At 55.1% G+C, this 194,963-nt stretch carries 146 protein-coding genes, 1 tRNA gene and 2 pseudogenes (1 of these 149 only partly in view); 60 read left to right on the top strand and 89 right to left on the bottom strand.

What is annotated here, in order from left to right:
• The 3 genes from FYC48_RS18465 to FYC48_RS18455 form a co-directional block, all read left to right on the top strand.
• The coding region (locus tag FYC48_RS18465) for a hypothetical protein (RefSeq protein ID WP_235034317.1) at positions 1–902 on the top strand (902 nt) is incomplete at its 5' end.
• A gap of 705 nt (positions 903–1,607) precedes the next feature.
• On the top strand, positions 1,608–2,657 hold the full coding sequence (locus FYC48_RS18460; protein ID WP_149498186.1) for a hypothetical protein: 1,050 nt from the start codon (positions 1,608–1,610) through the stop codon (positions 2,655–2,657).
• Between the two features lie 109 nt (positions 2,658–2,766).
• Entirely contained in the window at positions 2,767–3,330 is a 564-nt protein-coding gene (locus tag FYC48_RS18455; protein WP_261345076.1) for a HupE/UreJ family protein, read from the top strand.
• Positions 3,331–3,468: 138 nt separating this feature from the next.
• Here the strand turns inward: FYC48_RS18455 and FYC48_RS18450 are convergent, their stop codons facing one another.
• Complete coding sequence (locus FYC48_RS18450) at positions 3,469–4,923, bottom strand: sigma-54-dependent transcriptional regulator (RefSeq protein ID WP_390622146.1); 1,455 nt, start codon at positions 4,921–4,923, stop codon at positions 3,469–3,471.
• Between the two features lie 306 nt (positions 4,924–5,229).
• Between FYC48_RS18450 and FYC48_RS18445 the strand changes: the two genes are divergently transcribed.
• The gene (locus tag FYC48_RS18445; protein ID WP_149498183.1) at positions 5,230–5,871 is read left to right on the top strand and encodes a response regulator transcription factor; all 642 of its coding nucleotides are present in this window, start codon (positions 5,230–5,232) and stop codon (positions 5,869–5,871) included.
• A 17-nt stretch (positions 5,872–5,888) separates the two neighbouring features.
• On the opposite strand, the gene FYC48_RS18440 is transcribed toward FYC48_RS18445, so the two are convergent.
• The 4 genes from FYC48_RS18440 to FYC48_RS18425 form a co-directional block, all read right to left on the bottom strand.
• A complete protein-coding gene (locus FYC48_RS18440) occupies positions 5,889–7,670 on the bottom strand; it encodes a serine/threonine-protein kinase (protein ID WP_149498182.1) in 1,782 nt (593 codons plus the stop codon).
• A 15-nt stretch (positions 7,671–7,685) separates the two neighbouring features.
• Complete coding sequence (locus tag FYC48_RS18435) at positions 7,686–8,279, bottom strand: ECF-type sigma factor (protein WP_149498181.1); 594 nt, start codon at positions 8,277–8,279, stop codon at positions 7,686–7,688.
• A 260-nt stretch (positions 8,280–8,539) separates the two neighbouring features.
• Positions 8,540–9,163, bottom strand: a complete 624-nt coding sequence (locus FYC48_RS18430; RefSeq protein WP_149498180.1) for a hypothetical protein — start codon at positions 9,161–9,163, stop codon at positions 8,540–8,542.
• A gap of 59 nt (positions 9,164–9,222) precedes the next feature.
• Positions 9,223–10,752, bottom strand: coding sequence for an OprO/OprP family phosphate-selective porin (locus FYC48_RS18425; protein ID WP_235034315.1), 1,530 nt, complete (start codon positions 10,750–10,752; stop codon positions 9,223–9,225).
• Between the two features lie 436 nt (positions 10,753–11,188).
• Between FYC48_RS18425 and phoU the strand changes: the two genes are divergently transcribed.
• Positions 11,189–11,884, top strand: coding sequence for a phosphate signaling complex protein PhoU (gene phoU / locus FYC48_RS18420; RefSeq protein WP_149498178.1), 696 nt, complete (start codon positions 11,189–11,191; stop codon positions 11,882–11,884).
• Between the two features lie 61 nt (positions 11,885–11,945).
• Here the strand turns inward: phoU and FYC48_RS18415 are convergent, their stop codons facing one another.
• Complete coding sequence (locus FYC48_RS18415; RefSeq protein WP_149498177.1) at positions 11,946–12,365, bottom strand: hypothetical protein; 420 nt, start codon at positions 12,363–12,365, stop codon at positions 11,946–11,948.
• 446 nt (positions 12,366–12,811) lie between these two features.
• Between FYC48_RS18415 and FYC48_RS18410 the strand changes: the two are divergent.
• From FYC48_RS18410 to FYC48_RS18395, 4 genes and pseudogenes are all read left to right on the top strand, one after another.
• Positions 12,812–13,549 (top strand): annotated as a pseudogene (locus FYC48_RS18410) (ATP-binding cassette domain-containing protein); the annotation flags it as partial.
• Positions 13,546–15,834, top strand: a complete 2,289-nt coding sequence (locus tag FYC48_RS18405) for an ABC transporter permease subunit/CPBP intramembrane protease (protein ID WP_149498176.1) — start codon at positions 13,546–13,548, stop codon at positions 15,832–15,834. The pseudogene FYC48_RS18410 and the gene FYC48_RS18405, both read left to right, overlap by 4 nt.
• Before the next feature lie 59 nt (positions 15,835–15,893).
• Positions 15,894–16,547, top strand: a complete 654-nt coding sequence (locus FYC48_RS18400) for a hypothetical protein (RefSeq protein WP_149498175.1) — start codon at positions 15,894–15,896, stop codon at positions 16,545–16,547.
• 228 nt (positions 16,548–16,775) lie between these two features.
• Positions 16,776–17,210, top strand: a complete 435-nt coding sequence (locus FYC48_RS18395; protein ID WP_149498174.1) for a YbjQ family protein — start codon at positions 16,776–16,778, stop codon at positions 17,208–17,210.
• 43 nt (positions 17,211–17,253) lie between these two features.
• On the opposite strand, the gene FYC48_RS18390 is transcribed toward FYC48_RS18395, so the two are convergent.
• The 23 genes from FYC48_RS18390 to rpsJ form a co-directional block, all read right to left on the bottom strand.
• Positions 17,254–21,855: an outer membrane protein assembly factor BamB family protein gene (locus tag FYC48_RS18390; protein WP_149498173.1), complete on the bottom strand. Its 4,602-nt coding sequence runs from the start codon at positions 21,853–21,855 to the stop codon at positions 17,254–17,256.
• A gap of 354 nt (positions 21,856–22,209) precedes the next feature.
• The gene (locus tag FYC48_RS18385; protein WP_149498172.1) at positions 22,210–22,782 is read right to left on the bottom strand and encodes an adenylate kinase; all 573 of its coding nucleotides are present in this window, start codon (positions 22,780–22,782) and stop codon (positions 22,210–22,212) included.
• A gap of 40 nt (positions 22,783–22,822) precedes the next feature.
• The gene (gene secY / locus FYC48_RS18380) at positions 22,823–24,220 is read right to left on the bottom strand and encodes a preprotein translocase subunit SecY (protein WP_149498171.1); all 1,398 of its coding nucleotides are present in this window, start codon (positions 24,218–24,220) and stop codon (positions 22,823–22,825) included.
• Between the two features lie 168 nt (positions 24,221–24,388).
• Positions 24,389–24,886, bottom strand: coding sequence for a 50S ribosomal protein L15 (gene rplO / locus FYC48_RS18375; RefSeq protein WP_149498170.1), 498 nt, complete (start codon positions 24,884–24,886; stop codon positions 24,389–24,391).
• 89 nt (positions 24,887–24,975) lie between these two features.
• The gene (gene rpsE / locus FYC48_RS18370) at positions 24,976–25,560 is read right to left on the bottom strand and encodes a 30S ribosomal protein S5 (protein ID WP_390622145.1); all 585 of its coding nucleotides are present in this window, start codon (positions 25,558–25,560) and stop codon (positions 24,976–24,978) included.
• 15 nt (positions 25,561–25,575) lie between these two features.
• Positions 25,576–25,944, bottom strand: coding sequence for a 50S ribosomal protein L18 (gene rplR, locus FYC48_RS18365; RefSeq protein ID WP_149498169.1), 369 nt, complete (start codon positions 25,942–25,944; stop codon positions 25,576–25,578).
• A 62-nt stretch (positions 25,945–26,006) separates the two neighbouring features.
• Positions 26,007–26,546 (bottom strand): 50S ribosomal protein L6, encoded by a 540-nt coding sequence (rplF, locus tag FYC48_RS18360; protein WP_149498168.1) that lies wholly within the window; start codon positions 26,544–26,546, stop codon positions 26,007–26,009.
• Between the two features lie 200 nt (positions 26,547–26,746).
• Complete coding sequence (rpsH, locus tag FYC48_RS18355; RefSeq protein WP_149498167.1) at positions 26,747–27,142, bottom strand: 30S ribosomal protein S8; 396 nt, start codon at positions 27,140–27,142, stop codon at positions 26,747–26,749.
• Positions 27,143–27,164: 22 nt separating this feature from the next.
• Positions 27,165–27,350 carry a type Z 30S ribosomal protein S14 gene (locus FYC48_RS18350; RefSeq protein ID WP_149498166.1) on the bottom strand — a complete coding sequence of 62 codons (186 nt, stop codon included), beginning with the start codon at positions 27,348–27,350 and terminating at the stop codon, positions 27,165–27,167.
• Positions 27,351–27,431: 81 nt separating this feature from the next.
• Complete coding sequence (gene rplE, locus FYC48_RS18345; protein ID WP_149498165.1) at positions 27,432–28,007, bottom strand: 50S ribosomal protein L5; 576 nt, start codon at positions 28,005–28,007, stop codon at positions 27,432–27,434.
• Positions 28,008–28,026: 19 nt separating this feature from the next.
• On the bottom strand, positions 28,027–28,374 hold the full coding sequence (rplX, locus tag FYC48_RS18340; RefSeq protein WP_149498164.1) for a 50S ribosomal protein L24: 348 nt from the start codon (positions 28,372–28,374) through the stop codon (positions 28,027–28,029).
• 63 nt (positions 28,375–28,437) lie between these two features.
• Complete coding sequence (gene rplN, locus FYC48_RS18335; protein WP_149498163.1) at positions 28,438–28,806, bottom strand: 50S ribosomal protein L14; 369 nt, start codon at positions 28,804–28,806, stop codon at positions 28,438–28,440.
• Positions 28,807–28,833: 27 nt separating this feature from the next.
• A complete protein-coding gene (rpsQ, locus tag FYC48_RS18330; RefSeq protein ID WP_149498162.1) occupies positions 28,834–29,160 on the bottom strand; it encodes a 30S ribosomal protein S17 in 327 nt (108 codons plus the stop codon).
• 14 nt (positions 29,161–29,174) lie between these two features.
• Positions 29,175–29,393: a 50S ribosomal protein L29 gene (rpmC, locus tag FYC48_RS18325; protein WP_149498161.1), complete on the bottom strand. Its 219-nt coding sequence runs from the start codon at positions 29,391–29,393 to the stop codon at positions 29,175–29,177.
• Positions 29,394–29,477: 84 nt separating this feature from the next.
• Entirely contained in the window at positions 29,478–29,885 is a 408-nt protein-coding gene (rplP, locus tag FYC48_RS18320) for a 50S ribosomal protein L16 (protein WP_261345075.1), read from the bottom strand.
• Positions 29,833–30,543: a 30S ribosomal protein S3 gene (gene rpsC, locus FYC48_RS18315; RefSeq protein WP_149498160.1), complete on the bottom strand. Its 711-nt coding sequence runs from the start codon at positions 30,541–30,543 to the stop codon at positions 29,833–29,835. Before rpsC ends, rplP begins: the two co-directional genes overlap by 53 nt.
• Positions 30,544–30,581: 38 nt before the next feature.
• The gene (gene rplV, locus FYC48_RS18310) at positions 30,582–30,950 is read right to left on the bottom strand and encodes a 50S ribosomal protein L22 (protein ID WP_149498159.1); all 369 of its coding nucleotides are present in this window, start codon (positions 30,948–30,950) and stop codon (positions 30,582–30,584) included.
• Between the two features lie 9 nt (positions 30,951–30,959).
• Positions 30,960–31,226 (bottom strand): 30S ribosomal protein S19, encoded by a 267-nt coding sequence (rpsS, locus tag FYC48_RS18305; RefSeq protein WP_149498158.1) that lies wholly within the window; start codon positions 31,224–31,226, stop codon positions 30,960–30,962.
• A 47-nt stretch (positions 31,227–31,273) separates the two neighbouring features.
• On the bottom strand, positions 31,274–32,131 hold the full coding sequence (gene rplB, locus FYC48_RS18300; RefSeq protein ID WP_149498157.1) for a 50S ribosomal protein L2: 858 nt from the start codon (positions 32,129–32,131) through the stop codon (positions 31,274–31,276).
• 65 nt (positions 32,132–32,196) lie between these two features.
• Entirely contained in the window at positions 32,197–32,520 is a 324-nt protein-coding gene (gene rplW / locus FYC48_RS18295; protein WP_149498156.1) for a 50S ribosomal protein L23, read from the bottom strand.
• 38 nt (positions 32,521–32,558) lie between these two features.
• Entirely contained in the window at positions 32,559–33,203 is a 645-nt protein-coding gene (gene rplD / locus FYC48_RS18290) for a 50S ribosomal protein L4 (RefSeq protein WP_149498155.1), read from the bottom strand.
• A gap of 5 nt (positions 33,204–33,208) precedes the next feature.
• The gene (gene rplC, locus FYC48_RS18285; protein ID WP_230775481.1) at positions 33,209–33,862 is read right to left on the bottom strand and encodes a 50S ribosomal protein L3; all 654 of its coding nucleotides are present in this window, start codon (positions 33,860–33,862) and stop codon (positions 33,209–33,211) included.
• 306 nt (positions 33,863–34,168) lie between these two features.
• Entirely contained in the window at positions 34,169–34,495 is a 327-nt protein-coding gene (gene rpsJ / locus FYC48_RS18280) for a 30S ribosomal protein S10 (RefSeq protein WP_147871869.1), read from the bottom strand.
• A gap of 371 nt (positions 34,496–34,866) precedes the next feature.
• Here rpsJ and FYC48_RS18275 point away from each other — a divergent pair, with 371 nt between their 5' ends.
• Positions 34,867–35,058, top strand: a complete 192-nt coding sequence (locus FYC48_RS18275) for a hypothetical protein (RefSeq protein ID WP_149498153.1) — start codon at positions 34,867–34,869, stop codon at positions 35,056–35,058.
• A 259-nt stretch (positions 35,059–35,317) separates the two neighbouring features.
• Here the strand turns inward: FYC48_RS18275 and FYC48_RS18270 are convergent.
• Positions 35,318–35,390 (bottom strand) — tRNA-Gly (locus FYC48_RS18270).
• 510 nt (positions 35,391–35,900) lie between these two features.
• Here FYC48_RS18270 and tig point away from each other — a divergent pair.
• The 7 genes from tig to FYC48_RS18235 all read left to right on the top strand — a co-directional run bounded on the left by tig (position 35,901) and on the right by FYC48_RS18235 (position 46,479).
• On the top strand, positions 35,901–37,382 hold the full coding sequence (gene tig / locus FYC48_RS18265; RefSeq protein ID WP_149498152.1) for a trigger factor: 1,482 nt from the start codon (positions 35,901–35,903) through the stop codon (positions 37,380–37,382).
• Positions 37,383–37,399: 17 nt separating this feature from the next.
• The gene (locus FYC48_RS18260) at positions 37,400–39,208 is read left to right on the top strand and encodes a SpoIIE family protein phosphatase (protein WP_149498151.1); all 1,809 of its coding nucleotides are present in this window, start codon (positions 37,400–37,402) and stop codon (positions 39,206–39,208) included.
• Positions 39,205–39,477 (top strand): acylphosphatase, encoded by a 273-nt coding sequence (locus FYC48_RS18255; protein ID WP_149498150.1) that lies wholly within the window; start codon positions 39,205–39,207, stop codon positions 39,475–39,477. The genes FYC48_RS18260 and FYC48_RS18255 overlap by 4 nt, the downstream gene beginning before the upstream one ends.
• A gap of 395 nt (positions 39,478–39,872) precedes the next feature.
• Positions 39,873–40,790: a sugar phosphate isomerase/epimerase family protein gene (locus tag FYC48_RS18250; protein ID WP_149498149.1), complete on the top strand. Its 918-nt coding sequence runs from the start codon at positions 39,873–39,875 to the stop codon at positions 40,788–40,790.
• Positions 40,790–41,689 (top strand): 16S rRNA (cytosine(1402)-N(4))-methyltransferase RsmH, encoded by a 900-nt coding sequence (rsmH, locus tag FYC48_RS18245; RefSeq protein WP_149498148.1) that lies wholly within the window; start codon positions 40,790–40,792, stop codon positions 41,687–41,689. Before FYC48_RS18250 ends, rsmH begins: the two co-directional genes overlap by 1 nt.
• 611 nt (positions 41,690–42,300) lie before the next feature.
• On the top strand, positions 42,301–45,336 hold the full coding sequence (locus FYC48_RS18240) for a tetratricopeptide repeat protein (RefSeq protein ID WP_149498147.1): 3,036 nt from the start codon (positions 42,301–42,303) through the stop codon (positions 45,334–45,336).
• A gap of 105 nt (positions 45,337–45,441) precedes the next feature.
• Complete coding sequence (locus FYC48_RS18235) at positions 45,442–46,479, top strand: tetratricopeptide repeat protein (protein WP_160149607.1); 1,038 nt, start codon at positions 45,442–45,444, stop codon at positions 46,477–46,479.
• Positions 46,480–46,611: 132 nt separating this feature from the next.
• Here FYC48_RS18235 and FYC48_RS18230 read toward each other — a convergent pair whose 3' ends face one another.
• Positions 46,612–48,510 (bottom strand): VWA domain-containing protein, encoded by a 1,899-nt coding sequence (locus FYC48_RS18230; protein WP_149498145.1) that lies wholly within the window; start codon positions 48,508–48,510, stop codon positions 46,612–46,614.
• Positions 48,511–48,813: 303 nt separating this feature from the next.
• On the opposite strand from FYC48_RS18230, the gene FYC48_RS18225 reads away from it, so the two are divergent.
• From FYC48_RS18225 to FYC48_RS18205, 5 genes are all read left to right on the top strand, one after another.
• Positions 48,814–49,707, top strand: coding sequence for a hypothetical protein (locus FYC48_RS18225; protein ID WP_149498144.1), 894 nt, complete (start codon positions 48,814–48,816; stop codon positions 49,705–49,707).
• 483 nt (positions 49,708–50,190) lie between these two features.
• A complete protein-coding gene (locus FYC48_RS18220) occupies positions 50,191–51,999 on the top strand; it encodes an FAD-dependent oxidoreductase (RefSeq protein WP_149498143.1) in 1,809 nt (602 codons plus the stop codon).
• A 640-nt stretch (positions 52,000–52,639) separates the two neighbouring features.
• Positions 52,640–52,882: a hypothetical protein gene (locus tag FYC48_RS18215; protein WP_149498142.1), complete on the top strand. Its 243-nt coding sequence runs from the start codon at positions 52,640–52,642 to the stop codon at positions 52,880–52,882.
• Positions 52,883–53,031: 149 nt separating this feature from the next.
• Positions 53,032–53,577: a hypothetical protein gene (locus tag FYC48_RS27855; protein WP_160149606.1), complete on the top strand. Its 546-nt coding sequence runs from the start codon at positions 53,032–53,034 to the stop codon at positions 53,575–53,577.
• A gap of 2 nt (positions 53,578–53,579) precedes the next feature.
• Positions 53,580–53,885: a DUF5989 family protein gene (locus tag FYC48_RS18205; RefSeq protein ID WP_235034314.1), complete on the top strand. Its 306-nt coding sequence runs from the start codon at positions 53,580–53,582 to the stop codon at positions 53,883–53,885.
• Between the two features lie 17 nt (positions 53,886–53,902).
• On the opposite strand, the gene rny is transcribed toward FYC48_RS18205, so the two are convergent.
• Positions 53,903–55,498: a ribonuclease Y gene (gene rny / locus FYC48_RS18200; RefSeq protein WP_149498140.1), complete on the bottom strand. Its 1,596-nt coding sequence runs from the start codon at positions 55,496–55,498 to the stop codon at positions 53,903–53,905.
• 251 nt (positions 55,499–55,749) lie between these two features.
• On the opposite strand from rny, the gene tilS reads away from it, so the two are divergent.
• From tilS to FYC48_RS18185, 3 genes are all read left to right on the top strand, one after another.
• The gene (gene tilS / locus FYC48_RS18195; RefSeq protein ID WP_149498139.1) at positions 55,750–56,865 is read left to right on the top strand and encodes a tRNA lysidine(34) synthetase TilS; all 1,116 of its coding nucleotides are present in this window, start codon (positions 55,750–55,752) and stop codon (positions 56,863–56,865) included.
• 140 nt (positions 56,866–57,005) lie between these two features.
• Positions 57,006–59,141 carry an FAD-dependent oxidoreductase gene (locus FYC48_RS18190; protein WP_235034313.1) on the top strand — a complete coding sequence of 712 codons (2,136 nt, stop codon included), beginning with the start codon at positions 57,006–57,008 and terminating at the stop codon, positions 59,139–59,141.
• 145 nt (positions 59,142–59,286) lie between these two features.
• Positions 59,287–61,341 (top strand): PTS sugar transporter subunit IIA, encoded by a 2,055-nt coding sequence (locus FYC48_RS18185; protein ID WP_149498138.1) that lies wholly within the window; start codon positions 59,287–59,289, stop codon positions 61,339–61,341.
• A gap of 162 nt (positions 61,342–61,503) precedes the next feature.
• Here the strand turns inward: FYC48_RS18185 and FYC48_RS18180 are convergent, their stop codons facing one another.
• Positions 61,504–62,508, bottom strand: a complete 1,005-nt coding sequence (locus FYC48_RS18180) for an NHL repeat-containing protein (RefSeq protein WP_149498137.1) — start codon at positions 62,506–62,508, stop codon at positions 61,504–61,506.
• Positions 62,509–62,743: 235 nt separating this feature from the next.
• Between FYC48_RS18180 and FYC48_RS18175 the strand changes: the two genes are divergently transcribed.
• From FYC48_RS18175 to FYC48_RS18160, 4 genes are read left to right on the top strand one after another with little or no spacing between them, the layout of a single operon-like run.
• Positions 62,744–63,928: a Sua5/YciO/YrdC/YwlC family protein gene (locus FYC48_RS18175; RefSeq protein ID WP_149498136.1), complete on the top strand. Its 1,185-nt coding sequence runs from the start codon at positions 62,744–62,746 to the stop codon at positions 63,926–63,928.
• Positions 63,928–64,461, top strand: a complete 534-nt coding sequence (gene rpiB, locus FYC48_RS18170; RefSeq protein WP_149498135.1) for a ribose 5-phosphate isomerase B — start codon at positions 63,928–63,930, stop codon at positions 64,459–64,461. The genes FYC48_RS18175 and rpiB (FYC48_RS18170) overlap by 1 nt, the downstream gene beginning before the upstream one ends.
• On the top strand, positions 64,458–65,483 hold the full coding sequence (locus FYC48_RS18165; RefSeq protein WP_149498134.1) for a DNA polymerase III subunit: 1,026 nt from the start codon (positions 64,458–64,460) through the stop codon (positions 65,481–65,483). Before rpiB (FYC48_RS18170) ends, FYC48_RS18165 begins: the two co-directional genes overlap by 4 nt.
• The gene (locus FYC48_RS18160) at positions 65,467–65,877 is read left to right on the top strand and encodes a DUF3750 domain-containing protein (RefSeq protein WP_160149605.1); all 411 of its coding nucleotides are present in this window, start codon (positions 65,467–65,469) and stop codon (positions 65,875–65,877) included. The genes FYC48_RS18165 and FYC48_RS18160 overlap by 17 nt, the downstream gene beginning before the upstream one ends.
• A gap of 27 nt (positions 65,878–65,904) precedes the next feature.
• On the opposite strand, the gene FYC48_RS18155 is transcribed toward FYC48_RS18160, so the two are convergent.
• The 3 genes from FYC48_RS18155 to rpiB (FYC48_RS18145) all read right to left on the bottom strand — a co-directional run bounded on the left by FYC48_RS18155 (position 65,905) and on the right by rpiB (FYC48_RS18145) (position 68,801).
• Positions 65,905–66,924, bottom strand: a complete 1,020-nt coding sequence (locus FYC48_RS18155; protein WP_149498132.1) for a zinc ribbon domain-containing protein — start codon at positions 66,922–66,924, stop codon at positions 65,905–65,907.
• Positions 66,925–66,997: 73 nt separating this feature from the next.
• Positions 66,998–68,266 (bottom strand): chorismate synthase, encoded by a 1,269-nt coding sequence (locus tag FYC48_RS18150; protein ID WP_149498131.1) that lies wholly within the window; start codon positions 68,264–68,266, stop codon positions 66,998–67,000.
• 16 nt (positions 68,267–68,282) lie between these two features.
• A complete protein-coding gene (gene rpiB, locus FYC48_RS18145) occupies positions 68,283–68,801 on the bottom strand; it encodes a ribose 5-phosphate isomerase B (RefSeq protein ID WP_149498130.1) in 519 nt (172 codons plus the stop codon).
• Positions 68,802–69,232: 431 nt separating this feature from the next.
• Here rpiB (FYC48_RS18145) and FYC48_RS18140 point away from each other — a divergent pair, with 431 nt between their 5' ends.
• The gene (locus FYC48_RS18140) at positions 69,233–72,955 is read left to right on the top strand and encodes a preprotein translocase subunit SecA (protein ID WP_149498129.1); all 3,723 of its coding nucleotides are present in this window, start codon (positions 69,233–69,235) and stop codon (positions 72,953–72,955) included.
• A gap of 256 nt (positions 72,956–73,211) precedes the next feature.
• Positions 73,212–74,612 (top strand): 3-deoxy-D-manno-octulosonic acid transferase, encoded by a 1,401-nt coding sequence (locus FYC48_RS18135; protein ID WP_235034312.1) that lies wholly within the window; start codon positions 73,212–73,214, stop codon positions 74,610–74,612.
• Between the two features lie 286 nt (positions 74,613–74,898).
• Here the strand turns inward: FYC48_RS18135 and FYC48_RS18130 are convergent, their stop codons facing one another.
• Positions 74,899–76,206: a hypothetical protein gene (locus tag FYC48_RS18130; RefSeq protein WP_149498128.1), complete on the bottom strand. Its 1,308-nt coding sequence runs from the start codon at positions 76,204–76,206 to the stop codon at positions 74,899–74,901.
• A gap of 310 nt (positions 76,207–76,516) precedes the next feature.
• Between FYC48_RS18130 and FYC48_RS18125 the strand changes: the two genes are divergently transcribed.
• Both FYC48_RS18125 and feoB read left to right on the top strand, forming a co-directional pair.
• Positions 76,517–76,768, top strand: a complete 252-nt coding sequence (locus FYC48_RS18125; RefSeq protein ID WP_149498127.1) for a FeoA family protein — start codon at positions 76,517–76,519, stop codon at positions 76,766–76,768.
• Between the two features lie 118 nt (positions 76,769–76,886).
• Positions 76,887–78,998, top strand: coding sequence for a ferrous iron transporter B (gene feoB / locus FYC48_RS18120; RefSeq protein ID WP_160149604.1), 2,112 nt, complete (start codon positions 76,887–76,889; stop codon positions 78,996–78,998).
• Positions 78,999–79,014: 16 nt separating this feature from the next.
• On the opposite strand, the gene FYC48_RS18115 is transcribed toward feoB, so the two are convergent.
• From FYC48_RS18115 to FYC48_RS18095, 5 genes are all read right to left on the bottom strand, one after another.
• Positions 79,015–80,217, bottom strand: coding sequence for an HD domain-containing phosphohydrolase (locus tag FYC48_RS18115; protein WP_149498125.1), 1,203 nt, complete (start codon positions 80,215–80,217; stop codon positions 79,015–79,017).
• A gap of 226 nt (positions 80,218–80,443) precedes the next feature.
• Positions 80,444–82,582, bottom strand: coding sequence for an efflux RND transporter periplasmic adaptor subunit (locus FYC48_RS18110; protein ID WP_149498124.1), 2,139 nt, complete (start codon positions 82,580–82,582; stop codon positions 80,444–80,446).
• Positions 82,583–82,586: 4 nt separating this feature from the next.
• Complete coding sequence (locus FYC48_RS18105; RefSeq protein WP_149498123.1) at positions 82,587–84,494, bottom strand: efflux RND transporter periplasmic adaptor subunit; 1,908 nt, start codon at positions 84,492–84,494, stop codon at positions 82,587–82,589.
• A gap of 6 nt (positions 84,495–84,500) precedes the next feature.
• Positions 84,501–85,316, bottom strand: coding sequence for an efflux RND transporter periplasmic adaptor subunit (locus tag FYC48_RS18100; RefSeq protein ID WP_149498122.1), 816 nt, complete (start codon positions 85,314–85,316; stop codon positions 84,501–84,503).
• A gap of 128 nt (positions 85,317–85,444) precedes the next feature.
• Positions 85,445–87,133, bottom strand: coding sequence for a TolC family protein (locus FYC48_RS18095; protein WP_149498121.1), 1,689 nt, complete (start codon positions 87,131–87,133; stop codon positions 85,445–85,447).
• Between the two features lie 296 nt (positions 87,134–87,429).
• On the opposite strand from FYC48_RS18095, the gene FYC48_RS18090 reads away from it, so the two are divergent.
• The 3 genes from FYC48_RS18090 (at position 87,430) to FYC48_RS18080 (ending at position 96,449) form a co-directional block, all read left to right on the top strand.
• Positions 87,430–92,904 (top strand): DUF4347 domain-containing protein, encoded by a 5,475-nt coding sequence (locus FYC48_RS18090; RefSeq protein ID WP_149498120.1) that lies wholly within the window; start codon positions 87,430–87,432, stop codon positions 92,902–92,904.
• On the top strand, positions 92,904–95,837 hold the full coding sequence (locus tag FYC48_RS18085) for an ATP-binding protein (protein WP_149498119.1): 2,934 nt from the start codon (positions 92,904–92,906) through the stop codon (positions 95,835–95,837). The genes FYC48_RS18090 and FYC48_RS18085 overlap by 1 nt, the downstream gene beginning before the upstream one ends.
• Positions 95,838–96,191: 354 nt before the next feature.
• A complete protein-coding gene (locus tag FYC48_RS18080) occupies positions 96,192–96,449 on the top strand; it encodes a DUF4404 family protein (RefSeq protein ID WP_149498118.1) in 258 nt (85 codons plus the stop codon).
• 170 nt (positions 96,450–96,619) lie between these two features.
• Here the strand turns inward: FYC48_RS18080 and FYC48_RS18075 are convergent, their stop codons facing one another.
• Positions 96,620–97,846 carry a TIGR03000 domain-containing protein gene (locus tag FYC48_RS18075; RefSeq protein ID WP_149498117.1) on the bottom strand — a complete coding sequence of 409 codons (1,227 nt, stop codon included), beginning with the start codon at positions 97,844–97,846 and terminating at the stop codon, positions 96,620–96,622.
• 338 nt (positions 97,847–98,184) lie between these two features.
• Between FYC48_RS18075 and trpS the strand changes: the two genes are divergently transcribed.
• Both trpS and acpS read left to right on the top strand, forming a co-directional pair.
• Complete coding sequence (trpS, locus tag FYC48_RS18070) at positions 98,185–99,165, top strand: tryptophan--tRNA ligase (RefSeq protein ID WP_149498116.1); 981 nt, start codon at positions 98,185–98,187, stop codon at positions 99,163–99,165.
• A 79-nt stretch (positions 99,166–99,244) separates the two neighbouring features.
• Positions 99,245–99,625: a holo-ACP synthase gene (gene acpS, locus FYC48_RS18065; RefSeq protein ID WP_149498115.1), complete on the top strand. Its 381-nt coding sequence runs from the start codon at positions 99,245–99,247 to the stop codon at positions 99,623–99,625.
• A gap of 64 nt (positions 99,626–99,689) precedes the next feature.
• Here the strand turns inward: acpS and ppdK are convergent, their stop codons facing one another.
• Positions 99,690–102,329, bottom strand: a complete 2,640-nt coding sequence (gene ppdK, locus FYC48_RS18060; RefSeq protein WP_149498114.1) for a pyruvate, phosphate dikinase — start codon at positions 102,327–102,329, stop codon at positions 99,690–99,692.
• Between the two features lie 463 nt (positions 102,330–102,792).
• Here ppdK and cysS point away from each other — a divergent pair, with 463 nt between their 5' ends.
• The 5 genes from cysS to FYC48_RS18035 all read left to right on the top strand — a co-directional run bounded on the left by cysS (position 102,793) and on the right by FYC48_RS18035 (position 108,063).
• The gene (cysS, locus tag FYC48_RS18055) at positions 102,793–104,355 is read left to right on the top strand and encodes a cysteine--tRNA ligase (protein WP_390622142.1); all 1,563 of its coding nucleotides are present in this window, start codon (positions 102,793–102,795) and stop codon (positions 104,353–104,355) included.
• Positions 104,356–104,428: 73 nt separating this feature from the next.
• The gene (gene ruvC, locus FYC48_RS18050) at positions 104,429–104,914 is read left to right on the top strand and encodes a crossover junction endodeoxyribonuclease RuvC (RefSeq protein ID WP_149498231.1); all 486 of its coding nucleotides are present in this window, start codon (positions 104,429–104,431) and stop codon (positions 104,912–104,914) included.
• A gap of 16 nt (positions 104,915–104,930) precedes the next feature.
• Entirely contained in the window at positions 104,931–105,560 is a 630-nt protein-coding gene (gene ruvA / locus FYC48_RS18045; RefSeq protein ID WP_149498113.1) for a Holliday junction branch migration protein RuvA, read from the top strand.
• 174 nt (positions 105,561–105,734) lie between these two features.
• Entirely contained in the window at positions 105,735–107,669 is a 1,935-nt protein-coding gene (locus tag FYC48_RS18040; RefSeq protein WP_149498112.1) for a sensor histidine kinase, read from the top strand.
• A complete protein-coding gene (locus FYC48_RS18035) occupies positions 107,659–108,063 on the top strand; it encodes a response regulator (protein ID WP_160149603.1) in 405 nt (134 codons plus the stop codon). Before FYC48_RS18040 ends, FYC48_RS18035 begins: the two co-directional genes overlap by 11 nt.
• A gap of 241 nt (positions 108,064–108,304) precedes the next feature.
• Here the strand turns inward: FYC48_RS18035 and FYC48_RS18030 are convergent, their stop codons facing one another.
• From FYC48_RS18030 to FYC48_RS17930, 21 genes are all read right to left on the bottom strand, one after another.
• A complete protein-coding gene (locus tag FYC48_RS18030) occupies positions 108,305–108,904 on the bottom strand; it encodes a VanZ family protein (RefSeq protein ID WP_149498110.1) in 600 nt (199 codons plus the stop codon).
• Positions 108,901–110,415: a glycosyltransferase WbuB gene (locus FYC48_RS18025; RefSeq protein WP_149498109.1), complete on the bottom strand. Its 1,515-nt coding sequence runs from the start codon at positions 110,413–110,415 to the stop codon at positions 108,901–108,903. The genes FYC48_RS18030 and FYC48_RS18025 overlap by 4 nt, the downstream gene beginning before the upstream one ends.
• Before the next feature lie 97 nt (positions 110,416–110,512).
• Positions 110,513–111,094, bottom strand: a complete 582-nt coding sequence (locus tag FYC48_RS18020) for a WcaF family extracellular polysaccharide biosynthesis acetyltransferase (RefSeq protein WP_149498108.1) — start codon at positions 111,092–111,094, stop codon at positions 110,513–110,515.
• A 2-nt stretch (positions 111,095–111,096) separates the two neighbouring features.
• Positions 111,097–112,404 carry a glycosyltransferase gene (locus FYC48_RS18015; RefSeq protein WP_149498107.1) on the bottom strand — a complete coding sequence of 436 codons (1,308 nt, stop codon included), beginning with the start codon at positions 112,402–112,404 and terminating at the stop codon, positions 111,097–111,099.
• Positions 112,385–113,062 carry an acyltransferase gene (locus FYC48_RS18010; RefSeq protein WP_149498106.1) on the bottom strand — a complete coding sequence of 226 codons (678 nt, stop codon included), beginning with the start codon at positions 113,060–113,062 and terminating at the stop codon, positions 112,385–112,387. The genes FYC48_RS18015 and FYC48_RS18010 overlap by 20 nt, the downstream gene beginning before the upstream one ends.
• Before the next feature lie 6 nt (positions 113,063–113,068).
• A complete protein-coding gene (locus tag FYC48_RS18005) occupies positions 113,069–114,217 on the bottom strand; it encodes a glycosyltransferase family 4 protein (RefSeq protein ID WP_149498229.1) in 1,149 nt (382 codons plus the stop codon).
• 161 nt (positions 114,218–114,378) lie between these two features.
• A complete protein-coding gene (locus tag FYC48_RS18000) occupies positions 114,379–115,728 on the bottom strand; it encodes a hypothetical protein (RefSeq protein WP_200836639.1) in 1,350 nt (449 codons plus the stop codon).
• A 26-nt stretch (positions 115,729–115,754) separates the two neighbouring features.
• The gene (locus tag FYC48_RS17995) at positions 115,755–117,017 is read right to left on the bottom strand and encodes a glycosyltransferase family 4 protein (RefSeq protein ID WP_235034311.1); all 1,263 of its coding nucleotides are present in this window, start codon (positions 117,015–117,017) and stop codon (positions 115,755–115,757) included.
• Between the two features lie 44 nt (positions 117,018–117,061).
• Positions 117,062–117,754: an LbetaH domain-containing protein gene (locus FYC48_RS17990; RefSeq protein ID WP_160149602.1), complete on the bottom strand. Its 693-nt coding sequence runs from the start codon at positions 117,752–117,754 to the stop codon at positions 117,062–117,064.
• On the bottom strand, positions 117,726–118,880 hold the full coding sequence (locus FYC48_RS17985) for a hypothetical protein (protein WP_149498104.1): 1,155 nt from the start codon (positions 118,878–118,880) through the stop codon (positions 117,726–117,728). The genes FYC48_RS17990 and FYC48_RS17985 overlap by 29 nt, the downstream gene beginning before the upstream one ends.
• Before the next feature lie 44 nt (positions 118,881–118,924).
• Positions 118,925–119,359, bottom strand: coding sequence for an acyltransferase (locus FYC48_RS28720; protein ID WP_200836638.1), 435 nt, complete (start codon positions 119,357–119,359; stop codon positions 118,925–118,927).
• 79 nt (positions 119,360–119,438) lie between these two features.
• Positions 119,439–120,596 (bottom strand): glycosyltransferase family 4 protein, encoded by a 1,158-nt coding sequence (locus FYC48_RS17975; protein ID WP_149498102.1) that lies wholly within the window; start codon positions 120,594–120,596, stop codon positions 119,439–119,441.
• A 26-nt stretch (positions 120,597–120,622) separates the two neighbouring features.
• A complete protein-coding gene (locus tag FYC48_RS17970; RefSeq protein WP_149498101.1) occupies positions 120,623–121,774 on the bottom strand; it encodes a glycosyltransferase family 4 protein in 1,152 nt (383 codons plus the stop codon).
• A gap of 2 nt (positions 121,775–121,776) precedes the next feature.
• On the bottom strand, positions 121,777–122,412 hold the full coding sequence (locus FYC48_RS17965; RefSeq protein WP_149498100.1) for a sulfotransferase family protein: 636 nt from the start codon (positions 122,410–122,412) through the stop codon (positions 121,777–121,779).
• Between the two features lie 17 nt (positions 122,413–122,429).
• Positions 122,430–123,455 (bottom strand): glycosyltransferase family 8 protein, encoded by a 1,026-nt coding sequence (locus tag FYC48_RS17960; protein WP_149498099.1) that lies wholly within the window; start codon positions 123,453–123,455, stop codon positions 122,430–122,432.
• Positions 123,456–123,554: 99 nt separating this feature from the next.
• Positions 123,555–124,865, bottom strand: a complete 1,311-nt coding sequence (locus tag FYC48_RS17955) for a lipopolysaccharide biosynthesis protein (RefSeq protein ID WP_149498098.1) — start codon at positions 124,863–124,865, stop codon at positions 123,555–123,557.
• Positions 124,866–124,987: 122 nt separating this feature from the next.
• A complete protein-coding gene (locus FYC48_RS17950; RefSeq protein ID WP_235034310.1) occupies positions 124,988–126,676 on the bottom strand; it encodes a sugar transferase in 1,689 nt (562 codons plus the stop codon).
• Positions 126,677–126,786: 110 nt separating this feature from the next.
• Entirely contained in the window at positions 126,787–129,225 is a 2,439-nt protein-coding gene (locus FYC48_RS17945; protein WP_149498097.1) for a GumC family protein, read from the bottom strand.
• 1,700 nt (positions 129,226–130,925) lie between these two features.
• Positions 130,926–132,185 (bottom strand): MlaD family protein, encoded by a 1,260-nt coding sequence (locus FYC48_RS17940; protein WP_149498096.1) that lies wholly within the window; start codon positions 132,183–132,185, stop codon positions 130,926–130,928.
• Between the two features lie 2 nt (positions 132,186–132,187).
• Positions 132,188–133,024 (bottom strand): ABC transporter ATP-binding protein, encoded by an 837-nt coding sequence (locus tag FYC48_RS17935; RefSeq protein ID WP_149498095.1) that lies wholly within the window; start codon positions 133,022–133,024, stop codon positions 132,188–132,190.
• Positions 133,021–133,839 carry an MlaE family ABC transporter permease gene (locus FYC48_RS17930; protein WP_315853783.1) on the bottom strand — a complete coding sequence of 273 codons (819 nt, stop codon included), beginning with the start codon at positions 133,837–133,839 and terminating at the stop codon, positions 133,021–133,023. Before FYC48_RS17930 ends, FYC48_RS17935 begins: the two co-directional genes overlap by 4 nt.
• 332 nt (positions 133,840–134,171) lie before the next feature.
• Here FYC48_RS17930 and ileS point away from each other — a divergent pair, with 332 nt between their 5' ends.
• Both ileS and purN read left to right on the top strand, forming a co-directional pair.
• Positions 134,172–137,705, top strand: coding sequence for an isoleucine--tRNA ligase (gene ileS, locus FYC48_RS17925; protein WP_149498093.1), 3,534 nt, complete (start codon positions 134,172–134,174; stop codon positions 137,703–137,705).
• Complete coding sequence (gene purN, locus FYC48_RS17920; RefSeq protein ID WP_149498092.1) at positions 137,702–138,301, top strand: phosphoribosylglycinamide formyltransferase; 600 nt, start codon at positions 137,702–137,704, stop codon at positions 138,299–138,301. Before ileS ends, purN begins: the two co-directional genes overlap by 4 nt.
• Positions 138,302–138,377: 76 nt before the next feature.
• Here the strand turns inward: purN and FYC48_RS17915 are convergent.
• Together FYC48_RS17915 and FYC48_RS17910 are read right to left on the bottom strand one after the other, a co-directional pair.
• Positions 138,378–139,587 (bottom strand): annotated as a pseudogene (locus tag FYC48_RS17915) (IS4-like element ISRba2 family transposase).
• A 365-nt stretch (positions 139,588–139,952) separates the two neighbouring features.
• Positions 139,953–140,882 (bottom strand): sugar phosphate isomerase/epimerase family protein, encoded by a 930-nt coding sequence (locus tag FYC48_RS17910; protein WP_160149601.1) that lies wholly within the window; start codon positions 140,880–140,882, stop codon positions 139,953–139,955.
• A 1,138-nt stretch (positions 140,883–142,020) separates the two neighbouring features.
• Between FYC48_RS17910 and FYC48_RS17905 the strand changes: the two genes are divergently transcribed.
• The 3 genes from FYC48_RS17905 to FYC48_RS17895 all read left to right on the top strand — a co-directional run bounded on the left by FYC48_RS17905 (position 142,021) and on the right by FYC48_RS17895 (position 147,777).
• Positions 142,021–143,607 carry an efflux RND transporter periplasmic adaptor subunit gene (locus FYC48_RS17905; RefSeq protein WP_149498089.1) on the top strand — a complete coding sequence of 529 codons (1,587 nt, stop codon included), beginning with the start codon at positions 142,021–142,023 and terminating at the stop codon, positions 143,605–143,607.
• Positions 143,608–143,764: 157 nt separating this feature from the next.
• On the top strand, positions 143,765–147,142 hold the full coding sequence (locus FYC48_RS17900) for an efflux RND transporter permease subunit (protein ID WP_149498088.1): 3,378 nt from the start codon (positions 143,765–143,767) through the stop codon (positions 147,140–147,142).
• Between the two features lie 110 nt (positions 147,143–147,252).
• Positions 147,253–147,777, top strand: a complete 525-nt coding sequence (locus FYC48_RS17895) for a hypothetical protein (RefSeq protein ID WP_149498087.1) — start codon at positions 147,253–147,255, stop codon at positions 147,775–147,777.
• A gap of 5 nt (positions 147,778–147,782) precedes the next feature.
• Here FYC48_RS17895 and FYC48_RS17890 read toward each other — a convergent pair whose 3' ends face one another.
• From FYC48_RS17890 to FYC48_RS17875, 4 genes are all read right to left on the bottom strand, one after another.
• Complete coding sequence (locus tag FYC48_RS17890) at positions 147,783–149,819, bottom strand: EAL domain-containing protein (RefSeq protein ID WP_149498086.1); 2,037 nt, start codon at positions 149,817–149,819, stop codon at positions 147,783–147,785.
• Positions 149,816–151,900 (bottom strand): ATP-binding protein, encoded by a 2,085-nt coding sequence (locus FYC48_RS17885; RefSeq protein ID WP_160149600.1) that lies wholly within the window; start codon positions 151,898–151,900, stop codon positions 149,816–149,818. The genes FYC48_RS17890 and FYC48_RS17885 overlap by 4 nt, the downstream gene beginning before the upstream one ends.
• Positions 151,901–152,150: 250 nt before the next feature.
• Positions 152,151–154,340 carry a serine/threonine-protein kinase gene (locus FYC48_RS17880; RefSeq protein ID WP_149498084.1) on the bottom strand — a complete coding sequence of 730 codons (2,190 nt, stop codon included), beginning with the start codon at positions 154,338–154,340 and terminating at the stop codon, positions 152,151–152,153.
• Positions 154,341–154,457: 117 nt separating this feature from the next.
• The gene (locus tag FYC48_RS17875) at positions 154,458–155,096 is read right to left on the bottom strand and encodes a sigma-70 family RNA polymerase sigma factor (protein ID WP_149498083.1); all 639 of its coding nucleotides are present in this window, start codon (positions 155,094–155,096) and stop codon (positions 154,458–154,460) included.
• A gap of 157 nt (positions 155,097–155,253) precedes the next feature.
• On the opposite strand from FYC48_RS17875, the gene FYC48_RS17870 reads away from it, so the two are divergent.
• Positions 155,254–156,081 (top strand): TlpA family protein disulfide reductase, encoded by an 828-nt coding sequence (locus tag FYC48_RS17870; RefSeq protein WP_160149599.1) that lies wholly within the window; start codon positions 155,254–155,256, stop codon positions 156,079–156,081.
• Between the two features lie 184 nt (positions 156,082–156,265).
• Here the strand turns inward: FYC48_RS17870 and FYC48_RS17865 are convergent, their stop codons facing one another.
• Positions 156,266–158,452 carry a VWA domain-containing protein gene (locus tag FYC48_RS17865; protein WP_160149598.1) on the bottom strand — a complete coding sequence of 729 codons (2,187 nt, stop codon included), beginning with the start codon at positions 158,450–158,452 and terminating at the stop codon, positions 156,266–156,268.
• 244 nt (positions 158,453–158,696) lie between these two features.
• On the opposite strand from FYC48_RS17865, the gene FYC48_RS17860 reads away from it, so the two are divergent.
• From FYC48_RS17860 to FYC48_RS17850, 3 genes are read left to right on the top strand one after another with little or no spacing between them, the layout of a single operon-like run.
• Complete coding sequence (locus FYC48_RS17860; RefSeq protein ID WP_149498080.1) at positions 158,697–159,305, top strand: RNA polymerase sigma factor; 609 nt, start codon at positions 158,697–158,699, stop codon at positions 159,303–159,305.
• On the top strand, positions 159,298–160,797 hold the full coding sequence (locus tag FYC48_RS17855) for a serine/threonine-protein kinase (protein WP_149498079.1): 1,500 nt from the start codon (positions 159,298–159,300) through the stop codon (positions 160,795–160,797). The genes FYC48_RS17860 and FYC48_RS17855 overlap by 8 nt, the downstream gene beginning before the upstream one ends.
• Positions 160,784–162,322 carry a tetratricopeptide repeat protein gene (locus FYC48_RS17850; protein WP_149498078.1) on the top strand — a complete coding sequence of 513 codons (1,539 nt, stop codon included), beginning with the start codon at positions 160,784–160,786 and terminating at the stop codon, positions 162,320–162,322. The genes FYC48_RS17855 and FYC48_RS17850 overlap by 14 nt, the downstream gene beginning before the upstream one ends.
• A gap of 66 nt (positions 162,323–162,388) precedes the next feature.
• Here the strand turns inward: FYC48_RS17850 and FYC48_RS17845 are convergent, their stop codons facing one another.
• From FYC48_RS17845 to FYC48_RS17830, 4 genes are all read right to left on the bottom strand, one after another.
• Positions 162,389–163,210, bottom strand: coding sequence for a hypothetical protein (locus tag FYC48_RS17845; protein WP_149498077.1), 822 nt, complete (start codon positions 163,208–163,210; stop codon positions 162,389–162,391).
• A 561-nt stretch (positions 163,211–163,771) separates the two neighbouring features.
• Positions 163,772–164,164: a hypothetical protein gene (locus tag FYC48_RS17840; RefSeq protein WP_149498076.1), complete on the bottom strand. Its 393-nt coding sequence runs from the start codon at positions 164,162–164,164 to the stop codon at positions 163,772–163,774.
• 496 nt (positions 164,165–164,660) lie between these two features.
• On the bottom strand, positions 164,661–165,620 hold the full coding sequence (locus FYC48_RS17835; RefSeq protein ID WP_149498075.1) for a DMT family transporter: 960 nt from the start codon (positions 165,618–165,620) through the stop codon (positions 164,661–164,663).
• A gap of 11 nt (positions 165,621–165,631) precedes the next feature.
• On the bottom strand, positions 165,632–166,612 hold the full coding sequence (locus FYC48_RS17830) for a PP2C family protein-serine/threonine phosphatase (RefSeq protein ID WP_149498074.1): 981 nt from the start codon (positions 166,610–166,612) through the stop codon (positions 165,632–165,634).
• A gap of 397 nt (positions 166,613–167,009) precedes the next feature.
• Here FYC48_RS17830 and FYC48_RS17825 point away from each other — a divergent pair, with 397 nt between their 5' ends.
• Positions 167,010–167,519, top strand: coding sequence for an SET domain-containing protein (locus FYC48_RS17825; protein ID WP_149498073.1), 510 nt, complete (start codon positions 167,010–167,012; stop codon positions 167,517–167,519).
• A 36-nt stretch (positions 167,520–167,555) separates the two neighbouring features.
• Here FYC48_RS17825 and priA read toward each other — a convergent pair whose 3' ends face one another.
• The gene (priA, locus tag FYC48_RS17820; protein ID WP_149498072.1) at positions 167,556–170,099 is read right to left on the bottom strand and encodes a replication restart helicase PriA; all 2,544 of its coding nucleotides are present in this window, start codon (positions 170,097–170,099) and stop codon (positions 167,556–167,558) included.
• 192 nt (positions 170,100–170,291) lie between these two features.
• On the opposite strand from priA, the gene nadD reads away from it, so the two are divergent.
• Positions 170,292–170,900, top strand: a complete 609-nt coding sequence (gene nadD, locus FYC48_RS17815; RefSeq protein ID WP_149498071.1) for a nicotinate (nicotinamide) nucleotide adenylyltransferase — start codon at positions 170,292–170,294, stop codon at positions 170,898–170,900.
• Positions 170,901–170,963: 63 nt separating this feature from the next.
• Here nadD and FYC48_RS17810 read toward each other — a convergent pair whose 3' ends face one another.
• Positions 170,964–171,482, bottom strand: coding sequence for an NADPH-dependent FMN reductase (locus FYC48_RS17810; RefSeq protein ID WP_149498070.1), 519 nt, complete (start codon positions 171,480–171,482; stop codon positions 170,964–170,966).
• Positions 171,483–171,596: 114 nt separating this feature from the next.
• Positions 171,597–172,301 carry a hypothetical protein gene (locus tag FYC48_RS17805; protein ID WP_149498069.1) on the bottom strand — a complete coding sequence of 235 codons (705 nt, stop codon included), beginning with the start codon at positions 172,299–172,301 and terminating at the stop codon, positions 171,597–171,599.
• Between the two features lie 349 nt (positions 172,302–172,650).
• Between FYC48_RS17805 and FYC48_RS17800 the strand changes: the two genes are divergently transcribed.
• Entirely contained in the window at positions 172,651–174,300 is a 1,650-nt protein-coding gene (locus FYC48_RS17800; RefSeq protein ID WP_149498068.1) for a transglutaminase-like domain-containing protein, read from the top strand.
• Positions 174,301–174,319: 19 nt separating this feature from the next.
• Here the strand turns inward: FYC48_RS17800 and FYC48_RS17795 are convergent, their stop codons facing one another.
• Positions 174,320–174,763, bottom strand: a complete 444-nt coding sequence (locus tag FYC48_RS17795) for a bis(5'-nucleosyl)-tetraphosphatase (protein WP_149498067.1) — start codon at positions 174,761–174,763, stop codon at positions 174,320–174,322.
• 193 nt (positions 174,764–174,956) lie between these two features.
• Between FYC48_RS17795 and FYC48_RS17790 the strand changes: the two genes are divergently transcribed.
• From FYC48_RS17790 to FYC48_RS17775, 4 genes are all read left to right on the top strand, one after another.
• A complete protein-coding gene (locus tag FYC48_RS17790) occupies positions 174,957–175,532 on the top strand; it encodes a cob(I)yrinic acid a,c-diamide adenosyltransferase (protein ID WP_149498066.1) in 576 nt (191 codons plus the stop codon).
• Positions 175,533–175,654: 122 nt separating this feature from the next.
• Positions 175,655–175,993 (top strand): P-II family nitrogen regulator, encoded by a 339-nt coding sequence (locus FYC48_RS17785; RefSeq protein WP_149498065.1) that lies wholly within the window; start codon positions 175,655–175,657, stop codon positions 175,991–175,993.
• A gap of 96 nt (positions 175,994–176,089) precedes the next feature.
• A complete protein-coding gene (gene glnD / locus FYC48_RS17780; RefSeq protein WP_149498064.1) occupies positions 176,090–178,735 on the top strand; it encodes a [protein-PII] uridylyltransferase in 2,646 nt (881 codons plus the stop codon).
• 276 nt (positions 178,736–179,011) lie between these two features.
• The gene (locus tag FYC48_RS17775) at positions 179,012–179,683 is read left to right on the top strand and encodes a hypothetical protein (RefSeq protein ID WP_149498063.1); all 672 of its coding nucleotides are present in this window, start codon (positions 179,012–179,014) and stop codon (positions 179,681–179,683) included.
• Between the two features lie 604 nt (positions 179,684–180,287).
• Here the strand turns inward: FYC48_RS17775 and FYC48_RS17770 are convergent.
• From FYC48_RS17770 to FYC48_RS17750, 5 genes are all read right to left on the bottom strand, one after another.
• Positions 180,288–181,592, bottom strand: coding sequence for a DUF1501 domain-containing protein (locus FYC48_RS17770; protein ID WP_149498062.1), 1,305 nt, complete (start codon positions 181,590–181,592; stop codon positions 180,288–180,290).
• Positions 181,593–181,707: 115 nt separating this feature from the next.
• Positions 181,708–184,551 carry a DUF1549 and DUF1553 domain-containing protein gene (locus tag FYC48_RS17765; protein WP_235034309.1) on the bottom strand — a complete coding sequence of 948 codons (2,844 nt, stop codon included), beginning with the start codon at positions 184,549–184,551 and terminating at the stop codon, positions 181,708–181,710.
• Positions 184,552–184,617: 66 nt separating this feature from the next.
• Positions 184,618–185,313: a hypothetical protein gene (locus FYC48_RS17760; protein ID WP_149498061.1), complete on the bottom strand. Its 696-nt coding sequence runs from the start codon at positions 185,311–185,313 to the stop codon at positions 184,618–184,620.
• Entirely contained in the window at positions 185,303–185,845 is a 543-nt protein-coding gene (locus tag FYC48_RS17755) for a hypothetical protein (protein WP_149498060.1), read from the bottom strand. Before FYC48_RS17755 ends, FYC48_RS17760 begins: the two co-directional genes overlap by 11 nt.
• 57 nt (positions 185,846–185,902) lie before the next feature.
• Positions 185,903–186,499 (bottom strand): RNA polymerase sigma factor, encoded by a 597-nt coding sequence (locus FYC48_RS17750; protein WP_149498059.1) that lies wholly within the window; start codon positions 186,497–186,499, stop codon positions 185,903–185,905.
• A gap of 217 nt (positions 186,500–186,716) precedes the next feature.
• Between FYC48_RS17750 and FYC48_RS17745 the strand changes: the two genes are divergently transcribed.
• Positions 186,717–187,697 carry an ROK family protein gene (locus tag FYC48_RS17745; protein ID WP_149498220.1) on the top strand — a complete coding sequence of 327 codons (981 nt, stop codon included), beginning with the start codon at positions 186,717–186,719 and terminating at the stop codon, positions 187,695–187,697.
• A gap of 173 nt (positions 187,698–187,870) precedes the next feature.
• Here FYC48_RS17745 and xylA read toward each other — a convergent pair whose 3' ends face one another.
• The 4 genes from xylA to FYC48_RS17725 all read right to left on the bottom strand — a co-directional run.
• Positions 187,871–189,190, bottom strand: coding sequence for a xylose isomerase (gene xylA / locus FYC48_RS17740; RefSeq protein ID WP_149498058.1), 1,320 nt, complete (start codon positions 189,188–189,190; stop codon positions 187,871–187,873).
• A 187-nt stretch (positions 189,191–189,377) separates the two neighbouring features.
• Positions 189,378–190,799, bottom strand: coding sequence for a sulfatase family protein (locus FYC48_RS17735; protein WP_200836637.1), 1,422 nt, complete (start codon positions 190,797–190,799; stop codon positions 189,378–189,380).
• A 293-nt stretch (positions 190,800–191,092) separates the two neighbouring features.
• On the bottom strand, positions 191,093–192,988 hold the full coding sequence (locus FYC48_RS17730; RefSeq protein ID WP_149498056.1) for a proprotein convertase P-domain-containing protein: 1,896 nt from the start codon (positions 192,986–192,988) through the stop codon (positions 191,093–191,095).
• A 16-nt stretch (positions 192,989–193,004) separates the two neighbouring features.
• Positions 193,005–194,963: the 3' portion of a secretin N-terminal domain-containing protein gene (locus FYC48_RS17725; RefSeq protein ID WP_149498055.1), read on the bottom strand. It continues 558 nt past the right edge of the window; the window shows 1,959 of its 2,517 coding nt (coding positions 559–2,517); its start codon lies off the right edge, out of view; it ends in the stop codon at positions 193,005–193,007.

Here is a 194,963-nt window from a genome sequence, read left to right as displayed (position 1 = left end):
TTCTCTCGAACCACTATCATTTGATCCTTCGGACGCAGCCACAACTCGTCGCCGATTGGGATGATCGCGAAATTGCTTTGCGATGGCTGATGATTTGCCCGGCACGCATGGTTGATGGTAAGCCGGCTGAACCGACCGAGGCCGAACTAAACGCGATTCGCAACAATCCTGAAAGGCTTGCCGAGGTTCGCCACCGTCTCTCCGATCCGAGTTGGTGGATGCGGCTTCTCAACCAACGAATCGCCCAGCGGGCCAACCGCGAAGACGAGGAATCGGGTAAGTTCTGGCAAGACCGGTTTCGAGCGATCCGAATCGAAGACGAAGCGTCGCTGCTCGCCTGCGCGGCCTATGTTGATTTGAATCAAGTTCGCGCCGGAATAGCCGAGTCGGTCGAGGAAAGCAAGTTTTCGTCCATCCAAACTCGCATCGAATCGGAATTCGGATCAACGGCTGAGTCACCACTGGAATCATCGCAAGCGAACGTCACAAGCGGCGATGGAAATCAAAAACACAAACCTTCAATACGCCGTGACGAGTTTCTTGCCAGACTGACGATTGACGAGCGGCGGGACGATCTCGGAGCTTGTGAAAGCGACTCGCCTCATCGGCTCACCGATAAGGGGTTTTTGCCGCTCACGCTGCCCCAGTACATCGAATTACTGGAGTGGACCATCGAGCAAACGTCACCAAAGCGAAAGAAAACCTGTGGTCGAGCCCCCACGGCACTGAGTCAGACTGGACTGAGCCGGCGGGCGTGGACGAAACTGGTCGACAGTTTTGACGAGGTGTTCACCCATGTGGCGGCGCGGATCGAAACACTCGAATCCTGCCGCAGCAGAATCACCGGTCGCCGCTTTCGCATCACCAACGAAGCAAGGCAGTTAATCGCAGCGGCGGCGTAGAAACTATCTCTCAACGGACTGCAAGCTTTAATTTCGACCGATGAGGCTGGTCGGTTCAGCCGATTTTCAATGGGCGATTGTTGTTATTGGTATTGGCAACGCTAATCCGGTTGATCGCTATCGGTGTTGTGATAGGGCGTGTCAGCATTTTGCCTGCCGTGCATCTAAACCCCGGTGTCACTTTTTGAAAGCCTTACCGGAGGCTGGCTCCACGAAATGGTGCGATCGGATGAAATGACGTGTCCCTTTGCTGTCTGACGGTCGCTTCGCCAGGCTCACGGATTGAGGATTGTTGCGGGAGCCGCCAAGGCTTCTTGCATATCAGAGGGATTAACGGGAAGGTCAGGTGGATTCCGACACCTTAGAATGACGCTCTACCGAAATCCTTGCTTTGATGTCAGCTGCGACTCATGTGCCCTATCCCCGTTCCTGCTCCGATTGCTCTGTCCCCGTTTTTGGGGGGCGTGGTGGTGATGTTAAGAGACTGCGTGATTCTTGTTCGTTGAGTGTCACATTGGGGTGACACCGTTCCCGGGGTTGCCTGAAGCTACTACAATCGTCCGTTCGGCTCGAGATGCTTTCAATGGGTTTCCCATTGCTGTGTCCCCGAGCGGTGCTGAGGTTGACTGTGCTGTGCTTCTGGGCAGTGCTGTGTCCCCTTAGGTCTATGAGTTTTCTGCGATTCGCTCCGAGAGAAATATGTCGATGTTGAATTACCGATTTCGTGACTTCGTCTCCGTTTTGACGCTGTCGTTTGTGGCGCTGACTCACTCGCTGGAGGCGCAAGAGTATGGTCTGTCCGAAGGCTTGAAGTCGCGTGCTGTCGTCACGGGGCTGTGCAATCCTTCGAGCGTGACGTTCAGTCCCGACGGGCGACTGACCGTTTGTGACTCTGGAAATGGCCGGGTCTTGGTCGTCAAGGATGGCAAAGCGGAAACGCTGGTCGATGGATTCGAAACTGAATACTGGAAGGTCGATGCCGAAACGGGGACCAAACGTTTCTTGCTCGGTCCGCTTTCTTCGGTTTGGGTCAATGATTCGACCATCGCGATCGCCAATTCGGGGGCGAAAGACGGTGCCGAGACGGTGATGTTTTTTGACGGGGCGGGGAAAGCGGCCGATGGAAAGCCAACCAATGCTGTGTCCCCCACGTCCGATGATGCGGCGGACAAAGGTGAAGGAAACTTATGCGGATTTAGCTTGTCAGAGGACGGCAAAACGATTTATGTCGCCGGTCAAGGTGCGGATGCTAAGTCGTGGGTGTTGGCGGTAGACGTCGAGTCGAAAAAGTTGACGCCTGTCTTTTCTGCCGACGAGCAAGGCATCGAAATCAACTCGCCGATGGCCACGATGCCCTGGGGATCGGATAGCGTTCTCGCCCTTTACTCCGGAGCCGGAGGAAAAGAAGACGGCCTGATCGTGCAGTGGGATGTGCGCAGTAAGAAAGCGGTTCGCCAGTGGACGTTACCGGGATTGGCTGACCCGATGGGCATGGCGCGTGTCCCTAACAGCGATTCCATCGTGGTTGTCGACAACCATTGGACGCTGACGGAAGTTTTGCCAAAGGGCAAGCTCGCTCACGTGGCGTTGCCAAAGGCAGGCGGGCCTGCGAAAGTAGAGGTCCTGGCCAACGAACTGCTCGGCCCGGTCTCCTGTGCGTTTGGTCCCAACGGGGATTTGTACATCGCACAGCTCGGAGAAGCGTTTGATGGTGACAAAGGCGAAGTGATCGCGGTATCGGGAATCAAACCCTAGCCCCAGTCGCGCGTGCACTGTCATCGACAAACCCGATGGCAGTCAATGAGTTTCCCCCGATGATAGGAAGTGAACCGACGTGAGAACGTGGACAATCCTGCTGGCAGTCATGGCGTGCGTTTTTCTGGGTGGGCCGGCAATGGCGCACCCACATCATTCGATGTCAAATCCAGGTGGTTTTGCTGCAGGATTCGCGCATCCCTGGCTTGGCATTGATCATTTACTGGCCATGGTCGCGGTCGGAGTGTTGGCGGTTCGAATCGGTGGAAGTGCTCTGTGGGGAGTTCCAGTCACGTTCCTGGCGTTCCTCGCCGTTGGGGGAGTCATTGGCCTGGAAGGCTTCGAAACACGATTGATCGAGGCTGGTATTGCCTTGTCAGTCATCGTGCTCGGTGTCGCTTTGGCGTCCGGTAAGAAGTACCCGTTAGGCGTGACCCTTGTCGGTGTCGCGGCGATGGCATTGTTCCACGGGCATGTTCACGGGGCAGAGCTGCCCGCGATGGCAGCTCCTGGAACGTACGCTGTTGGGCTGCTTGTCGCTACTGCCCTGCTGCATCTACTGGGCGTTGCCGCGGGAATGTATCTGACCGGTAGCGTAAAACGAACTGCCGCGTTGCGATTTTCCGGCGCGGTCATTGCGATCGCCGGGGCAGCGTTTTTGTTTCAAGCCTAGAGTTTCGCCGTCATCTGCGATAGCGGCTAGCCGAACGGCGTTCGTCGCAGTTGAACTGTATTGAACGCGGAGAAAGCCTAGCGGCTTCGAAGCCGTCATTGATCAGCTTCTTGATCGTTTGCTCAGTGCGGATCAAGACTACTGAGCAAATTGCAATCGCGGGTCATCTAAACCGAGACGCTTCATCTTCTTGTAGAGCGTCGTTCGGTTGATATCGAGCGACTCAGCCGTCGCGGCTCGATTCCAGTTGTTCCGCCGCAAGCTATGCAAAATGATTTCGCGTTCCGGCCCTTCGAGCGCCTCACGCAAGCTCTTGTTTTGCAGGTCGACGGGCGTCACAGAAAGGTTGGGGGGGGCCATCGGGGACTCGTTCATCGATGGTGACATCGGATCCGCGATCTTGCCTAATACCTCCGGTGGCAAGTCCTCCAATGTCAGTTGGTTTCCTCGAGAAAGCAGCACCGCGCGTTCGACGACGTTTTGCAATTGGCGAACGTTTCCGGGCCACTGATACGATTGCATTTGAGCCATCGCATCGGGAGTGAACGCATCGACTTCGCGTCCGCAGGTTTCAGCGGCTTCGCGTAAGAAGTAATCGACCAGCAACGGGATATCGCCGACGCGTTCGCGGAGTGACGGCAGGACAATGTTGACGACATTGATTCGATAGTACAAATCTTGGCGGAATGAGCCTTCCGAAACCGCTTTGGAGAGGTCTTCGTTGGTCGCCAAGATGACTCGGGTGTCGACCGATTGTGTTTTGGTACCGCCGAGTTGTTCGAATTGGAATTCTTGTAGGACCCGCAGCAGTTTGACTTGCATCGCTGCCGTGGCGGTCCCGATTTCGTCGAGAAACAATGTGCCTTGATCGGCAAGCTGAAACTTTCCAACCTTGTCCGTCGCGGCCCCGGTGAAGGCTCCTCTGACATGGCCGAACAATTCGCTTTCGAGCAGGTTGTCGGGTAATGCACCGCACGCGACTTCGACGAATGGTTTACCACGGCGTGAGCTACGTTCATGGATCGCCCGCGCGATCATACTTTTTCCGGTTCCGTTTTCGCCGGTGATCAAGATCGATGCTCTCGCGTCGGCGACGCTATCGATCACGTCGAAAATCTTCATCATCCGATAGTCATGGCTGATGATTCCTTCGAGTCCCGTACGGCGATCAAGTCGTTCGCGGAGTTGTTCATTCTCGCGTTCGATGTCGCGCTGAGAAACGGCACGACTGATGGCGAGGTTAAGTTCGTCGTCGATCAGCGGTTTGGTCAACAAGTCAAACGCGCCAGCCTTGATCGCTTCGAGTGCCGTGTCTGGCGTCCCATAACCGGTCATGACCAAGACGGTGGTTTCGGGATGATGATTCCGCGCATGCCCGATGAGGACAAACCCATCTTCTTCACGAAGCCGAAGGTCAGTGATCATCAGATCGTAGCGGCGTTGTTGCAGCGATGCTTTCGCGCCGTCTACACAATCGGCGACATCGACACTGTGACCGAGTTGACGCAGCCAATCTGCCATCGACTGAACTAAGTGCCAGTCGTCGTCTACAAGCAGGATGGAGGCCGATTGAGTCATGTTGCTCGGTGTCATCGAAGTCAAAACGGACGAGATGCGAGGATGAAAATCCTCAACAATTCCTAGGTCATCGTTAAGACTCGGGCAACGAAGTGTGGTCGGAAATACTCATTTAGATCGTGAGCATTTATCAAGGTTCCACTGCAGCGTCTGCTGACAAACCACGCTTACTGCCATTATTTCGGGGGGTGAGGCTGGGGGTGTCCCGACGAACGCGCCATACTTCTTGTCCGGCGAAAATGCGTCATACCAAGGCGGAGTTCGCCAACGCGGATTAATGACAATCCCGTTCGGAACACACTTAAGGCGTAGGCTGGGAAAATGATGTCTCTGAAAACGCTGGTCGTCGACGACCATGAAGCCGCCCGAGTCGGCTTGACGCAACTAATGGAAGGGACTTCGGTCTCGATCGCCAAGACGGTGGAAGACGGCGAGTCTGCTCTTCGCTGTATCAACGAAGAAGAATTTGATGTTGTCTTGATTGACGTTCAAATGAAAAAGATGGATGGTCTCTCGTTGCTTGAAGAGATTCGCGGCGATCATCCCGATCTACCCGTCGTTCTTTTCAGCGCGTATGACTACTCCGTTTATATGGCACGGGCGGTGGCAAACGGTGCCCAGGACTACGTCTTAAAAACCGATGAGTTGGAAGTCATCGAACGTGTGATTCAACACGTGTCGACGAATCGAACGAGTTGTCCCGGAGGTCGTTTGGATAGCTTGCGTTCGAAACTTTGTGGCAGTGACGGGGCTGGTAAGGCACACGAGGACTTCCCTTTAACCGGTCGTGAGTCGCAGGTTTTGCGGCATATCGCATTTGGGTTGAGTAATCGCGAGATCGCAAAGTCACTCGCAATCAGTGTAGAAACCGTCAAAGAGCACGTGCAAAATATTCTCCGCAAGACCGGGGCGAGTGACCGAACAGATGTTGCCGTTCGCGCGGTTCGCAAAGGCTTGGTCTAAGCAGACACCGGCTTGGTCTAAGCAGGTGCCGTGTCTGAATCGCTCACGCTTCGGTTGACGGCTTCGCCGTTGGCCGCTTCACGTTTTCGGAGCTGAATTAGCGCGGGGATCGAAGCGAGCTGTGGAAGCAGAGTGACAAAAGCGATCCCGAGGACGAGTAGGTGTGCGGTGACAAACGCGAACGGTTCGCCTGCGTAACGTCGAACGGGACTTTCGCCACTGATGAAAGTTATCAGCACCATGCCGAAAGTGCACAGGCCGATCAATACATTGGCCCATTGCCAAGTCCATCGGCCGCGCAAAACGGCCGCACTGATCAGCATTGCCGGTAGGTGCGGAAACAACGTGAGCTTCAACGAGTCGATCGCAATTTCCGGGACCGAGACAGGAAATGAAAACTCAAAACATGCGAAAATCGCGACGGCTGCGATGAAGCCGATGATGATCGATCCATGACCGAACGCGGAGATCATCGCGGCTTGCTCGATCCGCACTTCCTGGCGACACCACCGCCGGACTTTCTTGTAGATCGGTTCGGGCAATCCGGCGATCGGTTCTCGGTTCTGGAAACGTTTTAGGTCCGCGGCAAGTTCCCTTGCGTCGCGATATCGGCTTTCCGGCTCGATCGCCAAGCACGTTTTGCAAATCGTTTGTAAGTCGAGAGGGATGTCGCTGCCCTTCTCGAAACCTCGATGTTCGCCTCGGTGGATTCGTTGCATCAAGACGATTGTCGAGGTGGATTCAAACGGGTGACGTCCGGTCAGCAGTTGATAGAGGATGACACCGAGTGCGAACACGTCGATCGTCGGACTGAGCTGATTACGCCCGCCATCAATTTGTTCGGGGGACATGTACAGCAGCGTTCCGAAAAGATTCGTCGAGGTCTGCGATACATCGAGATCTAAAAGGCGTGCGAGTCCGAAGTCGGCGACTTGGATTTTGCCCGGGAAGAATTCGGATGAGCTAGGGTCGTGTTCGTCAGTGGTGAAAAGTAGATTGGCCGGTTTGAGGTCCAGGTGCATCACACCAAGTGAATGGCAGTGCCCGACCGCTTCGGCGACGGCATGCATTAGTTCGACAACGTGGGCGACCGGTTGCGGACCGGGATGTTCTTGCATCCAGGTCGCCAAGTCGCCGCGATTGGCGAAACGGGTGACTAAGAAGAAATACTCCTGCCAACGTCCGACTTCGAGGATATCGACTAGGCCGGGGTGTTCACATTTTGCGGCAATCTTTGCTTCTTGAAAGCAGCGTTCGTCAAACGCTTGGACCCCATTCTTGCGCGGCCTTGGAATCTTGATGGCCACTTCACGGTCGATCACCGTATCGAGGGCGAGGTAGACGCTACTCATCCCACCGTGTCCGATCAAACGTTCGATTTGAAACCGACCAATTTGATCAAGTGACTTTAGTGGAGTTGAGAGTTGACGCTGTCTCGCATGGCCGGCATCGGATTCAACAATGGTGTCCGCACCGGTCCAAGAGGCCTGCTCGTCACCTAGACATGAATCGACGATTTGTCCAAAGCTGATCTGTCGATTTAGTGCTTCGGCGTGATGGGGAAACTGTTCGACGAGCTGACGTTGCTTGGCAGCTTGGTCATCCGATGGCGTCAGACGATAGTGGTTATAAAGCACCGCCAGCTCGGCATCGGCATTACCGCGAAGGACCGGGAATCGGTCGAGTACCATGTCGAATTCATGAGGGAGTCCACGTGACGCTCGATCGGCTTGAAATGCCAATGCTTGATCAAGAAAGGCGTCAGGCGTCGCACCGCTAGGTATTTCCGATGGACCCATCTTTGCTATGCCACATCAGTCGCGAGGTTGCGGCAGTAAGTCGGCCAGTTCTTGAGGCCAGTGCATTTTTAACCGATGCAACCTCATGCGACAGGCATCGGCGCTCATACCGATCGCCTCGGCGATGTCAGGCCACGACCAACCTTGCATTCGCATCTCGACGAGCCGAAAGTCCTCGTTGCCGATCCGTGAGCGAAGGAATTCTCTTAAGTCACCTTCCTGGACATTCTCGGTCGGTTGTGGAACGTCACTTGGCAATTGTCGATGCTCGTCGGCGATCCCCGTTTCACGTCGGACATCGCGTTTTCCGGCCGTGTGAAATCGAATTTGTCGCTGAACCTCTTCCCGCGAGGTTCGGATCAGTCGCGCCAACGCTTCTTGGGGTGATAGCTGGGCCTCACTGCCGGTCCGCGAGGCGGTCAGGAAGTCAAAGAAGACGCTTTGGGCGATGTCGATCGAATCGAGCTTCAGGCGGACACCTGCCTTAGCCATCCGGGCTCGGATTTCGAGCCGAATTTGAGCCTCGAACTCGCGGACGAATTCGGTTGTCGAATCTTCGCAACCCTCGATCGCGTTGCGAAGCAGGGTTTCAATTCGTTTGTTGTTCATCTTCCATTGCCTCAAGCAGACTCGTTCCGAAGACTGAACAGATTAAAACCAAGCGGGGTGTGTTGCACAATGGAAACATTTGTCGACATTGCGAAAACGAATGAATCCATTCAAAAACCTCGCACCGACTATGGTGCGAGGTCGAGAGACAATGGCGAAATGTCTGATTGACGACACTTTAGATGTCTGATCTGCCTGATCAGGCTGGCTAAGTGAACAGATGCTTCGACATCGACGCAATGTTGCCACGTATTGAATTGCTATCGTTCAAACAGTACCGAGCTTGGCGCGCCGAGGACGGGAGCTGATGGAAGCTGGGATACCGACGGCGCTGGGATTCGAAAGTAGTCAGCCGCGGAAATCGGTTCGACGACCGATCGAGCTTCGTCGGTTGCAGCCCCGGGCGTTGGCTCTGGGGACGGTGGAAGCGGAGCCTCGATCATTCCCGATGGGATCGATGCACAACCGGCGCCGCCACAGTTTCCTCGCTCGACCGGAGTCCAGGTGTACTCACAGGAGGGGCACTTGTACTTTTCGGTTTTGACGACACAGATGCGTCGCAGGCGGGCGCCGTTGTGAACGCACGACGTGCAGCCTTGGCCGTCGCAAGCATCACACGACGCGCACGCAGACCGCTTTGACTTCTGCCAAGGGAAGACGACTCTTGGAATGCAGATAACTTTCGATTCGACCTTGAAGCAGGTCTTTTCCTCGTCGACCTTTTCCGCCTTCAGTTCGCAGACATGATCGCAAACGGGGCAGTTGCAACTGGCACCGGTTTGGTCAAAAAAGTCTCCGGCTTCGGCCGCCGGTTGAGCCCCGAGCAGCAAGGCGAAGGCTACGGCCACCATCGTCGGTATTGCTAAGTTGAATCGATTGGACATGAGATCGTTCCGGTATCGGAGTATTGGTTTGTAAGGGGTGCGATTGACGATGGCTTGGTTTAAAAATCGATCATGTAGCGAAAACCGAGGATCGTGAAGTCACCCGCGACTCCTTGAGCCAGGGGAACGTTGGATCGACCTTGTCCGGCGTCTTCGATCTCACCGACGACGAGGTTCGTCTGTAGCTTGGAGTAGGCGGTCCAGTACCAATTGCTGCTCAGTGTGATTGCGTGGCCTTCGCCACCCATGATGTCGGAATCCGAGAGGTCCAAGTAATCGGCGCGAACCCCAACTGACAATGCACCCCAACCGGTTCCCGTTCCTCCGCAGCAACGGTCAACGATAAAGAAATTTTCAAAGGGTTTAACACGATCGATCGTTCCGGTGCGGCGTTTCAGCGGAACGTGTTCACCGGTCAGAAAGTAGTTGGCAAACAGGTATGCACCTTGAAAATGCAAGTCTTCGCCATTGAAGCCGCCCAGCGGGTTGCGCTGAACCCAGGTGTTGATGTACTCGCCGGTTAATTGAAACGCGCCGATATTGAGCATCGATTCGAAGGCGAGTTGTTGGTACGTTTCGGCACCGAGCAATCGCCCCGTATCCCACCAACGCGAGCTGCTGCGTGCGAGCGGACGTGTGCGGAACCGTGCCTCGTTGGAATTGTCATCGTTGTCGATCGTTCCATCGGCGTCAGTTGTGTTTGCCGATCCGGCAACAGCAAAGTGATAGTAACCGCGTCCACCACTGATTTCGTCATACCAAGGGCTGGTCGACAGGCGTCCGTACAGGCCAGCTTCGTCGTAGTCGCCACGGAAGCGTCCGTCTTGGGAGATGTTCTCTAACAAGAATGCACCGTATCGCCAGTGCACGGACTCGCTATCGTTGTAGCCGTACATGCAAGCGCCCAACCGGCGTGCATCTTCGTTGAACGTTTCAACGGCAAGGGGGCGTTCGATGAAGACGTTGTGACGGCTACTGTTAAGGTGGTCCAGGCCGATCGGGCGTTTTTGATTACCGATCAAGAACTGCTGGTTATAGGGCAGGTTTTTAAAACCGAGATAAACATCCTTCATCTCGGCGGAACTGGGATTGTTAAAATCGATTGAGATCCGATACAGCATGCTTCCGGGAACGTCGCCACTCCAGGTCAGTCGGATTCGGCGAAAGTCCCAGCGGTCTTGGGGATCCTGGTTCGGGTCACCCGTTTCGAGGTAGTTCACGCCAGGGTCTTCCTCGAGGAAGCTCCAGTTGTCGAGGTGGACTCGTCCATTGAGCTTCCCGATTGGCTTTTTCTTTTTCGCTTCCGAGTCCGCCTTCAAGTCATCTTGGTGCTTCGACCAGGACTCTTCAAGACTTTCGAAACGCTCAACCAGGGCGTCATAGTCTTCGCGAGAAACCGTCGAGTTTGCGTTACCAGCAGTCGTGTCAATTTCTGTGTCGATCGGTCCGGCTAGTGGTCCATCGTCTATATCGTCGCTCAGCAGCGCAATTCGATTGTCAGACGGCTGAGGCCCGAAGAGCTCGAAGGTTTCTTCGGCATTGGCGGCCGCGCCGGTCAAACAGGCTGACAGCGCAACAAGAAATGACAAGCGCTTAGCGCGCGCGCTCTTAGATCGGTTCATCGCATCCGTGCGGTTGGCAGCAAAAAAGGCTTGCCGAGGGTCGATCCGTCGACGCTCGATTGAGCAAACCTGCAATGGCTGTATTTGAGAAGTTGGTTTCGGGAACGCGAAATCAATCGTATTCCCTAACCTGCCATTCGGCCTGAGATCGAAAGGCTCTGCGTAGAACACATCAACAATCACTCGTTTGTTCGTCCGCCTCACCGACTGACCGAGACGATTCGAGCAATTGGAACACCCCGAATACTTTGACTGGTCGGAGCAACTTGAACGTGTGATCATCGCAACCGTTCAAATTTCCCTAGCCTGCCCCCCGTTGTTTGCCTATCATTAAAGAAGTGTTAAGGAAGCGTTTGGTTTTGGTGTTGTTGGGCGGGAGCCTAATTCCCTGGAGGCTGTAGCAATGATCGCTCGTAAATCACTCGAACATCATCTTTCGGCAATTGAAGATGCCATTTCCGGGCAATGCGATCAAATCGAGTCAATGATTCGCTTGGCGTACCACGGATTGTGCGAACGCTGCGTGGGCACCGCCGACAAGGTCATGGCGATGGAAGAGCGGATCAATGAGAACGAGGTATTGATCGAAGAGGAGTGCTTGACCGTCCTGGCATTGCAACAACCTGTCGCCAGTGACTTGCGTCGCACTGCGGCAGCCCTGAAGATCAATTCTGATTTGGAGCGGATCGCGGATCTCGCACTCAATCTTGCCGAACGGACCGAATCGCTCGCCAAATTTCCGCAACTGGATATCCCCGATCGGCTGACCAACATGGTGCTTTTCTCGATCGAGATGCTTCATGATGCCCGCGAGGCGTTTCTAAAGACCGATCGCACGTTGGCGGCTAAAGTACGTCGAGACGATAGCGAGCTCGATGACCTCAATCGCCAAGTGATCGTGGAGCTTACGGAGAAAATGGAAGCTAACCCCGAGTTGGTATCCGGCTATCTGCATCTTTTTTCGGCATCTCGAATTGTCGAGCGAATCGGCGATCATGCGACGAATATTGCCGAGGATATTGAATACGTTGTCGATGGAGAGATTCATCGACACCAAATACTCGACTTCGCCTCGAAACGGCGCCTTTCCAATAGCTGAGCGTCAGTAACGTCAGCCGACTGAATGCTCTTGCCGATTTGTGATTCGTCGGGAAGCTCTACTAGCCGGAGATGAACGCTAGGTACTGGACGAATCCGTCGGGAGAGTCGCTGCCCATGTGGCCTTGGGCAATGCCGGACAGTTCTTTGGCTGCCGCGACGGTGGCCGGCAAACCGACATCGCGTTTAGCGAGAAACGCTTGCACTTGGTCATAGAGTTGTTTCGCGGCGGCCTGCTCGGGAACACTTTGTCGGGCCAGCGAGCGGAGCGTTCCGAAAACGACGCTGTCACGTAGCGGAGTCCGCTTTTGATTTGCGGAGAGGATTGCTTCGACAATCAACCCAGCTACATCGACGGAATCTAAATCACGTCGAGCTTGAGGTGGAGTTGCCGCCTGATCGGTATTGGGCTTCTCCGCAGGTCGCCGCCGGCGACGTCGATCGGCGGCACGAAGGTTCGCCTTGATTTTTGACCGAGACATGAGGTTCAGACGAGGCACGTGCCGAATGGCGATGTGTAAAAGAAAAGTCGATCGAGACCGGTCTGAAAGACATCCGAGACCGGACCCCCACAATATCTAATTCGGAAAAGGATTTCAGTGACCGCCCGCTAATTTTCAATACTTTCCAAGTGGAATGCTTCTCGTGGGGGCCAGCAGTTTTTTCTGTGGCGGGGTTGGTGGGGGCGGTTGGGAGCTAGGGCGTTGGTTGGAAGCGTTGAAAGGGTGACGCTTTTAACGGTTCTTTCGCCTGAGATCGGTCGATCCGAATAGTCGCCTTGGGAATTGCGACACGAGGGTGTTGTCATGAGCTAGCTTCGTACAGCGTCCTCGTTCCCATCCACCGATTCTTGGGCTTTACCCTCCGCATGATCCACGTCCAGCACCTGACAAAACGTTACGAGGATCTGCAGCGCGGCCGGTTCACTGCGGTTGACGGGGTCTCCTTTACTGCGCGTCAAGGCGAGATCTTTGGCTTGCTGGGGCCGAACGGAGCCGGCAAGACGACGGTGCTTCGAATCCTCAGTACGGTGCTGGAGCCGAGTGAGGGAATCGTGACAGTCGCCGGGTACGACGTTGTCCGCGATTCCGCCGAAGTCCGACGCAATATCGGGTTCGTCAGTAACAATACGGCGATCTATGACCGCATGACGGCCTGGGAAATGGTCGAGTATTTCGGGCGGCTTCATGGCATGCACCGCGACGAGCTCTTGATGCGCATGGAACGTTTGTTTGAACAGTTGCGGATGAATGACTTTCGCGACGTGCCAGGAGGCAAGATGTCGACCGGGATGAAGCAAAAGGTGTCGATCGCTCGGGCGATGATTCATGACCCGCCGGTGCTGATCTTTGATGAAGCTACGTTGGGTTTGGATGTCTTGGTCGCGCGCAATCTGTTGGGCGTGATCCGATCACTTCGCGACGCCGGGAAGTGTCTGATCTTTTCAACTCACATCATGAGCGAAGTCGAAAGACTGTGTGACAAAATCGCCATCATGTACCGAGGAAAGATCCTCGATACCGGGTCGTTGGAAGAACTTCGGCAACGCCATCGGGAAGACGATTTCGAAGAACTGTTCTTTGGATTGCTAAGCCAACACGAACGAGAACATGGTCGGCCATCGGAAGCTTTGGTCGACCGCGGTGAAGGAGATGTATTGGCATGAGTAAGCAGTCCGAACAACTTCGCCGCCGAGCGGCGATGGCCGATAAGGCTCGATGGAGTGCGATCTGGTTGATCTACATTCGCGAAATGCGAGACCAACTTCGAGATCGGCGAACCTTGTTCACGATCGCAGTGCTTCCGATCATGCTGTATCCGCTGGTCGGGATGCTGCTGTTACAGATCGCGCAATTTTCGCAACAACATCCGACCGCGGTTTGTGTCGTCGGTACCGAGCACCTCGTCGACGGACCGGCGTTGCTGGACGGCGAAGCGTTCGCGCCACACCTCGGTGAGACAGAACAACCGATCAACTTACTCGCCTACCGCTGGGATGAACTGACCGGGACGGCGAGTGCGAGCACGAAAGACGAATATGTCCGCTCCAAAGCGAGTGGATGGGTGACACAAGGTACGTTCGACTTAGTCGTCTTGTTTCCCCCGGAGTTTAAGAACGCCTCACTGAAGCAGGAACTAATCGGAACTGCGGGGCGAGACCGTCCCGTCGAGAACACTCAAATTGAGTTGCTATACAACGCCGGGCGAGACCAATCCGTCGTCGCACGTGGGCGGGTCGCATCGATCCTAACCGCGTGGCGAGGCGAATGGATCAAAGAACGGTTGTCCGGAGTTGGGATCGACCCAGACGTGCTGCTTCCGTTTGATTGGGCCGACCAGGACACATCGCCAAAGCAGACACGCGAAGCCGCTTTTTGGAGCAAGTTGTTGCCGTTCATCATGTTGGTATGGGCGATGACGGGTGCGTTCTATCCCGCGATCGATCTGGTCGCCGGTGAGAAAGAGCGAGGCACACTTGAGACGTTGCTTTGCAGCCCCGCACTGCGCTGCGAAATCGTCTGGGGAAAGCTCGGCGCAGTGGCAACCTTCAGCATGCTGACGGCGCTGTTAAACGCCGGAAGCATGTTGATGACCAGTTCACTTGTTTTCAAGCACATCGGAATCGCGGGAACTTCGCAGGTCTTCGGCGCTCCGCCATTGGTGCCGATGCTGTGGCTGTTTGTGGCCTTGATACCGCTGGCATGCTTGTTTAGCGCGCTAGCGTTGGCCGTCGCGGCGATGGCCCGCAGCAGCAAAGAAGGGCAGTACTATTTGATGCCACTGATGATGGTGACGTTGCCTTTGGTCATGTTGCCAATGATTCCCGGCACGACGCTGAATATCGGCACCAGTTTAATCCCGGTGACCGGGATGTTTCTGTTAGTACGCGCCTTGGTCGAAGGTCAGTATGCGACCGCATTGTTTTTCGTACCCATGGTCGCGACGGTGACCGGAGCCTGTTTGTGGGCCGCTGCCCGGTGGGCTCGACACCAATTCGAAAGCGAGTCCGTGTTGTTCGGAGGCAGTGAGCAATGGGAACTGGGGATGTGGGTGCGTCATCTCTGGCGCGATCGTCAACAAGCAGCCACTCCAGTCCAGGCCTACGCCTGTGGCGCGTTCATTCTGGTTTCACTGTTCTTTGCACGATTGAGTGTCGCCGTCGTGCCGACTGATTTCACCGGGATTGCCAAGATGATCATGTTGCCACAGGTCTTGATCTTGTTCCCCGCGCTGTTGATGGCGACGATGTTCACGACGTCGATTCGAGAAAGTCTTCGAATTCGGATGCCTCATTGGACGACATTGCCGATGGCGGTGCTATTCGGAGTCACGTTGCATCCGACTTATGTAATGTTGTCGAAGTTTATCAACCATCTTTATCCGATCAGCGAGCAAGCGGCGGCGGCCATGAAACCGTTTGCCGAACAAATTGGTTCGGCGCCGTGGGGGTCGGTGGTGCTCTTGATGGCACTATTGCCGGCCTTATGTGAGGAACTGGCGTTTCGCGGATTTATCTTTGGCGGTTTGGTTCGCGAACGCGGAAAGTTTCGCGCCGTCGTCGTGACCGCATTGATGTTCGGAATCTCTCATGGCGTTCTGCAACAATCCATCGCGGCATCCTTGATGGGAGTCGTTCTCGGTTGGATCACATTACGGACTGGCAGCATTCTTCCTTGCATTTTGATTCATGTGACCAACAACGCGTTGTCGGTCTCACTTGACCGGATTTCTGCGAGCAGTTGGGAAGGTGCAAGCCTGTTTGTCAGTCAAACGGATCTGGGGCCGGCCTATCAACCCTTCTGGACGCTGATCAGTATGGGGGTTGCGACCACTTGCTTGTTGTACTTTGGTACGATGAGACCTCACGCCGACGAGAGTGAATCAGAGCTCGTCATCGATCACCATGACTACGTTGATCCGACGAAGTCATTGGTAGCCGCCGCAAACTGAATCTTTTAAGTGGTGATCGGTACGGCACAGAATGGTTGCCAGTTGAGTGTCGCATTCGAATGTGGACCGAAGCGGAATTAAAACGACTGGCACGACGACGCGCTTGGGTACTGTTCCCATCGGTCATCGTCAGTTCGGCTGTCATGTTGGTCGTGATCGCGTGGATCGGTTCGATCCGTGTTCCGTTCCTCGCTGCGGCGAAATCGAGGATGGGAGATACCGCCGGCGAAATCGCTCTGCTCTTGCTGATGTCGTCTTCGATTCTGTTTTTTCTCGCGGGGCTGGTGTGGGCTGATTATCGTTCGCGACGATTTGCCGTACGTTGTCCAAGGTGCGATGCAGACCTGTCGATCTCGGTGACCAAGCTAATTGCGACCACTCGCTGTTGGCATTGTCAGACGAAAGTCGTCGAAGATCGGCGCCCGCATTCACTTGATGTGTATCGGCGTGGCCTGCGAATCAGTCAGCGCCGATGGTTGGTCTATTGGTTTTGGATCTGGCCGGTTCTTGGAGCCGCAGAATCGCTTTATGCATTCCTGGATCCGAGGGCGACCGTCGATTTCCAACCCATCTTGATTTTGCCAGGACTGATAGGGACGAGCGCCGCCGGCTGGGCATTTGTAAGGACTCGAGATCATCGATACCTTCACGCTTTGATTGCTTCGGCATTGATGTTAGGTTTAGGGGTAACGCTGTTCTTTTGGTATTCTTAGAGGGCGGGTTCAGAGTTCTACTCGTGAAGCCGACGCGTGTTTACTTTCGAAGTTCGGCTTCGTCCACTTTACGCACCCACTTCTTTCCTGAGGGTGATCGGTGTTCCGTCTAGACCAAGTGTTCGGGGAAGGCTCATCAGCCGACGGGCGTTAGCTCCGAAGGTTGAACGGACGCCGTGGTGAACGGCATACGGCTAAACCTATTGATTGAAATTAAGGAAACGTTCAATGCCCTGGACCTGTCCTTCGTGTGGAGGAGAAACCGATCTTGGCTACAACATCTGTTGGACCTGTCAGGCCCCACGTCCCAAGTCAGTCCCAGAGAACCCTTTGGATGGACTCGTCATCACGACCACGTCGACGATCACGACCCACTCTATCGATGAGTATTTCGGTCCGGTGTTTGGGGAAACCATTTTCGGAGCGAATGTGATTCGAGATTTTGTCGCGACGATCTCAGACATTGTCGGCGGACGGTCTGGTCAATACGAAAGCGTATTGGTGCGGGGGCGGAACACTGCGATGGCCGAGATGGCGAAACGTGCGAAGGAACTTGGCGCTAATGCCGTAATCGGGATGCGTTTTGATTACTCAACGATTGGGAACTCGATGTTGATGATCTGTTGCAATGGCACCGCGGTGAAGGCCACACCAACAAGCTGATCGGCGTTTTGGCCGATCGCTGCCTCGACGATGGTCGCCGGCGTTATTGATCGGTATCGGACTCTTCGTACGGTTCTATCTCTTCGACTTCAGTTTTGCCAAAGGAATATGTAATCAATTCAGAATCGACTTGAACTCGAATCTGGTTCTGGCTGGGTTGCAACATCACCGTTGTGCTAAGGTTGCTCGCCCTCGGCTGAACTTCTTGTTCGAGTTGTTCGTGAATGGTTTTTCCATCGCTCAAGCGTACCATCGCCAAGTCGAGTTTTGGTATCGAACGGTTGACGGTGAACAATGTTTGCAGGCGGCTCATCAACAGAACGGGAGAGTTGAAGGGTTGGTGAATGGTGATTCCCCAAGGCCGTTCTAGCTCTCGCTGCCATTGCAGATCACCCGATCTGAGGTCGACCGATATGAGCCGGTGGGCGGGGAAATGAAAGTCCGCTTGCTGGACGCGTGTGCTACCTCGGCTTTGCTCAATCGTTTTCGCCGCCAAGACAACAATCCGATCTCGCATCCAGATCGCATGCATCGATTGAAACGGGGTGAGTTCCCCGGTCTCATGTTCGCAGATCTGTTTCCCAGCTGGCAAATCCCAAATGACCAACCGGCCGGTGTTATCAAACAACACCATATAGCGATCTTGGAGTAGACGTCCCCCGCCGGATCCTTCTGTATAGATCCGTGGTTGTTTCACTTTGGCTTCGGTTTCCAGCACCACTGAGTCGTCGAAGGGATTGACCAACCGAACGGTGGCCGAAGATCGGTTTTCGCCGATCTCGTAAGCCAGCACGTATTTTCCACAGCTGGTCCAGATTTCACCGTATTCCCAATCACGCGTTTCAAGTTTACGGCCGTCGTGAAGGTCAAACAGCGTCACGCTGGAGATAACATTTGGCATCTGTGATACGACGGCGACGCGTCCTTCATCGGTCACCATGTGTCCGATCGGAGGAGCATCCGAATTGCGCCACATGGTGCTCTTGTCGGTGATGTTGATGGCGAGCAAATCGCCAGAGTGTAAGACGAGCAACCGGTCACCGAGCACAGGACCGATTCGCAGTTCACTATTCACATTCGCCGCGACTGAATGTGTGGGATATGAATAGATCGTGTCGCCGAAAGCGGTTGGTTTTGATTGACGTCGGTAGTTTGATCCATTTCCACCAAAGTCTCTCGTCCATAGTAAGGCATCGTTGCGACGCCCAGACTGGATTTCCATCATATCGATTGCAGAGATCCGCCCGGGACGCTCTGAAATCATGATGCCACCACTGATGGTTGCGGTTCGATCGCTGTTGCGTACCGATCGAAATTCGTCGGTGGGCATTGGGATGTAGCGGCCGTCCGGTGTTTGAAACATCACCGCATTAGGAAGATTGGCGATCGTCCAACCTTCGAATGATTGCCCGCCGGATAGCGTCGGCCGAACGACGTATTGACTTGGCGAAGGGCTTGAGATGCCCAGCGTATTGGGATGTTGCCAATCGACTGTAACCGTCTGCTCGGCGTCAATCGTTGGCTTGTCAGCGAGTTCGGCTGCCAGATCCGTTTTCAACTGATCACGCTGTCGGATGAACGCATCGTCTTGAGAATCTGAGAGCGAATCCAGAAGCGATTGCGCGTCGACGTACATTTTCCCTTGCTCATAAATCTTCGCCAACCGCAATCGATCTTCGGCCTCGATTGACGTTGAAACGTCATCGTCTTGGGGGGCATCCGCCGATTCCCGCAGCGCTTCAATGACACTTCGCGGACCATACAGCAAGCGTTCTGCCGCGAGTTCGTTTTCCTCTTCGATAAGTCGGTCGACGGCAGATCGGACGAGCGATTTGCGGCCGAGGGCACGAAGGTGTTGGGTCGTCGAAATCAGTTCCTTAGAGGACCCGAACGCTAACGTTTCCGATTTCGCATCGACAAGATTTTGAATCTGCTCACGTTGGTTGGACTCCTCCGCCAGAGCCGCTAATTCCGATGCACGGGCGGCCAGCCAACTGTCGAGGTTGCAATCACGTGCGGAGTCATTCATGACCGCAGAGTCCTTTTCGGTACTGTCGCCCAGGCTGATGGCGATCGACGAAAGCTCAAGGAGTCGCTGTGCGGCGACGGTGAGATCTTTGTGTCGCAGCGATGCCTCCAATCGCAACGCGAGAAATTCCAAGCGTTGTGTCGGGGTATCAATGATCTGTTCGAGATCCCTTTCCAAAGACTCCGGCGGCGACGGATTCTCACGGAGTTCGTCGAGCATCAATCCGATCGAAAGCAATAAGACGTCGTCGCTTTCCGGATCGATTTGGCGGGCTTGACGGAGCACGTTCAGGGCTTCGCCGCGTTGCTGTTGCTCAGCAAGCAACAGTGCTTTTTGAACGAGTGCATCCAGGTTGTTCGGGTCCTCCTCAAGTAGACGTTCGACGCGAGGTCCCAGTGTGGTTTGTCCATAAGCAACCGAGAGTGCGGTCGCGCCTTGCGCAATGATTTCACCATCGATTGCGACCAGGTTCCCGAGTGGGAAGCTAGTCTTGCGACGTTCGACGACCGAACCGTCATCGAGCGATAGCTTGATCAATTCATTGCCGCTTGTCGGAACAATGTAAAAACCATCGCCGAAGACGCCACGACCGATGATTTGATTTCCGGTCGAAAGTAATTTGGCATCTGTTTGCCACTGCAGTCGTCCTTCGTCGAGTCCGTAGCTGGTGACTTGACGTGGCCCGACAACCAGAAACTGATTTTCACGAACCCCGGCAACGTAAAACGAATCTTGACGCGGTTTGCTAAACGCTTGCTTGCCATCGACGAGCGAATAGCAAAACAAATTGTCGGTCGTCGCCGGTGTGACCAACAAACGATTGCCGTTGGCGATCGCCAGAGAACTGTGCCACCGCGGCGATTGCTCGGCCGAATTGGAATTACGTCGTGATCCGATCATCACCGGTGCACCGACGCGCCGTTCATAAGAATTTGCCCATCGAAGGGTGCGGTCGATCAGGTTGAACGCGATCGTCGCACCGGTACCCGTCGGGCAGATCAACACGCCTTCATGGTAAGTAATCAAACAGCCCGAAACACGTCGCGCCGGATCCAAACCAATCGCCGCACCCTCGACCGCGATCAGTTGCTGTTTCCAACGCATCTCGCCGGTCGACGGTGCGATACAGGCAAGGATAATGTCACCGGAGAGTTCGACCAAACAATACAGGTCGCCATCGAATGCCAGTGGTGGTCCCAGGAAGAACGCCTCATTCAATTCACTCTCGACGGTGCCGTTCTGTCCTAGACGCCAACGGATCTTCCCTTCGGTGGCCAGGTCCAACGCGACAAGCGTGTTGCGGGCGCTCTCAATTGGCTGAGCGCCTTGGACACCGATCAAGGGATTGATCGTGACTTGTCGCGATGGCATCAGATCGTCGAGGAGGAAGACATGTTTGCCATCACTGCTGATCTGGCCATACGGGATGTCATGAAACACCGTTCGAGCCAATCGTTCGCTCGTCTCATTGGATCCGATCGGATCGGCCAAGCCTCCATACGAATCCTCGGTAGCCGCTTCGTCATCGGCCCAAGGGTATTGCCAGACTCGTTTGCCGGTTCGATGATCGACGCCTCGTAAACGCTCGGTAGTTCGCATCAGTAATTGGTCGCCGACCAGTAGTGGCGACCAACTAGGCGGAGGCAGCTGACCGCTCGCCGCTAAGTCTTCGGACTTTTGATGAAGGGTTGATTCATCCAGCGGTGTCGCGGTGGTGACCAACATCCAGCGAGGCGTTGTCAGAGGCATTTGCCCCTCGGATGTTTCGTTGCGTGAAAGCGCACCGCCGAGCATTCGATAATCCGATGGCTTGACGATGGAATCGGTTGCGGAACCCTTGTAGTGCTCATCAATCCATTGACGCCAGTCACGGACCGTCTCGGAGTCGCCTTCGTCAACGGCGATCGAAAGGGATCGATTGGCAAGTTCACGCGGAAGAGATCGACCGCCAAGCCGACAAGCAACTGCGTGCAGTGCGATCACTTCTGGCCCTAGCAATTTGATTGCATGCCGACTGGTCACGACATCATCAAGCAACATGGATGCCGAAAGCGGATGTCCCCGGTAAAGCTCACGTTGCGCTAACAGCAACGACGCCTGATAGCCTGCGACCGTATGGAAGTACTTTTGGCGGACCTCGGCGAGCAGTTTCCAATCACGGTCCGCGGTGGCTTGTTCAAGTCCTCGCTTGGCCATCGCGCCATAGCGGAGCTCGTAAATCTGCATTGCTTGTTCGGGCAACTCGCGAAGCAGATCGGAACAGTGCCGCAGGATGCTTTTCTCCAGTCGCTGCCCTTGATGATCTTCGACGCCCAAAAAGAAATCTTGCCCAGCGATCGACGAGTCGTCCGTCGCGTCGGGGCTTCGTTCGAGCAAGTCACCGAGTACAACGATCGCATCGCTATATCGTTCTTCTTCGATCGCCATCTCGGCGTCACGAATCTGCTGCCGAAGTGATCGCGGTGGTTCGATAAATCGTGCCGAATTACGTTGGAAATTGGATCCAAATCGCTGTTGTTGGGCCTGTGACTTCGATGCCGATAGCAGCACGGAAAATAGCACCATGCTAACGAGAATCAGTGGCTGAGGACGAGCGATCAGGCAGCGGAGTTGCATCGGTCAATATTCCAGTCTATGCCGGCGATGTACTGAGGGTGGAATCAGCCCTTATTGTACCGGACATTCGAATCGACGAGATGTGCAAAAAAAAGCCCGGAGGCCGATAGGCGGACTCAGCGATCAGCTCGCGCGTTGCCCAACCAAGAATCTTGGGCGGGCGGACCGGCGAAAGTTACGGTGGGGGTAACCGACGCGCCGCTACCATTCGGCGATGGAAAAAGTTCACAAACCGCGCGCTTACTCGTACGGTCCCACTCTTAACTCGCGAACCTTGGTGCCAATGTCGGTTCTCGCAACTCAACGGAGGCCGACGCCATTCGGCGATTTCAACTTTCAGAGATTGATGAAACTCTAGTTTCGCGTTCGCTTAGCGATCGCATCTAGGATCGCTTGATAGACCACATCGGTCGACTGCATGGCATCAACCGATTCCACCAAACCGGCTTGCAAGTAGTAGTCGAGTACCGGTTTGGTTCGTCGATGAAAAATCTCCAACCGCGATTGAATTGCGTCGGACGTGTCATCGGCACGGTTCTCGATTTCGGCGCGACGGAGCAAACGGCTGACCAATTCTTTCGGATCAGCATGCAAATTGATCACCGCATCAAGAGGTACGCCTTTTTCCGCTAAATGGACATCAAGCATACGAGCCTGGTTCACCGTGCGGGGAAAACCGTCGAATAGAACCCCGGCATTGCAATCCGGTTTTTTAAGACGGTCGACGACGTACTGCATCACAAGGTCGTCGGGGGCGAGGTTTCCGCCGTCGATCAGATCAGCAATCATCTTGCCGATCGGCGAATCACTTTTCGTCGCCCGGAGCATTTCGCCCGTCGAGACGTGGGGAACGCCAAGCTCCGTCTGCAGACGTCTGCACTGTGTTCCTTTGCCCGCTCCAGGCGGACCGATGAAGACTACTCGCATCAGCCTGGATCCGTCTATCTCACTTCGCCGCACGTCCGATCTAAACGACCGGAGTAACACCGCCACCGGCACCTTCAAGAAGACCGCGATAGTTTCGCATCACCAGGTGGGCATCGATCTTTTGGACTAAGTCGAACGCAACACTGACTGCGATCAACAAACCGGTGCCTCCGTAGAAACCGGCAACCGCGTAAGGCACGCCAAGAGAACCGTAAACCACCGTTGGGACGATCGCGACGATCGAAAGGAAGGCTGCACCGACATAGGTGATGCGTAGCATTACCTTTTCCAAGTAGTCCGTTGTTCGCTTACCCGGTCGATAACCCGGGATGAACGTCCCACTTTCTTTCAGGTTGTCGGAGATCTCTTTTGGATTGAACGTAATCGCCGTCCAGAAGTAGCAAAAGAAGAAGATCAACGCGACATAGAGAAGGCTATAGACGAACGATGCGGGATCGTTCAGCGTCAACCCAATCAGGTTCAGGGCGTCGAACAAAAAGCTTCCCGGTTCGAACAGACCCGCGGCCGCCCCGATCGCAACGCCAGGGATCATCAACAAGCTACTGGCGAAGATGATCGGCATCACACCGGCTTGGTTAATACGCAGCGGCAAAAATTGGCGGCTGCCGCCGTAGACTTTTCGTCCGCGGGTGAATTTCGCCGACTGTGTCGGGATCTTTCGTTGGCCCAGCGTGATAAACACCACGCCGATCACCACCCCGATGAACAGCACAAAGAGCAAGATTAACGTCTCGATCCCAACCTGTCCGCGGGCCAGGCCGGTCAACTGAGTCTCCATGTTGCGGACCAGCTCGTACAACGCCTTGGGCATCTGAGCGAGGATCCCTGCCATGATCAACAAGCTGATTCCGTTACCGATGCCGTGCTCGTCAATCTGCTCGCCGAGCCACATCAGGAAAATACTTCCGCAGGTCATCACCGCAACCGCGGTCACTTGCCATGGGAAGTACAACGCCGTGCCGGTCGAGTTCAGGAAGTTCGGGTTGATGTTTCCGCCGCCGGGGCCCGAAGCGGTCAACATCACCGAAAGGTAGATCCAGCTCTGTACCAAGCAGATACCAACAGTGAGGTACCGAGTGTATTCGTTGATCTTCTTCTGCCCTGCTTGGCCTTCTTTCTTCAATTCCGCCAACGCCGGAACCGTAGTGCCAAGTAGCTGCAAGATGATCGACGCCGAAATGTACGGCATGATTCCCAGCCCAAAGATCGTCAGTTGCCGCAGATCACTCGCCGCGAACAAGCTGACACGCTGCAGGAAGTCGGCAGCGCCACCCCCGGCAGAATCGGTCGGCGTGTTGTCGACCATCGGAAGTGGGATGTGGAACCCGATACGGTAGATCGCCAGCAACCCAAGGGTCAGGAAAATCTTTTTCCGCAGCTCGGGAATGGTGAAGATGATTCGCAGTTTTTCAAGCATTCGCTCGACTCGTCAATGTTCGACAAAATGGTCTGCGGAAACTGTAGTGATTTCTGCCAACGACGGCGAGGTCAGTCCTAGAAAGTCCGAGGCGAAGCGATCGCGGTCGTGGATGACCGATTCTGCCAGCCTCGGCGAGCGAGACCTTAAAGCCGAACGTCTGTGCGACTACTTTCCGGCTTCTTTGAGTGCCGCGACGCGCTCTTCTGGAGTTCGTTTCGCGACGAGCTTGTTGACGGTTCCGCCGGCAGCAGTGATCTTTTCTTCGGCCGACTTGCTGAAACGGTGCGCCGACACGGTCAGTTTCTTTGACAATTCGCCGTCACCAAGGATCTTGACCTCATCGAAGGTGCCTTTGGCGACATCCTTCGCGGCCATTGCCTCGAGTGTGACCTCATCGCCATCTTCGAATCGATCGTTGAGGGTTCCGACATTAACGGCGAAGACCGTGGTCGCCCAGCGGTTATTGAAACCACGTTTGGGGACGCGGCGGAACATCGGCATCGCGCCGCCTTGGAAGTTCGGTTTGCGGCTGTAACCGCTACGGCTTTTGTGGCCTTTGTGACCGCGACCGGATGTCTTGCCGGTACCGCTACCGGGACCGCGGCCGATACGTTTTCGTTTGCGGTTCTTTTGAATTCCGCGATGGACATCGTTCAGGTTCATGACGAAACCCAGTGACTTTAAATGAGCTTGATGTGGGCGATGAATGCATTGCGGAGGCTCCTGGCGGAGCGACTCACGCGCCGCTGACTTTAGTGTGCCGAGAGTTCTTCGACACTGATGCCACGCAAGGCCGCGATCTCTTCACGAGTCCGAAGCTTGCTGAGCGCGTCAACGGTCGCTTTCACCAGCGTGACGGGATTATTGGTTCCGAAGGACTTCGTCAAAATGTCGTGGATTCCACAAGCTTCGCATACGGCGCGAACGGCTTGTCCGGCGATAATACCGGTACCGGCACCGGCGGGGATCAACGTGACTTTGGCGGCTCCAAATTGGCCCCACACCTGATGCGGGATACTGCCTTCGACCAACGGAACGTTGATCATGTCACGGGTCGCTTGTTTGGTTGCCTTTTGGACGCTCGGCGGGACCTCGTTCGCTTTGCCGTAGCCCCAACCGACACGACCTTGGCCGTCGCCGACGACCACCATGGCGGCGAAGCTGAACCGTCGACCACCTTTGACAACGGCGGCACAACGTTTGATCTTTACGACGCGATCGAGAAGGCCGTCATCTTTGGACTCCTCTGCAGGCTTGTTGCCGCGACGACGATTTTGATTATTTGCGTTACTAATGGTTCCAACCCTCAGTGGGCCGCCCGGGTTTAAGAGCGGCAATTGTTTCGTTGACTGTTAAAGAACCAACCCGCCTTCGCGAGCGGCGTCGGCGAATGCTTTCACTCGACCATGGTAGCGGTTGTGACCGCGGTCCAATTTCGCAGCCTTAATGCCAGCCGCACTCGCTTTCTCGGCAATTGTCTTTCCGATTTGTGCCGCCGCGTCGCAGTTACCGCCGGTACCGATCGATTCACGCACCGCCTTGTCGCGGGTGCTGGCACTGGCCAACGTCTTGCCGCTGCTGTCGTCGATCAGTTGAACCGAAAAGTGCTTGAGCGAGCGTTGCACGCACAAACGAGGGCGATCGGCGGAACCGCGGAGCACATTGCGGACGTGGTTTCGACGCCGCTTGCGCTGTTTTTGAAGTTTCTTGTTCTTGTCCATAACAGTCCCGTCGCAATGATCGCTTCGGTTGATATCGTTGTGTGATTCGTTGTTGACCTAGATTACTTGGTAGCAGCCTTACCAGGTTTAATCTTGACGTGTTCACCTTGGTAGCGAATCCCCTTACCCTTGTAGGGCTCGGGTTTACGCAACGCCCGAATTTCGGCGGCGAACTGCGTGACCTTCTGCTTGTCACAGCCTTGGATCACGATGTGAGTTTGATCGGGGCAATTGACGTTGAGGTCGCTGGGGATCTTGCGGCTCAGTTCGTTGGCAAACCCGACTCGCAATTGCAAGGTGTCGCCGGCGATGTTTGCCAAGTAACCGACGCCAACGATCTCGAGCTTTTTCTCGTAGCCCTGCGTGACGCCTTCGACCATGTTGTTGACCAACGCTCGGGTCAAACCGTGCAGTTCACGAGCGGTTCGGTCGTCCGAATCTCGCGATACGCTAACGACGTTGTCTTCCACCGCGACGTTGACTTCGGGGCGGTGGGTGAACGTCAGTTTGCCCTTGGGGCCTTCGACGTTGATTACCCGATCGGCTACCGCAACGGTCACGCCGCTAGGGATCTCAACTGGTTTTTTTCCGATACGACTCATTTCAGGTCACTTGCTGAAAACGCCTTTGGCGAACCAAGGCTTTGGTCTAGTGATTCAATTATTTTGTTTTACCACGCCCGACCCAATGCTGGGAGGGCCGGAGGTCGACACCGGGCCTTAAAAACTGCACGGGTGACCGAAATTAATGGGCTCTTGCGGCGAAGCGAACGGCAGCCGCAATGAGTGATTCGTTGGTGGTCCTAAGCGACTTCGCAAAGGATTTCGCCGCCGACTTTTTCGCGGCGAGCTTCACGATCGCTGATCACACCTTTGCTGGTGCTGATGATCGTGATCCCCAAACCGCCTAAGACTGGCTTGAGGTCTTTGCAGTGGCAATAAAGTCGGCGTCCGGGCTTGCTCATCCGTTTGATCGTTTGGATCACACGTTCGCCGTTGCTTCCGTACTTCAGTTCCAAACGCAACTGGTTCACAGGTTGGTGCTCGACTTCTTCCCAATCCCAGATAAAGCCTTCGCGTTTGAGAACATCGGCGATGCCTCGCTTGACGCGGCTAGCGGGGATATCCACATACGGGCGTTCAACACGAACGGCGTTGCGGATGCGGGTCAACATGTCTGCAATAGGGTCAGTCATCATGGCTTTTCGTCGCTCCGTTGCTCTACCAACTGGCCTTACGAACACCGGGGATCAAACCCAAGTTCGCATTCTCGCGGAAACAGATTCGGCAAATTCCAAACTTGCGATAGACCGCACGGGGTCGACCACAGAACTTGCAACGGTTCTCGCGTCGGGTACTGAACTTTGGCTTCCGGTTTGCCTTGGCGATCTTTGCTTTACTTGCCACGGGCGTCTTCTGGGGGTTTCAGCGTTTGAAAGGGTTTCAGTGTGAAACGGTTGGCTACAACAGTAAGTGTCTCAGTGGCCGTCACGCGGCGTCCTGTTTCTTTCCTGGGGCAGCTTTAAAGGGCATACCCATCATTTCCAACAGTGTTCGTGCTTCGTCATTCGTTTTGGCCGACGTGACGAACGTCAGGTTCATCCCTTGCGGGCGGGTGAACTTGTCGGGGTTCAACTCGGGGAACACCAATTGTTCGGTGAGGCCCAAGGTGTAGTTGCCGTTTCCGTCGAAGGCTTTGCGGCTGATCCCACGAAAGTCACGGACACGAGGCAGGACGATTGCGACCAATCGATCCATGAACTCGTACATGCGTTGACGTCGCATGGTGACCATGCATCCGATCGGCATCCCTTCGCGAAGCTTAAAGCCCGCGATCGATTTCCGTGCGGTCGTGATCACCGGTTTTTGGCCGGAGATCTGCGTCATCGCATCGACTGCGAAGTCCAGGATCTTTTTGTCGCCGATCGCTTGGCCGACGCCCATGTTGAGCGTGATCTTTTCCATACGCGGGACTTGGTGCGGATTGCTGTAACCGAATTGCTCGGTCAGCTTGCCGCGGATCGTGTCCTCGTAGGCCGCTTGAAGTCGGGGTTTATCAGACATTCTTCTGTTCTACTTGCCGCTATGACTTTTGGTAACGTTCACGTGCCGGGGCGATTCGGCCCAAGCTCTTACCGCTCTTTTTGGCGAATCGTTCCTTCGAGCCGTCTTCCAGATAGCGAACGCCGATGCGTGTCGGCTTGTTGTCGGAAGGATCGATAACCATCACGTTACTAGCGTGGATGGGCATCTCTTTGCTCAGGCGACCGCCTTGGGGGTTCTTCTGGCTGCGGCGAACGTGCTTTCGGACCAAGCCGGCACCTTCGACAACAACCTTGTTTTTCTTTCGATCGACGACCAGGACCTTACCGCGGTGACCTTTGTCACCTCCGGCGATCACCAGAACTTCGTCATCAACTTGGAGTAACATGGGGTGTGTATCCTTAGGGAAGCATCTCTTGACGGACAAACGAGTCCAGTGACGAACAATGCGTCAAACCACTTCGTTGGCCAGGGAGACGATCTTCATAAAGTTTTGTTCACGCAATTCGCGAGCGACGGCACCGAAGATCCGAGTCCCGCGAGGTCCTTTATCTTTGTCGATCAGGACGACCGCGTTGGAATCGAATTTGATGTAACTTCCGTCGGGGCGACGCGTCGGTGTCTTGGTACGGACGATGACGGCCCGGACAATGGACTTCTTCTTGATGTCGCTGCCGGGGATCACGCTTTTCACGCTGCAAACAATGATGTCGCCAACACTGGCAAAGCGTCGTCGGCTTCCGCCGAGCACCTTGATGCACATGACTTGACGGGCACCCGTGTTATCTGCGACATCGAGGCGAGTTTCTTGTTGGATCATGGTGAGTTATCACAATCTAAAATTGACTTATTCGCTTTCACTACCAGCGGCGGCCGCTTCGGCCTGCTCGGCTTCTTTACGAGCCGCACGCAAGGCAACCAGGTCCACTTCCGTGCTCTTCTCGATCACGCGGACCAATCGCCAACGTTTCAGCTTGCTCAGTGGCTCGCTTTCAATGATTTCAACTTTGTCGCCGACGCCGGATTCGTTATTTTCGTCGTGCACGTGGCAGACGGTGCGACGGCTGACGTATTTTTTGTACTTGGGGTGTTTCACCGACCGATGGATTTCGACGCGGCGCGTCTTGTCCATCTTGTCGCTGGTGACGATGCCCGAAACTACGCGTTTTGGCATTTTGCTTTGCTAACTTAGGCTGGTGTGGAGTTTGCTTCCGCGGCTTTGGATCGCTCGGTCTGAATCGTCTTGATCCGAGCAATCAAACGTCGGTTTTTTCGGATATCGCTGGGCGTACTCAAACGCTCCGACTGAGACTGGAAACGCAACTGGAACAGCTCACGAGCCGCTTCGGCAGCGGTCGCTTCGAGTTGCTCGTCGCTCATTTCTCTCAGTTCACTGTTGCTGGTCATGACCAGGCCCAATCGTCTTACGTTGGAATGAATCGATCTCGATGAGCCGGCCGCGTCGACCGCGGCCGGACGTCATCACGTTGCTTAAAACGTTCGTCGTTCGACGAAACGCACTTTGACCGGCAGTTTGCTCGCCAAACGAGCGAAACAAACCTTGGCCTGTTGTTCGGTTACACCGCCGAGCTCGTAAAGGATCGTGCCCGGTTTGACGACCGCGGCCCAGAAATCTGGTTCACCCTTACCTTTACCCATCCGAGTTTCCAGCGGCGTGCTGGTGACACTCTTGTCGGGAAAAATTCGGATGTAGAGCTTCCCTTCACCACGGACATATTGTTGGGCCGCGATCCGGCCCGCCTCGATCGTGGTCGCCTTGATCCACCCGGGTTCCAGAGACTGGATCCCGAAGTCACCAAAGACGACCCTATTGCCACGAGTCGCACTACCTTTTATGCGACCTCTTTGGCTTTTTCGATGCTTGACCCGTTTGGGCATCAACGCCATCGTTGTCGTCTCCGTAAGTACCTTGGTTAATCCAGACTTGAATGCCAATGTGCCCCTGTGGCGTCATGGCTTCAGCGGTCCCATAGTCAATTTTCGCTTGCAAGGTGCTCAACGGGATTGAGCCCAAGCTCTGTTTTTCGCGGCGTGCCATTTCGGCTCCGCCCAATCGGCCGGCCAGCTGGATCTTGATCCCTTTGGCGCCGGCATCCATGGTTTGTTCCAACGATCGCTTCATCGTTCGACGGAAGCTGGATCGTTTTTGCAGTTGCTGCGCGATGTCTTCGGCGACCAACTGTGCTTGCAGTTCGGGGCGCCCGACCTCTTCAACTTTCAAGTTGATGCGGCGTCCGATCAGGTTTTGCAATTCGGCCTGAAGGATCTCGATCTCTTGACCCTTCTTGCCGATGATCAAACCGGGGCGAGCGACAAACATCATCACACGGACTTCGTCGCGCGTCCGCTCGATTTCGATGCGATCGATTCCGGCGTTCTTGTATTGTGTTTTCTTAGGGTGGTTGGTGATGAAGTTCCGCAACTTGCGATCTTCGACCAACAGGTCCGCGAAGTCTTGCTTGGACGCGTACCACCGGCTCGACCAGCCGCGGGTTACACCGGTTCGAAACGCGATCGGGTTGACTTTTTGTCCCATCGTATTTTTCTCTTTTTCTTGTCCGTGACCGGTTGAGCTTAGACTTCCGCGATTTCGTCGATCGGCGTCACCGAAACGGTGATGTGACTACTGCGCTTCTTGATAATGTGAGCACTACCACGTGCCCGTGGCCGCATTCGGCGGAACATCGAACCGCCGTCGACACGTACGTCGGTCAGGACCAGTTCTTCAATCCGGTGTGGATTGCCCGACGTTTGGTCGGGGTCGAGTGCGTTGGCGACCGCACTGCGGATCACCTTTTCGAGCATTCGAGCACCACGTTGCGGCTGGAACTTGAGTAGGTCCAGAGCCTCGTCGGCGTACTGACCACGAACCAAGTCCGCTACCAGTCGAACCTTGCGGGGACTGATGCGTGCGTTGCGATGGCTTGCTTTAAATTCTGACATCGTTCGACCTTACTTTTTCTTGCCGCCGTGGCCTTTGAACGTCCGCGTCGGTGCGAACTCGCCCAACTTGTGACCCACCATGTCTTCGGTGACCAGCACGGGAACGTGCTTGCGGCCATCGTGCACGGCGAACGTCACGTTGATGAACTCGGGAACGATCGTGCAGGACCGTGCCCAGGTTTTGATCGGGGTTTTCTTCCCTTCTTCCGCCTGCTTCTGCACCTTGAAGTACAGCTTCGGATCGACGAAGGGGCCTTTCTTGCTACTGCGGCTCATCGTGTTTCAGTTACGTGTCGCGCTTGGATGGAATGTTTCAGCGTTTACTAACGCAGCTTCAATTGACCGTACCGCTTGCTCTTGCGGCGGCGAACGATCGAGCTGTTGCTGGGTTTGCGTTTTTGTCGTGTGGCACCACCCTTGGCGCTCTTGCCCTGCGGGCTCACCGGGTGACGTCCGCCCTTGGTTCGGCCTTCACCACCACCGTGCGGGTGGTCGATCGGGTTCATCGCAGTACCGCGAACGTGCGGACGGCGTCCCAACCAGCGTGCCCGGCCGGCTTTCCCGAGGACAATGTTCATGTGTTCGCTGTTGCCGACCTGGCCAATGGTCGCTCGGCAACGGCTCGGAATCCGGCGAACTTCACCGCTCGGCAATTGGATTTGTGCCCAGTCGGCTTCGCGTGCCATCAAGGTCGCACCTGTTCCGGCCGATCGACACAACACAGCACCACCGCCGATTCGCATTTCTAAGCAGCAGACGGTCGTTCCGAGTGGGATGTTCTTCAGTGGAAGGCAATTGCCAACCGTAGGAGGCGCGTCCGCTCCGTTTTGCACCTTGTCGCCTGCCTTCAGGCCGTTTGGTGCGATGACGTATGATTTCTCACCATCGGGATATTTCAGCAGCGCGATTCGAGCCGAACGGTTGGGGTCGTATTGGATCGAGTCAACCGTCGCGACGACGTCGTCTTTGACCCGTCGAAAGTCAATGATTCGATACTTCTGCTTGTGACCACCACCACGGTGTCGAGCCGTGATCTTACCTTGGTTGTTTCGGCCGCCGGTCTTTCGCTTCGGCTTCAGCAAGGACTTTTCGACCGTGTAGCCGGGGGTCAGCTCAGCAAAGTCGCTGACCGACGCGTTTCGGCGTCCGGCGCTGGTCGGCTTGTAGATGCGAATTCCCATCGCGGATGTCTTCGGGTTCTAGTTGAGTTGCTGTGTTGGTACTTCGATTCGGCTAGGTGTTCGGCCTAGAAGAAATCGATCTTGTCTTCTTCGTGCAGGTGCACAATGGCTCGGCGCCAATCCGAGGTGCGTCCGTACCCGGTACGGGTCCGTTTCATTTTGCCTTTGCGGTTCTGTGTGCAGACCTTCTCGACGCGGACCTCGAAAAGTTTTTCCACGGCAGCCTTGATTTCCGGCTTTGTGGCCATTTGGTGCACTTCGAACGCGTACTCGTTGTGCCGAGTCGCTCGATGGACGCCTTTTTCGGTCACGAGCGGACGCAACAGAATCTGATGCGGCTCGAGTTTGATTTTCGTTTCGGGCTGTGCCGGTGGTTGAATTCTTGCCATGGTTGTTGCTCTGGCTTGGAAGCCTGATGAATACCTGTTTATTCGGCGTCAGCTTTCGCGAACGAATCGTCCTTGATCTTGTCCAAGGCTTCCTTGGTGACCAGAACACGATTGGGGCGAAGCACCGACAGTGCGTTCAGTTGGCGAACCGGTTGGACTTCGACACCGGGGATGTTTCGGCCGCTCTTGTATACAGCCGAATCGAGGTCGGCCGTTGCGATCAACGTCGTCGTCCCACCAAGCCCGACCGCTTTCAGGACCGAAGCCATCTGCGACGTCTTGGGCGCGTCGAAGGCGAGGTTGTCGATCACAATCATCTCGCCGTCATCGATGCGACTGCGGATTGCCATGCGAGTCGCCCGGCGAAGCGCTTTTTTGGGGAGTCGGTAGCTGTAATCGCGAGGCTTGATCGTGCGTGCGACACCACCACCTCGGCGAACGTTGGTTCGCTTGGAACCGGCACGGGCGTGGCCGGTGCCTTTCTGGCGGTACATCTTTTTATTCGTGCCGCTGACCTGGCCGCGGGTTTTCGCGGAGTGGGTTCCCTGGCGTTGGTTGGCCTGGTACATCACAACAGCGTCGTGCAGAAGTTGCTTGCTGACTCGGTCAGCGATCTGCTCGGTGTCGATCTCGTACTGGCCGACCTCTTCGCCGGTTTGGTTGACAATCGGTAGCGTTGTCATCGGACTTATTTCACCTTGTTCGTTTGACGAATCGAAACCAAGCCGCCGTTTGGTCCGGGGACTGCACCCCGGATCAGCAGCAAATTGTCCTCGGGGACAATTTTGACGAGTTCCAGATTTCGCGTCGTGACTTTTGCGTTTCCATACTGGCCGGCCATGCGGCGACCTTTGAACACACGGCTCGGCGAAGCACTGCAGCCAGTGCCCCCGGCGTGACGGTGGACCTTTTTGACACCGTGCGAAGCTCGCTGCCCAGAGAAATTGTGCCGTTTCATGACACCGGCGTAACCGCGACCTTTGCTCGTTCCGGTGATGTCAACTCGGGTGACACCTTCGAATACGTCAACGGTCACTTGGTTGCCAACGCTTAAGTCAGATTCGCCACGGAACTCGCGAATGAATCGCTGTGGCTCGCACCCTGCCTTTTCGACTAGCTCAACACCAGCTTCAGTGCGTTTCTTTGCACGCTTGCTGTCAAGCTTGGCGACATGACCTCGCTCTGAGCGAGGGGCAAGGCGTCGCGGCTTGTCTTCGAAACCCAATTGAACGGCTGCGTATCCATCTCGTTCTAGTGAACGGATCTGGAGAACGTTGCAGGGACCAGCTTGAACCACGGTTACAGGGACGACGCTTCCGTCTTCCTTGTAGATTTGGGTCATGCCGATCTTGCGACCAAGTAATGATGGTGACATAGCTCTCGCACCACGGGGTTTACCGTGGAGACTCACTGGCTCGTATCGGGGTTTCGAACTTTCCGGCCCGAACCACAAGCTGCGTTGCTGCCACTTATGCGTATCGGGCAGCGGGTGCCTGGGTTATCGGACTCGGAATCCGTTCATATACGGAATACCGGATGTGTGTTTATGCTTTGACGTTTCCACTGGCTGCATGGCCTGCCGCCAGGTTCTTCTCTCAGTCGCTTTCTGTTGCTTGCGGCCGCAGATGGCCGTGGCGAACAAGACGCCCTAGCGGGCCGATGCCTTGATCTTGATGTCCACCCCTGCGGGGAGGCTCAGCTTGTTCAGGGCTTCGATTGTCTTTGCCGTGGCTTGGACAATGTCAATTAGCCGCTTGTGGGTCCGGATCTCGTATTGTTGACGAGCCTTCTTGTTCACAAACGGACTGGAAAGGACCGTGTATCGCTCAACGCGAGTTGGCAACGGGATAGGGCCGTGCACTTCGCTGTGAGTCCGCTTAACGGTGTCCACGATCTCCTGGGCACTTTGGTCCAGCACGGAGTGGTCGTATGCTTCCATACGAATGCGGATGACCTCGTTTGCTCCGGCTGACACGTTAGTACTTCCAGTAAATGAGTGGGCAGAAACGAACAAAAACTTGCTTGCAAAAGACTCGCAATGGAAGGCTGCGAAGGCGTTTGCGGGAACTCTCTGCTCGACCTCAGTCTTGCAGGGAGGCGAGAATGTAGAACTGGTCGTGCCAAGCGTCAACGGCTCTTCGCAAAATCCTCAAAAAAGATTCTCGGAGAAACTGCCCTGCTTGGCACGGCGGGGCAAGGATTGCCGGTTGCAAGGCAAAATCCGGCGGCAAAGACGGTTGCTCGCGGTCGGTATTTTGATTGCGTTGGCGGTCTATTGCCGGGAAAAGCCTATTAGTTGTACGTTGTCGGTCGCTTGGTGCGGTGACGTTAACGTTGGAGGCGGGTGTGAATCAAATTTTGGGTTTGTGGCGGGACACGTGGTGGGTCTGGATCCTTTTTGTCGTGATCACCGTCTTGCTGGCAATGCTGGTTGGCATCTTTTTTTACATGCTGTTGCTTTGTCTGCCGGTGCCATATCTGTATTTCGCTTTCAATCGCTACGGTTCCGACGGCCGGGAGAAGCCTGATCTCGGTTAGGTCGTCGCGGAAGCCGCTGCGGACCGCCGGGGTCTGCTGCGCAGCGGGGGGGGCTGAGGCGATTGCCGGTGGTTCTAGGTTCCCTTTCGTCGCACGAGGCGAACGCAGTGTGCCCGGCTGCGGTCATGCTGGCCGCGCTGTTCCCGAGGCTGGTTTTGCGCGTTCGAGGGTGGGGATTGCCGGTCTGTCGCCAGTCGTTGTGTACGAAAAAAGCCCGCCGGTGATTCCGGCGGGCTTTTTTGTGCTCGTGCTATTTCAGAGCGGCTGATGGGATTCGAACCCACGACAATCACGTTGGCAACGTGATGCTCTACCAACTGAGCTACAGCCGCATGCGTTTCGTTGAGGTGCTAGAGGTTAGCAACAGATAACCGATCGACAAGCCCCGCCAAGAACTTGATCAAAAATTCTTTGCCGGATTTTGGCCTCTGCCTCTCTTCCTGGTGGGGCGGTCCCATGCGTTCAGGGCGGCGGTCGGGATCGTTGAGCGGGGGCGGTGAGGCAGCAGGCGTTGGCATGACCAGTGTAGTGAGAGGCGATCGCCCGTGAGCCAGGTTGCGGCACGTGGGGAGGTGCGTTGTTGTCGTTTGGTTTTCAGGGGCGTCGCTTGCCCGGCGATTGTTCGGCGATACAAAAATGGGGTTGGGCAAGATCGGCAAACGGTTCGACTTGGCGATCAAATTCAAAATACGTCAACATTGGCTTGCCGATTTTTGCTTATCCGCGATAGATTACGGGCTTCGAAAACAGAAATCTTAATTCGCGGCAGCGGATGGCATCGTGCCCGGCCCCCGCGATTTCACTAGTCCATTCCCTAATTTCCCGCGAAGGTTAGCCACAGGATGTCCACGTCCATCGATTCACCCGAAACGGCCGAAAGCCCCACGTTGCAGTTGGATGTCAAAGTCAACACGATTCAGGCTTGCGTTCGAGAAGTAATTGTCACCGTTCCATCGGCGGAAGTACAGCGATACCTCAAAGAAGCTTATGACGAGCTGGTTCCTGAGGCTCAGGTCCCCGGTTTTCGCAGCGGACGTGCCCCGCGGCGATTGGTTGAAAAACAGTTCAAGGACCGAGTGGTTGAACAGGTGAAAGGCAAGCTGTTGATGGACAGCTTGACTCAGGTGACTGACAACGAAGAGTTTTCGGCGATCAGTGAGCCGGACTTCGATTACAGCTCGATCCCTGATCCGGGCGAAGGCGACTTCGCGTTTCAGTTCACGATCGAAGTGCGCCCCGATTTTGACACGCCTGAGTGGAAAGGATTGGAGCTAAAGAAGTCGGTTCAGAAGATCGATGATGATGCCGTCACTTCCGCACTCGATCGCGTCTTGCGGGACCGGGCTTCATGGGAAGCGACCGAAGAGCCGGCCGAGCTGGGCGATCGCTTGGTCGTCAACATCAGCTTCACCGAAGGCGGCAAGACGATCAGCAAGCTGGAAGAAGAACTGGTCACGTTGTCGAACAAGTTGTCGTTCACCGACGGTTTGTGCAACGAATTCGGAAAAGATGTTGCCGGTAAGAAGGAAGGCGAAAAAGTAACGACGTCTGTCGAGCTGCCGAGTGCCGCCGAAGATGAAGAGAAGCGAGAGATTGTCGCTGAAGTGACGATCGTCGAAGTGCAGAAACTCGAAAGTGTCGAAATCACCGACGAGTTGCTCGAAGAACTCGGCGATTTTGAAACCGAAGGTGAGCTGCGCGAATTCATCAAAGAGTCCTTGGAGCGTCAATCCGAGTACCATACGCAGCAGCAGATCCGTAGTGATGTCGCAAATCTGCTCAGCGATGCCGTTAACTTCGAGCTACCCGAAGATCTCGTTCGTCGTCAGACCCGTCGCGAAATCCAGCGTCGCATCTTGGAGTTGCAGCGAAGTGGTTTCGATCCGACGCAGGTGCAAGGCATTGCGAACGCGTTGCAGCAGAACGCGCGTGCGTCGACCGAGTCAGCGTTGCGTGAGCACTTTGTTCTCGAGCAGATTGCCGAAGAGCAAAACATCGATGCGACTCCCGAGGATTTCGACGCAGAGGTCATGTTGATCAGTCAACAAAACGGTACGAACCCACGGAAGACGCGTAGCCGGCTGGAAAAAAGCGGCCAGATGGATGCACTGCGAAATCAAATCGTTGAACGAAAGGTCATCGATTTGATCGTCGAGAATGCCAACGTCACCGAGGAAGAAATGACCGATCAAAATGATTCGGTCAACGAAAGCTATCCGGTAGATTTCAGCATCACGGGTCGCCGTGATGACGATTCGATCCCTGAAGCGAAGTACGAAGATAACTCGGCACCGGAAGCCAACGCCGAGAAGGACAAGGACTAAGAGGTTCGTTTGAATCGATGGCGTTTTTATCAACAAGTCCCGGTAACAACGCTCTCGGGGGCGCCGACATCGCCGCAGGCGCGATCTCTGGCGGTCCCGAGCGATTCAAATTGTCTGACGGTGAAACGTCGATCGGTCGGCATCCCGATTGCCACATTGTGGTCGATGCCGGGCCGGTCAGCCGGTTTCATGCCAAGGTGATCGGTGAAGGTCAGGCTTTCACCGTTCACGATCTAGGCAGTCGCAACGGGACTTACGTCAACGGTCAGCGACTGACTACGCCTCACGTGCTTCGTGAAGGCGATCGAATTCGGATCAGTGATATCGAATTCGTCTTTCATGGGAACTCGGTCCCACAATTCGCGTCGGGGCATTCAAGTGAGGTGACGTTCTCGGGGTCCCATTTTGGGATCGTGATGACCGACGAAGAGCCCGAGTCGTCACGTTCGATCGCACCGCGAGTGAAGTATGAAAAGTCCGCCGATGGGCTGAAGATGCGGGCCACCGCCGAAGCCAAGCTTGAGGCGTTGCTGAAGATCAACCGTAACCTGGGCAGTGCCTTGGCGGTCGATGATGTTTTACCAAAAATTCTCGACAGCTTGTTTGCCATCTTCCCGTCGGCAGATCGCGGCTTCATCGTCATGCAGACCGATGACGATCAATTGCAAACGCGTTGGGTCAAGACTCGACAGCGAAGCGATGAAACGCAAACGGTGCGAATCAGTCGCACAATCATTCGCCGTGTGATTTCAACCGGCGAATCAATTCTGTCCTTCGACGCGATGGAAGATAGCCGTTTCGATAGTAGTGAATCGATCGCTGACTTCTCGATCAAGAGCATGATTTGTGCGCCTTTGGGTGATGCAGATGGTCGAAAGTTCGGCGCGATCCAGATCGATTCTACCCAGGGCCGCGGCCAGTTTGTCGAAGAAGACATCGACCTGCTCAGTGGCGTTGCGACCCAGGCTGGAATCGTGATCACGAACGCCCAAATGCATGAGCAGGCGCTCAAGCAGCAAGAGGTCGAACAAGACTTGCGTTTGGCCACCGATGTCCAAAAAGCGTTCTTACCCCAAACACCGCCCAAAACGATCGGCTGGGAGTTCGATAGTTTTTATCGGGCGGCAAATCATATCGGCGGTGATTACTACGACTACATCCCATTGCCCGATGGACGCGTCGCCGTTGTCGTTGCCGATGTGGTCGGACACGGTGTCGCCGCGGCGATGTTCATGGCCAAGTTGTCCGCCGAAACTCGGTTCTGTTTGGCAAGTGAGTCAAACGTTTCCAAAGCGATCGAATGCTTAAACGATCGTATGAGCGAGTTGGAGGTCGAAAGTTTTGTGACTTTCTTGATGGTTGTCATCGATCCGAATGAAGCGTCGGTCACGATCGTAAACGCAGGACATATGCCTCCGATCGTTCGTCGCCAAGTTGACGGGGAGATCGTTGAGCCTGGCAAAGAACAATCGGGCTTGCCGATCGCAATCATGGGCGGGATGGAATACGAAGCGGTTTCGGTTCCGATCGAGCCAGGCGACTTTTTGTTGCTCTACACCGACGGGATCAACGAGGCGATGGATGCCAAGGACCAAGAGTTCGGCATCGAAGCGATCCGGGCACTGATTTCCAAAGCCGGAGAAACGACTTCGATCAAAGACCGGATCGTTGAGGCGGTGCTCCGGCATATCGGTGACGCGCCGCCGTTTGACGACATGTGTTTGGTGGCCATTCGCCGCACCGAACGGCCTCATGAAGGCGATGCAAGATCGGTTTCTACCGTTGATACGATTGGTGAAGACGACTTGAAAACGAGTGGCAGATGACCGGACATCGCGTAATTGCTCGATATCGTGGTCGAGTCCAAGGCGTCGGCTTTCGCGCCACCGTGTTGCATCACGGTTCCGGTTTGGACGTCCACGGGTTTGTGCGAAATGAACCAGACGGAAGTGTTCTCCTGGATGTCGATGGCAGTAAGGCTCACTTGAACGAGCTCCTCAATCGGATCGAATCTCGCCCGGCGGGCTCGATCGATGATTGTGACGTCACATGGCAGCCATCGCTCGGCCGCGATCACGGTTTCTCGATCGGCTGAACTTTTGCCTCGGTAGATTACGCCGGAGTTTGCATGATCCGGCGGCCCCATTTTCGCTTGGCAAAAACGCTAGTTCGATGTGATGGCGTGTCAGTTGGGAGGGATTGTCTCAATTGGCATCGAGGGGGCGAGTGGCCGCCCGGGGTGATCAAGCAGCGATCTTGCGAAGGCAAGGTCACCATAATCGTCACTCAGCGACTGGGAATGCGACTGCAATCGAGAAGCCAAATCTAGATCCTTGCTTCGAGATGTTCGGTGGAATCATAATGGGCCGCAGATGAGATGCCGCCAGCGCCGCCGCGTCCAACCATTGCCCGCCTTTCCGTTCGACTCGTAATGCAGAATTCGATGTCGCCTGCGGATAGTCACCCCCCCTGCCCTTTAGAGGTTCAAACATGCGACGACGTCATGCCCTTCAAACGCTCGGAACCTTGGGAGCACTGACCATGATCGGAGGCCGCGCCGGTGCGTTTGCCGCCGAGGACGCGACGGAGACGTCGACGCCATGGATTCGTAAGACCTTGAAGATCGGCATGATCAACGTCAAAGGGTCGTTGGAGGAAAAGTTTCGCGTCGCCAAGGAAGCCGGATTTGCCGGCGTCGAAGTGGCCGTCCCTGGCGTCAATGTGAACGATGTCAACGCCGCCGCGAAGGCTGCCGGGGTTGTCATCGATGGCAGTGTTGGCAATACGCACTGGCAAATTCGCCACAGCGACCCCGACGCATCGGTACGTGCCAAAGCACTCGAACATCTGAAGCAATCGATCGAAGAAACGGCGGCCGTCGGTGGCGATAGTTGCCTGTTGGTCGTCGGCCATGGAAAAGATGGGACCCAGGAGGAAGTGCGTAAGCGTTCGTCGGAAAACGTTCATGCCGCGATCGAGACGGCTGAAAAATGCAACGTCAATATCTTGATCGAAAACGTGTGGAATCACTTCTTGTACGATCACGGCGGTGATTCCAATCAGTCGGTAAAGCCGCTAGCCGACTATGTTGATTCTTTCAAATCCGAACGTGTGGGATTGCAGTTCGATCTCGGCAACCATTGGAAATACGGTGACGTCGCGGCGTGGGTGCGCGAGCTCGGTCCACGGATTATGAAGCTGGATATCAAGGGGTTTTCGCGAGCCGAGAACAAGTTCACAAAGATCGGCGAAGGCGATGTCGATTGGGCCGGCGTCGAAAAGGCGCTGCGTGACATCGGATTCAAAGGCTGGTGTGCGGCCGAGGTTGGCGGAGGCGATGCAAGCCGCTTGAAAGAGATCGCCGATAACATGGAAGCCGCTTTGCATTGCAACCAGAACGACGCTTGATGGATAACGCTCAACAATCGTCTGCGTCATGTCATGTTTCGGTAATGCCCGATGAAATTGTTCATTGGGTAGCCGGGTGTCAGCCAAAGGTCGTGATCGATGGCACGTTCGGCGGTGGTGGTCATAGTCGCCGTATGATCGATGCGATCGAATCGCTGGATCTGGTGATCGGACTAGATCGAGATCCGGCGGTCTTACGGCGAGCCGATGACGAAGGTGTGGATCGGTTGAGTGTGTTTCTAGCTAGCTATGAACAGGCCGCCAAAGCACTCGATGTCTGCGGCCACGACCGCTGCGATGCGATGGTGTTGGACTTAGGGTTGTCGAGCGACCAATTGGCCGATCGTGATCGCGGGTTTAGCTTTCAGTTCGACGCGCCGTTGGATTTGCGTTTCGATCCTGAGAATGGCGTGCCGGCGAGTGAATGGTTGGCACGTCAAAGTGAGAAGGAGATCGCCGACGCGATTTATCAATTCGGCGAAGAACGTTTCAGTCGTCGCATTGCCCGCGAAATCATCGCCGCCGCGAAACGTCGCGAGCCTGTCCGGACGGTACAACAGCTCTGTGATATCTGTCGCCGCTGCGTACCTCGATCAAAGAAGCATGACATTCACCCGGCGACACGAACGTTTCAAGCGTTACGAATCGTCGTCAACGACGAGCTCGGAATTCTTGCACGTACGTTGCAAGCCGCCCCCGACTGGCTAGACGAAGGCGGGAGGATGGTTGTGATTAGCTTCCATTCCTTGGAAGATCGCCTCGTCAAGCAAGCGTTTCGTGACGACGATCGTTGGAACGTACTGACGAAGAAGCCGCTGCGCCCCAGTGATGCCGAAATCACGACGAACCCGCGGGCGCGAAGCGCTAAGCTACGGATCGCCGAACGAAGTGCACGGTAGTGGTTCGGCCGGATCCGAAATTTTGGTCGGACTGTAACTGTAGCTGCCGCGGTTTCCGGAATTCGAAAATCTGCACGAACGCCGCAGCCGCTCCCCCGGATGATTCTTGGTGCCCTCCAATCGCCTGGGGCGTGGCGTTCATAGGAATTCCAGATGGGTATTCCGTTCGCAAATGCCACGCCATTGCATCGGCAGCTACATCAATTGGTTCATTGGCTGGTCCTATGCAGTGAACATCCGACACCAACTCTCGCGGCGTGGTAGAATCTCACCTCGGCGGGAGTTATCGGAGCGTGCTTCGACGTTAGGGTGATGCTGATGGCAGATCCTGGACGCTACTGGGCAATTATCCGCTTGATCCGTGGGAGACCTACCCGGTGAGACATGGACGATAGGGGGCTGACTTAGGATTCGCAGTATGGCTTCGCTGAAATCCGCGGATTCAATTCAACTCAGCCTGGCGCGTCATCACGGCATCAGTAACGGTCGCAGGCATTCGTTGTCATTCGCCTTCAATCATCGGGGCTGGTAGGTGTTAGCCGAACATTGAACAACAGCTTTTAATCGAGACGAGACGCGATGATTGATGCGTTTCCAATAAGACAATCGAAATGAAGAACCTTGTTTGCTTACCGATCACGCTGATTCTGCTAGGCTCAAGTGCTTTCGGAGAAGAGCCCGCGCAAGCGTTCTTGGACGGTTTGCGCGAACGCGGGTACCACGATGTGGCGATGGCGTACCTGGACCAGATGGCCAACAGTCGTTTGGCATCGGCGGAACTAAAGTCGACGATTCCGTATGAGAAGAGTCTGCTGTTAATCGATCGCTCACGCAAACAACGAGATCCGAAGTTACGTGCCGAGCAACTCGATCAAGCACGTCAGTGGCTTGACGAATTCATCCGGACGCAAGCAAGTCATGCGAAGGTCAATTCTGCTCGCAGTCAACTAGGGACATTGATTGTCGAACGTGCGAGGATGCAATACGACGCCTCCGAAGTGAACAATGATCCGGAACTGAAAACAGAATCACTCCGGCTATACGATCAGTCGTTCGAGGTATTCGCGCAGTTACAATCAGCCGTAAAACGGCAGCTTGATGAAATCCCCAAGGTGCTCAACACGCGTGATCGCAAGGAAGCGCAGTTGATCGCCAAGCGTAAACAGCTTCGAGCGGATTTTCTGCAGACTGAGATGTATACCGCTGCGATCCGGGAAGAACTGGCAGAATTGCTTCCCGTCGGGTCAGCGGAGCAAAGGAAATGCTTGACCGAAGCGGCCGGCATGTACGACGGAATCTATAAGGACTATCGCACGTTATTGGCAGGACGCTACGCGCGACTTTATCAGGGGCGATGTTTCTTGCGTCTCGGGCGTACCAAAGAGGCGCTCGGCTACTTCGGTGAAATCCTTGATTTGTCCAATGAGCCGGAGGCTCTGATGACGCTCAAAGCCAAGGCATTGGTAATGGCTTTAGAGACGTGGCTTTCGCCGGAAGAGCGGAAGTACATCGAGGCGATCAAGCAAGCGAGTCGCTGGTTGGACGAGACACCGGACGACCGACAGCGCGAGAAGGAGTGGATTGCGATTCGTTTCCACTTGGCTCGCGCCTTAAAAATGCGGGCCGACGAAGCGAAACGAGATCGGCCAGCGAACCGCTTGTTGATAAGCCAGTCGCTCGAAGCCGCTCGCGAGGCACTGCAACTCGTCGCTGCCGAATCCGGTGAATTAAAGCAACCGGCCCAAGAGCTTCTTACGCAGCTCGGTGGGGCGGAGGCCAGCCCCCAAGAGCAAGAACCGGATACGTTTACTGCGGCACAAACAGTCGCCAAGGAGGCCATGGACCTGATCGCGCCAGCGTCTTCCAAAATCGCATCCTTAACGGCAAGCCTTCAAAATGTGCAAAACGATCAGGAGAAGAAATCTTTTCGAGACCAAATCGATGAGGCAAATCGCGAGCTAGTATCGGCAGAAGAAAGAGCGATTCACTATTACCAACTGGCACTGCAATTGGCGGATGAGCAGACGCCCCAATCGAACGTGAATTTAGTGCAATACTTTTTAAGCTATTTGTACTTTGTCAAAGGGGACTTTTACGACGCCGCGGTTGTTGCCGACTTCGTTGCCCGGCGGTTTCCCAACAGCCCTGGCGCAAGGCAGTGCGCGAAGATCTCCGTTGGCAGCTACTTGAAACTACTAGAGCAAGCGTCGGATTCGGGCACGGACTCGGAATTTGAAATCCAACGTCTCTATGCAGTCGGATCGTACATGCACGACACATGGCCCGACGACCCAAATACACCACAAACGCTAGCGACGCTTATCCCGCATTTGATCAACTCAGGTGCCGTGCTCCGCGCGGCGGAACTTGTGCGCAAATTGCCCGAATCGTCCGAAGTTCGCGGCGGATTAGAGCTGATCACAGGGCAATCGCTCTGGGGGAAATTCTTGGAATTGCAGCGTAGTGATGCAAAGGCGAAGACTTCGGCAGTGCCTTCGTCCGACGAAAGTCCTCAACAAGGCACTGCTTTCGATGGTGACATGAAGGCACGACTTGCCACGTTGAAAGGTGAGGCAAAGTCGATGATCTTAGCCGGCTATGAACGGCTTCCCGAAGAGCCAACGATCGACCAAGCTTCTGCAACCGCCATGTTATCGCTATCGCAAATCTACGTCGAAGATCAACAGTTCGATCGAGCGATCGAGATCCTAGAGGATCCAACACTAGGGCCATTGACCTTACTGAAAGCCGGCCATGCTGCCGTATCAAATCCTGTCTACGCCGAAGAAGCTTATCAAACTGCTTTACGATCCTATGTCGCATCATTGGGAGACGGTGGACAGGAAAATATGGGACGTGTCAATCAAGCAATTGAGTCGATGCGTGAAGTCGTCGGCAACGACGAAGCAGGAAAGCGGCGGATGCTGGGCGTCTATGTCACCTTGGCTCAAGACGTTCAGCGGCGAATGGAATCAGCGTCGTCGCAGGAAAAGAACGAACTGTCGACGATCTTCGAAGCGTTTCTGGCGGAGTTGAGCAACGGGGCAACGGAAGTCGGTGTGCTTCAATGGGTCGGCGATACCCTCGCAACGCTCGCCGATGGATTCGGCACGGACGATCGTCAACGGGCGTTGCGGCTTTATCAGAAAGCCGATGATTCGTTTCAAAGAGTGTTGTCACAGGGCTCGGTTGACCATGCTTTGAAGAACCAAGTGCAAGTCAGGTTGGCCGGGATTAAGTATCAACTAGGCGACTTTCAGGGCGCGCTGTCGCTCTACCAGACATCGCTGAAACGAGATCCAAAGGCGATCAACATTCAAACTGCGGCCGCTCGCTTTTTGCAGTCGTGGGGTAACGAAGATCCGAGCCGATTCGAGCAAGCGATCGAAGGCGTTGATCCGATATGGGGATGGGCCAAGATTGCGATTAGTACTGCCCAGTACGAACAGTTTCGTGAAACGTTCTATGAAGCTCGCTACGAGCTGGCGCGATGTCAAATCGCACTGGCGAAGTCATCGGCCGATAAAAGCCGGCAACGTTTACTTCGCGACGCCCGTCGCGTCTTGAATCAAACTGTCACCCTGTATCCCAATCTGGGAGCATGGAAGCCTAAGTATGACTCGTTGATTCGATCGCTAGGTCAATGAATTTGAAGTAGCGATGCCATTTTCGCGAGACACGGTGTATCCTGGCCAACGTAGCGTCGGCATGTATTGTCATACGTCGATTCTTTTTCTGTGAAAGAGTAAATGATGGGTAAGATAATCAAAGGTCAATTGATCCTGCTGCTGCTATCTCTGTTGGCCGGTCACGCCGTGGCTCAATCCGATCAGATCTATTCGACCAGCGGGGCACGATTGGAAGGGAACGTTGTCGGCGTCTCACCGGTTGCGGTGGAGATTGATGTTCGGGGATCGAAACGATCCGTAAGTGTCAATGAGATCAGCCGTGTCACGTTCGCCGAAGATCCACCCGGTCTGCAAGCAGGTCGAGCACGGGCGATCGCCGGTAAACACAAGGCGGCGTTGGTGGATCTGCAAATGGTCAACCCAGCGGAGATCGAACGTGAACTCGTTCGTCAAGATTTGATTTTTTATCTCGCGTTTGTTCGTGCAAAACTAGCGCTCACCACTGGGGGAGACAAGCGGGAAGCAGCCGCGGCGATGTTGGCATTTGTTCGGGCCGCACCACGCAGTCAACACTTTTTTTCGGCCGCAGAGCTGTTGGGGGATCTCTCGCTCGCGCAAGGTGATTATTCGCAAGCGGTGAAGTATTACGGAGCGGTCTCCAACAAGGCGCCTTGGCCATCCTATTCGTTGCGTGCAAAGCTGTCTGAAGCACGTGCCACGATTGCCGAAGGCAACTATCAACGCGCCCAACAGATTTATGATGCGGTACTCGCTGACAAATCGAATAGCGTTGAAGCCAAGCGGCAAAAGCTATTTGCCCAAATCGGTAAATCTCGGTGTGTCGCGGAGACTGGATCGGTTGAAGAAGCGATCGCCGAAATCGAAAACATCATTGACCAGAATGATTCTTCTGACGCCGAATTGTTCGGCCGAGCTTACAACGCGTTAGGGGAGTGCTACCGAAAAGCCGGTAAACCCAAGGAAGCACTGATGGCCTATCTGCACATCGAGATCTTGTTTTACGCGGATTCGGATATCCATGCGGAAGCTTTGCACAACCTTGTTGAACTATGGGACGAATTGAAGAATCCCGATCGTTCGGTTGCCGCGAAGAACTTGCTTAATGAACGCTACGCCGGCAGTGTATGGGCCAACCAGTGATGCTGATCGTAGCTTTAGGTGTTGACGAACCACGAGTCATTCACCGCTTCTTTTATGAAACCCAGGTCCGAATCGGCCCCAGAACCATTTCGCGAGCAGGTTGATTGAAGGTTCAGCAGCCGAAGCGATCCCTTAGAGTTTTGGCGGTGCCATGGCATTGGGGACGTTCTTGTAGGGAAGATCGTACTGCGGTCGAAGGTCGACTCCGAAACCGCGATCCAGTTCCCACTTTGCACGCGCCGCCCAGGGCGATCCGGGATGCTCTTCCTGGATTTCTGCGAACATGCTGCGAGCCCGATCGATATAGGGTTTCGCTTCTTCGGTTCTCACTTGCTTGACGGTGTGGATGTCCCAGTCATGAAGGACTCGATCCCCTCTGGTCTGCGGTGCGGTTTTTGGATTAGCCATGAATGCGTCCAGGGCGACTCCATATTCATATATCCGAGCCTGATAGGCGACCAATTGCGCGAGGACTAGATCGTAGTTGGCTTGCCAGCGTGGGTCTGCTTCCTGATCGCGGAGCTTTTTGCCTTCGATCAATGACTGTTCCGCTCGGGCCATGTACTGAAGTTGCTGCTTCGCCTTTGCTTGCTCCTGTCTCGCTTGCTGAACGAATTCTTGTGGATCGAGCGAAAAGTCCATTCGCATTTCGACGACGTTTTTCGATTTTTCTTGGTAGGGATTTAGATCTTGGATCACCTGCCAGATCAACGCTCGAAGGGGAAATTCTTTGCGGTCCGTCAGCACTTCCATGCGGGCACGTAGGTCGGGGCGATAAGGCCGCAACGCTTCCATGTCGTATTTGACTTTTGTCGCGCGAACTAAATCGGTTTCCACCGAAGGCAACATAAAGAAGATCGCATTGGTCTCACGTGCCAAGCGGGTTTGTTCGTAAGGTCCGAAACCACTGCTGAACGCATCATGGCGTCTGCGAAAACCGTTGGTTTGCAACTGTTCTGGAAACCCTGTCTCCGGGCCACGGTCGATTCGCAACCAGTGGACTCGATTCGTCTGTGGGTGTCGCCAGCGGATGAACGCATAGGGGTAACCGAACACAGATTCTCGACCGAGTACATAAACCTTGCAATTCGCGGCCTTCGCGACTTCGATGGCTTCTTCCAGGTAGGCATCGTTATTGATTCGCTCGCCGCTTTCATCGGTCACCAAAATCAAAGCCATCTGCCGTCCTCGCCGAGAGATGTCTCGGTAGGTATTGATTGTCCTGCCGACCGCGCTGCACATCATTTCCAGGCCCGATTCGTCGATCGGTACGGCATCGATGGCGGCTCGGATTTGATCCAAGTTGGGCGTCGGCTTATGTGCGGTGTGATCGACAAAACCTTGTCCATAGCTGGTTACGGCGGTCCACAGTGCGTTTCCCCGGCTACGGCCGTCGAGGCCGAGTTGTTGGTAGACGGATTCGATCCGATCCCGGATCTCTTTTTGGTCGTCTTTCATACTGTTGGACTGATCGAAACACCAGATTGCCAGAACGGGCCCCTCATCGAGCATCCAAAGTAGCTCTTGCGCTAATCGATCGAGCGCTTGTTGATAGTTGTCTACGATATCGCGCGCCTCTCCTTTCACTTTCGCGTCAGGAATCGCCTCAATGAGGGCCATCGAATCGGGGATCCCCATCGTCGGAGCTGCAATCTGTAAGTCAGACATTTCTGCTTTCGCGACAAGCGTCTGGTCAAGTACCGGCGTGGTCGCCGCACCGGCTGACATATTGGTGGGAGCCGGGGCTGCCGAAAATAGTGACGCGGTTTCGGGAGGAACGACCTGGATCTCCGGTTCCAGTTCGACCTCCACTGGAGGATCGTCTTCGACCGGTCGAGGCGGTAAAGCGATCAAATCAAACTCCTGGAATTTCTGTAGGTCGACGGTAATGACCGCCAGCACCAGGATGATCACCGTGTGGACGAGCACCGAAACGGAGCTACTCGTAACGAGCTGAAATTTCTTCGATGACTCTTGATCGGATTGATCTTCCGGAATTCGAGGCAGTGCCTTCGCTGTCGTTTCGTTCATAGGAGCGTGCCTTTTTCTCAGAAAGATTGACCCCGTTTAGTATAGCCGAAGCTCCCCCGCCGAGGACGACGTGCCTTTTCCCGAAGCTGACCCTCGTGAAGTCCTGCCCTTGTCGTCTCGGGATCACAAGCGGCAATTTTCGGGTTCCAGTCTTGCGCCGCGACAGCGCTCATCGAATTGTGACAAGGGAGATTTGATCGAACTGACGCGTCACGCCATAATAGACGTAGTGACTAAATTGTTAACCGTTGATTCTTGTTGTCTTGCCTGGGAGCCTATGCGATGTCACCGAGAGTGATTGGAATGCTGATTGCGCTTGCCGTTTTCATTGCCAGCCCCGGGGTGGCACAAGACCGTTCGGCCACAGACGGTGTTGCCGAAGACAATACGTTGAATAAGGAACAACGCACGCGTTGGTTGGGTATTTACCGCGACGAAGCGGCGGCGTACGAAATGTTTCGCAGTGACAGTCGCGAAGGGTCAGCAAATCAAGCAGAGTTGCTGCAACTGCAGCCCGCGCCAATCTTGACTTTCACCAATCCGGTACGCGTTCGCGACACTCACGGGGCCGCGTTTGTCTGGACCAATGACGGGCGTCCGGAAGTGATCGGCGCAATCTGGTCGGTCATCTCTCCTGTTGATTCGAACCAACGTCGACTATCGCACGAGTTTCATTCGCTTTCACTCGTCGGCATCGACACCAAACACGAGCCTCGCGTAAGTCGGCGCGGGGCTGTTCCAGATTGGACAACGACCGAAGCCGGTGTCACGCCCGCCGAGATTCCAAATGCACCGGTGCCCGCGCAAACCGAGCGGATGCGATTGACCCAAATGAGGCAATTCGCCCGTGGGTTTGAAGCAAAAATACCTACCGGCTTGAGCGACGGACAAGGATCGTTACGACTGCTCGCTCAACCGCTTTATCGTTATCAAAGCAAGCGTCACCACGTGATTGACGGCGCGGTGTTTGCCTTCGTGATGGGGACGGATCCAGAATTGGTATTGTTGATCGAAGCGATTGATCTAGACGACGGTCCGCAATGGCGCTTCGCCGCAGCTCGTTTGGCAAACCTGCCGTTGATTCTCGAGTACAAACGTGAGAAGGTTTGGGAGTGCGGACGCGCAAAGCCTTACGTTGGCAATCAACCACACTTTTTGTACTGGGGTGTGTCGGCTCGCGATCGGCTGGTTGAGTAATCGCAAAGCTGGTTCCATCCGACATCAACCATCGTCCGAATGCCGTACCACGATGGATGAGTCGCCTTCCGGTATACGGCGCAGTTCACTGCTCCAAGCCAAGGGTGCTTTGTGATGCTCGGCAGCTACGGCAAACGACAAAATTCGACCAATCCTGTCGTGTGAGGGGGACGTCGTAAGGGAAGTCGATGAACTGCTTTTACCAGTCTTATCGCTCTTTTCTTTGCTCCGATTGTCGCTCAACTCTCCGAGTCGTCAGCGGCTTCGTTGAGCGTTGTCGGCTCGGAGATCCGAACGACAATCGTTGATGCCGCTTCGAGAGATGAGAGCGGAATTCGGACTCGTAATCAGAAACGATCTCCTTCGCTCTGATTTTGTGACGGGGCGTGTGACGTTCGTTATGCTTTGCGCACGGCAAACGTCTCTGACGCCCATCGATTCATCGCCAGCGCTCCATTCTTCTTCCGCTCCAGTTCACTTGTCATGACCGAAATCAAAGTAATCGTCGCGCTGCTAACCGTGCTCGCCCCCGCGTTTGCCTGCGGCGGCGAACCGTTGCATTGTGATGTCGCGATTTATGGTGCGACGCCCGGCGGGATCTCTGCCGCACTCGCCGCCGCCGATGAAAACATCGATGTCCTGTTGATCGAGCCGACCAACCGCATCGGTGGACTGACTACACATGGTCTGTCGCACTCGGATTTCCACAGTTTTGAATCGCTCAGCGGTGCGTTTCTCGAGTTCAGCCAGCGTGTGCGAAGTCACTATGTGAAACACTACGGCGAACAATCTGATCAGGTTCGCGATTCATGGCAGGGAACACACGGCGAGCCATCGGTCAATCGGCTCGTCTTTCACGAAATGCTCGCCGAAAAGCCAACGATTCGAATCCTTAAGCGTCATCGTTTGACCTCCACAAAAATCGATGCTCAGGCGATCCAAGAACTAAGGTTTGAAACGTCCTCCGGAGAGGCAGTCGTCGTGCCAGAGATGGTGATCGATGCGACTTACGAAGGGGACTTACTGGCCGCCGCCGGGGTTCCATTCCGCGTCGGCCGCGAGGCCCGGTCAGAGTATGGCGAGTCGTTGGCCCCGCTGAAGGCCGATCGTCAGCTGCAAGGCTACAACTATCGCCTTTGCATGACCCAAGACGAACCCAATCGTATCGCCATCCCGGTCCCAGATGATTATCGACGCGAAGACTATGTTGCGGTCGTTCCGTTAATTAAAGCGGGAAAGTTTAAAGCCGCGTTCGGTTATCCCGGACGGCCCTTCATTTTGAAGGCACATCTGCCTGCCCTCCCCAATCGGAAACATGACATCAACGATGTATCCAAAGGATTGGTCAGGTTATCGCTGCCGGGACACAATGTTGACTATCCCGAAGGAGACTTGGCGACGCGTCGGAAAATCGAGCAAGAGCATCTCAATTGGCAACTCGGATTGATTCACTTTTTGCAAACTGATGCGGCGGTGCCAGAGCCGTTTCGAAGCGAAGCTGCGACCTGGGGGCTCTGTCGCGATGAGTTTCAAGAAAGCGGCTATCTACCACCTCAGATTTACGTGCGTGAAGCGAGGCGAATGGTCGGGCAGTATGTCTACACCGAAGCAGACACGGAGTACGCCCAAGGTGACTCGCGAGCTGAATTGCACCGCGATGCGATCGCGGTTGGCGAGTACAGTCATAACTGTCATGGGACGGGACACGAAGGGCCTCGGATCGGCGGAACGCATCGTGGCGAGTTCTACAAGGCTGTCGCTCCCTATCAAATTCCCTACGGAGTGATCGTCCCGAAGCAGTTACGTAACCTCCTTGTTCCCGTCGCATGCAGCGCCAGTCATGTGGGATTCTGTGCGTTGCGGCTCGAGCCGATTTGGATGTCATTGGGTACCGCGGCAGGTGAAGCTTCGGTGCTGTCTTTGCAACACGGAGTTGCTGTTCAGGAGGTCGGTGTTTCAGAACTGCAGGAACGGATTTGGAAAGGCGGCGGCGCGACGGTCTATGTCAGCGATGTTTCACCGGGGCAGCCAGACTTTATTGCCGTGCAGCGATTTGGTTCCGCCGGCGCATTGCATGGGTTAGAACCGGGGACCAAAAAAATGCGATCGCGTGGAAAACACCTCACCAGTCAATACTACGAGGCATACCGCGGGCATGAACTAAAACGCGAGGAACCGCTGTCCGATCAGTTGCGGCAACGGTGGACGCGGCTCGCCGAAGAGTTGGGACTTCAGGTTTCTAGCGGTGCAAAAACCAGAGGAGAATTCATCGCGGGGCTGCGACCAAACTGATTCAAGGTGCCCACGCAAATGGAAGCGGAGTCGAACGCATGTGAGGCAGATACGATCAATCGTCGTTCTACCTTCGCGAGCGTTCGCGACCGGGCACCTCTTGCGCCCGGTCCGTGAGGTTTCGGAGACGGCATTAGCGGAGGAATCCAACCATCAACGAATGTCAGCCCGTGGCCGCAAGCTGACCGCGTTAACCCCACGCGAGGCGAACTCGCGGAAGATAGGTAATTTGTGATCTCGACGCTGGTGGCAGTCGTCGGATTCGGCAGCGAAGTTCGCAACTATAAAGATAGCAAAGGCTTACGTCGCCGAAGACCAACTTGCCCGAGGCGAAAAATCGCGTCGAGTGGTCTCAATCGGTAGCTCTAGGTTACGCGGCCCACACGCTCGGTCAACTGCAGATTTAGGCATTTTAAATCCTCCGAATCGTCCTCCGAACGGTAACTCGTTAGGCGATGACGAGTTAAGGCGGGGGGCCCGTGGAGCGACTTTTTTTGCCAATTTTGGCGGTCACACAGAATTGGCTCAATTGGGTGGTGTTCATTAAGTCCGGATGAGCCGCTTTGGCGTAGATTGTCAAGTACCGCTTCGGCCGTCGGGGGCCCGTCACAATACCTTGCTATGGTTGGATTGGTTAAGATTGACTCGCCGTTCTGAAAAACGAATCAACCCAAAATTGCTGGTCGGAGGCACCAGGGGCGGGGAGATCGCCGCGGTTATCATCTCCACGCTCAGCGGGCGAGTTTTTGGCTTCCGTATTCGGCAGACCATTGACGGATGGTTTCATCAGCGGCCTCCTGAAATTCCAGCAGCTCCGCAATTTGCTCGCAAAATATTGGCTTGTAAAACACCAGAAGTGGGCAAACTGCGTTTCAGCCATTAAGGAACGAATCCCGTCTCCGTAACTACCGCTAGCAACGCAATCGTGCTATGTCCCCCGCTGAATTACCGTGCTATGTCCCCGTCTGAATCATGTCCCCGTCTGAATCGAATTCTGGAAGTGGAAGCCCTAACAGAGAGGGTCTGTCCCCCATGCCCGGTCATCGCAATCAACCTCAGTCGCTAGCAAGCAACCCTGCTCTGTCCCCGGATGGTGCTCTGTCCCCGGATGGTGCTCTGTCCCCGGATGGTGCTCTGTCCCCGGATGGTGCTCTGTCCCCGGATGGTGGCGAGTTGCCGCCGTCGGTCCTGTCGGGGATTGGAGTGGCCTGTTCAAGCCTAGTGCTCGCGGTGTTGGTCAATCGCGTTGCAGGCCAGACGAAAGTTGGCACTATCGTTGCCATCCTTATTGCTATCACCGGCCTACTGTTCAGTGTCGTCTATCTCGTGGCGCCAAGCCGACGATCGATGATGATCGACGCGTTCGAGCGGTTGACGTTTCCCTTGCGATGGATAGCGACTTTCATCGCCATGGCTGTGCTGTACTATTTGCTAGTCACACCGCTAGCAATTTGGTTTCGCTGGTCCGGTCGATCGATTCGGCGTCGCGGTGTGGACGCAGAGACCTTTTGGCGACAAACCAGCAGCGTTGAGCGCGGCGAGCTAAACGACGGTGAGTCTTACTTCCGGATGTTTTGAAAATGGCGAAGCGAGAACAAAAGTCGCAACTCGGTGATCAGACAGGCCACCGAACTGGTCAGTCCGGCGCTGAGCGGACAACAACCAGCACGGAACTGTCTCAGCAGCCGTCCGGCGGTGACGCCGAGCAAACGTTTTACGCCCAAGCGGACACCAGTGACCCGGGCTTGGTCCGCGAGTTCATCTGGTTCTTGCGCTACAATAAGAAGTGGTGGTTGCTACCAATTGTGGTGGTCTTGCTGCTTCTGGTCGCACTCGCATTCGTAACAACCTCGCCGGCGGCTCCCTTCATCTACACGCTGTTTTGAAATTAGTCCGGTGCTTGCTATTTCGCGATTTCGGTGAAGGAGCTTTCCCGCAGCACGGTGACCTTTATTTCGCCGGGGTACATCAATTCGCGCTCAAAAGCCTTGGCGATTTCATGGCAGATCACCGCGGCTTGTTCGTCGTTGGTTGACGTGCTGTCGACGATCACACGAAGTTCGCGTCCCGCGCTGATCGCGTAGGCTTCCCGGACGCCATCGAACCGTTGGGCGATCGCTTCGAGTTCTTCCATTCGTTTGATGTAACGTTCGAGCGATTCGCGTCGAGCCCCCGGGCGGGAGGCACTGCAGGCGTCGGCAGTGGCAACGATGACGGTGTAGGGGTGCTCGATCACAATTTCATCGTGATGCCCGAAAGCGGCGTGGACGACTTCGGCTGATTCGCCGTTTCGACGCAGGATGTCGGCACCGATTTTTGGGTGACCACCTTCGAGTTCGTGATCGGCGGCTTTTCCAATGTCGTGCAACAGCCCACAACGGCGGGCGACATCGCCATTCATTCCCAACATTTCGGCGATCATACCGGACAGAAATGCCACTTCGATACTGTGCCGCAACACGTTTTGGCTGTACGACGTCCGAAAGTAGAGTCGTCCCAACAATTCAATGACACGATCGTGTAAGCCGGGGACGTTGACTTCGTCGGCCGCTTCGCGTCCCTTTTGCATGATCAATTCGTTGATCTCGCGACGCGTTTCTTCAACGACTTCTTCGATTTTCGACGGATGGATTCGACCGTCCGCGATCAGGCTGGTCAGCGAACGGCGAGCGATTTCGCGACGGACGGGATCAAAACCACTGACGATCACCACGCCCGGGGTATCGTCGATGATCACGTCGATCCCGGTTGCCTTTTCAAAGGCGCGAATATTGCGTCCTTCGCGACCGATGATACGACCTTTCATGTCGTCGGTCGGGACATCAACGGTGCTGGTGGTTGAATCGGCGGTGAACGCTGACGAATAACGCTGCATGGCAGTCAACAGCATTTGACGGCTTTGCTCTTTTGCCGCTTCGTTGATTTCCTTTTTCTGTTTCAGCAAGACCTTGCCACGTTCGTGCTCAAGTTCTTCCTTGAGTGCGCTGAGCAATTCTTCCTTCGCTTCACTGCGTGTCAGTCCGGAGATCGCCTCGAGCAATCGCTTTTGTTGCTCTTCGAGCTTGTTGAGTTCCTCTCGCTTGCTGGAAAGCATCTTGAGACCCGAGTCGAGCCGTTGCTGGGCATTTTCCAACCCACGTTGATGTTTTCGTAAGTCCGCTTCTTGCACGTCGAGCTGCTCGCTGCGGCGGTCAAGTTTTTCTTCGCGGGCGAGTTGGCTGCGGCGAGCGTCGGCGATTTCTGTTTCGCCCTTGGACTTGATCTCCAAAGCCTCTTCTTTCGCTTCGAGCACGATCTGAGATTTCATCGATTCGGCTTGGCGATTGGCTTCGTTTAGGATCTCGTCGGCTCGCTCCGCTAATTTGATCTTGTAAACGGTGTATTTCCAACGCTGGTACCCCATCATCAGAACCGCGCCGGCCAGGACACCGGCGAGGGAATAGACGAAGAAGTTCTCGTCCAGTGAGGAAGCGAGCGGCGGCTCAAAGAAAAGTGCCATCAAGAGGGTCAAAGCGATGGGGCGTGTTCGGCGGGTGGAAAAGGGCGGTAGACTGGCCGCTGATGCGACGGATCCGTGTCGCGTAGACGATGAAGATCCTAACAAATTTTGCCCGTCAATGGGCAGTGCCCTACCCTTTCACGCATCCGAAAAGTCGTAACCCGATCCAAGTTCTCTGAGAATCGATCCAAGAAAGGGCCCAGAATCGTCTACGGCCGCCAGCCTCGCATCTTTCCTCACCAATCATCTCCATGCCGGATGCAACGCCAAGAATCAACGACACAACACCCAGCGATCCGGGCGGCTCGCTGGCAACGGAGCAATGGGAGCAGCTTCTGGTACAACTGGAAGGGCGGTTCCCAGCTTCCCGGTACGCCGATCTGGGCATCGTTGTTGGTTGTAGCGGCGGGGCGGATAGTGTCGCTTTGCTGCGGGCCCTCATGGAACTCAGGCAACGATCGAACCATCAACCCGCAGGTTTTGTGGTCGCTGCACATTTCAATCATCGGCTTCGAGGGGCGGCGAGCGATGCCGACCAGGCCTTTGTGAAGCAACTTGCGGGGCAACTGGGGGTCGCGTTTGATGCCGGCTTGGGAAGCGGCCGCCGGTCTGATGAACAGCACGCCAGGCAAGAGCGTTACCGATTCTTCAACGACGTGATGCGGCGCCGCGGGGCGAGGTATCTGCTGCTTGGCCATCACTTAGAAGACAACGTCGAAACGGTATTGTTCCGTTTGATGAGAGGCACGGGGCCGACGGGGCTGACCGGCATCGCCCCGTTTCGCGAACTGGCTTCGTCCGACGATGCCCGAGATTTCGTTATCGTCCGGCCGCTACTCGGAACCCGAAGATCGCTAATCCGGGAAGCTCTTCAGGCGAAAAATTATCCTTGGCGGGAGGATCAATCCAACCAGCAATCCGAGTACCGAAGGAATTGGATCCGGAACGAATTACTGCCCATGATGACGGGGACGTTTGCTGAGGCGATCCCATCGATCGGCCGAGCGATCGAAGGGCAGCGCGGATGGGGCAAGGTCATCGAAATATTGGTCGGGCGTTGGATCGACGTTGTCGTCGTTTCACATGCCCCGTTGGTGGTCCACCGGCTCGACCGACTCGCGCGGCAATCAGAGCCGATCGACCCGCTACTGTTGGACTCGTCAATCGTCGTTGAGTCATTGCGGAAGAGTTGGCAGCGGTCTGGTTTTCCACTCGGCATGATGAATCAAACGCAGTGGCGGCGATTGTTGGACCTGCTATACGGCGAGGGCCCCGATCGAATTCATCTGCCAGGGGAGATCGAGGCGGTTCGCAGTGAAAACGTCATTCGTTTTCGTCGACCCGACTCCGCGGCGTCGAGTGGTTAGACTACGTCACCGACAAACCTCGCCTAGCTATCGGTGCCGAGCCGATTCGAAAGCGAAACACCGTCCACCGAAAGCCGGCATGGTGCATAGACGTTTCGGGGCGGCAGCGATTTTATCCTTCCTTACCAATCTGCGATCGCATGCAAAGACAACTCTTTCACTTCCCCGCCCGGATTCAATCCGTGATCAGGACGGGGGTCACGCTATTGATGCTCGGGACGCTTTCCGTAAATGCAGACGCCGAGACCTATCGCGCCGACGTGGTGATCTACGGCGGCACGTCCGCCGCGGTGACGGCTGCGGTTCAAGTGAAACGCTCAGGATTCAGCGCATTGGTCGTTTGTCCGGACACGCATCTTGGGGGGCTATCCAGCGGCGGTTTGGGGTGGACGGATACCGGCAAGAAAGAAGTCATCGGTGGCCTGGCGCGGGAGTTTTATCAACGGGTCTTTTCGAAGTACCAGCAGCCAGAAAACTGGAATTGGCAAACGAAGGAAAGCTACGGCAATCGTGGTCAAGGCAACAAAGCGATCGATGGCGAAAACCGCACGCAATGGATCTTCGAGCCGCACATCGCGGAGCAAGTATTCGATGAGTTCGTTCGCGAATTCGACGTGCCGGTCTACCGAGATCAATGGCTTGATCGCGATCGAGGCGTCGTCTTGGATGGCGGGCGGATTCAATCGATCCGTATGTTGAGTGGAGATGTCTTCGAGGGAAGCGTGTTTTTAGATGTCACCTACGAAGGCGATTTGATGGCCGCCGCCGGTGTGCCTTACCACGTCGGTCGCGAGTCTCAAGATCACTACGGCGAGAACTGGGCGGGGGTACAAATCGGCGTCAATCATCACGCCCATCATTTTGCCGACCTGCCTCCGATCAGCCCCTATGTCGATCCGGACGATCCTAGCAGCGGTGTATTACCGCGCATCAGCTCCGAGCCTCCGGGCGAAAAGGGATCGGCCGATGATCGAGTTCAAGCGTACTGCTTTCGCATGTGCTTGACCGATCATCCCGATAATCGTGTCCCCTTCGAAAAGCCTGACGGTTATGACCCGGCCGAGTTCGAACTATTGGCGCGGATCTATCAAGCCGGTTGGCGCGATACGTTTCGCAAGTTCGATCCGATTCCCAATCGGAAGACCGATACCAACAACCATGGGCCGATGAGCACCGACAACATCGGCTTCAATTACGACTATCCGGAAGCCAGCTACGAACGGCGAAAGGAAATTATCGCGGAACATGAGCGGTACCAAAAAGGTTGGCTGTACTTTCATGTCAGCGATCGACGTGTGCCGGAGTCGATTCGTGAAGAGATGTCACGATGGGGTTTGGCGGCCGACGAATTCACTGATAACGGCCATTGGCCGCATCAAATCTATGTTCGCGAAGCACGGCGATTGATCGGCAAGTTCGTGATGACGGAAAACGAGCTTCAGAAACGGCGTCCGACGCCCAAGTCGGTGGGCATGGGGTCTTATTCGATCGATTCGCACAACACTCAACGCTATGTCACCCCCGAAGGACACGTGCAAAACGAAGGCGATATCGGGGTGTCGACTTACGGACCCTATGAAATTTCCTATGACAGTTTGGTGCCTAACAAGAAGGACTGCCGCAATTTGTTGGTTCCCGTTTGCGTGTCGAGTTCGCACATCGCTTTCGGGTCAATTCGGATGGAACCGGTCTTCATGATCCTGGGACAAAGCGCGGCGACCGCGGCCGTGATGGCGATCGAAGATGACCTGGCCGTCCAAGATATTTCCTATGATGCGCTGAAAACAAGATTGTTAGCCGACGGACAGGTCCTGCACGCGGCCAACGAAACTCAGGGGGCGCGTGTTTGGTTTCCGAAAGATTTCGCCGGAACTGTTCTCGATAATAGCGACGCGAAACTTGTCGGCCATTGGCAACACAGTGCGGCCAATCGACCGCACTTCTTAACCGGTTACCTGCACGATGGCAAAAGTGGCGACGGAAGCCGATCGGCATCCTTTTCGACTGAGCTTTCGTCCGGAAAGTATGACGTGCAGGTTGCTTATCCCCCCAACAATAACCGCGCATCGAACGTGCCTGTCAAGATTCAGCATGCTGGCGGAACAACGTCGGTCTCACTCGATCAACGCAAAACACCGGCGATCGAAAAGGCGTTTTCGTCGCTCGGAGTCTTTCAATTTGATCAACGTCAACCGGCGATGGTGACGATCAGCAACGAGGGCACCAATGGCTACGTGATCGTGGATGCGATTCGGTTTGTTCCGGTGGAAGATTAGCGATGCTGGTTTGAGGAGACGTTCAAATTCGTTTGACCGATCGGCGGCTTGGAGGCGGAGTTTTTCAATCGGACAACTTCGGTCATACTCTTGCTCGCAACCTGATTGACAAGATGACAACCCGAAACGCGATGGAGAGCGGTCGATGAAACGATTGATCGATGCGATTTCACGAGGCAGTTGCTTGCTGAACGTTGACGCCAATTCGATGGCTGATATCGTTCGCACCGGCATTGATTATCTGGTTCAAAGCGGGCGGTTGCCCGAAAACCAAAGCCAGATCGTTCTTGATGGAATCATCGAACGTGAGCGTCAGTTTCCCACCGCCATCGGTCATGCGTGTGCGATTCCGCATTACTATGACGATCGCATCAACGACCCGGCAGTTGTCTTCATTCGTTTGAAGCATGCGGTCAATATGGGCGCACCTGATGGCATCGCGACCCGCTATGTCTTTTTGATGGTCGGCCCAACCTCGCACGCTTCCGATCACCTCGACACGCTTTCTTCGATCGCTCGGATGATGAGCGACAACGTGTGTCATTTCGAGTTGACGTATTCGAGCACTCCGCAAGAAGTCCTCGACGCGATCGAGCGGCACTTGACGCGAACGGTGTTAGCCAAACCTGCCAAACCGCGTGAAGTCACCGAGGGATTGAAAACTTCGCCGCGGCTATTCTCCGGATTGAAGGCCGATTTCGTCCGGCGTTTGAAGCACTACAAGTCAGATTTCATCGATGGACTGCGGGCTAAAAGTATCGCATCGATCGTCTTCATGTACTTCGCGTGCGTCGCGCCGGCGGTCACGTTCGGCGGTCTCATGGGCAGCGAAACGGATGGCTTAATCGGGGCCGGACCGATGTTGCTTTCGACGGCGGTTTGCGGAGTCTTGTATTCGTTATTGGCCGGCGGCCCGCTGATCATCTTAGGAGGCATCGGCCCGCTGTTGATCTTTACGATTATTCTTTACCAGTTGTGCCAGGACATGAATTTGACCGAGCACTTCTTGGGGGTTTATGGTTGGGTCGGGATTTGGACGAGCGTGTTAACGGTGGTACTGGCGGTGACCAACGCCAGTAACTTGATGCGTTACTTCACGCGTTTCACCGATGAAATCTTCTCGGCGCTGATGTCGATGATCTTCATCTATAAGGCGATCGAGGCGCTGGTCGCCGGGTTCCGGACGGCGAGTGTCGAAGGGTTGACCAACGAAAAACCCCTGCTCGCGATTGTGTTGGCCGTCGGGACGTTCTACATCGCGATGACGCTCGCCGATTTTCGCCGCAGTAAGTACCTCTTCACATGGATGCGAGAGTTTCTCGCCGACTTTGGTCCATCGATCGCGCTTGGTGCGATGGTGGGCGCCGCTTGGTGGCTCGGTAGCGCCGCAACACTCGACACGCTGGAAGTTTCCGCGACAGCCAGCGAACGCAGCGGCATGTTCGTTGATTTATGGGGCGTGCCGTTGTGGGTGAAGGTTGCCGCGATCGGGCCGGCGGTCCTAGCGGCCGTCTTGGTATTCCTTTCGCAGAACATCACCGCACGTTTGGTCAACAGTCCACAGAATAAGCTCGGGAAAGGCGAGTCCTACCACTTGGATCTGTTGGTGGTCGGGCTATTGATCGGGATGTGTTCGCTGTTCGGTTGGCCGTGGATGGTCGCTGCAACGGTGCGTTCGTTGGCCCACGTGCGGGCGTTGTCTGATACCGAAGAAGTCGTCGGTAACAAAGGCGAAAGCCGAGAGCAGATCATTCATGTGCAAGAGAATCGTGTGACCGGGTTGGTCATTCATTTGTTGATCGGAGGGTCGCTGCTGGCGCTGCCGCTGTTGGAGTATGTCCCGATGGCGGCACTCTACGGCATTTTCTTGTACATGGGTTTTGTGTCGCTTCGTAACATTCAATTCGTCGAGCGACTCGGTTGGTTGTTCATGGATTCATCGCTTTATCCGGTCAATCACTACACCCGACGCGTGCCGACGCGCACGATTCATCTATTCACGCTGGTGCAATTTGTTTGTTTAGCGGTGCTTTGCGTGGTCAATGTGTTTCCCAGTCAGCCGGTCCGGATTCTGTTCCCGATCTTCATCGCGTTGCTGGTGCCGGTGCGGGCTTTATTGTCACGTTTTTTTGACAGCGACCACTTGGCGCATCTCGATGCCGATGAGGCACCCGACGAAGAAGAATTGCATTGGTGTTGAGAATGAATCTCCAACATTCAACCGAGGACGCGTTACCTTCGACCGTCAAATTCTCATCGTCGTTTGCCTATTTTTCCCTGCTTCGTGGCTGTCAACATGCGGCGTCCATCGGGTGCAGTTGAATCGGCCCGACGTTGATCCTCCGATGAATTCAGCGGGCGATTACGTTGGGACCGCGGCGCGCTGAACGCGATGGTTGTTACTGTCAAGAACATGAATTCGGCGACGTGAATCGACGACCAGTCCCCATGGATCAAAAAGTTGTCCTGGTTCGAGGCCTGGCGAGCCCCAGGTGGCAAGCGAGTTTCCACGAGCGTCAAACCGTTGAATGCGGGCGTTGCCGTATTCACACACGACAGCTTCACCATCGCCAAGGGTATCGACGCCGTAAGGATAGAACAGCTTCCCAGGCTGTTTACCGGAACCGCCCCAAATGTCGATCAGTTCTGGTCGTTCGCCGCTGAGATCGAACCGCTGGATGCGATGGTTTCCCGAGTCAGCGATCCACATCAGGTTGTTTTCAATGTGAAGACCCTGGGGCCTCAGGAACTGTTCCGGTTCGCGCCCCGTCGCTCCCCAGGAAAGCATGAACCGGCCATCGGGATCGAACTTCTGGATTCGATCCGCGTCGCCGTACTCGCCGATATAAATGCAGCCTGCTTTATCAACGGCGACGTCGGTCAAAAAGGCAAACTCGCCGGGGCCAAAGCCGCTCGTGCCTCCTATCTCCAGTTCTGGACGTCGCTCGCCACGCAACGTGTAGACCAACATTCGGTAGTAGTGCGTATCGGCGACCAGCAGCAAGTCTTCATCGGGTGACGCGCCGGGTTTGATGGTCATCCCGGTCGGTTTGCCATTGGTGATGTCAGGAGTTCGCCAGTCTCGAATCCATCGGCCGTCGGGGTCGAAGACTTGGATTCGACCCGTTTTGTCGACGATATAGAGTTGGTCTTGGCGATCGATCGTGATCGCACGCGGTGTGAGGAAGCGGCCGTTGCTTTGGCCACGGCGGCCCCAGACCAATTGGGGCGTTTCGGACCGAGACCGGCTGACACACCCGGGGACCGACATCACGGCCGCACCGGCCAACAGGCTAACGGCACAGCGTCTGACGGCGCCGCGACGGTTCAAGCGGTGATCGTGATCGGACGAGACGAACGGTTGCATGGGGGTATTGTAATGCGATCGTTCGTCGCTGTTGATAAGCCGAACCCGACGATTTGATCGAAATGAGACACCGGCGACAGGGTGTGTCACTTTAAGCATCCTTGCCGATCCAAAATTGATGCCTTTACAATACAAGTTTGTTCGGCACATCGGATCGGCGTCATTCGATTGACGCTTGTGATCGGTAGCGTGTGCCAGTGGGTGACCGGTCAGCACGTTTTACTCGTCGGTTTTCATGACCAAAGTCTTCGATCTTCGTCAAACCGACGATCCCCGTGATTTTATCCATCGGACGGTTCAGGCCCTGACCGAGGGGCAGGTGGTTGCCTTGCCCACCGACACGACCTACGGGTTGGCAGCCCACGCGCTTCACGAAGACGCGGTCGAGCGAATTGCCCAATTAAGGGGAATCGAAGGGGCTCCGTTGGCGATCTCTGTCCGAAGTCGCCAAGCCGCCGAAGATTTTTTTTGTGAACCTTCGCCCGTCGCGAGGCGCCTTTGTCACCGGTGTTGGCCGGGGCCATTGACCGTCGTGACGCCGTGTGATCACGAGCATTCGGCGCTCGGTCAGTTGCCCCCGAAGGTTCGCAAGCTAATTGTTGGGGATCAACAGACGGTGGGATTCCGCGTCGTCGACCACCGGGTGCTCGAAACGATTCATCGATTCGTCGCCGCACCGCTGGTTTTGACGGGGGCTCATCGGTTGGACTGCACCGATAAGGGGGGATATCCCAACTTTGAGTCCCAGGGGGTGTTGGAACAGTTCGGGAGTGACATTCCACTGCTGCTCGACGACGGTCCGACCCGCTATGGTGGAGTGTCGACGGTGGCTCGCGTGATCGGGAGTCATTGGGAAATATTGCGAGAAGGCGTCATCGAACGAGCCGCTATGAATCAGTTTGTCAAACCGGTTATTGTATTAGTCTGCACGGGAAACACCTGTCGAAGCCCGATGGCGGAAACGTTGCTGCGCGAATTGTTGCGTCAAAAGCTTGGCCGCGAGGACGCGGTTCGGGTGTTGTCGGCCGGAGTTGCCGCTTCGGTCGGAGCTTGTGCGGCACCGCAAGGCATCGAGGTGATGGGCGAGCGGAATCTCGATTTGACCGGCCATGCCAGTCAACCGCTTGGGGATGAAATCATGAACGTTGCCGATCTGGTGCTGACGATGACCCGTAATCATCGCGCCGCAATCTTGGCCGCGTGGCCGGAGATGCACGATCGCGTGTTTACGCTGCGTCATGACGGCGGCGATATCGCCGACCCGGTCGGGATGCCCGTCGATGCATACCGCCAATGTGCCGATCAAATGGAAAACGAGTTGACCGTGTGGCTGGACAAATTGGGAGACGACTTCTTTCCCAAGGCAGCCGACTCGAGCCATCCAACCGAATCCTCTGGCGGGGATAAGGAGTCTGCGTGATGCGAATTTCGTTAGGGAGTGATCACCGCGGGGTGCACATCAAAGCGCGATTGATTCAGTCGCTGCAAGCGAATTCCTTTGACGTGATCGACGAAGGAACCTTCGATGAAATTGCCGTCGACTATCCCGATTACGCCGAGTGTGTCGCTCGTCGTGTGAGCTGTGGTGAAGCCGATCGGGGGATCTTGATTTGCGGTACCGGGATCGGGATGGCGATCACCGCCAATAAGTTTTCCGGCGTCCGTGCCGCGCCTTGCTATGACGAGGTCATGGTTGAAATGAGTCGTCGGCACAACGATGTGAACATCCTTTGTCTGCCCGGCGATTTGATCGGTGAACGTTCGGTCGATGACTTGGTGCTGCGGTGGTTGCAGACCGAGTTCGACGGCGGACGTCACTCCAAACGCCTTGATAAGATTTGCAAGATCGAAACAAAAAACGTTGACTCAGTCGGGCCGGCTTCGCTTGGTGCGGTCAAGCCGGATTCGCAAGCGACCGAAGACCACCCCGCGGCGCAGCGGACGACGTCATGATCGATGGTTGGTCTTCATTGATCGGCAACGATCACCTGCGCGGCTGGTTTGCGAACTCAATTTCACAAGGTCGTTTTGGGGGGAGCTTGCTTTTTGTCGGTCCTTCCGGAGTCGGCAAACGCAGCGTCGCGACACTGCTCGCCCAAACGCTGCTCTGTGATCGGCATCCAGCTCGTGAGATGAACCCTTGCGGGCAATGTGAGGCCTGCGTTCAAGTTCGCGCCGAAACGCATCCCGATGTGATTCGGGTACGCAAGCCAAAGGATAAAACAACGATCCCGGTCGATCTGCTGATCGGTGCCCCGGAAGTTCGGATGCAAGAAGGCTTTTGTCGCGATGTTCGGCTGAGTCCCTATTGCGGCAAACGCAAGGTCGCAATTCTCGAAGATGCCGACTTTTTGAATGAGGAGGGCGCCAATTGTTTGCTCAAGACACTCGAGGAGCCACCGGCCGACGCGGTGATCATCTTGGTCGGGACGAGTGAACAGAAGCAACTGCCGACAATCCGATCACGTTGCCAAGTGATCCGGTTTCGCCCGTTGTCCGATGCCGATGCGATCCGTTTGATCCGCGATGTTCACCAGTGCGAGGCGTCCGATGAAGCGATGATCGAAGCGGTCGACATCGCCGCCGGAGACATCTCTGCCGCACTGCGATTGTTGGACGAATCGACGCGACAATTCCGATCGGCGTTGTCCGACGCGCTAGGCCAGCGAGTTCCTGATCCGGCTATGATCCGCCGTATCGTCACCGATCGAATGGAAGGGGCCGGCAAAGAATCGCCCAAACGTCGCGCCGCGTTGCGCGATGTATTTGCTATGTGTATCGGTCATTATCGCAAAGTCATGCGAGATCAAGCAAGCGAATCGCAAGCTCGAATGATCACGCTCGCACGGCTCGATCGTAGTGTCCGCGCCTTGCGTGAACTCGATCGGATGGCCAACTTGTCGACCTTGGTTGATTGCTTTGCCGCAGATCTATCCGTCGGCACGAGCGGAGATCGTGGTGGCATCGGCTCGTAAATTTTCGGTCCAGCTTTGGGCCGGTCGTCTGCCACGGGTCGTTCGTTTTGCCGAGCATTGTTGGCTGGTGATCTGTGATGGCGATCGGACAGATCGTTGGGAAGTTTGGCAGTATCCCAACCAGAGTCCACAGTCGTGGGGGCACTTGCATCGCAACATGCTGCCTGCGTTCGGATGGATCCGCGATAGCCGTGGGTATTTTTTGCACGAGTTCGTCGATGAGGATGCCGAGGCGATCGCCGAACGGCTGGTGTCATCGCCAAAAGAATATCCGTGGTGCGATCGCTATCACTATGTCCCAGGCCCCAACAGCAACACCTACATCCAGTGGTGCTTGCAAGATCGTTATCGGTTGGGCGTCCGCGCGATCGGGCGCGGGTTTGCGAGATGGTAAGCGGTCGATGCCGGCAACAATCAGCCGCTACGCTAGAACCAGGGCGGCGATTCCAAAGCCGGCTCCGATGGAAATGCCGAGTACGTCAAATGCGACGACCCGCCAAACGGGTTCTTCGTTGGTGCCATAGAAGGAGCGGACCGATGGGCCATGCAAAAACGCCCAAATGCCAAAGCCGAACACCATGCGGCCGATCGTTCGCGCGATCGTTGGGTCTATTTCGTCGGCAGTGACGCTGTCGATAAGGGTGAAAATATGATTCGCTGCCGCCCAGCCGTAGCTGACCAACACGACGTACCAGGACAATTTTCCACGCACAAAACAAGCGACGGCAGTGGCCAGTGACATCGCGGCCAAGCTACCCAGGCCGACGATCGCGATGACGCGAAGCGTGCCGACTGCGTCGTCATCGGCCATGCCTTCGGCGGCGGCGACCATGTCGAGAAAGCCAAGGGTGATCAGGATCAAAGCGATGAAGACAATCGCGCCGAGTCCGTTGATGACTCCCAGAAACGTCAAGAATCCAGGGCGAGGCGCCGCAGCGTGGGAAGCTACGCCTTTGGACTGTTTCTTCGTGCTCGACATTGCTTCGTCGAGGAGTTTGCTGGTGTTCGCATTGACGGGAGCGGGCCCGCTGGACCTACCGGGGACGGCAACTTGTTTGATACCCGAGAAGTCAGAGTCGGTCAGTTCGTCTAAGATCCCTCCCGACGTCGATGCTTCGGTCGTGAACGGGTTAAAAGGTTGGGCCGCGGGCGCCGCCGGTTGCTGGGCCGGCTGCTGGGCCGGTCGCTGGGCGACTGCCCTCGGGGCGGCCGGCTTTTGTGCTGAACTAGCGCTTGCTGCTGTACTGCTACCTGCTGCTGTACTGCTACCTGCTGCTGTACTGCTACCTGCTGCTGTACTGCTACCTGCTGCTGTACTGCTACCTGCTGCTGTGGCGGTGGGGACCCGAAATTGTTTTCCGCACTTGCATTTGACTGTCTTGCCGGCGGCCGAGTCAGGGACCTGCAGGACGGTGGCGCAACCGGGGCATTTGATCTTCATGGTGCGTTGGGCGTGCGGCGAACGAGGGCATGAGCAGGAAAAGCGTCGCCACGGCGACGAAGGCATAGTTTAGTTAGCCAAAAATGCTAGGCAGGCCATCGGCGAGAGATTGTGATCGTTGGCTGAGTGCCGCATTCATCAATTCGATCGCCAGCCGTGATTCTAGCGTGACGCCGGCCCGAACACCGACACACGGGTCGTGGCGTCCCTTTTCAAGTTCGAAATCGATCTCGGTGAGATCCTTCGACACTGACTGTTGTGGTTTGTTGATTGTCGACGTCGGTTTAAAACCCACCTCGCAGATCAGGGGCATTCCGGTGGTCATGCCACCGATCAGTCCGCCATGGGTATTGCCGACGTACCCCGAACTTCGGATCGGATCGTTGTTCGCGCTTCCGCGGCGGCTGACAACCGCTTTCCCCGATCCGATTTCGCAGGACTGAACCGCATTAAGTCCGCCGAGGGCCCCCATCAATCGTGCTTTCAGCGATTGGTAAAGTGGATCGCCGAGCAGTGATGGGACGTTGAGCGCGACCACTTCGACGCTCGCGCCAAGCGAATCGCCTTCCTTGCGAGTCTCCTTGATCAGCTCACCCGCTTGCTCGGCAAAGTCCGGATCGACCGAGGGGATCTCGGCGTTATCGATTGTCTGTTGGAGGTCGGCGATCGCATCGGGCGGGATGATCGTGGGGGCGTCATCGCGTCGAAATCGATCGTAAAGGGCTTGGCATTGTTCGGCGAGTGAGCCTTTTGATTTCAGTTCGCCGACCTGGTTAATTGACGAGATCAACACGGTTTGAAATGTCGTCTCTAAGAACTGGCGGGCGATGCTGCCGCCGACGACGTCACTGATCGTGGCTCGATAGCTACTGCGTCCGCCGCCGCGAATGTCGACATAGCCTTGTGATTTGTGGTACTTCACCAAGTCGGTGTGACCGGGCCGAACTTGTCCGGAGGGACCGATGAACTGGGTGTAGTCTCCCGATTTCTTGCTGGTCGAAAGCACCAGTGCCGCGATCGGTTCGCCGGTCGTGAAGCCGCGTTCGTAGGCTTCGGTTTCGAACGTGTTGCCGTCAACGTTGACGGAGATCGTCGACGGACCGAGTAATGCTTCATGGTCGGTTTGATAAAGGCCGCTCAGGAAGACGACTTTGTCTTTTTCGTTGCGTGGGGTGCCGTGTTTGTTGCCGCCCGGGCGTCGGCGATCGAGAAAGGTCTGCACACGATCTCGAGAAATTTCCAGCCCCGGTGGGCAACCAAAAACGATCGTGGTGATACCGGGCCCGTGGGATTCCCCCGCGCCGGCAACTGAGAAAAAAGGACCGCCAAGCATTTCCGTCATAGCAATCGTCTCCTGATCACGAGCTCATGTCGCCGAGTGCATCGCGACCCTGGGCTTCGATTTCAAGGACTTTATCGAGTCGTCGCTGGTGCCGTTCCGACGGGGTGTATTGAGCACCCAGGAATGAGCGGACAATTTCCATCGCCAGTTCGCTCCCGATGATCCGACCGCCGATGCAGAGCACATTCATGTCGTCATGCTCGACACCTTGGTGGGCCGAGTACGTGTCATGGCAGATCGCGGCGCGGATTCCGGGGATCTTGTTGGCTGCCACACTGACGCCGACACCGCTGCCGCAGACGACGATTCCTCGGTCCGCGTTGCCGAGCAGGATTTCCCGAGAGACAGCGATTGCGAAATCGGGGTAATCACAGCGAGCCGGTCCGTCGGTACCGCAGTCGACGACGTTGCCGACCAGTTCGGCAAGACCGTCTGAAGCGAGGTTTTCGGCAATCGTTTGCTTGAGCGGATAGCCCGCGTGGTCTCCTCCGATGGCGACGCGAAGCGGTTTAGCGGGCTGAGGCTGTGAGTTCATGGACGGCGATCGGGATAAACGGACGAGTCGTGCGGGCACGGGGGTGGAATGGGCCCCAAAAGCAAAACGGCCCGAATCGGGCGGTTCGGTCGGCAGTTTAGCTGAACGTGTCAAAATTCGTTAGCCGTTCCCGAGAAGGGATTCGGGATCGATCGCATGATTTTTCGCCAACTTTTGACCGGCGTTGACCCCTCCGGTGAAACACCCTAACCTAAGCCACCCAAAGCGTTTAGCTTTACTCGCTGCCTTTGTGGCACGACCCCCAACGCCCGATGAGTCTCGGTTGAGTGCAATTTTGGTCCGAAATTGGCTGATCTGGACGTGGGCGGGCTGCGCTGCCAATCTGTCCCCAGTGCCGACGAACGAAAGGTTTGGATGCCTGAAAGGTTCGTCGTGCAAGCGATCGATCGAAACCAACCAACGATTCAACGATGTCGTTTTTTGAAACCCTAGTGGATATTACCGGAGCAGTCTTCGGCGGGCTGCTGAGCTCTTTCGAGCGAGGTGTGACGTCGGTCTTCGGTTCGGCCAACGCTCGCCAAGTTGCTGCGTTGCAGACCCGGGCGGAGGAGATTACGGCGCTTGAGCCTAAGTATGAGGCGATGAGCGACGAGGAACTCCGCGAGCAAACACAGCTCTTCCGTCAGCGAATTCGCGACGGCGAATCCTTGGACGACATTCTCGTCGAAGCGTTCGCAGTCTGCCGCGAAGGCGGCAAGCGATTCCTTGGTATGCGGCATTATGACGTCCAGCTAATCGGCGGCATGGTGCTTCACCAAGGTAAGATCGCCGAAATGGTCACCGGTGAAGGAAAAACACTGGTCGCTACCCTTCCCGCCTACCTCAATGCACTCGAAGGAAAAGGCGTTCATGTCATCACGGTCAATGATTACTTGGCCCGTCGTGACATGGAGTGGATGGCGCCGCTGTACATGAACTTGGGATTGACCGTCAACGCAATTCAGTCGGGGATGTCGACCCACGAAAAGCAAGCGGCGTATCGCTGTGACATCACCTATGGAACGAATAACGAATTCGGCTTTGACTACCTGCGCGACAACATGCGCCCGGCCGCCCAAGGCGATGACCGTTTCCCACCGGAAGCTCAGCAGTGCCAGGGACCGCTGAACTACGCGATCATCGACGAAGTCGACAATATCTTGATCGACGAAGCACGAACGCCGTTGATCATCAGTGGCCCCAGCGACATGGATCTCGGTCGCTATGCCGATGCCGACCGGGTCGCGCGGCAATTGCAACAAGACGTTCACTTCACCGTCGACGAGAAACAACGCAACGTCACGTTGACCGACGATGGGGTGCGTGAGGCGGAAAAGCTAGCCGGTGTTGAGAGCTTTTACACGGCCGGCAACATGGAGTGGCCTCACCTGATCGATAATTCGCTCAAAGCCCACTTCCTCTACAAACGTGACGTCAATTACGTCGTCAAAGACAAGCAGATTGTGATCGTTGACGAGTTCACCGGTCGTTTGATGGACGGTCGTCAATGGAGTGATGGCTTGCACCAAGCGGTCGAAGCGAAAGAAGGCGTCCCGATCAAACCGGAAACCCAGACCTTCGCGACCGCATCGCTGCAGAACATCTTCAAGATGTACAAGAAGCTGTCCGGGATGACCGGTACGGCGATGACCGAGGCGAACGAGTTTTGGAAAATCTACCAGTTGGACGTGGTCGCGATTCCGACCAATCGTGGTTTGCAGCGGTTGGAGTATCCCGACGTCATCTATCTGACCGAAGAATTCAAGTTTAAAGCCCTCGCCGCAGAGATCGAGCGGACCGTCAAATGGGACGTCGTCGTGACCAAAGATGGCGATGAAGTCTGGGGCGACATCAAGGAAGAGAGCGACGACGAAATCAAAATCGTCGCCAAAGGCGAAAAGCAAACGCAAACAATTCCACGTTCCAAGATCCACGCGATCGAATACAAAGGTCGTCCGGTTTTGGTCGGGACGGTCAGTATCGAAAAAAGCGAAACGCTCAGCCGTTTGCTCGAACGTCGTGGCATCGAGCACGAGGTCTTGAACGCCAAGCAGCACCAACGTGAAGCCGATATTGTCGCCCAAGCCGGGCGAAAGTTTGCCGTGACGATCGCCACCAACATGGCCGGTCGGGGAACGGATATTATCCTCGGTGGTAACCCCGAAAACAAAGCCTGGGCACAGCTACAGCATAAGTACGAAACCCGACTAGACGTTCCCGATGAAGAATGGAATGAACTGGTCGAGTCGTTCGATAAAGCCGAGGGGATGAGCGAGCAAGGCGAACACATTCGTCAACTCGGCGGATTGTGTGTGCTCGGAACCGAACGCCACGAATCACGCCGGATTGACTTGCAGTTGCGCGGTCGTTGTGGACGCCAAGGTGACCCCGGTTCGAGTCGATTCTTCTTGTCGCTCGAAGATGACTTGATGCGAATCTTCGCCGGTGAATGGGTGAAGAACATGATGGAACGCATCGGCATGCGTGAGGACGAACCGCTCGAGTCGAAGCTGGTGACCCGGCGGATCGCCGCGGCCCAAAAGAAGGTCGAAGAACGCAACTTTGAAATGCGGAAGAGCCTTCTGGACTATGACGAGGTGATGGACGAGCAGCGAAAACGTGTGTATCGCTACCGACAAAATCTCCTCGACGGACACAGTTCGCGGGACATGATCCTGGAACTGATTCATTCGCAGATCGAGCAACAGGTCGAAACGTTTTTGGATCCCGACTACGGCGTCGAAACGTTTGCCGCATTCGCCGGTGGCAAGCTCGGTTGCACGCTTGAGCCGAAAGATTTCCAGAACATGGAAATCTCGATGGCGACGACTTATGCGCGGGAGCAAGCCGAGCGTGCCTCCGAAGTGCTTGTCGAAGAAGTGGTCGAAGAAAACTTGCCGGTCGGTATGGAAGAGGAATGGAACCTCAAGGCCATGGCAAAATGGGCCAACACCACGTTGGGAACGAATTATCAAGATCATCAACTTAAGAACATGGATCGTGATGATCTGATCAAAAACCTAATCGATAAAGCTCATGCAAGGATCGCCGAAGTCGACCTGAGTGAAGGGGAACCGCTGCTCGATGCGGATTATGGGCTGCGGATGCTGTGCGGCTGGATGCGTTATCGGTTTGGAATCGAGACGACACCGGAAGAGTTTCGCGATGTCGAAGATCGTCGCAGCGTGACCGGCGAGTTGGTGGCCCGCGCCGAGCAAGCGTACGCCGAAAAGGAAACCGAGTACCCCGCCCTGGCCGGAATTTCCCAGTTCACCGTTCCCCAGGGCTCGCAGGTCGTACTCAACCGCGAAGGCCTGGTCGATTGGATCGCGCGACGCTTCGAAAAGACGATGACGGTCGATGACGTTCCGCTTAACCGAGATGATTTGAAGACTCAGCTGACCGCGTTTAGCCGAGAAATGGCGACCGAGGCCGAACCGTTGCTGAACGAGGCCAATAAGCGTGTCGCCGACTTGTTCGCGAACGTCGACAACGACAAAACCGCTTCCGTGGCGGCCAGTGGAACGAGCAAGCTGGAGGACCTGGTCGAATGGATGAAGGTCGAACTCGGCGCTTCGGTCGACGTCGAAGACTTCTCTCGAATGAACCGCAACGAGCTGCAGTTGGCCGTCAGCGGTGCCGTCGATGATCGGTTCCACCCCGAAATGCGACGGATGGAGCGACAAATCTTGTTGAATATCGTCGACGACGCGTGGAAGAACCACCTACTGACGATGGATCACCTGCGCAGCAGTGTCGGACTGAAAGGTTACGCCCAGCTGGATCCCAAGGTCGAATACAAACGCGAAGGAATGCGATTGTTCGATCAGATGTGGGAATCGGTCGGAGAGCAAGTCACCGGGTTGGTCTTTCGAATGGAATCGTTCAACCAAGAGTTCATTCGAAGCACGTGGGTCGATGCTAAGGCGCGTCACGATCGGGCCGGTTCGATCGCCAGCGGAAACGCCGGGGGATCGGGGACCGCAACCCAAGCAGCGTCTCAGACCGCAGCTCAGCAGGCCGCCGAAGCTAGTAATCAATCAACCGATGCGAAGCCCGAACCGATTCGAAATGTCGGGGTGAAAGTCGGACGCAATGATCCCTGCCCCTGTGGTAGCGGCAAAAAATACAAAGCCTGCTGTATGCGAAAGTAGTTCAGTAACCTCGAGTCTCGTTAACAATTGGGGGCAGGATTCGTCGACTGGCGTTTGCTACGGTTTCGGTGTAATCAACGGGCTAACAGTCGTCGGCTGACGAGCCCAGACCTTTGATTCAGACGGAGCGTTGGCGACGTTTTTTTCAACAGGCTTGAATTGTGTTCGAAAGCCTACATTCGTCTCAAGAGAGAGGCGAGTGTGGAAGCTCCAGCGTTCGGCCGGCTTGCCATTCGGTTAAGGAAAGGAGTCCACCGTGTTTGCCAACTTCATTTACCTGACCGGCTTGGTCATCGCGTCACCATGGATCGTCTATCGGATGATCCGTCACGGACGATACCGACGCGGTCGGTGCGAGAAGTTCTTCGGCTTGTCACCTCGGAGGGCTCTTCGAATGCGGCAGCGTTTGAAGAGTCAATCGACCGTCAAACAAGTCTTCGTCGAACAACACGGCGGCGAGCTGCAGCGGACGCCGAAACCGATTTGGATTCATGCGGTTAGCGTCGGTGAGGTGAACTTGATCGGGAAACTTGTCGAAACATTGCGTCGGCAAAATCCGCATTCACCGATCGTCGTCAGCACCAGCACGGATACAGGCTACGATCTTGCGTGTCAAAAATTTGGCTCCGATGCCGTGTTCTTTTGCCCGCTGGATTTTAGCTGGGCCGTCGATCGCACGCTGCGAAACCTCGATCCTGTGTTGTTGGTATTGGTTGAATTAGAACTTTGGCCAAACCTAATCAAGCGAACTCGGCGGCGGGGCGTCGATGTCGCGGTGATCAACGGGCGTTTGAGTCGGCGGAGTGCCGAGGGCTATCAGCGTCTGAGCGGAATAACGCGACCAATCTTTGCGGGGCTCACGCGTGTCGGGTGCCAGGACAAAGTGACGGCCGAACGATTTGTCGATTGCGGGACCGGGCCTTCACGGTTGTTGGTTACCGGATCGATGAAGTTTGACAACGCCCCTGACTCTCGCGACAACGTCGATGTTCAGTCACGATTGGACTGGGCCGGCGTTGCCGCCTGGCATCGGGTCTGGGTCGTTGGTAGCACGCAAGACGGCGAAGAGGCGATGGCCCTTTCGATCTATCGTCGACTTGTGCAGTCTTTTCCAGAGTTGCGATTGGTGCTGGTCCCACGTCATCAAGAACGTTTTGATGAAGTAGCAGGTTTAATCGATGAGTTCAATTTTCGTTGCCGGCGCAGGTCACACCAACTGGAACAGGAATCCACGGATGTCGCAAGGGTTTGGACATCGGATGAAGTCATCCTGGTCGACACGATCGGAGAACTTCGCCACTGGTGGGGTGTCGGGCAACTCGCGACCGTGGGTGGAAGCTTTGGTGACCGCGGCGGACAGAATATGTTGGAGCCCGCCGGTTATGGGAACGCCGTTTCCTTCGGTCCCAACACGCGTAACTTTGCAGAAATTGCCGGGCGTTTGTTAGATGCTACGGCTGCGGTTCGTTGTTCGGACGAAGCGGACTTGGAATCGTTTGTTCGTCGCTGTCTAAACGACGAACCTGCCGCTAACCAACTCGGACGGGCTGCGAAGATGGTTGTCGAATCGCATCGCGGGGCGACCAGCAACACACTGGAAATGTTGGCATCACTATTGCCGGTTCGCCCGAATCGGCAATCGAACCGTGCCGCCTGATCCGGGCGTCAAGGTTATCTGGAGATGCCAATGCTAGTGCGCCGTCTTACCAAGGTTTTGGAACCGGCGGATCAGCCGGCGCGCTAAGCAAATGAACCTGAAAGATTCGGTTTAAGCCATTTCACCCTCCCCGGCCGTTTACTCGTCCGGACCTCCCGCTAGCGGGAGGGGGTTATCCAGATGTTGAAACCCAAAGACTCGAGTTTACCTGCTAAGTTCCGGTTATCGCACAGAGACCGAGGCTGACGCCATTCGGCTATTCCTCATCTAAATCGTTGGCCAAACGCTAGCCGTGCTTGGCTAAGATCTCCGCAACGTCCAGCAGGTAGACTTGTCGACCGCCATCGTGAGGGCTATCGATCGCGACCAACTTCCCATCGTTACTACTTCGCGGGTGCGTGTCACATCGCCATTCGCCACGATAGGCTTTCGGTGACGGAAAGTGTCCGAGGTCGTAGCGCCGGCCACTTGGGACGTGATACAAGTAAACCGTTTGTCGACTGGTTTTGCGATCGGGATACGTATCGTTCAGAATCCAATCTTGGTACGGCGCCGGAAGGTAGGTGTTGTGGCCATTCGTTGGCATTTTGTCTTGCCCGATGGGGCGGACTTGATCGGTCTTGTCGGTCAAATCATAGAATCCGTTCTTCATCCCGGCGGGCCGAGTCCACATCGTCACCGCGTCGTTACCATTCCAGATAAAGTGTGACGTGTAGCCTGACGGATCGATCACATAGCGATCGCTTCCATCGACGTCGGCTGTCAACATCCGAGTGACAAAACCACCTTTGAACTGTAGCGTTTGAGGATCAAATTCGGGACGATAGCGGTGAAGGACAATGAACCGCTCGCTATCGGGGCTGACCAGTAGGTGATTGAAGTAGTGCCATGCGTCGGCGTGTTTGTCGCCGTCTGGCCAAGCAATCTCGGCCACATCGGCAAGAGAAAGGATCAACGTTGATTCGCCCGTTTCCAAATCGACGCGCCAGATCCCAGAGTCATCGGGGGCTCGTCGATTAACATTGGGATCGGCAAGACCATCGTATCCGTATCCAGGACGCAAGTTGTCGATACGACGAAAGTCGGCCGACAAGCCGAATTTTCCGTTCGGTGCGACGGTATAGATCGGCATCCCAATCGTTCGGGTTTGCTTCGTTTCCGTTGAGTAGATTCGGCAGACAAAGGAGTCGCCTTCGCGGTCATTCCAAAGGATTTGTTTGCCGTCGTCCCCGATCCATTGCAGCATGCAGCCTTGCTGCCAACCCCAAGCCCGGCTCGTTCCGATCGGTACCCATTGATCATCGGACTTGGTGTCGACATAGCCAACATTGATTTGGTCGTCGCCGGTAGGAGAGCGGCCTTCGAATCCGACTTCGTTGGAAAGGACAAGCGTATTCGTCGGATCAAATTCACGTTTGTCGTAGTAGCCAAACCAGTGTTGCTGGGGCCCCTTCGTGATCGCTCGGCAGGGCACAAAGGTTTCCAAGGGACCGGTGCCGCCGGTTGCGACAGATTCGGCCCATGAAGAAGAAGCGGCGAGGCTCGCAGCGGTTGATCCGGCGAGCAATCCAAACGATCGGCGGGAGATTCTCATCAGCAATGCAAATCTGGCAGGTGGGAAATAGTGGGATATCGTGCCTATCCTATCTCGACCAGGCACGCCGTGGTGGGCGAACCAGAAATCAGAAACACCGATCCGCCAGTTGTTACGTCGTGTTCGCGACTGTCGGGGTGGGGGGCACGACACGCGAAACAATGTTTGCAGGGGCGAAAACACCGCCAAAATCGCTTCGAAACCGTTCTCCAGCGGCGAACGACCACACTTGACAGTCATCGACCCAATAGTGATCCTATTGAGATTGGTTCTCAATTTAATTGGTCCGTCAATAGAAGAGCGGCGACTGATGGCTACCATTGATACTTCGATACTGAGCCTTTCTGTAGTGAACAAAGGGCTGTACCAATGCATTGAGGTTGATGCATCAGGTCAGAACGCGACACGACTGAAGCGGTTGGGGATCTGTAGTGGTCGCGTTTTAGAATTGGTCGGCGATGGCGACCCGATGGTATTGCAAATCGGGAATACACGGATCGGGCTATCGCGACAGCTCGCTTCGTTGATTTCCGTTGGTCCTGTCGAACCGCTGGCGTCATAGCGGACCATTCGTTGGACACAGGTGATGCGTTGGTGTCGCCGTATATTTTGATCGAAGAGCCGATGCATTGAGTAGTCCATCCCTATCTTCCCAGTCTACGCCCGACAAAATTATTCCGGTGTCAATTGGAAACGCAGTAGCGTCGCCGGTGGTGCTGTTGGCAGGGAATCCCAACGTTGGCAAGACGTCGTTGTTCAACACGCTTGCGGGTATGCGTGCCAAGGTAGCAAACTACCCTGGCATCACAGTCGACTTACGCAAGGCCACGCTCTCGGTCGGGCCGGTCGAGGGGCAAGGTCATTGTCAGGCGACGCATACGGTTGAGTTAGTCGACCTTCCCGGGCTGTACAGTATGGAGACGGCGAGCCCAGAGGAGGAGGTCGCCGCGAGAAGTCTCCGAGGTGAGTTGACGGGGCGGCTGCATCAGAAGCCAGACGCCGTCGTCGTGGTTGTCGATGCGACGAACTTATCACGGACACTGGTGCTCGCTAGTGAAGTGCTTGAATTGAATCTGCCGACGATCGTGGCGGTCAACTTGGTTGATTCGGCAGAGGCGAGCGGAACGAAAATCGATTTCGCGTCGCTTCGAGAACGATTAGATTGCCCCGTCATTGGCGTCAGTGCCCGGAAAGGGACGGGGTTAGCTGAGCTGCGTGAGGCGATCTATGAACTGACCAAACCCGCCGAAAGTCCGCTACCGATCGCACGTCAGTCCTGTGTGGCTGGATGCAAAGGATGTCAGTTTTCGGCACGTTTTCAGTGGGCCGATGAATTAACCGGCCAGACCGTCCAGCCGGGGACGAAAGCGACGGTGAAAATGGATTGGTTGGACCGTTTACTCACATCGCCGACGATCGGGTTGATCGCCCTGTTGTCGGTAATGTTAGGCGTGTTCTTCTTGATCTTTTCGCTCGCTGACATCCCGATGGGCTTGATCGAAGAAGGGTTCGGATGGATCGGTGAGCTCGCCGGTGGTCTACTCCCTGACGCGACGACTAGTGTTCTGGTGCACGCGCCGTTGGCCGGGATCGGTTCCATGGCAGTGTTCGCGCTGGCTTATTGGTTGAATGAAACGAAGTGGACGAAATGGTCTGTCGGGATCGCCGTCGCTACATCGATTGTGGTTGCTTTGCTGCCGATCGAAGACTTCCGCAGCCTTGTGATCGATGGCGTCATCGGTGGCACGGCGGGAGTGGTCGTCTTCCTACCGCAGATTTGTATTCTGTTCTTTGTGATCACGCTATTAGAAGACTCCGGCTATATGGCTCGCGGTGCGTTCGTGATGGAGCGGATCATGCGACGTGTCGGGCTCCCAGGAAAAGCCTTCGTTCCGATGCTTTCCTCACACGCCTGTGCGATTCCTGGAATCATGGCGGCGCGAACGATCGAGAATTGGCGCGACCGATTGGTGACGATCTTGGTCTTGCCACTGCTAACCTGTTCCGCCCGATTGCCGGTTTACGTGATGGTGACGGCATTGTTGTTTGGCAATGATCCGTTTAAAGCATCGCTTTTGTTCGGCGCGGCGTATCTACTCGGGATCACCGCGGCACTGACATCCGCTTACTTGTTGAAGAAAACACTTATCCCCGGCGAAGCGGCTCCGCTGGTTTTGGAGCTGCCCAGCTATCGGATGCCGAGCTTGCGAAACGCGATGATGACGACGTTGGATCGTGCAATCGTTTTCTTACGCCAAGCTGGTTCGGTCATCCTTTTGATTTCGGTGGTTTTGTGGGCGTTGGCAACCTATCCGAAAATGCCCGAAGACCAACTTCCCGCAGATGAGCTACAGCAGGCATCGGCACAACTGGAGTACTCAATCGCGGGTCGAGTCGGGAAGGCGATCGAGCCGGTGTTCGCGCCACTCGGTTTTGATTGGAAAATCGATGTCGGGATCGTCACCTCGTTTGCGGCACGCGAGGTGGTCGTCTCTACATTGTCGATCGTGTACGGGCTAGGCGAAGATGGCGCCGAAGATCAAGACGCTGGGTTGATCGAGACCTTGCGTAGACAGGAAAAGCCGGATGGGACGCCGGTCTTTTCGACGGCGACGAGCGTCAGTTTGTTGATCTTCTTTGTGTTGGCGATGCAGTGCTTGCCGACTCAAGTTGTCACGAAACGTGAGACCGGCAGCTGGAAATGGGCAGCGTTCCAGTTTGGGTTTATGACGATGCTCGCGTACGGTGGAGCTTTGATCGCTTACCAGTCGTTGACGGCCTTCGGATTTTGACGCGTGATTTCTTTGCTCAGCCGGCAAAGTCGTCCGCAAGGTCTGTCGCGATTTCTATGACCTCGTCCATTGAGTCTAAGAAAGCATCGAGGACTTTTGGGTCAAAGTGTTCGCCTCGCTCACTCTTCATGATTTCGATGCATTTGGCAATCGGCATCGCGTCTTTATAGCAACGTTTGCTGCTAAGTGCGTCGAAGACATCCGCAACGGCGGTGATGCGTCCGACCAGCGGGATCTCATCTCCCGCCAAACCGTCTGGATAGCCTTTGCCGTTCCATCGTTCATGGTGGGAGCGAGCGATCACGGCTGCGATACGTAGCACAGGAGATCGTGTACGAGTTTGATCTTCGCGTGTGCTGGATTGCTTGCTGCTTTCTGTCGGTTGCGCTTTGAGGATTCGTTCACCGTATTCACAGTGCAGCTTCATCGCATCGAATTCTTCATCGGTTAGTTTTCCGGGTTTCAAAAGGATCGAATCGGAAATGCCAATCTTGCCCGCATCGTGCAATATCGCCGCAAGCTCGATCAGCTTCGAATCAGCTTCGCTGCACCCAAGTTTTTTTGCGATCAGACCTGCGTATCGTCCGACACGGATGACATGATTGCCGGTCTCTTGGTCTCGATATTCGGCGGCACAGGCGAGGACGTGAATGACCTCTTCGCGAGATTGCATTAGGTCCATCGTGCGCTGCTCGACTTCAGCTTCCAGACGCCGAGAGTACGCGACCATCTGATCGTGATGCGCTTTGACTAGGAGAGCATTTCGAACACGCGGTAAAAGTTCTGTCGGTTTCACCGGTTTATGCAAGAAGTCGGTGGCCCCTAATTCCAACGCTTCGATCTTGATTTCTTCTTCCGTTGAGGCCGTAACGATCAGTACTGGGAGGTGAGCAATACTGGGTTGCGATCGAACCTCTCTTAAGATGTCGAGACCAGAGACATGCGGCATCATCACATCAAGGATGATGATGTCTGGAGATTCGGCTTGGACGAGGGCGATCGCTTCGCGAGAATCGGTGGTCGTGATGAAGTCGTCGTAGCCCGATCCTTTGAGGAACTTTTGAATCAGCTTGATGTTGATGGGTTCGTCATCGACGATCATCACGCGGCCGGCGACATGACTCGATGCCGTTTTATTCGCCGGAAACGTGGACCGAGCGATCCCGACAGTCGCGGCTGAGGCAGGAGAGGCAGCGGGGGGGAATGTGGAAGTGTTCATCCGCAAATACTGAAATCGATGATGAAGCGATGGCTCCGGCAAAAGATAGAAAAACCTAAGTCACATCTAATCTAGCGCAATACATTGCGAACTTGATTCGGATGATTGATCGTCCGTTGGTAAGCCCTCAATGAACAACCCGTATCACTGTTCTGATCCGCGAATTGCCGAACGATTGTGATCGTCCGATCGGGGAGTCTGCCGACGATCAAGTGGATGTAGGACATTACCACCCCATGCCCTGGTGCCACAGTCGCTTGGCGAGCGGGACTGAGTTGACACCTATCGAAACTAATGCTCGATGTCCGCATCGCAATTGATGCGACGCTTGAGGCGTGAGGGTGACAATCGCTTCGAAGTGTGGCGTGATCAACCGATGTCTGTGTTCCGTCATGCCGAGATCTTCGTCCGGCAAAACAGCCAGTGGGCCATTGTTTGTTGCCAGCATCGCTGGATAAAGGCAACGATCGGAGGCCCTCGGGTTGATCCTAGACAGAGTCCCAGACGCGACCGAATGACCGACAACACGGTAGTGAAGCAAGCCGCCAAGGTTAGTTTGAAGCGTCTCTATTTCGCGTTGAGGAACTAAGACACGCAACTCTTTTTCACCGTTTTGACTAACGACCAGTAAGTCGACGCCTTGCTCGATGTAGGTTCCTTCCAATTCTTCAATGCGCCGGGCGACGACGATGCCGTCATGTGGCGAACGCAATTCGAGTGACGCAATTTGTTGATCGAGTTCGGACTTTTGTTTACGCAGTACTTCACATCGCGTTGCCTCTGCTTGTGACGCCGCATGCTGTCCCTGTAACAAGAGTTTGCGGGTTTGCAATTCTGCCTTGTCGAGTTCGATTTGTCGTCGTTGTGCTTCCAGAAGGAGCGACGGATTTCGAAGGGTTAGAAGTCGATCTCCTCGACTGACGGGATCTCCGTCGCGAACGTGAATTTGATCGACAAAACCATCGACTTGACTTCGGATCGTGTCTTGAGCCGCATATTGCACGATCGCAGGAGCTTTCACCTGAATCGGCCAATAGCCGAAGAATCCAATCACTATGGCTAGAGCGACGAAGCATCCGCTAACGATAAGGCAGCGTGTCTGTTGCCGTGCAACACGTCGGCCGAACCCTTCAATGCTACGCACCAACGGAATCCCAATCCACAACAGTATTCCGGTGAGCGTCAATAGGAATCCAACACCGTGGAATAGGCTGGCCGCCGCGGTCAAGATCATCGCACAGATGACATACTTCCAGATCATCGAGGCTGCACCATAGAACGCAATGAAGGCTGTTTTTAAAACTGACTGATGACGCGTAGGAAACTGCTCACCATAAAACAGTCGTTGCATGAATTCCGATACGAGTCGTTGGCCGTCTCCATAAAGATCTGTCCATCCCAGTGCATCCGTCAGTGCGTAGTATCCGTCGAATCGCATCAGTGGATTGGCATTGAATAGAAGTGTCATCAATCCCGCAGAAACCACGACACAAGAGCAGACGTAGCGGACGGTGACGTCGTCGTTAATGAACCAGATGGCAATCGCGATGGAGGCGATCAGTAGTTCGACAAACATGCCCGCCAGCGCGACATGAACTCGTTGCCATCGAGACCGAAATCGCCAAACGGACGAAACATCAACAAACGGAAGCGGGGCAAACAAGATGAGCAAAATACCGAGTGACCCGACTCGTCCTCCATACCTTCGGCAAACAATACCATGACCGAGTTCGTGAAGAATTTTCAACACAACGGTGATCAGACCAAGCAAGGAAATTGTGCTCCCGGTCAATTCGAGCTGCGCCGATCGCTTGATGGTGTCCCAACTCCAGATGCCAAGTGCAAAAACGACGAGCATCCAAATTGCGAGCAATGCCGTGGCCGGCGGCGAAAAGATGAAGCCAATCCAGCGGTTAAGTTTTTTCGATAACCGATCCAGCGGAAACAAATCAATCCGGATCGACAACGGATTGCTTTTGTCTAGCGTTTGTTTCCGTTGCCAGGACGTTTTAGACTGATTCAGTCGTGCCGCCGTATTGGAACTTGTCGTCTGCGCCAAATCATTGGAGATCAGCCACCGACCTAGCGACAATGCATCATCGAAAGAGAGGTGGTTGTCGGGATACAGTCGAAGGAACTCTGCATAAACTTCCGACAAAGATCGGCGACTGTCGAGCAGGCGGACGAAACAGTATTCGGTTTGTCCGATACGAAAGTACTTATTGGCGATCGGGTCTTCGACAACGACGAAAGCCCCGGCATCATCTTTGCTGACCGTCGATCGAAGATCACTTCGCCATGTGAGGACACTCGTCGACTCATCAGTTCCGAAGAGTCCATGATCAGTCGATTCCGTCGCACGCATGATGTTACCACCAATGGTGGGTTAGCGATTCGTAGGGGCGGTGAAATAGGATCCAGCCGATCGACCGTTGTCCGCAATGGATCGACACGGTGCCTCGCATCCCGGGGCGGATCGCAAGGTGTCTGCCTGGCAGCGGGACTTCACCAATAAAAACGTTTTGACCGTCTCGGATCTCGCTCCGAGGACTGATTCGTTGAACCTCGCTTTGCCACCTTTCGTTGGGCAATGCTTCCAACGCGATTCGAGCTATCTGGTGGTCTTGAATGTGTCGCACTTGAGATTCGCTAATCGAAAACTCCAGTGTCATTTGTTCTAGCGTGGCGACTTCAAATAGTGTTTCACCTGTTTTGACCGGGACGCCCTGGCTGCGCTGGTGGTCCCCCGAGACGATCACACCGTCGATCGGACTGCGAACTTCAAGTTCCTTAAGCTGATGTTGCAAAAGCTCAATCTCGATCGCCGCTTTTTGCATGTCTAACTCAGCGATACGTTGTTTCGCATAGTCGTGCGTCGCTTGGGCGGTGGCTTTTGTCTTTTGAGCTTTTTCGAAATCTGCCTGCAATGATTCGAGACGCCAACGCAGCGGTCGATCTTCCAAAATGGCTAGAATTTGCCCCTGACGAACTTCGTCACCAGGATTCACTTCACATTTTAAAAGCGTCGCGTCAAACGGGATCGCTACGAAGCGTCGTAACGAAGGTTCAACGATCGCTTCACAAGATTCGCGATGATTGATTGGGATGAACATCGCGAGCGTCAGAATGACTCCGGCCGCCATTGTCACAAGCAAACGTTGCTTCCGAAGGCGGTCAGACCATTGGCGGATGCTTGCCCAGCGGGAACGTTGTTCGAAGACATTGGCAATCGACGCGATCGACGGCGCAAGCGTTTCGAGAAAGCGTCGGACGTGATCGAGTGACACCGAATCAGCGCCGCAGACGAAAATAGCGAGACTGCCCTGCTCCCCCAGCGATTCGATGGGAATCCCAACGATTGATTGACGCAACTGAGACGAAAGTTGTTCGATCGGGCTTTGCCCAGTCGATTGCGCCGGATGAACACATGCAAGATGATCGAGTAAGACCACCTCGTCGAAAGCATTTTCGAATGCTTCCGTGTTTTCACCGTCGCGATCGAGTTTTGCGACGTCGCTGGCGGCGACCAATTCGCACCGTGAGCCTAGCGAGCGTGAACGTCCCAACAAGACCCGTACGTTTCCGAAGAATCGAGCGAGTTCACTTACGATGATCTGCGCCGCAGAATCGAAGTTGGACGCGGCAAGTGCCAGTCGTATGAGTTCGTTGATTGCCGATGCCGAATCAGCGATCGATCGTTCGCGTTCGATTTGATCGATCAAGCACCGCTGTCCCCATTGGCTCACGATCGACTGGGCGACATCGTAAAAGTTGTCGTCATTCGGTCGCAGATCACAAACTAAACCGACGACAGGGCTGGGGACTGTTCCGGGGTGGACCGGGATGATGTAGAGACCACAGTTCTGCGATAGCTCTCGTCGCCGACGGGGTTGTCCATCGCGCGCCGATTGCTCACAAGCCCGCCTTAATTGATCCATGATTCGATCGTCGAGCGGATCAGGATCAGAATCGTGAAGGAAAGCGAATGACGGCGAATCGCAACCGCCATTTCCGCTGAAGTCCGGAACGTAATGGGCGACGATTCGACCCCGAATACCACTTGTTTCCAGCGCGGTCAGTAAGCCATTGCCCCACTCTGCCGGTAGAGAACCAACGTCCGGATAGATCCACGAAAGATTTTCCTGCACGCCGAAAGTACTCGAATTGGTACTGGCGAGGGCGATGTCGTCTTCTCCAGCATCGTTCGAATGAATGACGCCGGAATTGATTCGCGTGGCACAGAACGACTGCGGATGCTGGCTAGCTGTCGTACTCACTGGAATTTAATCCTGAATCGTGACGGTGCAGCGTTCACCACTGCGCAGTTTTCTTTCGGAGTTGTCCACAAGAACTTGGACGGGGATGGTACCGCTTTCCGCATTGGTAATTGGCGAGATGAAGTGGACCGTACCAACGACGGCGCGGTTGGAATCACTGAAATGAACCCGAACCGATTGACCGTGCGAAAGCTTTGCCGCCTGCGATGGCATCAAGGCAAAGTTGGCGAGCAGTTGATCGAGTTGAACGATCGTGATGACTTGCGGCTGGTTTGGCGCCACGAATTCACCGGATTGGCGATGGACAATCGTGACGACACCATCGCAAGGTGCTCGTAGTGTCCGGCGGTGCAGGTGAGCTTTTAGTTTTTCGTGTTCAAGCTGACGGGATTGAAGCTCTTCTTCGACCGATTTAAGGTTCGCCACTGCGACCCGGTATTCATTCTCGGCGCGGGCGACTTCGGCGGTCCGTGCATGTCCCGACTGACGCAATCCGCGAATTTTGTCGAAACGCAGCTTAGTCAATTCAACTTCAGCTTCCGCGGCTTCACGTCGCCCCTCGACAGACATTTGCTGTTTCGCAACGGCGATCTGAGCATGGTACAAATCACTTCGTAGACGCATGATCGGAGCACCCTGACTGACGGTGTCACCCAATTGGACATGCAACTCTTCGATTACTCCTGTTTCGTCTGATGCAACTTCGATCACACGGAACGGTTCGGAGTACCCTTCGATCTGACTTGCCCGCAGCGAAGAATTTGCGCAGATAGCTAAGACGACACTCGCCAAACCGAATGATCGTTGTACGAAGTGATGCATGAATGGACCTAAGGACGGAGCAAGACGGGCCGATGATCTGGTAATCAATCAGCCCAACCGTAGGTCACAGTTCTTGCCGTCGCGGGAGGTCGGTCCGGTGCAGTCCTAAGAAAAGCACTTTGGAGCCATCATTGGCTCTGCGAGAGGGGATGAATCTCGAGTAGAGTTCCGGTTGCACGCTTCAATTGGATTGTACTGAGTACGTACGATACCCGTGCGTTCGCCAACGCGACCTCTTCGTTAAGCAAACGATCTTGGGCATCGAGAAGGTCTTCCAAAATTGCGTTTGAGGAATAGCCCTCACCAGGAAGTTCATGCCAACGATTGGAAACGAGATTGACATATTCTGCGGCGGATTGCATCGCGACCTGTCGCGACATCATCTCACGATGGCTGGTCTGAACTTCCCGAACAGCCGCCGATACCTCGCTTTCAAGTTGAGCAATCGTTTCACTTAGACGATGAGCGAGCTGACGCAACTGGGATTGTCGGCGGCGAATGTCGGCACAAGCGGCTCTTCGCCCGACCGGCATTTCAAACTGCAGACCGGCCGCATAACTCGGCTCCCCGCGACTGAACTGATCGACCCAAGATCGTCCGACGTCGTAGCGGCCTCGCAATCCACTGAGATAGCTTTCCAAAACCAAATCCAACACAGGAAGCATGTCATTGCGGGCGATGTCTAGGCGAACCCGCGTGCTATCGAGTTCAAATCCCAGCTCTACGATTTCGCTACGGCTTTCGAGTGCAGTCACGATCGCATCTTCCATTTTGATCGGAACAAATGCCGTTGATGGAGGGACGGTGGGTATGATTTCGAGCGATCGATCCGCAGTCAAACTCGGTGAATTGACGAGGGATCGCAAGCGGTCTTCCGCGTTGCGGATTGAGGTGACTGCGCGGGATAGCTCTGCCTTTCGCGAAGCCACCGCGGATTCGGCTCGCTTCAATTGACTGATCAGTGAATCGAGTTCCTGACGCTTTTCAAGCCATTGATGAATCGAGTTGGCTTGTTGCAGATGGCGAATCCGTAGCAACATGGAAATCCGTTGGAAATACAGATTCCACATCGCTTCTTGAATCGCGAGCAAGTGATTCTGAATCCCCGTTGTCGTCTTCTGACGGGCGATGTCGGTATCAAGCTGCGCCAGCACGATCAGGCTGCGATTGAACGATTCCCCGGCGCCGTTTAGCAGGGGCTGATTGAAGCTGAACGTTAGACGCGAGTTCCCTTGCTGGGTCGGCGTAAAAAATTCAGAGTTACTGTCCTGCAGTCCCAGTCGCTGAGCGACTTCGAATCGACCCCCGCGAATCGTTTTCCGACGGAAGCCACCGTTCACCCGAAAGTCCTCTTCGCGAAGACGGTCGATCCCAGACCCTGCGTCCAAGGTACTGCCGGTCGGAACGCTGGTGCGAACAAACTTTGATTCGACAAAGGTTGACGGATCAAAATCCGCCGCGGCGCGGCAGATTCCCGTTTGTGCGATCGTGATGTTCTCTCGAAGTGCCGCGATGTGATAGCTGTGCTGGAGCGCTTCTAGGATCAACGTGTCACCATCGACTCGCAACGTATTTTCTGAGAGATGGAACGGGATCGTAGCGATTGATTTCCACCACGGTTCGAACTGGGTAACGGTTGGCGGTTGATCGACAGAGGCAAGCGACTGTTGGATCGAAGATGGAGTCAGAGTCGGTGACTGAGACTCTGGCCGGAGGAGGGCGGCGATCCCCGTAGGGGCGGTCTGCGCGTGCAAATGCGATGCAACCCAAGTAGGGGCCGCAAGCAGCATCATCGTTAGGCTGAACCAGATTCGCACGTCGGCAGTTTCTTCCACAAGAGCACGGTCATCGATCGAGTGATCGACCTCGTGAACGTATCATCGGTTCATCAACGAGATGCCTACATCGAAAGCAACCTCGGATGACGGAGCCGCAGACATTCTTGGCCGTCTTCGTTGGAGGAGCGAGTATCCATTGACTAAATCGTCCGACCGATGCAACCGGACAACTCGAACGTGACCGCATCAACTGGAAATGATCAAGATCGTTCACACACGGAATCTGACCTACGTTTCAAGGTCCTCCAGTTGTCCAGTTCGGTCATACCCTAGAAATGTTTTGGCACAAGAAGCCTACCCATCCTGATCGTCGTCGTCCAAAGGCGCTCGACGTTGTCGAGTTGACGCCGCGGTTGATGTTCAGCGCGTCTCCGATCACGCCGGTCGTTGGCGGTGACGTCTCGCCTGGGATAGAGGAGGTACTGGAATCACCTACCACCGATGGGCTGGCGGACAACGGTCAGTCAGCCGCGCAACAAGCTTCTTCCTCACCAACGGATGACGTCCAGTCGGTCCACGAAAACGAGGAAGGCCGACGCCTTGAATTGGTGTTCATTGATTCTGCCGTGGACGACTATCAGACTCTCGTCGACGAGATCGCAACGGAAGATCCTGGCAGAGAACTGCAAATCTACTTGCTCGATCACACACGAGATGGTGTGGATCAAGTGACCGAGATTCTGGAAGGTTACGAGAACGTCGATGCGATTCATCTATTGTCGCACGGCAACGACGCAAAGCTTCGGCTCGGCAATGCGATCATCGACCAGCACAGCCTTGACGGTTACGCGGCAGACCTTTCCCAGTGGCAGAGTTCACTGAGTGAGAATGCCGATCTGTTGCTTTACGGGTGTGAGCTAGCAGAATCCGGTAGCGGTCGCACCTTGGTCGCCGCGTTGGCCGAATTAACAGGGGCCGATGTTGCCGCATCGGATGACGATACAGGCCATGCGTCCCTCGATGGCAATTGGGAGCTAGAGCACCGAGTTGGTGTGATTGAATCAACCAGCATTGCAGATACATTCGGCGGGCAATCTTGGTTTGGCCTACTATCGACGCCGGACATCAATCCGACCGGCGAAACACGCGTAAACGATACTCACGCACAGGACCAAGAGCTACAGGATAGTGATCAGGCGGTCGCCGTCGATGGGAACGGCAATAGTGTTGTCGTTTGGGTAGACCATCATTCATCGAACGACGATGCAGACCTTTATTTTCAAAGGTTTGATTCAACCGGCGCAAAAATCGGTGGCGAGACAAAGGTCAACGCTGGGACCACGGGCGATCAAAGTTCGCCCGTTGTCACCATGGATTCCTCAGGTCGGTTTGCGATCGCTTGGGTCTCGTCTGACATTGATGGGCAGGGAATCTATGTTCGACGTTTTGATCAGACTGGCGCAGCGATCGATGCAGACGATATCCTGGTCAATACATTTGCAGAAGCTGGGAATCAATCCGGGGTTAGCATCGCAAGCAACGATAACAACCAAATCGTACTTGCGTGGGAAAGCGATGGTGCGAACGAAGGCATCTTCGCACGGACGTTTGATTTTACCTCGGTTCCGGCACTTGATTCGCTATCAACGTCGCTATTGACTGTCGACACAGTGGCTTCGGCATCCGACGTTGCGATCGATATCAACCAAACGGGACGTTACGCGATCGTCTGGAGAGATTCGGGGAACTCCTACGGAATCCAGTACAACTATGGTGCGGTGACACCGACAGACTCGAAACGAGATCTTAATGGAATCGGCGGTGGGACCGAGTACGACTATGCCGTCGGAATGTTATCGAACAATGACTATGTGGTTACCTTTCGTTCCGAGGCGACTTTTTTTAAGGGTGTGTGGTATCGGCTAGTCCCTGAATCAGGTTCGATCTGGGTGGTCGCGCGAGCCACTTCAGATTCAACCGCAATCGATCCGTCCATTGACGTGGATCAGAACGACCGCTTCGTAATCAGCTACACGAAATCAGATGCCGATGATGTTGGTGTGTACTACCAAGCATTTGATGACGACGGATCAAAAATCGGTAGCGAAGTTGCCGTTAATACGACCACCTCGGGAACTCAAGAACATGCCTCGATCGCGATGCATGACACCGATAATGTCGTCGTCGTCTGGAGTGGGAACGGTGCTGCCGATTCACAAGGCGTTTTCCTGCGGTATTTCGGAGCTCCGAACGTCGCGCCGGTTGCCGATCCAAATGCGGGTTCGGCTTACGTCATAAGCGAAGGTGGAAGTCTTAGCCTGGACGGTTCCGATTCATCGGATGCCAATGGCGACACCTTGACGTATGCGTGGGATATCGACAACGACGGAGTGTTTGGCGAGACGAACGAACCCACGTCGGCAACCGCAACGCTTTCGTGGGCGACACTTCAAAGTTTTGGCATCGATGACGACGGTGTCTACACCATCGGCCTGCGTGTCAGCGACGGACGCGGCGGTATTCACACACAAACAACGACGGTTACCGTAAATAATGTCGCCCCCACCATCACTGTGACGGGAGCCACGGAGGCGCTTCAAGGAAACGCCTACACCATCAATCTGGCAGCATCCGATGCGGGCGATGATAGCCTGACGGGTTGGCAGATCGATTGGGGCGATGGGACGATCACGCTGCATGCTGGGGCGGCGACGTCTGCGACTCACACTTATAGCGTGGAGGGATTGAGTCATAATATCCTTGTCAGTGCAACCGACGAAGACGGAACATGGCACTACGGTGATGTGTTTGTTGGGAGCGAGGAATCAAATCCACTGGCAAGGTATGACACACAAACCGGAACCTTCGAAACCAATTTGGCCAATGGAGGATCGCTGGACAAAACGATCGACTTTGCCTACGGGATTGATGGATTGCTCTATGTGACCGGATGGGGGAGTGACAACGTGCTCCGGTTTAATCCTCAGACGGGTGCGTACGTCGACGAGTTTGTTGTGGATGGTAGTGGAGGGATTAGTAAATCAGCAGGGATCGCTTTCGGACCCGACGGTCACCTTTATGTTGCCGACTATGATGGCGATCGAGTACTCAAGTACGATGGCAGCGTAGGTACCTATCTTGGCGAATTTGTCGCCGCAGGTTCCGGGGGACTTGAAGGTCCGATGGACCTTTGGTTTCACAAGGATGGACACCTTTATGTTGTCGGAAACAAGTCCGACAACATCCTGCGGTACGACGCGTCGACGGGAGCCTTTGTCGATGAATTCGTATCCGATGGCGCTGGTGGATTGGATGATCCAATTTCAATGGCTTTCGGTCGCGACGGACGACTGTATGTGTCCTCTCAGGATACCAATTCGATCAAGAGATTCGATCAGGGTAATGGATCCTACATTGATGATTTCGTGACATCTGGTTCGGGAGGGTTAGATAAACCGAGGGCGATAGCTTTCGGGCCAGATGATCTGTTGTACGTCTCGAGTTCTGAAACCGACGAAGTTCTGCGCTACGATGTGAACGGCAATTATGTTGATGCATATATCTCGGGAGTGACCAAGCCCCGAAGTTTTATTTTCGCCCCTAGCCATCAGGTCACCGTCACCTCGGCAAACTCCGATCCGACCGCGACGAATACGTCTCAAATCATCGCCTACAACGAGGACGACGCCTCCGTTGCCATCGCGGATATCGTTGTCTCCGAAGCAGATGCGGGCGATACGATTACAGCGACGTTGACACTAAACCTTCCCGCGACGGGAGCCTTGACGACGGGGACGTTCGGAACCGCAACGAGCACGTATTCGACCGGAACGGGAGTTTGGACGGTGACCGGCTCGGTGGCCGACGTTAATGCGGCACTCGCAGACGTTGCCTTTACACCTACTGAAAACAATGCGACCCCTTCGCAGATCAACGTCAGTATCGAGGACGCGGCTGGTGCCGGACCCGCCGACGGCTTGATTCAGCTAAACGTCACCCCGGAGAACGATCGACCCACACTGGATCTCGATGACGACGATTCCAGTACGGCAACCGGAGGTGACTTTCAGACAATGTTTACCGAAGGTGGCGGTGCGATCTCGATCGTTGATCACACCGATGCCGTGATCTCGGACATCGACGACGCAAATCTCGATTCGATGACCGTCACAATCACGAATCTCAGTGATGGTGCCTTCGAGACTCTTTCTGCCGACACGACGGGGACCGGGATCGTGGCGAACTATGCAGCCGGCATTCTGACCCTGTCAGGAAGCGATTCTGTTTCCAACTATCAACAGGTGTTGAGGACGGTTCGCTATATCAACACGGCTTCAAATCCGACGGAAGCATCACGGATCGTGACATTCGTTGCCGATGACGGGACGGCGACTTCAAACGTCGTAACGTCAACGATTCAGGTGACGGCGGTCAACGATCCTCCTGTCATCACCAACCCCGGAACACAAACTGCAAACGAAGATACGATTCTAAATATCTCCGGAATCGCGATCTCGGATGCCGACTTGGGATCCGGTTTGATCGAGGTAACGTTCACTGTCGCAAACGGCAAGCTGCGAATTAATCCCTTCGTCGCATCCGGCGTGAGTGCCGCCGAGATGAGTGGCAATAACTCACGTACCATCACGATTCGATCGACGCTTGTACGCCTGAATACGACTTTGTCGACCGCCGGTGTTAACTACATCGGTGACAGTCACTACAACGGTAGCGATTCGCTACAGATTCAAGCGGACGATTCGGTCAACGTAACGACGGCTTCGGTTCCGATTAACGTGGCTGCCGTCAACGATGCTCCCACGGCGACCAACGATCGTTACCAGACCAGTCGTGATGAAGTCTTGCACGTCCTTCCCAATGGTGTCTTGCAAAACGATTCTGATATTGAAGGAGACTCTTTATCAACGGTCTTGATCTCCGGGCCTCAGTCCGGATCCCTGGTGATGGGAGGCAACGGTGGATTTGTTTATACGCCTGGTCCAGCAACGAGCGGCTTGGTGACGTTCACCTACGCGGTGAGCGATGGTAGTCATTTGAGTAATCATGCGACCGTCCAAATTCTGGTCACCGTGCCGGTTCTACCGCCTCAGCCTGACGTGATCGATCAAGATCCTACCGCGCCGGAATCGCCCGCCGAGGAGGCTTCACCTGAAACGGAATCCGATACGACGAACGATACCTCTGACAATGCGGCACCGGTAGTGATGGTTCCTCAGACGGAACCGGTCAACACGAAACAAGAGTCACGAGCGTCAGTTGCTCTCAGTGAAGACGATTCATCAGACTTCGACTTTAGTGCTGAAAATCGTGTCGCAGCGGCAGGCGGGTTTTCTGAACACGAAGACGAGCTGCACTACAAAGACACTGGATTGGAATATGGAATGCGCCAGCGGCTGGATGCACGAACCGATGCCGCATCATTAACGTCGCTTTCCTGGGGACAATTCGACAGCGTGTTAGTGTGGGAGGACATTGCAAAGATACAGCAACAGATCAACTCCCCCACCGAAACGACCTATGTCATGGCCGGAACCTTCGCCGGATTTTCGAGCGCACTATCGGTTGGTTACGTTGTTTGGACCGTCCGCGGAGGCCTGCTGGCGACTAGCTTACTGGCCCATTTGCCGGCTTGGAGTTTTGTCGACCCCTTGCTGGTGCTCAGTGATTTAGAAGGCGAAGGAGACGATGCGGATGATGATTCGTTGGAGAACATCATCGACAAAAATGAACGTGAAAACTCACCGGAAGGAACCGGAGATGAGACCAAGACCGAAGGGAACGAAAGCTAATGCAATTCCTGAAACTTCATGCGCGGACGCGAATCTCCCTTGGGTTGATTTGTTTATTGATGTCCGTCCTATCGACTGCGATGTTGCTCGGAATTATCCCGGAAACTCAAACGTCAATTCGCAACGGCCGCGCCCACCTTTGCGAAAACATTGCCTGGGCGAGTTCCGAATACATGTCTCGTGGCGAGATCCGACGCCTTGATTCGATGTTGGAATCTGCCGTCAAGAGAAATCCGGATCTACTGTCTGCGGGCGTGCGGCGGGCGTCTGGCAGTTTGATGTCCGAGTTCGGCGATCACGGAAACGATTGGCCCGATGACGAAACATTGCGATCAACCGATACGCACATTCAAGTCCCCATTCGGAAAGGCCAACAACGTTGGGGAACCGTCGAACTGTGTTTTCGTCCGATCGTTGACCACAGTTGGTGGGGGACATTCACGGACCCATGGATGCGGATGACGATTTTCGTTTCAATCCTCAGCTTCATCGCGTTTCAGTTGTACCTGAAAAAGATGTTGTCTCACCTCGATCCATCAAAAACTGTTCCTAAGCGAGTCCGAAACGCGCTCGATTCGCTCGCCGAAGGTCTATTGGTGCTTGACCGCCAAGGCAGGATTGTCCTCGCCAACCAGTCTTTTTCCGAATGGTTGGACTGTCCGAGTGAAAAGCTGCTCGGAAAAGACGCCGATCAGTTAGGGTGGGATCTCAGCAAGGTTGATGTCACGCCTTGGAACAAAGCCGTTCGTGACGAAGCGTTGGTTGCCGGATCGATGGTCGAATTGAATCTTCCCGATCGCCCCGCAAGGATGTTGATCGCCAACGCCTCTCCCGTTCTCGGTCAGCAAGGAAAATGTCGAGGCGTATTGGTCAGTTTCGATGACGTAACGCAGCTCGAAGAAACCAAACGCGACCTTTCCATTGCCAAGCGTGAAGCGGACGATGCTAACCAGGCAAAGAGCGAATTCTTAGCAAGGATGAGTCACGAAATTCGTACGCCGATGAACGCAATCTTAGGTTACACCGATGTGCTGCGGCGAGGGTTTGATACGTCAAATGAGGACCGACAGGACTACCTAAACACAATTCATGGCAGCGGCGAACATCTGTTGGCGCTGATCAATGACATTTTAGACTTGTCGAAAGTCGAATCCGGTCAAATGGAATTGGAGTCCGGCCCCTGCTCGCCATTGCGAATTATCAAAGACGTGGTTGCGCTGCTGAGAAGCAAAGCCGACGAGAAAGGCATCGCGTTGGAATTCCGTGGCGAAGGTAAGTTGCCCAAGGAAATTCAAGGCGACAGCGTTCGGCTGCGTCAGGCGATCATGAACCTTGCCGGCAACGCGATTAAGTTTACCGACGAAGGTTCCGTTCAGGTCGTCGCGCGTGCTCTCGATCCAAAACGGTCGCCACATCAACAATGGTCGCTTGCCATCGATGTCATTGATACAGGGATTGGGATTTCGCCCGAAGCGCAGGCGAAAGTCTTTGAACCATTCCAGCAGGCCGACACATCGATCACGAGGCGATTCGGCGGGACCGGCCTGGGGCTGGCGATCAGCAAGCAGCTTGCCGAGGCGATGGGCGGCCATATCTCGCTCGCCAGCGAAGTCGGCAAGGGGACAACGTTCACTATCGAGATTCCACTGGGACAAGAGCAGGAATTCGAATGGATCGACCCGGTCGAGGCGGCCGCCGAACTGGAATCTTCGTCATCCATTCAAAAAGATGTCCAGCAATTGCCGCCTTGCAAAATATTGGTCGCTGACGACGGATCACCGAACCGAAAATTACTTCAGTTGGTACTCGGGAAAGCCGGTGCTGAGGTGGTTGCCGTCGAGAACGGTCAGCTTGCGGTGGAGAAAGCGACCGAGCAAGTTTACGACATCATTTTGATGGACATGCAAATGCCGGTGATGGACGGTTACACCGCTACCGGTACGCTCCGAAAAGCCGGCTATACGGCACCTATCTATGCACTCACCGCGAACGCGATGCAAGGCGATCAAGAAAAATGCTTGAACGCGGGCTGCTCGGGATTCCTGAGTAAGCCAATTAAGATTGACTTGCTGCTGGCGACAATCGCCGGAGAACTCGGCAACCCACGGCGCCATTCAGTCGACACTCAACCATCAGCAGGGATGGACGAATCGATCGAGAAAGTGACCGAGTCTGTGCCAGCGGAAAGACAGGAAGCATCATCTGATTCCAGCGACATCGAGTATGACTTTAGTCAGCAAACGCCGATCGTCTGTAGCTACCCGCTCGATGATCCGGAGTTTCTTGAGATCGCACAAGATTTCGTCGACGTCCTTCAAGATCGCTTACCGAAATTGAAGACACTATTGGACGACCAGGATTGGTCCACGCTTGCTCGTGAGGCGCATTGGTTGAAAGGTGTCGGCGGAAGCGCGGGCTTCGAGGACTTCGTTGACCCCTCGAAACAATTGCAACTTAGCGCCGAAGCTGAATCGCAGTCACGCTGTGAAATCTTAGTGCGGCAGGTGCTCCACCTTGCTTCGAGAATCGACTTGGTCGGATCGGTTACGCAATCACCATCGCCGCCAAGTAGCCAATCCGAAACAAATCACGAGAGTGGAAGCCAAGGCCAGGCAGTTGCATCGGAACCAATTGAGTCAAGTTTGCCGATGGATGACGAAGCGTTCCGAGAGATCGTTCATGAGTTCCTGAGCATCTTCCGCGGAAAACTTGATGAGATGAGCATCGCACTTGCGACCGGAGATTTCGTGCAGTTGGCACGATTATCTCACTGGTTGCGTGGCACAGGGGGATCGGCCGGGTTCGACCACTTCGAACTGCCGACGCGGGCAATGGAAAGGCTGGCCGGCGAGGAAGATTTGAACGGGTGCCGGGCGGTCTTGCAGGAGTTGCATTCGATCAGTGAACGCATCGTCGTTCCAGCCCAGTCTTAGGCCAATGCTCCGAATCGGAACGCTCGAACACCAGCTTTCCAAATCGTTAGCCGACGGGGGATTTGACGTAGCGGCGACAAATTTGCGGCAAGGTGTATACTTTCAGGACTGACCGGATGCCGCTTTGAAACGATCCGTTTTGCGGCTTCTGGGTGGGATTTTGAAAACGTCTATCCTGCGAGTCGTCGGTGGAGGGCCAATTGTCAAAGCGTGGGCCGAACGCACTCGCATCGATCCAGCGACGTTCGTGTCGCGGCCCACCGTACCGGATCACAAGTTGGCATACATCGGTTTCCGGATAGGTTTCATTAATCACCATCCCGAACCCAACACACTTTTTTCGAGCGAAAGTCAATGCGTAAAGATTTGGACGAAGCTTTGTCACAGCTTCACTCGACCTTGGAATCGATCCAGGATCTCGAACCTGACGAGGCAAATCGACTTCGCCAAGCGGCGGATGAGATTTCTGCCACACTCGATCAAAAAGATATCGATTCATCCTCGTTGGCGAAGTTGCTTCAAGAGCAGACTGAGTCGTTCCAACAATCCCACCCGCAGTTAACGATGACCGTGGGACGTATCGCCGACATTTTGGCTCAGATGGGCATTTAGTGTTTCGCCAAAATTGGGCATAGAACGAGACGGCTGCTGCTCGATTCCATCAAACCAGATCGGAACGCATGGTTCGCATGTTTGAGAGCTCGTCATCATAACCCAACGAAAAACGCCCGGCCGATGTGATCGACCGGGCGTTTTGACTGGAGTTGGTGTCCGCTCGAGGACTAACGCTGAGCAAGCGAATTATCTTCGAAGTCAAACGTGATCTCGTTGGTGCTACCCGCTTCAACGTCAATTGTCTTTTCACGACTGATGCTTTGGTCACCAATCGTTGCAGTGACGCGAACGGTGTAGTCTTTCCATTGCTCGCCAGACTTCAGTTGAGTCGTGCGGAAGGTTCTCACTTTGCCTTTGCCGTTGGTCTCGTTGCCGGCCAAGCTGACGGTTGCGTCGCTGGGGACGTGCAGTTTAACGACGGTGACGACCGGAGCTTCAGGCGTCTCGTTGGCAGCACTCAAATTTTCGGCGTCTGCTTCATTGGCGGTCGGCGGTTCGAAAACGATTTGCTCGTTGTCGCCAGGACGCAGTTTGACTTCGCGGGTTTCTGTTTGAGTTTCGCCTTCGTGGTCGTAGGTGACTTTGACGACGTAGGTGTAAAGATAACCCTCTTTCAAGCCTCGTGACATGAACTTACGAACGGATCCTTCGCTGGTCGTTTCATGTCCGTTGACCTGAACTTTGGCGCTGTCGTGTGGAACGGCGACGGTCAGGAGAGCGGCATCGTCGTCCAAAGCGGGCTTTGCCGACTCGTAAGCGGCATCGCTGTCGGCCGCATCGGTGGCAGGTACTTCGGCCTTGGCAACGCTTTCGCTTGGGGCGCTGTACTTGCGGTAAGAGCTTTCGATCGTCGATGACTCGTACCCTGCCAACGCGTCGTCGGCGGGGCTGATCGACGCGGATCCGTAGCTGCTTAGCGGCACGGTGCGAGTGATGCGGGTGACTTTGCGAACGCCACCGCTACTGCCACCGGACGATCCACCGCTGCTGCCGCCACTGCTTCCCTGAGGCACATAGTAGCGGACGGAAATTCCGCCGCTGCTGCCGCCCGAAGAACCGCCACTGCTGCCACCGGATGATCCACCGCTACTTCCGCCGGACGATGCACCGTAGGCGGCGTAACGAGCCGCGTGACGCGCGTGAATCCGAGCGGCGAGTCGGCGGAGTGGACCGACATGACCGCCGGAGGATCCGCCGCTGCTGGCGTATCCACCCGAAGATCCACCTGAGGAACCGTAACTAACGAGGCCACCGCTGCTGCCACCCGAGCTTGTATACCCGCCCGAGGAACCGCCGGAAGATCCTCCCGAGGAGCCCTGTGCGAGAGCTGACTCAGAGAACCCGGCTGCAGCGACCAACATCGCCATACAGACCGAAAAACGAAGACGCGTCATTGTTGTTTAATCCCTCCGATCCTACTAGTTGAACATGCCGCAAAGTTCGGCTCCGATGCATCAGTAAGATAGCGGTCCCACTGCGCCGATCAAGCAGAACAGGCAAATTTTAGAGTTTGGGTAGACTTTATTGATCCGGCTAGTCGGCCAGCCTTTCGCACCTGCGAATCGACCTGCTGCGGTTTTGCAGGTTTGTGCAATTCGCGTGACAGCCTGTCTCAGTCGTCGCCGCACGACGGTGTCGCGGAAGTCTCCCGCCTTCAAAAGCGAACGTGTTTTCTCCACAATCACGCCTTCCGTTTTTCCAATCACCACATCTTTGCGTCAAAGCTCATCGCATGGACGATTCCAAACCAAAACGCGTGCTCTCGGGGATTCAGCCCACCGGACGGCCTCACTGGGGCAATTACTTTGGCGCGATCCGCCAATACATTGATCTGCAAGACGCCAACGATGGCTTTTACTTCATCGCTGACCTGCATGCCCTGACCACTATTCGCAACCCGGACGAATTGCGAGACAACGTGATCAATGTCGCGCTGGATTTACTCGCGTTGGGCTTGGATCCCGAAAAAGCAACGCTGTTCGTTCAGTCGGACATTCCCGAAGTCAGCGAACTGTGCTGGATCTTGCTTAGCGGAACCCCGATGGGACTGCTGCAGCGCTGCGTTGCCTACAAAGAGAAGGTCGACAAGGGCCTCCCGGCGGACGCGGGGTTGTTTACGTATCCGGTACTGCAGGCGGCCGACATCTTGGCTTATGACAGTGAGCTTGTGCCCGTCGGTGCCGATCAGGTTCAGCACATCGAAGTCTGCCGCGACATCGCCGGGCGCTTCAATCATCAATTCGGTGACACCTTTGTCATGCCCAAAGCAAACGTGCTCGATGACAGCGCGAAGGTACCAGGGACCGACGGCGAAAAGATGAGCAAGAGCTACGACAATACGCTGCCGCTGTTCGGTGAAGTCAAGAAGATCCGCAAACAGATCATGCGAATCACCACCGACAGCCGGCCGATGGAAGACGCCAAAGAGCCCGAGGGCGACCATCTGTATCAGCTTTTCTCGTTATTCGCCGATCAGACTCGTCGCGAGGAAATGGCTGCGATGTATCGGCGCGGCGGCTTCGGTTATGGCGAAGTCAAGAAGGCGATCGCCGAAGCGAGCGAGGGATACTTTGACGAGGCCCGGCAGCGACGAGCCGACTTGGAGCAAAACTTGGACTTCGTCCGCGAAGTGCTTGCCAAGGGTGCCGAGCGGGCTCGCAGTGTTGCCGCCGAAGTGTTGTCGCGCACGCAGAAAGCGGCTGGGCTAAAATAACGAGTGGTACTCACCGCTCGTTCCTGTCTTTTCTTTTGGCCGGCGATTGCTTCGCTGGCCTTGGTGTCAGTCTTTTTCTATGTCGATCATCGCTACCGGGACTGAAATCGTCGAAACCGTTCGCATCGCCAAGATGATCGAGACCCACGGTGAGCAATTTCTGGAGCGTGTTTATACCGCCGACGAAATCGAGTACTGCGTTCAAACGGCCGACGCACCGGGCCATTTTGCGACTCGTTGGGCCGCCAAGGAAGCGGTGATGAAGGCACTCCGCTGTCGACGTCGCGGTGTGCGATGGAACGAGATCGAAATCGTCGTGCGTCCAGGATCGGGATATGACGTTGTCTTGTCGGGCAACGCGCTGCAGTGCGCCAGCGAGCACGAGATCGATCGATTGCATCTCAGCTTGTCAGCCTGCCGGACACACGCGGTCGCACATGTGATCGCAGAAGCGGAATAAAAAAATCGGACAGGCCGATGGGACCTGTCCGATTCGAATACTGTTCGTGATTGCCCGCAAACGATTAGGCGTTGCGGATCGCAGCTTGTGCGGCCGCCAATCGAGCGATCGGCACGCGGAATGGGCTGCAGCTAACGTAGTTCAACCCGACGCGATGGCAGAAGTCGATCGAGCTTGGGTCGCCACCGTGCTCACCACAGATGCCGACTTTGAGCGACTTCTTCGTCGAGCGGCCTTTTTCGACACCCATTTCGACAAGCTGTCCGACACCGGTTTGGTCGAGCGACTGGAAGGGGTCGTTGTCAAGGATTTCTTCGTTGATGTAGTCGGGCAAGAACCCGCCGACGTCATCACGGCTGTAACCGAACGTCATTTGGGTCAAGTCATTGGTACCGAAGCTGAAGAAGTCAGCATGCTCGGCGACTTCATCGGCGGTCAAGCAGGCCCGTGGAATTTCGATCATCGTTCCGATCGCGATATCCAAATCGCCGTCGAACTTCTTCGCAGCCTTGGTCGCGGCGATCGTCTCTTCGGCTTTTTTGCGAAGCAAAGCAAGCTCTTGGAACGTTCCGACGAGCGGAATCATAATTTCCGGATGAGCTTTGATTTTCTTCTTCGCACAGTTGATCGCCGCTTCGGTGATCGCCCGAACTTGCATTTCCAGGATTTCTGGATAAGTGATGCTCAGGCGGCACCCACGGTGGCCGAGCATCGGGTTCGCTTCGTGCAATGCCGCGGTACGTTTCTTCACTTCGCCTGGTTTGACGCCGATTTCGCCCGCGACTTCTTTTTGTGCGGCGTTGTCGTGCGGTAAGAACTCGTGCAATGGCGGATCAAGCAGGCGGACGGTAACGTGCAGACCGTTCATCGCTTTGAAGATGCCTTCGAAGTCTTTGCGTTGGAACGGCAACAGTTTGGCCAGTGCACCGCGGCGAGCATCTTCGTCGGTTGCCAGGATCATCGAACGCATGTGGATGATGCGTTCTGGCTCGAAGAACATGTGTTCGGTACGGCAAAGGCCGATGCCTTCGGCGCCGAAGTCGCGAGCACGTTTGCTGTCGGCGGGCGAGTCCGCGTTGGTGCGAACGGCCAAGGTGCGGTATTGATCGGCCCACTTCATCAGCTTGGCGAAGTCACCGGAGAGCTTTGGCTCTTGGGTCTCGACCGAGCCGAGCATGACTTCACCGGTGGTGCCGTCCAGGCTGATCGTGTCTTTGGGGCCCAAGGTCTTGCCGTTGACCTTGATCTTCTTGGTTTTTTCGTCGATGTGAACGTCACCGGCACCGGCGACACAGCATTTACCCCAGCCGCGAGCGACAACAGCGGCATGGCTGGTCGCACCACCGGTGCTGGTCAAAATACCGACGGCAGCGCTCATGCCGTCGACGTCTTCGGGGCTGGTTTCGCGGCGAACGAGGATGATGCTTTCGCCGGCGTCTTTACGTTCACGAGCTTCTTCGGCGGTGAACGCAAGTTGACCGACGGCGGCACCCGGCGACGCGTTGATGCCTTTGCAAAGTACTTCGGCGGCGTTACGAGCGGTGGTTTTAAAGCTCGGTAGCAGCAGTTGCGTTAGCGCGTTCGGCGGAACTCGCATGACCGCTTCTTTCTCGTCGATCAAACCTTCTTTGACGAGGTCACAAGCGATCTTAACGGCCGCGATCCCGGTTCGTTTACCGGTTCGGGTCTGAAGCATGAACAGTTCACCGCGTTCGATCGTGAACTCGATGTCCTGCATCTCGGTGTAGTGGTCTTCCAGGGTCTTCTTGATTTCAAGAAGCTGCTTGTGGATCGCTCGGTTCCACTTGGGCATTTCCGCGACCGGTTGCGGGGTGCGGATCCCGGCGACGACGTCTTCACCTTGGGCGTTGATCAAAAATTCGCCGTAGAACTTGTTTTCACCGGTGTTGGGGTTCCGGGTGAACGCGACGCCGGTTCCGGAGTCTTCGCCCATGTTGCCGTAGACCATCGACTGGACGTTGACGGCGGTGCCGACCAAGTGGCGGATGTTCTCGATCTCGCGGTACTTGACCGCCCGTTCGGTATTCCACGAACCAAAGACTGCCTTGATGGCCAGTTCCAGTTGTGCGAACGGGTCTTGAGGGAAGTCTTCGCCGGTGTGTTTGCGGAAGACGTCTTTGTACGCTTCGCAAAGTTCCTTCAGTCCTTCGGCGGGGACTTCGGTGTCATCTTCGACCTTGTACTTTTTCTTGATCTTGTCGAACGCTTTTTCAAACATGTGATGGTCCATGCCCATCACTACGTCGCCGAACATATTGATCAGTCGGCGATAGGCGTCGTACGCGAAACGCTCGTTCTTGGTCGCTTTGGCCAAGCCTTCGGTGGCCGCGTCGTTCAGGCCCAGGTTCAGGATCGTGTTCATCATCCCGGGCATACTGACGGCCGCACCACTGCGGACGCTAACGAGCAACGGATTGTCGTTGTCGCCGAACTTCTTGCTCAGTTCTTTTTCTAGCTTCTTGACCGCTTTGCCGACTTCGTCCATCAGACCGGACGGCAGTTGCTCGCCAGCCTGGTAGTACTGGTCGCAAACTTCGGTGGTGATCGTGAATCCTGGAGGCACGGGAAGACCGATTGAGGTCATTTCGGCCAGATTAAGGCCTTTGCCGCCGAGGAGGTCTTTCGCTTTACCTTTGCCTTCGGTTTTTGTCTTACCGAAGTAATAGACCATCTTGTTCGCCATGGTTGTTCTCTATCGAAACCGTCTCAGAAAGGGCGTGAGCCCGCCGCGGGCGAACCGTTCTGTCCCCCTTGTCAGCGCTGGTTAAAGCCAGCGCCGGAAAGGACTTACGGTCAAACGCTCCGTGAGAGCTCGGGGGAGAAATAAGTCGTCTTCTGGCGACGAATCGGGGGCGTCCTACTCAGCTATGGGTGCGGCCGCGGACCATCGGAAGATCCGCCAAACTCGCCCGATTCACTTCACCTTCTCAAGCCGAGCGCGGCTAAATCTATTTGCGACAAGCGGTTTGGTCAATGAGAGGTACGTAAGAAGACTGTCAAGATCGGGCAATCCGTAGCGATTAAAACGCCCTTGATAACTTCCCCCAATCGGTCTCGGCGTAATCGAAGTGTGTCCCTACAATTCCACGCTCATCGGATCCATCGAACCAATCCCGCCGTTTTCCCTGCATTGCCGGACCAGCACCGTGCCGAACCCTGATAGCAAGCTCCGAATCTACAACACGCTGACAAAAACCAAAGAAGATTTCCAGCCGTTGAATCCTCCGCAGGTCGGAATCTATCTGTGCGGTCCCACCGTTTACGCCGAAAGTCACATCGGTCACATGGTCGGCCCGGTGATCTTTGACACCATCAAACGCTACCTGCGATACAGCGGCTATGAGCCGACCTGGGTGGTCAACATCACCGACGTCGACGACAAGCTGATCAACAAAAGCCGCGAACGTGGTCTGCCGGTTTCCCAAATCGCCACCGAAATGACGGCGGACTATCTGGCTAACCTGCGCGAGCTGGGCGTCAACCAGATCGATTACATGCCACGGGCGACCGACCACATGGCAAACATCATCGCGTTCATCGAGAATCTGGTCGACAAAGGATTCGCCTACGCGGTCGAGGGGGACGTCTTTTTTGATGTCGCCAAAGATTCCAGCTACGGCCAATTGTCCAACCGAAACGTCGACGACCAGCAGGGCGAAGGCGGTGGTGCGGCGGCAAAGAAACGCTCTGCGGGCGATTTTGCACTTTGGAAATCCGCCAAGCCGGGCGAGATTTCCTGGGACAGCCCCTGGGGAAAGGGACGCCCAGGCTGGCACATCGAGTGCTCCGCGATGAGTCGCGAGATCCTGGGCGAGACCTTTGACATTCACGGCGGCGGCCTGGACTTGATGTTTCCGCACCACGAGAACGAACTCGCCCAAAGCAGTTGTTGCCACGGCAAGCCGATGGTCAAGTACTGGATGCACAACGGGCTGATGCGAGCCGGCGCGAAAGGCAAGGTCGGCGGGAAAAGCGATCGCGAATCAACTCCCGAAGAGGAAGCCGAAGGCAAGATCAGCCGATCAAAGGGAGCCGGCGGATTGAGCACTTTGATTCGTCGTCATACCGGTACACGGATTCGCTTTTTCTTGTTGCGAACACATTACCGCAGCACCATCCTGTTCAACGAAGAAGGCTTGGAAGAAGCCGGTGTCGCACTCGAAGGTTTCTATCGCTTGTTTGATCGCTTCGAGGAGATCAGCAAGCTGTCGTTTTATGACGACTCGCTCGAGCCCGCTCGCACACGAAAGGACGGCGAGTTTGATCCTGGCGATGACGCATTGCTGAAGCAAGTTGACGAGTTCCGTGGTAAGTTCATCACGGCGATGGACGATGATCTAAATACCGGCCTGGGCGTCAGCGTGCTATTCGATTGGCTACGAACGATGAATCGTTACTTGGACGAATCAAAGTTAGGACCGGGCGCGGATGTGACTTCAACCGAAGTCCAATCGCTGATCGTCGCGATGCGGAAGATGAAGGAACTGACCAACATCCTCGGATTGTTCACTAAGGTTCCGGCATCTGGCGGCGGTGACGAGGCGGCTCAGGAGTTGCTTGACAAAACCGTCCACTTGTTGATCGATCTTCGCAAAGAAGCGCGTGAACGCAAGGACTATGCAACTGGCGATGCGATCCGCAATCGCCTGACCGAAATCGGAATCTCGCTGCTCGACAAGAAAGAAGGCACCACCTGGGAAACCTCGTGAGGACGCCCTGATGCCGCTTCGATCCAACAGCGTACGCCCCAGCATCCAAGCGAATGTTTCGCCGATGACCGTCCTGGGAATTGATCCGGGCTTGAACACCACCGGTTACGGCGTCATTCGAGCGGTCGGCAGCGACCTGTGTTTGATCGAAGCGGGGATCGTTCGTAGTAAGCAAAGGGATTCGCTCGAGAATCGAATCAAAGAAATTCACGAAGGCGTCGCGGAAGTGATCGAGCAGCACGAGCCCAGTTATCTGGCTCTCGAGCAACTGTTCTCACATTACTCTCGCCCCAAAACCGCAATCTTGATGGGCCATGCCCGGGGCGTCATCTGTTTGGCAGCCGCTGCCGCCGGGATCGAAGTGAAAAGCTTTGAACCCACCAAGGTCAAAAAGGTCATGACCGGCAATGGGCATGCGCCCAAACATCAAATGCAACAAGCCGTACGGCTGCAGCTCGGCTTGCAATCGGTCCCCGAACCTGCCGACGTTGCCGATGCCTTGGCCATCGCCATTTGCAGTTATCACCTCAGTTTCAATCCGCTTGCCATCGGCAGCTAAGACTGCCGGCCAACTGATGATCATTAATATTTCTGGAAAGCTGGCCTTCGTCGGCGAAGCGTCAATCGCGATCGAGTCCGCGCCGTTTCAATACGAAGTCTTGGTCGGTGATTACACCCGACGACAATTGCAAACCAAAGTCGGTCAGACGATCCAGCTTCATACGCTCGATTACATCGAAGGCAACGCACAAGGTGGCGGTCGGCTGACGCCACGTTTGGTCGGATTCATGACCGAGCCGGAGCGACAGTTCTTTGATCTGTTTTGCAGTGTCGATGGTGTCGGCGTAAAGAAGGCACTACGCGCGATGGTGCGTCCCGTCAAAGAACTTGCGGTCATGATCGAACAGCAAGACGCGAAGTCGCTTTCCGCCCTACCCGGCGTCGGCCCGGCGACAAGCGAACGGATCATCGCGAAGCTGCGGCGGAAAATGCCACGGTTTGCCCTAATGGTCGATCAGACATCGCCTGCCGGAGAAGTCGATGCGGGGGCCAACGCAGTCGCCAGTGAGACATTTGACGCGTTGGTGACACTCGGGCACAGCGAAGCCGATGCCCGGCAATTAATCGACGAAGCCTTGGCCAGTAAAAAGAAGTTCAAGGATACCGAGTCCTTGTTGACGGCGATCTACCAACGGTCTGTCTGAGATCGGTCGGGATAGACTCTCAATCGAACGCCCGATCAGGCGTTTTTGACGGTCCAAGGCTAACGCCGCACTATGTTATAGTGAGGTTTTCGGCAACACTTTAGGCTCGTGTTTGCCGCGCGAGTCGCCGACCTTGCTGTTTGCCGACCTTAACGTACGCCGTGGCGTTCCCAGATGAAGATTATATGGCAAATTCGCTGGTTCTCGATCTTGTTGGTCCTGACGACCGCAGTTTTGATCGGGGCGATCGTCGCTTACGGTTATCGTCGGATTACCCGCTTTCAACAAGTTGCCAGTCTACGCCAGATCCGGACCACCGGAGAACTGGCGATCCAGAATGAATTGCGAGCACTCGTCGACAGTATCTCGCTCACCGCGATGTTTCCGACGGTGAAGTCGGCGTTGCAAAACGCAAACGGAATGCAAGTCGATGACGTCGAAGGGGAAGACGCAGCGTTACTGATCCAACAAATTTTTAAGACGTCGATTCAGTACCGTGACTACTTCGATCAAGTGCGGCTAATCGGAACGGCGAACGGGGGTAAGGAGGTCGTCCGGGTCGATCGAAAGAATGGGGAAATCGTTGTCGTCAGGGGCGACGATTTGCAACCCAAAGGTTCACGTTATTATTTCGACGAGACCATGCGTCTTGGTGCCGGCGAAGTCTTTCTTTCCGATATCGATCTCAATCGCGAATTTGGTGAGATCGAGATTCCCCATCGTCCGATGTTGCGGATCGCGGCACCGGTCAAGGATGACGCGGGAACTTCGATCGGAATCGTTGTTTATAACATTCGTTTTAATGCACTTGTCGAGAACGTGCTGCACAACGACTCTGATGCCTATCAGTATCTGATTACCAATGATGAGGGGGATTATTTACTACACCCCGATTCCGATCGCGTCTTCGGATTTGAGCTTGGAAAACGCTACCGATTACAAGATGACTACCCATCGGCATCGGGTTTGTTTCCCACGCTTGGCGGTGGCGAAAGAAAGGAGACGGCACCTGAAGAAATTGCTCTCGACAAAGGGCATCATCAACTGGTCGTCGACAAGTTTTCTTTGTTGCCGGGAGTCCATCCGAGGCAGATCGTTTTGGGCGTCTTGGCGACCAACTTGATCGTATCGGATTCCCAAACACGCGTGATCCAGTGGGCGACCATCGCAACCGGACTGCTGGTGATGGTGTCGTTGATCGTGGCCTATTTGTCGACCAATTTTCTGACGCGACCGCTACAGCAAATCACGCTTGCGGCGAGGAACATTCGCGCCCGAAAGTCGGTCGAGATGCTACCGGTTCAGCGCGACGATGAAATTGGTACGCTCGCCCGCGCGTTCGAGGCGATGGTCGCAGAGGTGAAGCAGTCCGAGTCAGATTTGCGTAGCACCAACCATCGATTGCTTGAAGCGATCAAGGATTTAGAGCACTTTACCCATTTGGCGGCCCACGATCTACGCGAGCCAATTCGCAAACAACTGAATTTACTCGAGCTATTGCGAGAGCAGTTACCCGAAGCCGACGAAGAATTATTGATCTTTTACGTCAGCCGAATTCAACGATGCGCGGATCAAATGTACAGGATGGTGGACGATTTTCGGCGTCTGACCAGGCTGTCTGGGGGAGAATTGACGCGTGAACCGATTAATTTTGACCAGATTATTGACACCGCACTGCACAGTTTCGAGGAACAATTGAGTTGTCGCGGTGTGGAAATTAAGCGTGATGTGTTTCCTTCCGGATTGTTCGGCTATCCTTCCCTTCTAGAATGGCTGTACAATAATCTGATCGCGAATGCACTGCGATACGTCGATCGAGATGGTTTCGAAATCGCGTTCACCGCCGAGCAGGCGGAGGAAACTGGATGGATTTTTGGAGTTAGAAATACAGGCTCGACAATCCCGTCGAGTCAGCTTGAGGAGATCTTCAAGATGTTCCGCAAAGCTGACACCGGACAGGAGGAGGCATCCGGGATTGGGCTGAGTTTGTGTCGGCGAATTGTCGATAAACACTCCGGCGAGATTTTCGCTGAATCTGGACCGGATTTCACCCACTTGAAATTCACGCTAAGAAAACAACATGATCGAGAACAAAATAATGAGCAATAACGACTTCATCGTCGTCGATGACGACGAGATGGAGTTGGATATTGTCAAGCTCGTTTATTCTCGGTCCAAGCTCACCAATTCGCTGCGCGTTTTCAGTGGCGGCAATTCTTTCTTGGAATTTTGGGAGCGAGTCGAACGGGGCGAAGAGAAGACACCTGCGTTCGTGCTGATTGACGTCCGAATGCCGGCGATCAACGGATTCGAAGTCGTCGAAAACCTGCGTGCCCGTCCCCGGCTGCCCGACCAGCCTCAGGTCGCGCTATGTTCCAACAGTAGTGACATCGTCGATCGTCAACGCGCCGTCGAAGTCGGTGCGGACATGTACGTCGTCAAGCCCAAGGGCATCCAAGAGTACGTGCAATTCTTTGATGAACTGGCCGACACCGCGCCCTAGTGCTTCGTTCCGGATTAACCGCATGGCGTTAGCCACGGCTGCGGTGCGATAACGGGGGCAACGCCGGTCGGTTGATGACCCGAACCCCTATTTCAAATGGAACTAAGCACTCGTTCGGTCAGGTCAACCGGCGAAGCAGTTCCTTCGTCAATTCTCTCGACGGTTTCGATAAAGGCGAGCCGCTGAAGATGCAACGTCGATGCCGCTGGCTCTCTCGAGGAGCAGTGGCGAGGATGACTCTCTAGACGCGGAGCCACTCTGCCAGCCACGTCGGCAGAATTGCCAAAGAAACATTGGGGAGATAGCTGGATCCGAAAACAAGCGCCAGCTGCATCAAGATCAGGACAATGCATGCCCAAGCAAAAAATCGCTTGTTGCGTGCCGCCGTTCGGTCAGAGCCAAACACAAGATGCTCTAACCCGTTGCCATGCCAGTACAGGACGATCCCAATGGCAAGCATTTCACAGACGATCACTCCACCAACAGTGTAAAACACATCCGGCCAGCTAAAGCCACGCGTCGGGATTGCTATCTGGCAAAATTCCAAGCCAACTAAAACCGCCAAGATCACTGTCAGGATGATTCGGCGGATTCGATTGTAATTTTGACCGGCAAGGCAAAGGGCTGGCCCAATGCCGATCAGGAACGTCATGATAAACGTGCGTAAGTTGTAGTTCTTATCGAGCCATTGAACGAACGAGTTGGGTAAGCCGAAAAGGTCTTGCGCCGATGTGCTGGGTTTTAGCAGCGTATAGGTCGCAAGCATCAGTGTTGCGATGCACCAGATCCAAGCAATCGTAAAACGTTGATGATCCGTAGGACGAACGGCGTGACGTTTCATCGTGGAACTGCTGCCTGGAGAGTTGAAGCGGCCGGATCGTTCGATGGCCGCCGTGAACGAGTGGTTGTATCGCTACTTTCGTCCGGCTTGTCCGGTGTATCGGGCGTCACATCCGTGACTTGACGAACAGCGTTTGATTGTATGTTTCGATCACCAACCAACGTTTGAAGGTCCGATTCGAATTTGGATAGCACGGCTAAGCGGCTCAGGTGATTGACTGCGTATTCGCGTCCTGCTTGACCGAGCCGGATACGAAGGTCGGATGATTCGGCCAGTTGGATCACGGCGTGCGAGAATGCTTCTACGTCATCCGGAAGTACGACGAGGCCTCGCCCCCGAACCACATCGGCAATTTGTGTCCCCGGCGCCGCACAAGCAACAATTGGGCGACCGGTGGCGAGCATCCCAGTTAGTTTTGACGGCATCACCAAATCCGCCGCCCCTGCCCTCTGTGGTAACAGATGAATATCCGCGCAGTTCATCAGTTCGTTAAATCGAGAGAGCGGTTGGACCGGCAACCAGTGAATGTTTCCAATGCCTTCAGAACGCTGCAGCAATTCTTGATGCGCCGCACCTGTCCCACAGATCACAAACGCCAAATCGGTTCGATCGGCGTGCTCACGGGCCGTTTCCAGGATGATTTCCAAGCCCTGTTTAGCGCCGATGTTGCCAGCGTACATCGCGAGACATTTATCAATCGGTAGGCCAAACGAGTCTCGCAATCCCGCAAGCGCTGATACCTTCTCTGGCGGCGTAGACGGTGCTGCCGGATCGATACGCAACCGATCTGAACCTCGTTCTAGTGCTGTTTTCTGATTCGAGCCATCTCCCGCTGATGAAGCCGGTCCCAAAGGTCGCATGATGGTGCAGTCAACCCAATTGGGAAGCATGGCGCATCGATTTTCGGCGACCCCTTTCTGGATCAACTTGAATACCATGTTGGGCGAGATACTCGAGACCCGGTTAAAACGACGCATTAAAAACGCTTCGGCCGCCAACACCAATCGTTTCAACAGCGGTTGTTTCAGAATACCGAGTTCAAAAGCGGCATCGACTTCGAAGTCTTGGACATGAAGCCAAGATTTTGATCGACGGAGCAATGATGCCACCAAGGTCGCCGGCATACAGAATGCTGCCGGCTCGACCGTCATGACCACCTCATGACGCCTTCGCAGGGCTTTCCACAATACAACCGGAAGACTGGTGCCAGCGAACGACGCCAAATGCAAGATCCGTTTAAGTCCGTTGACTTGTTTGGGAACCCAAATCGGACAGCGAATCACGGTGATGGTTCCGGAAGCTTCGCCGCCAGACCGGTTATTAGAGATATCTGATTTGTAGGCCCATGCTTTGTATCCTTTGCCGACCTTCCAATCGGGATAGTAAGGTGGCGTCGTGACAACGGTCACATGATGTCCCTGATCGGCCAAGAACTGAACCATTTCGCCGGAGTATTTACCGATTCCGATTTCTTCTGGCGAGTAGTTCAAGCCGTACAGGAGGATATTCACGAAAGCAGCTCGTCTTGAGGAGTGACAAAGGGATCATTCATGCTTCAGGTTCGAACCAAGTCGCGATCGCAGTAAAGCATGACATGACGACGCTTTATTATTCGCCGCCTGAAGTCGATGGCCAACGCGGTTTAATCGGTTGGCACGGGTTCCCCCTGCAAATCGACGCCGAGGGAAGATTCGTCGACACAATGCTTCCCGCGACCACGACAGAGTAATCGTCAACCGTGACACCCGGGCCGACAAATGATTGGGCTCCGATCCACACACCTTTCCCAATCTTGATTGGTGCGTTGCGATACGCAAACGTTGGATCGCGAAAATCATGGTTCCCACCGCAAAGAAATGCCCGCTGCGAGACACAAGCATGGTCTCCGATTTCGATCGGTTCGAAGTTGAGGATGAACACTTCTTCACCGATCCAACTGTGATCGCCAAGTGTAAGCTTCCAGGGGAAGTGAATATTGACGCGTGGCTTGATCACCACCCCACGTCCAATCTTCGCACCGAACAGGCGAAGTAGCTTGCACTTCCATGATCCTGGCCATGGCAAAGGGCTCAAGAACAGCATGCATTTGACCAAGTACCAAGCCATTTCGGTCAATCGTGATGCCCCACGATCAAGACCTTGTTGGGCATCGAATTGATCGAGCCGAACTTTGGATTCACTTGCCAGCATGTTCAAGTGGCCCCGGCGATCGCTTCAAAGAATTGTTTGGCGGCTCCGTCAACCGAGAAGTACCGTTGATAGCATGCTGTCGCAGAGGTTCGATAGGCGGTGCGTTCTGCCGGTGTTAGCGAAAGCCATTGCCGCAGTGAGTCGCAGGTGCCTTCGAAGTTATCGTCGAAAATCAAACCGGCTTTTGCGTTTTGTATCTCCACAAAAATATTCACTTGATTGGAAATCAATACCGGTGAACCGCAGGCAAGTGCTTCGGCGACTGCGATGCCAAAATTCTCTTGATGACTGGGAAGAACGAACGCATCACAACCATAAAACGCGCCCCACTTAGCGTCGCCTTTCAGCATCCCGGTGAACTGGACGGCCGCGTGATTTCGGTTGTGGTCTGACGGTTTGGTCAAACCCAGTTCACCAGCCAGACGTTTCATTTCCCGAGCATAGGCGGAACCATCGGGACCCGCGATGACCAAAGCTGGGATGCGTGTATCGACCGGGAATTCAGCACTGACCGCGGCATAGGCGCGAATTAACAAGTCGATGCCTTTTTTGGGATCGATTCGACTGAGGAACAGCAGGTAGGGTCGGTCGTCAAGTTCAGGGCAATGCCGAAGAAACGCTTGCCGTTTTTCTTCATCAGCCGCCGGCGGACGAGGGACACCGTAGCCAACATCGATTTCTAATTTGGGGCGATAAGGGCGAAAGGGAATCCGGGCGAGTTCGAGTTCCTGATGGCATGTGAACAATACTCCGTCGCTTTCTTCGATCACACGATGTTCAAAGACCTTCCAGTAGATCCAATTCCGGATCGCTTTGATGCGTCGCGACGCATCCCGTTGAAACCAAGGGTCAAGCATGCCGTGTGGCATTGCGTAGACTTTCGGGAGGTCGACTGCCGGCCGATGCTTCCGCAGTTTTGCCAACGACCTGATCGTCGCGATCGATTGGTACAACCAGTCGCCATGGATGATCAACACGTCATAGTTGCAGGCATTCGCTTCGAGCCAGGGGCGATAGGATCGGTTGTACGACCATGGCCCACGACCCGACCCTAAGCAATGTGTTACGAAAGGATCGGACGGCGAAAAATCATTTTCCGGTGGATCGAACGATACGACTTCGCTGGTTGTTCCCAGCCGATCCATCGGTGGAACCAAATTGCGGACACCCTGGCATGGGCCACCATACGATGGATTCATCGTCGGCATGATATGCAGGACCTTGGGGCCCTTGGCATGTCGCGATGTTCGGGTTGATTCGCTTGCGAATGCTTGCCGATCCGTGCGCGATTCAGACAATGAAACCGACATCTCTTGTAAAGTATTTTGAATCTTCGGGAAGCGGTTTGACGGCGTTCGCTGGGACACCGGCATACAACTGATAAGTTTGATCGAACGCTTTGTTCAGCAGCGAACTAGCACCCAGGACGGAGTATGCCGGGAGGCTAGCGCCGCCAAGGATCACGGTTTTGGTGCCAACAAAGCTGTAGTCACCGATCGTGATCGGAGAACTCGCTTGCCGGCAAGCGGCGATGTCGACCGAATGAGTGAGCAACTGCGAGTGATAGCCCGCGATCGTGACAAAATTTCCGATCACAATTGAACTGGTGCAATCGAGATGGTGATTCTTAGTGATTGCCGAATGATCTCCAACGATCAATTCGCTTCGTCGGTCGAGTTGATCCGCGAAGTGGGGACTCGACGTTCCGGTCGGAAAGCCCGTGATCCAATTTCGACGCCCGATCGACGAGTGGTGGCCGAGCGTGACTAAATCCAAATTGACCGCGACGACAAACGGGCCAATCTTGGAATGCGCTCCCATCACAAGCATCCGCGGGTATACCCACGACAAACGGATCCGCGCCGAAGGGTGGATCTGATAACCGAACGTCGCTATCAGGATTCGTCTTCGTAGCGGCCAGGGCAAAAAAATCACCGCCGCCTTGATCAGCAGTCGCACAAAACGCATGTTGTTTCAGTCCGCCATCATCTGGACATAAGCATCGATCATCACCTTTGGCGCAAACCGCTTGACGTTCTCAAAACCTTCTTCAACGACGCGGTGCCGGACGTCGCGGTCTTGTAGGGAAAGCAAGTGTTCGGCAAATGCTTCCGCATCCGTCGGCGAAGCGTGCAGGGCCGTGCCTCCGCTGACCTCCGGCATCGGTGCGACGTCGCTCGAAATGACCGGTGCGCCGCATGCTTGAGCTTCGATCACCGGCCATCCAAAGCCTTCCGAAAATGAAGGGAACACGAACGCATCGCAGCTTGAATACAAGGCGAGCAAAACATCGTGGCTCGGCTTGGTGATCTCAACAATTCGATCTTCGACACCAAGCTCTCGTGCCCGTTCACGAAGCGCTGTTTCAACCGGGGCACCCGCGAAACAGATCTTTCCCCCCCAGGTTTCACCGAGGTGGCTGACCATGTCGATCAACATTTCTCGGTTCTTTCGTTGCAACGATGACCCAAGATGCATGATGAACGAGCTACGATCCCCGCCAAGACCATAAGGGGCAAGGAGCTGACGTTGTTGGGTTTGCGAAACGGGGTGAAAGTTGTTGTTGAGCGCCAAGTGAATCACTCGCCAACGCTCGGTATTCGAGGTCGGTTCAAATTCATGAAGGTGGCTCATCGTTTGATTCGACACGGCGACCAAGCGATCCGCTTGCAATAAATGTTTCTTGATCCAACGCTGAAGAAATCGCCCTACCGACGATGTCTGACAATAGGTGTCGGTGAATCCTTCGGCCGCGCGAACGGCCAAGACATCATGGCAGGTAATGGACGAATGTTTCGACGGAAGCGAACGTAGGTACGGCGCGTTGGAGTGATCGCAAACATGAAAATGAGCTTGCGGATGAAACCAACGGCGAAGAAACAGAACAAGGGGAAAGAACAGCCATTTATCGAAATACCCGAGCCACTTTCCGTACCCAGATGTCGTCGACGTGGCGACGCGGCCTAGCACCGCGATGGGGCGCCAATGTTTGACCTCGATACCCCGATCGGTCAATTCCCGATGCAACAAGACGGCAAATCGCTCCATACTCTCTTGGCGATCGAGCGGGTAATTGCCAATCAAGATCACTTCTTGGGGGTGTCGTTTCGGTTGCTCTTCCATTACAGGAACAGGGGGGGCAGTTTTTGGCTCGGTAGATTCTTGCAGAGCGATCACTGGATTAGTCGTTAGCGTTGATTGATCGGTTAATGTTCGAAGTGCGATTGGCAATCAGCCAACGTTACGAGCGAAGTGTGCGTGAGGCAAGCAAGACGCTGTGTTTATCACCTTGGAAAGGCGGGGGAGTTGCCGGGGCGAAGCGACGCGAGCACGAGTCCAACGATAAGTGAGTGGAACCCAAGTGCGGTCGGCTGAGCCCAGCCGCCTTGGGCAATGATAAGAAACCCGAAACTCATCAATAACCATGGCAACGGGGATCCCTTGCCGATCTGGACAAACGAAAGCCATAGCAAGTGAAACGCCAACCCGGTTCGGATCATAATCAGCGTCATTCCTAAAAAAGGCCCGATTTCATCAATCGTCCTCGCCCACTCCGCTTCGGCGAGGACAAACTGAACTTGACCTGTGGCAAGCTTCGCTCCGACATTGGTCCCTAAGCCGAGACCCGACCCAAGCAGGGGCTTCTCGGCTGAGTTCGCGACTGCCGACAGTAACCCGCCGAGAAATCGGTCGCCGAGCGTGCCTTCCAAGCCACCCTCGGCTTTCGATGCAGCGGTGAAACGACTCGTCAACACTTCGGTCGCAGTTTGTAGCGCCGGTGTCATCGCCAGGACGCCAATCGCAAACGCGATTCCGACGAAGGCGGGAAACAGTTTCTTGGCATACTTGGGACGGCGAATCGCAACCACGGTTGTGAATACGATTGTGATCAAGACTTCGAATACGAGTGCGCGGCTAATCGACAAAGGAATGGATGCGATCAGTGCCGTCGTGGCGGCGAGCAGCAAACTTCGCTTGACCCGTCCCGGTTCCAGCCAAAAGTAGAAAATGAAGGCCGCCGAGACACCAAGAAAGAGTGTCAAGCCATTGGTAAATGAGAATGTTCCCGGAGGCCGAAAGTAGCCCATCGCCCCATCGAATCCGGCGCCTTCCATATCGCCGCCAACACCACGGTTAACCCACGCGGACTGCGGGCTGAAAAATTGCAGCCCCGCGAGGATCACCATGACGACCGTTAGCCACAGCATGAATTCGCCAAATTTTAGTACATCCTCGCGATTGAGGATCCGCCCCATTGCAAATGCGAACGGAAAATGGATTAGCATCAAACGCGCGCCATAAGCGGCGACAAAGGGATGCCCGTGGCCGGAGAATACGGCGCCAATTGCGGCCGTGATCCCAATCACGAAGACGCCGACGACATAGGTGTTCAGCGGCATCAGGCGTTCGCGGCCGGCAAGAAAAATCACCGCCAAGGCTACCGGATCCCGGATCACCAGTAACGGCGTTGCCAACCCGGGAAGGAACCACTTTCGCAGAGCCCCCTCGAAAAACAGCAGCAGGACGTAGGCCCAAATCCCCGCCCGCATCAATTTCATACTTGACGTGGTACGCGATACCGAAAGCGGCTGTGTTCTGGGCGGAGAGGACGTCAATGCGGAGGTGTCTGACATAGACGAGTTTTCGAACAAACGGATCGTTATTCCGATAAAAAGTGACGAATGCTTGCCGCTAGCTCGTCGCCATAAGTTTGCCAGGGACGCGCGATCGCTGACTGACGAGCTTGTTCGCCCACGCTAGCGACTTGATCACGGTCATTGAGCAGACTTTGGATTTGAGTAAGCAGTGCTTCCGTCGAGCCGGCAGGAATGATCCATCCATTTTTTCCGTGCTCAATCAGATCGGGGCCCGCCGTCCGATCGGTAGTGATCACCGCGGTCCCCTGAGACATTGCTTCGGTGATGACCAACCCAAATCCTTCGAAGAGCGATGGGAAAAGCAGCACATCGTGTTCACGCATTAAGCTGATGACGTCACTGTGAGGCAGTGAAGGAATCCAGCGATGGTTTTGTAGTGCTTCATTGAGCGGGCGGCAGTGGGAGACGGCCGACTTCCCCACGACCGTTAACTCGACTTCGTCTTTCACTTGATCGACGGCCGAAAACATATCCGCGATCCCCTTTCGCTGAGATAAACCGCCGACGAACAGCAGTTTCAATCGTCGTTTGGTAAGGCCATCGTAGGAACGAGGCTTTTCGGCGGGAGGAAAACCGTACGGAATGACTTCGATCGGTGCGAGCGTACCGTCAAAATCTTCGAGCGTCCATTTGGTGAATCGACTGGCAACATAGATCTTGTCGGCCAGACGCAGTTCTTCGTCTTTGAAGGCAAGCTTTCCCGGCGAATCACGCAGGCTGGTCAAGGTAGACGACCATTCGGGCCAGCGATTGGATTCTTCGGACAATAGACGTCGTTGGGTTTTCCAGTAGCCGATCGGCAGATCATAGATACACCGAACGCCGTTTCGTTTCGCCGTTCGAAAGGACTCTAACGCGCCGTCTTCATAGGCATAGACGGCGGCGCCTTTTTGACGCTCGACCGAACGCGCTACGCGACGGTCGATATCGCGATAGACGGCTTCGACCGAAAAAACGCCACGTTCTCGTCGTGTCAAGAAGTCAAGATTAGCCTTCGACGCAATGATTCGTCCAAGTTCACGGATCGCCCGATGTCGGGTGTAGGGGCGGGCTTGGTCGTCGAAACAGCGTCGCTTTAACTCGCCACAAAGGGGGAGCTTTGAAAGTTTGGACCAGAGGTTGCCTGAGTACATTGCGACCGAGGTATGGAATTCGCTTAGCAGCGAGGCGTCGCACAGTCCCGTCAAAGCGGCACGTGAATTCGCATTCCCAGTCGGATGCGCGAAGACGACTTTGTTCATCAATTCGCCGGTGCTTAATTTCATTGAATGTTGTGTATCGGCTTCGTTTTCATGTTCGGCGCACTGCTTCAGCTATGAAGGTGCGAATGTGACTCGGCGAGTGGGTTCGATCCCAGGCAGACGCCTTCGATCGCGGTCGGTGGCGAAGCAGTGGTCTCTTTGCGTTGTTGTGGACCGATCCAGGCTTCGAACAGTGCATACAAACGGTTGGGGCGATATTCGAATTCGGAGACCTTTCGATAGCCGACAACTCGAGCCGGGTTACCGACGGCGATCGCCAGCGGCGGGATCGACTTGGCAACCACCGCGAACGCACCGACCACCGCACCGCGTCCGACGGTGACGCCGGGCAAAACGACTGACCCGGTCGCCAACCATGCGTAGTCTTCGACGACTACCGGGTTCGAAATCAGTGGCCAGGTACCGTCATGAATATCATGTGAGCCGGTGATAATGTGGACGCCGTCATTGGCGACCACGGCATTGCCGATCGTGACATGATTGTGCAGTTGAATGTTGATCTTTCCAAGCGCACAGTCGTTACCGATGGACAGACGCTTCATCGATCCCGATACCGACATTGACGAAAGCGCATTGCGTTTTCCAAAGGAATCACATCGACGCGCAAAACGAGCTTGTCGCAAGACCTGGACGACCAGTTCACGCGAGAGGCGAATCCGCTTGACCCAGTAGCGTAACCATTGGTAGCTACCAAATCGGGGGCGGCATCGGTTAGCAACGAGATAAGTCAGTAAACCCATTTTGCATTCGCGCATCGATGCAGGCATTGATAATCAGTTGGGCATGTTTTGTCACGCAGTGCGCCAGACTCCAACGGTGCAATCGTTCGGAAGTGTCGGCAAGTGCCAAGTCAATCTGTTCACGATCACGGCCCAGGAGGCCGCGAGAAAAATGAAGTTGATGATCAACCTGAATCAATTCCGCTAAAGCCGAATTGACACGTCGCGGGGCGATCATTGGAACACCACATCTGGCAAATGCCGCTAGGATTCCTGATTTTTCGAGATGATCAGGATAATAGCTGAAAAATCCGATACGAGCCTGAAGCATATAGTTCAAAACATCTTCACCGGAAAGGTAACCCGGCGTTTGGATTTCGATCCCGGCGGCCTCGAATGCCTTGGTGTTCCAGTCCGCCTGATTGCCGATATCGATGATCCGTTCGATACCTAGATGGCGGCAAATATCAGTCGTCAGCGTCGCACCGGAACCGCGAGTGAAGGGGCGTTTGAAAATGTTTCGCCCGAATAGAATCGCGATCGGTTCGCGTGATTGATAGGGGACATAACCGGAGGGTTCGCCAATGTTACTTGGCACCGGTAAGTAGCGAACTTCTTCGACCGATTCCGGCGTATTCTCTTCGAGCCAGGTCGCGCTGACCTGGCGGTTGGTCAAAATACTGTCGCTGATTGTGGCCAATTGTTCGGCGATCAAACGTTGACGGCGACTGTGCCAGAACGTTCGTCGCCATGGCCACGCGGTCGCATACAGTTCATGAAAAAAGGTGACCACGGGGATCCGTGAATACGGCTGCGGGCGGTCACCGATCGCCGTCGCGAGCCAGTCCGGAGCCCCATCCTGACTGTATCCATAACCGCTGTAATGCAAGACAATTGCGGTGACATTGCGTATGTCATCCTTGATTTTTCCATCGATCTTCTCCCAAAATTTTTCTGCGAACGCGTCCGAAGGTGTGGATTCGGGACACCCATCGACACGGACGATTTGCGTCTTGATCGATCTATCCAATCGCTGCGTCTGCTCACAGACCGCGATCGCATAATCGGTCACCCCGCAACCTTTCGGTTTGGAGTTGGGAACAAGATGGACAATGGTTGGCACCGCCAACTCCTCAGTCAAACTCACTTCGTCGCCTTCCTTTTTCGCGAACACGTTTAGTCCTAGCACCACTAAAAGAAGTGACGGCGATAATTCAGTTGGTAATGAACATCGGGACGTTCCCCGATTTTTTTAGCCGGTACTCCGGCAACGATGGCGTTGGGCTGGACATCTTTGGTCACCACCGCCCCGGCGGCAACCACGGCATGTGCCCCAATCGTGACTCCCGGAAGCACAATCGCTCGCGATCCGATAAAGACCCAGTCATCAATCGTGATCGGTTCGGTGTAGCCGGCAAAACCGTCTCGATCTCGTATGTCATGTTCGGCGGTGATCAAATGAACTTCCGGTGAGATGCTGACGTTCGCACCAATTGAGAGCGTTCCGCGATTGTCCAGCCGACAACGTTGATTGATGATCGAATTCGCACCGATGCTTAGATTACCTCGACCATCGATCCAAGTCCCTGACAACAGGTGAGCCCCAGGCGCAAGATCGATTTTCATCGCACGACGATAAAACCAATGACGGACACGGGCACTCGGGAAGTTCGCTACGACGACATTGCAAAGCCATAGCAGCCCGTCAAACCGATACGCTTTGCAGCGTTGGCTGAGGCTGACCACGTCGTCGTCGAAGTTCTCGTTCGTAGATGTTACTGGCATCGGCTGCGACTCGATCCCAATCGTATCTGGCTGCAACTTCAAGGCAGGCGTCCGTCGTATGAGAATAAAAATCAGGGTCGCTTGCCAAGCGACGAATCAACGCTACCGCGGTTTCGACGTCGCCGGGTGTGACTTGGATTTGATCGGGGACAAAACACTCCGCTCCGGGCGATCGATAGGCGACCGTGGGGAGCCCAGACGCAATCATCTCCAGGCACCCAAAAGGAAACCCTTCCACGTAACTCGGAAATAATCCGATCGATTGCCGCGCCATTAGGTCAGGCAATTGAGCGTTGTCAAACCTCATCACCACTTCAAGCTGATGTTGCCACTGGGCAGGAAAGTGGGCGCGGATTTGCTGCTCGGACTGGAACAAGCCTTTCGCACCGAGAAGCGTCAATCGATATTGCTCGTCTTCGGCCCACAAGTGCGACATGATTTCGGCGATGTCCAAACAGCCTTTCCGGTAGTCGAACGACCCGACAAAAACGATCGATTTCGCATCATTCGCATCATGTGCGTGGCGGGCGGCTCGAAGCTCATGCGCTCGATCGGCATGGATCCCATTGGGAATCACTTCGAAGGTGGTTCGTCGCACTCCGTCAGCTTGTAACGCATCGGCGTCCCATTGTGTTAGCGCATGAACCAGATCAACGGACTGGCAGGTCTGACGCTGTGGCCCACGGCGCTGAAGGGGCGTCCACGCGGCGTTGCGACGCACGAAACCTTTGACTCGCTGGGCCATCCGACGTGGGACGCTAAAATCGGGTGTCGGGATTTCAATCAGATGGTGATGAACCCAGACCATCGCCGGCCTCGCGACGATCAGCATGTCAGGCGGAAGCGTTTCACGCGGAAATGGTAGCGTGTCCGCTTCGACTAGCGCGATGTCAAATCGGTCGTGGTGCTGACATAAAAATTCGCGAAGCTTTCGCTGATAGGCTTCGTACCCATTTCGGTCGTGCGTCGCCCCGGCACCGATTTCTTCCGCCCCAAACACTTCCGCATCCCAGCCAAGCCGACCAAGCGCCTCGGCGAATTCGACGCGGTTCTTGGTAGCGCCGATCGATCGAGACACTGGTAGCGGTGTGAATAACCCGATTCTCAATTCCGTTCTCCCAGTGATTGAAATTCTTGATCCAGACGCCGGCCGACGGAATCCTTGCTATACGATCGCATGGCTTCGGTGGCACGCTGTGACATTGTTTTGAAGCGATTTTCGTGACTGATCAATCCGGAGATCGCATCGGCATAGGCGGCAACTCCATGTTCTTCGACTAAGACGGCTTCCTCGGGGTTGCTTAGGAACTCCGAAGGGCCACCCGAGTTATGCGCGATCGGGACACAGCCGGCGCACATCGATTCCAAGATCGCACGTCCGTAGGGCTCATTCTTCGAAGTCGACAAATGCAGGTCACACGACTCGTGTAACTTCCACACGTCTTTATTGGGGATCGCACCGAGCACATCGACGCAGCCGGTAAGACCGAGTTTGTCGACAAGGGTCTCAATCGACTCTCGGAGTGCCCCATCGCCGGCCATGCGGAGGTGAACGTCATGACCTCGGTTACGCAAGTTGGCGATCGTTTCGATCGCGACGTTTGGGAACTTTTCTGGGCTAAGCCGACCGACCCAAGAGATCTGCCACCGAGATCCTTCGGGTCGTATTGTTGGCCTGATTTCGGTCGGCCTTTCGATGATTACCGGGATCGTGATCACACGCCCACGGATGTCATCACGGGCTTCGAAAGAGCGGGTTAATTCTTCACTTGTCGAAAGAATCAGGTTCGCCTTTCGCAATGTTTGTTGCCATCCACGGGCGCCGAGTCGAGATGCGATATGGCTGGGCCGATAGGGAATTCGCGATGAACGTACGTCCGAAGGCCAACTGCGAAAAATCGGTCCAACGACGAGTGGCAAACCATCCGTAGACGGAGCCACGGGGCAAAGGTTCTCGAAAGGGTTGCCACGCCAAACGGCATCGAACCGTGAACCCGATCGTCGTGCTTCGCGGAACCGTTGGTTGATCTGTTTTCCGTAGTCGAATCGATGCAGGCTCTTCAACGGAAACGAACTTTCGAAGGTTTGAATCGAAGCGCCGACCAGTTCTTTTTTGAGTGACACTTTCGCACTGTACCCTTCGAAGTCGTAGCCACGTGCGATCAACGAATCCAGATAGTCGTAGAAGATCAGCCCTTCCCCGTGAGGAAGGTGATCGGTGAAGCACTCGGTCGCGCTGTGGATAAAGACTTTCATAATCAGTTTTTCGCGTTCGATGACGGAAACGGTTCGCTGGGCACCGACATCTCTAGGAAAGGCGCAATCTTGTCGAAGGACAAATCACCGCGCGATATATCAAGCACCAAAAGCTTGTCGCTGCGACTGGCGAAGTAGTCATGCACCCGGTTTTCGTGCCGACTCCAAGCTTTGGTTAATTGGATCTCGTCGAACTCAGTGCAGCCGTAGACGGAGAAGTGCATCTCATCGGCTAACTCGCCGACCGTCCAGTTCTTTTCGTAACGTCCGCGGTCGAGCAACCACCGCATACTGCTGATCCAGTCAGTGACCGGCCGAGTCGTATGGATAAATTTTGCATCAGGGTACTGCTGTTCGAACCGTTCAAAGTACAGCGGAACCGGTAGATCTGAAAACGCATCGTTCTGTTCAAGAATGCGAAGGGGATCGTGGCAACGCAATGCCTTTAGCTCACGATGTAACTGCCAACGGGCGCGCAAACCTCGTGATAGTTGAGGTTTGAACTGTTGTTCGCCGATCTTTTCTGGTTGACCAAAAATGGCAAACGGAAAATGACATGCCCGCAAACCGAGTGCTCGAAACCCCTCGCAGATCGAAGTCGTTCCGGTACGAGACAATCCGGTGCAAAAAATCTTCATGGATTCCAATCTCGTCTTTAGATGGATCGCAGCATCGCAGCGATTTTGTTGTTGTCACACAATTCACGCCACAGGAGATGTGCGTGTTTGAAGTGTTCACGACCGATGCGACGAGCACCCGATGCATCCCCGATCCCGATCGCGGCTGTCGTTTTAAGGCGTACGCCCTTTGCCCCATTGATCAAGCATGAAGCCAGTACGGGCATCGATTGGCGACAACGCTTTGCGGTCGCCTGATCGCCTTCCAAGCTTGCCCTAACGGTGTGGTAAAACCGGTGGGCGAGCGAGTGGTGGGTGCATAACCAAGGTTTGGTTTTTGCGACATAATGCAAATTGACCCCACGCTCTGACAGTTGCGACAAAGACGCGACGTCGGGTTCGTGCCCTGATTTAATTTGATAGTTGACGTTCGGATCCAAATAGACACAGCGGCCAGCGAAGACGACATTCAACGCAGTTTGATCGTAATAGAGGCACCGATCGGTGTACTTTACGAGAAGTTTCATGGCCTGATCAAAACTTCCCTGAGCGCGAATGCGATCGAGGTTGAGGTATAGCAAGCCACTGTTGAAATACCTGTGATCGGCAACGTTCGGGAACTGATCCGCAAATCGCATCGAGTCATCGGTGCCGTTGTAATCCCACTCTTCGGCGACGGCGATCGCTTTATCTTGAAAGTCAACCTCAAGGAATTCGCTGACATCGCGAGTAAGCACAAAATCAGTGTCGACATACAGGACCCGATCGCTATCAATGATCTTTGGGATCAGCAGTCGGGCATACGGCATCTTCGAGTCATAGAAGAACTCGGGGAAATCTGCGAATAACTTGTCTTCGAGTTGATGTGCGGTAACCGTGAAATTGCCACGAACTTTTGAAAGTCGACTCCGGAGTTGGTCGACTTCTTGATCATTGACTCCGTCATGAAGTAAGTGAAAGTCGATCGAAATCGATGGGCTGAACTTTAGGATCGAGCCCCACGTGACGAATAGCCCAGGAAGGTAACGTGAGTCGCTCGCAGAAACGATCGTGAGTGTCGGCATTCGTTTTTCGCTCGGACTTGGGAAGCTAGTTTTGACGGGAGTGATAACGCTTAACCTGCGGTGCAAATAAATCAACTTCGGTACCGAATTGGTCGTCCACTACGCGGGAACTGCGTCGAGTGAATGCTGAAGTCGCTCTGCTCGGTAGTGAACCAGAAAGTTGACCGAATGAATGAGCGGTCCGAACAGGGTTCCGATCACCGAAGCACACAACGCGTTGTAGACATCGACCGGCGGGAAAAGGCTATAGGCCATGGTCATGATGCCAAGATTGAGCGGCATGAAGACCCAAGGATTCAACACATAGCCACGGGCCGAATTGAGCGATTGGATACCAAATCGGACCAGTGTGATTCCACACACCACCGCCATCAGAATCAATTCGGTGTTAAGTCCAGCGTAATCACTGCCCAGAACCCATAGCAGTTGATTCGGAAATAAGCTGACCGCACCGACAAGGCTGCCCCCACAAATCCAGAGTAACGCTTGGACTTGGATAAATCGCTGGGCGACTAAATTTGATTCCAACGGAAGTCTGGAAAACCGGGGCACGATCAGGATGCTAAAGACCGACTGGATGACGGCAATGACCAACACCAATCGGCCAAGGGCACCGATTTGAGCGACAGCGTCGGTCGTCCCAAAGAACGAGATCAACCATATGTTGAGCTGACCCAAAAATGCGATGTAAAAGGTTCCAGGCAAGGAACGTTTGACGATGCGCAAAATCTCTGAACGCACGACCGGATCTTCGCTCGTATCGTGATCGACGTACCGGCCGGAGAGTTTGCGGTATCGCCAATTGCAAAATAGTTGTGAAAGCCCGGTGGCGAGAACGGCCAGCGCCCCGATCGGTAGGGCGAGCAAAAATAGGGTTGTCAGGACGAACCGGATCAGGCCACTGCCGACCTGTGTTTTTTGAATCGGCGTGATGCACTGGTGCAGTTTCGGTGCGACCTCCAGCAGTTTGGTCGACAACGCGATCAAAAACGCCGGGATGATTGCGACGATCATCGCGCTCGACTCCCACCAGGTCGCGCCGTGCTTTTGAAAGAGCATGACCAGGATAGGAATGGAGAAAATGATACAGATCGCGGCAAACTTTCGACGCAGTGCCATCCCGGTTGATAAGACGGCACCAAGTCGTCCGCGGTCTTCCCACACTTTGCCGCCTTGTGAAATCACCCCGGTCGTGACACCCGAATCGGCAAGCGACCCCATCGTACCCAGCATCGTATTGGCGAGCGTGTACAACGCGTATTGCTCAATCGATAGCAGTCGAATCACCATAATCCCGCACAGAAAACCGATCGCTTGAACGGCAATTTGTCCCGAGACGGTGACCGAAAGTAGACGTCCCCAATTAGCCAATCGCGAGGCGTGAGGGATCGATTGAAGGCGTGTCAGCATTTCCTAATACGAGTGGACGTCTGCGAGTGGGCTATCGTTGTCGAGGCGGCGAGTGAGTGGCCACCAGGGCTTCTCGCGAGAGTGGGAGGGGATTTGCAAACCAGATCAAAAGAAAGAATTTGTCAACAAGCGCCTTCGCGAAACAATGCCGTCTTGATCGTTCGCCACAGAATGAAGAGATCCATTTCAATCGACCAATTGTGGAGATAAAAACGATCCAGGAAGACACGTTGTTTGTAGCTTGTTTCGTTGCGTCCGGAGACCTGCCATAGTCCGGTGATGCCCGGTCGGACCATTTGATAAAGGGCGAAGACTTCCGGATGCTCCTGGATGTACTCCTGGTCATAGTCCTTGCCGTCGATGATCGGACGCGGACCGACAAGACTCATTTCACCGAACAGAACATTCAGTAGCTGAGGAATTTCGTCCAAGCTGGTTTTCCGAAGGAAGCATCCGAGTTTGGTCACACGCGGATCGTTTTTCAGCTTGTGCGTTGCTTTCCATTCTTGCTGTGCCGCGGGGTTTTCGCGAAGGTAGGCTTGTAGCTTTTGATCAGCTTCGCACACCATGCTGCGGAATTTGATCGCGCGAAAGGGATGGCTATAGCGACCGACACGGTGCTGATAATAGAAGACCGGACCGGGGTCAAAAATCTTAATCGCCGCCGCGATCGCAAGCATCAGTGGGAACCAAAGGGGAAGTGTGAGGATAACCAGGGTCAAGTCCATCACCCGTTTGGTGAGCAACATATGCGGGTGTGTTAAGACGGTTCGGCAGTGAAGTTCAATGCTATTGTCGACCTGGCACAGCCGTGCCGTTTCTGTCGGATGGCCTTCCGAGGCGAGGGGCATGATCACGTGCGGAATCCCTTGAAAGGCATGAAAGTCATACCAACGATCACTCCCAGGGTCCGCGATGGCGAGTCGCGATGATCCGGCTCGGCTCATGATCGATTCCAGTTCCGAAAGCGGTCCGAGCCAGTTGCTAGCCGATCGTTTCAGCGAGCCAGCGGTGGTGCGAACCGGAGCCTGAGGTTCCAGCTTTGCCATCACCGACGTTGCCGAATCGAAGTGTGGACTTGGGACGAATCCGTTGCCTTCGTGCCCGACCTCGATCGCCGCTTGCGTCCCATCGGTCCCCGAGCCACCGACATGCCAGTAGCGGTTGGGATCAAACACAATTCCGGCGGCTCGTAAGCCGTGTTGTCGTGACGCATTGAGTCGCATTAACATCTGCCGACTTTCGGCACCGTTGCCAAGGATGACGACCGGTTGTGTCCACCAGTCGAATCGACCGAGAACTCGACGGACAACGGGTCGAAGCGATGCCAAGCTGAAAAACAGGGAGATCGAGAATGCGCCCCAGGTCATCAAGGGCCCGATCGCCCAGTCATGTTTGGTCATCAGTGCGAAACCGACGACGACTGAAACGAGCATGCACGTCCGTAGGATTCCGCGGAATTCGGTCGAGTAGCTTTGACCACAAGCCGGGTAAAGCCCATTGAGATGCTGCATCCAAAGCGTCAGTCCGATGACACTGACGGCGAAAAAGGTCGATGTTTCGGCATTGGTCCATTGCGCCAAGGCGGTCGAAACGGCCAGGGCAATGACGACGCAAACCGCATCGGCCAAGATCAGGGGCGTCGCCGAGCGAACGTCTTGCCAAGCTTGTCGACGTCCCATCTCAAGGATTCCGAGCATGCTTAACGATGGCGTGTAGCCGGGGCGATCGGTTGTCGAACCAGGGCCGTTACTCGGCTGCGCGTGGGGGTCAAGTTGACGAACCGCGCGTGGATCTAGCGTGGTGGTCATGAAGGTGCCTTCCTTGAAATCCATGAATCGAGTGGGCTAAGCGTCTGGTGAGGGTTTGCTGAAAATCACCTGCCGAGTTCCGCAGGTGATGGCTGGTGGTGGAGCGAGCGTTACTGCCGAGAGACGGAATAGGCCTGCTGTCCGTTTCGGTGTTCGGTCCCGCCGTCAATCGTTTTTTGAGTGGCTTGAGGTGGCACCGCAACGCCGTTGACTCGTCGACGCGATCGACCGCCCGATTCACGATGCGGTTCTTCCGTGCGATAGTAGCTTTGGTAGCTTTGCAAATATCCGTATTCGCGTTTCGAGTGGTAGTTGTAAGACGCGTAGCCATAGCGTCCTTCGTCCGGGGTAACGATCAATCCACTTACCGACGCTCCCTGCTGGCGTAGCGTTTCGACGGCACGCTCGAGAAGCGGTGCGTTGTTCGTTTTTACTTTGGCCACTACCAAACAACTATCGACGCGATCGGCGAGGATCGCTGGATCGGCGACCGCTAACACCGGTGGGGAGTCGATCAGGATGATGTCGTAGACGCTACGCATGTGTTCGATAAATTTTGAAAACCGCTGCGACTCCAGCAGTTCCGAAGGACTAGCCGTTTGAGATCCGCTTGGGCACAAGGTCAAGTTAAGTTGTTCGCATTCGTGTAGGCACATCGACAACGCTCGATGACCACGCATGAGATCCGATAAGCCAAGTGAATTGTCGATGCCAAAGACACGATTGATCATCGGGCGTCGCATGTCCGCGTCGATTAGTAGAACACGTTTGCCCGTCTGGGCGAGCGATACGGCAAGGTTACAAGTGGTCGTTGTTTTGCCGTCACCAGGGCTGGGGCTCGTGACAAGAAGGACTCGTTTTTGATCGCGTTTGGCCGACAACAAAAGTGACGTTCGAAGCACACGGTAAGATTCTGCCTCGTTACCGCAGGGTTCATGAAACGTCGCCACCATTGGCGAAATATTTGAATCGGCGATCGCAACCTTTTGCAGTTTGCGTTCGACCAGAACTGGTGCATGGGCAAGCACGGGTGCGTCCAAGCTCGAGGCGAGGTCTGATGGATCGCGGAACGTGCGGTCGCGAAACTCGGCAACCATTGCGAGCAGAAAACCGACCATCAGCCCGCTCATCATGCCGGAGATTGCGATCTTGGGCTTGCTAGGCCAGAACGGAAATTTCTCGGGCTTGGGGGTGACGAGTAGATCCGTCGAGAACCCCGAGTACTCGTTGGTCAGTGTCAGTTCTTGTAGGCGTTTGAAAACCTCGTCATAGCGAGCTTGGGCGCGTTGCAAGTTGGCCTTCAAGGACTCACCCTCGAGTACCGTCAATTCGACTTCCTTCGCGAGTTCATTTTCGCGTTGGGACTGGACCAGAAGTTCTTGCTCGCGACTCTCGAATTGATCGATATCGCTTTTGAGGATTTCGTAATAGGTCTGGAGAATTTCAGACGGCGGCAGGTTGAGTGGGTCTTCGGGGCTTGGTTCTTCCGGCTGATGACGGTCGTCATTGCGATACTTGTTGACGTATTGGCGAACGCTTTGGATTTCTGCCTCGAGGGCTCGAACGCTGGGGTGTCCCGAGAGGTAGGTCGTACGCATGACTTCCAACTGGCTTGAAAGACTCATCAAGCGTTGGAATTCAACCTCCCAGGACTTTCGCTCCATCGCGTTGTCGATGTCCTCTTGCGTGTTCGTCTCTTCTTTTGCTTGGCGTTGCTCTTTGATTTGTACGAGCGCGTTGAGCCTGGAAATATCTCGTTCAGAGAGTAGCGACATCACCTGAGCGTCAGTGACTTGTTCCGGCTTTTTCCCACGGGTCGCCGCAACGATCACATTCCGCCGTGACCGGGCATCGGCAAGTGATTGCTGGACCTTGGCGAGTTCTGCTTCGATGGTTTTAACACGTGTCCGGTGAACGTCTTCGGCTTGACCTCCACTGCCGACGAGTGCCGGAACCGAAGCGACGAATTCACGATAGGCTTCATCGGCACGACGCAGTTCGGCTTCGTTCTTTTGTTGCGTCGTCGCGATCAGATCGATCGCTTGCTTGCCGACCGTGTTCGATTGGCTTTCGACGTACTCGTGGTAAGTTTCGAAAACTGATTGCAGTACATGCGCGGCGACCTTTGGGTCGGTATCCTGGTAGGTCGCTTTCAGGATACTTGCGTCACCGACCTTTGTGATCGTCAGGGCCGCCGCGATCTCGCCGGCGTTCTTCGGAAGGCCATGATCTTCGACGGCTTTTTGCAGGACTTTAGGGCTGGTAAAGAGTTGGATGTGCGTCGCCAGGATTTTGTCTTGCACCGGTGTGGTCGCATCATCGGCAGAGCGAACTCCCGTGCGGGCCACTTCTGTCGATCGCTGCGAAACCAATACTTTGAGGTGCGACTCGTAGATCGATTCCTGTTTTTGGTAGTAAATCGTGGCCGCGGTCGTGCCAAGTAGTAGTCCGAAAGCAATTAAGTGAATGCGTCGGCGAACGATCCCAAGTAGGTCCAAGTTGAACTCGGATTCCGGCTCATTCGATTCCGTTGCAGGGTGCTTAGTCATCTGTGAATCGTTTGGTTACGAAGGACGTGGCCAGAGAAAAGCAGACGCGTCTATAACGAGCCCATAAAGTCGAGGCATCACCCCAATGCATCGACGTGCGTTCTGTGTGTCGGCAAGGTTGGAGACCTGTTCGCAGCGAGATGCTACGTGCAAGAGTGTTGGTTTCACGCCTTTGATCCGAAACGGTCGATCGATTTGTGGGACGCGATCTTTGCGGTTTAGCGCGGACTTCGTCCGCTTGGGTGACACCAACGTTTTCGGGAAGACGTTTGACTGAACACCGTGGGTGTGAATCTTCCTCCCGAAGAATCTCCCGAACGATATGGGTTGTAATAGCGATGGCAAGGATCGCAAATCGTTTTTTCGAAGTTCATTTTCAAGGGCGTTCAGATTGGTGTTGTCGATGACTACAGCGGGCTGGCCTGAAATAGTCATCTCATCAAAATGATTGGCGCACGACTTGTTCGTTCGTGTTGTCGGGAGTGTCCTCATGAAGAATGAATGCTTCGTCGCAAAGGTCGATCGTATCGATGGTCGATTGATCGAACTGCTTTGAGCTGGCATAGGCTTGAGAGGCATTGGCTTAGACGCTGACGTTGGAATTCGCGTCGAGAGTACGCTTGGCTTCGGTGTGCTGGACTTGAACGTTTGCCATGGATTCAAGGTAAGGACGCGACTCACCACTTCGGTTTGATCGAAAAAGCCTCTGACGAACGTCATTGGCTGCACACTGTTAGACCCGGGTGATGACGCACATTGTCGAGCTTCATGTCGGACGCGCCGATGCACATAAGATGCACCTTGTCGTGCCGGGATGTGAAGATTGGGCAAAGCCAGTTTGTGGATTGGGCGATCTTCGCGAAGCGGCATGGTCGCCACCTCGTCGCGCGTTTGGGTCTCCGTTCGCGTCACTGTTTCCGTTCGCATCTCAGCCTCTTTTTGCCGCGAACGTTGTAGCAGTAATCTCGCTTCATGTGCATAGCCCCGCGCATGTTCACTGTCACGTTGATATCGGATCGTCCGCGTTTCGGGGTGTTGTCGTTGGATGTGTTCCATGCTATGCGCTGATGGATTCGTTTCGCGAATGCGACGATCGTTGCACCGAGAGTAGTCGCGTTTCGTCGCGGGTGTCTGTCGTGCACGGTCTTCGGAATTGCGGCGGGGTTCGGCTGGCTTGATCGGTGGGTGTCGGGTGTGGATGGTCCGTACTGTTGTCGATAACAAGTGCGGTGGTATTGAGGTGCGACTCATACGAATGGTGTAGTCCGCGATGATGGATGTTCACTGCGGTTTGATCGTTAGCAGTTCAGTCACTTCCCGAACTGCAGATGAAGCACAGCACTTCGAAGGCAACCGCGAAGTTGCGGTGAATTTCCCACAACAAGCATGTGGTGTGCCGGTGATCAAGACGGTCAACACATGGGTCGCCGATTGGGGTGATCAGGAACGAGCAGGCGCGCAAGCATTGCGTCTATTAAGGTCGTCATCGATCGCGGCGCGCGATAACACGGTGAAACGATGGCGCGGTAGCGTCCGGTCGTTGGCGATGCGACGAATCGCAAAAGTTTGTTGGGGGGGACGGCCGCGGTGCCGTTTAGATTGGACGGTCGCGCAGTCGTTGGGCATCGTTGCGCGATGTCGTTGCGTTGCTTGGGGCACGAAGATCGCGATCACAGTCGGGGGCTGGAGCGTATGTGCCGCTACTTCAGCCCGAAGCCGCTGGGGCGTTTGTTGAGTGCCCCACGGACGCCGAGTTCTCTTGGGTCTCGGGCGATCTTATCACTGAAGATTCTGACGTCGTCCATAATCGGACGCAGCTTCGCGGTCGCCATTTCGACGTTCTCTAGCGTGCGTTTCAGATTCCAGTAGACCTCATCGTCCTCAAGCAATCGCCGGACAGTCCCGTTGCTATTGTTGATCGCGGTCCCAAACGTTTCGATCTGGCGAAGCGTGGCGTCGAGGTTGCGAAGACTGCTCAGCGCCTGGGCGACGATCTCGTCACTGTTGGCGGCGATCGGTTCCGTGATCGTCTCGATGTTCTTGATCGCCTGTTCGGCGGAACCGAAACTGCGTTTGGCCGACTGAACGGTGTCGCGAACGGCGTCGACGGTTTGGTCGACGTTCTTCACCACCTTTTCGGCCTCGACGCCAACCCTTTCAAACTGATTGCCAACGCCACGGAAGCTGTCGAACGTTTCTTGTGTGGATCGGAACGTTGCTTGGGCTTCGGTGAGGACCGATGGCAGTTCGGCCATCGCGGCTTTCAGGTCGTCGTTGGCCAGCACGCCGCGGACTTCGCGCATCGCGCCTTGGAATTCGATGAGCGCGTTGCGCGCTTCTTGCGAAAGGTCGCCCAGTTCATCGTTGGCAGTTCCGACGACGCCTTGTGCATCACCGACGAGTTGATTGACGTTCTCGCCAACGAGTTGCAGCGAACCGCTCGCGTCGCGTACCGATTCGAGTGTCAATCGGAGTTCATCTTCTAAATTGATCAGCAGATCAAACGGGTCGCTTTTACGAATGCCCCTGCTGATGAATTGTTCGTTCGTGTAGCGTTGGTTGCGAACGACCGGCAATTCTTCGTCCCACGCCGCAACCAATTCGGCTTCGTCGGCCTTGTAAAATTCGAGTTTCGCATCGCGCGTGATCATCGATCCGGTCACGATCCGCGGAAGGTATTCGTGGGTCAGTTTGTCTTGGTAGGCGGATTCGATCGCGATGCGAACGAGGACGTCCTTGTCTCGTAGGTTCTTGTCCAAGACACGCCCGATTTCAACACCGCGCAGCAGTACCTTGGTGTTGCTGCTGATGCCATCGGCGTTGGGGAACGTGACGAGCAACTCAAACTCTCGCGTCAGCACACGTGGCACCGCACCGAATAGGAACGTCAGAATCACTCCGATCCCCAACGCGGCAATCACTAAGACGCCGACTCCGAATTTTAGTCGATTGTCATCCATCGTTATTTGGAGATCTCCTTGATTCGATCGCCGGCTTCACCGCGGACGAATTGTCGAACGCGTCGTTCCGAGCTCTCCTCGAGACCTTCGGGCGGGCCATCGTAGAGGACTTGTGACTCGTCGGCTTCTAGGCGAGTCCGCGGGAAAAACATCAAGACACGATCGGCAACTTTTTGGGCCGTTCTCATATCATGGGTCACAATCACGCTCGTAACTGGGTATCGCTTGCGCACGTCCAACATCAGTTCGTTGATCACGTCGCTCATGATCGGGTCGAGGCCCGTGGTGGGTTCGTCATACACGACGAGATCTGGTTCGAGGATGATCGCGCGGGCAAGTCCGACACGTTTTCGCATCCCTCCGCTCAGTTCACTCGGTCTGCGCCCGGCGACACCCGGGGGCAGTCCGACGTCTTGCAGGTGCCGCAAGACACGCTCGCGTATTTCTCGCGCGTCCGCGTCGGTGGATTGGCGTAGTGGGAAGGCGACATTGTCAAACACGGACATGCTGTCGAACAACGCCGCGTTCTGGAATACGAATCCAAATCGGCGACGCACATCGCTGATCTGTTGTGGAGTCAACTTGGCGAGGTCCATTCCGTCAAACAAGATCGAACCGGCGGTGGGGTTGATCAGTCCGACCAATGTCTTCATGAATACCGTCTTGCCGCAACCGCTTTCACCGATCACGGCAACTGTTTCGCCTGCCGAGATCGAAACCGAGATCTCTTTGAGGATCGTTTGTGATTCAAAGGTTACTTCGACGCGGCGGACTTGAATCTGTGGTTCCGTCGCTTGTGGCTCGGGTGCTTTCGTCGTGTTTGATTCGTCAGTGCTCATAGCTGAAAGCTCGCCCCCGACGGATAGATCATGAAATAGATTTCGTCCAAGATGATGTTCAGGGCCAAATCGATCGCCAGAATCATCACAAAGGAATAGACGAATGCCGATGTCGCCGCCTTGCCGACGCCATCGGCGCCCGCTTTGCAGTGAAATCCCTGGTAGCAACTGACGACCGCAATGATGCCGCCGAAGAAGACGCTCTTAAAGATTCCGCTAAACAAGTCAAAGCCGACAACGCCTTCACGTGAGCGGGTTAGGTAGGCGGCGTGGTCAATGTCCAGGATGTTAACGCTGTAAAAGTATCCGCCGACGATCCCCATGAAGTCCGCCATGATCGTCAGCGCCGGGATCAACAAAATGCAAGCTAGGAAGCGCGGGACGACCAAGTAGTGGATTGGGTCGGCGCCCATCGTTGTTAGCGCGTCGATTTGTTCGGTTACCCGCATCGTGCCCAAGACGGCTGCCATGGCGCTGCCGACACGACCGGCGAGCATCGTCGCCGCAAGCACCGGGCCGAGTTCTCGGACGAGCGAGGTGTTGATCACGACCCCCAGGTGGGTTTCCAATCCAATCGCGTGGAACTGGTAGTACGTCTGGACGGCAAGCACCATCCCGATGAAAGTTCCCGTCAGCGCGACGACGGGCAAGCTGAGTACTCCGATTTCATAGAAGTTGGTCAGCAGCGTGCCTCGCTGAGGCAGACGCGTCGCGATCCAGGTCAGCATCCGCCATGCGAATAAGGCGATGTCGCCAATCGTTTCGACTCCTTCGACCACCGCCGAGCCCCACTGAACCACCCAGGCGTGAAGCATCTCCTTTGCAGAAGGAGGCCCTTCGCCGGGGGCGCGTGTTCGCTCGGGAGACGCCGTCGTGGACATGAACGATCAAAGCTCGTCGTGGAAAATCGGGATAGCACAGCAGATATCGGACTCTATCGGCAGCGTTGACTTTGCGGATGAGGCAAAGTTTTCGCTGTCGCCGCTAGGGGCCTTCGAATGCTGTTTCACACCGTTAGCTACCCCGCCCGGCCGCCGCGTTGGTTTCCGGAATCGTCCGTGTCGATTAAATCGCGGCCTACCACTACAATCCCGCGTCTTGAGACGTCTTCACCAGTTCCGTTACTGATTCCATTTTTTTGACAGCAATGTCCAAATCCGCCTCCGCTCCGTTTCGTGCTGCCCCTGCCAGCCCCAAATTTCCCGCTCTGGAAGAGGAAATCCTGGAGTATTGGAAGCAGAACAGGATTTACGAAAAATCACTCGAGCGGCGTGCCGATGCCCCACCGTTCGTCTTTTTTGAAGGCCCGCCCACGGCGAACGGGATGCCACACCCAGGGCATTGTTTGACCCGGGCGATCAAGGACGTGTTTCCCCGCTACAAGACGATGCGAGGTTTCCGTTGCGAGCGAAAAGCCGGTTGGGATACCCACGGTTTGCCCGTCGAGGTCGAAGTCGGCAAGGAATTGGGGATCCACAGCAAGGAAGAGATCGAAAATTTTGGCATCGAGCCTTTCATCCATAAATGCCAGCAGTCGGTGTGGCGCTACATGCAGCAGTGGCAGCGGCTGACCGAACGGTTGGGGTTTTGGGTGGATCTGGAAGAGGCTTACGTGACCTATCACCAAAGCTATGTCGAGAGCGTTTGGTGGAGTCTGAAAAACCTGTTCGATCGTGGCTTGCTATACCAAGGCCACAAGATCGTTTGGTGGTGGGCACAGGGCGGAACGGCATTGTCCAGCGGCGAAGTCGGGCAGGGTTACCGCGAAGTTGCCGACCCCAGCGTGTACGTTTTGTTCCCGCTGGTCGATCAGCCGAAACGTAATTTGCTGGTGTGGACGACGACTCCCTGGACGTTGCCGAGCAACATGTACGCGGCGGTCCACCCGGAATTGGAATACACGTTGGTCCGCGATAGCGATACCGGCCAAGAGCTTTACATGGCATCGGCGTTGGTCGACAAGATCGCCGAGAAGTCGAAACGCGAATTCGAAGCGTTGGAAACGTGTCGCGGGACGGACCTGATCGGGTTGCGCTACACACCACCGTTCGATGGTTACAAGAATTCCACCGGTGATCCCCAAGGAGCTTTGCTTCAGCCTGTCGATGGCAACGAAAAACAACATCACTACTGGCGAATCGTCGAAGCCGACTTTGTGACCACCGACAGCGGATCGGGGATCGTTCACCAAGCCGCCGCGTTCGGGGAAGTCGACTATGAAGTCTATGATCGCGAACGTCGTCGGTTTGTCGAAGGCGAACAGCCCACGTTGCTTTGCGCGGTCGGTCCCGATGGAAAGTTTGTCGAAGCGGTCAGCGATGACTTGCTGGGCGTCTGGGTCAAGGATGCCGACAAGCCATTGTCACGTGATTTGAAAGAGCGTGGGTTGATGTTCTTGCAGGAACAGTACCTGCACGATTACCCGTTCTGTTGGCGGGCAGATCAGGATCCGCTGATTCAGTATCCACGTGAGAGCTGGTTCATTCGGACGACCAAGTTCCGCGATCTGATGCTAAAAAACAACTCGCAAATCGGTTGGCAACCGGAACACATTCGTGACGGTCGGTTCGGTAACTTTTTGGAATCCAACGTCGACTGGGCACTGTCGCGAGAACGTTATTGGGGGACGCCACTTCCGATCTGGGTTTGCCAACAAACCGGTCGGATGGAAGCGATCGGTAGCTACGAAGAGTTACTGGCCAAGCCGGGCGTTAGCGGTACAGAAGTTTGGGACAAGGCGAAGGCCGAGGATCCGTCGCTGGTCGACGACTTGCGAGTTCACAAGCCCTACATCGACGAAGTCACTTACGAGTCGCCGTTCGCCGCCGGCGCGCGGATGAAGCGGGTGAGTGAAGTCATCGACTGCTGGTACGACAGCGGTGCGATGCCCTTCGCCCAGTGGGGATGGCCACATCAAGGCGACCGGGATTTTGACTCGCAATTTCCCGCCGACTTTATCAGCGAAGCGATCGATCAAACCCGTGGTTGGTTCTACAGTCAATTGGCGATCGCGACGATGTTGTTCGGCGAGGGCGCGTCGATCGCCGAAGATGGATACGAAGCCGCAACAAGCGATACGGCGTCGAATGCGCTTGCCTTGAAATCCGATGCCGATTATCCGTTGCCGTTTCGCAATTGTATCGTGCTCGGTCTGATGCTGTCCCAATGGTGGGAAGCCGAGGGCGACGACGGCAAGAAAATCATCGCGCTCGAAGAAGCGGAAACAAAGAAACACGCCGGCAAGAAATTCTCCAAACAAATCGGCAAGATGTCCAAGAGCTTGCGCAATTACCGCAGTCCCGAGGAGATCTTCGATCGCTACGGCGCCGATGCGTTGCGTTGGTACTTGTTTGCCAACCAGGCGCCGTGGAATTCGATTATCTACGCCGAGCAGTCGATCAAGGATTCGATCCCTGAATTTTTGCTGCGGCTTTGGAACACGTTTAGTTTCTTCACGATCTATGCCGAGATCGACGGTTTTGATCCTCGCGATGCGGATGGATTCGACGACCAGCTTTCACCGGCTTCGCTTGCGTCGGCGCCGAAGTACCGTGCCGCGTCCGAGCGAAGTGAGATCGACCGTTGGATCTTGTCCGAACTTCATCAGACGACCGCCAAGGTGATCGATCGCATGGACGCGTTGGACAACTACAACGCCTGCCAAGCGATCACATCGCTGCTGGATGGGCTGAGCAATTGGTTTGTCCGCCGCAGTCGTGATCGGTTCTGGGCGAGTGATAAAGAATCCCAAGACAAGCACGACGCTTACTGGACGTTGTACGAAACGTTGATTCAGTTGACCAAGCTTGCCGCCCCGTTCACTCCGTTTTTGGCCGACACGTTGTGGCAGCGTTTGACCGAACCGTTCGAAGGCAAAACGCTCGAAAGTGTTCACTTGTGCGATTACCCGACCAGTGATCCGGCCGTCATCGATGAATCGTTGTCCGATTCGATGCGATTGCTTCGCGAGATCGCTTCACTGGGGCGTGCCGCCAGGGCCAGCGAGAAGCTAAAGGTGCGGTTGCCGCTATCAGAAGTCACGGTGATCTTGACCGATGATTCTAAGATCGCGTGGTTGCAGAACCATGACGCGCTTATCCGCGAGGAACTGAACGTCAAAGTGGTCCACTACACCACCGAAGGCGACCAGTACGTTCAGTACACCGTTGTGCCGAACTTCAAGCGACTGGGGCCAAAGGTCGGCAAGCAAGTGCCGGCGGTGAAAAAGGCGCTTGCCGAAGCGGACGGCAATGAGCTGTTGGCAGCCCTGCAATCGCAAGGCGTCGTTTCGCTTGCGATCGGTGATGCGACGGTCCAGCTTGATAGCGATGACATCGAAGTTCGCTTGCAAGCGAAAGACGGTTGGGCCGCGGCACAAGGGCTCGGTTGTGTGGTCGTACTGAACACCGAAGTCACCCCGGAACTGCAACGTGAAGGGATCGCAAAAGATTTAGTGCGGGTGATTCAGAACCAGCGGAAATCAATCGAGTGTCAGTATACCGATCGGATCGAAATCGCGGTCGACCCGAGTGACGATCAGGTTGCCGAGGCGATGAAAGAGCACGGCGAATCGATAACCGAGGAGACGTTGGCCGATCAGCTATCTGTCGGAACGATCGAGGGTGTCGAGTCTGCCGATTCCGAGCACGGTGCGATTTATGTTCGCAAGGTATCGTCATGACCGGAGCAAACGAATCCATCTCGGTTGCCGTCTTCTTAAGCGGCGGTGGCCGAACGCTGCAGAATCTGTTGGAGCACCGCGATGTTCATGGGTTGCCGATCGATGTTCGATTGGTAATTAGCAGCCGGGCGGACGTGCGCGGCGTGCAGATTGCCAAGGACGCCGGAATCGAAACGTTGGTCGTTCGAAAGAAAGATCATGACGACGCAGAGTACTGCAGTGCGATGTTTGATCCCGTACGTCAGTCCGGGGCGGACTACGTGATCATGGCGGGCTTCTTAAAGCACGTGTTGATTCCCGAAGATTTTGAAGGTCGGGTGATCAACATTCATCCGTCGCTCCTGCCGGCTTTCGGCGGTCCGGGTATGTACGGTCACCATGTGCATGCTGCCGCGCTGAAGCGGGGCGTGAAGGTCAGCGGCTGCACGGTCCATTTCGTCGATAATCACTACGACAACGGCCCAATCATTTTGCAACGGACTTGTGATGTATTTGCCGATGACACGCCCGACACACTCGCCGCCCGTGTGTTTGAACAGGAGTGTCAGGCGTTGCCCGATGCGATCCGAACGCTGAGGAAAATAGCGTCGTCTTGATCAGACGCGAACGTTAAGCAGTTGAATACGATTAATTCGGCTTAAGTCATTTCACTCTCCCAGTGAGCATTGGTATCTACACAAGTGCGAAGGGGAGAGCTTTGGCTTTGAGCCGTTTGAGTGTACCTATATCGACGTCGGGTGACTCCAAAATATCGGTCACCGAAAGTAGTACCATCATTCCCGCCAATAATGCTGGCGGAGTCGACTCGACACCATACTTCATCTGTCGCCCGCTCAGTCGAATCAGAATGCGTTTTGTCTCGGCAGCTTCGTCGCTCCTATCGTTTTGTAGTTGCATCACGGCAACGCATGCCATCGATGCAACCAAAATTCGACGCGCAATCGCCTCACCGCTCTGCTGTTGCCACAGCTCCAATTCCTGGCCGTGGCTCTTGAGCAGCTTGAAATACGTCTCGATTAGCCAACGCCAGTAGTACCATAGAGCGATTTGGTAGCCGCTGATTGATGCATCAAACACATTGCAAAGAAGCGTCCACTGCGCTAGCACGTAATCGTTCTCGTCAAGCAATCGCGTGACCACCAAACGTACTCGGATTGGATCGCCGCTGACCTGACGCTTTTCACCATCGATCACTTCGCTGTGCGGGCGATGCAGGACGACCTCTGTTTCAGCGACCTCCTGAGTCACCGTTTTGCCGTGATAAAGTGCATCACCGCAGGCCTCAAAAAGAATTTCGCGATCAAAATGCTCTTCGATTTCGGAAAGCAAAACACTTTCATCATTCCACTTCACTCGGCGATCATCGCAACGAACGAGAAACAGATGCCCCTTTTGGTCCCACTGACGCATCCGCCCTAGTGTGTCGGCTTCTCGATCGATCACATGGACGACCTTACGGTCCAGGCCCCAATCACCGGACTCGTTCATCGTGGGCGTCACTTCGTCGAGACGATGGTCGTCCATCGCCGGCCGATCGATTGCCGTTGAATGGACCGCGTTACCCGTTTTCAGATGCATCTGCATTGGAGCTAACGAAGCTCCGCTGGCAGCATCGATCAACAATGAGGTCGACATCTCGTAGCCGATGTCGTGTTCATGAGTGATTTGGCGAAGATCTTTCTTTGATGTGTGGCTTTTGTAGTCAATTTTGCACCAATCGTGAGCCAAGAGCACATAATCAGAAGGCGAAAGTTGAGCGGCTTGTCGGCCCACCTCTCGCAATGGCTCGATCAAATCGAGCAGCGTCACGTTGGGGTTGGATAGGAACCGCCAAGTTGCCTGGGTCGCGGAGAACGCTTGGTTTTCTCCCGGTTTGAGCGATGGTCCGGCCGCGTTTTTGTTAGCAGATTTCATGTGTTCTTGCACCAGTTGCAAGTACCGACGTTGCAGCCGCGGCTCCATCCGCGGAAGATTAATTCCATCCAGTGCAGTCTACGAAAAGCTAAAACTTGTGTAGATACCAATGCCCAGTGGGAGAGTGAAATGACTTAAGCCGAATCATTCATGTTCAACTGCTTAGTCGGAATCTGCCAATGAACTTGCATGCCGACGTCTTTTCGTAGGAGCAAAACACATCCGCTAAGTTTGTCACGATGACCGCAGCTGCGAACATCGGTAAGAAGAATACCGATGAGTCGGCGTTGAAGTGACTCTTGAGCTTGACGCCACAGGAGCAATCGTTTGGAGTTAGCTTTCGTCGATGTCAGCAGTCATTTTTGAAAGATTGCGATAGCAGATTTCGGTCGCATTTTGGGGAGAGTAATTTGGTTGACGCCAAACTTGTGAACTGACTTCGCAGCAAACTTCACCCCGATAACCACCTGCAATGAAACGCTGCAGAATCTTGCCGTGGGGGATCGAGCCAATCTCGCCTGGCAATGCGAACTGTGTTTTTCCATCGACCATCGCAATGTCTTTGACGACGATGTAGCCCGTGTAGGGCAGAGCTTGATCAACAAGCGTTTCGATTTTGAGTTCGCGATACGCATAGTGACTGTGGTCGTACACCATGCAAAGTGAATCGGGTTTCCCCAGTTGTTCGATGAGCCAAATCGCATGCTCGGGAAGTGACATGGCATGACTGCGATGAGGTTTAATCGCGAGGCGGACGTTGGCTTCGGATGCAAGGCGTGTCCAATCTCCAAGCACGTCTCGATAAAGTGTTTTTAGGTCTTCCCATCGCCCACCGCCGAGAACAGATTGAATGATCGGTGGTTGTTTCGGGGCGAGGTCGGTCGCGAGTTGGAGCATCTTTTGTACCGATCGACGATCGGATTGGATCCGTTCGCGATTGGGATTTGGGAGCCCCATGAGGGCGCCTAATTGTAGCCCTTGGTCGGTGATTCGCTGCCCAATCGCTTTACGTTGCTCCGGTGTGAGCTGATCAGGTGCGCCATGGTATCCGGGCATCGACACGATTTCGATTGAATCAAAACCGGTCTTGGCGACTAGATCGATGCTCTGCGAAAGCGACATGCCGGGATGTCCATAGGTGCCGAATCCGATCGGGCATCGTCGCGATAGTGGCGACTCGGCGGCGGCATAGAATGCCGCAATGGTTGCAAATGGCAGACACGTCGCATTGGACAAAAAGCGTCGACGGGAAGAGACAGGCACGGCAAAGGTGGGGGAAGGAGGAAGCGGCGAAATCATCGCCGGTGCGGCAAATCTCCGAGAGGTGCGTACAGCATAAAGGCTCTCGTTGTCGCGTGGGAAAACATTGAACGCGAATTTTGTACTTCGAAACGCACCGCGGTTGCATCGGCTGGGACTTCACAAGAAGAAGAAACAGAAATCCTGAGCGGCCGTGGGGAAGTTCTAGGATTTCGAACTGGACGCGGGGCGGCAAACACCCGATAATCTTTCTGTCGTCACTCTCATGATTGGGCTCGTGAATTGATCTCGATTCGAACCATCACCGCCATCGCTTTGCTCGTCCATTCGATTTTCGGATGCTCGTTGCACGCGGCTTGTGCGTGCAGTGGTCATTCGCATCAGATGCACAACAGCGCCGATCGTGTCATCGGTGCCGAAGCTTCGGCCGCATGTAAGCACGATCACGGCCATCTGCATCAAAAACACCTGCATCAAAAACACCGCGATGCGGAAGTTTCGGGATGTTCGCATGAACGCAAAGCCTGCGATCGGTTAGAGGACCACGAGCATTCTGCTCATGAAAGTTCCTTGTGCCGTTGTTGTCAATCGGGGCCTGAGCAGCAGGGAACGCCTTGCGGTGATGGCAGTGTCCGTTGCAGTTTTGTTCCTTCATCGGAAGAACTGTTTGATCTCGATTATGGCCCAGCGGTGGCCTTTCTTCCTGCCGATGTCATCGGCGTCTCTTCTGGCATTCCGCCTGCATCGATTGCCAACTGTGTTTTATTTGGTTGTTGCCAAGTGGAACGTGCGCAGCATCGATGTGCAATTCTTTGCACCTGGCTGATCTAGGATCGTCGTACGGGGTCAACGAATCTCGTTGGGCACCTCTTTCTTCGAATTTCGGATCCGATAGCCAAAGCCAAACTGTTGATTGCCTTGGGCCATGCCATCTCGTGTGGTTCCATGCAACTGATGATTGACGGTCGGCGTGCTTTGCGGATCCACACTGGATCGCTTCTATCACACGGTTGATTGAGCTGTGGCGAATCTTTCGTCAGCCTTTCGCCGGGGTGTTCATGGAGATCGATTGGATGCTGCGCGTCTCGGGACGACGCAGTGGTCAAGCGGTCATTCGTTACTCCTTCAATAGATTGAATCGATGAACGAAGATCAGATTCAAGACACGTCAACTAAAACGATTCCGACAAGCGGACCAAAGTACGATCGTGGATGGATTCGAAATGTTCGATGGACTGCACTTATCGTATTGATTGCGGTGATCGGAACGTCCGTCGTGACGGGCGTCCCACGATGGAATAGATGGCCGTTGGCAGGCAGGCAACCGGCAGCTGACTCGGAATCGTCCGCCGTTGGCGATGAAGATCACGGTCACGTCGAACACGACCATCCACGACACGACGATCAGCAATCAATTGAGCTGAGTGAACAAGCGAGGGCCAATCTGCGCTTACAAACACAGATTGTTTCGCTCCAGACGTTTAAAGAGACGATCGAAATTCCTGCTGTCATTACCGCATGGCCGGGCCAAACACACGTGGCAATGACGTCTCCTTTGACAGGCGTAATCAATTCAATCCAAGTATCGCGAGGCGAAGTCGTTCGAAGCGGTACGCCGCTCTTTACGCTTCGACTGACTCACCAGGATCTCGTCGAGACTCAAGAGGATTTTCTAACTTCGTTGGGACAGCTGGATGTCGAGCAACGAGAGATCCAACGTTTGACATCGATCGCTTCGTCAGGGGCCATTGCGGCGAGCAAACGGATCGAACGCGAGTACGAGCGTGATCGATTGGAAGCGAGTTTACGTGCGGCTAGGCAGTCGATGCTACTGCACGGGCTGACCGCGGAACAAATCAAAGGGATCGAGACGACGAGAGAATTAGTCCGTGAAGTGACCGTGTATGCTCCCGTGTTGCACTCCGACCGGTCATTGCACCACGAAGCCGGTGAGTCGTACTTTCAGTCATCGGCGAAGGCGGGCCGCGCAAATCCTGGTGAGATCGCTTTACCAGGGGCACAGGTATTGAACACGAAACTGACCGCGTTCACGCAGCCGTTGCCCCATCCGGAACATATTGATGCCGAATTCTTAGTGACCGATCTGAACGTGACTCGTGGTCAGTCGGTGCAGGCCGGGCAAATGCTTGCTCAGCTTTCAGATTACAGCGAGTTGCTGATCGAAGGTTCTGCGTTTCAGCGTGATAGCGAAACTTTGCGATCGATCGCCGATCGGCAAGAGCCATTACAAGCAATTATCGAACTCGATCGAGAACAACGAAGGTTGGTCGAAGGTTTGAAGATTGTTTATCTGGGCAACGAGGTCAATCGGCAATCTCGCGCGTTGCCTTTCTATGTTCGATTGAAGAACGAAGTGGAGCGGACGGTGCAGTCCAGGGGGCATCAATTCGTGAGCTGGCGATACAAGCCCGGGCAACGGTTGACACTGCGGATCCCGACAAAATCGTTCGATCAGGCGATCGTCGTCCCTAAAGAAGCCGTCGCCGAAGAGGGACCCGAAAGGTACGTGTTTGTTGAAAACGCAAAACACTTTGATCGAGTCGGCGTGCACGTCTTGGCCAGCGATTCGGTGAGCGTTGCGATCGCAAACGATGGTCAGCTTTGGCCCGGGCAGACCATCGCGACCCGAGGGGCTCATCAGTTGCAAATGGCGATCAAGAACAAGACCGTCGGAGCCATCGATCCGCATGCCGGCCACAACCATTGACGAGAAGTCACGGCGAAACTGCATCCTGTAACAACGGGTTCATTGCTAGCCGTCTGACTTAGTTCTATTTCCGCCGAGTTTTGAAGCGTGCAGGAAAGTTCTGCGCTTCAGCGGTGTTCTTCGAAGGTAATCGTTTCCTTGAGAGAAAAACGGCATCATGCTTGACTCTATCATTCGTTTTTCACTTCGCAATCGTATCGTCGTGTTGGCGGTCGCCATCCTGCTGGTGTTGGTCGGAACTTGGCAGGCACTTCGGATGCCTATCGATGTTTTTCCTAATTTGAATCGGCCACGTGTGGTCGTGATGACAGAAGCACCGGGCATGGCACCGGAGGAAGTCGAAGCGCTTATTACGTTCCCACTTGAAACAGCGTTCAACGGAGCAAGTGGCGTCCAGGCTGTTCGCAGCAGCAGTGGAATAGGGCTATCGGTGATCTATGTCGAGTTCGCCTGGGGAACTGACATTTACAACGATCGACAAATCGTTAATGAGCGTTTGCAACTTGCTCAGGAAAGCTTGCCGGAAGGAATCAAACCGACGTTGGCTCCGATTTCTTCCATCATGGGACAGATCTTGATGTATGCCATGTGGAGCGAAGGTGAAAAGACGGAGCCTATGGAAGTTCGCACGCTTGCCGACTGGGTTGTCCGTCAACGCCTGCTGACCATTCCGGGGGTCTCTCAGGTCTTTACGATGGGCGGCGGTCGTCTGCAGTATCAAGTGCTGCTAAATCCTAATCGATTGCGTGAGTTCGATTTGACCGTCGAAGAGGTTCACAGGGCGGTGAGCGAGTCCAATCTGAATGCGACCGGAGGTTACCTCGATCAACAAGGTAGCAACGAGTTGCTCGTTCGTGGGTTAGGCAGGATCAACGGTCTTGATGATCTGCGCGAGATCGTCGTCGAAACACGTGACAATCGGCCCGTTACGTTGGCCGACATTGCCAGCGTGGTCGAAGGAAGCCAAGTCAAGCGGGGCGATTCATCAGCGTTACTAAAAAATCCTGATGGCGGCGTAGATGGAGGACCTGCGGTGATGTTGACAATCAACAAACAACCGGGAGCCGATACGCGAGCGGTAGACGACGCGATCGAAGCCGCCCTAAAAGAGTTGGCATTGACGCTGCCTTCCGACCTGAGAATTGAAAACGTGTACTCGCAGCGGTCTTTTATCGATCGGGCAATCGAAAACGTGGTCGAGGCGCTCGCCGACGGAGGAGTGCTGGTGTTTGTGATCTTGTTCCTGTTCTTGCTGAACTTTCGTACGACCTTCATCACACTGACCGCCATCCCTTTGTCGATTGTCACCACCGCGTTGGTATTTACCGCAATGGGGCTGTCGATCAATACGATGACGCTAGGAGGATTGGCAGTCGCGATCGGCGAGTTAGTTGACGACGCAATTGTCGATGTCGAGAACATTTTTCGCCGATTGAAGGAATGGCGAAACAAAGCGTCGACGCAAGCGATGTCGGTGTCCTCGAGAGCGATTTCTTCGATCCGAGTCGTTTATCAGGCAAGCATCGAAGTACGAAGTAGCGTCGTGTACGGGACGGCGATTGTTGTACTGGTGTTTTTGCCGTTGTTCGCACTCGAAGGGATGGAGGGGAAACTGTTTGTGCCACTTGCGTTGGGGTACGTCGTCTCTCTCCTGGCATCTTTGGTCGTTTCCCTCACCGTGACGCCAGTGCTCGCGTCGCTTTTATTGGTCGGCGACCGAGTTTGGAGGGTCCTGCTTCCGGGCTTCGCGTTTGTAATCGGTGTGCTTGTTTGTCATTGGATTTTGCCGAGGACACTCGAATTTGTCGGCTCGGATGTGTCGCTCCCAGGAAGCCCGTTGTGGTGGTCCGTCATGCTGACAATTCCGATCTGGATTGGGGTTCTTATCGTTGAACGCCGGCTAGGTGGGGAGCACGCAGAGGAAGGGAAACTGCTGGAAGGCCTACACGGTATCGCACGTTCGACGATCAATTTCAGCACACGTTTTTCTGGGTTGGTGTTGGGGATATCCATGATCGCGGTTGGAGTCGCCGCGATGATGCTGTTTCGTTTTGAAAACGATTTCTTGCCACCGTTCAACGAAGGCAGCGTGCAGGTGAACGCATTGCTTCCGCCGGGATCATCGCTTGCGACAAGCAATCAAATCGGTCTGACGGTTCAAGAGGAACTGATTAAGATCCCGGCGGTCAAGTCGGTTGCAAGACGAACCGGTCGAGCCGAACTGGATGAACACGCCGAGGGTGTGAATGTCACCGAAATGTTTTTGGAGATCGAAACACATGCCGATCGTGAGCAGACCATCCGTGCGATTCGCGACACGATGGAAGAGATCCCCGGAGTGGTCTCGAGTACAGAACAGCCTTTGGCCCACTTGATCAGTCACATGATCTCCGGGGTGAAAGCTCAAATCGGAATCAAGCTCTACGGCGATGATCTCGATCTGCTTCGCAAGAAAGCAGAGGAAATGAAAGCGGCGATCGCCGATGTACCTGGGCTGACCGATGTGATGGTGGAGCAACAGACAAACATTCCGCAGTTGCGAATCGAGCTCGATCGCTCGGCGCTTAAGCAGACTGGATTACGTCCGGCTCAAGTGATGGAGATGGTCGAGACGGCAATGAATGGAACCATTGTGAGCCAAGTCCTGTTGGGCCAGCGAAGTTTCGACCTGTTGGTTCGTATGGAGGAATCGTATCGCGAAGATCTCTCAAGATTGCGTCGGTTGGTTGTGCCGTTACCTGATGGAGGCCGTGTACCACTGGAGTCGGTCGCCAAAATCTATGAAAGCGGAGGTCCCAATATGATCAAACGGGAGCAGGTCCGACGGCGAATTGTGCTCCAAGCAAACGTCGCAAATCGAGGTGTCGTGGATGCCGTCACTGACATCAAACAACGGTTGGGTGCCGTGGAACTTCCGGCCGGTTATTTCGTGGAGTATGGCGGGCAATTTGAAAGCCAACAGTCAGCGTCGCGTCGTTTGGCTCTGCTTTCGGCGGTTGCGCTCATCGGGATGTTCTTGGTCCTCTACACCTTGTTTGGGAATGTCAATTTTGCCGCCCAAGTCCTCGTCGCACTTCCGACTGCTTTTGTCGGCGCCGTCGCCGCGCTCGTGATCACTGATCAACATTTGACTGTCGCGGCGATCGTTGGATTTATTTCGCTTTGTGGTATCGCCAGTCGAAATGGAATCCTTTTGCTCAACCATTATGTCCACTTGGTTCGTTACGAAGGCGAAACGTGGTCGCGAGCAATGGTCGCGAGGGCAGGCCAAGAAAGAATGGCGCCGGTGTTGATGACGGCACTGACCAGTGGGATCGGTCTTTTACCGCTGGCGCTCGCCGCGGGGCAACCGGGAAAGGAAATCTTGTATCCGATTGCAACGGTAATCGTCGGCGGTTTGGTGAGCAGCACACTGGCCGAGTTCTTTGTACGACCGGCATTGTTTTGGAGCATCGGCATCGAATCAGGCAAACAGATCATTGCCAACTCGGACGACGAGATTTGGGAAGCGGAAATGAAAACGAAGCACTCTTAGATCGCCCATTTTAGGCGATGAGTTTTAGCGATTCATAACAGTTGAAGCATCCATCGAGACTCCGGATTGGTGCCGGAAAACGATGGTGAATTTACCCAGGAGAAAGCGAAATGTTGAGAGAAATAAGCTTGGTTACGATGGTGGCTCTGGTTTGTCTGGTCGGGTGTTCGAGTGAAAATCACACTGTGACATCACATGGCGAATCTGAGTCCGGGCACGCGGATCATCCCGAGCATGGACCGAATGGTGGAGAATTGATCGAGTTGGGCAAGGAGTCGTACCATCTTGAATTACTACATGATGATGACACCATTATCATGCACGTACTCGATGGGACCGCGATAAATCCGGTTGCGATCAGCGCGCCGACGTTGCAAGTGAATCTAAAACTTGACGATCAGGTGCGATCTTTCCAACTCGCCGCGTCCAACCAAGGAAAGACTGATGCAGAAGCGGAAGACGCATCAGCGACGACATTCATTTCCGATGACCCGGAACTGGTCGATTGGATGGATCGGGGAGCCGAGGGGGGAGTGATTGTTCGAATTGGAGAACAGTCGTTTAACGGATCGATCACGCATGACCACGGACATCATGAACACGAACATGGTCACCAAGGGCATGACCATGAATGATCGTCCTAGTCGTTGGTGAACAACGGATTGCCCGGCGCCGAAGGAAACTGAATCGGTGCCATCGGCTTAGAACGAATGATCTGAACACCACGGCTTGTCATCGGATCGAGCATTAGGCTTCGGAGGCCGTCGATCGTCATCGGCGGTGCGAACAGATAACCCTGGGCACTGTCGCATCCCCATCGCTGCAATAAATCAAGTTGCAGCGGTGATTCAACGCCCTGACACACGATGCGAGCCGAGAGGTGATGAGCCAGTTTCATGATCGCTTCGGCGATGATCGCATGCCCTTGGTCGACCACGATCGAAGCGGTGAATGTTCGGTCGATCTTGACCGTTTCGACAGGGTATTCGTGAAAACAACGCAGTGAGGAACTGCCTTTTCCAAAGTCATCAATATGGATTCCGATGCCGAATTCATCCAGTTCATGCATCGTTTGACGCGATCGCTCGCTATGACGTGCGTCGCTGTTTTCGGACATTTCCAATTTAAGTGCGGAAGAAAACTTGGTTCGATCGATGATCGCATTGAGTCGATCGACGAAGAACGGATCGGCCAATTGGCACCGGGATACGTTGACGCCGAGGTAGACATCGGGGCGTTGAAGGTCGGGGAACGATTGGATCAGTTTCCCAAACTCTCGCATCGAACGTTCCAGGACCCATTCGCCAAATTCGCTGACCAGGCCGATTTCCTCGGCGATCGGAATGAATTTACTCGGAGGGACATAAGCGCCATCTTCGCCGCACCATCTCGAAAGGACCTCGACGCCTTGGATACTCCCGTCACGCAGGCTTATGATCGGTTGATAGCGCAGTTCGAATCGTTCGTCACGCAGAGCGACGCGCAGTTGTGCTTCTAATTCATGGCGGGCGACGATCGCTTCGTGCATCGTTTGATCGAAGACTGCGATCTGCCCCTTTCCGGTATTCTTGGCTTGATACATCGCCGTGTCGGCATTTCGCAAAGCATCGTGTGCATCGTCGAGCGTGTCATCCAGAAAGGCGACGCCGACACTCGTGCCGACGGTGACCAACCGATCGCCGATTTCGAAGGGTTCTCCGATGCGTTTGACGATACGCCTGGCGACACGCAACGCATCGTCTCTATGGAGCATCTGTTCGAGAAGCACCACAAACTCGTCGCCACCGAGTCGGACGGTTTTGTCGTATGACGGTGACAAAGGCTTTCCCGTATCGGTATGACGGGCGGAAGCATCGCGCTCGCGGACACATTCTTGTAAGCGGACCGCAACTTGGTTTAGCAAGTCGTCTCCGGCATCGTGCCCCAAGGAGTCGTTGATGATTTTAAAGTTGTCGAGATCTAAAAAAAGGATCGCATCAAACGTTTTTCGCTTTGGCCCTTGGTTCGCTAAGACCGACTCGAGTTTTTCGATCAGGTACGGACGATTGGGAAGGTCCGTCAGTGAATCACGATGGGCGATGTCACGGAGTTCTAGTTCAGCTTTACGACGACGATTAACTTCATTCTTGAGTATCGTCATTTTCTCTTTTTGGCGAATTGCTAAGCGATATTTCTCGCTGAGTGCCATCGCAAGTTGTCGGGCTTCGTCATGCGCGAAGGGCTTACGCAGTAGCAATAAGCGGTCATTTAGGCCAAGACTGTTGATGATGTCTTCCCACGTGTGGTCGCTATAGGCGGTACAGATAACGACTTGGATCTCAGGGTCAATTTTCCAGAGACGCTTAATCGTCTCTAAGCCGTCAAGTCCCTTCGGCATTCGCATGTCAACAAACGCGACCGCGAAACGCGAATTGCGATCGATCGATTTTTGGACTTCGTGAATTCCCTCTTCGCCGCTGGAAACGTGGGTCAGATTGAAAATGGGCAAGTCCGCATAAACTGCGTGTGGCGGTTTTGGAGCACCGCTGACTTGTGAGGAATCAAGGAATCGAGCTTCAAAATCGTCCAACTCAACATGTTGCTTTCGCTCGCGACGAAAGATTCGCTGAAACGTCTCGTGGATTTCTGGTTGGTCGTCGACGATCAAGACGCGACGTTCGTTTTGAAATTCAGTCATGACGTGAATTCCTCTCGATCATCGGTTTCGGTGACCGGAGTTAAGTCAACCGTATCGTCTGGGGTAAGATTGATCGCGGTGGAAGACTCAGACGCCACGGCCTCAGTTTCGCCGGACCCATGCAGGCCGGGGCGGGTGAGCGGGATTTCGATGATGAAGGTCGAACCCTGATGACGACCAAGGCTTTCGGCATGAATCGCACCGCCGAGGCGTTTCATCGCGTTCGCGCAGAAATGTAACCCGAGTCCGGATCCCGATGACCGTGTCGTGAAGTGTGCTGCGAATACTCGTGACAAGGTTGCCTTGTCCATACCACATCCGTTGTCACGAAAACGCACCCGGGCAGCCGATTTAGTCTTGATGATGTCAACCTTCAGAGTCGGTGTTTGATCTGATTGCGTGAACTCATGACATGCACTACCGGCGTTCGTGATCACATTGATCAATACTTGAAGCAGTAGCGATCGGTCCGTCCAAATAGGAAGATTCGAGTCGTACTCAAATTCAACCCTGACTTGATCTTCTCTTAGTTTGGCTTCGGCACAATTGATCGATTCGCGGATCAGTTTCGGCAGCGAAAGTCTTGACCATTGCAGCGACTGGCTGGTGTGTTTGCGTTGATCACGAATGACTTGGTGGATGTGCTGAATGTTGTCGTTGAGAGTGTAGAGCAAGTCGGTCAAATCCCTTTTGTCGTCTTCGAGCGTTTCACTCAACCGGTGAAGGTAGTTCGGGGTTGCTTGCCGGAAGGCTTCATCAAGGTCATCGTCGCCGAGTCGTTGTGCTAGTTTTTCGAGCGGTTCGACACGCAACGCGTTGACTCGCTGAGTTGCCGTTTCCATTAAACTGTTGACGTTGGTCAGTACGTTTCCGACATTGTGGATCACTGTGTTGGCGACAAGACTCATCCCTGCGGCGTGGGACGCATCGGTCAGTTGGCTTTGGGCATCGCCGAGCCGCTCTCGCATGCGACTGAACGAATCGGCGAGTTGGCTGATTTCGTCATTGCCCGCGACTTCGAGCGGGGAGTCATCGGAATCGTTGACGATTAATCCCGATTGTGCGATTTGCTCGGTGTGCTGACGAATCGATTCCAGCCTTCCGATCACCAATCGTTGTAACAATAAAAATAGAATCAGCAGTGACCCACAGACACCACAGAGCGATAGGTAGCGGGCGATGGCGGTGGTCCGTTTGCTTCGCATCATGACGTCGCGAGGGAGGCTGACAAGTAATTCGGCCAGCGTCTCGCCTTCCGGGTTTAGCAGTGGTGAGTGCACCGCGAGCATCGACTGGTTGACCGCGCGGATTTGTAGTTTTCCGTCATGAGCGGTTTCCGTATGTAGTCGACTGATCGTAAAGGGAACGCTCGTACGACGCTGCAAGTCAGCAACGAGCGTCTGGTCGAGCGCTCGGCCGATGACGTAGTAGCCGTGGCGATCGAACTCGTCATCATCGTCACCAGCGACGATCGGTTGAACGTTTACGGCATTGTCAGGCAAGCGGACCCCGGCAAAAAGCATGAGGTTGACCTGTTGGTCGGTGGTAATTCCCGTTGCCGCTGGGTTTTTCGTCCAGTTGTGGTTTTGTAGACGGGCGCCGATTTGGTCGACGACTTCTGCCGGAAGACTTGGGGGCGTCAACCAGTGCCAGTTTCCTTTTCCATCAACGCGGGCACGCCAGTGAACTCGAGCGGTACGGCGCTCCGTTTCATCGGATTGATTGAGTGTCTCGTAGCGAACAGCGTTCTCGTTCGGATTTTCGGCATAGGCGAGAAACGTGACATCGCGCACCGCAGTGTCGGCCAAGAAGTCGATTTCGGTGTTGATCGCCGAGAGAACACGATTGGTTTCTTTAAGTGCCGTGACGCGTTCGAGCGCCGCGAACTCATTCGCGATCACGTATTGTCGAACGAACTCTTCGATTCCGACGACGACGCCGAGCATGAGGGCAAGCGCGAGCACGATTTTGCTGCGCAACGATTGCGAGTGCGGGCGTTCTTTATTGCTCGCATCGGCGGAAATCGGGGAGGGAGGATCGAGCGGACTTAGCTCGGAAGGTGGATTGTGTTGCCGAGGCATTGTTGCAAACGAAGACGCGGGCGGTCGATCAGACACCGCATCGCTATTTGCTTTAGCCAAGGACGTTGCGCGGGATTGGCATCTCTAAATTAGCCAATCCAAGTTGCACCAATTCAAGCGCGAAGCGGGTGAGTCAGAAAACCCTAGGTCTTAGCGATCGACGTGAAGCCGCCCCGGGGAATCAGACACACCGAGCGAGCCGACTTTAAGCGTTTCGTAACGGTGGAAACGATTGCGACGATTTTCGCGCCTACTGAACACCGACTTCGATGGTGGCGAAGTATTGCCGTGCGGTCGGATGGAAATCCAAGCCTTGCCATTCGGCGGTACGATCACGTGGAATCAAATTTTCGATGATCGTCGGTTCGCGATATAGAAGCTCAAGGGTCGCTTGGACCAGTTCCGATGGCGTATCACGACGAGCGGCAAGGAACGCAGTGGTGCCAACCGTTGGCAGGCCTACTTTGGGGATCGACGATTCAGGATAGTCAGACGCATCGATCGTCATTGGGCGAAGCGTCGGATGATGGATCGAGATCATGATGCTTTGCGGGATCGATTTGAGCTGCCAACCGCTGGCAAGTAGTTTAACAATCAAGTCACTTCCGGCACCGACACAAACCAACGCAATTGGCGGCGCATTGGGACTGTGGAGTTTCGCCCAATCGGTCGTAACTCGTGGGGACACATCGGCTGCGATTTTCAGGGAATCGAGAATCATTTTGGCTGTCCCTTGTGACCCACTTTGAGGAGGCCCAACGGCAATACTGCGTCCGATCAATTGTTCCGGCTCGATCTGAAACGAGCCGGAATCAAAACCATCACCACGGACCAGAAGGTGCGCCATTTCGTAAAATAGCGGTGCGATGACGCAAAGCCGATTGTCGTTGATCGCCGATGCTTGCATCGGGGCAACATGAACATCTTGATCGAGCAACCGTTGTCGGTTATCGACTGAACCTCCGGTCGCAACAACGTCGACGCTGACACCATCGATTTCACGTAGCCGCGATGCGATCAGTGACGAGATCTTGTTGTAAGTCCCATTCTCGATCCCGCCAGCGATGGTGACGTGGTCTGGCATCGATTGAATGTGATGACTGTACAGCATCGCGATACCGACAAAAAAGAACGGGCTGGCGGCGATCATCAGCAGCATCGCCGCTTGGGCACGCCGGTGACTTGGCGATGACCGTACCACTTTGCGGCCAAGCAATGCGCCGACCAGCGGGACGCCGCTGAACCAGTGCCAAAGCTGCAGCAACCGGCCACGCGGACGCGCAAGGATAGGGCGTCCTTCGAGAAACGCATCAAGATCTTCGGCGAGGGCGCCGGCCGAGTGGTAGCGTTTTTTCGGATGTTTTTCCAAGCACTTCGCCACGATCGTTTCCAAATCGTGAGGCACACCGCTACGGAATTGACGCATCAGAGGCGGCGGTTCGTGGACGACTTGCATCAGTGTGTCGACGATCGAATCACCGAGTAGCGGCGGTCGACCGGTGATGCATGCGAATAGAATCGCTCCGAGTGAGTAAATGTCGGTTTGGCGGGTCGCCCGATCGCTGTGTCCCCCGGCCTGTTCGGGAGCCATGTAGTTGGGGGTTCCGACGGCGGCGCCACTTCCGGTCACCGAGCTATCGGCACCGAGGTTTTTCGCTAAGCCAAAATCGGTGATATGAATGCGGTCTTTTTGATCGACCAAAATGTTCGCAGGCTTAAGGTCGCGGTGTAAGACGTCATTTTGGTGGGCGTGTTCGATCGCCCGAGCGACATCGCGGACATAGCGGGCTGCGTCGTCGATCGGTAGCTCGTCTTCCTCGTTGAGCCGTTTTTGCAAATCGGTCCCGTCGATCAACGCCATCGAAAAAAAATGATGTCCCGCACGATGACCGAATTGGTAGACCGGAACGATTCCAGGATGGTGAAGCCCGGCGGCGGCTTGGGCTTCCGTGTAAAACCGCCGTACATCGTTTTCACAGGCCAGCATTCCGCCACGAATCATCTTGACCGCGACGGTGCGATTAAGAACTTTCTGCTGGGCCTGATACACGACTCCCATGCCACCGCGGCCGACAACTTTTTGAAGTTGGTAATCGCCCAAGTCATACGGTAGCGTCGGCCCCGGGTCGCCTTTAGCGCGATTCGCTTCGGGTAACGTTTCGGCGGGATCATCGCCCGATTGATTCGGATCGCTGGTGACGAAGTCGACGGTTTCGGCACCCGCTTGAGACGGAGAGATCGACGAAAGAGGGGGCTCCGAGCGGACCGCAAAGCGATCGATCGCGTCGGCGGCGTCCATCAGATCCTTTAGCTCAGTCGCCATCTCGGGAAACTGGGCGAGAAATTCTTCTCGTGATCCGATCGAGCCCTCGTCGACGGACTTCAGGTACGCCGCAAACGCTTCGTCGATAGGGTCGTCAGCTTCCTGAGGGGAGGGCATAGATAGCGTTCTAGCGGGGAGTGCAATCAGAACTGGTTAATTTTTTCAGGCACGAATACCGGCCGGTGAGGGCGCATCGGCCCGCGGTGGTTGCCCGGCTATGTTGCCACTGATGCGCTACATGTAAGGGTTGTTCTTCGGATCGATAATCGTTCGCAGCTTTTGTAGGCCACGTTTAAGCAATCCGGCCACTGCGGTATCAGATTTACCCATCCGCTCGACAATTTGTGCCAACGAAAGACCTTCCATGTAGCGTAATCGAATCGCTTCGGCTTGCGTTTCCGGTAGTTGGTGAAGCGCTTCGACAAGGGCCAATGCAGTTTCGGCTTTGATGACCACACCCGATGGGCTGGTCGTACTTCCGGGAAGTTGCGTGATCCACGGGGCACCGGCGGAGTCGTTACCGGCCGGACCATCAGCGGCGATCTCTCGCTTGACCGATCGTTTTTGGGTCATTACATGCCGTGTTACCGCAGTGGCGACATTGTTTTTCAGCATCCCGCGAAGCCATCCCGCAAATTCTGCGGGTGTTTCGCCGCGGAAACTGTTGAGGTCCCGTTGCGCTTCTAGAAATGTGACCTGAACGATATCCACCGGATCGACGCGGCGACGCAGTTGATCGGAGAGGTGCCGATGCGCTAACATCAATAGGTATCCCCGGTACTGTTCTAGCAGTCGACCGAACGCCGAATTATCGCCCTGTTTGGACGCGACCACCAATTGGGTCGTCGACATGTCTCCATCTGTTGCGGTCATCGATCGGTTCTTGGACAATCTGGGGTTCTGACGAGAGACGTCCAGTGTATCTAATAACGCGGGCGATGATCAGAATACTCTGCGGATCGTCCTGATGATTTTGTCAGGTCTCATTCTGGTTTGCCTTCTACTTACATCGATGGAGCCGAGTTTTCCAATGTCCAAATCACCTGCTTTGAAAAACCGGATTTCTTTGAGGATGCTCAACCGAGGCTTCCCGTTGCTGATGCTGGTTGCCATCGGTTGCGGGGGATCGCCAGAGCCGGCAACGACGGAGCCGACAACTTCACCGTCCTCGTCGTCTGAAACAGTACCGTCGGCATCGGCCGCAGAGGCTGCTCAACCGGAGCCTGACTCTGCGTCCGCTGGTACATCCGCGGCAGCTTCGACGACAAGCGATCCAGCGACGACGTCGGGGATGCAATTACCCGACACCCCGCTGCCTGAAAATAGTGGTGAATCGACGGAGGTTGATTCGGGGAAAGGCGGGTTGGAAATGCCCGACTTAAATGACGCGGCAAAGCAAGAGTCGCCGGCAGTCGATCTGCGGCTTGCGAGTTGGAAAGAGGTGGAAGCAAAAGCAAAGTCGACAGGAAAAGTCACCGTGGTCGATCTTTGGTCGACCAGTTGCGCGCCGTGCATCAAAGAGTTCCCTGAACTGGTGAAGTTACATCGTGAACAGGGTGATCAAATCGCCTGTTTCGCCGTCTCGGTCGACTACGACGGGCGGAAAACACGTCCGCCGGAAACGTATACAGAGATGGTCACGGAGTTCTTGGCGTCGAAGAAGGCTGAATTCCCAAATTTCTTGTGCGAAACCCCGAGCGACGAAGTCTTTAGCACCGTCGACTTGCCTTCGATCCCGGCGGTCCTGGTCTTCGATGAAGAAGGAAACCTTGTCAAACGCTTCATCGACGTCGGCGAGACCGCAGGGTTCACCTATGAGTCACACGTACGCCCCTTCTTGGAAACACTCGGAAGCTAAGAACTTGAGCGATGCATTGTTTTTCGTCTTCGCTTGAGCCCTATCGCAGATGTGATTGATTCATCGACGTATTGCCTTGGAAACATCGCTAACGCAAATCGGGAAATGCCAAGGCCGAGAAGAACCGTGGCTAACGCCAAACGGCTGATGAATCAGACTCGGACTTTTTGGTGCAAATGCGACATTAGCTGTCATCCATCAGGCGTGAGAGCTCTTCCATGCTGATCGGTGCCGTTTCGTCGGTCGGTTGGGCTTCGGCGGATTCGTTGGGCGGGTTTTGCGATTTGCCCTGTGCTTGATCGGAAGGACGAACCGGCAGCGCAGGTGCGCGAACGCCAAGCATTTGGCGCGCATGTGCGGCCGTGATCGTTTCTGGGTACTCGTCGATGATCGTTCGAATATCTTTCTCGGCGTCTTTGGGACGACGGTACAGAATCTCTTTTGCTTGACGCATGATCCGCCTGGCATTGATTTCACGCTGTAGCAGCTTCGTCTCCGTTTGGCGAAGGATCATCGGTGACGATAGGAAAAGCGAATCAAGCGTTGATGTGATTGAATCACGGAGTGCACGATTGTTAGCGATTTGGGCTTGTTTGGCGATACAAAGTTGGTCGAGTGTGAGTTGGGCGATTCGTTGGTCGATCATGACTCCCGCCGCGCCGATATCGTCACCCTGACGGACCTGAATTAGTTCTTCAAGGGCTTTCAGCGGATTGCCTTCTCTTAGCAAATCATCGGCTCTACTGGTCGCGCCGGCTAACAAACTATCGAACCGATTTTGAATCGCATCCATGGCTTTGGTATCTCCATGATTACGACGGATATCGAGAAGGCATTTGGAGGCACATTTCAACGATTCGATCCGCCGAAATGAATCAGTTAGTGCTTCGATGGCGTAACGCGAGGCTGGGCTCGCTGGCCACCGCGCAGCGTGCTGGCAAATGCGCTCAAGAAGCTTGATGTCATCGCCTTGATTAAGCCCTGAAACAAGCTCATCGATCAATCGCACCTGCATCGGTTTCGAGTGGACTCGCTTGGAATCATTGCGTACCAAACATTCGAGATAGAGCAGCGTTTGCTCGATTTCAAATGGTTGTTTGATCGCTGCCTGAGTTTCGTCTGATGCTGGCAGAGAATGCTCGATATCCGCACAGATCCTTTCGACAAACAGCTTGCGCCCTTCGTCGGTTGATTGACTCGCGAATTCCAGGCTGAGGCGTTGTAAATCGAAACCGCGATCTCTTGATGGGGTGTCGACGAGTAGGCGATCGACTTGCCGAAGCATCTGTTTTTGCATGTCTCCCGGTCGTTCGATGAACCGATAGCTTCCCGCAGTTATTTCGGCGATCTGTTGGAGGTTCCGGCAACTTTTGGGATCCTCGAACGCGATGGTATGAATCGGAATCTGGCGTCCCGATTGTTCGACGAGTCGTAGTGTTTGCCGGGCTCCGCCGTGAGGAGTTCTCCGAGAATATCCCGGGCCGGTAAATTCACCATCGGAAAGAAGGAAGATTGCGCTCGGTTGAAGCTTGATCGCTAATTCGATCGATGAATCCGGGATCGTCCCGCCAGCGGTGCCGACACGCCGAAGCCATCGGATAAACTCTTGCTTGTTGCTCTCTGTCGCCGGCATCAGTTGAGCGGAAACTAAACTCTGGTTAAACATCGATAGTCGACCTTGGGCGAACAAGATGACATGGAATGACTGATTGGGTTGCAGTGATTCAATAGAAGCGATCAGTTCCTCGACCGCACGATAGAAACGTCGTCCGGTCATGCTGGAGGAGCGGTCGACGACGTAGACGAACGAATCACCGCTTGCATCAATCCCAAAGAATCGGCTTTTGCCCTTCGCCGCGTCGGTTTCACGATTGGTCGATGTACTGGTGGAGTCGGCGTTGCTCGGTCTGAAATCCAGATTGCTGGCAGACGTGAATTGTTTCAGCAATTGCTCGGTCGACTCGCGTTGTTCTTCGATGACTTGATCGGTCGTTCGTTGAGGGGCAGACGGAAGTTCGACCGAGATACTTTTCATGTCGCCAAAATCTGCGGTCGACGGATTAGCGAAGCTGACATGAATGACCGAATTTTGGGAATCCAAGCGATGCAGTGGCGCGAGTATCCAAATCAGCAGTAGCAGCAACATTGCATGCAGGACCGTCGATGTCAGCCAGGAAGATAGCGATCGCTTGATTGATGGGGGCGACGAAGCATCGTCGACGTCCAATGTCTCGACGGCTGAGCGGATCGAGTCTTGTTGACACGATTGAAGGAACGTGGGCTCGACTGGCGGTGGCTGGACCGCAGGGGGGAGGCCGAGTGCGAACGTTCCCGAAGAGGATCCTGATGACGAATCGGTGAGCCATCTCACGGTTGACATTCTGATCGCCTCGGAGGTGTCGAAGAAACCTTTTGTCGATAGAAACGCTAGGCGTGCTACTATAGCGTTTGGGCGTCAGTGGATGTCGGAGATTCGCTGAACGTACGCACCTCGAAACGATTTTTGCCTTTTTCGAAAAGAAAGATGACAGATCCATCGCCGCGACGTGTGTAGGTCCGTGTCACCGCGAGCGAACGTGGGCGGAAACTTGGTTTGTTTTGTCGAAAACATTTAGATGTCAGCCCCGGAAACTCGAGCGAGCTTGCTACTGCGGTTGCATGACCGAAATGACGGTGACGCTTGGACGGAGTTTTCGCGGCTGTACCGACCGGTAGTTCTGCAAATGGCTCGGGCTCAGGGATTGCAGTCAGCTGACGCGGATGACCTGGCACAGCAGGTTCTCTGGGCGGTTTCCAATGCCATCGAACGCTTCGAACATTGTCGCGGTCGGGCCCAGTTTCGGACGTGGCTGAAGACAATTGCGAGAAATGCGATCATCAATGCCATCACACGAAAAGCAAACGATCAACCGATCGGCGGTTCGGAGGCAATGGATTGGTTGGCCGTCCAGCCGGAACAAGGTGGGCAAACCGAAGTGCTGCAGTGGCAGTATCGCCGAGAGGTTTTCCAGGTCGCCGCAAACGCCATTCGCAGCGAAGTACGACCGGCGATGTGGGAAGCGTTTTATTTGACTGCGGTTGAACAGTGCTCGGCCAATGATGTTGCCAAGCGAATCGGATGTAGTGTGGGAAGCGTCTACACGTCACGAAGTCGCGTCATCCGGAAGCTTCGCGAAAAAGTTCAAGAGCTTGACCTCGTTGAAGAGGAATTCTCCGATGAGTAAGCAGGTAGTCTGTGGCGATGACCTGATCGACGCATTTCTGGCCGATGTGATGTCGGATCGAGAGGTCGTCGCCTTCGAACAGCACTTAGAGCAATGTACGCGTTGTCGGGATCGGCTTGATGAGAGATCGGCGAGATCGGCATTTTGGGATCATGCCCAAGCGTTCTTGAGCACCGACCATGGCGATCGAGTCACGACTACGAGAGGGAATATTTCAGCGGTCGCCGGCGACGATTCGTCGTGGGAAATCGATCATGCTTCGGGGGAAGGTCACGATACCCTGGGGATGCTTGATCCGACCGATGATCCGGCAATGATGGGGCGGTTCGCCGGATACGAAGTGACCGGGATCATCGGTCGTGGCGGCATGGGGATCGTGATGAAAGCCCGCGACGTTTCACTTGATCGCTTGGTCGCGATTAAGATTCTTGATCCCAGCTACAGCCACTATTCCGCTTCGCGTCGACGGTTCGCTCGCGAGGCTCGTTCGGCTGCTGCGGTTGTCCACGAAAACGTCGTCGGGATCTTCGGTGTCGATCAGTGGAAGGGGATCCCATTTCTCGTGATGCCGTTTGTCAAAGGGGAATCATTACAGCATCGGATCGATCGTTCCGCACCGTTGCCTCTTGAAGAGATGCTCGAAATTTCGGTCCAGGTTGCACGCGGACTTGCAGCGGCACATGATCAAGGCGTCATCCATCGTGACATCAAACCTTCGAATATTCTGCTACTTTCCAGTGTTTCACGTGTGTTGATCACCGATTTTGGATTAGCACGGACCGTTGATGACGCAAGCCTGACGCGTAGCGGGGTGTTAGCAGGAACGCCTCAATACATGTCGCCCGAACAGGCGAAGAGCTTGCCGGTTGACCACAAAACCGATCTCTTCAGCCTTGGTGCGGTGATGTATGCGATGGCGTGCGGGGCGCCTCCATTTCGAAGTGAATCACCCTATGGCGTGTTGAAAAAAATCGTCGAGCAACCACATCGTTCACTCCTGGAAAAACGCCCCGAGCTACCACGTTGGTACGTCGATCTTGTTGATCGTTTGCTCTCTAAATCTCGCGATGACCGATTCGATTCTGTGGATCAGTTGGTGGGTGTTCTTGAGCAATGTTTGATGCATCTTCGTCAGCCGGCGACGACCAAACGGCCGGTCATTAAATCCGGCCTGAAAAGTCTATCCGTTCGCTCGCTTGGAAATGTCGGTGCGGTTGTATTGCTGTTCTTCGTTCTTAGCGTCGCGACGCAATTTGCGTTTCGGAATCGCGATTCCACCTCAAGCACTGCTAACTCTGGTGAACGCTCGAGTGATGAAGTCGCTTTCGGTACTGACCAATCTTTCACGATTGATCCAGAACTGGCTTGGGAATACGACGATCGTGAATTGATGGGACTTGAACAAGAGCTTGAAGCCCTACTGAATGAAACGGATGGTGACGATTTGAATCTTCAACCTGCAGTGACGGGAGAAATTTATGATCAAGAGTAGTAATCGAATTGGAAAACGTCTCGCGATCGTGATCGCATTGACGTGGGCGATCATGGCAGGCGACGTGAACGCCGAACTGCTACCGAAAACGGAGCTTGAAGGTTGCCGCATGCACGTCGTCGGCATCTATAGTCCAGAGAATCATCAAACCGATGATCGTATCTTCGTTCGAGTCGAAAAAACGGAGCATCCGATTGTACTTGTGATGACCGGGTATTTCGGCGCCCAGTGGAATCTAGATCTTGCCGAAGGTGTCGACCTAAAACAGGTGATCATCCCCGGCTACTTCGAACACTCCGTGGTCGGAGTACCCGAGGGAGTCCCCGTCGAAATGTTGACCCACTTTCCGGCGATTCCGAATCAACGACGCGAGTATTTTTGGGCGTACGCATGGCACACTGCCGAAGGACGAGAGCTACGTAAACGGTTGACTGAGCTGACGGGATTAGAAATCTCAACCTTTCAAGGTGAAAACAGTGCGTCACGTTTTGTGGTCGATGGACAACGTGGCGACGTAGGACAATTCAACTCCAGTGCAACACCCGAGAAGGCCAAGACAGTACAGGAAACTCGTCGAATCGATCGTGCAAAGGCGATGCTGAGTCGCGTGAACGAAGAGCTAAAGAAGGCGGAACTGCAGACGCCGTCACCGAAAGTCCTCGAGCTATTGAGAGAAGCACTTCAAAATTCGAAACGCGACTTAGAAAAACTTGGCGTCGATGCCAACGAATTGGTTGACGTCGATGTCGATTTAGAAGTCGATCACAAGCATGATGCCGGCGGCGGAAACCCAAATCTCGCAATGATAGAAACGCTGGTTCGGCAATCGTTCAATCTCCAACTGAAGCTGCACGAAGCTCGAGTGCGGCAGGCAGAAGCCAACCTGAAGCGAGTGAAAACACAGCTCGAACGACGTCAGGCGAATGCAGAGAAAATCATCGCCGCTCGTATCGAAGAGTTGCTGTCGCAAGCAGATGGCGAATCAAGAGGCGAATCAGATTCCGTGGCAGAGACTTCTCAGCAGGACTCTGAATCGGCCGTGCTTTTAGCCGGCGAGGGCTGGCAAGCGTGGTCACGTCTCGATCACCGCGTCGCACTCGAGAAATTCAAGGAGGCACTGCAACTTGATCCTAAATTGGAGCCGGCTCTCAACGGGCTTGGTTGGACCTACATGCACTTGCAGAAATTCGATCAAGCGATCGCAGAATTTAAGAAGCTTCTCAAAGACGCACCGGCACATCAGGGCGCGATGAATGGCGTTGGGCAAGCGTTGTTGGCACAGCGGAAACTTGACGCGGCCGAAGAACAATTGCTGAACGCCACGGTCGGACTGATCAAGAAATATGGTGAGCCGAACGCGGTGCGAATGGGAATTACCGCCGCATGGTTTGGTTTGGTACGAACCTATCTTGCACAGGAAGACTTCAAGAGTGCGAAAGAATGGGCGGATCGGTATCTCAAACACAAACCTTCCGATGAGACCATGCGAGAGCTTCTTGAGGAGGCTGAGGCAGGGCTTCGTTAGCAGAAAATGTGATCGATGCCGCAGCGCTCAGCCTGCCTAAAACCGATTGCCGCACCGGAAAACCGTCTATTTCGTTTCGTACACATAGTATGGGGTGTAGGATCGCTGAACCGCCCACGATGTTTCCCAGACTGTCGTGTTGTCGATGGTCACTTCGGTTGGCACGACCGACATTCGTGCGAGCGTGTAGCGATAGCGATGTTCGTCGCCGGATTCGTATGCTTCAAGCAACAATAGGACTTCCGGATCAGTTCCCTGAACGAAGGAAAACACCGCGCCGTCGATCACGTCACCACCGGTGTGATTCGGGTAGCGATAGATCGGTCGTTCGAGCACTCGAAGTGGTATCGAAGGACGGTTCGGCGGGACCAATTTCGCGCTGAACCGGCGACCGATTGATCGCATCTGTCGAAGCCGCTGATAGGGCGATTTCAGTGGCGGGGCGGTGTCCGGCAGGTCCTTCCAATTGACGCCGGGTTGGTTGGGCTGCCAGATCAACCGATCGCTATCGTTTGCCAGCAACTGGGAAGTACTGAGTGACTGGAATTCTAAATGCACCTTTTCCAACGAAGGGTAGATGCAGAGTGCCGCTTCGGGACGCCCGGTTCGGGTCCACAAGTGCAATGCCCCGACGGTCGTATTGCGTTCGGGATTGCTCCAACTAAGGACCGGTTGTTCAAGTCGGGTGAGTTTCGTCTTTGGCGGCCCGGCCGCAGAAACGGTGATACGCTCAGCGAGTTTGGTGAATCGGTCTTTCAACGCGCTCGAAGAATCGGACTCCACCGGGTCCTGAGCGATACCGATCACAGGGACAAATGCGAGGGTGCCCAGCAAGAGAAACGATAAGCATTCACGTCTGGGAAGCAGGCGGAGTTTGGTTTGGTGCATCGTCGTTTACGTTGAAGGGCCAATACGGTATTGGTGAGCGTTCGCCGCAGTGTGATCGAGGTGGAACGGGTAAGGGACAATCAATCGTCGAACACTCATTCCAGAGAACCAGGGGCATTGAAGACCTATCCAGTCACTACGAGTCGAACACCCTTACGTCGGGCTGTCACGCGAAAAGGGAATTCACTATTAGTGCTGACGGATCTCTAGATGCATCCCTCAGTTTCTGAATTGGTACGCTGGTGTCGTCGGCCCGAATCGTTTCAACTGCGAAACACTATAGATTGTTTGTCTATTTTGTCGGCTTGGATTACGTTTGTCAAGCTTTTTGGTCAAGCTGAGGGCTGTCGAACGCAAACGCCGTCGAGCGTAGGGGGCATGCGTCAGGATTAGAAAAGTCAGTGGCTATGGGGGCAGTGGCTCGGTCTGGCATGAACGAACACTGCATGTGTCGCGACTCACTTCATACCTCGGGGATAGAAAAAGCCGATCACGCCGCAGGACAGTTACCTGCTAACGTGATCGGCTCGTCTGGAGTTTGGCTTGGTGCGAGAAGAAACGTTATTCAGCTTTCTTCTTTGCTTTGCGGTTCTTGCCATCCTTTTTCTCCATGCCTCGGCGCAGGAGTTGCTTTGGCAGCTTGGACTTTTGATCTTCGCTCAGCATGGCGACCGCTTTCTTGAGCAGATCGGCACGCATTTCGTTAGCTTTCTTCAGCGCAGTGGCTTGCTGTTCGCTCAGTCCGGCTTTCTTGTTGACTTCTGCGAACAATTCGGCTGGCTTTTTGCCGCTTTCTTTCAGCTCTTTCTGCGCTTCGGCTCGCTTCTTCATCAATTCCGGGGTGATACCAGCTTCCTTGCGGAGGGCTTGCATTTCCGCGCCGGTCTTCTTGGCCAGTTCTTTAAGCTTGGTCTGCTGTTCCTCGGTTAGTTCGGCCTTTTCAAGTTGTTTCATGACTTGTGCCGCTGCGTTGTTGCGTTGCCCTTTCTTTCGATTGGGTTTTTCATCAGCCGCAGTCAAAGGAGTGGTCAAAACAAAGGCCATCGCGACACCAAGAATCGTACTCTTCATCAATGCACCTAATCAGGTAAGGGCAGGGGAGGGGAGCCGGCGCGATCGGACCGCATCAGAGCGAGTCATGGGGAGATCACGCCGTAGCGTTAGTTTAACCACCGCGATGGAGTGAAGTTCTGTTTCTGAGATCCAAATTTTCCATTTTGCACTGGTGCGGAGATTGGATGGATTTCAGGAGCAGTGTCCTTAACATCACGGCCATTACGCCGATACCGATTGGGAAAACGAAGTTTTGTCAGCAATCACGGACCGGTGTTTCATCAACATTTTAAACGAGGGTCAGTCGATTGTCGTTCGCCGTGGTTTCGTTGCAATAACCGGGGTTAACACCCGTCAGCTGATCTTTCTAAACCAAGCATTGGATCTAGACGGAGCCCTAGTCTGTGATCACCAGTGGGGCGCGGGTGCGTCTGGCAAGGATGATCAATCCGATGAAGGTCAAGCCGATCCCGACGGCCAGCCGGAAAGTGATGGGTTCTGAAAAGAGAATCACGCCTGCAACGGCAGCCATCGCGACTTGGGATGCATTGATCAGATTGACCGCGACCACCGGCAATAGACGTAGCGACGCGGTGATGGCGACGAACGCTGAAAAATTCAGGAACCCGGCGGCTGTCATTGCCAGCCATTGATCCGGCGACGTTCGGCTGATGGTATTCCAGCCGAGCATCACCGCACAGTAGCTCCAGAGTGTGATGACGCCGGTCAGACCGCTGACAAACATCAGCACATTGGATCGGAATCCGTGCTGGAGTGTCATCCGCATCGTGACACCGAAGAGCGAATAAGCGAGTCCACTGAGTGCGGCCCACAGCGACCCCGTGAGAATTTCCGCCGCCGAGCGTGAGACGGTTGTTTCGTTTGCGGTCGTCTCGGGGAGTGAGAGGACGACGACGGCGACGATGAGAGTGATCATCGCAATGATCTTGCGTCGGCTAACAGCTTCGCCCAACAGGATCGCACCGAAGATCGCACCGCCGACGATCAGTACCCCTAAAGTGATCGGGACAGATGCGGCAAGTCCGATGTAACCGAGTGCCTTTTGGAAAGCCGCATTGCCGAAAAACTGTGCTAAGAACGACGCACCGATGAACCGGCCCAACCGCAGCGCTGTGAGTTGTTCAAATGGGCGTTCGGTCGCGGCCGTGGACGAACCCACCCATCGATTCCAGCAAAGCAGCGGACCGAGGACCGCCACGGTGGGAGCTGCTTTGACGGCAGAGACCAAGTAGGGGTCGACGTCAACACATTTTCGCAATGCGATGTTGGTGAGCGTGTAAAGGACGGCGGAAGCGAGACCACAGGCAGGGCCGAGCCACATTGGGGAGTTTGGCATGTCGTGCGAGGTCAGGCGTCAGATCGTTTGACGACGTCACTCAAGTCATCGCTCGTCAGCTCATCCGTCGGACGATCAGGAATCGTGTCCGTATACGCGTTGTTGATCGTCAAGCTGCTGTCGGTAAGTTGACGATGATGTGCGGGTTTTGGATGGGCGACGATCACAGTGATGTTGTCTTCCCCGCCGGCTTGGTTGGCGAAGTCGATCAATTGCTGACAGAGCAGGGAGGCGTCATTTTGGGCGGACGCAAATTGAGCCAATTGTTCATTTTCAAGATAGCGGTACAAGCCATCACTACAGAGAATCACCGAGTCATCGGTTTGCAGGTCGACCCGGTGAACTTCGGCGAGGAGTTCGCGCTCGCCGTGGCCGCCGAGGACGTTCCACAGCACGTTGCTCCAGCGGCTTGACGCTTCGTCCTCGGGTTTCATTCCGCCGGCTTCGACCATTTGCCGAGCAAGCGTGTGATCGGTCGTCAATTGTTTCGCCATCCCTTGCCGAACCAGGTAGCAGCGACTATCGCCCGCATGGACGACATACATCGTCGGCCAGTTGATGTAAGCCATCGTGAGGGTGGTGCCCATGCCAGCCTTGTTGGCGTCATGTCGAGCCTCAGAGAGGATGCGTGTATGGGCATCGCGGAGTAATTGCCGGAGTGAGTTGACGAAATCCTCTTCGTTGTCTTCGTCGGAATGAAAGAACCAATGGACGCTGTTGATCAGTCTTGAAATCAGGTGTTGTGCCGCCACGCTGCTGGCTTGCTCGCCGGCCGCATGCCCGCCCATGCCGTCGGCGACGATTAGCACCTGCCCTTGCATTTTCCCATAAAAACGACCCGCGGGGATTTCTTCCAAGCTTGATGCCGAAACCAGCATCGATTTGCTCAGTTCGGCAATCAGGAATTGGTCTTGGTTCACCGCACGGCAGCGACCGATGTCCGTACGGCCAAAGGTTTCTGATTGCGTGAATTCGAATTCTGAGTCGTGCATTTTTTGGCCTCACCCCGTCCGGTCTTTCGGCGTGCTCGTGTTGCAACCTCACCTCACAACCTTACCGGGGGTTGATTGTAGCCTTGTCGCGTCGATCACGTCAGAGTGGCGGCTTCGCACACATTACTTCACGTTAACAGGCTGTCGAGTGACAATGATCGCAGGTAAGTAGCCGGTGAGGCGACAGCGGTACGGTTCGATCACCGATTGTAGAACAGCCGCGTCGTCGTCGATTCTTTATTGATCATGGTTCGCAAAAGAAAATTTCGTTTTCAAACCCTTTAAAAAATGCGTCCGGCGGTGCATCATTTGAGATGATTGGATTTGTATCACGTGATTAAAAACGTGACGTAGGTTTTGCAGCAAGCAACCTTTGGATTGGAAGAAGCTGTCAGGTATGGAACTATCAAAGAAACGGCGACGTAAGCTGCAGGCCCAAGTCGATCAAGATTATGGATATCGGGCGTACGAAGACCGCGACGTGTACGTCGCCGAAATCAAGGGCAAAGGGCGTGGGGTTATCGCGTCTCGGCAGTTCTTGCCAGGCGAGTTGGTGATCGAAATCACGGGGCAACTGATCGCCGCCGACGATTACGACGGTTCAACGTATGCGATGAACTTGGATGATGCTTGGTACCTGGAACCGATCATCCCGGGTGCCTATATCAACCATTCTTGCAATCCCAACTGCGACATGGTGCAGGTCACCGAAGTCTCTAATGGTTTGGTCGCACGTTGTAACATCGAACCGGGGACCGAGTTGACGTTCGATTATCAATGGGAAGCCCAGTGGTGGATTCCGAAGTGCTGTTGTGGTTCGAAAAACTGTCGTGGCTGGGTGGTCGCCGAGGATGATGTGAAGAAAATGAAACGCTTGGTGAGCCGCGAAAAACGCAAAGCAAAATAGTTCGATCGCTTTCTGTCGAGCACGAATCCTTCGCCGCTAAAGCATGTCCAGAGGGTCGATGTCGACGACGTATTGGACGTCATCTTTTTCGGGAATCTTAAATGACTTTGTCGCCATCCGGATTGTCGCGCCAAGCTGAAGCGGGTCGATCGATTGAAGCAGCAAGTGAAATCGATATTTGCCACGAAGTTTGACGATCGGGGGTGGCGCGGGGCCGAGCAGGCGTACCTCCGCGCCGAGGCGTTCGCGTGCCGATTCGAGACGTTGCAATAACAAGCAGGCCGTCGCTTCGGTGACATCTTCGATGCTCCCGCGGATGATAATCCGAGCGATCGAACCGAGCGGTGGGTAGTTAAATTTGCGACGGTTCGCGATTTCGGCTTTGGCGAATTGAATGTAATCGTGTCGAGAGGCGGCCTGGATTGCCATGTGTTCTGGGGAGAAGGTTTGCACGATGACGCGACCGCCGCGTGAGCCTCGACCGGTCCGGCCGGCGACTTGAGTGACGAGCTGAAAGGTGCGCTCGCCGGCTCGAAAGTCGGGGAAGTGTAGGGCGGCATCGGCATTGATCACCCCGACGAGAAGGACGTTCGGAAAGTCCAGTCCCTTGGCGATCATTTGTGTCCCAAGCAGCAGGTCGATCTCGCCGCTACGGAATGCGGCGAGGACTTTTTGGTGGCTACCGGGGCGACGCATCGTATCGCTGTCCATCCGTGCGACGCGTGCTTTGGGGAATCGAGCTTTGACTTCGACTTCAAGTTTTTGCGTTCCGAGACCGCTGTAGCGAATCCCGTCGAAGCGACACTCCGGGCACCAGGGCGGCGTCGCGATGGTGTAATCGCAGTAGTGGCAAACCGCTTTGCTTCCGTCGCGGTGATGGGTGAGCGGGAGCTCGCATTCGGGGCAGGCAACGACGTGACCGCAAGCGGGGCACTGGATGGTCGTCGCAAACCCGCGGCGATTGAGCAGCAGGATAACCTGCCCTTTTTCGTGAAGTGTTTCGTTGACTGCTTGGTGCAAGCGGCGGCTGATCGATCCGCCCATGGATCGTTCGTCTTTGAGCCGAAGGTCAACGAGTTGGACATCCGGCATCGGGCGATTTCCGACGCGATTGGGCATCGAAATCAACTCCGCATGTCCGGTCTCGGTTGCGTACCAAGATTCGAGTGACGGCGTTGCACTACCAAGAAGCAATGGGATCTTCAGGGACCGGGCGCGCGCGTAGGCGACTTTTCGTGCATGGTAGCGTGGTTGGCTGTCTTGTTTGAATGATCCATCGTGTTCTTCATCAAGAATGATTAACCCGAGGCGGGGCAGGGGGGCAAAGACTGCGCTTCGGGGGCCGACGACTACCTGCACTTCGCCGCGGCGAATCCGCTGCCATTGGTAGTGGCGTTCGGCAGGAGTCATTTGACTGTGTAAAACAGCCACCGACTGAAAACGGCGTTCAAAGCGGCCGCGCGTCTGCGGTGTGAGGCTGATCTCGGGAACGAGCACGATCGCCGCGCGGCCAAACTTAACGACATGCTCGATCGCTTGGATGTAAACCTCGGTCTTACCGCTACCGGTCACCCCGTGCAGAAGCAGGGTGCGCGGTTCGGCGGAATCGACGGCACCGGTGATTTGCCTCAGGGCGGCGGTTTGTTCGTCGGTCAGCGTGTGCTTTTCGACTTGTTCGCCGTCACCGACTTGCCAACGCGTGGTCATACCGGACGACAGTTCACGCTGTTTGTTTTCGGTGACCATGCCTTTCTTCCGCAACGCTCGAATCGGTGCGGCGGTGCAATCGGCATGAACCATCAACTGTGACTCGGTCATGGGGCGTCCCGAGGCAATCAGTAGGCGAAGTGCACGCTGCTGTTTCGGCGGCAGCGCTTCGACGGCGGCGTTGTCTTTGGTGATCGGGGCAGGGGATAGGTAGGTGCGCTGACGCGTGCCTGCTTGCGATCGAACGCTGCTGGGGATGAGGGCGTCAAAGACTTGGCCCGCCGGGGATTGGTAATAGTGGCTCATCCACGTCACCAACCGAACCAAAGGCCGATCACAAAGCGGTTCACCGTCGAGGACATCTGCGACGTCGCTTAGGTTGCGCCCGCCACTGGAGCCGAGCTTGGTTTCGATGCACCAGCCGGTTGTCGGTTGTTTCCGGCGCCCGAGTGGAACATGGACACGCATTCCGGGTTGAAGGACATCGCGGAATTGTTCGGGGATCCGATAATCGTAGGGGCCGAAGGGGGCGTCGCGAAAAACAACACTGGCGATCGCCGTGTCCTCGGGCGTTTCGAGTTCCCAAGGCGGCGGATCGGTGTCAAACAGTTCTCCTTGGGTCGTGCCGTCGTCGGGCTTGGCATCGACGTCAAGGGAGTCAATCTTTTGAAGGTCTGCGTAGGGTGTTTTTTCCAGATCGTCGAATCCAGGTGCCGTCAAGCTTCCGTCGACACATGCCGTCCGGGATTTTGGATCGTCGGGGCGGTTCGGAGTCGTCGGGGGAGAGGAAGCGGATGGCCGGTTTGCGGGTTGGCTGGACGGCGGATTTGGTAAATCACCTGGCTGACGATCAGAAGGGAAGGGGGGTGACATGGTTAGGGGGCCGTCGGGTTGGCCGCTCGAAGCAGACGTTGTAGCGTGGACACTGGTCAGCATAAGGGATTCCGTCGCCAATTGAATCGTCGGTACAAACTTGCCGGGATTGTTCCGAAGGATTTGACACGGTTGGTCCGCTGTTGATCCGACGAGCTTGTGGCAAATGAAATTTAAACGGAGGATTAGCTGATGCGACTAGGGATCTTTGGCGGTTCGTTCGACCCGGTTCATGTCGGACACTTGTGGATCGCCGAGGCGGCGTGGGAGTCGCTATCGCTCGATCGGCTGCACTGGATCCCGACGGCCGCACAGCCACTCAAGCCGGGGGGGGCTTCGGCCACGCCCGAACAGCGAGCAGAGATGTTGCGGCTGGCGATCGGCGGCCGCGAGGGATTTGTTGTTGACGACCGTGAAATCCGTCGTCAGGGCGTCAGCTACACGGTAGAGACGATCGCGGAGATGGGGACCGAATTTTCCGACGCGACGTTGTTCTTGATCATCGGCAGCGATTCGCTTGCTTCGATGCAAAGGTGGCACGAGCCTGCTCGATTGCTCGAATCCGTCCAGCTAAGCGTTGTGCAGCGTGGCGGCGAGGCGGAGATCGACTTTGATGTCCTCGAGGGTTTGGTCTCGACCGAACGCATCGAGCAATTCAAAGCGAATGTGATCAAGATGCCCGCGATCGAAGTCTCAAGCAGCGACATTCGTGATCGGGTGTGTCAAGGGCGAAGCATCCGCTACCGGGTCCCCCATGCGGTCGAGGTGTACTTGAAGGCGAACAAGCTTTATTCAAGTTGATTTTAATCGCACCGTACGATGCGACGTTGGCGGTCCTTAGAAAGAACCGCAAGCGATGAGCGACTACTTCAGGGCCTCGGCCAATCGGATGGTTTCCTGCACCATTTGACCGACACGGGCCTGGATGTTCTCGTCGGAGATTTCGTTGCCTTCAAAGGCATCGCCGAGGGCGTAGACAAACCGCGGAACGATGAGGCAGCGAAAATCCAGCATCAGGCTATTGGCCAGCCCCATCGCGCTCATGTAGCTTCCGGCGCCACCTGCCGCCAGCATCATCGCGACGACCTTGCCGGTCCATTTCTTGCCCGTCAGTTCGACCGCGTTTTTGATCGCCGCGTTGACATCGAAATTGTAGACAGGCGAGGCGATGATGATCGCGTTAGCCGCTTCGATGAGTTTTCCCAGCTCGATCACGTTGGGGTCGCCGTACGCCGAGGCTCCGTCGCAAAAGGGCAGCGGTGTCTGTGCCAAGTCGAACGTGGCGACGTCTTGATGGTCATTTTCGAGAAGCGACTTCGCCGCATTCGCTAAGATTCGGCTGCGGCTGCCGGGATTCAGGCTAGCGCTAATTACCAGGATCATGATCGTTGCTTGTCAAATATCGTGCAGGAAGAGGATTTCTATCCGCGATCCTACGGCAACGATTCGAAGCGGTAAATAAGCCACGGCCGACTTCAAACGCACTTCCGTTGGTCGTTAGACGCAACCGGAGTAGTCGTCGGTGTCCATACCCAGGCGATTTTTCAGCGTGTTGAACTGGTCAAACAACGCTTCACTACTGCTGTGAACATGCTCCGCTTCGGTGATGAACTTCAGCTTGTCGTCCGGGTAGACATCCGATTCGATGAACGTTCGTTCGAATTGTTCGAGGGGTTTGCCGTACACGATCATCAATTTGTGTTCGTCCAACTGGACCTCTTGTCGCCGTGTCGGGTTGATCACGGCGACGCCGGTGCAACCGTCGTTGAGCAAGAGTTCTTCGTGGTCGAGGAGAATGCTTTTCAGGACCGGCATGTCGATATGCTCGCGATACAGGTCCTGATTGTGCGAATTGTGATGATGGCTGGTTTCCAGCACCACGTCGACGACTGGGCCGAGGTGATCGATGAGATCAAGGAACAGATCCATGATCAGTCGACGAGTCACCGACGCCATGATAACCGGCGTGCGGGCTTGACTGCTATCGTCGACATATTCGTCGAATCGGAAGCCTTGTTTAGGGACGACCTGCAAGTCATAACTCGGCCGAATCGCGTCGGTCAGGTCAAAGGCACCGTAGCTGTGGATGCCCATGTGGGTTTGCAGTTCTTCTTCGGATAATGCTTCGAAGCTTCCCGGGGTGAAGACCGATCCAGTCTCTTCGGTCGTGTTGTTTCGGAGGATGCGTTTTAAAAAGCCCATAGGAGGCGATCCGATCATGTCGTGGGGTCACGGGGATTGTGCATCGGTCGAAGCGAATGAGAGTTCCGTCCGAACGATCTACAGCCAACGCTAGGTCACGTCGTTTGCGCGTCGACTGCATTCGAAAACCCCGCGCGGTCGCAAAAGGAAATCCATCAGTCCTAACCGGTACATTCCGATCAGTCGGCCTGACCGTTTCAAACGGGCTCCGCCTTCTGAGTGTTTCGTGTTGCCCGGACGCAACGTCAGGGGTGACAATTGGCAGCAGTGTCCTACGCTTTGTCGATCGACTGCCTCACGGCGGTATAATGCGAGCGTCCACTTGGGACTTGTCATCGAGGTATTTCTGGTGTCCCGGATCAAAATTCTTTTATTGCTATTGCCGCTATTCGGTTGCCTCGCCTGCGATCGGTTGATTCCGCCTCGACCTCCGATCGGTCCGGCGAAGGATTCCGTGGACGATCAGGCCGATCCAGCAACGGCACAGTCCGGAGCCGATCTTAATGCGAACCAAGACGCGGCCGATTTCGAAGGCGATTGGCGAGCTTGGTATGTTCACCGTATGGGACGTCAGGTCGTCGGCATCAGCGAAGTTTCCGCCGAACGGGTCATTAACGAAACGGTGCTCGAATCCGGCGAAGCTCAGGTCCGCTACCAACGCAAAGATCAGTTGATCGTTCGTCAAAACACGTTGCAGTTTCTGCAGATCACTGATACGCAAAGCATCGAATCGCTACGTGCGAATGTGAAAACGTTGACGTCAAGTGTTACCAACGGCCTGAACCAGGCGTCGATCTCCGCGAGTCGACGTGGCAATCGTTTGGCGTTCCGTTTTCAGGCCAGCGGGGGCGAGCCGACGACCCAGGACGTGGTTTGGGCGGACGGGATGCGAGGCCCCTTCGCCGTCGAACAGTCGCTGCGTCGCGAGATGATGCAGCCCGGCGAGTCACGTCGACTCGAAGGATTGAATTCAACCGTCAATGCCGTGGCCGTCTTCGAGCTGCGGTGTACCGGGAAGGCTTCGGTATCGATGTTGGACGGCCAGTACGAAACCTTGACCGAAATCGAAGTGACCACCTTGGTCGATGCCAAACCCGTCGATGATCAGGTGCTGTGGTTGCAAGACGATGGCGTGATCAAGAAAACTTTGCGACCGTTGATTCGTTTGGAATCGTTTTATGTTAGTTCGGCGGCAGCACTCAACGAGTTCACGCGACCGCTGGCACCCGTTGTCTTCAGTGCCGAAGGGACATTCGGAACCGATTCAGAAGGACGGGAGAGTGCCGACGTTAGTCAATTCACTCAGGCCGGTTACATCGTCTCGAAACTCTCCGGGCGTCTGCAGGGTGATGAAACGCTCTTGCCGGCTTTTGGAAATCAATTCACTAACAACGTGGTCGTCGGTCAACAGGTCTTGGTCTCCGGTGACGGCACAGCCCCAGGCGAGTTTACGCAAGTCTCCGCCGACGCCGCTGCAGGTGATCTGGCCGCTACGAAGTTACTCGAGACAGGTCATCCTGCGGTGGTCAAGCTTGCCGGGAAAACGTCATCTGACGATCAAGTGACACTCGAGTCGATTCGCGAAGTGGCACGCATCTGCGGGGACCGACTCACTCTCGTTCCGCAAGGGCCGCTTCGATCCGCCTCGCAGAGTTTGCGTCAAGGGCAGGGCGGTGAAATTGATCAGGCGATCGTGCTCGCAGCCGTGCTTCGGGCCAAGCAGATTCCTGCACGGATCGTACTCGGTCTGGCTCCCGCGGCCGAGCAATCGCCAGGCTCGGGGCGAACGCTCATGAAGTTGACCGGCTGGGTGACCGTTTATGTTGACGCCCAGGATGCAGGGCAGTGGGTTTCAATCGATCCGGTTTCGCGTCAGACCAACGCGGTCGATCGTCTGGCGTTGGCCGTCTCGACAAGCGAGACCGAATTGTCGGTTGACCTTGCCGAGTCATTTGAGCGTCTTGGCAAGCTACGGATTCAGATTCGCGGAGGCCGTTGATCCGGTTTCAGGTTTTGTTCTAGGACGACGTTTTCGCTTCCAAATAGTCGGCGACGGCTTGAAGCAATGGGTCAATCGTCTGGTCTTGGATTTGATGAGGCGGTGCCCAAGGGAACCAGCGGAATTCCGGGTGTTCGGTCAAGATCGGTTCGAAGGTTTGATCGACTTCACCGATGAAGTACGTCACGGTTTTCTCGACCGCTTTGCCGCTGCGTTTGTACTTGACCGGATAGTTCAGGCGAAAACGGAACTCCGGATCGAGACGAATCCGATCCGCCGACAATCCGGTTTCTTCTTCGGTTTCTCGCAGTGCCGTTTCGGCATCAGATTCGTTGCCGTCACGATGGCCTTTGGGAAGGTCCCAGCGATCCGGATGGCGCAGCAGCAAGAATTCTCTCGGCGAAGTCGCCGTAATAATTAGGATTCCGGCGGCGCGTTTCTTTTCTGGGGAGGCTGATGTCATGAGGTGATCGGTCTGTTCGCTCGTTGGGGGCAGGCTGGAGGTGAAACAATGCGATGCGTTGTCAGCTTACCAATGCCTTGCTTGATCGTCTTCTAAGGTGACGGTATCACAGACAAAGTTGACTTACTGAGCGTGTCTGAAATGACGGTCACGCGATTATTGAATCCGCCTGTTAGGACCGACACTGGGAATCATGAAGATCTACACGAGGACGGGGGATGCCGGAAGCACCGGGTTGTTCGGTGGCCCACGAGTTTGCAAAGATGACGTCCGGATCGAGGCGTATGGAACGATCGACGAGCTGAACGCGTCTCTCGGGTGTGTTCGTTCGGCGGGCGTCGCGAGCGGAAACTTTGATGAGTCCTTGGACCAACAGCTCGAGCATATCCAGAGCGAGCTGTTTTCGATCGGCGCCGAATTAGCAACGCCGGACCCCGACAAGTACGAGTTGCGGGTGATCAACAACGGTCATGTCGCGCGTCTGGAGTCTTGGATCGACGAGCATGAGACGGGATTACCGCCGCTGAAGCAGTTTATTTTGCCGGGGGGCTGTCACGCGGCCTCGATTTTACATCTGGCCAGGGCGATCTGTCGCCGCGCCGAACGGCGAGTGGTGACGCTGGCCGCTGTCGACGGAGTAATCGTTTCAGACGCCGTGATCGTTTACCTGAACCGGCTCAGCGACTACCTGTTTGTACTCAGTCGTGAGGCGAATTCGCAGGCAGGGATCGAGGATGTGATCTGGACACGCCCGGAATCACCGGCTTAAGTGAAATAAAGCGTCGCTAAAAGCGATGTGGTGTGCCCGCTGGAAGACCTTTGCACGCGGAGTATACAATAGAGTGTCAGTTCGATGAAAATTCATCAGGTCGCTTTCTCCGAGGCACAGACGTGAAAAAAGTTGAGGCCATCGTTCGCCACTTCAAATTGGAAGATGTCAAGAACGCATTGACCGATCAAGGGATCCATGGAATGACCGTCAGTGAAGTCCGCGGATTTGGCCGTCAAAAGGGGCACACGGAAATTTACCGTGGCACCGAGTACGCAATTGATTTTGTGCCGAAGGTAAAAATCGAGGTCATTTGCACGGACGCCAACCTGCAGACGGTTGTGGATTCCATTTTGCAAACCGCTCAGACCGGTCAGATCGGCGATGGAAAAATCTTCGTCACCGATCTCGAGGATTCGATCCGAATCCGAACCGGCGAACGTGGCGAAGAAGCCCTTTAGTGGGAATGCTGTCAGCAAAGCTGGGACCGTTAGCGCGGTCGCAGCCTTTGATTTCGGGGTTTCCGATGAATTGTTGCGATGAGTGCATAGGCGTAAATGGGTGGTCCCTCGCTTTCCGACGTCGTCCTTTTGGGACGCGAGCAATTACGCGAGGGACGTGAACGTTGTCGTCGTGTCCACAATCAAGGTGGCCACGGTAGCCAGGTTTCCACACTCGTCAGCGATCTCTACGACGACATCGTTCTTGAGGTCTTCAACCAAGCGTGCCGCGACCACTTCGCGGGTGAAATTCCGGCCGGCATGGCGCTTGTCGCCCATGGGGGATTCGGGCGGCGCGATCTAGCGCCATATTCCGACGCCGACCTGATGCTGATCACGCGCAGCAGAAGCACTGCCGCCGCCGAGCGGATCGCGCAGGCACTGACCCGCGATCTCGTCGATATCGGGATCGACGTCGGTTTTGCGCTGCGTACCACTCGCGAAGCCTGCTCGCTTTCATGGTCCGACCCGGTCATCTTCACTTCGTTGACCGAGTCGCGATTTCTTGGCGGAAGCCTGAAGGTCTTCACGCGATTTTTCGAGTCGCTACGTCACGGTGCCTATCTGCGGCGGGCAAGATTGATCCGTGATTTGATCGAAGCCAGGCGAGAAGAGCGGACCAAGTGGGGCGTGACAAGCTACTTGCTGACGCCGAACGTGAAGAAATCACGCGGCGGGTTGCGTGATATTCAGATGATTCGTTGGATCGGTTTCGCCCGCTATGGCGAGGTCGATCTTGAGAAGCTGTTGCGGCTCAATACGCTTTCCCGCGAAGACTATCGGTTGGTACGTCGTGCGTACGATTTTTTGATTCGGCTCCGCAACGAACTGCATTTTCGTGAAAACCGGGCTCAAGACATCTTGGGGCGGGCGACCCAAATGGAGATCGCCGAAGCCTGGAACTACAAAGCCGAAGACGGTGTTTTACCCGTCGAAGCGTTCATGCAGCAGTATTTCGAAGTGACACGCGCGGTTCGCTACATCGCCGGATTCTTTGCCGACGACAATCGTAGTCGACCGCTGCGGGAGCAACTCTACGAATGGACCGCTTCCAGACGGATCGATGAATCCATTCGAATGGGACCGACTCACATTTGGGTAGATCAATCCGAGTTGGCTGAGTTTTCGCATAGCTTGCCCCGTGTTTTACGGTTGATGAGCGTCGCGAATCACAACAACCGTCGGATCGGTCACTACACCTGGCAAGCGATCCGCAACGCGATGCAAGAACGAGTGCCCTCGACGCCGGATTCAGAATCGGTCGGGGCGTTTCTATCGTTGCTCAGTCGTGGAAGTCGGTTGGCGCCGCTGCTTCGCCGTCTCCATGAATTGCGGATCATCGAGCAGTTGATTCCCGAGTTCAAGCGAACGCGCGGGCTGTTACAGTTCAACGCCTATCACAAATACACCGTTGACGCGCATTCGATTCGAGCGGTCGAAGCGGCAACCGATTTCGCCGATGACCAGTCATCGATGGGCCGTCGCTACCGCCGCTTGAAAGACAAAACCCTGTTGCACTTGGCACTGTTGATTCATGACATCGGCAAAGGCTATCCCGAAGATCACTCCATCGTCGGGGCGCGGATCGCACGAAAAGTCGGCGAACGCTTTGATCTGGATTCCAACAGTATCGAGATCTTGGAATGGTTGGTGCTCAAGCATCTGGCGGTCAACAATGTCGCCTTTCGACACGACCTCAATGATACTGAGATCGTACTTTCGTTTGCGAAGGAAGTCGGATCGATTCGCCGCTTGGAATTGCTAATCGTTCATGCCGTCGCCGACCTTGCCGCGGTCGGTCCTGGCGTGCTAACCGATTGGAAGATGAAACTGATCGAGGACCTTTATCTGCGGACTCGCCGATACTTCGAGACCGGCGATGTTGACTTGGATCAGGACGCGTTGGCCGAAGAGATCCGGCATCAAGTGGAGGCGAGTTTGGCCGACGACGACGGTGAATCGACCAGCCATCGCCTGTTGGCTCAGTTGCCCCTTTCGATGCTGCGGCGAGAACTACCAGACGTTCTCGCCAAGCAGATCGACCAGGTCGCCCGATCGCTTGACGAAGGCAAGACGTCGTATTGTTTCCATCATTATGACCCGATCCCGTCGGCGAGCCGGTATGTGGTGATTCACCGGCAAGGAAAGCAACGGGTGGGAATTTTCGCCCGCGTCGCCGGTGCATTCATGTCGTGTGGGATCAGTATCTTGCGGGCCGAGATCGTCACTCTGGATGATTTGGTTTGGGACGAATTCTGGGTCAACGATCCCGACCATCCCGAAGATCCACCCGAGTCACGGATCGAGCAGATCTCCGAGCGTGTGACCCATCTGCTCGATTCACCGGAGATCCCAGTTCCGCCGCGTCGGCAAAAATGGACCATGGCCAAGGCGAAAGAACCGGACTCGGTTAACGTGCTGCCCAGTAAAGTCGATTTTGATAACGAAACGCTCGATCGATTTACGATCGTGTCATTTTTTGCTTACGATCAGACTGGACTTTTGTACCGAATCGCGTCAGCGCTTTCAGAAATGGGGCTTGTGATTCACTTCGCCAAAATCGATACGCATCTCGATCAGGTCGCCGACGTATTCTACGTGACTGAGATCGATGGCGGAAAAATCGAACAGGACGCTCGTAAACATGAGGTTCGAGAGGTGTTGTTGGCAATCGCCGACCAGGATGAGACAAACTCTGCCTGATCGTTACACCTTAGCCGCAGTGACTCGGCTCAAACGGAACCGGTAAGGTTTGTCGTTTGCGACGTCTTTTGTCGATTCACCATTTCGGTCCATCAAGACGATCGTGGCGCCATGGTCACACCAGTAGGCCCAAAACTTTTGTCCCTTTTGCTTGCCAGGGACCACGGGCGCGGGAAGGCTTAGAGTGAAAGAACTGCACTGGCATGGAAGCCGCGCCGCTTGGGCGTCGTGCGACATGTCGTTCGTCACCTCAAGCATTTCTCATGGATGTTACTCATGCGTCAGTTCAAGCTGCTCAAAAAATTTGCCCTATCGGCTCTCGTCGCTAGCTCGGCTATGGTCGGAAGTCCTGTCCTCGCAGGAGACTTCGATGCACTGCTAGCGGAAATTCAATTCGAAAACCCGAGCACGCCAATCGCACCGCCGTTGGTGAACGCCGGGGTCCCGGGCGTAGAAACCGGTGCCCAGTCGGCTCTCGGATTGGAAATGCCCGCCCAGCCGGTTTCCGTCGAAGCCGAGGCGGTCGCACCGTCCCCGGTCGCAACGCCGATTCAGCCAAACGCAACGGCGCCGACTCATGTGGCACCGGTCGCCGCGACGCCGGCGCACGCTCATGCCGCGCCCGCTGGTGATTGTCAGTCATGCGGCAACCACGCTGCTTGCGACTGCCAGCACGGTTGCAAGGGTTGTGGGAGCTGCCTCGGAAATCGGATTCATCAAGGGGCTTGCACGCCTTACATGCCTCCCCAATTGCCGACCATAACGTTCTACCAATACTGGCGTTCGAACGCTTGCAATACCAACGTCTGGGACGGTTACCAAAACCGCTGCCGCACGACGATTGACTTGTCAATCCATCACAAGCATCGACGCGGCTGTGACGCTTGCGGCAACGTCTACAACTCGGTTCCCGCGGACTGGTGTGACATGCAAGAATCTTGTGACTAAGTTGCTTCGGTCGCACGAAGGACGAATCGATCGAACGCCCGGACCCCCGGGCGTTTTTCTTTTGGGAGGGGAGTTCGCCGAGCGTTTTCAGTTTGCCTGACCGGTTTGCCGGAAGTGTCGGTGGTATTCGCGGCCTGAACCCCAAACGTGTCTCCCACCCAGATCTCGCACGCTCGCCGCCAACGTCACCCAGATTACTCTTTGCTAGCAAAGCGGATCATTGGGAGATCGAAAAAAAACGAACGATCCCGCGGAACCACTACAGGAGTCGCGTTGGGGTGCCGATATGACTTGTACCATGGATTGGGAGGGTGGAACGATCGGTGCCATCGTTCCAGCACTGATGGGCCATGGTGAGGCAGGGAGGGCTTCACCATGGCCCTTCTCCTTTTCCATTGCTTCTTAATCGTCGTCCATGCTTACGACGACGGCGCCGAGGGCTTCGTCAATATCTGAAATTACGATGAACCGCATGGACTTAGCCACGGTCTCGGTGCAATGACTGTGGCAAACGCCCTTCTGCTGAGAAGCCGCAACCAAGCATCGGGGCTGAACGAAACTCTGGCAAGTTCGGCGCGTCGCCGATATCAGCGACGGAAGCGCGCTAACTGAAAAGTTCGTTGATCACCGAACCGTCGCGTACCAGTGTGATCGGCCGGCCGGTTGAACTTTGAAATTCAAGTGTCGGATCGATGCCAAGGTTGTGATAAAAACTGGCCGCGACATCGTCTGGAGAAATACCATCATGACGTGGACCCGAAGCGGTGTCATCGCTTTCGCCGACCACTCGCCCACCGCGAATGCCTCCGCCTGCCATCAGCATGAACATACAACGCGGGTAGTGGTCGCGCCCGCCTTCGGCAGATCGGCTGTTGATCTTTGGCGTCCGTCCGAATTCACCGGTCACGAATACCGCCGTCGATTCAAGCAGGCCGCGTTGATCCAGGCCGTTGAGCAGGCCGCTCAACCCCGCGTCAAGCTTGGGTAACTGATTGTCTTTCAACTTGGTGAAGTTGTCGGTGTGCGTGTCCCAGCCGCCGAGTTGAACGGTGACGAAACGGACGCCCGATTCGACCAACCGCAGTGCCAACAGGCAGCTTTGACCGAAGGACTCTTCGCCGAATTGCTTCGCGAATGATTCTGGTTCCCGACTGATGTCGAACGCCGTTCGGGCCCGTTCCGATGTGATCATCGAGTAGGCTTGTTCGCCGAATTGATCGAGCCCTTCGAGTAACTGGTCGTTCTTTTCAAGTTCCGTGAACCGGCGATCGAGTTTCTGAAGCAGTGACTGCCGCCGTTTGACTTCGTCGACGCCAATGCCACCGGGAAGCGAGATCCCACGAACGCTGTAAGGATTGCCAAAAGAGGGTTGTGACTTTGTTTCCAGTGACGAATACCGAATCCCGAGGAATCCGGCGCCATGTCCGGCCCGGGGGACGGCGACGGAACTTGGGATGTCGTGGTCGGCGGGACGTTCTTTGGAAAGCACCGATCCGTAGCTGGGGAATTCAAGTGCGGGGATTGGTTTGCTTCCCGTATTGACGTACTCCTGTCCAAGGCGGTGGGCGGCTAGGGTGTGACTGACACCACGCAGGATCGTGAACTTGTCCATGCAACCGGCCAGCTTCGGCAGGTGCTCGGAAATCTGGATTCCGGGGATGTTGGTTTGGATCGGCTTGAAGGCCCCGCGGTGTGTATCGGGGGCATCGGGCTTGAGGTCAAAGGTGTCCATGTGCGAAGGTCCACCGGGCAATTCGATAAAGATCGCACGTTTGGCAAAGCCCGGGGCAACCTGCCCGGCCGAGGCAAGTCGGTTGTACCCGGCAAGCGTCAGTCCGCCGATTGACAGGCTACCGATTTTCAGCAAGTCGCGTCGTTTGACGCCGTCACAGGTCTGATGAAGTTTCATGGGACGATCCAAAGTCGAGGGGGAATGTATTGGCAATGATTTCAAACGCGGTTCCGTTTCGTACGCGTCACGTTGATTGCGTCGGAAACGAAATGCTGATCGAAGGAGCGGCTCATCAATGGCTGATAATGAACTCCTTCGTATTCACCAAAGCCCATAACAAACCTTCCAGGCCTTTGGTCGGTGATGGACTCGTTTCGATATATTCAGCGGCGATCTTTGCTTCCTCGTCATCGGGATATCGGCTCAGCGTTCGCAAATAAGCTCGACGGATCACCTCGTCAAGCGAGGGTTTCGAAGCGTCAGTCGCGAGCAGCTTTGAGGCATTTTTGGTTTCCAGTTTGCCCCAGATCGAAGGGTCTTGCATCAACGCTTCGAAACTCGGAAGGTCATACGTTTGTCCCAAGCGTTCGGCCATACGGGCATATTGCTTTTCTGCCGACGGCAGTACCTTTTCTTGCCGGGCTTTGGGAAGTTTACGTAGTTGGCTGACTCGCTTGACAATCGCTTGGCGGACCTTTTCATCTTGTCGTTGACGAACCGTTTGAGCCGAGGACTGGACGCCTTGCGGAGACTCGATGCCCATCTGTTGGCAGATTTCGTTGACCCAGCCATTTTTGTCGGCGATCCGCTTGTACATGTCAGCATCGTTTCGCAGGTAGATCGCTTGAAGCAAACTAGGTGAATCACTGCGGTCGCAGTCGCAGTTTGTTTCGCGTATCGATTGTCCGAAGACTTGGAGAGCAAAGTCGGAATTATTGCGGGTGCGAGCTTTGCCATCGGCGATCGCCATCTGGTCCACGTCGCTACGCAACTGATCGGCTTGTTCGGTCGATCCGGTGGCCAGCATCACCATGTCGAAGACAACTTCGGCGGGCAGACGTCGAGGCAAGTGGTGGGAGAAGTTTGACCGGTCATTGATGTTGCTCGGATTCGTGTCCGCACTTCGTTGATAGGCATCACTGTTGGTGATTTCACGATGCAGCCATTTCAAATCGAACTTGTGTTCGATCAGTTCGGCCGCCAAGTGATCCAAAAGCGCTGCGTTACTCGGCGGATTGGCGAGGTTCATGTCGTCCGTCGGATCGACAATTCCGATGCCAAAGTAATTGCTCCAGATTCGATTGACGATCGCTTTAGCAAAGTACGGGTTTTGTTCATCACGCAACCACCGCATCAATGCCGGACGCGGATCTTCGGACAGTTCTAACGCATCGCCATCACCGAGGATTTTGCCGGTGGGAATACGAACGGGCGGAACTTTTCGGCCTTTACGTTTCGCGATCGCCCGCTGTTGTTTTTGTCGATCGGTCAGTCCGCGCGTGTTAACGAATAGTTCTCCAAAGGGAACGACGTCGCCTTTTTGGGCGGCTTTCTGGATCGCCCGACGTAGGTCACCGCCACGCAGTTTTTTTCCGCCGGTCAGTTGTTCGGTCAGCTCGCTATGCTCCTGTTTTGATTCCGGTGAGACCACATTGGCATTGCCGGCGCGGATCGGTGCGAAGAGTTTCGCGAAGTCATCGAAGTCTTGCTTCGACCATTGATCGAAGGGATGCTTGTGGCACTGGGCACATTCAATTCGGACACCTAGAAACGCATAAGCAAACCCAATGGCACGTTCTTCGGGTTGCTGGAAATTTCGTCGCGACCAGTACAATGGCATCGATTCGCGATCAGCGTAGCGGTCGAGGTTACCGTTGCAGATCTCTGTCATTTCACGGCAGTAGTCGAGGTAGCTTTCGCCATCTTCGCGACTGTTGGCGGTGACGATACCGGCGACGATTTCGTCATAGGGGACGTTGTCATCGAAGCGTTTTTGCAGCCACTTAAACCACAGCTTGTTACTGACATTGCGAACCGGCAAAACGTTATTGAGCTGCTCGGCATTGTTTCCCGTCCAATCACTCATCCTAGTCGCCCACCAAGCACCATAGGCCGGCGAATCAAGGAGTTCGTCGATGTACCGGGCCCGCTTGTCGGAGCCCGTTTCCTGAAGGAAGTCCGCAACACGTTCGGCCGACGGGAGGACTCCGGTAATGTCCAAGGAGGCCCGTCGGACGAACGCTTCGTCGGTACAAACAGCCGACGGCGTGATGCCGAGCTTGTCTAGTTTCTGCTGAATCAGTCGATCGATCGGCTTCGTCGGCGGCGCTTCGGCGATGCTTCCCAGTGATGGTGACGAAAGGGAGTCTGCGTCCCCGGAGATCGGCCGGATGACCGGAACAGGGACAACGGCGTTGTCGTAAGAAATGACGACGTGGGTATCGCCTGACTCGCCCGAGCGAACGAGGCCGTGTTCACTGACCGCGGCGATCGAGTCATCGTTACTGCCGAAGCGACAGAGCGGCGTCACGTCTTCGACCGAGCCATCCGCCCAGTGGGCGATCGCCCGCAAGCGTACGGATTGATCGGTTGATGCGAAGTGAATCTCGGCGGGGACAATCTGTAATCGTTCAAGTTCTTGGACGGAAGACGAATCGAAGTGGGCCCCGTCGGCGATCCACTGACGTAGAACCTTGTATTGCCAACCTTGCTTGTCGAAACGTTTTCCGCCTTCGTGCATGTCGGCGTCTGACGGTTTGGCCAGGACCAAACTCTCATCGACCTCATCGGTGTCGATCCGCCCGGTTTGTTCGGCCATCAGCGCATCGTGGTCGGCTTTGAAGTCATAGCCGAAGAGCGACAGCTGAAAATCGCCACGCCCCTGAAAGGATCCATGGCAGGCCCGTCCGTTGCAGCCGAGTTTTCCAAGCAGTGGAATGACGTGTTTTTGGAAATCCGGCGTCTCACGCGCGTTGGGTTGTGAGAAACGTGACTCGATCGATGGTGCGACGACCGGGGGCAGTTTCTCCGCCGAGTCTGAACGAACCGGATCGGCATGCGCCGTAGTCGACAAACCGATTAGGACCATCGCGCCGATCAAACGGCGTCGTCGTGGACAATGCCAAATGGATTTCATCACAATACGATTCGCCAAACGGAAGGAATGAAAAGGGAGAGGGGAGCGGTTGGAAATGCGACCGATTCACTGGGAAACGTTGGGTTTTCGACCCGTCTTTCGCAGATTCAACTCAAGATTCTTTTTCAACATCGCGGCAAAGTCCGACTCACGAGTCTTGATTCTTGCTTCGGCTTCGGATACTTGCTGTTGCATGCGTTTGATCCTGGACTTCAGCGTCGCCAAATCATGCTTCATTTTGGCTAGTTCGGCTTCGGCTAGGTTCTCGGTTGCCGCGGCGAGTGCTTCGCGGTCGGATTCACTATCACGAAGTTTGAGCTTCGCGATCAGCAGGTTCAGTGACGATTGCGCTTTGATGATTTGCAATTCAAGCTGAAAGGCTTCTTCGCCGCGTTTTTCGGCGGTTTGCAAACGGCGCGCAGATCGTGCCAGGCTTCGTATCGCCATGTCATACTGCTTTGGCGCCCGCTTGCGCAATTGATCGAGGAGCGTTTTGACTTCGGGAAGATGTTTGTCGACCATGTCGAGTACGTTTTGCTCGACATCCTTTCCCGGACGCTTGCGTTCGTCGGCGGAGGGATTGGCGATTGTCCGGGGACGTTTGTTTTGATCGGCGTCGGATTGCGAGTTAGTTTGCCCGACTAACCGAAGGCCGAATTCGCTTGAGTCGGCGGCCAACGTGGCACTAGACCAAAAAGCGGCAATCAAGACGCTTGCGATGACTAGAGCCGAGGAACCATGTGCGACTTGATCAACCTTCATTGCGGTTCTCCTCCAGCAAGCTTGCTTCGATCGCAAGGACCATCCAATCGAGCGCGTCTTCGTCGCCGGTCAGTTCATGATCGTCGGCGGTTGCGGCAACCAACTCGACGGGCAAGTCAGCATTGAATTGATCGACGACCAAAGGCGGTGCCTGCCATGTTTCGATGCGTTCGGCCCACGCGGTTGCGAGCTGGAATTCATAGTCCTCGTTTTGCGGCGACGGGGCCCAGCCGATTGCGGCGGCGATCATCACCACCGCAGCGATGGCCGCGACGATGATGGCGAGTGGTTGTAGCGAGACCGATGCCGGACGCGGTGACGCGGGCAGGGTAGGGCAGGGCGTCTCGTTGGTCAGTTGATCGGCAACTTGGCAAATCAAATTGCTTTCGGCTAGTAACGCCGCTCGGAGCGTGTCATCGACGGTCAGGTCGGCTTCGAAACGGCTGGCTTCGTCATCGCCCATCTCGCCGAGCAGATAGTCCGAGCAGCGTTGTCGCTGGTCGATGCAGGACGAATCGGAGGTTTGGTTCATGGTCGGTCGATCGGTTCTGACAGGTAAAGCCGCGACGTTGGTTTCGCCCTTCGGCAATCAGTCAAGTTCGTGAAGGTCATTGAGTTCAATTCGTAATTGGTCCATCGCCCGGCGCATGCGAGTGAGGGCGGTGCCCAGTGGGATGTCGAGTTGCTCGGCGATTTCTCGGAATGGTTTCCCGTCTCGGAGTCTTAATCGGACGATCTTTCGCGTCGATTCGGGGAGTCGTTCGATCGCTTGGCGAACACGTTGCCGGACCTCGGCGGTTTCTAATGGATCGGTGTCGGCGAAATGACGCTGACCGGCTTCTGCCGGGGGGACCGATCGCAGGGCCGTCTCCAAGGCTCGGTCGGCCACGGATTTTTTTCTCCACCATAGGGCGGCTTGGTTAGCGGCCACTCGAAAGAGCCAGGCTTTTCGAGCGGGCGGGGGGACATCTGGGGGCATCCGAAGCATTGCAATCGAAACCGCTTGCAGGCAATCATCGACGTCTGCCGCTTGTGGCAACTTCGTCGACAGGAATGCTCGCAAGCCACCTCGGGAAGCCTCCAGGACCTCATTCCAGGCTTCAATTTCGTTCTTCGGCGATGCGGGACCTCCCGGCGGATTCGGCTGTGGCGGCGAGCCGTCGGCGGGGGGCGAGTTTCCACTCATGGTTTGCCGACGCTCAACAATGCATTGCGCTGGCGTGCTGCGTTATTTCCAGAATTTTCGTTTTTGCCCAATTTTTCCACTGCGTCGCCAGCGGGTGAAAAAGCTGCCGAGGTAAAGAAAATCCGTCCCCACCACTGCCATGAACTAGCGTTGGGCACGATGATAAGCAGCACGAATGACCGTTGTACGACATGCCGGAGAAACGATGGCTGACCAAATGGATGAAATCTGGGTGGGGTTCGACCTTGGGGGCACCAAGATGTTGGCAATCGCCTATGACAGCGACTGGAAGGTCCTCGGACGCCGCCGCCGCAAAACCAAAGGTCGCGAGGGCAGCGATAGCGGGATCGCTCGGATCGGTTCAACGATTGAACGGTTGATCGAGGAAAACGAACTGGGCGAAAAAAAAATTCGTGGCATCGGGATTGGATGCCCCGGTCCGATCGATCTTAAGAAAGGCCGCATCTTGACCACCCCGAACTTGGGCTGGGACGATGTCGAAGTCGGCGATTATCTGAAGAAAAAATTCAATTGCCCCGCGGTCGTGCTCAACGATGTCGATGCGGGCTTGTACGGAGAATACCAGTTCGGGGCCGCCAAAGGGTCACGCTGTGCCGTCGGGATTTTCCCTGGCACGGGTATCGGCGGGGCCTGTGTCTACGAAGGCCGCATTTTACAAGGCGATGGCATTAGTTGCATGGAGATCGGACATACCCGTATCAGCAGCAGTACTCGTAGCAGCGGTTACGAGTTGCCTGGAACGTTGGAGGCCGAAGCGAGCCGGCTTTCGATCGCCGCCGAAGCTGCCAAGGCGGCTTATCGAGGCGACGCGCCGGCACTTGCCGAGGCTGCCGGTACGGATTTGTCAGATATCCGCAGCGGCGCGTTGGCCGACGCGATCAACGGAGGTGACAAGGTGATTCGCCGCTTGATCGAAGAAGCTTGCGAATCGATCGGGATTTCGGTCGTCAATACGATTCACCTGCTTTGCCCCGACACGATTGTGCTCGGCGGCGGCTTGGTCGAAGCGATGGAAGATCTGATGGTCGGTGCGGTCGCCAAGACCGCCCGCAAGCATGTTATGAGTCCCTACCGAGATCGCTTTAAAGTCGTCCCGGCAAAACTTGGGGACGATGCGGGCGTGAAAGGCGCCGCCGCTTGGGCCCGCCAGGAATTGGAAGGTCACGCGGCGACGTAGGTCATCGTGTTTCTGTCGTCACGGCATTTTTTCGGGAAGCAGAGTCTTCCCGAAAATGGACTGTTGCCAACTAATCAGCCGACGACGCTGGCAGCGAGCCCAGTCCCGGTAGGCGTGGGCTGGTAGACGCAGGCCTGGCGCTTGCGTTTGGCTGACATCTTTCGAGCCGGTGCTTAGACGCGGTCGACGTAGCGGTTGACGACGCTTTCGAGCAGCTCTTGACGGCCGCTCACGTTGGCATCGACTTCACCTTTGTCGAGCATGTACGCTTCGAGGTCTTTGAAGTCGACGTCACCGGATTCGATCTTCGCACCGATGCCGCTGTCAAAGCTGCTGTAGCGATCTTTGATGAATCCCTCGAGCGCGTTGTCGGCGCGGATCGCCGCGGCAATCTTCAGTCCCTTCGCGTAAGCGTCCATCGATCCGATGTGAGCGTAGAACAAATCGATCGGTTCGAAGGATTCACGCCGGACCTTGGCATCAAAGTTAACACCACCGCTGCCCAGACCGCCGTGCTTGAGGATGTAGTACATCATCTGCGTGGTCAGGTAGTAATCGGTCGCAAATTGATCGGTGTCCCAGCCGAGCAAGGTGTCACCGGTGTTGGCGTCGATACTGCCGAGGGCATCTTGCGACCCGGCATAATCGATTTCGTGCATCATCGTGTGACCGGCCAACGTCGCGTGGTTGGTTTCAAGGTTCAGCTTGAAGTGATCCTTCAGGTCATAGGCACGCAAGAAATTCAAGCAGGCCGCAGCATCGCTGTCGTACTGGTGCTTGGTCGGTTCTTTCGGCTTGGGTTCGATCAAGAACTGACCTTTGAAGCCGATCTCCTTGGCGTAATCGACCGCCATGTGGAAGAACTTGGCCAAGTGGTCGAGTTCTCGTTTCATGTCGGTGTTGTAAAGGTTCTGGTAGCCTTCGCGGCCACCCCAAAACACATAGTTTTCTCCGCCCAAACGTTGCGTGACTTCCAGAGCTTTCTTGACTTGTGCGGCGGCATAGGCAAACACGTCGGCGTTGCAAGTCGTCGCGGCACCATGCATGAAGCGTGGGTTGGAGAACATGTTGGCGGTGCCCCAGAGCAGCTTGATGCCACTGCGCTGCTGTTCTTCCAACAAGACGTCCGCGACCGCGTCAAGATTCTCGTTGGACTTTGCCAGCGAATCGCCTTCGGGGGCGACGTCGCGGTCGTGGAAGGCGTAGTAGGGAGCTTGCAGTTTTTCAAACAGCTCGAACGCGACACGAGCACGCTTTTGTGCGTTCTCCACCGATTCACTGCCGTCATCCCAAGGCCGGTCGGCGGTACCGGGGCCGAATGGATCGCTGCCGGTGCCGCGGAAGGTGTGCCAGTAGACGATTGAGAATCGGAAGTGATCCTTCATCGTCTTGCCTTCGATGACCTCTTCGGGGTTGTACCATCGAAACGCGAGTGGGTTATCGCTTTGAGGGCCTTCGTACTCGATCTTAGGGATGTCTGGAAAAGCAGTCATGGCAAACAAACGGGGGAAAGGTGAAGGGGAACTTCGTTGATCAAGCCGAAGTTTCAACCGTCACGACGCCCGACGCAAGGTGGGAATGCCTTGCGAAAGACGGTATTTCGGCGGGAATCCGAGCGATTCAGACCCGTCGTAATTATTTCACCGCGTTGCTGTGATTTATTACTAATCGTCAAGCATGTTACGGCTTGCGGTCGCACTGGCTCGGCGCGACAACCATGCCGTCCCGATGCGACTGTACCGCCTCGGCGAGCTTTGACAAAACCTCCGGTCTTGCGTCGGCGATGTTGCGTTTCTCGCCGATGTCGATCAACAGGTCATAGAGCAGCGGCGGGTCATGATCGTTCACGATCCGGCTGTCTTTGGTATAGCTGTCCTGCGTTTTGAAGTGGGCTTTGTAGCGCCCCAAACGCGCCGCCATCAAACGGTCGTCACGGTAATAGAAAAAACGATCGCGCGGTGACGGTGCATCACCGGTCAAGGTTTCTCGCAAGTCGTATCCGTCCAGCGTCACGTCTTCGGGCAATGATGCACCTGCCATCGAAGCAAACGTTGGCAATAAATCCAGTGTGCTGGCTAGGCCATGGTGGACGCGTCCGGCGGGAACGGTTCCTGGCATCCAGACCAGACCGGGCACACGGTGGCCGCCTTCAAACGTTGTCCCTTTCCCGTTGCGTAGTGGGCCGGCCGATCCGCCTTGATCACCAAATGTCAGCCACGGGCCGTTGTCGCTAGTGAATACGACTAGCGTGTTCGAATCGAGTTTCGATTTGCGTAGTTGTTCCAAAATTTGACCGACGCTCCAGTCAATCTCTTCGATCACATCACCGTACAAGCCGGCGAGTGAATGATTCTCGAACGCTTCGTCTCGGAACAGAGGGACGTGCGGTAGCGAATGCGCGAGGTATAAGAAGAATGGCTCGTTTTGGTTCTGTTGAATGTATTCGACGGCCTTCTCGGTATAACGCCGCGTGATGGTATTTTGGTTGGTCGGACGCTCGATCTGCTGCACGTTTCCAGCGGTGCCGGCCAGCAACGGGACATTGAAGTCGCGATAATCGGGATCGGCAAACACGGCCCGGCCTTTCTTGCCGGGAACCTTGTCCATGTCGTTGCTATATGGGATTCCGTAGTAGCTATCGAAACCGTGTTCGGTCGGTAGGTATTGCGGCAGGTGACCGAGGTGCCATTTGCCGACCATCCCGGTGCGATACCCAGATTCGCGAAGAACTTCGGCGATCGTCCATTCGCTGTCTTGAAGGCCGCCAACCGAATCAGGGAACAAGACGCGACGTTTACCATACATCCCATTTCGGACCGGATAGCGTCCGGTTAAAAGTCCCGCGCGACTGGGCGTACAGACGTTCGCCGCAACGTAGAACTGAGTCATCCGGGTACCTTCGGATGCCATTCGGTCGAGGTGTGGGGTTGCGATCGTGGGATGCCCATAGCATGCCAGGTCACCCCAGCCGAGATCGTCACAAAAGATGACAACAAAGTTCGGTCGATCGGCGGCAAGCAGTGCTGACGAACAAAGTGATGATGACAACATCACTGACAGAGAAAACAGAAACAGGAACGCACGCAACATCGGCTTGATCATGGGGCAGGAGGGAAGCTGAAAACGGAGCCGGCGGTGTTGGCTGCCGGCCGATTGCCATTGAGAACGTCTCCGAAAGTTGTCTGCCTAGCGCGCTCGCGTTAATGGCGATCCGGACGCGCTTACGTCGGGCTGTTGTATACGCCCGAGACGTAACGGACACCGCGTACAATTCCCGGGGAAGGGCAGGGGGCTTGCCGCGGTGATTCAAATTTGCCGCGGGAAATCACTTGCCGGGACCAATGACCGGAGATCAGTCTAGCAAGCTCAACCTCACCGTGCGTTCATTTCGCAGGCTAATTGCGACTGCGATTCTCATCCGCAGCTGACGTTGCGAACGCGCGCTTGCCCAACGCACGTTTGTATTCTTCGATTGCTAGGCGACGTTGTTCGCCATAGGCACGTTTTTCATCGTCGCTCATTTGGTCCCATTGCTCGGGCGACGGCTTGCGGAGTCGGGCGGCGATCTTCGCTTTTTGTTCCGGCGTCCAAGATTCAATTGTCATTGCGGACGATTTCTCAGCACCGGCAACTGCCAGGCTCTCACCGATGCCCATGTCGGACGGACGTATCAAGGCAGCGGATTGATCGGTTCCCGCAGGTTCCGTGTCGTCGGTGGCCGCGGGATCGGAGGGTTGTCCGATCAGTTGCTCCTCATCGGGACGCGCGATCAACGACCATTTGTGCAGCATGCCAAAGCGCTCGCTGCGTGAGCAGCGGATGGTGAGCTGCCAAACTCCGGTGATCGGTTTACCGTTAAACGAACTCAAGCCCGGCCCGCGTTTGACCACGCCTTCGGGCAGGAATGTTCCGTTAAAGGGCGGCCGTGCTTTGTTAATCGGCACCGAAGCTTGGTCGTCAAAGACCGTGTCTTCGAAGTGGTCGTCGCGGCCACCGACAGCCGTGAACAGTTCGATCCGAGTCCCGTCGGGCCCGGTTAGATACCCGTCCAGGTTATCAACCGATGTGTGTGTGATCGCAAGTTTCAAATTTAGATCCGCGACGATGAACGTTTCGTCAATTTCGATTTCTGACACGATCGTCTTACGCGGCGGTAGCACCTCCGCTTCTTGGCTTTCGAAAACTCCGCCCGTCATCGATTTCGAAGAAAGAATCTCCATCGGCGAAAGCAACCCATCGCTGTTCGCATCGAGCTGAACGAATTCGTCGACGCGAGCGTCGGTCGGCTCGGCCGCAAACTCGGTCAGGTCGACTTGGCCGTCACGGTTGATGTCCAATTCGTAGAACCATCCCGGCAGGCCATCGACCAAGTCACCGGTTTGGTCTTGAAGGTCTTCCATGTAGGCAAAAAGCTCTTCGCGGGAAAGCTCCCCATCGGAATTCGCATCGATGGCACCGAAGGGAATTCCCAAATCGATCGTTTCGTTCATTTCCAACCGCCCGTTTTGGTTTTCATCGAACCGGCCCAGGATCGATGCCGTCAACCAATACCGGTTGCCGCCTCGGCGATACCAATCACGGCGTTCACGTTCTTCGGAGTTGCCACGGTCTCCGCTGATTGATGGCTGGATACCATTGCCGACGCGTCGAGCGCGCTGAATCAATTGGTCGGCATCGTCGCTCACATTCCGCCGCCGCGCATATCGCTGGGCGAGCTCCATTCGGCTTAACCGGTCGTCCTTGTTGAAGTCCATCGTAAACGGATCGAGCCGCGACCAGCGGCCACGGGCGGCTTCACGGCGATCCAAATAGCCATCGCGATTGCGGTCGTAGCGTCGGATTTGATCTTCGGCTTCGTCTAGATCGTCGGGGGTATACGGATACTTGACGGTGGGTAACCCGAACTCGGGCACCATGATCTCATCATCGCCGAGCCCGAACTCTTTTAAGGTGGTCTTTTCACGACTCGGACGAACGCTGTCTCGATCGGAGCCGTTCTTCATCGCGTAATAAATCCGCGCGGCTTCTTGCCATTTGTCAATTCGGTTGGTGCGTTCGAGAGACATCCGTCGAGCTTCGGCGACGCGTTCTAGATAGGGGCGCGATAGCGAGGTGATTTCATCGGGCGAAATCATTCCGTCCTGGTTACGGTCCATCCGCTCAAGCGATTCACGCAACCCAGCTTGACCGAAGGCCGCACTGGCGGAAAGAACGCAGCAGGCAAACGGCAGCACCAAAGCGGCGAGTGTAAATCGCAATTTTGTAAATCGCAATTTGTTGTGACTTAGCATCCGAACGGCCTCGGGGTTAACGGTCGCGTGAACGGGAGGACGATACCCGGGAAGAGGAGCCGCGAGACGGCGACCGTGATGACGAGCCACCTTCGAACAGCTCTTGCAGGATCGCGCTCATCACCTCGTCGTTGCTCGACGAAAAGACTTCGACGGTTTGCTCGCCGCGCTGGTCGATCGTCTTGGCGAGTTCCTGGACTTCGGAGAACAGATGATCCGGGGCGGTGACAATCAGTGAGTTACTGGGCTCATGGACGGCCAATGTCATCTTGGGTTCTAGGTCGATCGCTTGCTTAGATGCCGATTTAGGTTGCTTTTTGCTGTCTGCTTTTCGATCGCGATCTTGCCCGTTGTCGTCATTCGATCTGGCCGGCTGGGGGCGGTTGCCACCGTCACCCGCGGCGGTCGCCGGTGAGACCGCTTCGACGACCCGTCCGGCAAACGCTTGGCGGATCGCCGTTTCGACTTCGCTCGCTCGCGTGTTGACCAGTTCAATGATATGCGATCGTCCAAAGGTTTCGATCTCGGTGATGCTCGATTCTTTTTCGATGATCCGCAGGTATTTTTCGACGTTTGCGATGTCTTCGGCGGTCCCTTGAGCGATCAAGCGATTGAGTCTTGAATCGGCGACGATGGTCGCCGTGCCCGCGATCAATGTGATGGTGCCATCACGATTGGTGATCAAGCTGCCCAGTGACGATCCCGGGGAAGAAACGGTCGCGTTGATCAGCGAATCCGAACTAACTGCGGCACTGCCGTCAAGCAATTCGGCAAGCATTCGAATCGCGTCGACCGGTCGGGTGAACTTGAGATAGTAAACGATCGGTTCGTTTGTCGCCGGATCGCTTGGACCGGCCAAAGTTTCTAGATGGGTTTCAAACTGATTGAGCACCGAAAGGTCATCGCATTGGATCAGCAAGCCACGGCTGGTCAATTGGCACTCGATGGCAGTCTTGGTGATATCGGTTTTCGGACTATCCAAGATCTTGGTGCGACTTCCGGCAGAAACGTAATTCTCCGGTGTCTTGCTTTCCATGATGTCCAGCAACTCATTCGTCGGTCCACCACTGGGGGCATCATAGACGACTCGTTCGGCAGGCTTGGACGCCTGGTCGGATTCGATCAACAAAATCGGATTGGGGAGTCGCCAGAATCGGGCCGCTGCGGCGAGCGTTTGACGTGCATGATTCCCCGTCAGTGACAGCAAGCGGATGCGCGCGTCGCCATCGGTGCCGCTTTGGGACTTCTGATCAAGCCCTTCGACGATCCGTTTGATCTCTTCGATCTGAGCCGGTTTTCCTCGTACAAACAAGCGTCGATTTTCTGGATCCGCGTCGATCTTTGGTGGGGCCTCCGAGTCGTCGTCATCGTCGTCATATAACGTTGACAGATCTAACATTTCTTCGATCAAGCCGATCGCGACATAAGGATCAACTTTGCTCAGCGTGATGACTTCGAACGTGGCAGCATCGGCCGCCAGTTGGCTCACGGCGTCGGCAATGTCCTTTTGGGTTTTTGGCGGGGCCAGTGCGACGATCGTTCCGGCGGTTTCGTTTTTCGACAGTCGGATGTCTTGTCCGGCAAGCAGTGTTTGTAGAACGTCATAAGCCAAATCGACGTTGCCGCCAACGACTTCGTGCGCCTGAAGTGTGGCATCGGACGTGTCCGCCGTCAGTGAATCATCAGGGACATCAACCGATTGAACCAAACGCTCGATCAGTTTGACTTTGTCTTCGACGCCGGTGACAAAAATGTTCTTGCCCAGAATGTCGGAAGACAAGCTGACATCGATACCGATCATCTCGCCGGTTGCCAAACCTAGGTGTGGACGTGCGACGGTCAGCACGTCTTCGGCATTGACGTGATCAAGCTGAAAGCTGGCAACGATCGTCCCGTTGTCCAGTGTCGATGGTTCAAAAGAATCGAGCACCATTTTAACGCTCTGTAACTTCGACACCGTGCCGGTGACCAACAG

It is taken from the genome of Roseiconus lacunae, assembly GCF_008312935.1.
Lineage (GTDB): Bacteria > Planctomycetota > Planctomycetia > Pirellulales > Pirellulaceae > Stieleria > Stieleria lacunae.
The sequence above is the reverse complement of the archived record's forward strand: the minus strand, read 5'-3'. Positions and strand labels throughout refer to the sequence as shown.

Excerpts from the sequence above, each read along its gene's own strand:
- FYC48_RS17895 (WP_149498087.1), top strand. The coding sequence starts at position 147,253 with ATGTTGAGAGAAATAAGCTTGGTTACGATGGTGGCTCTGGTTTGTCTG.
- FYC48_RS17745 (WP_149498220.1), top strand. The coding sequence starts at position 186,717 with ATGGATGAAATCTGGGTGGGGTTCGACCTTGGGGGCACCAAGATGTTG.
- FYC48_RS18405 (WP_149498176.1), top strand. The coding sequence starts at position 13,546 with ATGAGTAAGCAGTCCGAACAACTTCGCCGCCGAGCGGCGATGGCCGAT.
- FYC48_RS18390 (WP_149498173.1), bottom strand. The coding sequence starts at position 21,855 with ATGCAACTCCGCTGCCTGATCGCTCGTCCTCAGCCACTGATTCTCGTT.
- phoU (WP_149498178.1), top strand. The coding sequence starts at position 11,189 with ATGATCGCTCGTAAATCACTCGAACATCATCTTTCGGCAATTGAAGAT.
- FYC48_RS18090 (WP_149498120.1), top strand. The coding sequence starts at position 87,430 with ATGTTTTGGCACAAGAAGCCTACCCATCCTGATCGTCGTCGTCCAAAG.
- rplF (WP_149498168.1), bottom strand. The coding sequence starts at position 26,546 with ATGAGTCGTATCGGAAAAAAACCAGTTGAGATCCCTAGCGGCGTGACC.
- FYC48_RS18185 (WP_149498138.1), top strand. The coding sequence starts at position 59,287 with ATGAAACGATTGATCGATGCGATTTCACGAGGCAGTTGCTTGCTGAAC.
- FYC48_RS17965 (WP_149498100.1), bottom strand. The coding sequence starts at position 122,412 with ATGAAGATTTTTTGCACCGGATTGTCTCGTACCGGAACGACTTCGATC.
- FYC48_RS18035 (WP_160149603.1), top strand. The coding sequence starts at position 107,659 with ATGAGCAATAACGACTTCATCGTCGTCGATGACGACGAGATGGAGTTG.
- xylA (WP_149498058.1), bottom strand. The coding sequence starts at position 189,190 with ATGACTGCTTTTCCAGACATCCCTAAGATCGAGTACGAAGGCCCTCAA.
- FYC48_RS17805 (WP_149498069.1), bottom strand. The coding sequence starts at position 172,301 with ATGGGCTTTTTAAAACGCATCCTCCGAAACAACACGACCGAAGAGACT.
- FYC48_RS18255 (WP_149498150.1), top strand. The coding sequence starts at position 39,205 with ATGACCGGACATCGCGTAATTGCTCGATATCGTGGTCGAGTCCAAGGC.
- FYC48_RS17860 (WP_149498080.1), top strand. The coding sequence starts at position 158,697 with ATGTCAGCCCCGGAAACTCGAGCGAGCTTGCTACTGCGGTTGCATGAC.
- FYC48_RS18235 (WP_160149607.1), top strand. The coding sequence starts at position 45,442 with ATGGGTAAGATAATCAAAGGTCAATTGATCCTGCTGCTGCTATCTCTG.
- FYC48_RS17855 (WP_149498079.1), top strand. The coding sequence starts at position 159,298 with ATGAGTAAGCAGGTAGTCTGTGGCGATGACCTGATCGACGCATTTCTG.
- purN (WP_149498092.1), top strand. The coding sequence starts at position 137,702 with ATGACCGGAGCAAACGAATCCATCTCGGTTGCCGTCTTCTTAAGCGGC.
- FYC48_RS18005 (WP_149498229.1), bottom strand. The coding sequence starts at position 114,217 with ATGGAAGAGCAACCGAAACGACACCCCCAAGAAGTGATCTTGATTGGC.
- FYC48_RS18250 (WP_149498149.1), top strand. The coding sequence starts at position 39,873 with ATGCGACGACGTCATGCCCTTCAAACGCTCGGAACCTTGGGAGCACTG.
- FYC48_RS18445 (WP_149498183.1), top strand. The coding sequence starts at position 5,230 with ATGATGTCTCTGAAAACGCTGGTCGTCGACGACCATGAAGCCGCCCGA.
- rsmH (WP_149498148.1), top strand. The coding sequence starts at position 40,790 with ATGGATAACGCTCAACAATCGTCTGCGTCATGTCATGTTTCGGTAATG.
- FYC48_RS17875 (WP_149498083.1), bottom strand. The coding sequence starts at position 155,096 with ATGACCGCAACAGATGGAGACATGTCGACGACCCAATTGGTGGTCGCG.
- FYC48_RS17830 (WP_149498074.1), bottom strand. The coding sequence starts at position 166,612 with ATGCACGACTCAGAATTCGAATTCACGCAATCAGAAACCTTTGGCCGT.
- FYC48_RS17935 (WP_149498095.1), bottom strand. The coding sequence starts at position 133,024 with ATGAGCACTGACGAATCAAACACGACGAAAGCACCCGAGCCACAAGCG.
- rpsH (WP_149498167.1), bottom strand. The coding sequence starts at position 27,142 with ATGATGACTGACCCTATTGCAGACATGTTGACCCGCATCCGCAACGCC.
- rplO (WP_149498170.1), bottom strand. The coding sequence starts at position 24,886 with ATGAACCTGAACGATGTCCATCGCGGAATTCAAAAGAACCGCAAACGA.
- FYC48_RS18220 (WP_149498143.1), top strand. The coding sequence starts at position 50,191 with ATGACCGAAATCAAAGTAATCGTCGCGCTGCTAACCGTGCTCGCCCCC.
- secY (WP_149498171.1), bottom strand. The coding sequence starts at position 24,220 with ATGCTTGAAAAACTGCGAATCATCTTCACCATTCCCGAGCTGCGGAAA.
- FYC48_RS17955 (WP_149498098.1), bottom strand. The coding sequence starts at position 124,865 with ATGCTGACACGCCTTCAATCGATCCCTCACGCCTCGCGATTGGCTAAT.
- FYC48_RS17890 (WP_149498086.1), bottom strand. The coding sequence starts at position 149,819 with ATGACTGAATTTCAAAACGAACGTCGCGTCTTGATCGTCGACGACCAA.
- FYC48_RS18130 (WP_149498128.1), bottom strand. The coding sequence starts at position 76,206 with ATGAGAATCTCCCGCCGATCGTTTGGATTGCTCGCCGGATCAACCGCT.
- rplE (WP_149498165.1), bottom strand. The coding sequence starts at position 28,007 with ATGTCTGATAAACCCCGACTTCAAGCGGCCTACGAGGACACGATCCGC.
- FYC48_RS18190 (WP_235034313.1), top strand. The coding sequence starts at position 57,006 with ATGCAAAGACAACTCTTTCACTTCCCCGCCCGGATTCAATCCGTGATC.
- FYC48_RS17760 (WP_149498061.1), bottom strand. The coding sequence starts at position 185,313 with ATGAAGGTTGATCAAGTCGCACATGGTTCCTCGGCTCTAGTCATCGCA.
- FYC48_RS17930 (WP_315853783.1), bottom strand. The coding sequence starts at position 133,839 with ATGCTTCACGCCTGGGTGGTTCAGTGGGGCTCGGCGGTGGTCGAAGGA.
- FYC48_RS17880 (WP_149498084.1), bottom strand. The coding sequence starts at position 154,340 with ATGCCCTCCCCTCAGGAAGCTGACGACCCTATCGACGAAGCGTTTGCG.
- FYC48_RS18415 (WP_149498177.1), bottom strand. The coding sequence starts at position 12,365 with ATGTCTCGGTCAAAAATCAAGGCGAACCTTCGTGCCGCCGATCGACGT.
- FYC48_RS17940 (WP_149498096.1), bottom strand. The coding sequence starts at position 132,185 with ATGGATGACAATCGACTAAAATTCGGAGTCGGCGTCTTAGTGATTGCC.
- FYC48_RS18150 (WP_149498131.1), bottom strand. The coding sequence starts at position 68,266 with ATGACGGAAATGCTTGGCGGTCCTTTTTTCTCAGTTGCCGGCGCGGGG.
- FYC48_RS17990 (WP_160149602.1), bottom strand. The coding sequence starts at position 117,754 with ATGGGTTTACTGACTTATCTCGTTGCTAACCGATGCCGCCCCCGATTT.
- FYC48_RS17730 (WP_149498056.1), bottom strand. The coding sequence starts at position 192,988 with ATGCTAAGTCACAACAAATTGCGATTTACAAAATTGCGATTTACACTC.
- FYC48_RS18430 (WP_149498180.1), bottom strand. The coding sequence starts at position 9,163 with ATGTCCAATCGATTCAACTTAGCAATACCGACGATGGTGGCCGTAGCC.
- FYC48_RS18225 (WP_149498144.1), top strand. The coding sequence starts at position 48,814 with ATGCTGATTGCGCTTGCCGTTTTCATTGCCAGCCCCGGGGTGGCACAA.
- rplV (WP_149498159.1), bottom strand. The coding sequence starts at position 30,950 with ATGTCAGAATTTAAAGCAAGCCATCGCAACGCACGCATCAGTCCCCGC.
- FYC48_RS18155 (WP_149498132.1), bottom strand. The coding sequence starts at position 66,924 with ATGAAGATCAAATGCCCCGGTTGCGCCACCGTCCTGCAGGTCCCTGAC.
- FYC48_RS18020 (WP_149498108.1), bottom strand. The coding sequence starts at position 111,094 with ATGCTGGCAAGTGAATCCAAAGTTCGGCTCGATCAATTCGATGCCCAA.
- FYC48_RS17960 (WP_149498099.1), bottom strand. The coding sequence starts at position 123,455 with ATGCCGACACTCACGATCGTTTCTGCGAGCGACTCACGTTACCTTCCT.
- FYC48_RS17870 (WP_160149599.1), top strand. The coding sequence starts at position 155,254 with ATGTCCAAATCACCTGCTTTGAAAAACCGGATTTCTTTGAGGATGCTC.
- FYC48_RS27855 (WP_160149606.1), top strand. The coding sequence starts at position 53,032 with ATGCCCGGTCATCGCAATCAACCTCAGTCGCTAGCAAGCAACCCTGCT.
- FYC48_RS18400 (WP_149498175.1), top strand. The coding sequence starts at position 15,894 with ATGTGGACCGAAGCGGAATTAAAACGACTGGCACGACGACGCGCTTGG.
- FYC48_RS17885 (WP_160149600.1), bottom strand. The coding sequence starts at position 151,900 with ATGCCTCGGCAACACAATCCACCTTCCGAGCTAAGTCCGCTCGATCCT.
- FYC48_RS18230 (WP_149498145.1), bottom strand. The coding sequence starts at position 48,510 with ATGAACGAAACGACAGCGAAGGCACTGCCTCGAATTCCGGAAGATCAA.
- rpsC (WP_149498160.1), bottom strand. The coding sequence starts at position 30,543 with ATGGGACAAAAAGTCAACCCGATCGCGTTTCGAACCGGTGTAACCCGC.
- FYC48_RS17995 (WP_235034311.1), bottom strand. The coding sequence starts at position 117,017 with ATGAAATTAAGCACCGGCGAATTGATGAACAAAGTCGTCTTCGCGCAT.
- ileS (WP_149498093.1), top strand. The coding sequence starts at position 134,172 with ATGTCCAAATCCGCCTCCGCTCCGTTTCGTGCTGCCCCTGCCAGCCCC.
- FYC48_RS18165 (WP_149498134.1), top strand. The coding sequence starts at position 64,458 with ATGATCGATGGTTGGTCTTCATTGATCGGCAACGATCACCTGCGCGGC.
- glnD (WP_149498064.1), top strand. The coding sequence starts at position 176,090 with ATGGGTGGTCCCTCGCTTTCCGACGTCGTCCTTTTGGGACGCGAGCAA.
- FYC48_RS18115 (WP_149498125.1), bottom strand. The coding sequence starts at position 80,217 with ATGAACACTTCCACATTCCCCCCCGCTGCCTCTCCTGCCTCAGCCGCG.
- FYC48_RS18385 (WP_149498172.1), bottom strand. The coding sequence starts at position 22,782 with ATGCGAGTAGTCTTCATCGGTCCGCCTGGAGCGGGCAAAGGAACACAG.
- FYC48_RS18015 (WP_149498107.1), bottom strand. The coding sequence starts at position 112,404 with ATGTCGGTTTCATTGTCTGAATCGCGCACGGATCGGCAAGCATTCGCA.
- FYC48_RS18240 (WP_149498147.1), top strand. The coding sequence starts at position 42,301 with ATGAAGAACCTTGTTTGCTTACCGATCACGCTGATTCTGCTAGGCTCA.
- FYC48_RS17770 (WP_149498062.1), bottom strand. The coding sequence starts at position 181,592 with ATGAAACTTCATCAGACCTGTGACGGCGTCAAACGACGCGACTTGCTG.
- rny (WP_149498140.1), bottom strand. The coding sequence starts at position 55,498 with ATGGCACTTTTCTTTGAGCCGCCGCTCGCTTCCTCACTGGACGAGAAC.
- priA (WP_149498072.1), bottom strand. The coding sequence starts at position 170,099 with ATGTCACCCCCCTTCCCTTCTGATCGTCAGCCAGGTGATTTACCAAAT.
- rplB (WP_149498157.1), bottom strand. The coding sequence starts at position 32,131 with ATGGGAATTCGCATCTACAAGCCGACCAGCGCCGGACGCCGAAACGCG.
- FYC48_RS18140 (WP_149498129.1), top strand. The coding sequence starts at position 69,233 with ATGTCGTTTTTTGAAACCCTAGTGGATATTACCGGAGCAGTCTTCGGC.
- tig (WP_149498152.1), top strand. The coding sequence starts at position 35,901 with ATGTCCACGTCCATCGATTCACCCGAAACGGCCGAAAGCCCCACGTTG.
- FYC48_RS28720 (WP_200836638.1), bottom strand. The coding sequence starts at position 119,359 with ATGAAAATCGATCTTGCGCCTGGGGCTCACCTGTTGTCAGGGACTTGG.
- FYC48_RS18455 (WP_261345076.1), top strand. The coding sequence starts at position 2,767 with ATGGCGTGCGTTTTTCTGGGTGGGCCGGCAATGGCGCACCCACATCAT.
- FYC48_RS17735 (WP_200836637.1), bottom strand. The coding sequence starts at position 190,799 with ATGATCAAGCCGATGTTGCGTGCGTTCCTGTTTCTGTTTTCTCTGTCA.
- FYC48_RS18175 (WP_149498136.1), top strand. The coding sequence starts at position 62,744 with ATGACCAAAGTCTTCGATCTTCGTCAAACCGACGATCCCCGTGATTTT.
- rpsQ (WP_149498162.1), bottom strand. The coding sequence starts at position 29,160 with ATGCCAAAACGCGTAGTTTCGGGCATCGTCACCAGCGACAAGATGGAC.
- FYC48_RS18450 (WP_390622146.1), bottom strand. The coding sequence starts at position 4,923 with ATGACACCGAGCAACATGACTCAATCGGCCTCCATCCTGCTTGTAGAC.
- FYC48_RS17835 (WP_149498075.1), bottom strand. The coding sequence starts at position 165,620 with ATGCCAAACTCCCCAATGTGGCTCGGCCCTGCCTGTGGTCTCGCTTCC.
- FYC48_RS17755 (WP_149498060.1), bottom strand. The coding sequence starts at position 185,845 with ATGAACCAAACCTCCGATTCGTCCTGCATCGACCAGCGACAACGCTGC.
- rplN (WP_149498163.1), bottom strand. The coding sequence starts at position 28,806 with ATGATCCAACAAGAAACTCGCCTCGATGTCGCAGATAACACGGGTGCC.
- rplX (WP_149498164.1), bottom strand. The coding sequence starts at position 28,374 with ATGTTACTCCAAGTTGATGACGAAGTTCTGGTGATCGCCGGAGGTGAC.
- trpS (WP_149498116.1), top strand. The coding sequence starts at position 98,185 with ATGGACGATTCCAAACCAAAACGCGTGCTCTCGGGGATTCAGCCCACC.
- FYC48_RS18125 (WP_149498127.1), top strand. The coding sequence starts at position 76,517 with ATGGCTACCATTGATACTTCGATACTGAGCCTTTCTGTAGTGAACAAA.
- ruvA (WP_149498113.1), top strand. The coding sequence starts at position 104,931 with ATGATCATTAATATTTCTGGAAAGCTGGCCTTCGTCGGCGAAGCGTCA.
- FYC48_RS18085 (WP_149498119.1), top strand. The coding sequence starts at position 92,904 with ATGCAATTCCTGAAACTTCATGCGCGGACGCGAATCTCCCTTGGGTTG.
- FYC48_RS17840 (WP_149498076.1), bottom strand. The coding sequence starts at position 164,164 with ATGAAACAACTTGAAAAGGCCGAACTAACCGAGGAACAGCAGACCAAG.
- rplP (WP_261345075.1), bottom strand. The coding sequence starts at position 29,885 with ATGCCCAAACGGGTCAAGCATCGAAAAAGCCAAAGAGGTCGCATAAAA.
- FYC48_RS17810 (WP_149498070.1), bottom strand. The coding sequence starts at position 171,482 with ATGATCCTGGTAATTAGCGCTAGCCTGAATCCCGGCAGCCGCAGCCGA.
- FYC48_RS18040 (WP_149498112.1), top strand. The coding sequence starts at position 105,735 with ATGAAGATTATATGGCAAATTCGCTGGTTCTCGATCTTGTTGGTCCTG.
- FYC48_RS17795 (WP_149498067.1), bottom strand. The coding sequence starts at position 174,763 with ATGACATCAGCCTCCCCAGAAAAGAAACGCGCCGCCGGAATCCTAATT.
- FYC48_RS18100 (WP_149498122.1), bottom strand. The coding sequence starts at position 85,316 with ATGCATCACTTCGTACAACGATCATTCGGTTTGGCGAGTGTCGTCTTA.
- acpS (WP_149498115.1), top strand. The coding sequence starts at position 99,245 with ATGTCGATCATCGCTACCGGGACTGAAATCGTCGAAACCGTTCGCATC.
- FYC48_RS18435 (WP_149498181.1), bottom strand. The coding sequence starts at position 8,279 with ATGAACAACAAACGAATTGAAACCCTGCTTCGCAACGCGATCGAGGGT.
- FYC48_RS17765 (WP_235034309.1), bottom strand. The coding sequence starts at position 184,551 with ATGAAATCCATTTGGCATTGTCCACGACGACGCCGTTTGATCGGCGCG.
- rplW (WP_149498156.1), bottom strand. The coding sequence starts at position 32,520 with ATGGCAAGAATTCAACCACCGGCACAGCCCGAAACGAAAATCAAACTC.
- rpsS (WP_149498158.1), bottom strand. The coding sequence starts at position 31,226 with ATGAGCCGCAGTAGCAAGAAAGGCCCCTTCGTCGATCCGAAGCTGTAC.
- FYC48_RS18180 (WP_149498137.1), bottom strand. The coding sequence starts at position 62,508 with ATGCAACCGTTCGTCTCGTCCGATCACGATCACCGCTTGAACCGTCGC.
- FYC48_RS17850 (WP_149498078.1), top strand. The coding sequence starts at position 160,784 with ATGATCAAGAGTAGTAATCGAATTGGAAAACGTCTCGCGATCGTGATC.
- FYC48_RS18260 (WP_149498151.1), top strand. The coding sequence starts at position 37,400 with ATGGCGTTTTTATCAACAAGTCCCGGTAACAACGCTCTCGGGGGCGCC.
- rplR (WP_149498169.1), bottom strand. The coding sequence starts at position 25,944 with ATGGACAAGAACAAGAAACTTCAAAAACAGCGCAAGCGGCGTCGAAAC.
- FYC48_RS17775 (WP_149498063.1), top strand. The coding sequence starts at position 179,012 with ATGCGTCAGTTCAAGCTGCTCAAAAAATTTGCCCTATCGGCTCTCGTC.
- FYC48_RS18080 (WP_149498118.1), top strand. The coding sequence starts at position 96,192 with ATGCGTAAAGATTTGGACGAAGCTTTGTCACAGCTTCACTCGACCTTG.
- FYC48_RS18000 (WP_200836639.1), bottom strand. The coding sequence starts at position 115,728 with ATGTCAGACACCTCCGCATTGACGTCCTCTCCGCCCAGAACACAGCCG.
- ppdK (WP_149498114.1), bottom strand. The coding sequence starts at position 102,329 with ATGGCGAACAAGATGGTCTATTACTTCGGTAAGACAAAAACCGAAGGC.
- FYC48_RS17950 (WP_235034310.1), bottom strand. The coding sequence starts at position 126,676 with ATGACCACCACGCTAGATCCACGCGCGGTTCGTCAACTTGACCCCCAC.
- FYC48_RS18075 (WP_149498117.1), bottom strand. The coding sequence starts at position 97,846 with ATGACGCGTCTTCGTTTTTCGGTCTGTATGGCGATGTTGGTCGCTGCA.
- FYC48_RS17970 (WP_149498101.1), bottom strand. The coding sequence starts at position 121,774 with ATGAAAGTCTTTATCCACAGCGCGACCGAGTGCTTCACCGATCACCTT.
- FYC48_RS17845 (WP_149498077.1), bottom strand. The coding sequence starts at position 163,210 with ATGCACCAAACCAAACTCCGCCTGCTTCCCAGACGTGAATGCTTATCG.
- FYC48_RS17905 (WP_149498089.1), top strand. The coding sequence starts at position 142,021 with ATGAACGAAGATCAGATTCAAGACACGTCAACTAAAACGATTCCGACA.
- FYC48_RS18460 (WP_149498186.1), top strand. The coding sequence starts at position 1,608 with ATGTTGAATTACCGATTTCGTGACTTCGTCTCCGTTTTGACGCTGTCG.
- FYC48_RS17900 (WP_149498088.1), top strand. The coding sequence starts at position 143,765 with ATGCTTGACTCTATCATTCGTTTTTCACTTCGCAATCGTATCGTCGTG.
- rpmC (WP_149498161.1), bottom strand. The coding sequence starts at position 29,393 with ATGACCAGCAACAGTGAACTGAGAGAAATGAGCGACGAGCAACTCGAA.
- rplD (WP_149498155.1), bottom strand. The coding sequence starts at position 33,203 with ATGACAACGCTACCGATTGTCAACCAAACCGGCGAAGAGGTCGGCCAG.
- FYC48_RS18110 (WP_149498124.1), bottom strand. The coding sequence starts at position 82,582 with ATGCGTGCGACGGAATCGACTGATCATGGACTCTTCGGAACTGATGAG.
- nadD (WP_149498071.1), top strand. The coding sequence starts at position 170,292 with ATGCGACTAGGGATCTTTGGCGGTTCGTTCGACCCGGTTCATGTCGGA.
- FYC48_RS17790 (WP_149498066.1), top strand. The coding sequence starts at position 174,957 with ATGAAGATCTACACGAGGACGGGGGATGCCGGAAGCACCGGGTTGTTC.
- rpiB (WP_149498130.1), bottom strand. The coding sequence starts at position 68,801 with ATGAACTCACAGCCTCAGCCCGCTAAACCGCTTCGCGTCGCCATCGGA.
- FYC48_RS18030 (WP_149498110.1), bottom strand. The coding sequence starts at position 108,904 with ATGAAACGTCACGCCGTTCGTCCTACGGATCATCAACGTTTTACGATT.
- rplC (WP_230775481.1), bottom strand. The coding sequence starts at position 33,862 with ATGACCCAAATCTACAAGGAAGACGGAAGCGTCGTCCCTGTAACCGTG.
- FYC48_RS18440 (WP_149498182.1), bottom strand. The coding sequence starts at position 7,670 with ATGGGTCCATCGGAAATACCTAGCGGTGCGACGCCTGACGCCTTTCTT.
- tilS (WP_149498139.1), top strand. The coding sequence starts at position 55,750 with ATGCCGGATGCAACGCCAAGAATCAACGACACAACACCCAGCGATCCG.
- rpiB (WP_149498135.1), top strand. The coding sequence starts at position 63,928 with ATGCGAATTTCGTTAGGGAGTGATCACCGCGGGGTGCACATCAAAGCG.
- FYC48_RS18395 (WP_149498174.1), top strand. The coding sequence starts at position 16,776 with ATGCCCTGGACCTGTCCTTCGTGTGGAGGAGAAACCGATCTTGGCTAC.
- FYC48_RS17945 (WP_149498097.1), bottom strand. The coding sequence starts at position 129,225 with ATGACTAAGCACCCTGCAACGGAATCGAATGAGCCGGAATCCGAGTTC.
- FYC48_RS18205 (WP_235034314.1), top strand. The coding sequence starts at position 53,580 with ATGGCGAAGCGAGAACAAAAGTCGCAACTCGGTGATCAGACAGGCCAC.
- FYC48_RS17825 (WP_149498073.1), top strand. The coding sequence starts at position 167,010 with ATGGAACTATCAAAGAAACGGCGACGTAAGCTGCAGGCCCAAGTCGAT.
- FYC48_RS17750 (WP_149498059.1), bottom strand. The coding sequence starts at position 186,499 with ATGAGTGGAAACTCGCCCCCCGCCGACGGCTCGCCGCCACAGCCGAAT.
- FYC48_RS18010 (WP_149498106.1), bottom strand. The coding sequence starts at position 113,062 with ATGCGTTTTGTGCGACTGCTGATCAAGGCGGCGGTGATTTTTTTGCCC.